The sequence below is a fragment of the Floricoccus penangensis genome (assembly GCF_001832885.1).
Lineage (GTDB): Bacteria > Bacillota > Bacilli > Lactobacillales > Streptococcaceae > Floricoccus > Floricoccus penangensis.
In genome coordinates, this window is record NZ_MKIQ01000031.1 from 1 (window position 1) to 164,177 (window position 164,177).

162 protein-coding genes and 13 tRNA genes are annotated in these 164,177 nt (G+C 32.5%); 25 read left to right on the top strand and 150 right to left on the bottom strand.

The features are described 5' to 3' along the window. A partial coding sequence (locus BG262_RS09470) for an LPXTG cell wall anchor domain-containing protein (RefSeq protein ID WP_143602683.1) occupies window positions 1-181 on the top strand: 181 nt, incomplete at its 5' end. A gap of 190 nt (window positions 182-371) precedes the next feature. Here the strand turns inward: BG262_RS09470 and pepC are convergent. The 15 genes from pepC to BG262_RS09545 all read right to left on the bottom strand — a co-directional run bounded on the left by pepC (window position 372) and on the right by BG262_RS09545 (window position 15,438). Further along, window positions 372-1,694 (bottom strand): aminopeptidase C, encoded by a 1,323-nt coding sequence (pepC, locus tag BG262_RS09475; RefSeq protein ID WP_070788656.1) that lies wholly within the window; start codon window positions 1,692-1,694, stop codon window positions 372-374. Between the two features lie 307 nt (window positions 1,695-2,001). Next, window positions 2,002-2,580 carry a nicotinate-nucleotide adenylyltransferase gene (locus BG262_RS09480; RefSeq protein WP_233278852.1) on the bottom strand — a complete coding sequence of 193 codons (579 nt, stop codon included), beginning with the start codon at window positions 2,578-2,580 and terminating at the stop codon, window positions 2,002-2,004. 4 nt (window positions 2,581-2,584) lie between these two features. Further along, window positions 2,585-3,409: an NAD(+) synthase gene (nadE, locus tag BG262_RS09485; protein WP_070788658.1), complete on the bottom strand. Its 825-nt coding sequence runs from the start codon at window positions 3,407-3,409 to the stop codon at window positions 2,585-2,587. Window position 3,410: 1 nt separating this feature from the next. Next, window positions 3,411-4,871, bottom strand: coding sequence for a nicotinate phosphoribosyltransferase (locus tag BG262_RS09490; RefSeq protein WP_070788659.1), 1,461 nt, complete (start codon window positions 4,869-4,871; stop codon window positions 3,411-3,413). 127 nt (window positions 4,872-4,998) lie between these two features. Beyond that, window positions 4,999-5,679, bottom strand: a complete 681-nt coding sequence (locus BG262_RS09495; protein ID WP_070788660.1) for a 5'-methylthioadenosine/adenosylhomocysteine nucleosidase — start codon at window positions 5,677-5,679, stop codon at window positions 4,999-5,001. Window positions 5,680-5,690: 11 nt separating this feature from the next. After that, window positions 5,691-5,963, bottom strand: a complete 273-nt coding sequence (gene macP, locus BG262_RS09500; protein WP_070788661.1) for a cell wall synthase accessory phosphoprotein MacP — start codon at window positions 5,961-5,963, stop codon at window positions 5,691-5,693. 26 nt (window positions 5,964-5,989) lie between these two features. Next, window positions 5,990-6,550, bottom strand: a complete 561-nt coding sequence (locus BG262_RS09505; protein ID WP_070788662.1) for an NUDIX domain-containing protein — start codon at window positions 6,548-6,550, stop codon at window positions 5,990-5,992. 17 nt (window positions 6,551-6,567) lie between these two features. Then, on the bottom strand, window positions 6,568-7,947 hold the full coding sequence (gene glmU / locus BG262_RS09510) for a bifunctional UDP-N-acetylglucosamine diphosphorylase/glucosamine-1-phosphate N-acetyltransferase GlmU (RefSeq protein ID WP_070788663.1): 1,380 nt from the start codon (window positions 7,945-7,947) through the stop codon (window positions 6,568-6,570). A gap of 447 nt (window positions 7,948-8,394) precedes the next feature. Beyond that, window positions 8,395-8,667, bottom strand: coding sequence for a hypothetical protein (locus tag BG262_RS09515; RefSeq protein ID WP_070788664.1), 273 nt, complete (start codon window positions 8,665-8,667; stop codon window positions 8,395-8,397). Between the two features lie 21 nt (window positions 8,668-8,688). Next, window positions 8,689-9,291: a hypothetical protein gene (locus tag BG262_RS09520; protein ID WP_070788665.1), complete on the bottom strand. Its 603-nt coding sequence runs from the start codon at window positions 9,289-9,291 to the stop codon at window positions 8,689-8,691. A gap of 118 nt (window positions 9,292-9,409) precedes the next feature. Continuing rightward, window positions 9,410-9,664 carry a hypothetical protein gene (locus BG262_RS09525; RefSeq protein WP_070788666.1) on the bottom strand — a complete coding sequence of 85 codons (255 nt, stop codon included), beginning with the start codon at window positions 9,662-9,664 and terminating at the stop codon, window positions 9,410-9,412. 163 nt (window positions 9,665-9,827) lie between these two features. After that, window positions 9,828-10,658 (bottom strand): DUF2207 domain-containing protein, encoded by an 831-nt coding sequence (locus BG262_RS09530; RefSeq protein WP_070788667.1) that lies wholly within the window; start codon window positions 10,656-10,658, stop codon window positions 9,828-9,830. A gap of 259 nt (window positions 10,659-10,917) precedes the next feature. Next, window positions 10,918-13,041 carry a type I pullulanase gene (gene pulA / locus BG262_RS09535; protein WP_070788668.1) on the bottom strand — a complete coding sequence of 708 codons (2,124 nt, stop codon included), beginning with the start codon at window positions 13,039-13,041 and terminating at the stop codon, window positions 10,918-10,920. 124 nt (window positions 13,042-13,165) lie between these two features. Then, complete coding sequence (locus BG262_RS09540) at window positions 13,166-13,921, bottom strand: DUF4811 domain-containing protein (RefSeq protein WP_070788669.1); 756 nt, start codon at window positions 13,919-13,921, stop codon at window positions 13,166-13,168. Next, complete coding sequence (locus BG262_RS09545; protein WP_070788670.1) at window positions 13,921-15,438, bottom strand: MDR family MFS transporter; 1,518 nt, start codon at window positions 15,436-15,438, stop codon at window positions 13,921-13,923. Before BG262_RS09545 ends, BG262_RS09540 begins: the two co-directional genes overlap by 1 nt. 155 nt (window positions 15,439-15,593) lie before the next feature. Between BG262_RS09545 and BG262_RS09550 the strand changes: the two genes are divergently transcribed. Continuing rightward, window positions 15,594-16,172, top strand: coding sequence for a TetR/AcrR family transcriptional regulator C-terminal domain-containing protein (locus BG262_RS09550; RefSeq protein WP_070788671.1), 579 nt, complete (start codon window positions 15,594-15,596; stop codon window positions 16,170-16,172). A gap of 36 nt (window positions 16,173-16,208) precedes the next feature. On the opposite strand, the gene BG262_RS09555 is transcribed toward BG262_RS09550, so the two are convergent. The 5 genes from BG262_RS09555 to BG262_RS09570 form a co-directional block, all read right to left on the bottom strand. Next, complete coding sequence (locus BG262_RS09555) at window positions 16,209-16,637, bottom strand: GNAT family N-acetyltransferase (protein WP_070788672.1); 429 nt, start codon at window positions 16,635-16,637, stop codon at window positions 16,209-16,211. Beyond that, the gene (locus tag BG262_RS09560; RefSeq protein ID WP_070788673.1) at window positions 16,627-17,124 is read right to left on the bottom strand and encodes a GNAT family N-acetyltransferase; all 498 of its coding nucleotides are present in this window, start codon (window positions 17,122-17,124) and stop codon (window positions 16,627-16,629) included. Before BG262_RS09560 ends, BG262_RS09555 begins: the two co-directional genes overlap by 11 nt. 12 nt (window positions 17,125-17,136) lie before the next feature. Then, window positions 17,137-17,622: a GNAT family N-acetyltransferase gene (locus BG262_RS09565; protein ID WP_070788674.1), complete on the bottom strand. Its 486-nt coding sequence runs from the start codon at window positions 17,620-17,622 to the stop codon at window positions 17,137-17,139. After that, window positions 17,619-17,789: a hypothetical protein gene (locus tag BG262_RS10795; protein ID WP_158006670.1), complete on the bottom strand. Its 171-nt coding sequence runs from the start codon at window positions 17,787-17,789 to the stop codon at window positions 17,619-17,621. Before BG262_RS10795 ends, BG262_RS09565 begins: the two co-directional genes overlap by 4 nt. A gap of 145 nt (window positions 17,790-17,934) precedes the next feature. Next, on the bottom strand, window positions 17,935-18,372 hold the full coding sequence (locus BG262_RS09570) for a GNAT family N-acetyltransferase (protein WP_070788675.1): 438 nt from the start codon (window positions 18,370-18,372) through the stop codon (window positions 17,935-17,937). Window positions 18,373-18,434: 62 nt separating this feature from the next. Here BG262_RS09570 and BG262_RS09575 point away from each other — a divergent pair, with 62 nt between their 5' ends. Together BG262_RS09575 and BG262_RS09580 are read left to right on the top strand one after the other, a co-directional pair. Further along, window positions 18,435-18,839 (top strand): MarR family winged helix-turn-helix transcriptional regulator, encoded by a 405-nt coding sequence (locus BG262_RS09575; protein WP_070788676.1) that lies wholly within the window; start codon window positions 18,435-18,437, stop codon window positions 18,837-18,839. 118 nt (window positions 18,840-18,957) lie between these two features. After that, window positions 18,958-19,401, top strand: a complete 444-nt coding sequence (locus BG262_RS09580; RefSeq protein ID WP_070788677.1) for a GNAT family N-acetyltransferase — start codon at window positions 18,958-18,960, stop codon at window positions 19,399-19,401. Between the two features lie 99 nt (window positions 19,402-19,500). Here BG262_RS09580 and BG262_RS09585 read toward each other — a convergent pair whose 3' ends face one another. After that, window positions 19,501-20,979, bottom strand: a complete 1,479-nt coding sequence (locus BG262_RS09585) for an alpha-amylase (RefSeq protein WP_070788678.1) — start codon at window positions 20,977-20,979, stop codon at window positions 19,501-19,503. A gap of 184 nt (window positions 20,980-21,163) precedes the next feature. On the opposite strand from BG262_RS09585, the gene BG262_RS09590 reads away from it, so the two are divergent. Then, window positions 21,164-21,763 (top strand): histidine phosphatase family protein, encoded by a 600-nt coding sequence (locus BG262_RS09590; protein WP_070788679.1) that lies wholly within the window; start codon window positions 21,164-21,166, stop codon window positions 21,761-21,763. A gap of 43 nt (window positions 21,764-21,806) precedes the next feature. On the opposite strand, the gene BG262_RS09595 is transcribed toward BG262_RS09590, so the two are convergent. Together BG262_RS09595 and BG262_RS09600 are read right to left on the bottom strand one after the other, a co-directional pair. Next, window positions 21,807-23,561 (bottom strand): ABC transporter ATP-binding protein, encoded by a 1,755-nt coding sequence (locus BG262_RS09595; protein ID WP_070788680.1) that lies wholly within the window; start codon window positions 23,559-23,561, stop codon window positions 21,807-21,809. Further along, window positions 23,551-25,269, bottom strand: a complete 1,719-nt coding sequence (locus tag BG262_RS09600; protein WP_070788681.1) for an ABC transporter ATP-binding protein — start codon at window positions 25,267-25,269, stop codon at window positions 23,551-23,553. The genes BG262_RS09595 and BG262_RS09600 overlap by 11 nt, the downstream gene beginning before the upstream one ends. 145 nt (window positions 25,270-25,414) lie before the next feature. On the opposite strand from BG262_RS09600, the gene msrB reads away from it, so the two are divergent. After that, entirely contained in the window at window positions 25,415-25,852 is a 438-nt protein-coding gene (gene msrB / locus BG262_RS09605) for a peptide-methionine (R)-S-oxide reductase MsrB (RefSeq protein WP_070788682.1), read from the top strand. Window positions 25,853-25,857: 5 nt separating this feature from the next. Next, a complete protein-coding gene (locus BG262_RS10465) occupies window positions 25,858-26,190 on the top strand; it encodes a YrdB family protein (RefSeq protein ID WP_083312975.1) in 333 nt (110 codons plus the stop codon). Window positions 26,191-26,343: 153 nt separating this feature from the next. Here the strand turns inward: BG262_RS10465 and BG262_RS09610 are convergent, their stop codons facing one another. From BG262_RS09610 to BG262_RS09640, 7 genes are all read right to left on the bottom strand, one after another. Continuing rightward, window positions 26,344-26,952, bottom strand: coding sequence for a CPBP family intramembrane glutamic endopeptidase (locus BG262_RS09610; protein ID WP_070788683.1), 609 nt, complete (start codon window positions 26,950-26,952; stop codon window positions 26,344-26,346). A gap of 128 nt (window positions 26,953-27,080) precedes the next feature. After that, window positions 27,081-27,992, bottom strand: a complete 912-nt coding sequence (locus BG262_RS09615; RefSeq protein WP_070788684.1) for a hypothetical protein — start codon at window positions 27,990-27,992, stop codon at window positions 27,081-27,083. Between the two features lie 78 nt (window positions 27,993-28,070). Then, window positions 28,071-28,703: a uracil-DNA glycosylase gene (locus BG262_RS09620; protein WP_070788685.1), complete on the bottom strand. Its 633-nt coding sequence runs from the start codon at window positions 28,701-28,703 to the stop codon at window positions 28,071-28,073. A gap of 101 nt (window positions 28,704-28,804) precedes the next feature. Continuing rightward, the gene (ppk1, locus tag BG262_RS09625; protein ID WP_070788686.1) at window positions 28,805-30,964 is read right to left on the bottom strand and encodes a polyphosphate kinase 1; all 2,160 of its coding nucleotides are present in this window, start codon (window positions 30,962-30,964) and stop codon (window positions 28,805-28,807) included. Continuing rightward, on the bottom strand, window positions 30,957-32,327 hold the full coding sequence (locus tag BG262_RS09630) for a DUF2252 domain-containing protein (RefSeq protein ID WP_070788687.1): 1,371 nt from the start codon (window positions 32,325-32,327) through the stop codon (window positions 30,957-30,959). Before BG262_RS09630 ends, ppk1 begins: the two co-directional genes overlap by 8 nt. Window positions 32,328-32,350: 23 nt before the next feature. Beyond that, window positions 32,351-33,706 (bottom strand): glutamate-cysteine ligase family protein, encoded by a 1,356-nt coding sequence (locus tag BG262_RS09635; RefSeq protein ID WP_070788688.1) that lies wholly within the window; start codon window positions 33,704-33,706, stop codon window positions 32,351-32,353. A gap of 141 nt (window positions 33,707-33,847) precedes the next feature. Continuing rightward, entirely contained in the window at window positions 33,848-34,546 is a 699-nt protein-coding gene (locus BG262_RS09640; RefSeq protein WP_070788689.1) for a hypothetical protein, read from the bottom strand. A gap of 805 nt (window positions 34,547-35,351) precedes the next feature. Here BG262_RS09640 and BG262_RS09645 point away from each other — a divergent pair. Next, on the top strand, window positions 35,352-35,978 hold the full coding sequence (locus BG262_RS09645; RefSeq protein WP_070788690.1) for a S24 family peptidase: 627 nt from the start codon (window positions 35,352-35,354) through the stop codon (window positions 35,976-35,978). A 154-nt stretch (window positions 35,979-36,132) separates the two neighbouring features. Here BG262_RS09645 and BG262_RS09650 read toward each other — a convergent pair whose 3' ends face one another. The 6 genes from BG262_RS09650 to BG262_RS09675 all read right to left on the bottom strand — a co-directional run bounded on the left by BG262_RS09650 (window position 36,133) and on the right by BG262_RS09675 (window position 40,548). After that, window positions 36,133-36,798, bottom strand: coding sequence for a hypothetical protein (locus BG262_RS09650; protein WP_070788691.1), 666 nt, complete (start codon window positions 36,796-36,798; stop codon window positions 36,133-36,135). A gap of 124 nt (window positions 36,799-36,922) precedes the next feature. Continuing rightward, window positions 36,923-37,411, bottom strand: a complete 489-nt coding sequence (locus BG262_RS09655; protein WP_070788692.1) for a GNAT family N-acetyltransferase — start codon at window positions 37,409-37,411, stop codon at window positions 36,923-36,925. 2 nt (window positions 37,412-37,413) lie between these two features. Beyond that, window positions 37,414-38,418 (bottom strand): GNAT family N-acetyltransferase, encoded by a 1,005-nt coding sequence (locus tag BG262_RS11010; protein WP_070788693.1) that lies wholly within the window; start codon window positions 38,416-38,418, stop codon window positions 37,414-37,416. 165 nt (window positions 38,419-38,583) lie between these two features. After that, entirely contained in the window at window positions 38,584-39,048 is a 465-nt protein-coding gene (locus tag BG262_RS09665) for an MFS transporter (protein ID WP_070788694.1), read from the bottom strand. Continuing rightward, window positions 39,041-39,787 carry an MFS transporter gene (locus BG262_RS09670; protein ID WP_158006672.1) on the bottom strand — a complete coding sequence of 249 codons (747 nt, stop codon included), beginning with the start codon at window positions 39,785-39,787 and terminating at the stop codon, window positions 39,041-39,043. Before BG262_RS09670 ends, BG262_RS09665 begins: the two co-directional genes overlap by 8 nt. A gap of 140 nt (window positions 39,788-39,927) precedes the next feature. Next, entirely contained in the window at window positions 39,928-40,548 is a 621-nt protein-coding gene (locus BG262_RS09675) for an NAD(P)H-dependent oxidoreductase (protein WP_070788696.1), read from the bottom strand. 147 nt (window positions 40,549-40,695) lie between these two features. Between BG262_RS09675 and BG262_RS09680 the strand changes: the two genes are divergently transcribed. Then, window positions 40,696-41,490, top strand: a complete 795-nt coding sequence (locus BG262_RS09680; protein WP_070788697.1) for an alpha/beta hydrolase — start codon at window positions 40,696-40,698, stop codon at window positions 41,488-41,490. 48 nt (window positions 41,491-41,538) lie between these two features. On the opposite strand, the gene BG262_RS09685 is transcribed toward BG262_RS09680, so the two are convergent. The 6 genes from BG262_RS09685 to BG262_RS09710 form a co-directional block, all read right to left on the bottom strand. Further along, window positions 41,539-42,972: a 6-phospho-beta-glucosidase gene (locus tag BG262_RS09685; protein WP_070788698.1), complete on the bottom strand. Its 1,434-nt coding sequence runs from the start codon at window positions 42,970-42,972 to the stop codon at window positions 41,539-41,541. 138 nt (window positions 42,973-43,110) lie between these two features. Then, the gene (locus tag BG262_RS09690) at window positions 43,111-43,608 is read right to left on the bottom strand and encodes a ComE operon protein 2 (RefSeq protein ID WP_070788699.1); all 498 of its coding nucleotides are present in this window, start codon (window positions 43,606-43,608) and stop codon (window positions 43,111-43,113) included. Between the two features lie 111 nt (window positions 43,609-43,719). After that, window positions 43,720-44,574, bottom strand: coding sequence for an aldo/keto reductase (locus BG262_RS09695; protein ID WP_070788700.1), 855 nt, complete (start codon window positions 44,572-44,574; stop codon window positions 43,720-43,722). An 82-nt stretch (window positions 44,575-44,656) separates the two neighbouring features. Next, window positions 44,657-45,433, bottom strand: a complete 777-nt coding sequence (locus tag BG262_RS09700) for an AAC(3) family N-acetyltransferase (RefSeq protein WP_070788701.1) — start codon at window positions 45,431-45,433, stop codon at window positions 44,657-44,659. A gap of 1 nt (window position 45,434) precedes the next feature. Further along, complete coding sequence (locus tag BG262_RS09705; RefSeq protein WP_070788702.1) at window positions 45,435-45,935, bottom strand: AAA family ATPase; 501 nt, start codon at window positions 45,933-45,935, stop codon at window positions 45,435-45,437. A gap of 306 nt (window positions 45,936-46,241) precedes the next feature. Further along, entirely contained in the window at window positions 46,242-46,682 is a 441-nt protein-coding gene (locus tag BG262_RS09710) for a MarR family winged helix-turn-helix transcriptional regulator (protein ID WP_070788703.1), read from the bottom strand. Between the two features lie 73 nt (window positions 46,683-46,755). Between BG262_RS09710 and BG262_RS09715 the strand changes: the two genes are divergently transcribed. Then, a complete protein-coding gene (locus BG262_RS09715; protein WP_070788704.1) occupies window positions 46,756-47,313 on the top strand; it encodes an NADPH-dependent FMN reductase in 558 nt (185 codons plus the stop codon). 264 nt (window positions 47,314-47,577) lie between these two features. Here the strand turns inward: BG262_RS09715 and BG262_RS09720 are convergent, their stop codons facing one another. From BG262_RS09720 to BG262_RS09785, 15 genes are all read right to left on the bottom strand, one after another. Continuing rightward, window positions 47,578-47,844 carry a YiaA/YiaB family inner membrane protein gene (locus BG262_RS09720; protein WP_070788705.1) on the bottom strand — a complete coding sequence of 89 codons (267 nt, stop codon included), beginning with the start codon at window positions 47,842-47,844 and terminating at the stop codon, window positions 47,578-47,580. Window positions 47,845-48,089: 245 nt separating this feature from the next. Next, complete coding sequence (locus BG262_RS09725; RefSeq protein ID WP_070788706.1) at window positions 48,090-48,449, bottom strand: hypothetical protein; 360 nt, start codon at window positions 48,447-48,449, stop codon at window positions 48,090-48,092. Then, complete coding sequence (locus BG262_RS09730; protein ID WP_070788707.1) at window positions 48,449-49,387, bottom strand: sensor histidine kinase; 939 nt, start codon at window positions 49,385-49,387, stop codon at window positions 48,449-48,451. Before BG262_RS09730 ends, BG262_RS09725 begins: the two co-directional genes overlap by 1 nt. A gap of 21 nt (window positions 49,388-49,408) precedes the next feature. Continuing rightward, entirely contained in the window at window positions 49,409-49,570 is a 162-nt protein-coding gene (locus BG262_RS10470) for a sporulation protein Cse60 (protein WP_075201840.1), read from the bottom strand. 21 nt (window positions 49,571-49,591) lie between these two features. Further along, window positions 49,592-50,332, bottom strand: a complete 741-nt coding sequence (locus BG262_RS09735) for an ABC-2 transporter permease family protein (protein ID WP_070788708.1) — start codon at window positions 50,330-50,332, stop codon at window positions 49,592-49,594. A 1-nt stretch (window position 50,333) separates the two neighbouring features. Next, on the bottom strand, window positions 50,334-51,071 hold the full coding sequence (locus tag BG262_RS09740) for a hypothetical protein (RefSeq protein WP_070788709.1): 738 nt from the start codon (window positions 51,069-51,071) through the stop codon (window positions 50,334-50,336). Window positions 51,072-51,081: 10 nt separating this feature from the next. Then, the gene (locus tag BG262_RS09745; RefSeq protein ID WP_070788710.1) at window positions 51,082-51,987 is read right to left on the bottom strand and encodes an ATP-binding cassette domain-containing protein; all 906 of its coding nucleotides are present in this window, start codon (window positions 51,985-51,987) and stop codon (window positions 51,082-51,084) included. A gap of 89 nt (window positions 51,988-52,076) precedes the next feature. Further along, window positions 52,077-52,760 (bottom strand): response regulator transcription factor, encoded by a 684-nt coding sequence (locus BG262_RS09750; protein ID WP_070788711.1) that lies wholly within the window; start codon window positions 52,758-52,760, stop codon window positions 52,077-52,079. Window positions 52,761-52,917: 157 nt separating this feature from the next. Next, a complete protein-coding gene (locus tag BG262_RS09755; protein WP_070788712.1) occupies window positions 52,918-54,618 on the bottom strand; it encodes a glycoside hydrolase family 13 protein in 1,701 nt (566 codons plus the stop codon). A gap of 287 nt (window positions 54,619-54,905) precedes the next feature. After that, a complete protein-coding gene (locus BG262_RS09760) occupies window positions 54,906-56,249 on the bottom strand; it encodes an MATE family efflux transporter (RefSeq protein WP_070788713.1) in 1,344 nt (447 codons plus the stop codon). A gap of 84 nt (window positions 56,250-56,333) precedes the next feature. Beyond that, complete coding sequence (locus BG262_RS09765) at window positions 56,334-56,726, bottom strand: RrF2 family transcriptional regulator (RefSeq protein ID WP_070788714.1); 393 nt, start codon at window positions 56,724-56,726, stop codon at window positions 56,334-56,336. 86 nt (window positions 56,727-56,812) lie between these two features. Further along, window positions 56,813-57,370 (bottom strand): DUF3278 domain-containing protein, encoded by a 558-nt coding sequence (locus BG262_RS09770; protein WP_070788715.1) that lies wholly within the window; start codon window positions 57,368-57,370, stop codon window positions 56,813-56,815. A gap of 26 nt (window positions 57,371-57,396) precedes the next feature. After that, complete coding sequence (locus BG262_RS09775; protein WP_070788716.1) at window positions 57,397-57,918, bottom strand: DUF3278 domain-containing protein; 522 nt, start codon at window positions 57,916-57,918, stop codon at window positions 57,397-57,399. Window positions 57,919-57,941: 23 nt separating this feature from the next. Continuing rightward, window positions 57,942-58,502, bottom strand: a complete 561-nt coding sequence (locus BG262_RS09780; protein WP_070788717.1) for a DUF3278 domain-containing protein — start codon at window positions 58,500-58,502, stop codon at window positions 57,942-57,944. A gap of 1 nt (window position 58,503) precedes the next feature. Next, the gene (locus BG262_RS09785; protein ID WP_070788718.1) at window positions 58,504-58,707 is read right to left on the bottom strand and encodes a helix-turn-helix transcriptional regulator; all 204 of its coding nucleotides are present in this window, start codon (window positions 58,705-58,707) and stop codon (window positions 58,504-58,506) included. Between the two features lie 165 nt (window positions 58,708-58,872). Here BG262_RS09785 and BG262_RS09790 point away from each other — a divergent pair, with 165 nt between their 5' ends. Continuing rightward, window positions 58,873-59,937, top strand: a complete 1,065-nt coding sequence (locus BG262_RS09790) for an endonuclease/exonuclease/phosphatase family protein (RefSeq protein WP_070788719.1) — start codon at window positions 58,873-58,875, stop codon at window positions 59,935-59,937. Window positions 59,938-59,976: 39 nt separating this feature from the next. On the opposite strand, the gene BG262_RS09795 is transcribed toward BG262_RS09790, so the two are convergent. From BG262_RS09795 to BG262_RS09895, 23 genes are all read right to left on the bottom strand, one after another. Next, the gene (locus BG262_RS09795; RefSeq protein ID WP_083312977.1) at window positions 59,977-60,906 is read right to left on the bottom strand and encodes a DUF4767 domain-containing protein; all 930 of its coding nucleotides are present in this window, start codon (window positions 60,904-60,906) and stop codon (window positions 59,977-59,979) included. A 113-nt stretch (window positions 60,907-61,019) separates the two neighbouring features. After that, window positions 61,020-61,367 carry a 50S ribosomal protein L19 gene (gene rplS, locus BG262_RS09800; protein WP_070788721.1) on the bottom strand — a complete coding sequence of 116 codons (348 nt, stop codon included), beginning with the start codon at window positions 61,365-61,367 and terminating at the stop codon, window positions 61,020-61,022. 148 nt (window positions 61,368-61,515) lie between these two features. Next, window positions 61,516-61,944, bottom strand: coding sequence for an N-acetyltransferase (locus BG262_RS09805; protein ID WP_070788722.1), 429 nt, complete (start codon window positions 61,942-61,944; stop codon window positions 61,516-61,518). A gap of 49 nt (window positions 61,945-61,993) precedes the next feature. Continuing rightward, window positions 61,994-62,758 (bottom strand): tryptophan synthase subunit alpha, encoded by a 765-nt coding sequence (gene trpA, locus BG262_RS09810; RefSeq protein WP_070788723.1) that lies wholly within the window; start codon window positions 62,756-62,758, stop codon window positions 61,994-61,996. A 1-nt stretch (window position 62,759) separates the two neighbouring features. Next, window positions 62,760-63,962 (bottom strand): tryptophan synthase subunit beta, encoded by a 1,203-nt coding sequence (gene trpB, locus BG262_RS09815; protein WP_070788724.1) that lies wholly within the window; start codon window positions 63,960-63,962, stop codon window positions 62,760-62,762. Continuing rightward, a complete protein-coding gene (locus BG262_RS09820) occupies window positions 63,949-64,545 on the bottom strand; it encodes a phosphoribosylanthranilate isomerase (RefSeq protein ID WP_070788725.1) in 597 nt (198 codons plus the stop codon). The genes trpB and BG262_RS09820 overlap by 14 nt, the downstream gene beginning before the upstream one ends. After that, window positions 64,535-65,308, bottom strand: a complete 774-nt coding sequence (gene trpC / locus BG262_RS09825; protein ID WP_070788726.1) for an indole-3-glycerol phosphate synthase TrpC — start codon at window positions 65,306-65,308, stop codon at window positions 64,535-64,537. The genes BG262_RS09820 and trpC overlap by 11 nt, the downstream gene beginning before the upstream one ends. Further along, window positions 65,305-66,309, bottom strand: coding sequence for an anthranilate phosphoribosyltransferase (trpD, locus tag BG262_RS09830; protein ID WP_070788803.1), 1,005 nt, complete (start codon window positions 66,307-66,309; stop codon window positions 65,305-65,307). Before trpD ends, trpC begins: the two co-directional genes overlap by 4 nt. A gap of 1 nt (window position 66,310) precedes the next feature. Next, complete coding sequence (locus BG262_RS09835) at window positions 66,311-66,895, bottom strand: aminodeoxychorismate/anthranilate synthase component II (RefSeq protein WP_070788727.1); 585 nt, start codon at window positions 66,893-66,895, stop codon at window positions 66,311-66,313. A 1-nt stretch (window position 66,896) separates the two neighbouring features. After that, a complete protein-coding gene (gene trpE, locus BG262_RS09840) occupies window positions 66,897-68,270 on the bottom strand; it encodes an anthranilate synthase component I (protein WP_070788728.1) in 1,374 nt (457 codons plus the stop codon). A 618-nt stretch (window positions 68,271-68,888) separates the two neighbouring features. Then, on the bottom strand, window positions 68,889-69,047 hold the full coding sequence (locus BG262_RS10800) for a hypothetical protein (protein WP_158006673.1): 159 nt from the start codon (window positions 69,045-69,047) through the stop codon (window positions 68,889-68,891). Between the two features lie 168 nt (window positions 69,048-69,215). Then, complete coding sequence (locus BG262_RS09845) at window positions 69,216-70,415, bottom strand: ABC transporter permease (protein WP_070788729.1); 1,200 nt, start codon at window positions 70,413-70,415, stop codon at window positions 69,216-69,218. Next, window positions 70,412-71,098: an ABC transporter ATP-binding protein gene (locus BG262_RS09850; RefSeq protein ID WP_070788730.1), complete on the bottom strand. Its 687-nt coding sequence runs from the start codon at window positions 71,096-71,098 to the stop codon at window positions 70,412-70,414. The genes BG262_RS09845 and BG262_RS09850 overlap by 4 nt, the downstream gene beginning before the upstream one ends. Further along, entirely contained in the window at window positions 71,095-72,276 is a 1,182-nt protein-coding gene (locus BG262_RS09855; protein WP_070788731.1) for an efflux RND transporter periplasmic adaptor subunit, read from the bottom strand. The genes BG262_RS09850 and BG262_RS09855 overlap by 4 nt, the downstream gene beginning before the upstream one ends. Before the next feature lie 3 nt (window positions 72,277-72,279). Further along, window positions 72,280-72,747 (bottom strand): hypothetical protein, encoded by a 468-nt coding sequence (locus tag BG262_RS09860; RefSeq protein ID WP_070788732.1) that lies wholly within the window; start codon window positions 72,745-72,747, stop codon window positions 72,280-72,282. 110 nt (window positions 72,748-72,857) lie between these two features. Then, entirely contained in the window at window positions 72,858-73,001 is a 144-nt protein-coding gene (locus BG262_RS10805; protein ID WP_158006674.1) for a hypothetical protein, read from the bottom strand. Between the two features lie 21 nt (window positions 73,002-73,022). Further along, the gene (locus tag BG262_RS09865) at window positions 73,023-73,685 is read right to left on the bottom strand and encodes an ABC-2 transporter permease (protein WP_070788733.1); all 663 of its coding nucleotides are present in this window, start codon (window positions 73,683-73,685) and stop codon (window positions 73,023-73,025) included. Between the two features lie 26 nt (window positions 73,686-73,711). Then, window positions 73,712-74,368 (bottom strand): ABC-2 transporter permease, encoded by a 657-nt coding sequence (locus BG262_RS09870; RefSeq protein WP_070788734.1) that lies wholly within the window; start codon window positions 74,366-74,368, stop codon window positions 73,712-73,714. Beyond that, window positions 74,365-75,228, bottom strand: coding sequence for an ABC transporter ATP-binding protein (locus tag BG262_RS09875; protein WP_070788735.1), 864 nt, complete (start codon window positions 75,226-75,228; stop codon window positions 74,365-74,367). The genes BG262_RS09870 and BG262_RS09875 overlap by 4 nt, the downstream gene beginning before the upstream one ends. After that, the gene (locus BG262_RS09880; RefSeq protein WP_070788736.1) at window positions 75,228-75,605 is read right to left on the bottom strand and encodes a GntR family transcriptional regulator; all 378 of its coding nucleotides are present in this window, start codon (window positions 75,603-75,605) and stop codon (window positions 75,228-75,230) included. Before BG262_RS09880 ends, BG262_RS09875 begins: the two co-directional genes overlap by 1 nt. 181 nt (window positions 75,606-75,786) lie before the next feature. Then, window positions 75,787-76,308, bottom strand: a complete 522-nt coding sequence (locus tag BG262_RS09885) for a cysteine hydrolase family protein (RefSeq protein ID WP_070788737.1) — start codon at window positions 76,306-76,308, stop codon at window positions 75,787-75,789. 2 nt (window positions 76,309-76,310) lie between these two features. Further along, complete coding sequence (locus BG262_RS09890) at window positions 76,311-76,811, bottom strand: GNAT family N-acetyltransferase (protein ID WP_070788738.1); 501 nt, start codon at window positions 76,809-76,811, stop codon at window positions 76,311-76,313. 31 nt (window positions 76,812-76,842) lie between these two features. Next, window positions 76,843-77,316 carry a DUF2798 domain-containing protein gene (locus BG262_RS09895; RefSeq protein WP_070788739.1) on the bottom strand — a complete coding sequence of 158 codons (474 nt, stop codon included), beginning with the start codon at window positions 77,314-77,316 and terminating at the stop codon, window positions 76,843-76,845. A 214-nt stretch (window positions 77,317-77,530) separates the two neighbouring features. Here BG262_RS09895 and BG262_RS09900 point away from each other — a divergent pair, with 214 nt between their 5' ends. After that, window positions 77,531-78,163, top strand: a complete 633-nt coding sequence (locus BG262_RS09900) for an SDR family oxidoreductase (RefSeq protein ID WP_070788740.1) — start codon at window positions 77,531-77,533, stop codon at window positions 78,161-78,163. Window positions 78,164-78,180: 17 nt separating this feature from the next. Here BG262_RS09900 and BG262_RS09905 read toward each other — a convergent pair whose 3' ends face one another. Both BG262_RS09905 and cshA read right to left on the bottom strand, forming a co-directional pair. Continuing rightward, the gene (locus BG262_RS09905) at window positions 78,181-78,783 is read right to left on the bottom strand and encodes an NUDIX hydrolase (RefSeq protein ID WP_070788741.1); all 603 of its coding nucleotides are present in this window, start codon (window positions 78,781-78,783) and stop codon (window positions 78,181-78,183) included. 100 nt (window positions 78,784-78,883) lie between these two features. After that, the gene (gene cshA, locus BG262_RS09910) at window positions 78,884-80,458 is read right to left on the bottom strand and encodes a degradosome RNA helicase CshA (protein WP_070788742.1); all 1,575 of its coding nucleotides are present in this window, start codon (window positions 80,456-80,458) and stop codon (window positions 78,884-78,886) included. 499 nt (window positions 80,459-80,957) lie between these two features. Between cshA and BG262_RS09915 the strand changes: the two genes are divergently transcribed. After that, complete coding sequence (locus BG262_RS09915) at window positions 80,958-81,707, top strand: TraX family protein (RefSeq protein WP_070788743.1); 750 nt, start codon at window positions 80,958-80,960, stop codon at window positions 81,705-81,707. Window positions 81,708-81,836: 129 nt separating this feature from the next. On the opposite strand, the gene BG262_RS10625 is transcribed toward BG262_RS09915, so the two are convergent. The 19 genes from BG262_RS10625 to codY all read right to left on the bottom strand — a co-directional run bounded on the left by BG262_RS10625 (window position 81,837) and on the right by codY (window position 114,700). Next, window positions 81,837-94,967 carry a Cna B-type domain-containing protein gene (locus tag BG262_RS10625; protein WP_070788744.1) on the bottom strand — a complete coding sequence of 4,377 codons (13,131 nt, stop codon included), beginning with the start codon at window positions 94,965-94,967 and terminating at the stop codon, window positions 81,837-81,839. Between the two features lie 500 nt (window positions 94,968-95,467). Then, window positions 95,468-97,036, bottom strand: coding sequence for a peptide chain release factor 3 (locus BG262_RS09925; protein WP_070788745.1), 1,569 nt, complete (start codon window positions 97,034-97,036; stop codon window positions 95,468-95,470). Between the two features lie 77 nt (window positions 97,037-97,113). Next, window positions 97,114-98,472 carry a UDP-N-acetylmuramoyl-tripeptide--D-alanyl-D-alanine ligase gene (locus BG262_RS09930; protein ID WP_070788746.1) on the bottom strand — a complete coding sequence of 453 codons (1,359 nt, stop codon included), beginning with the start codon at window positions 98,470-98,472 and terminating at the stop codon, window positions 97,114-97,116. Further along, complete coding sequence (locus BG262_RS09935) at window positions 98,469-99,512, bottom strand: D-alanine--D-alanine ligase (RefSeq protein ID WP_070788747.1); 1,044 nt, start codon at window positions 99,510-99,512, stop codon at window positions 98,469-98,471. Before BG262_RS09935 ends, BG262_RS09930 begins: the two co-directional genes overlap by 4 nt. A 30-nt stretch (window positions 99,513-99,542) precedes the next feature. Continuing rightward, window positions 99,543-100,139, bottom strand: coding sequence for a recombination mediator RecR (gene recR / locus BG262_RS09940; RefSeq protein ID WP_070788748.1), 597 nt, complete (start codon window positions 100,137-100,139; stop codon window positions 99,543-99,545). 23 nt (window positions 100,140-100,162) lie between these two features. Further along, a complete protein-coding gene (locus BG262_RS09945) occupies window positions 100,163-102,277 on the bottom strand; it encodes a penicillin-binding transpeptidase domain-containing protein (RefSeq protein ID WP_070788749.1) in 2,115 nt (704 codons plus the stop codon). A 102-nt stretch (window positions 102,278-102,379) separates the two neighbouring features. After that, on the bottom strand, window positions 102,380-102,637 hold the full coding sequence (locus BG262_RS09950) for a DUF1450 domain-containing protein (protein ID WP_083312978.1): 258 nt from the start codon (window positions 102,635-102,637) through the stop codon (window positions 102,380-102,382). 112 nt (window positions 102,638-102,749) lie between these two features. After that, window positions 102,750-103,445 carry a phosphoglycerate mutase gene (locus BG262_RS09955; RefSeq protein WP_070788751.1) on the bottom strand — a complete coding sequence of 232 codons (696 nt, stop codon included), beginning with the start codon at window positions 103,443-103,445 and terminating at the stop codon, window positions 102,750-102,752. 75 nt (window positions 103,446-103,520) lie between these two features. Further along, window positions 103,521-104,426, bottom strand: coding sequence for a LysR family transcriptional regulator (locus BG262_RS09960; RefSeq protein ID WP_070788752.1), 906 nt, complete (start codon window positions 104,424-104,426; stop codon window positions 103,521-103,523). A gap of 81 nt (window positions 104,427-104,507) precedes the next feature. Continuing rightward, window positions 104,508-105,458: an ABC transporter substrate-binding protein gene (locus BG262_RS09965; RefSeq protein WP_070788753.1), complete on the bottom strand. Its 951-nt coding sequence runs from the start codon at window positions 105,456-105,458 to the stop codon at window positions 104,508-104,510. Between the two features lie 2 nt (window positions 105,459-105,460). Further along, complete coding sequence (locus tag BG262_RS09970; RefSeq protein WP_070788754.1) at window positions 105,461-106,414, bottom strand: FecCD family ABC transporter permease; 954 nt, start codon at window positions 106,412-106,414, stop codon at window positions 105,461-105,463. Further along, the gene (locus BG262_RS09975; protein WP_070788755.1) at window positions 106,411-107,376 is read right to left on the bottom strand and encodes a FecCD family ABC transporter permease; all 966 of its coding nucleotides are present in this window, start codon (window positions 107,374-107,376) and stop codon (window positions 106,411-106,413) included. The genes BG262_RS09970 and BG262_RS09975 overlap by 4 nt, the downstream gene beginning before the upstream one ends. Continuing rightward, window positions 107,369-108,148 carry an ABC transporter ATP-binding protein gene (locus BG262_RS09980; RefSeq protein WP_070788756.1) on the bottom strand — a complete coding sequence of 260 codons (780 nt, stop codon included), beginning with the start codon at window positions 108,146-108,148 and terminating at the stop codon, window positions 107,369-107,371. The genes BG262_RS09975 and BG262_RS09980 overlap by 8 nt, the downstream gene beginning before the upstream one ends. Then, the gene (locus BG262_RS09985; protein WP_070788757.1) at window positions 108,078-108,356 is read right to left on the bottom strand and encodes a helix-turn-helix transcriptional regulator; all 279 of its coding nucleotides are present in this window, start codon (window positions 108,354-108,356) and stop codon (window positions 108,078-108,080) included. Before BG262_RS09985 ends, BG262_RS09980 begins: the two co-directional genes overlap by 71 nt. A gap of 115 nt (window positions 108,357-108,471) precedes the next feature. After that, complete coding sequence (gene gatB, locus BG262_RS09990; protein WP_070788758.1) at window positions 108,472-109,905, bottom strand: Asp-tRNA(Asn)/Glu-tRNA(Gln) amidotransferase subunit GatB; 1,434 nt, start codon at window positions 109,903-109,905, stop codon at window positions 108,472-108,474. Window positions 109,906-109,919: 14 nt separating this feature from the next. Continuing rightward, window positions 109,920-111,365 carry an Asp-tRNA(Asn)/Glu-tRNA(Gln) amidotransferase subunit GatA gene (gatA, locus tag BG262_RS09995; RefSeq protein ID WP_070788759.1) on the bottom strand — a complete coding sequence of 482 codons (1,446 nt, stop codon included), beginning with the start codon at window positions 111,363-111,365 and terminating at the stop codon, window positions 109,920-109,922. Next, window positions 111,365-111,670 (bottom strand): Asp-tRNA(Asn)/Glu-tRNA(Gln) amidotransferase subunit GatC, encoded by a 306-nt coding sequence (gatC, locus tag BG262_RS10000; RefSeq protein ID WP_070788760.1) that lies wholly within the window; start codon window positions 111,668-111,670, stop codon window positions 111,365-111,367. The genes gatA and gatC overlap by 1 nt, the downstream gene beginning before the upstream one ends. 212 nt (window positions 111,671-111,882) lie before the next feature. After that, the gene (gene aspS / locus BG262_RS10005) at window positions 111,883-113,631 is read right to left on the bottom strand and encodes an aspartate--tRNA ligase (RefSeq protein ID WP_070788761.1); all 1,749 of its coding nucleotides are present in this window, start codon (window positions 113,629-113,631) and stop codon (window positions 111,883-111,885) included. Window positions 113,632-113,896: 265 nt separating this feature from the next. Further along, a complete protein-coding gene (gene codY, locus BG262_RS10010; protein ID WP_070788762.1) occupies window positions 113,897-114,700 on the bottom strand; it encodes a GTP-sensing pleiotropic transcriptional regulator CodY in 804 nt (267 codons plus the stop codon). Window positions 114,701-114,867: 167 nt separating this feature from the next. On the opposite strand from codY, the gene BG262_RS10015 reads away from it, so the two are divergent. Beyond that, on the top strand, window positions 114,868-115,365 hold the full coding sequence (locus tag BG262_RS10015; protein WP_070788763.1) for an NUDIX hydrolase: 498 nt from the start codon (window positions 114,868-114,870) through the stop codon (window positions 115,363-115,365). Between the two features lie 183 nt (window positions 115,366-115,548). Further along, window positions 115,549-116,070 (top strand): NUDIX hydrolase, encoded by a 522-nt coding sequence (locus BG262_RS10020; protein ID WP_070788764.1) that lies wholly within the window; start codon window positions 115,549-115,551, stop codon window positions 116,068-116,070. Between the two features lie 127 nt (window positions 116,071-116,197). Here the strand turns inward: BG262_RS10020 and BG262_RS10025 are convergent, their stop codons facing one another. After that, window positions 116,198-117,415, bottom strand: coding sequence for a pyridoxal phosphate-dependent aminotransferase (locus BG262_RS10025; RefSeq protein WP_070788765.1), 1,218 nt, complete (start codon window positions 117,413-117,415; stop codon window positions 116,198-116,200). A gap of 568 nt (window positions 117,416-117,983) precedes the next feature. Between BG262_RS10025 and BG262_RS10030 the strand changes: the two genes are divergently transcribed. The 3 genes from BG262_RS10030 to BG262_RS10040 are packed head-to-tail and all read left to right on the top strand — an operon-like array spanning window position 117,984 to window position 120,483. Then, the gene (locus tag BG262_RS10030; RefSeq protein WP_070788766.1) at window positions 117,984-118,955 is read left to right on the top strand and encodes a ribose-phosphate diphosphokinase; all 972 of its coding nucleotides are present in this window, start codon (window positions 117,984-117,986) and stop codon (window positions 118,953-118,955) included. 60 nt (window positions 118,956-119,015) lie between these two features. Continuing rightward, entirely contained in the window at window positions 119,016-120,134 is a 1,119-nt protein-coding gene (locus tag BG262_RS10035) for a cysteine desulfurase family protein (RefSeq protein WP_070788767.1), read from the top strand. Window position 120,135: 1 nt separating this feature from the next. Beyond that, a complete protein-coding gene (locus tag BG262_RS10040) occupies window positions 120,136-120,483 on the top strand; it encodes a DUF1831 domain-containing protein (protein ID WP_070788768.1) in 348 nt (115 codons plus the stop codon). Window positions 120,484-120,615: 132 nt separating this feature from the next. On the opposite strand, the gene tuf is transcribed toward BG262_RS10040, so the two are convergent. From tuf to BG262_RS10055, 3 genes are all read right to left on the bottom strand, one after another. After that, the gene (gene tuf, locus BG262_RS10045) at window positions 120,616-121,803 is read right to left on the bottom strand and encodes an elongation factor Tu (protein WP_070788769.1); all 1,188 of its coding nucleotides are present in this window, start codon (window positions 121,801-121,803) and stop codon (window positions 120,616-120,618) included. A gap of 246 nt (window positions 121,804-122,049) precedes the next feature. After that, window positions 122,050-125,565 (bottom strand): YhgE/Pip domain-containing protein, encoded by a 3,516-nt coding sequence (locus BG262_RS10050; protein ID WP_070788770.1) that lies wholly within the window; start codon window positions 125,563-125,565, stop codon window positions 122,050-122,052. Next, a complete protein-coding gene (locus BG262_RS10055; RefSeq protein ID WP_070788771.1) occupies window positions 125,562-126,089 on the bottom strand; it encodes an Rrf2 family transcriptional regulator in 528 nt (175 codons plus the stop codon). The genes BG262_RS10050 and BG262_RS10055 overlap by 4 nt, the downstream gene beginning before the upstream one ends. Before the next feature lie 257 nt (window positions 126,090-126,346). Between BG262_RS10055 and BG262_RS10060 the strand changes: the two genes are divergently transcribed. Then, a complete protein-coding gene (locus BG262_RS10060) occupies window positions 126,347-126,862 on the top strand; it encodes a GNAT family N-acetyltransferase (RefSeq protein WP_070788772.1) in 516 nt (171 codons plus the stop codon). A gap of 38 nt (window positions 126,863-126,900) precedes the next feature. On the opposite strand, the gene BG262_RS10065 is transcribed toward BG262_RS10060, so the two are convergent. Together BG262_RS10065 and proB are read right to left on the bottom strand one after the other, a co-directional pair. After that, on the bottom strand, window positions 126,901-128,154 hold the full coding sequence (locus BG262_RS10065; protein WP_070788773.1) for a glutamate-5-semialdehyde dehydrogenase: 1,254 nt from the start codon (window positions 128,152-128,154) through the stop codon (window positions 126,901-126,903). Further along, complete coding sequence (gene proB / locus BG262_RS10070) at window positions 128,147-128,968, bottom strand: glutamate 5-kinase (RefSeq protein ID WP_070788774.1); 822 nt, start codon at window positions 128,966-128,968, stop codon at window positions 128,147-128,149. Before proB ends, BG262_RS10065 begins: the two co-directional genes overlap by 8 nt. Before the next feature lie 208 nt (window positions 128,969-129,176). On the opposite strand from proB, the gene BG262_RS10845 reads away from it, so the two are divergent. Further along, window positions 129,177-129,338 (top strand): hypothetical protein, encoded by a 162-nt coding sequence (locus BG262_RS10845; protein WP_173861969.1) that lies wholly within the window; start codon window positions 129,177-129,179, stop codon window positions 129,336-129,338. A 228-nt stretch (window positions 129,339-129,566) separates the two neighbouring features. After that, window positions 129,567-129,722: a hypothetical protein gene (locus BG262_RS10850; RefSeq protein ID WP_173861970.1), complete on the top strand. Its 156-nt coding sequence runs from the start codon at window positions 129,567-129,569 to the stop codon at window positions 129,720-129,722. A gap of 81 nt (window positions 129,723-129,803) precedes the next feature. Here BG262_RS10850 and BG262_RS10075 read toward each other — a convergent pair whose 3' ends face one another. The 12 genes from BG262_RS10075 to BG262_RS10125 form a co-directional block, all read right to left on the bottom strand. Then, window positions 129,804-130,421, bottom strand: a complete 618-nt coding sequence (locus BG262_RS10075) for a TIGR01906 family membrane protein (protein ID WP_070788775.1) — start codon at window positions 130,419-130,421, stop codon at window positions 129,804-129,806. After that, window positions 130,411-131,808, bottom strand: a complete 1,398-nt coding sequence (locus BG262_RS10080) for a nicotinate phosphoribosyltransferase (protein ID WP_070788776.1) — start codon at window positions 131,806-131,808, stop codon at window positions 130,411-130,413. Before BG262_RS10080 ends, BG262_RS10075 begins: the two co-directional genes overlap by 11 nt. A 185-nt stretch (window positions 131,809-131,993) precedes the next feature. Then, window positions 131,994-132,758, bottom strand: coding sequence for a TIGR01457 family HAD-type hydrolase (locus tag BG262_RS10085; RefSeq protein ID WP_070788777.1), 765 nt, complete (start codon window positions 132,756-132,758; stop codon window positions 131,994-131,996). Continuing rightward, a complete protein-coding gene (locus tag BG262_RS10090; protein WP_083312979.1) occupies window positions 132,755-133,525 on the bottom strand; it encodes an acyl-[acyl-carrier-protein] thioesterase in 771 nt (256 codons plus the stop codon). Before BG262_RS10090 ends, BG262_RS10085 begins: the two co-directional genes overlap by 4 nt. Before the next feature lie 90 nt (window positions 133,526-133,615). Continuing rightward, entirely contained in the window at window positions 133,616-134,389 is a 774-nt protein-coding gene (locus BG262_RS10095) for a glycoside hydrolase family 25 protein (protein ID WP_233278854.1), read from the bottom strand. A gap of 176 nt (window positions 134,390-134,565) precedes the next feature. Then, window positions 134,566-135,684, bottom strand: coding sequence for a radical SAM family heme chaperone HemW (gene hemW / locus BG262_RS10100; RefSeq protein WP_070788779.1), 1,119 nt, complete (start codon window positions 135,682-135,684; stop codon window positions 134,566-134,568). After that, window positions 135,672-136,616, bottom strand: a complete 945-nt coding sequence (locus BG262_RS10105; RefSeq protein WP_070788780.1) for a bifunctional riboflavin kinase/FAD synthetase — start codon at window positions 136,614-136,616, stop codon at window positions 135,672-135,674. Before BG262_RS10105 ends, hemW begins: the two co-directional genes overlap by 13 nt. Window positions 136,617-136,626: 10 nt before the next feature. After that, a complete protein-coding gene (gene truB, locus BG262_RS10110; protein ID WP_070788781.1) occupies window positions 136,627-137,544 on the bottom strand; it encodes a tRNA pseudouridine(55) synthase TruB in 918 nt (305 codons plus the stop codon). Beyond that, window positions 137,541-137,813 carry a DUF1905 domain-containing protein gene (locus BG262_RS10115; protein ID WP_070788782.1) on the bottom strand — a complete coding sequence of 91 codons (273 nt, stop codon included), beginning with the start codon at window positions 137,811-137,813 and terminating at the stop codon, window positions 137,541-137,543. Before BG262_RS10115 ends, truB begins: the two co-directional genes overlap by 4 nt. Then, entirely contained in the window at window positions 137,806-140,130 is a 2,325-nt protein-coding gene (gene pcrA / locus BG262_RS10120; protein ID WP_070788783.1) for a DNA helicase PcrA, read from the bottom strand. Before pcrA ends, BG262_RS10115 begins: the two co-directional genes overlap by 8 nt. 115 nt (window positions 140,131-140,245) lie before the next feature. Further along, window positions 140,246-140,380: a hypothetical protein gene (locus tag BG262_RS10980; RefSeq protein ID WP_267887010.1), complete on the bottom strand. Its 135-nt coding sequence runs from the start codon at window positions 140,378-140,380 to the stop codon at window positions 140,246-140,248. Between the two features lie 301 nt (window positions 140,381-140,681). Continuing rightward, window positions 140,682-141,131, bottom strand: coding sequence for a hypothetical protein (locus tag BG262_RS10125; protein WP_143602687.1), 450 nt, complete (start codon window positions 141,129-141,131; stop codon window positions 140,682-140,684). Between the two features lie 137 nt (window positions 141,132-141,268). Between BG262_RS10125 and BG262_RS10130 the strand changes: the two genes are divergently transcribed. Both BG262_RS10130 and BG262_RS10135 read left to right on the top strand, forming a co-directional pair. Next, on the top strand, window positions 141,269-141,874 hold the full coding sequence (locus tag BG262_RS10130) for an MARVEL domain-containing protein (RefSeq protein WP_070788785.1): 606 nt from the start codon (window positions 141,269-141,271) through the stop codon (window positions 141,872-141,874). Window positions 141,875-142,096: 222 nt separating this feature from the next. Then, window positions 142,097-142,783, top strand: a complete 687-nt coding sequence (locus BG262_RS10135) for a hypothetical protein (RefSeq protein ID WP_070788786.1) — start codon at window positions 142,097-142,099, stop codon at window positions 142,781-142,783. Window positions 142,784-142,834: 51 nt separating this feature from the next. Here the strand turns inward: BG262_RS10135 and BG262_RS10140 are convergent, their stop codons facing one another. The 16 genes from BG262_RS10140 to BG262_RS10210 all read right to left on the bottom strand — a co-directional run bounded on the left by BG262_RS10140 (window position 142,835) and on the right by BG262_RS10210 (window position 157,711). Beyond that, window positions 142,835-143,533 (bottom strand): carbonic anhydrase family protein, encoded by a 699-nt coding sequence (locus tag BG262_RS10140; RefSeq protein ID WP_070788787.1) that lies wholly within the window; start codon window positions 143,531-143,533, stop codon window positions 142,835-142,837. A 130-nt stretch (window positions 143,534-143,663) separates the two neighbouring features. Then, window positions 143,664-144,236, bottom strand: a complete 573-nt coding sequence (locus BG262_RS10145) for a dTDP-4-dehydrorhamnose 3,5-epimerase family protein (protein WP_070788788.1) — start codon at window positions 144,234-144,236, stop codon at window positions 143,664-143,666. 80 nt (window positions 144,237-144,316) lie between these two features. Beyond that, window positions 144,317-144,688 carry a VOC family protein gene (locus BG262_RS10150; RefSeq protein WP_083312981.1) on the bottom strand — a complete coding sequence of 124 codons (372 nt, stop codon included), beginning with the start codon at window positions 144,686-144,688 and terminating at the stop codon, window positions 144,317-144,319. Continuing rightward, window positions 144,678-147,299 carry an alanine--tRNA ligase gene (gene alaS / locus BG262_RS10155; protein ID WP_070788789.1) on the bottom strand — a complete coding sequence of 874 codons (2,622 nt, stop codon included), beginning with the start codon at window positions 147,297-147,299 and terminating at the stop codon, window positions 144,678-144,680. The genes BG262_RS10150 and alaS overlap by 11 nt, the downstream gene beginning before the upstream one ends. Window positions 147,300-147,334: 35 nt before the next feature. After that, the gene (locus BG262_RS10160) at window positions 147,335-147,847 is read right to left on the bottom strand and encodes an LURP-one-related/scramblase family protein (protein WP_070788790.1); all 513 of its coding nucleotides are present in this window, start codon (window positions 147,845-147,847) and stop codon (window positions 147,335-147,337) included. Between the two features lie 204 nt (window positions 147,848-148,051). After that, window positions 148,052-148,987 (bottom strand): peptidylprolyl isomerase, encoded by a 936-nt coding sequence (locus tag BG262_RS10165; protein WP_070788791.1) that lies wholly within the window; start codon window positions 148,985-148,987, stop codon window positions 148,052-148,054. Between the two features lie 188 nt (window positions 148,988-149,175). Beyond that, a complete protein-coding gene (locus BG262_RS10170) occupies window positions 149,176-149,886 on the bottom strand; it encodes an O-methyltransferase (protein WP_070788792.1) in 711 nt (236 codons plus the stop codon). Next, window positions 149,879-151,687, bottom strand: coding sequence for an oligoendopeptidase F (gene pepF, locus BG262_RS10175; RefSeq protein WP_070788793.1), 1,809 nt, complete (start codon window positions 151,685-151,687; stop codon window positions 149,879-149,881). Before pepF ends, BG262_RS10170 begins: the two co-directional genes overlap by 8 nt. A gap of 38 nt (window positions 151,688-151,725) precedes the next feature. Then, entirely contained in the window at window positions 151,726-152,703 is a 978-nt protein-coding gene (locus BG262_RS10180) for a competence protein CoiA (protein ID WP_070788794.1), read from the bottom strand. A gap of 64 nt (window positions 152,704-152,767) precedes the next feature. Then, the gene (locus tag BG262_RS10185) at window positions 152,768-153,856 is read right to left on the bottom strand and encodes a YdcF family protein (protein WP_158006675.1); all 1,089 of its coding nucleotides are present in this window, start codon (window positions 153,854-153,856) and stop codon (window positions 152,768-152,770) included. Next, window positions 153,840-154,943: a flavodoxin-dependent (E)-4-hydroxy-3-methylbut-2-enyl-diphosphate synthase gene (gene ispG, locus BG262_RS10190; protein WP_070788795.1), complete on the bottom strand. Its 1,104-nt coding sequence runs from the start codon at window positions 154,941-154,943 to the stop codon at window positions 153,840-153,842. The genes BG262_RS10185 and ispG overlap by 17 nt, the downstream gene beginning before the upstream one ends. Window positions 154,944-155,117: 174 nt before the next feature. Continuing rightward, window positions 155,118-155,852 (bottom strand): amino acid ABC transporter ATP-binding protein, encoded by a 735-nt coding sequence (locus BG262_RS10195; RefSeq protein WP_070788796.1) that lies wholly within the window; start codon window positions 155,850-155,852, stop codon window positions 155,118-155,120. Then, a complete protein-coding gene (locus BG262_RS10200) occupies window positions 155,849-156,535 on the bottom strand; it encodes an amino acid ABC transporter permease (RefSeq protein WP_070788797.1) in 687 nt (228 codons plus the stop codon). Before BG262_RS10200 ends, BG262_RS10195 begins: the two co-directional genes overlap by 4 nt. A 102-nt stretch (window positions 156,536-156,637) precedes the next feature. Beyond that, window positions 156,638-156,772: a hypothetical protein gene (locus BG262_RS10985; protein ID WP_267887011.1), complete on the bottom strand. Its 135-nt coding sequence runs from the start codon at window positions 156,770-156,772 to the stop codon at window positions 156,638-156,640. An 88-nt stretch (window positions 156,773-156,860) separates the two neighbouring features. Further along, window positions 156,861-157,241, bottom strand: a complete 381-nt coding sequence (locus BG262_RS10205) for a DUF4430 domain-containing protein (RefSeq protein ID WP_070788798.1) — start codon at window positions 157,239-157,241, stop codon at window positions 156,861-156,863. Then, window positions 157,238-157,711, bottom strand: a complete 474-nt coding sequence (locus tag BG262_RS10210) for a hypothetical protein (protein WP_070788799.1) — start codon at window positions 157,709-157,711, stop codon at window positions 157,238-157,240. The genes BG262_RS10205 and BG262_RS10210 overlap by 4 nt, the downstream gene beginning before the upstream one ends. A gap of 101 nt (window positions 157,712-157,812) precedes the next feature. Between BG262_RS10210 and BG262_RS10215 the strand changes: the two genes are divergently transcribed. Both BG262_RS10215 and BG262_RS11085 read left to right on the top strand, forming a co-directional pair. Further along, window positions 157,813-158,709 (top strand): diacylglycerol/lipid kinase family protein, encoded by an 897-nt coding sequence (locus BG262_RS10215; RefSeq protein ID WP_070788800.1) that lies wholly within the window; start codon window positions 157,813-157,815, stop codon window positions 158,707-158,709. Window positions 158,710-159,547: 838 nt separating this feature from the next. Continuing rightward, the gene (locus BG262_RS11085; RefSeq protein ID WP_478210318.1) at window positions 159,548-159,718 is read left to right on the top strand and encodes a hypothetical protein; all 171 of its coding nucleotides are present in this window, start codon (window positions 159,548-159,550) and stop codon (window positions 159,716-159,718) included. A gap of 130 nt (window positions 159,719-159,848) precedes the next feature. Here BG262_RS11085 and BG262_RS10220 read toward each other — a convergent pair whose 3' ends face one another. From BG262_RS10220 to BG262_RS10290, 15 genes are all read right to left on the bottom strand, one after another. Next, a complete protein-coding gene (locus tag BG262_RS10220) occupies window positions 159,849-160,676 on the bottom strand; it encodes a transporter substrate-binding domain-containing protein (protein ID WP_070788801.1) in 828 nt (275 codons plus the stop codon). Between the two features lie 103 nt (window positions 160,677-160,779). Then, complete coding sequence (uvrB, locus tag BG262_RS10225) at window positions 160,780-162,768, bottom strand: excinuclease ABC subunit UvrB (RefSeq protein ID WP_070788802.1); 1,989 nt, start codon at window positions 162,766-162,768, stop codon at window positions 160,780-160,782. Between the two features lie 112 nt (window positions 162,769-162,880). Next, window positions 162,881-162,968: transfer RNA gene (locus BG262_RS10230), tRNA-Ser, on the bottom strand. A gap of 53 nt (window positions 162,969-163,021) precedes the next feature. Further along, window positions 163,022-163,095, bottom strand: a tRNA-Ile gene (locus BG262_RS10235). Window positions 163,096-163,128: 33 nt separating this feature from the next. Then, window positions 163,129-163,199, bottom strand: a tRNA-Gly gene (locus tag BG262_RS10240). Between the two features lie 9 nt (window positions 163,200-163,208). Further along, window positions 163,209-163,281: transfer RNA gene (locus tag BG262_RS10245), tRNA-Phe, on the bottom strand. An 11-nt stretch (window positions 163,282-163,292) separates the two neighbouring features. Continuing rightward, window positions 163,293-163,366, bottom strand: a tRNA-Ile gene (locus tag BG262_RS10250). 20 nt (window positions 163,367-163,386) lie between these two features. Then, window positions 163,387-163,460, bottom strand: a tRNA-Met gene (locus tag BG262_RS10255). Between the two features lie 17 nt (window positions 163,461-163,477). Further along, window positions 163,478-163,551, bottom strand: a tRNA-Pro gene (locus BG262_RS10260). A 22-nt stretch (window positions 163,552-163,573) separates the two neighbouring features. Further along, a tRNA-Arg gene (locus BG262_RS10265) sits at window positions 163,574-163,647 on the bottom strand. A gap of 14 nt (window positions 163,648-163,661) precedes the next feature. After that, window positions 163,662-163,747, bottom strand: a tRNA-Leu gene (locus BG262_RS10270). A gap of 13 nt (window positions 163,748-163,760) precedes the next feature. Then, a tRNA-Gly gene (locus BG262_RS10275) sits at window positions 163,761-163,832 on the bottom strand. A gap of 6 nt (window positions 163,833-163,838) precedes the next feature. Beyond that, window positions 163,839-163,911, bottom strand: a tRNA-Thr gene (locus tag BG262_RS10280). A 35-nt stretch (window positions 163,912-163,946) separates the two neighbouring features. Beyond that, a tRNA-Leu gene (locus tag BG262_RS10285) sits at window positions 163,947-164,028 on the bottom strand. A gap of 3 nt (window positions 164,029-164,031) precedes the next feature. Then, window positions 164,032-164,104, bottom strand: a tRNA-Lys gene (locus BG262_RS10290). Window positions 164,105-164,177 lie beyond the last annotated feature (73 nt).

Consider the following 164,177-nt stretch of genomic DNA (forward strand, 5'->3'; position numbering starts at 1 on the left):
ATCTACTTCAACATCTGGATCTACTTCAACATCTGGATCTACTACAAATTCTAAACCTAAAAAACAATTGCCAAGTACTGGCGAAGTATCTTCTTTATCTTCTATTTTAATTGGTATTTTCTTAGTATTAGCTGGATTTGTAACTTCAAAATTAAATTTTAAAAACAAAGATGCAGAATAGGTAGATAATAGATGCTAAATAACTAAAATCATATCATCAAAAAATATGATTGATTCGTATCATTCATATTAAAAAAATTATAAAAGAGAACACTGCAAAAGCTGTGTTCTCTTTTAATTTATCTGAAATTACCAACTATAAATTTCACTATATTATCAAAATCTATATAATTGGTTTAATTATTTCTTGATTATGCTAATGCTCCCATTGGATCCCAAGGTGCAAGTACACGTGGTTCTGCTTCATAAGCTTTTAACTCCTGTTCTGTAAGGAATTCTTTTCTTACAACGATTTGGTATGTATATTCACCCATCCAAGCATCGCTTGCTACGAAGTAACCTTTCGCACCAACCTTATCTCCCCATGAATTTTCAACTTTCCATTTTAGAGATTTACCATTTTCATCTAAGTCCACGCCTGTTAATACCATTGCGTGTGTCATCAAAGATTCAGAGTAGTCTAAGCGACTTGCTTTAGTTTGAGTATATTCAAGATCAAGTGCTGTTTTGAAATCATAAACATCAAGTGCCATAATTCCTTCTTTACGATTTGATACTTGACCAACATCACAACCGAACCATACAGTTTCACCTTGTTGCATTTGAGCAATAGCAAGTTCTTTGAATCGATCCATTTCAACATTTAAGTGACGAACATCGCGAGCACCTGCAACATTACCTAGAAACTCAACAGTGTAGCTTTGGTTATAAGGTTTATCTTCTGTAGGTGCATTGATGATACTCACATATTCATTAAGGTCAACACCAACAAATTTATCATAAAATTCTTTAGGAGAAACTCCTTCAACTTTATGGAATTCATTGTCTTTATCACGATATTCAAAATCAAATTTTTGTGGTGGTAAACCAAGATTTGCTGCTAAAAGATTGAATACTTCTTGTAGTAATTCTTCTTTTTTAGCTTGAGTATCCCCACCATCACGCGCTACTTGACGTAAAATTTCAGCATCTTGACGTAATAATTTGTTTAAATATGTATTTAATTCTCCTGAAGCACTTGATGAAACAGACTCAGGGTAAATATCTTTTGGAACTACACCATATTTTTGGAAGATAGCAACGATCATATCCCATTGTCCACCATCTTGTTGAGGTGTATCAAGAAGGAATTTAACCTTACGGTCAGTTAAATCTTCTGCTTCAGTAGCCAAAATATTGTCAAAGAACCAGTTAGATTTTTCATATTTATCCCAGAAGAATGTATATGCTTGAGATAATTCAAAGTTTTCAAGTTTGAATTCAGTCAAGATTTTATGACGGAAAGTGTTCAATGCAGCAAACATCCAACAACGGCCACTTTGTTTTTGGTTAGTAACAGCATCATTAGTTAAATCAATAGAGAATACTGGTTGGTTATTAACCTTTCCAGCGCGTGTTTCTAATGATTTAAGGAAACCATTGCTAGTAATAGCATTTTCAACAGCTTGATACTTCACATTTGAAGAATAGTTGTCATATAATTTTGCAGTAAAATCCTGAGTTAATTCAGTCATTATTATCTCCTTATTATTGTAAAATTAATACTTTCTAAATATTTAGAAAAGTATTCACAAAGAATATTATACTCCTTTCAAAATAAAAAATACAGCTAAACTGTACTTTTTATTCTAATAATCTAAAATTTTATAATCTGTAAGTAGTTATAGAGTTTACTTATATAGTATAGTTGATTAAAATAGAAATACCTTTGTTTTACTACTCTGTCGATTACACTTAAATAAGCAAGCTTATTAGTATAAATCGCAACGATGTATTAATCTATTTTTAAGCGACTATATAAAAGACTTTTTTACCAAAATCTTATTCATCCTTATAAAGATTATTCTCTTTAATATAAGAGATGAGCTTGTCTGATATTATAAAATTAGGAACCAGTCCTTCACTTATTTCTTTCCTAATAAATGTTGATGAGATATCCATGAAAGGTAGATCAACCCATGTAACTGGATATTGTGAGATTAATGTTTCATCTTTACTTCGACGAACTGCTATGAAATCAACCATTTCCATTAGTTCATCAATTTTATACCACTTGGGTAAATACTCTACCATATCCTGGCCAATGATGAAATAATATTTTATCGTTGGATTTTTTTCTTTTAAAAGCTTCATTGTGTCATGTGAGTAAGAAATACCACCACGCTCAATCTCAATCATTTCGATTCCTAGATCAGGATAATCTTCTAAGGCTAATTCAAGCATATCAAGACGATATTTTGCATCAATTGTTTTCTTTTTATCAACATGTGGTGGGTTTGCTTCTGGCATAAGTAAGACTTTATCAAGTTTCAACTTCTGCCTAACCTGGTCAGCAATAAATAGGTGAGCATTATGAACTGGATTAAAATTTCCACCCAAAATTCCGATTCTTTCTACCATATTATTATTTCCAAAAATCATCAAAAACGGTAATAGGCAAGTGACGTTTATGTTGTCCTTTTTTCCACCAATTTTCTATTATTTCTTGTGCTTTAGGACTTACTTTTTTTCCTTCAGTATAATCATCAATTTCTTGATAAGTGACACCTAAAGCAACTTCATCAGCAAGACCAGGTTTACCATCTTCAAGGTCTGCTGTTGGTACTTTTTCATAAAGTGATTTGTCAGCACCTAAATATTCAAGTAACGCTTTTCCCTGTCTCTTATTGAGACGGAAAAGAGGTAAAATATCAGCCCCTCCATCACCAAATTTAGTGAAGAAACCTGTAATATTTTCAGCAGCATGATCTGTACCCACAACTGCGCCAGCCTTTTGACCTGCAATAGCATATTGAGTAATCATTCTTTGGCGAGCCTTGATATTTCCTTTTACAAAGTCTGAAACCTCTACTCCAGCTTGAGCTAATGCTTCAACTTCTCCATCAACGGCTGCCTTAATATTTACAGTATATAGAATGTCTGGCTTAATAAATTCCAATGCTTTTTGAGCATCATCTTCATCAGCTTGAACACCATAAGGCAATCGAATTGCTATAAATTGATAGCTATCATCTCCCGTTTCTTCTCTCATTTCCTCAATCGCCATCTGCGATAAACGACCAGCAAGAGTTGAGTCCTGACCTCCTGAAATCCCTAAAACTAAAGTTTTCAAAAACGAATTTTTCCTCAAATAATCCTTTAAGAAATCAACCGATTTTCTCACTTCTTCTGCAGCATCTATTTGAGCTTTCACACCTAATTCTTTAATAATATCATCTTGTAAAGTCATTTTAGTATTCCTTTCCAACACTTTTTCTCACCTTATCGATGAGTTTCATCTTGTTATCCCAGACCTCTTTTGATAAATCAACTGGGTAATCTTGTGGATTTAATAATCTCTTGTATTCATCCCATAGCTGATCCAGTTCATGAGCGGCATATTCTTTTACTTCTTTGAGACTTGGTATTTTATATACTAATTTACCATTCTCATAAATTGGAATTAATAAAGGAACAGCATCAAAATCCTTAACAACTTTATTAATATATGTATAAGTTGGATGGAGCATATAAATTTCATCAAGAGATTTTACATCTTCATCAAACTCTGTAATGTAGTCCCCTTCTGATTTACCCTTAGCACGGCTTGTAATTCTCCATACTTGTTTTTTACCAGGAGTTGATACTTTTTCTGCATTGTTAGAAAGTTTAATTCTATCAGTCATTTGTCCATTCTCATCTTCAAAAGATACAAGCTTATAGACTGCTCCAAGAGCAGGTTGATCATAGGAAGTTATTAACTTAGTTCCCACTCCCCACACATCAATCTTTGCATGTTGCATCTTAAGATTAAGGATAGTATTTTCATCTAAATCATTTGAAGCATAAATTTTAGCATCAGGAAATCCTGCTTCATCAAGTTGTTCGCGTACTTTTTTTGAAATATAAGCCATATCACCCGAGTCAATACGAACACCTAGGAAATTGATTTTATCACCCATTTCACGCGCTACTTGTATTGCTGCTGGAACTCCAATTTTCAAGGTATCAAAAGTATCAACTAAGAATACACAATCTTTATGAGTTTTTGCATATGCAGTAAAAGCATCATGGTCATTTCCGTAAGCCTGCACAAGTGAATGAGCGTGAGTACCACTGATTGGAATACCAAAAAGTTTACCAGCTCGAACATTACTCGTTGCATCTGCACCACCAATAACTGCTGCGCGTGCTCCCCAAAGAGCCGCATCCATCTCTTGAGCTCGACGAGTACCAAATTCAAGCAATGGATCATCTCCAATTACAGACTTAACTCTTGCTGCTTTTGTAGCAATAAGTGTCTGGAAATTAATAATGTTTAATACGGCAGTCTCAATAAGTTGACATTGGGCAATTGGACCCTCTACTTGAAATATTGGTTCATTTGCAAATACTAAGTCACCTTCACGTGCGCTGTTGACATTACAAGTAAATTCCATATTTTTTAAATAAGTAAGAAAATCTTCAGGATAATCTAAGCTTCTTAAATATTCGATATCACTATCTGTAAATTTAAGATTATTAAGGTAATCAATAACTCTTTCCAAGCCTGCAAAGACAGCATATCCATTATCAAAAGGCATATTTCTGAAATATACTTCAAAAACTGCTTTCTTTTCTGATATTCCCATTTCAAAATATGTTTGCATCATATTAATTTGATATAAATCTGTGTGTAAAGTTAGACTATCATCACGACTAGCTGAATACATATATTTTCTCCTATCCCTCAAAGGGGTACTATAAATTATAAATGTAGAAATTTTCACAATAATATTATACCCTTTTTATATAATTTATTCTATTTTTAGAAATTAAAAAACAAGCCGGAGCCTGTTTCTATTGCATTTTTTTTAAAAGATTAATGATGATTTGTGCAGATTTTTTACCTGCATCAATAATGAATTCATCAAAAGATACATTTGCATTCCCGTCGGCTGTATCGCTTATAGCACGAAGTACAACAAATGGTTTGTTTAAACTGTGAGCTGCTTGAGCAATACTTGCTCCTTCCATCTCTACAGCTAATACATCAGGAAAATGTTCTTTAATCTGAGCAATTCTAGCATCACTAGAAATAAACGAATCACCACTGGTTATTAGTCCTACTTTAGCATCTTCAATTACTTTTTTAAGCTCAGATACAAAGTACTTGCTTGACTCATAATATAATTCTTGTCCAGCCATCTGACCATATTTATAACCAAATGCGGTTACATCGACATCGTTATATGCAAGTCGATTTGCAATAACAAGATCACCTACTGAAAGACCAGCACCAACTCCTCCAGCAGAGCCAGTATTAATAATTGCATCCACATTGAATCTATCAACAAGCATACCAACAGCTAGTGCACTCATTACTTTACCAATTCCTGATTTCACAAGCACAACTTCATGACGTCCAATAATTCCTTCATAATAAACGTTTCCATGTACTAATTCTTTTTTTGTTTCTTCTAAATTTTCAACTAAGAGGCGAAGTTCTTCGTCCATAGCGGCAATAATTCCGATTTTCACGATTTTTTCTCCTATAATTTTAATACAGCAAAGACTAAGGCAATAATTAATAAGACCAGAATAATAATCCATTTATTCATACTCTTATCTCGCTCATCACGCTTTGCGTTTTCAATACGACGACTCTTATTAACCTGATTCTTTTGTAGCTTTTGCTCCAACTTATCATATTTTTTTATAAGTTTTGTGTCGTCCATCATTTCATCTTTTATTCGGCGGTCGAGATATTTCTCATCATCCTTGTATTTCTCCAAGATTTCATCCGTCAAAATTGGTTTAGGCATTTTATTATACCCCTTTACAAACTAATTTATTTTTTATTGTTCAATTCCCAGTATTGAATTGCTATTATTGTTTTTGCATCAGCAATTTCTCCACTTGCAATTAAAGCCTTACATTCATCTAAAGTAAATTGTCCGACTTCCAACACTTCATCATCATCTTGCGGTCTAGGATTTTCGACTTTTACAAGATTATCAATATAGTAAAGGTAAATCTTTTCGTTACAGAATCCCGGTGCAGTATAAAACTCAGATATCAATTCAATGTTTTCAGATGTATATCCTGTTTCTTCTTCAAGCTCACGCAATGCTGCTTCTTTAACATGATCTTTTTCTCCAGCTTCAAGTTTTCCTGCAGGAATTTCATAGATAACTTTTTCCAGAGCTTTACGGAATTGTCTAACAAGAATTATCTTATTATCAGCTGTGATTGGAATCATAGAGACAGCACCTGGATGGAAGATTAATTCTCTTTTAGCTGTCCCAAGTCCTTGAGGCAATTCAACCTCATCAACTTTCACATCAATAATATGACCTTTAAAAATATCTTTACGATTTATTGTTTTTTCTTCAAAATCTTCAAATTTCATCTAACAATCCAATCTATTTAATCATCTAATTTTTTATAATGCGGAAGTTTTTTAGCTCGTCCAATCTTATCAGTCTGGCGAGCACGCCCAATTGCTACTGCATCATCTGGAATATCTGAAGTAATTGTAGAGCCTGCTGCAGTTAGAGCATTCTTACCAATATGAAGAGGCGCTATTAAAGTCGAATTACTTCCCACAAAAGCATGATCTTCAATTTCAGTATGGAATTTATTTTGACCATCATAATTTACTGTTATGGTACCAGCACCAAAGTTCACATCTTCTCCAACAGTAGCGTTTCCAATATAAGTCAGATGACCTGCCTTAGTATTTGCTCCAAGTGTTGAACCTTTAATTTCAACAAAGTTACCTACATGCACATTTTCGTGTAGGATTGTTTGAGGGCGAAGATGTCCGTAAGGTCCAATATTTGATCCCTTCTCCATAATACTTGATTCTACTGTTGAGTTACGAACTTCAACATTTGAATGAAGTGTAGAATCTTCAATACGACTACCGCTTGTGATGACTACTCCACTCTTAATTGTCGTTTTCCCTTTTATTACAACATTTCCTTCAATAAAAGCATCTGGTGCAATTTCAACATCTGCATCTATATAAGTTGTTTCTGGATCAATTAAGGTCACACCATTTACCATATGATTATGGTTGATACGCGCCCTCATTGATTTTTCAGCTTGAGAAAGAGCTACACGGTCATTAACACCTAGACTTTCTTCAAAATCATCAAGTGAATAAGCACATACTTTTTGACCAGCTTTTTTGAAAATCTCAATAACATCAGTAAGATAATATTCACCTTGGTTATTATTGTTATTAATTTTTGTCAAAGCATCAAATAATGCTTTATTATCGAAAACATAAGTACCTGTATTAATTTCAGGGACTGATTTTTCTTCCTCACTAGCATCCTTTTGTTCAACAATCTTAGTAACTTGTCCACCTTCGCGAATGATGCGTCCATATCCTGTTGGATCTGGTGCAATTGCAGTTAAAATGGTTGCCGTTGCTCCTTCTGCTTCATGATAAGCAAAAAGTTTTTCAAGAGTATCTCCCGAGATTAATGGTGTATCTCCTGCAATTACAAGAGTTGTTCCTTCTTCTTTATCTAATAACGGAGCTACAATCTGTACGGCATGTCCTGTTCCTAATTGTTCTTCTTGTTTAACAAACTCAGGTCCATCAGCTAAGCTAGCAAGGACATCATCAGAACGATGACCAACTACAATTACTTCCTTATCAGGATTAAGAGCTAATACTGCCACTCTTACATGGTCTAACATAGTCTTTCCAGTAACCTTGTGTAAAACCTTTGGTAAATCAGATTTCATACGTGTACCCTTACCAGCTGCTAAAATAATTGCATATTTTTTCATTCGATATTCTCCATTACTTTATTATTATTCTGCACCTATTTTACCATAATAGAACCGATTTTTCACATATGTAGTAATGTACCAATGAAACTGTATGTCTATATACATTATACCAATTATTAATGTGATAAAACTTACAGAATTGTAAGAGATCCCCATGCATGAATATATATTTAATTATAAGTAATCTAAAACTGAAATTAGGTAAAAAACTTCGAAACAACTCCACTATTATTCGTAAAATCATTAAAAACTTTACAGAACAGCAATATAATAAAAGTACACGACTAAAAAAGCAGGGAACTTTATCCCCCGCTCTAACCGTTTAAAATTTTACAAAAACAAATGTATATTAAAAGTATCTACTTTTTCTTTTTAGCCATTTTTTTTGGCTTTTCTTTTTCCATATTATTATTGGCTTTAAAAAGGTGAAATATGACATACCTTCTATAATACTTGGAGTAATGAACACCCCCCCGAATCACTCGTGGGATCTTCGGCTATAAGTTCAGGAATACCTATCCCTAATCCATATAGAACTATACTACCAAAAAATGCAAAGAAGATCAGTAATACTCGTTGATACAGTATCATTGTTTCTCCCCATTCAAGTTCATATAAATAAGGTTTATCTGTAAATAAATTGGGTACTATTTGTTCAGACTGTTCAAAACTTGCATTAAATAAATTTTTTCTTGTTTTCATATCAGTATTTTTCACCATATTTCCTAAGTAATGTGCCTACCAGCTTATGTCAATATCTTCATGTAGTGTATCGTAGGGATTATTTTTAAGCTTTAAATTGCTATAATACCAGATATAATATGTATTTTCACCATATTTATAGTCTATTACTTTTTCTACTTTCTGATCATCAATTTTTAAATTTTTGATATCAGGGTCTAATGTGACTCCTGATACTGGATATCTTTTTAATTCTTTATTACGTCCATCCAAACGCACTGCTAGAACTGTTGAAATTTGCATTTCTTCTTTATCTAACTTAAATTCCGACTTATCTGTAATTTTATCTTTGCTAAAAACAACTTTTTCTTCATAAGATTTTTGAATTTTTTTATATAACTTTTTTCCATCAGCATCTGAAACGCTATAACTATGCATCTCTAATACATCATCATTATTGATCAACACATCTATATCATTTCCGTTAGAAAACCTTGCTATAACTCTGTCATCAGATATTGCAGGATCATATAATTTGCTATCTTTTTTATAATCACTGTAATTTCCAGCTATATTAATATATATTGTATAAATAATGTATATTACTGCAATTACCACAAATAAAATAGTTAAAAATTTTTTATTTTTCTTTTTTTCCATTTACTTTCTCCAAATAAAACTAGTACTTCTGATATGTTTAGCCTAAACAATATTCTTTCCTTCATCAAATATTCCCTATAAATTAAATCACCTAGTAGTATGGATTTTAACTTTTGTATCAAAAAGATATTTTAGGCGTACTATTCTTATCGGAAATATCAATATTTTTATAATACCAAATATAAAAATTATTACCTTTAAACTCATAATTAAATATATCTTTAGGTGCTTCATCATCTATTTTTAATTTTTGAATATATGCACTTTGACTACTTCCAATCAAGGCCGTTCTTTTTGATTTATTTTTTAGATAATCAGGTAAATCTTTCACAAAATCATAGATGAATAGCACGTTATCTTCCATCGTTCCCATTTTATCGGTATTTAAGCCGACTTACCAAATAACTCCTGGTTTAAAACATTTTTTCCCTTTCGAGTTAATTTTATTTACTGAGCTAATTTTGATTTTCCCTTCTTCATCATTAATTGATATATAGTCAGTAGAATCTTCGTAGTCATACTTATTAATGATTGTATCAGGTTATATATTTGTTGAAATATTTTTCTCCGTACCATTCAATCTGTGTCTGTCCTTCAAGCTTTCTATATTCTTCTGGGTATTTATTTTTGTAATATCCCATAAGTATGTATGGAAATACTATATGAATTTCATAAATGGCAATCGCAACAATAAATAAAAAAATGGATATTATTAAAAATATGGAAAGTGTTTTGCTATTCATATTCCCTATTAAATCATTTGCTGTATCACTAAATACCAAGGCTATAATAAGAAAGATGACAGAAAAAGTCATAAATTTATCTAAAATTTTTGATATATATGATTCTGAGGAACCGTTTGAATTAATTTTATTGAATAAAGTTAATTTTAGATTTTTTATTTTATTAATTAAAATTATTGTACTTGTCAATGTACCTAATGTAATAGTTATACATACTATATTATTCGAGTTATAGTCTGTTATAACTGAATAAAAAATTATTAAAGCTACTACTATTGTAAAAAATATCATCATACAGAAATTATTAACATTTATTGTAAATCTATAAGGGACTAACGACTTATATTTAATTATTTTTCTATTAATAAAAATCCCTGAAATCCATAAGATAGACCAAATCCAAAATACTATATGAAAAAAATATATCTCATTCGCATAAAATACTATACTGATGAATCCTAATCCTACCCATAATACTAGGGTTAGAATTATCATAGATAATGAAATTCTAAGTGGATTCCCTTTGAGATCTTTTACCATTTTATTTTCTTGTCTAAGTATATCTTTATCTTTTATAAGATTAGTACTTTGATCAAATGTAGCATTTAGTAACTTTATTCCCATTTTTTAATCCCCTTATTTTATATCTATATTATACAAAATAATTCACTATTTATCACAAGATATTCAAAAGGAATCATCTGATTTCAAAATAAAAAAATACAACAACAAGGCTATTGTTGTCGTACTTTCAATAATTATATGAATTATTATTTTTTATTTTTCTTATTCTTTATTTTTTTAATATCTCTAATTATTAAATATACAGCTAATATAAAAATAAAGACATAAAATGATAATTGTCCTAATTTGTAGTAGTCCATTATTTCTCCTTCTTCATGATTGTTACTGATATTGGAGGGAATATCCCTGAGTTATCTTGTTTGCCATGGCTTGATAGAATCATTTGATAGTCTTTAAGCTCTGTATCTTCTAATTTATTTTCTTTTTCTAAGGCATTTAAGACTACAATATAAGATACTTTATCATCTTCAAGTTCATAAGCGATTAATTTCTTTTTAGTTTGAAGGGCATGGATATGCTCGTTTATTTGATCAAAAGTTGTCAGTCTAAATAAGGGCTCTGATTTTCTTAGCTTAATCAACGAACGGAAGAACTCAACATTTTCTGCATATTCATATGGGCGATTCCAATCAAATTCGTTGATAGAATCGGGTGATTTGTAGCTATTTTCAACTCCATCCTTTGTGCGCATGAACTCTTGTCCAGCATGGAAGAAAGGAATACCTTGAGATAAAAGTGGGATACTTGTTCCTAAGAGATGGCGTAATCTACGAGTTTCCGCATCATCATCGGGGTTAGTCAAAAGAAGCTTGTCATATAAAGTATAGTTGTCGTGGGCTTCTAAATATTGCACGACTTGGTCTGGTCCAGAGAAATTATAAGTCTTACTGTCTAAATCTTGTCCACCCATAATATTTTTAAGGAGCAGTTTTTCCTGACGGCTTGCACCATTGATAAATCCAGGGTCGTCATCGAAAAAGACACTACCTTTAGCGGTATCACGGATTGAATCGTTAAAGTGCGCAATCCTAGGCATTTCAACAGCATTCTTTTGAATGGCTTTTTTATCCTCAGAAAGTGCCGTATTTAAGTCCCATCCTTCACCCAAGATGATAATAGATGGATCAATCTCATCAATAGCCGCACGGATTTCATTCATGGTCTCGACATCATGGATACCCATCAGATCAAAGCGAAAGCCATCTAGCTTAAAGTTTTCAGCCCAATATGTCAGACTATCAATCATGTATTTTCGCATCATAGCACGTTCAGATGCGGTGTCATTATCGCAACCTGTTCCGTTTGATAGCTGACCACTTCTTGCATAGCGGAAAAAGTAACCTGGAACTGTCAGGTGAAAGGCGTGTTTCGCAGCATTGAAAACATGATTATAAACGACATCCATAATCACGCGCAATCCCTGTTTATGAAGCCCATCTATCATTTGTTTCATTTCAATAATTCGAGTCTGAGGATTATTCGCATCTGTCGAATATGAGCCTTCAGGTGAATCATAATTTTCAGGGTCATATCCCCAGTTAAATTGTGGAATATCTGGCTTTGATTCATCAACTGATCCATAATCAAACATTGGCAGAATTTGGATATGACTGACTCCAAGACTTTTTATATAATCTAGTCCTGTTGGCTTACCTTTAGAATTTAAAGTTCCTTCTTCAATTAAACCTAAGAATTTTCCTTTATTTTTTATGCCACTGTCTGCCGCAATTGAAAGATCACGAGTATGAAGTTCATAGATTATGGCATCCATAGGATTTGTAAACTTAGGCATACGTTTAAAGTTTTTAAGTTTTACCTCATCCGGATTTAAAACAACACTTCTTTTTCCGTTTACGACAACTGCCTTGGCATAAGGGTCTCCCGTGTAATTGACTGTTCCATCTCTGAAAGTTACACGGTATTGGTAAGAAAGACCGTTTTGATTACCGTTAATAAGACATGAATAGACACCATTTTCTTCCCTATTCATGGTAAATGTACCAAGTTGCGGTGCCTCTTCCTGATTGTTTTTGAAGACAATCAATTCTACCTTGCTAGCTGTTGGAGCCCATAATTTAAAGTTTGTTGCTTGAGGTGAATAAAGGGCACCAAGTTGACCATAGTAGGCAAAAATTGTATCAAATTCATCTGTGCGAACAACAGCTCCAAAATAAACTGGAGTTTCAGTGCCAGCAAAAATTATTTTATAATTTTTTTCTAAATCAAGTCTTGCTGTTACTAAGGTCAAACGTTCTTTATCACGCTTATAAGTTTTTAAGTTTCTAATTTGATAAAAACTTCCTTCTTCATCTGTTAGTTTTATATCCAGATTATCCAGATCCCAATCTTCTATACTTGATTCAAAATGAAGATTTATTTGATTTATCTTATCAATCAGTGCCTTTGTTAATTTATTTGCCATTCCAACTCCTTGCCCAATATTTTATATTCTTATAATATTACAAGTTGTGAAATATCGCAACAAACGGTTGCATTATTTAAATAATATAGAAAAAGACTGATTTTCAATAATCAGTCTTAATATTCTATTCAATCATTTTCTTTATTGCGTTCATTGTCATTTCTCGTGTTTGATCTTCAGTAAATTCTTTAATTTGATTTTGTGTGGCTTTTGGATTTTTCATCATAAATTCCTTAACCTTTTGAGAAATTACTAATTTCATTTGTTCTTGCTGAGCTTGTGCAGCTTTTGGATCAGCTGATTTTTGTTTTTCAGCTAATTTTTTAGATTGATTTGCAGTCATCGGAAGCCAAGTTTTTTGAGGAACTGTGACCAAAGTTTCTTCAGAAATTAATTCATTATCAGTTTCATCATCAACTTCAAATAATTTCTTGAATGTGTCATTTTCCCAAGTCCAAGTCTTTTTAGTAGTCACAATAGTCGGTTCTTTAACATCTGCTACTTTATAAGTTGCAGTCTTTTTGACTGAGTCAACAATATTTTTCTTATCTGGAGCAAAGTGCGCTTCAGGTTTTTCATCAGTTTTTTTATCTCTATAAACTAGAACATAATTATCTGAGTCTGTTCCCACTTCTTGAGTTACTAATATACTTACAGGAGAATCAACTTGAGCCGCCGTATAAATACTATTTGAAGTCTTTGTATCTGTTACTTCCTTCATTCCCCAGTGGCTATTTAAATGTGCTGATAAAGCGAGAGCACTTGATAGTAATAAGAGTGTAGAAAGTGTTCCCAAGGTAATTTTCAATAATTTGTTAGGAATGAGAAACCATGAGAGTACCATTGCTATTGTTAAGCCAATCATTATAGGTATAATCATTATTTAGCACCTCCTGTATTATCTTTTTTAGCTCTAAGGAAGAAGATTGTAATAATCAATCCCACTACTGCAAACCCTAGTCCTACTGCAAATGAAACTCTGAAACCATCCATTGAGGCATCAATTGTTTTACTTGCAAATTCCATTGGATTTGTATCCTTCATAGCTTTGGCTGGACTATTTGTATTGATAATATTTTGAGTTATTGATGTTAATAAGGCCACAACTACAGATGAAGCGAGCTGACGAACTGTGTTGTTAGCTGCTGTACCATGTGTCGTTTCTTCAATTGGCAAAGCATTCATTGCGCTGGTAGTAAGTGGCATCATTGTAAGTGCGATACCTGCCATACGAATAGCGTAAAGTACTGTGATAAAGATTGTTGGTGTTGTGGCAGATAGGAAGACAAAAGGAATTGTTCCTATAGCAAGGATTGTAAGACCAACGAGTGCAAGGTTTCTTACACCCACTTTATTGTATAGAATACCAGCGATTGGTGAAATCAGACCCATCATCAAAGCACCTGCAAGAAGAGTAAGTCCTGAATCAAGTGGAGATAGACCATGCACATTTTGCAAGTATGTTGGAAGCATCATTTCCACTCCGTACATCGCCATAGTTACCAATATGATAATAAGAGCAGTAACTGTGAAATTACGAACCTTGAATACTCTGACGTCTAAGAATGGTTCTTTTAATCTTAATTGTCGAAGGACAAATAAGATGATAAAGATTGTACCAGCAATAATTGGAAGAATTACTGAATTCATTGAACTCCATCCATCCATGGCAACATTTGTGAAGCCCCATAGGAAAAGTCCAAATCCGATACTTGAAAGAACAAGCGAAAGTATATCTAATTTTATTTTCTTATTTGGAATTACATCCTTCATTACAAATGGTGTTAGTAATAAAACTAATGTAATTACAATCATTGGGATGATAAATATTGTTCTCCATGAAGAAACAATATTGATACCAAAGATAACATGGTCCTTATCTAATATCCATCCTGAAAGTGTTGGTCCAATGGCTGGTGCCATACCAACCACTAATCCACCAAGTCCTAGAGCTAAAGCCCTTTTATTTTCTGGGAAGACATTAACAGCAATTACCTGCATTAGGGGCATTGTGATACCTACAGCGATAGCCGCAAGAATACGTCCTCCAAGGAACATAATCCAATAATTACTATCTTCTGGAGTAAGATATGTAATTGTCATCCCTCCGAGAAGCAAGGCATATGCTGTAAACAGGAGCCATTTAGTTGATGTCCTTGTCATTAGATATGCTGACAATGGTACTACTATACCATTAGCAAGTAAAAACCAAGTTGTCGCCTGTTGAGCTGTACTTAGATTTATATCAAATGCCTTCATCAATGTTGGAATAGCTGTTCCCAACGATGTTTGCATAAGCATACCGGCAAATGTTCCAATTAGCAAAAGGATAAACATTAACCAGCGATTATATTTTTTTCCGTGAATATCTAACACTTGATCATTTGAGCTAGGCATATATACCTCCTATATTTAATTTTAAAAAATAACAAAATTTAATATAACACTTCTTGTGATTTCAGAAAAGAACAAAATAAGATACAATGTCTCATAATGGATATTTTTTTAATTTTTTATTATAATTTGTTTGATAATATAAGGGAGTATGAGGAATGAATGTCGATAAATCAACAATGACTAAAAGAAAAATCAAGCATGCCTTACTTGATTGTATGGAAGATAAAAAGTTTGAATTGATAACAGTTAATGATATTGTTACAAAAGCAGATGTAAATCGAAGTACCTTTTATCGCTACTATGATGATAAATACACCTTACTTGATGAGATTGAACTAGCAGTTATTAAACATATTAATCAGTATCGTGATTCAAATGCCATTTATATTGAAGGAAAGGGTTATATAAATAGTCAAAATATCATCTCCATGCTTCGACACCTTAAGAAATTTGATTTTATAATCAATAGACTTTTAAGCTTTAATGGAGATCAACTTTTTGAAATCAGATTGAGAAATCAACTATCACAACAATTCTACAAAAGTATCAAAGTAACAACTTCCAACGAAAAACTGGAATTAATCAAAGATTTTTTGGGACATATTGTAATTGGAACCTTTAGGTACTGGACGTCTCAAGACGAAAATATGAGTGAGGAAGATCTATCACAAGTCATTGAAGATCTCCTAACAAGTGGTTTCATGAAGGCCGTAGAAAACGCCCAAGAAAATTAAAAATCTAGCTCTTGATTTATTCAGAGCTAGATTTTTTTAGATTTCTAATTTAAACCCATAGCTCCCCTTATGAAAACCATAATTTTCATAAAAGTTATGAGCATTTTCTCTATCAGAATTTATTCCAGAATTAAGAGTCATGGCAAAAAGTCCCTCACTTCTTCCCAATTCTTTTATATAATCCAATATTTTCCCCGCAATGCCTTGTTTACGATAATCAGAATCGACAACTAATGCTAAGATTCTAATGTATTCAACACTTTTTTCAAACATATACATTGTACAAATTCCAGCAAACCCAACTACTTTCCCATCAATCTCAGCGACAATCAATTGGTAATTTTGATCGCTAAGAATTTTTTCAAGTCTTTCTTCTAGTTCTGCTTGCTCAACTGGATAGCCAAGTTGACTATATAATGCTGGAAGGTCTTTTAAATCTCTTTCTTGATAATTTCTAATCTTCATATTTTTTACCTAAAATATCCAAGTCACGTTCCACATCATCCATTAATGCCACTTGAGGAAGATGACCCCATTCTTCAAAACCATTTTTCTTGAAGAGATTAAGACTGGCTTTATTGTGACCAAAAATAAATGATAGTAAGGTTGTCACACCTAGTGTTTCAAGATTTGATTCTACAAACTCAATTGCTTTTTGTCCCAAGCCCTGTCCTTGAGCACTATTATCAAGATAAATTGAAACTTCTGCAGTTTTTGAGTAAGCTGGACGTCCATAAAAGTCTGATAAGCTAATCCAACCAAGAACTTTTTCGCCATCCTTGATTAACCAGAGCGGGCGTGTCTCAGGATTATGTGCATTGAACCAGTCAACACGTGATTCAACTGATATTTCTTCCAAGTCTGCTGTCGCAAGTCTACCAGGAATTGACTGATTATAAATATCTACAATTTTTTCTAGATCTTCAATCTTAGCATAAATGTATTCAACCATTTAATTCTCCTCTTATCTTAACTTTTTGGATAAACCGAGTTCAACAGAACTTGTAACAGCACCTTCTTCCGGTGCCTCAATAAATGTAATTTTATCATAACCCACCCCAGTCCAAAATTTAAGACCTTGATAATTTGAACCTGAGACCAACAACTCAGATCTACTAAATCCTCTATTTCTATAGTCTTCATCAAGAAGTTCAATCACTTTTTTAGCAATGCCCTTCTGACGATATTCTAGACCAATATACATATGAAGGATGTAGTAACAATCATCACTTTCATCAAATATCCACATCCAACCTACCAACTTATCTTTGTAGAAAATACTCAGGCTGTGACATTTGTCTTTGGGAATTTCTGGAATAATTTTATTTATATCAATTAGTGGTGGCAGAGGGTCCCTTCCTTCCACTTCATTAAAGTATGGTTTTGCTTCTTCAAATAATACATTTAACTCTAACTTATCTTGTTCATTTGATAATTCATATCTAATCATTTTTCACTCCCATTGATAATTCTAATTAATATTAAAAGAAGGACTGCGACTGCAAAAAAGATTGCCATCCAGTATCTACCAACTGCTGGATTGATGAAACTATATACCATCATTCCAAATGTGAAAATCAATAAAATAAGACCAATAATTGCTACTATTCTTTCCATAATTTCTCCAATGTATTCGATATTTTAATTATACAACATTGAAAAAGAAAATTATTTATTTTTTACCAGAATTCTTAATATTTCCTATGAAGAGACTTATTCCAGATAATATTACTAATAAACCACAAATTATTCCTAGCATAGATTATTCCCCCATATACTTCATCATTATATGTTCTGTTCCTTCAAGGATAAAAATTTCTCCAAAGGTTTGAAATCCATTCTTCTGATAGAACTCTTTAACATACGACTGGGCTTCTATTATAAGTTCCTTATCTGGCCATTTTGATTTATAGACTTCAACCAATTCTTGAGTAAGTTCTTTGCCCAGCCCCAAGCCTCTTGAGGCGCTAGTTATCACGACTCTTCCAAAAGTCACGTGCCCGTCATGTTCAAAGATTCTTGCGTAGGCCAGGACTTCATCTTCTTCATTTTTATAGTAGACATGATAGGCTGATAAATCATTGTCATCAAGGTCATGGAAAATTCTTTTTTGCTCGACAACGAAGGTGTCTATTCTTAATTTTTCTATTTTATAAAAATCTAAACTTGAGATTTCTGTTAATTTTTTACTATGCCACATGTAATTCTCCTTTTTGTGAACTTATGATAAGATAGGGTTAAAACTTAGGAAGGTAAAATCTTATGGATGATATTCAACTTTTTAGAATACTTGGTTCGATTTCTCGCAAGGCTACGACTGAAATGAACGGTTTGGTGCGTGATTTAGGGCTTGATAATAATCTTTTTCTTTATTTGCTAAGGATTGCTGAAAATGAAGGTCTTAATCAGGTTGACCTTTCAAATCTTCTTCAGATTGACAAGACCACTCTAAGCCGTGGACTTAAAAAGCTTGAGGTTCTTGGATATATCGAGAAGAGGACGGATCCTGAAAATAAAAAGTACAAACAACTTTTTACTACTATCAAGGGTAATGAGGCTGCAAAAGTTGTTGCTAATCTTGAAAGTGACTATGTAAACTCTTCTTTGAAAGAGCTTAATCAAGCTGATAAGAATAAGCTTGCTCAAATTTTAAGTAATATATCATAGTTGATTGTTGATATTTTACCACCTTATAGTTGCATATGCAACTATAAAATTAGACGAGTTTATAAATTACTATTTCTTTCTATAGTGATATAATAAGTTTATATTAGGAGGTAATACTATGAAGATTATTGAAATTCAAGATAGAACGCCACACCTTATTCAGGAATTAATCAGGGTATGGGAAAGTTCAGTAAGAGCTACTCATTTATTCTTATCTCAAAGAGAACTTGAGGAAATTAAAGGAAATGTTAGACAATCAATTGTTGAAATTCCATCACTTTTAATTGTCGAAAATGATGATAGACTACTTATTGCCTTTATGGGTCTTGAAAAAGAAAAACTTAAAATGTTATATGTAGCTAATGAAGCTCGAGGAAAAGGTAATGGTCGACTTCTTCTTACTCATGGAATTGATAACTATCAAATTCGCGAGTTGACAGTTAATGAACAAAATCCTTTAGCGCGTGGTTTTTATGAGCACATGGGCTTTAAAGTATATAACCGAAGTGATTTAGATGAACAAGGTTATCCTTATCCAATTCTCTTTATGAGACTTTCATAGTTTATGAAGGTATGTTTTATATATGTTAAAGTGAAATATATCTACATAAAAAATATGACGAATAAATTTCGTCATATTTTTTATTATACTTAATTAAAATTATTTTTGACTATCAAATATTTGTTGAGCTACTGTTTCTTGCACATAGATAGAGACTTGTCCTCCACCCACTGGAAATAATCCTTTACCATTATTATCTAGTACTACTTTTGCATCATTATTTCTTAATACATCGACAAAAGTCTTACCCCTATGAATAGCACTGATTGTCATTTCTTTTTCATTTTCAGGGCCATTTGTCATAATAACTGCGACACCCGAATCTGGTTCGCTCAAATCACCTGTAAGAACCCATGCAATACAGTTGGCATCATCAAAGTAATCAATTTGATTTCCAAAATGGATTTTTTCACGTAATTTCAAAAGATCGATTAAATCTTGTCCAGCAGGATTAATTCCTTGTGAGGGAATTCCGTATAAATCACCCCAAAATACAACTGGAATACCAGATTTTCTAAGTAAAATTAATGAATATGCATGAATTTTGAACCATCCTTCAACCCATGATTCAAGACTTTGTCCTTTTTGGGTATCATGATTATCAACAAAAGTAACTGAATAGTCTTGATGGGTTTCAGTTAAGGTATTTGAAAATATATTTCTCATATCAAATTGACCATCTGATTTTGATGCATTAAAAAGATTATTATGAAGCGGTACATCAAATAGAGAAATCACATTACCTGATGAATTTAAGTAGTTAGTAAGTGCCCTTATATCGTTTGACCAATATTCGCCAACAACAAACATATCAATACCTTTTTCAGTACGACGATTCAAAAGCCAGTCAACAAAAAAATCAAATTGAATATGTTTCAAAGCATCTAAACGGTACCCATCAATATCAGTAAGTTCTAAATGCCATTTTCCCCACCTGTCAAGTTGTTCAATTGTCTCAGGATACTTCATATCTAAATCGCATCCCATCAAATAGTCATAATTACCATTTTCTTTATCTACGTCTTGGTCCCATCCACGATCGGCAAAGTTGAATATATCATGAGATTTTGTACGTTCATCATAGTCAACACCTGAAAAATTCTTCCAAGTCCAAATATAATCATTATATTTACCCTTACGACCTGGGAAAGTAAATTTAGTCCAAGCCTCGATTTCCTCTTGGCCACTAATCTCTTCATTCCTATCAGTTGAGCTATATGCAGTAGCAGAAACCGTTTCGGTCTCGTCAGCACCTAGCATCTGATTAAAAACAATATCAGCATATACTTCTATATCTTTGTCTTTGAACGCTCTAACTGCGGCTAGATATTCATCTTTAGTACCATACTTTGTGGGTACAGTACCTTTCTGGTCAAACTCACCCAAATCATAACGATCATAAGTTCCGTAGCCGACATCATTAATACCTGCCGAAGCCTTATTTGCTGGTGGAAACCAAATTGCAGAAAATCCCAGGTTTTTAATTTCCTCCGCCTTACCTGCTAGTGTTTTCCAGTGACTTCCATCTGCTGGTAGATACCATTCAAACCCTTGTAAAATCATTTTTCTTTCAGCCATTATCATCCTCTTTCGTTCTTAAAATATTAATTTATTAAGTACTTCCATATTACTATTCTATGTTTTTTTGAACTTTCTGACAAATTTTAAGTAGTTTAGCAGTAAATTGTTTGCTTTTTCTTTAATGAAAAAGCACTCCTATTTAGATATAATTATTCTAATAAGAATATGAGGTGCAGAGAATATGAAGCTATACTTTACTAGACATGGTCATACACCATGGAATGAAGAAAAAATAATCCAAGGAAGTAAAGATATTGAACTATCAACTAAGGGAATCAAGCAAGCACATGAACTTGCTGATAGTCTATCCAACGGAGAATTTAATATATCAAGAATATATACAAGCCCTTTAAAACGTGCTGAACTAACTGCTAAAATTTCTGCCATTGAACTAGATATTCCTTTTCATATTATGACTGGACTTGAAGAAATAAATCTAGGTGATTGGGAGGGCAAAACTTGGAAAGATGTTAAAAAAAATTATTCAAAAAAATTTGATACTTGGTTACATAATCGTAGATTAGAAAAAAGTCCTAATGGTGAATCATACCAAGACTTACTAGAAAGAGTACTACCTGCCGTCGAAAATATTATTAAAGATAATAATTTAGAAGAAAATATCCTTGTAGTTACTCACAGTGCAGTAATAATGTGTCTTCAATGCTTGTTAAATCAAGTACCATTTGAAGAGATGGATAAATATAAGCTTGGAAATACTGAGGTAATTAGGCTTAAAACTGAAGATATAGAAAAAGCAGTGAGTTTATTAAATGTTGAATAGATGTAAAACCCCAGAAATCTGTTTTAGATTTCTGGGGTTCTCTTTATGATGCAAACTGTGCTTTATATATATCGTAATAAGCACCTTGTTTTTTCAGTAATTCTTCATGATTTCCAATTTCAACGATTTGTCCTTTGTCCATAACTAAGATTTTATCTGCGTTACGGATTGTTGACAAGCGGTGAGCAATGATGAAACTTGTTTTCCCTTCCATCATTTTTAGGAAAGCATCTTGAATTTTTGATTCTGTCAGACTATCAACTGAACTTGTTGCTTCATCTAATATAAGCATCTTAGGTTTACTCAACATGGTTCTTGCAATAGTTAAAAGTTGGGCTTGACCTTGAGATATTTTCACTCCATGTTCTCCAAGCCTTGTATCAAGTTTCTTAGGTAAACGGTCAACAAACTCGAACATGTAAGATTCTTTCAGAACCTTATAAATTTCCTCGTCAGTTGCATCCGCATTACCATAGGTAAGATTTTCTCTAATAGTCCCATCAAAAAGCCAAGTATCCTGCAATACCATACCAAAGTTTGACCTTAAACTATCACGTGTAACTTGTCTGATATCATGACCATCAACAGATACTTCTCCTGCATCAACATCATAGAAACGCATAAGCAAGTTTACCAGCGTAGATTTACCAGCACCAGTTTTTCCAACAATTGCTATTTTCTCACCAGGCTGTGTCGAAAAATTAAAATCTCTAATCAGTGGTTGACTAGAAACATATGCAAAATCTACATTTTCAAAGGCAACTTTACCAGTTACTTGATTTAGTTGTGGCAAATTATCATCAGGTGTTTCTGGTTTTTGGTCGAGAATTGAAAAGGCTCTGACTATCCCAGCAAGTCCGGTCTGAACTGGTGTGATAATTCCTGAAATCTCAATGAACGGCTTCGTGAATTGTGAAGCATAAATGGTAAAAGAGGAAATCAATCCGACCGTGATATCTGCCTTGGCAACTAAAATTAGATAAGCACCTGTGAAACCAACTGCCACATAAGCTAAGTGGTCAACAAAACGTGACGATGGGTTAGTCAAGGATGAAGAAAATTGAGCTTTTTGTCCTTTATCATAAAGTTGATTATTTAGTTTTTCAAAAATTTCTTGACTATTTTTCTCCTGTTCAAAGGCTACTACTATCTTTTGATTACCAACTCGCTCGCTAATAAATGAAGAAATCTGCCCCACCATCTCTTGTTGTTTAGAGAAGTTTTCTTGTGAAGATTTAGCAACCAACCATGAAACAATAAAAATTATTGGGGTTGAAAGAAGAACGACAGCTGTCAGTATTAAATTAGAACGTAGCATGGTGATTAGAGCGATAATAATTATTGCAAGTCCTGAGAATACTTGATTATAAACTGATGAAACAGCTAGTGAAATATTGTCCATATCATTAGTAAAGCGACTCGTAATATCACCGTGTGGCGTACTATCATAGTAACTAAGTGGTAGGTCATTTAGATGTGAGAATGTATCCTTACGCAAATCACCTACAGAAAGATAGGCAACTCGATTACCTAAAACTTTTATTAGCCACTGTGTGCTAGCAAGTACTACAACCAAAATCAGAAATAGGATGCTTATTTTTGCAAGATTGGAAAAGTTGACCTGACCAACTCCCATCATTTGGTCAATTGCATGCCCTATTTCTTTAGTTATATAAACAGATGAAATCCCTGATACAATTCCAAGAATGATTGCTGAAAAATTTTCCACCTTATATTTAGTCATATATGGGAAGAATCTTTTAAGAGCTGAAGCATTACTGTTTTCTTTATTCTTCATCATCTTCCTCCTCTTGCGATTTTGCAATTTCTTGATATAACTTACAAGTTCTTATTAATTCTTCATGTGTTCCTAATCCTGCCATTCGACCATTATCTAAAACAAGAATTTGGTCTGCATCTTCAATTGATTTTAACCTTTGAGAAATAATAATTAAAGTACTATCAATTCCCTTAAGTGCTGTTCTCAACTGTAAATCCGTTTGGTAGTCAAGAGCCGAAAGAGAGTCATCAAGAATTAAAATGTTAGATTTGGCAATCACCGCACGCGCAATAGCAAGCCTTTGTTTTTGACCTCCAGAGAAGTTTTTACCACCTTCAAAAATTTCAGTATCAAGCTTATTTGGCAATGCTTCAACAAAATCTAAGGCTTGCGCAATTTCAAGGGCTTCAATACATTCTTGGTCACTAGCATCAGCCTTACCCCACTGAAGATTTTCTCTTACAGTTCCAGAAAATAGAACTGCTTTTTGTGGTGCGATTGACGTTTCCTTACGTAAATCATGGAGTTTCCAATCACGAACATCTAAGCCATTAACCTTAACTGAACCATCCGACACATCATAAAAACGTGAAATTAATTGAGTAAGTGTCGTTTTTCCACTTGCAGTTGGGCCAATAATACCCAAAGTTTGACCAGCAGGAAGTTTAATACTTATATCCTCTAAAGCAAGTCCGTAGTCATCAGAGAATCTAAAGTTAACATGATCAAATTCAATATCTCCTTCTCCACTTGCATCCTTAGCATTGCTTGCTTCCTTAACCGAAATATCAGTTGCCAGCACTTCTTCAATACGATTATTTGATGCGTATGCCCTCGTAAAAATTACTACAAGTTCTGAAACAACTATGAGAGCTAGTAGCATCTGATTCATATAATTAACCAAAGCCAATACTTGTCCCTGTTGTAAGTGTCCAATATTTACCTTATAACCACCAATATAAAATACTGCCACTACTCCAATATTCATAATTAAGGTTGTTGCTGGGCTCAAAAGAGCAGAAATATTAGTAACACGTAAATACTCCTTTGATAAATCATCAGTTGCCTCATTAAAATTTTTCTTTTCAGTATCTCTTCTAGCAAAAGCTCTAATTACCCGAACTCCAGATAGATTTTGATTAACTAACTCATTTAATCTATCAAGCTTTGCTTGTACTTTGGCATACAGTGGAATTGATTTTTTAATAATGAAATATAAAAGAACACAGAAAATTGGAAGAAGGGCTAAAAAGATTAGTCCTATCTGGAAGTCAATGTAAAAAGCCATGACGACTGAGCCAACTGATAAAAACGGAGCTCTTATAACAAGACGAATAAACATTGCCATCGCTAATTGCAGTTGATTAATATCATTAGTCATCCTTGTAATCAAGGTATCTGTTCCAAATTCATTAATCTCTTTATAGGACAATTTATTTATCTTTTTCATCAGTTCATTCCTGATTTCTGTCCCAAATCCCTGTGAAGCAATTGAAGCATAGTATTGACAAACAATTGCTGCCACAAGCCCTGCAATAGATAAAATTATCATCCAAAAGGTCATTTGAAGAACCTTTGACCAATCATTTTTTAAAATACCTTCATCAACCATGACTGCCATTAATAGTGGTAAGAAAAGTTCGAATATAGCTTCCAGAAACTTGAAAAAAGGTCCTAGTATTATTTGTTTTTTGTATTTTTTTGCATATCTAATTAGTGAAAACATACATACTTCCTAACTATTGGCACGTGCCAAGACTGTTATTTATATTATAGCATTTTCAAAAAAAGTTTTAAGATGGTTACAATACTAAATAATGGTATTTTTAAACTAATTTGCTATCATAAGATTAATAACAGGAGGTAACGCAATGCAAAATAACAAAGAAGAATTAATCAAACATTTAAGTCCTACAGAATATGCTGTTACTCAAGAAAATGCAACTGAAGCTCCTTTTACTGGTAAATATGATGATTTCTACGAAGAAGGATTGTATGTTGATGTTGTTTCTGGAGAACCACTTTTCACTTCAATGGACAAATTTAATGCTGGATGTGGATGGCCTGCCTTTTCAAAACCAGTAGATAGAAAAGATATTAAGGAAAAACGTGACCAAAGTCATGGAATGGAAAGAATTGAAGTAAGGTCAAAAGAAGCTGATTCTCACTTGGGACATGTATTCAACGATGGACCAAAAGAACTTGGTGGTTTAAGATATTGTATAAATTCAGCTGCACTAAATTTTATCCCAGTAGAAGACCTTGAAAGCCAAGGTTATGGTCAATACTTACCGCTTTTTAATAAGTAAAATGTATGAAATTATTAAATGATGAACTAGCATTTTTATTAGAACTAGATTCTATAATAATTTTATCTTACTGGTGTTTTAACTTGTCTTCAAGTAAATTAATATCAGTAGCTTTAGCAATTGTTATTCCATTGATGTTTATTGTTGTCTGGTGGATTTATTTAGCGCCGAAGTTATCATATCGTCTTGAAGGCATATCATTGATAATTCTCAAGCTGCTCTTATTTTCAATAGTGTCTTATGCACTCATCTCAATAAATAAAACAAGTTGGGCAATTGTCTTTATGATTTTAGTAGTAATTAACTTGGTATTAAGCTATATTTGGAAAACTCTTTGATATATTATAATACTTTAAAAAAAGACCGAATTGGTCTTTTTTCTTAAAATTATTTACTCTTGTAAAAATCATACAAAAACATCAATGCTAATAATATAAATATAATAATCAAGACAAAATTTCTATCTAAAAAGAAATTTATTATAGCAGCAATTAGAAAAATGAAATTAGATTAAGTATCATATGAATCAATATTGGAAAGATAATTTTTCTCGTCTTAATATAAGTTGATCCCAATATGAAACCTACTAATAAAACATTTGTGAAGGAAATTATATTGTATCTTAAATGTAGAATTGCAAAAATTAAACTTGAGGTAAGTAAAATAAAAAACATAGAAGTATATTGACTTTTTCTTTTTAAGAAAAAAGCAAAGAATATACCTCTACAAATTAGCTCCTCAACGACTGGTGCCACAAAAACTGTTATTGCAATCCCTACAAATGTAATCTGGCTTTTGGAATTTGTAGGATCAAACAAGCTACCAAAATGTTGAATCAAAAGAGCGGATATCAAAAACAATATAAACCATTTGATATTATATTTAGTAACCTTCTCTTCCTCAAAATGATAAGGATTATTTTTTCTTAAAAAATATTTGTATATGTAATAGATAACCAAGCAAAATAGAATACATGCAGCAACTATTAAAATATATGTTAATTTACTTTCAGTACTTATATCCTTAATAATAAATTCAAAATAAGAATATAAAGTAATTAATGCAATGTAAATAAATGAATTTCCTATAATTTTTTTCATAATACTTGCTCCTAGATGATTTTATATATGCTCACTAATAGATAATAGAATTTTTTATTGTAAACATTAAGTAGTATATAAAATCAATTTCACAATAAAAATGAATAGCACGATTAATCGTGCTACTTTTATTTTAGACTTTCTTTTACAGAATTAGTCATTTCTTTTAAACCATCCCTGTAATCTTTAAGGAATTTAACTAAATCATTTTTACCAACTAGTTTTTTATTTCCCATACTTGCATATTCTTTCTTTTGTTCCTCATAAGCCGTTTCGTATTGTTTTTTCATATCCTCCATAGAATCTGGACTATAAAGTGCGGTATCTTTAATCGCTTCTTCATAATTAGCTAAATAATCTTGTATTATAGCATAATACATAGCTAGGTAATCATTATAAGTCCTAATAGATTCAATAGTCTTGTTGGATACATCTGTTGGACTAAATACGGGAGCAGTTACAGCAGGAGTATCAACTTTAGATTCTTTTGGTTTCTCATCTTCTTTTTTAGTAGGAGTATCAACTTTAGATTCTTTTGGTTTCTCATCTTCTTTTTTAGCAGAAGATTGTTCTGTCTTTTCTACATCACTACTTCCACCGACTCTTTTAACTTTTAGCCTGACCTCTCCTAAAGAATTAGTTCCATAATTTTTGTCACAAGTAAATTCTGTACCTGCTTTTGGATCCTGACTTTCAATCACATAGTCTTTAGCATTATCCTTTGTTACAGCACTACCATCCTCGGTAACAATCATAAAAAACACTTGTGTCACCTGTGTGGTGATTTCTGAGTCAGAATTTTTATAGTAATTAAAAGCTTTTCCCGAGTTTTCAATATTGATTCCTGAATTTAGCAGATTTAGATTTGTATAATCCTTTAATTTATAGTGACCTTCTTTTTTAGAATCAGAGTCTTTGTTTGATTCTGTACTAACTTTGCCTTCTGAGTTTGACTTGGTACTTACATTTTTTGTACCACACCCTTGTAATAAAAGTATAGCTGTTAAACCTATAGCAAGAGAGACAATTTTCCTTTTCATTATGTTAATACTCCTTATGAATTTTATATAATATATTATAACACGTAAAAACATTATATTATATACAACATAAAGAAATTACAAATTATTCTTCAACTTTTGCCAGTCGTCTTCAATTTCTTTTTTTAGCTTTCCATTATAGAGTATAGCTGCCGGGTGATAGAGTGGGAAAATCTTATATGTTTCCTGTGAGAGTTGATAACCATTCGCCTCATCATTTAAAACTTGTATTTTTGAATCAAATATTTTTCCATGCCAGTCCGATATTTTATACTGATTTCCCAAAAGTCTTTGCAAGGCAGAATTACCCATAGGCGCTAGAATTTTTGGATTAATAGATTCAATCTCAAAATCAATCAAAGGTGCATGGATTAATATTTCCTTTTTTGTCGGAGTTCGATTTGGATGAGAAAAAGCAAATTCACCAGTTTTCTTATTTAACTTTTTTCTAGTGTGAAAGGGTCTAGAACGTACTACACTAGTAATATAGATATCATCACGCTTCAAATTTATGGATTCAAGCCATTCATCTAACCACTTTCCAGCCTGTCCGCTAAATGGAATATGGGTTTCGATTTCTGTTCGTCCTGGTGCTTCTCCAACAAACATGACTTTAGGCTCAATGCTTCCTTGTCCCGATAGGAATCCTTCTAGAGGCATGTCCTTTGTATCCGCTAAAATTTGTTTAACTAATTTTTCAGGATAATCCATTTTAACTTCTCCTAATAATATTATTTGTTCTTATTATAACACTTGAATACTATGTATATTTTCAAAAAAAACGAGGTCAAATTGACCTCGTATAATTTTACTTATAGATGTAACATTTGTAGTAATCGTATACCCAAAATGCTGAGACTTTTTTTCTTTTTCGGTTTAAAATATCTTTCATCATCTTTTTGTTTATTCGATTCTATAGATTTAATAAATTCTTCTTGAGCAGAAGCATGTTCAGCATTAGTTATAGAAGTAACATTATATGCTTTCTTGTATTTACCTGCTTTATCAAGAAAATATGAATTTTTTTGATCATCAGACAATATTTTAATAATATTGGATAATTTTTCTTTAAGCTTTTCATCTTTAATTGGAGTAGCAATATCAATCCTATCAATCAAATTATTAGCAGTTAAGTCTGCAGTTGATATCCAGAAATCTGAGTGCTCTAAATCATCTTCATTATCCGATAGAAAGCCATAAATACCACTATTCTCAAGAAATCGTCCAATAATACTTGAAATAACAATATTTTCTTTTTTACCACACATACCTAGTTTCATACAACATTCACCGCGAATAATCATACGTATTGGTAAGCCAGTTCTACCTGCACTATATAATGAGTCAATTATGCTTTGATCAGTCAGAGCATTTATTTTTAAGAAAATCATTCCCTTTCCTGTTTTAAGGTAATGCATCTTCATTTCATTAATTTTGTCCAATAACATATTTTTCAAAGTATCTGGTGAAGTTGAAATCAATTCAAAGTTTGGTACATTCAATCCATCCACAATATAATTGAAGAAGTTTTCAACATCAGTAACATAAGATTCATCAGAAGTTAAAATTGACAAATCAGATGCTACTTCTGATGAGCTATCACAATAACTTCCAGTGCCAATATGAACATAGGTTCTTAAGCCATCATAGGATTCTTTTTCGATTAGCAATAATTCACTGTGAGTTTTAAGGCAATCCTTATTACAATAGACTGTGCATCCAGATTCACTTAATTGTTTTATTAAATCAATATTATCATCACCATCAGAATCGTGATCAAATTCTACTACCACTGTAACTTTGATTCCTTTTTTAGCTGCAGCCATTAGTTTTTTTACAACTTTTGAGTTTGTAGGAACATCAAATAGAATTTGTTTAATTTCAACCGTCCCTGGCTCTTCAGTTGCTTGATTTAACATCTTAATTATATACTCAAAAGATTCATAAGGGTGTTGTAATAAGATTGTTTCGAAGTCAATATCTCTGAATATATCTTGGTTCTCATTTGGAATATTAGGTTCAAATGATTGATATGCTAATTCTGGAAAAATTTTTGAATACTTATCAATTATCTTAAACAGAAATGTTAAGTCAAGAGGACCATTTATAAGATAACTTGATTGTAAATTGATATCCAACATATCAAGTAATATCTCAATATCTGTAGAATGATAATTTATATCATCACCTGCAAATTCAAGCCTAACGGGTTTAGAATCTGAACCCTCCTTATCCATATTTAACTTTATTCTATTTAAAAGAGCAATACCAATATCATTGTCAATTTCTGTTCCTTTAGTATTTGTTGTACGGAAAACAAATTTTACAATAATTTTATTATTAGGAAGTATTTTAGAGAGATTATTTAAAATTAAATCTTCTAATAGAATGAAATTATTATCGGAAATCGGAATTAATCGATCAACTTTTGAAGAAATCGGAATTATTGTTGTAATTTCCTTATCTTCATTAAATGATCGTACATAAATATTCAAATCACCATCAACATATTTAGGTTTTGTATGATAATGACTAAACTGAGTACAAGTAAGGCAAGGAAAAATATTTTCATTGAAATAATTATCAGCCTTTCCCTTTAAATCAGTTGGTAAGTCAGCAATTTTTTTAATTGAAAAAATTTCATTGTCATCCAGAATATCAATTAATTGTTGGTAATTAATATACTGAATATCAATATTTTTTCTATTTCTCTCACATACACTATCTAAAATATCTTTTTGGAAAAAACCGGTCTTATTATCTCGTGCCTGAGGTACTAAATTTATTATCTCCTGAATCCCAGGAATTCTTACACTATAATACTCATCAAGATTTTTTGATGCAATTGCAAGAAACTTCAATCTTTCTAGCAAGGGTATTGTTGCATCGTATGACTGGCTGATTACTCTTTTATTAAAGAGTAACCAGCTCATGTCCCGATTGTAGTATTTTGAAAATGAAGACCTATCCATTTTTCTTCAACCTTTTCAAGAAGTCTTTATAGTCAGCCTCAACTTGTTTTTTGTATTTTTTAGAATACTTAACAAATTTTTTCTCCATCCAATCATGACTCTCTAAATACCCTATTATCATTGGAAATTTTGGAGACTGAGAATGTGCATGTGCAAGTATAATTATACAAACATCTACATATTCTTTAAACGAATCCCAATCTAGTTTTGTAAGATCAATTGAACCTTTCATGTCCTTAAATTGTCTTACATAGAAACTCTTACCAGCAATATTGAACTTACCTAAGAACGGATCTGATGCAGATTGTAAAATATATTGACTATTTACAATGTTTGTACCGGCATCTTTGCTGTCAGAATATACTGTCTTACCATCAGTAATTGGTAAGGCCTGCTTAACTTGTAGAATAAAGTATGTTCCATCATAGTTTTGTAAAAGCATTAGGTAACATAATGTACCAACACTTCCAACTCCGACACTATGACGAACAATATCAACTACCTTACATTGTTGAAGGAATAATTCAATATTACTTTCACTCTGTTTACAGTAATCTTTATATCCCTTCATGATGTTTGAATAATCAGTTTTAGATATAGCTTTTGTAACTGGAGGATTTCTTACGAATTTACGTTTACCATCTTTTCCAATTTTAGTATGCTTTTTAACTGTATATTCAGAGTTTTTAGTCAATGCAGTTTTAACTGTCTTCTTAAGTAATTTTTTTGTGTGTTTATTTTTAATATTTCCAAATGTATTTACAATATTATCAACTGTATTAGAAAGTAATAATCTGTCAGTTGCAGGTAATGCAGCTAGGTTTTGCAACGCTTTTTTATATGATTTAACAGCATCTTGTAGACATTTTTTTGTATGATCCTTAGGTAGATGCTGTTGTTCAGCTACAAGAAGTGCACTAACTAAGAAACGTTTTAAGTCATATTCCCACATATTTACACGTGATTCATCAAAATCGTTTACATCAAATAATAATTGTCGATCTTTTGATGCATAGAAACCAAAGTTTGCTAAGTGAGCATCCCCACATATAATTGCTTCAATTGTAGATTGATATCCATTCTTCAAGTCATAATCCATAACATCTGCAGTTCCACGGAAGAAGGCAAATGTATCTTTAGACATACGCTTGTATTTAACTGGTAGTAACTCTTTTACAAGCATCTTTTCTCGTACTTTTAAGATGTCAAATACATTTCTTTTCTGTACTTTGTAATCACCTACATCCTTCTTTTTTGTCTTCTTCCCTATCTGTTTACCACCTTTGATTAAATCACTGTGGCTTTCATAATTATTTATTGACTCAAAGTTATACGGATCAAATTTTTTGTTATTTTTTTTCATTTTAATTACCCCCAATTAATTAATTATAAAAATGCAAATTCGTCAGCAATTTCTGTCAGAGTATAACCCCTTTTAAAAAGTTTTACACCATATTCTGCTGGATTTGTTGAAGTGTCAATTCTTCTATATAAAGACTCTAGATATTGTTCTTCTGCGAGTCCTCTAGATTTCAAACCTTCCTGTGCTAAATCAAGTATCATTTTAGAAAAAGCACGTATCTCATTTTTTTCAATCCAAGATAAGTCTAATCTAGAAAACTTTCTTCTTAAAGTAACTATATCTTCACCATAAATTTTGAAGAAAAAATTGTCTTCCAATAAATCTTTAACAGCTTGTAAATTTTCAAATATTCCTAAATGAAAGGCTGTAGGTGCAAATGTATCGGAAATAGGCTGAGTACATACACTTCTAAATTCAACGGTCCCTCTTTTTGTCAAACTTTCGTACTGAAATGTCCTATGTCTCAATATATCTCTATAATCAGGATTTACAATAATTTTATTTCCATCACAATCATAGGCATATACCTCATTTCGTCCAAAATAATCCTCTACAGTTAACGGTTCAATATAATAAATCTTCCCATTTCGTTCAATATTAAAAATCGCCGTATGCATAAAATTATCGATTACATCTTCAATGCATGAAAAATCTTTTTTAAAAAGTCCAACTTGATCTTTAACAAGCTTATGAGTTGAATTTTCCCAAAGAAAATCACGAGCTATACCAGTATTCATATCTTTCTTCCAAAAATATGAATTGGCAAATAACCAAGCTTTTACAACTTCAATTTTATTAAAGACATTCAATACATCAACTAAATTATCTTTGCCTACATCAATCTGAACTTGGTTGCTCTGAACAAATGTAGTCCATCTTTCGTATGGATGCATATGCGGATGGTTTTTGGCCATCTCAATATATTTTTCTAAAACTTTATAATATGGGTCACTAACACATTTCGAGTTGTTAGTATTCCACCATGGATTAATTCCTAGACCCGTTAACATATGATGGAAATCTTTCAAATACGATTGGATTATTTCAAAATATTCTTGAAATCGTTCGTTAACTTCATTAATATTTTTAGCCTTGTCAAAAGCAAATTCAATAATTGTATATCCAACTTCAAATAGTATACGATCATCATATCTATCGGCTATAATTTGAATAGGATTACCTTGCTCATCAACTTTTTCAACAGAGAAATTTTTCTCTGATACAAGCATATCCATTAAAGACAGTACTGTTTCAATATCAATTGCTCCTCCAATCATATTTACAATTGGAAATTCAAGCTCAACACCTACAAATACTTCGGGTTTTTCCTTTAAATTTTTAAAATATCTTTCCTCTATACATTTTCTTGCTTTATTCATTTACTTTCCCCCTTGTATTTGAATTCATAAGAAAATTATTAGTTTTAAAATAATTTATCATTTTTTTCAAAAAGGCATTTAATGATAATTCAATAAATGCCTCTATTTCTGATAATTTTTATTCACAAAATTATACTTATATTAGTTGCTAGTTTCTTTGGTAGTATCTGCAGTATCTTTAGTAGTATTTAGATCAGCTTTGTATTCGTGATCAACATCTTCTTTGTCGTCACCAACTGTCTTACCTTTGAAATCAACATTTATTTCTTTAATTTTTGAAAGATCATCCGAGTCAGATTTATTAAACTTAAATTGAATATATCCCTCTTTTTTTCCTTTTGAGAAAGCACTCGATAATGTATTTCTAAAAGATTCTGCCTTAACTTGAGTACCATCTTCTAATATAACTACTGCACTTTCAGGATGAAGTTTCACTTCACTATCTCCATCATTTTTTAATTCGTAGTGCAGTGATAAAGCTCCAGTATATGTAGTTTCATCATCATTTTCTTGGTATTTTTCAGTATCTACAACTTTTGCTTTATCAATTGAAAATTCTACATTCTTCCATGAATTATCAGTATAGTTCGTGTCAAATGTAAATGTATCTTTGATTTTTGGATTTTTTCCATCTGTTGCTACTTCTTTAAAATCGCCCACGGTTGAAAAGTCAGATTCGACACCTGCCGCTTCATTTCCTGAACTGTCCGATGTTGTAACAACTGTATCGCTCTCCTGAACTAACTGTCCAGTTGTAGTTTCTTTTTTTGAGCATCCAGCTAAGCCAAAAGCTAAAACTGTTACTGCAAAAGTCAAAGTTAAAATCTTTGTATTCTTCATTTTTTTTATTTCCCCCTTCATAAGCACAGGTTAGCAAATAACAAAAAAAAATGCAAAAATAAACTCAGAGAATCTCAAAGAGCTAATTTTTGCAGTAATATTTTGACGATAGTAGATATTGATGATAAAATAAATTTGTGATATTCAAAAACCACACTAAAAGGAGGTGATTTATGAACTGAAATTAAAATCACTACTACTACCTATTTTAATTTTTATTGTCATGAAGTATCCATTTATATTAAACATAAACAAACTTAAAGTAAACATAAACAAATATTTCAATTATAATTATATCGCTTTTGGGGGAAAGAAATATATATATAATCAGAATAAAACAAGGAAAATAATAACTACTCATTTCCAAGTATTATTTAGAATCAAATATTTTTCATATCATGTTATTTTGGGAGAAATAAATATGAAGCATGTTTGATCTTAATAAATTGGTATAACTACTTATTAATCCTACTCAAAATTTATCACTCACACTTAACAAAAATGTATATCATGAACAATTAATATTAAAATTGGAAATAAGTAATTTACAAATTAGATTGTCGGTTTTTAATAAAAACCATTACACAAAGAACTACTATCATTCATTGACTCTAATTTCTTGTAGGGAGAAATTAGGGTCTTTTTGTTGCAATCGACATCTGTATCCATAAACATTATATTACGGTTTTACCGTATTGTCAACTTAGGTGAATAATTTTTGGTGTCTTTGACTTTTTTTTTTCATAATTTTAAGTAATACTTGTATGAACAAGAAGTATATATTCGCCAGAGAAGGAAATTAAAAATGTCTAATGTTAAAAATAAACAAATATTATCAAGAAACTTAAAGAGATATCTTAAAAAAAATAAATTAAATGTCAAACAATTTTCATCGCATATAAATGTTAAATATACGACTGTAGTTGATTGGGTGAACGGTAAAACCTATCCTCGGATGGATAAAATAGATCTGATGGCTGATTTTTTCAATATTCAAAAGTGTAAGCTTATTGAATCACAATTTTCTCTCTATCAAAATAACTATGATACTAATGATAAATTTGATCAAGATATATATATATGTGGATATATCATTTCATCAACTGCTCAAGTATTCCGCAATGTATTCAAAGAAGTCTTCTATGCTGATTTAGAACATTGCAATATGTTAGAAAAATCAGTTGTCCAAGTAATAGGAAATTCTATGTTACCTTATATTAAGCATGGTGATTTACTTTATTTGGACAAAACAAGTAGCATTCATGAAAACGATATTATTCTTTTTTCTATAGAAAATAAGGAATACATATATATAGTTAATGATGATGCCACAATGAACAAAGCTTTAGGAATGGAATATGTTTTTGGGATGAATTTTCAAAATCAAAGCTCTGTGAAATTTATTGGAAAAATTTCAAAGTATGAAATTTAATAACCCAGTATTTAATTTTATAATCTAATTATAAACGATATATTTTCAATAAAAGTGTTATTGCAATTATTCACAAAAATATTATTAAATATAAAAAGGCTTGGTCCCAATTAACCCAGTCCTTCTTATTATTTTATTTTGTTAATTTGATAAACTATTTTTTAGGATCTAAAACTGCATTGAATTCATGTTCTTCTTTCTCGTTATCGTTACCTTCCGCAGTAGCTTTAAACGAAATATTTATTGATTTAATTTTTGCTAGGTCATAAGAGTCAGATTTCTCAAATTTAAAATGAATATATCCTTCTTTATCACCTTTTGAGAAAGCACTTGATAGTGTATTTCTAAATGATGTAGCTTTTATTTCAGTACCGTCTTCAAGAATAATTGTTGCATCTTCTGGATGAAGTTTAACTTTTTTATCTCCATCATTTGTAAATGAATAATGAAGAGCTAATGCACCAGAGTATTCAACCTCATCATCACCTTCTTTGAATTTTTCAGTATCTACAACTTTTGCTCCATCGATACTAAGCACAACATCTTTCCATGATGCATCCTTGTAATCTAAAGCAAATTCATAAGTATCTTTTACTTTAGGATTCTTACTATCAGTTGCTACTTCTTCAAAATCACCAATCTTAGAAAAATCTGATTCAACACCTGCTGCTACATTCCCTGAACTATCTGAAGTTGCTACCACAGTATCGCTTTCTTTTACTAAATCACCACTAGTTTTCTCCTTTTGAGAGCAACCTGCAAGACCAAATGCAAGAAATGTTGCTGCAAGAGTCATTGTTAAAATTTTTGTTTTTTTCATTTTAAAATCTCCCTTCTTAAGGAAAGGATAACAAATAAATAAAATTTATGCAAAAATAAACTTATATTAAAATGTTATTTTTATTAACTAAATAATAATTGTAGAAATGAATTAAATAAAATTTTTATATCTCTAGTTTCATCACATATTCTTCTACTTTTTCATCAGATCTTGTAAAAAACTTACTATTGATAATTTTGAAATTATTTTTTTGATAAAAAGAAACTGTTGGATTTTCAGCTAACACTTCAAGATAAACTTGTTGATATTTTTTACTTTTAGCATAATTTAGCACTTGATCAAGTAGAATTTGTCCAATACCATTTTTATGGTATTTTTCAAGAAGATAGAGTGTTGCTAAATAACTTTTTCCATCACGTATTTCAATTGAAGAAAAACCAATAATATTATCATCCTCATCTACCGCTAAAAATATTGGTATCTCTGAGTATTTAAGATTATTAGTCCACATTTCCTTTCTGTCTTCATACTTAAGATTATTAAGGTATTCTTGATTTACAATCCCTATGTATGCTTCTCTCCAAGCGTCAACATGAACTTTTGAAATTGCATCCTCATCACCAATACAAGCTAATCTATAATCAATCTTCATATTTACTCCCACTCATAAATCATTATAAATTCGTCTTCCTCATCACGCTCGTATGTATTTACGAACCCAAGTGACTCATAGAGACCGATAGCTAGAATATTTTCTTCTTCCACCGTCAAGCACATCTTGTTTGTCAAATTTACAGATAAAACTTTGATATAAGTGATTAGTTCCTGAAGTACTCTTTTACCGTACCCCTTACCTTGAAAATTACTATCTATGAAAAAATGCCATATAGTATACATCATCCGCTCTGCAATATAAGAAATAGAAGCGTATCCAATCAATTCTTTTCCTACATAAATACCATACGCACGCGCCTCTTCTCTATTAGCATATACGTATGCTAGGCTCCTTGGAACATCAGCCACAAAATTTTTCTGCTCTTCTTTAACAGTAAGCTCTAAAATATCATCAATATTGGAGTTATCAACTTCAACAAGCTCAATATCCTTTGAACTATTTAGATAGCCCCATTCACTCCTCAAAATTCCAAATTTAATCGAGTCATAATATTTATTTTGGTAAAATCTAACTTTACGAATCTTGGCTTCTTGTGTCATAGATAATTTTTGCCCCAATCTAATCATACCTTTATTACCTGACCAAGTAGTAAATCCAAGTCTTTCAAGTTCGGGATAGAGGTCAAAAAGATATTCTATCCACAGTGTCAGTGAAGCTCTTCCTATTCCTTTACTCCAATCATCTTGATTATAAATTACAAGACCGAATTCCAACCACTTTCTTAAATTCCCGTCCTCCCAGTATGCTGAAACAGTACCTACTAATTTTTCATCACAATAAATCAAGCCGAAATTATCATCATTAATTCTTTTTCTAGAACCATGCTCAAACTCGTCCCAATTTGAAATTGGGTCATTAAAATAAGGTCCGTTCCACTTCATCCATTCTAAATCAGCTTTTGAACCAAAAGAAATATCATATAGTTCTTTTACTTGTCCTCCAGTTAACCCTTTAATCTCTATTTTCCCATCCTTTAAATACAAATTCTGCCTCTTTCATTTTCAATATATAAGTATATGTCAAGTAATCATTGAGCTAATCATCAAACTTTTCATTTTTATTTCCCTTTTTCACCGTAAATCTTTCTTAATTTACTCAAGTATAAAGCATTAATATTTTATTTACAATAAAAAATAGAGTTGATTATATCAAACTCTGAATTTATTTTTATTTATTATATAACCATACAGTATTATCATAGTTGTAAGAGTAACTACTAAATAAAGTACTAGATTATAGTTATTGAAAATTTTCAATGATAGATTGCAGGCTAGTACTCCTAACATACCACTCACTTGATGCAATAGCATGTTAATTGATAATATTTTTCCGACTCCTGAAATGCTTTCTCCCGTAATTATCGCTGCTGCTTGGGATAGAATACCTGAATAAGTAATTCCAAAAATAAAAATAAACAATGAAAATTTTATTAATGGAGTTATTGGAGTAAGCATTAATATAAATGCAATCGTTCTTAATATGAGTAATATTAAAAGTAAATTTTTTCGGTCTTTAAAAAGTTTATCTGATAATATTCCTATACTTATCCCACCGATTATTACAAATAATCCGAAGGTAGACATTAGTCTTGAAATAATATCTTTATTAAGCAACTCGCTTCTTCATTAAGAGAACTAAATTAGTATCCATGATTCCCATGGACAGACCACATATACTTGACGCAAGTATTGAAAATTTTATTTTTGAAGAAGAAAAAATATTCTTAAATACTAAAATCCATGAATCAGACTTTACTATTTTTCTTGGATCAACTTGCTTGTCTGTTTTGCCCAGCAAGAAGATATTTATGGGAGCAATAATAATGAATGATAAGAGAATAGTTTGGTATCCAAGTTTCCATGAGTTTGTGCTTGCTAGGCTAGTCCATAAGGGAGAGAATAAGGCAAGTCCAAAAGCATTACAATTTGCAAGCATTGAAAGTGCAAATCCTTTTTGTTTAGGATATTTTTTTGAAATATAATACTGTGTAACTACTCCCCAAGAAACACCATAACCAAAGCCACCAAGGAGGCCAAAAGATATATTAAATAAGTGATAATTTTTCGCCAGAAAAGATAGGGCTAACGAGAGGATAATTACAAGATTTCCAAACTGGAGTGTTTTTTTGACTCCAACTTTATCAAGAAGCCAGCCAGCAAATAAGCTTGCTATACCAGATGTCAACATGAGCATCCCGGATGAGAGGGCAATATTTGTGCTTGATGTGTGGAAGTAATCTGCAATAGGACCTAAGAAGAATTGAAAGGAATTTCTTAAAGAATTAATTACAATCCCATAAAGGCAGGTGACTATCAGACAAATAAAAAATCTAAAATCTTTAATTACTTTCAATGTTAACCCCCATATTATCTAGTTATAATAATTATTTTACTCTTGTTTTAGAAGATTATTCATATAGTTTTTTTATGAGGTCATAAATTTATTGAATGCAAAAAAGAACTGAGATTCCCTCAATTCTTTTAAAGTTTATATTAAAATTCTTTTGCAATTGCTACAGCTTTTTCAACTGCACTGTTGATGATTTCTTCAGTACGTGCTGGATCATAATCAGCACCTTCGATGAATACTTGTTGAAGGTCATCAATACCGATGAAGTTAAAAATTGTTTTAACATATTGTGATGCTGGATCTTCTCCACCATATACACCACCATTTGCTTGAATATGAACAACTTTTTTACCATCCGCAAGTCCTACTGGTCCTTCAGCAGTATACTTGAATGTTTTACCTGCAACGTTTATAGTATCAAACCATGCTTTAAGACGAGTTGGAATATTAAGATTCCATAATCCGTTAGCAACGATAACTTTGTCAGCATTTAAAAATTGTTCTGTTGATTCATTGAAACGAGCAATTTTTGCTTGTTGATCTTCAGATAAATCAGTAAAAGCTGCACCAGATTGAAGTGCACCCCAACCAGACATGATATCTAAATCGATTTCAGGGAAATCTTCATTATATAATTCAACTACTGTTATTTCATCATTTGGATTAGTTTCTTCATAAGCTTTTAAAAATTCTTCAAAAACTTTCATTGATTTTGAGTTTTCACCATCTAATGGGTGACCTTTGATAGCAAGAACATTTGCCATGTTAATTCTCCTTAAATATTAAATTAATTTACTTGGTTATTATATTCCTAAAATTTACATATGTAAATTAAAGTGTCTTAAAAGTTTTACATTTGTTTTAAATGGCTAAAGTGATATTATTAAGAAAAAAGAAAAAAGGAGATTGATATGGCACTATTTAAAATCAGTTATTTCTCAAATTCTCTAGCTAAAGAAATGGAAATGGAAGTTATTCTCCCGCAAAAAACAGAAAATACACCAGATTGGTCGCAAGATCTACTTTCAGATTTACCAGTTCTCTATCTTCTTCACGGTATGGGTGGTAACGAAAATAATTGGTTACGTAGAACTCGGTTTGAACGTCTTATAAGAAATACAGCTCTTGCCGTAGTCATTCCAAATGGTGACTTATCCTGGTACAATAATACGACTTACGGGCTTAAATATTTTGATGCCTTAGCAATTGACCTGCCAAAAATCGTTCATGAATTTTTTCCTCAAATATCTCAAAATCCAGATAAAAACTTTATTGCTGGAGCTTCAATGGGTGGGTACGGTGCTTTCAAAACTGCACTAGCAACTAAACAGTTTGGTTATGCTGCCTCACTATCCGGTGCTCTCTTGGGAATTGAAAACAAAGAACTAAGAACATTTAGAGATGCTGAATATTGGCATGGAGTTTTTGGTGATCAGTTTGAAAATCCGAAAAATAATCTACTTGAGCTTGCTCAAAGAAAAATTAAAAACATTGATGAAATTCCTAAACTATTTGCTTGGTGTGGAAAAGAAGATTTCCTTTTTGAAGATAATGAAAACTTAGTTAATGATTTCAAAAACATCGGAATAAATATTGACTACAGAGTCAATGAAGGTACACATGATTGGTACTACTGGGATCAACAAATTGAAACAGTTTTAGAATGGCTTCCAATTGACTATGTTAAAGAAGAAAGATTAAGCTAAATTTATATATCATAAAAGTGCTGGGCTTATACCCAACACTTTTTTCTCTTATAAGTTTTCTCCATTAGATTCAATTACATCTTTATACCAGTAAAATGAATCTTTTTTAGCACGGTCAAGACTTCCTTCACCCTTGTTATCCTTATCAACATAAATGAAGCCATAACGTTTTTCCATTTCTCCAGTTCCAGCAGAAACTAGATCAATACAGCCCCAAGGGGTATATCCCATAAGATCAACACCATCTTCAACAACTGCTAATTTCATCTGTTCAATATGGGCTTTAAGATATTCAATACGATATTCATCATGTATTGAACCGTCTTCTTCTACTTTATCGTATGCTCCGAATCCATTTTCTACGATAAACATTGGTTTATTATACATATCTTGGAACCAGTTTAATGAATAGCGAAGCCCTTCAGGGTCAATTTGCCAACCCCAATCAGAAGCTTGTACATATGGGTTTTTAACTAAATCTTTTGACTCATCATAATCATAGTAAGAATCTGAACCATTATGCTTAATTGCAAATGACATGTAGTAAGAGAATCCAATATAGTCTACAGTACCATCAAGCAAGTCTTTTTTATCTTGCTCAGTAAATTCAACTGATATTCCCTTTCTTTCCCAGTTGTTCAAAATATACTGTGGATAAAATCCATGGACATGAACATCAGTAAAGTAATATCTGAGTTCCATAGCTTTCTGAGCCATTAAGATATCCTTAGGATTACAAGTTGCTGGATAAATTGGGCACATGGCAATCATGCAACCAATCTCAAAATCAGGATTAATTTCCTTAGCTATTTTCACCGCACGAGCGCTAGCCACAAGCTCATTATGCGCTGCTTGATACATTATCTCTTCACGGTTATCACCTTCTTTGTAATAAATTCCTGAGTTAGTAAATGGTGCAAAATCTTCATTATAATTAGCCTGATTATTTATTTCATTGAAGGTCATCCAGTATTTAACTTTGTCTTTGTAGCGTTTGAAACAAACTGTCGCAAAGCGAACGAAGAAATCAATGAGTTTGCGGTTCCTAAATCCACCATATTCAGTTACTAAGTGGTATGGCAACTCGAAATGCGAAAGTGTGACTACTGGCTCGATTCCGTTTTTCAGACATTCATCAAATAAATCATCATAAAATTGAAGTCCTTCTTCATTTGGTTCTGTTTCATCACCATTTGGAAAAATTCTTGTCCAGGCAATTGACGTACGGAAACACTTGAAGCCCATTTCTTTAAATAAAGCAATATCTTCCTTATATTTATGGTAGAAATCAATTGCCTCATGGTTTGGATAGTATTCTCCGTCAACAATTCCTTCAGTGATTGAACGGTAACTAGTAGATGAACCGACTGTCATAACGTCTGCAACACTAAGTCCTTTACTACCTTCTTGCCATCCTCCTTCAAGTTGATGAGCTGCTACTGCTCCGCCCCATAAAAAATCTTTTGGAAATCCTTTTGACATCATTTTCTCCTTTTTCTTTAAAAGTTTTTCATGTGTATATTATAACATGTAAGCCCTATCTTTTGTAAGAGACCTTTCCCGTAATTATCTGGCAATGTAAAAAAGACGAAACTATTAAATGATAGTTTCACCTTATTCTTAATATAAATTCCCAAATGATATATTTTCAAAGTATTTAGGATCAAGTTTTACTTGTTCAACTTCTACACCTACATGATCAATTAGTTCTTTAGCATATTCATTATTTTTATAATCATTTAGATAGTAAATCTTTTTGATTCCAGCTTGTAAAATTGCTTTTGTACAAGGAAGACAAGGAAAATGTGTGACGTAGATTTCTGCACCATCAGTTGAGACACCTAGTTTAGCACATTGCAGAATTGCGTTCATTTCTGCGTGTATGGTGCGGATACAGTGACCGTCCACAACATAACAACCTTCATCAATACAGTGACTATCCCCACTTACTGAACCGTTATATCCACCAGCAAATATTCGTCTATCTTTTACAAGTGTCGCCCCTACCTCAAGACGAGTACATGTGCTACGAAGAGAAAGCAATAAAGCTTGTGCCATAAAATATTGGTTCCATGGTATACGTTTGTCCTTTGTCTGATTTATATTGTTTTCTGCCATTTCATTCTCCCATAAATTTACCTGATTAAAAAAGTTTTAATTAATTTTAACTTTTTTATCATGGTTTGCATAGAAAAAGTTGAAATTCTTATACGAATTTCAACTTTTTAATTATTTTCTACGTTCTTCAATAAATTTAACAAACATTTCTACTGTTTCTGGTGCTTGATGATCAAAGAATAAGCTTGATTCTTGATCAATTTTTTGAATCTCCTTCATATCTTGGTCTGATAACTCAAAATCAAAAATTGAAAAATTTTCTTCCATTCTTACTTTCTTAGTTGATTTGGCAAGTGAAATAATATCTCTTTGAAGTAACCATCTAAGAATTACTTGAGCAGCAGACTTACCATATTTTTTACCAATTGAAGTCAAAATTTCATTATTGAAAATATCATTTCGACCTTCTCCAAATGGAGCCCAGGCTTCCATTTGAATTTCTTCTTTAAGCATATATTCTTGTGCTTTTATTTGTTGGTTGAAAGGATTAACTTCAACTTGATTGATTTGCGGAACTACGCTATTAAAAGCTGCAATATCTGCTAATCTATCAGGAGCAAAATTACTAACACCGATTGCTCTAATTTTGCCTTCTTTATATAATTTTTCAAGTTCATGGTAAGCAGCATAATAATCTGAAAATGGTTGATGTAAAAGAACCAAATCAATGTAGTCAACTTTTAATCTTCTCATTGAATCTAAAATCGACTGTCTTGTTATGCCTTGTCCATAATTGTCAATCCAAACTTTAGTTGTTAGGAAAATTTCTTCCCTTGGAACTTTTGTTTCAGCAAGGGCATACCCAACTTCTTTTTCATTAAAGTATGACTGAGCAGTATCTATTAGTCTATACCCAACTTCTAATGCATCAAGAACTGCTTGTTTACAATCTTCTTTAGGGATTTGATATACACCAAATCCTGCCATTGGCATTTCAATTCCATTGTTTAATTTTGCATATTCCATGTTTCTTCCTCCATTGTCAGTTTACATATCTACACAGTATATAATACTCCCTAACAATATTTGGTCAAATTATTACTACGAATCATTTCCTATTTTCTTCAATCCAACTTACTGCAAAATCTATTAGTTCTCTTTGATTCATACATTTTACAATAGCATTGCCAATTTTTGTTTGATTAACAGAATGTTCTTTTTCAAAAGCATTTCCAATTTGAATAAAGTCATCACCATCTACAAAAAGAGTTTCGTAATCGACCCATTGCCTTTCTCCATTTACATTCATTACGCTACTATTGATTTCGGTTTTCTTACTTGGATAGTTTGCTAGTTCATCAGCCAAATGGATTGAGGTATTTTTATCATAGTCTACCCCAAGCAAAATTATCTTCCCATTTAACTCATATAATTTTCCTAAAGGAGAGGTCTTTCCGAAAATATCACTTAAATCATGATTTTCTATCAAATACTCTGCATTCATACCATTTGCAGAAAAAGAGCGTGCTGGATGATCGCTCCTAAAAGTTCCAGGCCAAGTACGAAACATTTCTGCAACTAGCCCCATTGTGTTTGTTGGAGTTATATACTTATCATAAGCGGGCAAATTTTCTCTTAAAATATCCCAATCAACTCTCTCTACTTCGTAATGAACGCCAGAATTAGGATCAAGATTTTTCCAACTCTGTGTTGGCATTAAGACTGTACCATTACCACCTACAGTTTCAAGCAGAGCCTCTATTACTGTCTGAGCACCACCACAAATATAGCCCATTTTACTCATTGAAGCATGTACGATTACATTATCACCTTTTCTTAATCCTAGTTCTTCAAAATGTTTAAGCAAATCAATCTTGGTTATCATTTTAATCACCTTTTGTATTTCGAATTATTAACTGCAAAACCTCATCCTGACTTTGATTCTCACTTATTATAATTTCTTTAGGAAAATTTAGTCTGTCTTGTTCTAACCACCATGACTTCATTTCTTTCTCACCAAATTCTTTTGCCTTGTCTCGCCCACTATGGCGTTTGAGCGTTTCCTCAAATGAAATATCGAAATAAAAGGATGAAACATTTCCGTTAAATAAATCATATAATTCTTCAAACATCTGTTTATATCTGGCTGTTGAAAATATACCTTCAATAATCACATATTCAAAATTTTTGTTGCCATATTTTGCCATTTCAGATATTAAAGCAAGCGAAGGATTATTTGGTAAATCATCAACTGCTAAGATTTCTCTTCTTACCATATCCTGTGATATTAACATGGCACTTCCTTTTGGTAATGATGATAGTAATTTTTTGGCAGTAGTGGTTTTGCCGCTGCCAGAATTTCCTTTTAAAATTATGAGTTTTGACATTAATTTGCACCTCTCTGAATTTTATAAATATTATGCCACTACGATGTCCATGACATCATCTCGGTAAAACCTCGAATGTCAGTGGCACTGCCGGAATTTCTTTTTTAAATTATGAGTTTTGACATCAATTATTACTTTCTGAAGTTCAAATTTATTCTGTCACTTCGTTGTCCATGAAACTAAAACAAGCAGAGCTTGTAAGTTTCAGTGGCACTGCCGGAATTTCCTTTTAAAATTATGAGTTTTGACATTATTTTACTCCTATCTGAAGTTTGAATTCGTTCTGTCACTTCAAAATCCATGAAACTACTCTTCACTTGCTGTATTTACTGAATCTACAAGTAATTCTAAGGATTGTTTTATTTGCTCAAGTTGATTGTCATCTAAATTTGCGAATGCTTTATTTAGTGCTTTTTCCCTTTCTTCTAATATTTGCTGATAAATTTTTTGCCCAGTTTTAGATAAGCTAATTTCTCTAACTCGCATATCCTCCTGAGATTCTTGGGAAATTAATAATCCTTCGTTCTCAAACTTATCAATCTGTCTACTCACTGAAGAATGGTTTTTCCCCAATTGTCCAGCTAGTTGACCAACAGTGGTTTTACCCATCTTTCCAATCCTCATAATAATTGGCATAAGATTAGGACTTTCTTTAATCTTTAAATTCTTTAATAGTATATTGTCGTTCTTCGGGTCGTTAAAAAAGTTTACTAGTTCAAATAGTAAATTAAATATCTGATCGTTCATACTTGTTATTATACCACTTTAATGATATTATTTAAGTGCAAATTGCACATAAATTGAAAATGGAGATAATAATATGACCAACAAAAAGATCGGAATTATTTTAGGTACTAATAGGCCAAAAAGAATTGGGCTGGATATTGCCAATTGGGTTCAATCAACGATGAAACATGAAAAACTTCAATTAGATATAATTGATTTGGCGAAAGTAAACTTACCTTTTTTAGACGAGCCAGATATTCCTGCCCATGGAAATTATCAAAACCAACATACAAAGGATTGGAGTGAGTTAATCAAATCTTATGATGGTTTTGTACTATTGTTCCCGCAATATAATTGGGGCTACCCAGCTGTATTGAAGAATGCGCTTGATTATTTATATAGTGAATGGGATAAGAAACCTGTTAGCATTATCGTTTATGGTGGTCATGGTGGCTTCCAAGGTTTGATATCTATGAAGTTGGTTACTCAAGGGCTGGGAATGTATAATATGTCAGTTAACCCACCACTGTCAATCTCACAAAAAATGTTTGACGAAGATGGAAAATTTATTGATATTGATAAGTCTTTTGAAATGATAAGACCTCAAGTTGAAATGGTTTCTCAAGAATTTGTAAATCTATTAGAGAGATAAAAAAACAGCAAACGCTGTTTTTTGCGCTTAACTTCTATTTTTTCTCAATCTCTCACAGATAACAGTGCCTACAAACATGGTACGTCTAAAAATCCCATAATATTTGTTGTAGACTAATCTACCCACTTAGTATTTAAATGCTGGTGCGTATTTTTAAAATATTGATTCATAAGAGATTAAAATTACTTACCAACAAAATAATCAGCGACAAAAAATATAAAAATAAAAGGAAGTCTATATTAAAGACTTCCTTTTACTATTTATTTATACATTATTTATATCCGAATCTTTAGTTGATGCTCTGAACATTTCATTGTAACGTTCATCATCTTCTTGATCATCTCTTGTTACTTTTGCAACAGTAAATGAAGTAGATATAAGACCAACCATACCCATTAAATAGTATCCTTTGACCATAAGAGGTTCTCTTAAAGTATAAAGACCTATTAACATAAGAGCTACAAATATACCAAATGAAACCCAAGCTAATATCTTAAATGATGAGGTATTTCTATAAACTTTCTTTTTCATAATTATCCTTCCTTATAAATAATATCTATTCTAGATACTATTTTCTACTAGCTTAAACTTTCTATTTCTTAATATTAAACCTGTTAATAAAAGAATTACTCCTGATGTAAATGTTCTTCTAGAAAAAATATTTTTTCCTATTTAGGAAGATTCTTTTTATATTTTAAACTATTTTTCATCCACATTAAACTTAAATAAGTATATCAATAATACAAATACATGTCAATGTATTTTTATAATTTCATTTATTTATTGTTATCATTCTCAATCCTAATATATGAAAATACTAAAAGTAGAGTCACAAGCAGCCCTCCAATTCTTGACAACCAAATGTTAATTGGCATTTTGGCTAATAAATTATTTCCTACAAATGACCCTATTCCTATAAAAACCAAGATTCCAAAAGTACCTATTCCTACCTTACTCTTTATACTTTCATCATACTTAAAGTATAAAAATGCTACAAAGAGTCCAACAAGTAGTCCTCCAATTCTTGACCACCAAATATTTATTGGCATCTTTTCTAATATATTATCACTTACGTATGACCCTATAAAGACACCAATAATAATTCCAAGAACATGTTTTTCAACTTTCTTATCCATTACCTAGTCTCCTTAATATTCCCTGAAAATAAGGGAAAATCAACTTCAATTTTAAATTCATTTCCAAATAAACTTGCCTTGATTTCACCGTCAGATGACTGTACAAGCTGTTTAGCAATATAAAGTCCTAAACCATTTTGCCCATCAGATCTACTCTTGTCTGCGGTATAAGTCCTATCAAAAATCTGTGAAATATCACCCTCACTAATTTTATCGGTATTGTTAGAAAAAACCACGCGCAGTTTATCTCCCACAACCATCGAACTAATATTCAAATAAGAACTCGCATAACGCAAAGAATTTTGAATGAGATTAAGAATAACCCTCTCAACCGACTTCCTATCTGCCCAAATATCATTTGAAAAATTTTCTTCGTTAACCACATCAACCTTAATATTCTTTTCTTCAAAATCCTGATGAAACATAAAAAGCAGTTCGAAGAATACCATTGAGAAATCTAGTTTTTCTAATTTTATCTGTTCATCTAATGAATCAATTTTTGACATATCGTAAAATAAATTCACAGTTGAAAGTAAATTATCAATTTTCTTTTGAATAATATCCAAATACTCAGCTTTCTTTTCTTCAGACAAATTATTTTCTGCTGAAAGCAGTTCAGAGAACCCTTTTATAGAAGTTAATGGTGTTCTAAAATCGTGTGAAATATTGGTAATTTCCTCTTTTAATTTGAGATTATTACTGCGAGAAATTCTTTGCTCTTCCTTATAAACCTTGATAATTTCATTAATCTGTGAAGCTAAGAGATTCAAATCTTTATCATTAAGACCAACTTTCAGCAAGCTATTTGATTCAAGGTCTTTTTTCATATCATCAAGTTGTTGATTCAAACTAACAACTTCTTTTTTATAGATGAAAAATCTAGCAATAATCACTGCTATTATCAATATTAAAACTATAATTATCGCTAGCTTAATCATCCTCTTCTCCTTCTTTTATAATCACAATTCTTTATAAATAATCATCGCTGAATAACCATAAATATTGGAAGAAAATTTAATATTTATGACCTCAAAATTATTTTCTTCTAAACCACTAATAAATTCATTTATTCTTCTATCTAGCCTTTTTTCACTAAGACCAATAAATGTTTTAACTCTCATTTTAAATCTCCTTATTATATTCTATATATCTTTTTTGTTGAATGACCTCATACCAACTAGGTATGAAACTACTGAAATTATTATGCCAACAATCCATGGCACTATCATCAAATAACTACTTCCATCATAAAACCGAGCAAAATTCTCAGCATACAATGTTGAAGGAAAGTAGCTAAAAATTGATAGATTTATATCTAGTGCGCTAATAAATTTATTAGCTATTTTTATTATTGATGGTAAAAATCCAATTAAAATCAGTGCTAAGGTAGGATTCCCTGCATTAATTAATAAAGCATATCCAAATACCACCATACTAAGAACTAGTGGAACAACATTAATAATAGAAATTAGATAGTTCCTAAATAATGTATCACTTGTTGGTAAGGTAACTTGAGTAAGAGTACTCACACAGAAAATACTTACAAGACAAAGTGCTACAAAGAAAATCAGACCAATCGCTAATTTACCAAAATATATGGAATTTCTCTTTGTTCCAAAAGAGATAGTATTTTTAAGATAATTATTCTTATTCTCGGTCAATAGAGCAACTATCAAGAGTCCAATAAATGATTCTAAATATGGTGAATAGATGATAAAACCATAAATGTGCCTAGCATTACCATATGGAAATCCTTCAACATTCTTAAATTGATTAAGAATCATCAAGTAAAGTAACGGAATCAATATCGTTACCAAGGCGATAATGTAGAAAGAAACTCTTCTTAGCAAAAGAAATTTTTCACTGCGCATATAATTTATCATGTTAAATATCCTTCCTCTCAAAAATCTTCAAGCTCAAAGTCAAAGCGATGACAATTATCAGCACAGACACCCACAAGGCTCCATAGCCGTAGCTTATAGATTTACTTGACTCCATCAAATTCTGGATATTTGAAATTAATATATCTGGGAAAAAGTTAAATATTTTAACATTGAAATCAAATAATGAAGAAAGCTTGATTAATGCCTTTCCAAAGCCCCCATAAAATACTAATACAATTATTAGTGTATAAATTTCATTTACTCCTAAAATATTCATGCAATAGACAATTGTAAGTGCACTAATAAGAAGAGGTAGAATTTCCAGAGCAGCAATAATTTGAAGTTTCAAATCAAAATCCGCAGATGTTGCTACTGAGATGATAATCAAAGTTGTTGATATTAGTATTAATAGATAAATCAAAATAAAAGAGCTTAGGGCGACAATATATTTTGCCCAGAAGATATCTTTACGACTTATCCCATAAGCAACTGAGTTTTTTAATATTTTCAGTTCCTTACCAGTCACTAAACCACTTAGAAGAACTGCAAAAATTATTGCAAGAATTGGAGTAGCAAGAAATGTACCGTAATATTGAAACTGCCTTTGATTTGGGTCTTTAATAATAGAAGCAATGCTTAATAATGCTAGGTTTACTAAGATCCATGCTCCACCAAGAAATATGTAGAAGCTTTTCTTGTGTAAGATATTATAAATCTCACTCTTGAGGTAATTTTTCATTGTAAACTCCTCAACCTTCTACTAATTTTAAGAAATAATCTTCAAGGGAAACATTTTCTACAGCAATTTCCTTAACCTCAACTCCATTTTTCATTAAGAGCTGATTTAAGCTAGCACTTTCTTCCAAGTGATTTTCTACTCGAATCCAATCTCCATCTAAAACTGTAAGAATAATATCTGTAAAACTTTCTTCCAAGCTTTGTAGTGCCTTTGAAGGATTATTAACTTGAATTTTAATCTGTTTACGGCATTTTTCATCAAGCTCTTTTTTAGATATGTCTTCGACAATTTTACCCTTGTTTATGAATATGAAGCGGTTAGAAACCAACTGCAATTCAGACAAAATATGACTAGAAATTAAGATGGTCAATCCTTCTTCCTCGTTTAAACGTAACATTAAACGTCTAATTTCATTAATTCCTTCTGCATCTAAACCATTAGTTGGTTCATCGAGAACTAAGCAGTCTGGACTAGCAAGTAAAGCAAGTGCCAGACCCAAACGTTGTTTCATTCCCATTGAAAACTGTTTGAATTTTTTCTTACCCGTATTCTTTAAGTCAACGATATCTAAGACTTCATCAATTCTCTTTTTTTCAACAACTCCTCTTTGAATACGAAAATATTCAAGATTTTGTTTGGCTGTAAAATTATCAATAAATGCTGGCTCTTCAATCATGAAGCCAATTCTCTGACGACCTTTTGAAAGTTCATTTTTCGAAAAACCAAAAAGTTCAATTTCTCCGTTGGTTGGAAGTACCTGCCCTGAAAGCATCTTAAATAGAGTGGACTTCCCTGCACCATTTTTCCCAATCAAAGCACATATATCACCTGAATTAATATCAAGATTAACCGAGTCAATCGCCTTAACTTCCTTATAAGTTTTGTCTAAATTAACAGTTTTTATAACTTTACTCATCGAAATCTCCTTTTCTTTTCCTTATGAGCTTATTTTATCCAAGAAAATCTTAAATAGCTTTAAACAAAATATAAAGATTTCATAAAGTTTTAGACCATAATAAAACCAACACCCCATACGGTTTTGATGTATTCGTCACTATTTATCTGCCCCAGCTTCTTGCGGAGGTTGGAAACATGGACACTTACAGTATTGTCATCGCCATAATAAGGACCATCCCAAACATTTTCATAGATTTCTTTCTTGCTAAAGGCATGTTCCGGCTGTCTCATAAAGAGGGTCAAAATATCAAATTCAGCATTTGTTAAAGATAAAGTTTTTCCCTGCAAACTCGCTTCTCTTTTTTCTGTATCCATCTGTAAATCTCGCCAGTGGATTAGCTTCTTACCCTTTGGAGAAATGCTTGCTCCGTGCCTTAGTTGTACCTCAACCCGACCTAGTACTTCCTCACTATTGAATGGTTTAGTGATATAATCATCTGCACCAAGGCGTAAAACTTTGACCTTTTCTGCAATATCTTGTTTTGCTGAAATAACCATAACAGGAGTTTGATTTCCATTAGCTCTTATCTTTTCAAGTAATTCCTCACCAGTCATTCCAGGTAGCATTAAGTCAAGCAAAATAAGGTTATAATCACTATTTTCAATTCTCAATATTCCTTCACTACCAGAATATGCTGATGTAACCTGATAATTTTCCTGTTCCAAAATACTCTTTAATAATAAATTTATTTCTTGGTCATCTTCTATTACTAAAATGCTTTTCTTTTCCATTATATATCCCTTTGTTTCATTATTTTAAGTATATTATAGCAAAAGATTAAGCAATTGATTTTATATATTTATTTTTTAATAAGCTAACATTTCAAGTAAAATAAAAGACTATAATTCAAAATATTCATGAATCATAATCTTTTCCTTAAATAGAGTACTAATACTTACTAATTACATATCCTTGAGCTTTTAAAGTATTCTTATCTTTATCAAATTCATTACTACTCAAAATGTTATCTATACTAATTTCCTTAACCTCATCACCATTATTTATCACTAATTCAATTGTATCTTCATTAAATGTTCTCTTTATTAATAGCAAATCTTCATTGTAATCAATGTTTATTTCGCCTTCTTTAATAATTTGGTTTGAGTGGATAGTAATTAATTCTTTTACCTTATTAAAAACTTTATTATTCCATTTTGATTCGTCCCAATCAAATCCTCGTCTTGAATCTGGATCATAGCCACCTTCCATTGCAATTTCAGTACCGTAATAAATACAAGGAATACCAATAAAAGTAAATAATAAAGCTAGGCCAGCTAATAATTTATTTTCTGATTTATCAACCTGAGTATAAAATCTATGGGTATCATGTGAATCTAATAAATTAAGGTTCATCCTATTAACTTGCCAACTATTACGCATTAAGATATTTGATAATCTTTCTGACATTCCTTTTGAATCCAATTCATCAAAAGCAAAGTAATCAAGACAGGCTTTTGTAAATGCATAATTCATAATGCTATCATATTGATCACCCATCAAATAAGGATATGCATCATGCCAATTTTCACCAATTAAAATGGCATCAAACTTTTCATTTTTAACAGCTTCCCTAAACTTTCGCCAAAATACATGTGATACTTCATCAGATACATCCAAGCGCCATCCATCAATGTCAAACTCCCTAATCCAATACTTTCCTATTTCAATTAGATGATTTTGTACATCAGTATTAGATGTATTCCACTTTGGCATGTAATTACAGCCTGCAAACATTTCATAATTATTTAATTCCATTGATGGAGCATCATCATGAGCCATAAACCAATTGAAAAATTTTGATTTACTACCATAGGCTAATACATCTTGAAACTCAACACTACTACTACTTACATGATTAAAGACTGCATCAAGAATAACCCTAATCCCATTTTCATGTGCTTCCCCAATAAATTTTTTCAATTGAAGTTTCTCTCCGAATTGAGGGTCAATAGTATAATAGTCATCTATATCATATTTATGGTTACTTATTGATTGAAAAATTGGAGTTAAGTAGATAACATTGATTCCTAAACCTTTTAAATATGAAATCTTCTTGCGAATTCCTTCTATATCCCCACCAGCAAAGTTTTTGGGTGTAGGTATCTCATTCCAATCCATATCAATATATGAATCGTCTTTCTCCATATCGCCTCGGTTAAACCTATCTACAAATATTTGATAAAATACTGCATCTTTAGTCCAAGGAATTAACGGTAAAATATCAGCATCGTTTATATATGGCATTTGGAAACAATTATAAAAACTATTGTCAAAATTATATGTTGAAGACAGGCCATCTTCACAAAAATAATATATTTGATCATTTTCAGTTATTTGAAAAATATATGCTAATCTAACATCATCTAAAACTAGCTTATGTTCAAAATATGAATAAAGATTATCAGTATATCTTATTTCAATATCAGTATATTCTTGAAACTGTTGAAAACCATATTTAGGTCCATGAACCAGTTTGACTTTTATATCTGAATCTTCTTTTGCAATTCTAAATCTTATTATTAGTTCATTTTTTGATATAGGAAAACAATATCTTGAATCAGGTATGTGTGTCATTGCTGCAATATTCATTTTTTCTCCTTAAATAACTAGTAAAATTTAATAATCTAAAAAATAATAATTTTTCTACGTTGAATACATGTAAATATAAGTTCAAGGTAATATTACCACATCAATTATTTTTGTGCAATCGCTTTCTTAAGTTTTTGTATAATTAATATTTATATTTAATAGTAATATAAAGAACTAAAGATAATATAAAAATTCTCCTTAACATAAATCCATAACAATTTAAACAATCGTTTGCTTAAAATAGAAGTAAAACTGCTTATTCAAAGTACGAATAAACAGTTAAAAAATTATTTAATATTACTTACAAAAAATTTTTTCAATAATATAAAGTTTAGGATGAAAATTAAGCATTCAGATGTAGGTTGGCTAAGCCATAAGCCATTATTCCCTAAAAATAATGGAAGTGACATGATTAGTACTGGATAGATGATCAACTGTCTCAATATATTAGAGGCAGTAGCAAATTTTGCCTTTCCAATCAATGATAAAATCATAGGAACCATTGAATTAAAGGCAACTAAAGGTAAAAGAAGATTGTAAAGTCTTAAACCATTTGCAGATATTGCCCTAAGATTTGCATCAGTTGAAAATATTGATACCATTTGACTTGAGAAAAATTGGATGGCTATCCAAGCAATAACTAAAAATAAGCTCGCAAATTTCAAAGAATTAAAGAAAGTTTTATTAACTCTTTCTGAATTTTTTTGTGCCACATTGTAAGATAAAATTGGCATTATTCCTTGATTAATTCCACTTACAACCATCATTATGAGCATTGTTATAGATGATATTGTTGCCATTGCACCAATATATAATACCCCTCCATAATTTTGAAAGGCAAAATTTGATATAACCTGTGATATAGAAATAGACAGTTGTGTGAACATTGGTACCATTCCAACAGAAAAAATTCCTGAAATAATAATTTTATCTAATCTAAAATCATTTCTTTTAGCTTTTATGATAGATTTTGATCTATTCATATAAATTAAGCTAATAAGCATTACTAGAATTTGCGAAATAATAGTTGCCACTGCAGCTCCTTTTATTCCCCAGCCAAATGAAAACAAGAAAATCCAGTCAAGTACTATATTGAATACTGCACCCGTTAACATGATTAAAGAAGCAATATTAGGACTTCCATCTCCTCTTATTAAGACAGGTAGAGCAAAGCTAAGTATTGAAAATATTGTCCCAAGCATTAAAGTTGAAATAAAGTCGTCTGCATAACCATAAATTTCTGGTCTTATTCCAATTAAATTAAAAATTGCATCTTTAAATAAATAGTAAAAAATTGTAATTAATAATCCAGAAATTACTGAAATAGTAAGGGCATTTCCAACTACTTTTTTTGCTTTGGATTTATCAGCTTGACCTAAAGCCATGGAAATTTGTGCAAGTGAACCAAAGGCTATACAAGCTGCAACTGCCATTACTATGGTTGTTATAGGCATTGTTGCACCAATACCTGAGAGTGCTAGACCTCCTTTATGGTCTGGTAAATTTCCTATAAATGCTCTATCAATCATGACATAAGCAGCATTTATGATAAGTCCTATTATTGCAGGCATTGAGTATTTGAAAATTAATTTATTAACTGGTCCATTTCCCAGTTCTTCTACTTGATTCATTTCATCTCCTTTTATAGATATTATAGAGTTAAATTATCGCTAATTATAAATAATAAAAAGTAAAGATTAATCTCTACCTATTATTTATAAACCTTCTAATTCGGATAGTTTTTGTAATTTAAGATAATCCCACATGGCAATTTCAGCAGCTTCTAAAGTTGTATTTATAGGGCACTTATTCTCCTCATTACCACTTAGGCACTCCTTATTATCAGCTACTCCTTCTGTTGCCTTTATAACGTCAAAAAAAGTAATGTCATTAAAGTTTGCCCCAAGCTTGTAGCCACCTTTTACACCTGATACAGAACGAACTAAATTTTCTTTTGCCAGTAGGGTTAAAATTTTTGATAAATATGATGGTGAAACTTCAAATTTCTCAGCTAATTCATTTATTGTCAGATTAACCTTGTTAGCATTATTTTGCACCATGTAAGTCATGACATGTAAGCCAATATTTGTAGCTTTAGTAAACTTCATATTTTACCTTCTTTCAATTAACGATAAACACAGTCTATAATATCTTTTGAATTAAGTCAAGAAAAAAGATAAGCTATCAACTTATCTTAATCTTCTTCCTCCATGGCAACTGTACGAGCAATGTTTTGTTTGATTAGTTTAATTTTCTTACGACGATCACCAAAATAATATCCAATAGATACTGCTACAGGAGATAGTATATTACTCAAATTAAAGTCAAAAAATGATTTTTTAAAAGTTATGATATTCATAATTCCGACAAGAATAATGAAAAAAATAAAATAATATATAGAAAATTTAAGGGAAGTAAGTTTTGCTTTTTTTTCATACTCCTCAAACTGATTTGGCTCTATAGTAATAAAATTTAATCTCGCTTTTTCAACAGCATGAGATACGTAATATTCTATTCCACCTACATAAATTGTCATGTTTAATAAAATTAGTAATTGAACCAAATTTCCATTAATTCTTGGATAAAAAATCACTAACAATACATTAGATATTACAATGTAAGCACTTGAAAAAATCAAAGTATTATTACCTATTCGATTAATTTCCTTTTCTGTATATTCGTCAATTGGTCCTTCAATCTTATAAAATTTTCTTATTATCTTTAACCATAAGTTATCTTTTACTTCATTCATAACAACATCTCCTTTTGAAAATATAATTAATCAATATTTACTTCCTCAAACGACTTTCTCATAATATTGAGTCTTACAAGATACATGTTTGTTCCAGCTACAAATGACCAAAGTATTGAACCAATGATGTCTTTAGTATTCAGGCTTTTTTCAATAAGAAATGTAAGCATACATAAGAAAATAAATAAAATTATCGCAGCTATGAAACTTTTTTTTACATCTTTTTTTATCATTTTGTTAGATACAATCTGATTAACTCCAGCATTATAAGCCATTAGTTTTGTTATTTGTGTTGATGTATAAATAGCTAATAAAAATATTCCAAAGACTAGCGAAATTAAGGCAATAGATAGAAAAACTTTTCTGTCTAAAAAGAACCAAGCTAATAGTAATATTATAAAATCAATGGCTAAATACGCGGTAGATAATAGAAAGTCAACTTTTCCAATTTGATTTATTTCTTCCACAGTATATTTACTGGTTGGCTCCTTTATTTTATATATTTTTTTAACATTTTTTATCCAAAATGTTTCTTTTTCCTTCCCCATAATACGCTCCCTTTGATATTAAATTAATCTTCTTCCATTAATTCAGTTTCTCTGATTGATTTTTTAACACTGCTTCGTCTAAGTAAATACATTAATATTCCCCAAATAATTCCAAAAAATATTGTAGGAATAATGTTCTTTAAACTAAATACTTTAGACCAACCTCCTTCATCAAATCCAATAGCTGTAAAAAATATATCCGTTAAGAGAAGAAAAGAGGTAAAAACAATTGAGGAAAAGAAAATATTTTTTCTTGAACTCCTCATAACACTTTTATAATCTTTTTCTTGAAAAGCAAAGCCAACTTTATATTTGTTCATCAAGTATGGTATAAAGGTACCAATTATAATTATATAAACAAGAGAATAAATAATTATTGCAACTGGAAAATTTTCATAATCTAGATAATACCAAGCTATTAATAGAAGTGGGACACTTATAAAAATATAAATTTCAGAGATAATGAATCCAAAGTTTCCAATCCTATTTATAGATTTCTCAATATATTCATCTATTGGGCCTTCAATTCCATAAAATTTCCTAACAAGCTTAACCCATAATGTTTCACTATTATCTTTTTTCATCTTAGTCTACCTCATTCCTACTATCCCAAAATAGAGTATTAAGATCCGTTTCAAGAATTTCTGCAATTCTGATACACAAATCTAAAGACGGATTGTATTTGTCATTTTCAATCATATTGATAGTTTGCCTGGCTACTCCAGCTTCCTTGGCCAAAACTTGCTGGGATATTTTCAGGTTTTTTCGATACTCACGCACCTTATTCATTTTTAAACCTCTTTATTATATTTCTGGAAATGTCATATATATATGACTTAATTAAATATTATCATTATTTTATTTTTTGTCAACTATATATGACAAAATTAGAACATTTTTCATTTACTTACTTTTTTCATATCTATGATAAAATATAAAAATAGGAGAACTTAGATGACATTACTTTATACATTACTTGCAATTATTGCTTTTATACTACTTATTTTCATTGTTTACATTGCTTATCTTTTCATTTCATATAAGCGACTTCCAGATAAACAGAATCTCAAAAGCGAGATACGAAACACTACTAAATTAAAAATAGATACAAGCTACCGAGCACTAACCTTCAATATAGGTTACGGTGCATATTCCGCAGATTATAGCTTCTTTATGGAAGGTGGAGAAAGTTCTAGAGCATATAGCCCCGAGGCTGTGAAAGAAAATATAAATGGACAACTGCAAGAAATTGAAAGTGTTAATCCTGATTTAATTTTCTTACAAGAAGTTGACATAAAAGGACATCGTTCAAAAATGGTCAATGAAGTTCAATTTTTCAATGATAATCTACCCGACTATTCAAGCGTTTTTTCACAAAACTATAATTCAGCTTACTTGTTTTACCCATTCACTAAACCAATAGGAAGTGCCAAATCCGGTATCTTAACCCTAGCAAAAGCAAAACTTGAAGACTCTGTTAGATATTCACTGCCTATTGATACTGATTTCAATAAATTAATGGACTTGGATAGATGTTTCTCAGCTTCAAAAATTCCCTTAGAAAATGGGAAATATCTGCAAATTCTCAATACTCATGTATCAGCTTACAGCAAAAACGCAGAAGTAAAAATGGAACAATTTGCAAAGTTATTCAACTTTATTGATAAAAGCTATCAAGATGGTAATTATGTTATTGTAGGTGGAGATTTCAATCATGATATTATTGGAAATAGCCCACAACTATTTAATGGTACAGATAAACGCGAACAATGGGAACAACCATTCCCATTTGAAAATATACCTGAAGGATTTACACTTTTTGTTAATGGACTTGCTGAAGCAATGATTCCCACAGCACGAAGCCTGAATATTCCTTATCAAAAAAGTGAAAGCAAATTAATGATAATAGATGGATTCCTTGTTTCTAATAATATTAAAGTTGGATCAATCCACGCTATGGATTTGGAATTTGCGCATTCTGATCATAATCCTGTATATATGGATTTTAAATTAATATAGACAAAAACGATTCAGTTATTGCAACTGAATCGTTTTATATTAACTATTTAATGCTAAAAATTCATTTATTAAATCTTGATTTTCTGTAAACTTGAAATGAATTCTTCCATCTGGCATTCCTTGATTTTGACCAGTGACTAAGACAACTGGTTGACCATTTTGATAACAAAACAGATATAACCATCCAGAATTTTTTGCTCCACTAATGTATCTATAAGTTGCTACTACAACATAGTCAGCATTGCCAGTACCGTCAGACGAAAATACCATACTCACAGGTTGATCATTAACAGAAAAGCCAACTACTCCAATATCACTTGGTAAAGAAAGACCAAAGAAATTTATATCCTGTCCGACTTTTCCTTGAAGGTATGGTTGTTGATTCATACTTGCACTCCAGTTTTGCATGAAACTTGCTAACTCCGTATCTTTTTGATTGTTCCATAAAGTAGACTTAGGTGTGCTTTCTTTTGATTCTGCTTTTGACTCCTCTGGAGTCTCTTTTTTTGTTTCTGAATTAGTAACTGGTGTTGAAGAAGTTGATGCATCAGCAGTACTTTCTTTACTCTTATCTTTTTCACTACTGTTACTTACTGAAACTTTTTTGACTTTTAACTTCACTTCTTCAGCATAATCAAATTTAGATTCAGATGAAGAAAATTTACTTCCTGGCTCTGGTTGCTGATCGATAACCTTATAATTCTCCATATTCTTTTGGGTTATAGCTGTACCATCTTCATTTTCAATAATAAATTTAACCTTGACTTCTCCTTTTGAGCTTTTATATGTTTCTTCAGCTTCACCACTATCTGAAATAGTTATATAGGAGTTTTTCAAGTTTACTCCTTTATAGTCCTTTAAGGTGTACTCATCACTCTTTGCCTTAGTATCATCCTTTCCCTTACAACCAGTAAATATCATCATGCAAAACAACATTACCAAACTTAAAACAGCTACTTTCCTTTTCATGTATTACTATCCTTTGCCCTTTAATATTCTAAATAAATTATATCATAATTGTTTGTCATTAATAATATACAAAAAAACTCCCTTTCGGGAGTTTCCATCTATCGTAAGATATCTTAACGACGGATTTCTTTAATACGAGCTGCTTTACCTTGTAATGCACGCAAGTAGTAAAGTTTAGCACGACGTACTTTACCGTAACGTACTACTTCAATTTTGTCTACACGTGGAGTGTGTAATGGGAATGTACGTTCCACACCAACACCGTTTGAAATTTTACGAACTGTATAAGTTTCGCTGATTCCAGCACCACGACGTTTAATTACAACACCTTCAAATAACTGAATACGTTCGCGAGTTCCTTCGACAACTTTCGCGTGAACACGTACAGTGTCACCAGGACGGAAAGCAGGGATGTCGCTACGTAATTGACCTTCTGTTAAAGCTTCGATTAATGGATTCATTTTTTCTATTCTCCTTCTCGATAATCTTATAATTCTATTTTTACAGCGGATTACCTGTGATATTTTTATATGTCCATCACATACCTGTCTACTATATCAAAATGATATTTCAATGTCAAGACACTTACAATCATTCCTTCTAATGAATTTACATATCCCAAGACATGGTAAACTCTTTTTCATTATTATCTTCATCAATATTTTCAGACTCTATAACAAAACCTGCCTTTTTATAGAAATCTATCGCTGAAGTATTTTTTTCATAGACACTGAGTTTTAAGCTAGGTTTTATTTCTTTAATATAATCAAGTAATTGACTTCCTATACCTTTAGCTTGATAGTCATTTCTTACAAAGATTCCAGCAATATAGTTATCTGTTAGCCCTACAAAGCCAACTATCACTCCATCAGTTTCTTCTTCAAAAACATAAACCTCTGCCTGCGGTAAAATTTCCTTTACCATTTCAAAATTATTTTTCCAATAATCTTCTGGAATAAAATCATGTGCTGAAATATTTGTATCAAGCCAGAGCTTCATAATATCAGTCAAATCATTTTCTTCAAATTTTCTTATCATAGTCAAACCTCCCATTCAAGAAATAATTATAGCATGATTTTTCTTTCAATTATTTAACATCCACTGCCTTAGAAATAAAGTCAGCTACTTCTTCTGTGTCTCCTTCATAAAGTTTTTCTACTATATAAGAACCCACAATTACACCATCTGATACCTTATCAAAACGTTTTACATCTTCAAGAGTAGAAACACCAAATCCTGTAACTACTGGGATTGGAGAAAGCGCCTTAAGGTCTGCTAAATGCTTATCTAAGCTATCTTCATAAGAGTTTTTGCTTCCGGTAACACCATTTATTGACACTGCATAGATGAAACCTTCAGCATCCTTGACCAACTGTTCCTGACGCGTCTTATCAGTCGATAGAGAGACCAGTCTGACAAAAGCGATATCGGAAGTATCCACGTATTTGCTAACGAAATCCTCATGTTCATAAGGAAGATCTGGAATTATCACTCCCTTAACGGCTGTTCCTTTCAAGGCTTCAAAAAAGTTTTCAATACCGTACTGGTAGATTGGATTGAAGTAAGACATGATAACAAGAGGTGTGTCAGTTTCAATGCTTTTTAACTTATCAATAATCTTGCTTAAGCTTGTGCCATGTGCCAAACTCCTAAGTCCTGCCAACTCAATTACTGGACCGTCTGCGACTGGGTCAGAAAAAGGAACTCCAATCTCAATTGCTGAAACTCCAAGATCCGAGAGAAATTTGACTGTTTCTTCTAATCCATCAAGCCCATTTTGATGGTCCCCAGCCATAATGTAAGGAATGAACACTTTATTTTTTTCAGATAATTTTTTTGTCAAAGTTTTCATATTAATTTTCACCTTTCTCTGCTAGTATCTTACGAACTTGATCAACGTCCTTATCACCACGACCAGATAAGTTAACGATCATAGTAGCATCGGGACCTAATTCTTTTGCTAGTTTGATAGCATACGCCACAGCATGTGAACTTTCAAGTGCTGGAATAATACCTTCTTTTTGACTTAATAAGACAAAGGCTTCCAAGGCTTCTTTATCAGTAGCACTTTCATATTTAGCACGACCAGTTTCATTAAAGTGACAATGTTCAGGTCCTAAACCAGGATAATCAAGACCTGCAGAAATTGAATATGCTTCTATAATTTGTCCATTTTCATCCTGTAAAATATCCATAAGTGTACCGTGAAGAACACCTGGTTTACCTTTAGTGATTGTTGCAGCGTGTTCATTTGTATCAAGCCCAAGACCTGCAGCTTCAACCCCGTAAAATGCAACTTCTTCATCATCTACAAAAGGATAGAATAGACCAATTGCATTACTTCCGCCACCTACACAAGCAACAAGAGCATCTGGTAATTTACCTTCAGCTTCTAAAATTTGTTTTCTTGCTTCACGACCAATAACAGATTGGTAATCACGCACAATTTCAGGATATGGATGTGGTCCAAGAGCACTTCCAATTACATAATGAGTGTCTTCAACCTGAGTAGCCCACGCGCGTAGGGCTGCATTTACCGCGTCTTTTAACACGCTTGATCCATCAGTAACTGATACAACTTTTCCACCAAGAAGCTCAATTCTAAATACATTAAGAGCTTGACGTTTTACATCTTCTGCTCCCATATAAATAGTACATTCCATCCCGAACAAAGCTGCTGCTGTCGCTGTCGCAACTCCGTGTTGCCCAGCTCCCGTTTCAGCAATAATCTTATTTTTACCCATTTTTTTAGCCAGTAAAACTTGACCTAAAGCATTGTTAATCTTATGAGCACCTGTGTGGTTAAGATCTTCACGCTTCAAATAAATCTTAGCACCACCAGCATATTCAGTAAGGTTCTTAGCATAATAAAGAGGATTTTCTCGTCCAACATAGTTTTTCAAAAGATTATCAAATTCCTTTTGAAATTCCGGATCATTCTTGCTTTCTTCATAGGTCTCTTGAAGCTCCTTGACGGCTGCCATCAAAGATTCAGGAATAAATTGTCCCCCAAATTCTCCGTAAAAGCCTTTTGCATCTGGATTAGAATACGTCATAATTTTTTGTCCTTTCTATAAAGGATTTAATCTTAGCTAAATCCTTGACTCCGTCAGTTTCAATACCGCTCGAAACATCAACTCCTAAAATTTTGTCACCAAATAATTCCATCGCCTGCACCACATTCTCTGGATTAAGACCTCCTGCTAAAATAAATTTTGCTTCAATCTGTTCAAGGGGAAGACTGTTCCAATCAAATTTTTGTCCACTTCCACCAACTGAACTATCAAGAAGTATTGTCATATCTTTAAGGTCATAATAATATATTTTCTTATAATCATCAAATGATTTAATAACTGGTTTGATAATTTTTCTTATATAGTCTATATCCTCTTGACCATGAAGTTGAACAATATCTAAATATGTCTCACTTGCAATAGCATTTACAAAATCAATATCTTCATTTACGAACACACCAACTTTTTTTACATTACTTGGAACATCTTTGGTAATTTCAATCAATTGCTTAGGAGTTATTTGTCTTTTTGACTCACTAAGGATAAATCCTAGATGAGTTGCCCCACTAGCAACTGCACAATCAACAGCCTCTTTAGTTCTTAATCCGCAAGTTTTAATAATCATTGCGTTCCACCCTAAGTGATTTGATAGCCTCTTCCACATTAGAAGATCTCATCAATGATTCACCAACAAGAATTCCATTGACATAGGGAGCTACAAATTCAGCATCACCCTCTTCTTTAATTCCTGATTCCGAGATATAAAAGCGATCTTCTTGAAAAATTTTCGAAAGTTTCCGAGTTATATCAAGAGTTACTTCAAATGTTTTGAGGTTGCGATTGTTAATACCTATCAACTTTGCTCCAAGTTTGTGAGCCTGTTCTAACTCTTTTTCATTGTGAGTCTCCACTAAAACTTCAAGACCAAGACCAGTAGCATAATCATACAATTCCTTTAATTTTTCATAATCTAAGGCTGCTACAATCAGTAGAATCACCGTTGCACCGTTATTGACTGCCCTGTTAATCTGCTTCTTGTCAATGATGAAATCTTTGTTGAGAGTTGGGATTTTAACCTTACTTGAAATTTCCCTTAAATACTCAATGTCTCCCTTAAAATATACTTGATCAGTTAGGACTGAAATTGCCATAGCTCCTGAATCTTCATATGATTTAGACTGAGCCACAATATCAACATCAGTATTTATATCTCCCAAAGATGGGCTTGCCTTCTTAACCTCAGCAATAACTTGAAGCTCCTGTGAATTTTTTGACAAATAATCAACAATTTTGTAGGTCTCTCTTAACTTACCAGGCTTTTCATCTGGCATTTCAGCAACTTCTTTCCTTTTTTCCGTCAAAATCTTATCTAAAAAATCCATACTCACCTCTGATATTCCTGTAAAAGTTCAAGTTTTTCAAGTGCTTTCCCCGACTTAATCAAATCACGCGCCATATCACATCCCTCTTCAATTGAGTCCACCTTACCATTTGCATAGAAACCCAATCCTGCATTTAAAACAGTAGTCTCTAGATATGCTGAATCCTCTCCATGCAATACTCCCAAGAGAATTTCTGCATTCTCCTTAGCATCTCCTCCGCGAATATCATCAGGATTTATTTCTTTAAGTCCAATATCACTGGCTGAAAATTCTTTTACCGAAATCCTTCCCTTGTCTAAAAAAGCATATTTATTTACTCCAAATAGACTAGCTTCATCCATACCATTTGCTCCACTTATTACCAAGGCACGTTTACGACCTAACTTATTAAGAACTTGAGCAGTTTGTTCAAGCATCTCTGGTTTACTAGTTCCGAGTAACTGGCTTTCTAAATTAACTGGATTAATTAATGGTCCGATTAAATTCATAATAGTTGGTATACCAAGTTCAAGCCTAGCAGGCATAACTTCCTTCATCTTGGGATGTAGATTCTGAGCAAAGAGAAATACAATCCCTATTTCCTCTAAAACTTGAGCTAATTTTTCAGCAGGAAGTGAGAGATTAATACCTAATTCTTCTAGGACATCAGCCGAGCCAGACTTACTAGAAATACTACGATTACCATGTTTTGCTACATTGATTCCACCAGCTGACAGTACAAAGGCTGTTGTAGTTGAAATATTAAATGATTGACTTCCGTCTCCACCAGTTCCACAATTATCCATTGCATCTGTGACATTTGTTGGAACAAAGACTGTCTTATCAGCCATTGTTTTTGCAAGACCAGTTACCTCATCAACAGTTTCACCTTTCATCTTAAGAGCTGTTAGAAAGGCAATTATCTGTCCTTGGCTATATAGTCCTGAAAAAATATTTTCAGCTACTTCTTCCATTTCCTCAACAGTTAGATTTTCAAATCTTGAAATTTTATCTAAATATACTTTCATATCAGTTACTTGATTCATTTACAACCTCCAAAAAATTATCTATCATTGCTTTTCCATCTGGTGTTCCAATACTTTCAGGATGGAATTGCAGTCCATATATCTTAAGTTTCTCATTTTCAATTGCCATAATTTCATCATCATCAGTAGCAAATCCTGTGATTTCAAAATTATCCAATTTTGACTTTTCATCCATAACGATTGAATGATAACGCATTACTTCAACTTCAGAAGAAAGTCCCTTAAAAATTTTATTGTTTTGGTCTTGCTTCATTTGAGATTTTTTCCCATGCATTACTTGTTTGGCAAGTCTTAACTTTCCTCCAAATACTTCAACTATTGCTTGAAAACCTAAGCAAATTCCAAGGATTGGTTTCTTCCCTGCATAATATTCAATCATCTTTTCCATCTGCCCCGCATCTTTTGGCCATCCTGGACCTGGTGAAAATATTAAGGCATCAGCCTTGTATGCAAGCTCGTAAATTTTTTGATGGTCGTTTCTTAGCACGTGAACCTCATCATGCTTATCCCCGACATACTGGGCTAGATTGTGAGTGAAAGAATCGTAATTATCAATTATTAAAATCATATCAGTCTCCTAGATTCATAAATAAACGGGCTTTGTTAAGGCATTCTTGGTACTCTGATTGTGGGTCGCTATCATATACGATACCAGCTCCCGCTTGAACGTAAGCTTTGGAATTTTTCACTAGCATGGTGCGGATGGTAATTGCAAAATCACAAGTATCATTGTGTGTTATATAGCCAACTGCTCCTCCGTAAAAGCCACGCTTAACTTTTTCAAATTCGTAAATTCTTTGGTAGGCTCTGTGCTTAGGTGCCCCGCATAAAGTTCCGGCCGGCAAGGTAGCCAGCAAAGCATCAACACTGGTTAATCCCTTTCTCAATCTACCTTCAACGATTGAAACAAGGTGCATCACATATCTGTATCTCTCAACCTTCATGAAAAGTGGTACTTCAACGCTTCCATAGTTGGAAATCTTTCCAATATCGTTTCTTCCAAGATCGACAAGCATTTGATGTTCCGATATTTCCTTTGGATCCCTGACAAGACTCTCTGCAAGTTCAATGTCTTCCAACTCGTTTGCCCCTCTTTTCCTTGTACCAGCTATTGGATTTGTTGAAACAATACCATCTCTTACTGCTACCAAGCGTTCAGGTGATGAACCGATAATCTGAAATTCCTCAAAGTCTAAATAATAAAGATAGCTCGATGGGTTTTCAACTCTTAAGCGCCTATAGTAGTCAAAAGGATTTTGTCTTATATCTGCCTCAAAACGTTGACTAAGAACTATCTGAAACATATCTCCCTGCCTGATTAATTCACGAGCTTTAGCAACTGATTCAATAAATTCATCTTTTTCATTCATACTTGAAAAATATAATTTTTCAAGCTTATTGTCTTCAAATTCATTAGATGCAATTTTATTAAGTTGCGCCAAATCTTTTTTGATTTGATTCTCTAAATCTTCCTTACCTCTGCCAGAATATATATTGTCTTCAACAATTGTTACAAGCTCTTCTTTGTGGTCATATATAAAATATGATTCAAATAGCATGAAGTAAAAATCAGGTATATCAATATTGTCACTTAAATCAATTTGTAAGTCCTCGTAGAAACCATACATATCAAAACTCACATATCCAATAGCTCCTGATTGAAAAGGAAAATCTAAGTTTGACTCTTTATCATACTTTGAAGCAGTCACAATATTTTCCAGATATTTGAATGGATCATCTGTTTTGATTTCCTCATCGTCATGATGTAAAATTCCATCTTGAAATTTAATATGACTTACTGGATTAAAAGCAATTATTGAATATCTAGACTGACTACTATCTCTTGGAATACTCTCTAGAATTACCTTATTCTTCCCCATGAGTCTCAGGTAAATACTGATTGGTGTTAGTGAATCTGCTTTGATTACTTTTTTAATTAACATAAGTTCCCCCATATAGTTGTTTGAAATAGAATAATAAGGGAAGATGAGTTGGAATATAATATCGAATAGCTATAAATACAAAAAAGCCCACAGGCAATATACATTACCTGTGGGCGTATTATTAATCATAATTACGCGGTACCACCACATTTAGAATCATTTTATTGATATGTCAAAATAAGCCTAGATTTATACATACTGTCAAAAACCATTTTTTCTCAAGTATACAAAATCAATTAACTCCAATGACTAAATCTTTTAATTTACAATAGGTTCTTGTAAATTACGATTCCATCTCTCATCCTCCAACAAGGACTTGTCAGATATCGGTGACCACCGTGGTTCTCATTGTTTCAAACCAATATATACAATAGCAGATCTAAAATAAAATCCAACTATCAAACAAAGCCCATTCACTTTTTTCCCACCATCGACTCACACTAACCGTCGACTCCCTGAAGATATTCTAAAAGTTACTCTTCTTTGTTTCTTATTGTTGATAATAATATATTATTTTAAATTAAGTGTCAAGTACTTTTTTAAATTTTCTAAATATTATCTATTCATAAATAATTTATTTTATAGCATTTACTTATAATATATAAGCTCATTCATAAATTATTTATGTTCTCTTTCTAATCTTTTCTCTTTTTTCTCTTCTTTTTTATGAGCTACTTTTTCCTCAGCTCTATCGATTTCTTTTTCTTCCTTTTTCTTTTCTCTACTTTTCTCAAATGAATATCTGTTTTCTTTAAGACCGTCTCTCTCTGTAGCCATAATTTATATTCCTTTCTTTATAGTGGAATGATTTATATAAAAGATCCCATATGTTCTAATCCGATTATGAGTACATTGTAGCAAAATAGGTAAATATATAAAAATATTTACCTATATTTTTTTCAATTTTAAATTTCTTTATTGTCTGCAAACTTATATATTAAAAATCTATCTTAATATATCAATTAAGTCTTTCTTAGATGCTTCAGATGCTGGCATCACTGAGAATACTAGACCGATAAAAGTTGAGACTCCGACTGCTATCGAAATAGTAAACAAATCTACAGAAATAGGTATCTTCATTATCTTACCTGCAATTGATGCAATACCAATTCCAATCAAATACCCAATAAAACCTCCTGTTAAAGTTAATATTAAGCCTTCAATTAAAAATTGAAGCATAATTGATTTTCTGGTTGCTCCTAAAGCTCTACGAATACCAATTTCTTTGGTTCTTTCTGAAACAGAGATATACATCATATTCATAACACCAACACCTGCAATTACTAAAGAGATACCTGCAACGGCTGTTATAAACATAGTGATAGTACTAAAGATTTTACTTAATCCTTCTGTTAAAAGCTTAGTATCATATACTTCATACTTCCCTACATCACGCATACTACCTTTTTCTTTTAACTCTTTTACTGCTTCAGTCGTTACAACGTCAGGTTTAGCACCTTCTTTGAGAGTTATTTTTACAGAACTTTTATCTTTATCATTTTCAAAGTATTTGTGATAGGTATTTTTAGGAATAAAGATATTGTCTTTTGCCATGACAAACATACTATCTTTTTGTGTACTTGTAGTAACACCAACTACATTGAATAATTGTCCATCAATTTCAATACCTTGTCCTAGAGCACTCTCCGCATCGCCTGCTAAATCTTCTGCTGCTGTTTTATCAATAACAGCCACCTTATTTTCACTATCATTATCAAATTCAGTCAAGTTACGACCAGCAAATAATTTTTGATCTGTTGATTTAGCAAGAGAAATTGCTTCATTTTTCTTCTCTTTTGGAAAAGAAATTTGCTTGTAGATTGCAGATTCATCTTGCTCTGCATAGTCTGCTTTTTTCACGTCATTAATTCCACTTAGTAGATTAATATCAGAATCCTTGAAAAAATCAACATTAGCTTGGTAAAGATTAGTATCACTTGGAGTAAAATTAATTGTAATTTCTACGTTCTTTGAGTCACTATTAGTTAAATTTTTTATAGTAGCCTTTTCGAAACCACGCCCAATGGCCAGTATTGCAATTACTGCTGCTATACCGATGACAATACCAAACATAGTTAAAAGACTTCTTTTTTTGTTATTTTTGACTGCCTTAAGTGCAGATTGAAAGTTAACATAAATATTCATATGATTATTACCTCTTCATCACTTTCAATGGCACCATCACGAATTTTTATTAACCTATGGCAGTATGGAACAACCTCTGGATCATGAGTTACAACTATCAAAGTTACACCCTCTTCATCATTCAATGATTTGAAAAGTGTCAAAATTTCTTCAGAAGTCCTTGTATCAAGGGCCCCTGTTGGTTCATCTGCAATAATAAATTTGGGTTTCATGATAAGTGACCTAGCAATGGCAACCCTTTGTTGTTGCCCACCTGAAAGTTGTTTAGGATATTTTTCTCCCTTGCCCTCAAGGCCTACTTTCTTCAAAGCTGCTTCAACCAACTCACTTGTTTCAGATCTCTTATAACCACCATACAATAAAGGAAGTTCAACATTTTCATAAACAGTATTATTTTCAATCAAGCTAAAATTTTGAAAGATAAAACCAACTGTTGAATTTCTGATTTTTGAAAGTTTATCATCATCAGAGGTCACGAGTGACTCTCCCTCAAATAAATATTGACCTTCAAATTTTTTATCAATAAAACCTATTAAGTTTATTAAAGTAGATTTACCTGATCCCGAAGGACCCATAATTGCAACCATTTCTCCAGCAGATATATGCAAATTAACATCCTTCAATACATGAAATACTTCATCACCTGTATTGTAATATTTATTTATATCAACTAGATCAATCATTTATTATCCGCCACTTTCACTTCTTTACCATCTTTGATTTCCTTGTCAGGCTTAACTATGATGACATCTTTTGCGTTTAATCCCTTATTTACAACATCTACATTTCCAGCTTCACTAACAGTAACAGCTTGCTTCTTAGCTTTCCCATCTTTATAAAGGAACACATAGTTTCCATCTTCTTCTTTTAAGACAGCACTTTTAGGAATTTCAAGGGTTGTAGATTTAATAGAAATTTGTACATTTGTTCCATACTGCATATTTTCTTCAGGTTGAACAGTGAATGAGTAATTTGAAACAGATGATTTATTTGCATCAGCCCCAGCTTGTCCAGATGTTTCTGGCAATTGGTTAACATTTGTTACTTTACCTTTAATTCTTTTGTCATCACTAATTGACTTAATATCAACTTCCTGATCTTTTTTAACCTTCTTAAAATCATACTCAGAGACTGTCCCATTTACAACAGTTTCAGGACTTACTAATGTTGCATAGGCAACGGTTGGATCAACCTTACCTTTTTCGTTGATGTATACAATCCCATCCGAAGGTGCTGTGACTGTAGTTGTTACTCTCTTCTGTGCACGTTCAATTGATTTACTAGCATTCGATAAATCTAAATTTGCAGAATCAAGAGCCTGTTGTGCTTGATTAACAACATCTTTTTGAGCACTTAAGGCTTGTTTACTTGCTTCTATTGAAGCTTTATCATTATCAATACGTGCATTAGCAAGCTGCGTTTCCAACTCTGTCTGCTTATTCGATGCTACATTTAAATTATCTTGAGCATTTGAAACAGCAAGGTTAAACTTATCTAAAGATTGACTTTGTTCATCTGCTTGATCTTCAGCTGTAGCATTTTGATAAGTAGCAATCACTTCTCCAGTTTTCACATTTTGACCATTTTGGACAGATATATTACTAATTTTTCCTTGACTTTGGTCAAAATTAAAATATTGCGTATCCTTAGGTTGAACAATTCCTTTTAAAATCAAAGGATCTTTTTCTTTGACAGTTAGAGTCTCATAAGAATCTTTTTCATCTTTCTTACTATTATTTGAAGAATTTGCCTTATAAACAATTACACCTATAATCAAAAGAAATGATAAAATACCTGCGATTATACTATAACGAATTTTTTGTTTTTTTGTTAATTTATTTTTCACTCTACTCTTAGACATAAATTAATCCTCTGAATCCAGTTTAAATAAATTTCTCAAAACCATAATAGGTGGTAAGAATGCACAAAAAATTCCTATAATAAGTCCCACAATAGACATTAAACCAAAATCAGAAGTTTGAGCAGTAAATTGACCATAGATTGTACTTATTACAAAAAATCCCATACTTATATAATAAGGAAACTTAGAAACTTCCTCCATATTTTTTAATTTTTTATTTGCAATAATATAGAAGACAATTAATACTATACCTACAATCAGTGATAAAATTGTTGATACTTTACTACTAATACTAGTTAATTGATTATACTGTTCTATACCTTCACTACCAAGTGATTCAAACATTTCTTTCTTCAATGTGAACATAGGTATAAGCACTATTACAGTAGCAATTTCACTCAATATTTTTAATATTAAACACACCATATTCCAAAATTTTGCCTTTTTGAAGTAAATTTCTTTTTCTTGCATAATAATTTCTCCTTTTTATTTTAAAGTAATGGCTAGGCATAACTTTTCTATATTATACATCTTTTTATGTTCTTTCGATTATAAAATTCCTAAACGGTCTTTCAACATTCCTAAACGGTAGTTTTTGTCTGTATAAAAATATTATCCCCAAGTATAATAGGAAGTAAATATAATCCATATGAAGAGAATATGCTTAAAAATCCTTTTTTTATTAAAAAACTTTCATATAAATCTTTCGCAATTACACCTTTCATAAAACTATCTCCTTACTCTTTTTAATTAAATTCTTTTTTGTTATAAAAATGTTTAGTGACTAAATATGAAATCAATAAAGCTACTAGCCCTAATACTAATGAAATAATTAATAATATTTTAATATCCATTGCTGATACATGTTTTACTGATCCTATTATTTTTTCAATTGGAAATATCATCTGTAAAATAACACTAATTATCATAATTATTCCAAGAGGAACCACTCCCCATTTTTGAAAAAACAATAAACTTGGACAACCTATTGATAATGAAAAAATTGAAAGTATCGTTGAAATAGCAACTAGTAACAATATTGCTTTCATACCCCAAATATTCATATTGATTAGAAGCAGCAAAAATAACACTATGCTATTTATAATCACAAAAACCATACTCATTAAATATTTTGCATTAACTATATCTTTTCTATCAACAGGACCAGTAATTTGATACTTTTGATAATCAAATTTTTCATCTAGCTTAGAAGTTAGTTGAACTAATAAATTTGTTAATCCAAATGGAATCAATACTGTTGATCCAAATATCTGGAACACTGGAACCATCATTGAATTAACAAAAAAAGTGGATTCAATCATTATAGATACGTAAATAAGTAGAAAATTAATTAAATTTTTTTTAATTCTAAATATCTCATATAAATCTTTTGCGATTATACCTTTCATAAAAACTTCTCCTTTTTTATTTAAAACTATTCAAAATCTTTTTTATTGTAGAAATATTGAGTTATGAAATAGCCTACAAGAGAAATTATTAATGAAACAATTACAGCAATAAACAAGATTTCTTTAATATTTGAGATTGTAAGTTTCTTAATTATATTTGGATTAAAAAATATAGCACTTAGAATCCAGTTACCGACAATTGTTCCACCAATCAAAATATATGTAATAACTGATTTGGTACCAAATAAAATATACACCGGATAATTTATTCCCATAGATAAGAATGAAAACATTATGATTATAAGTATGAAATAGATAATATATTCTGATTTAACCATTCCAGTAATTCTACTATTCAGTAAAACAGTGGTACTTGAGACGACTATACTAAAAATATAGGATAAAGAACCTAAAAGATATTTTCCATTCACAATATTATTTGTTATAAGTGGCATTGTAATTTGCATCTTAGGAAAACCACTGTTTGTATCACAACTCGATGTGGTGACAAGAATATTCGGAGAGAATATCATTGGTCCATAAAAGAAAATTATCATAGAAAATATAACAATATTATTTACAAAAACTCCTAGTATGATAAAAATAAAATATAATGAAGAAAATATTAAATTTTTCTTATTTCCAAAATACTCATATAAATCCTTTGCTATTACACCTTTCATACTAGCTTCTCACCTTTCACGGCATAAAGCATTAAATCTTCAAGACTTGCGTTTTCAATAACTAAATCCTTAAATACTTTTCGTATTTCATGCTTATTATTTATGAGTACCTTATAAGAATAATCGTCCTTGCGATAAGCCACTACATCTTCTGGCGACAAAGCTTGCAAAGTATTCAAACCACATGTCACTATTCCAAAGTTCTCCTGAATTTCATCATAATCTCTGATAAAGACAAGTTTTCCATGATTGATGAAAGCTACATAGTCCGCAATCTTATCTAAATCACTAGTTATATGACTAGACATAATAACAGTGTGTTCCTCGTCTTCACTATAGTCACGTAAAATATCCAAAATCTCATCTCTAAAAATCGGGTCCAATCCGCTAGTTGCCTCATCAAGAATCAATAACTTAGTATCATGACTCAGAGCAACGGCGAATTCAAACTTCATCTTCATTCCTCGGGAGAATTCCTTAAGTTTTTTATCCTTGGGTAAATTGAAATTCAGTAAATAGTTTTCAAATTTACCATTATCCCAGGTTTTATATACATATTTCATAAAGCCACTTACAAGTTTTGGCGTAAACTCTAAATCAAAGTGAGTTTGGTCGAAGATTACTGCTATTTCTTCTTTAATTTCCTTTTGATTTTGCTCAAAGTCTTTACCGAAATATTGGAGAGTGTCGTAGCTTGAATTAATAATCCCTAAAATAGCGTTGATGAATGTCGATTTCCCTGCTCCATTTTCTCCGACCAGTCCAAAGATACTTCCTTGTGGAATTGATAGGCTGATATCACCTAAGGTGAAATCCTTATATGACTTGCTTAAATTTTTAACAACAACTGCACTTTTCATTAATCTTCCTCCGAGTATAACAATTCCATAGTTTTGAGTAATTCAGCAAGGGAAATTCCATTTTCCTTTGCTAAGACCACTAGGTCCCCCATCATGTCCTCAATCCTTCTGCGATTTTCTTCAGCGATAAAATCCTTGTTACTATTTGATACAAACGTTCCCTTAGCTGGAATTGTTTCAATGAATCCATCAGCAAGCAATACTTCATATGCCTTCTGTGTAGTTATGACACTAACATGAAGGCTTTTTGCGAGTTTTCTCATCGACGGTAGGGCTTCACCAGATTTAAGCTCACCCTTCATTATCAACTCCTTTATTTGGGAAACAATCTGCTCATAGATTGGTTTATCAACTGAACTACTAATAATTATTTCCAAAAGAGTACTCCTTTTTTAACTGTACTTAAGTTACAAGCACAGTATATACAAATAAAATGTACAGGTCAAGTAAAAAATTAACAAAATAAAAAAAGATGTTAATTATACATCTTCTTTCAAATCTATTGTCATAATATAATCATCTATACTTAATAATTTCCATAAATTTCCCAATCTTAAATTATAAAAGTTTTAAAAATCTTCCATTCCATATATCTTCATAGAAATTTATGGTATTTTCTGCTGACATATAATCATTATCGTATGTTGTAGAAAGTCCTTTGACCATTTGTAAATTGTATCCAAGCCCATGAGCAAATTTTATTGTTGAATCAACACAATATTGAGTTTGAGCACCACAGATTTCAAGTGATTTAGCATTTATAGTTTGTAAAATCTCTTGGAGATTTGTCTTATAAAAGGAATTAGCATGTTTCTTTTGAACAAAATAATTTCCCTTTTTACTATTTAACTGGTCAACAATCTTCCAATCAGTTTGATCTTCTACAAGACTTTCATCATTATGTTGGATAAATATAATTGGAAGTCCTTGGCTATAATATAAGTCAAGTCTTTCATTAACCCCATCAATGACCTTATCAAAATTATAAATTTGGTAATCCTTACCATCCCACTCAAAGTCACAAACACCTTTTTGAAGGTCAATAACTAATAATGCGTCAGCTAGATTATTCTTTATCATACCTATATCTCCCTCTTATATCGGAGTGTTTTGGTTGCTTTTGCATCGAGCCAGTTGTCTTGCTCAGCCTGAAAAATAAATCCTCGTGCTTCGTAAAATGGTATTCCTTTTTGATTTTCTTTGACTACTGAAACCCATTGAGTAGTTACACCCCAATCTTTTTGCTGGTCGGTCACAGCCTCAAGTAACAAACTTCCGATTCCTTCATTTCTTCTAGTTGGGTCAAGATAGATAACAAAAAGTTCACCTGTTTCATCCCCCGTCATTCCACCACCTGCAGCTCCAACAACCTGGTCACCATCAAGAGCCACAAAGTAGCCACCCCAATCTTTAGATGAATTCTCAACTTCTTTCAAAACACGCTCGTCATTATAAAAGTCACTAATCACCTTTTCAATATATTCTTGCGTGTGCAGGTCCACATAAGTTGCCCGGTACCCATCACTACAAACGCTCACAATTCCTTCAACATGCTCAGGTCTTGCTCGAACCACTTCAATCATAAAATGCCCCTTTTCTTTTCATTTTACCACATTATTTTATATCTTGAATAGTTCCTACTGGGAAAATACCTCTGAAAATCTTCCTGACTATTGGTCCTGCGATAAAAATTTGCAAGGGAAGTGCCATTACAAAATTTCTAGGAATATTTATCAGCCAAGCTTTAAACAAATTATAATTCAATCCATTGTGCATAATAGCTCCAAATAAAGACATACAAATTACCATTCCGGTGACCATACAAGTTGAAATGATTAATATTTTTAAAATAAGTGGACTATCTTCCTTAATAAATTTAAAGGCAAGTCCTTTAGCATTTGGAGATACTAAATAAACGTCACAAATAAATCCTACAACCAAAGCAAGTGGTAAACTTACCCATGCTCCTATAAATGCTTGACTAGAGAACCCTATCTCTAAAACAATATTATAAACACTCATGATATAAACCATGAAGAAACACATTAAGCTCGTATAAATCAAGCTTTCTTTTTTATTAATCGGCATACAAAACCTCTTTCAATTTTTTTGACATTGATTATCATAGCAAATTAAAAAATTTCTCGTAAGCACTTTTTGTGTCTTTTCTTCTTTCACGAATTGCCTTCAAATAATAGTTACCTACTAATATATAAAAAATATTTCTCCAAGCACCTACAAGTAATCGCTTTCCACTTTCATGTTATAATAGGATAAACAATAAAATATAGGGGGACTTAAAATGAATATTTTAATCGTCGGCGCAAATGGTCAAATTGCAAGGGAAGCAATTGACCTATATCTTGAAAATACTGATTTCAATCTCACTCTTTTCCTTAGAAATTCTAGCAGACTAGCTAGTCTTGAATCAGACCGCGTGAAGGTTGTTGAAGGTGATGTAACTAATCTATCTAACCTTGTTGAAGCAACAAAAGGAATGGATGTGGTCTATCTTAATCTTGCGGGACCTGTTGAAGAAGGTACAAAAAACGCTATCGCAGCCATGAAAGAAAATGGAGTTGATAACGTAATCTTGATTACAACTTTAGGAATTTATGACGAAGTTCCAGGGGAATTTGGAGTTTGGAATAACGCAAATATTGGACCTTATTTTGGACCATATAGAGCAGCTGCCGATGCACTTGAGGCTTCTGGCTTAAGCTATACAGTTCTCCGCCCAGCTTGGCTAACTAACAAAGATGAAATTGACTATGAAACAACTGAGAAAAATGAACCTTTCAAAGGAACTGAAGTTTCAAGAAAAAGTGTTGCTGATTTAGTTGTAAAAGCATCACAAGATAGAGCAAAATACCATAACAAAAATCTTGGTGTTGATAAACCAGGAACAGATGGGCCAAAACCTTCTTGGTACTAAAAAATAAAAGGTAGTCTTTACAGATTACCTTTTTCTTTGTCTAAAATTTCTATGAATTGATTCAAATAACTTGGGGAATGTGGTAAGTAATTCAATTTGTTTAAAAATAAATTCGTGTCATTAAAATTCAAATCATAAATTTTTCCATCACTTGATTGAGAAAAAATATTTTTAAATTCATTAATTTTAACAAGAAAAGCACCTGCTACTTCTTCATCCTGTAAATTAATAGATAATAGAATATCCGAATTAATTTTTCCAATATATGTATGAGCAAATTCCCTATCATTAATATCTTCAGTTAATATATCATCTGGAATAATACCGATTTTTGAAATATTTAAATCTTTTATGTAAAGACCCAGTTCCTCATATACTTCTCTTTGGAAAGCAATCTCGATATCTTCATCATGACCAATATGACCCGCAGCTGATAAATCATAACAAGATGGAAAATTTTTCTTGTGGTCTGCTCTTTTTTGTATCAATAAATATTCTCCATCCACTATCAAATAAAGGTGGACAGTTTCATGCCACAAACCACGCTCATGAACGATATCTCTATCTAACACCTGTAAGAATTTCATATCATTGTCAAAGGACTTAATGTATTCTGGCATCTATTGCTCCCTCTAATTACACTCTCACTTTGTATAAAGTATATCATAAAATATATAAGGAAAGTATAAAAAAATCTCTCAAATGAGAGATTTTAATTTCTTATTTATCACCACGGTTACGCATCACGAAACCAGGTTTCTTTTCTGATGCTTTAGGATGTGATTTTTTCTTGTCGTTTGAGTAGTAGCCTTTTTTCTTATCGTTGTTACGATCGTTACGATCATTTTTACCTTTGTAACCACCGTTACGACGATTTCCACCGTTGCGATTTCCACCATTACGGTTTCCACCACCACGATTATTACGTGAACGGCCATTACCGCCACCTTTTCCACCACCGTTAAATGGAAGTGGTTTTTCAGCTGCGATTTCAACCTTAGGTTGGTTATCTGGATCTTTTACTTTTGCTTGTAAAAGTAAAGCGACAAGCTCTTCTGCTGAATATTTTTCAAGAAGTTTTTGAGCATCTTCATCAAATTTTCCAAGTTTACTTACTAATTTCTCGTCAGCAAGATCACGGTTAATTTCATCGAATGCTACAGATAGACTAGCTTTGTATGCTTCTTCTTTTGTAGGAGGACGCATTCCAGTCATTTCTTTCTTAGTTAGGTTCTCAATAGCTTTAAGGTAACCCATTTCGTTATTTGTAACGAAAGTAATTGATTGACCAGATTTACCTGCACGACCAGTACGACCAATACGGTGAACGTATGATTCTTGGTCTTGAGTAATATCATAGTTATAAACGTGAGTAACACCTGAAATATCAAGTCCACGCGCAGCAACGTCTGTCGCTACTAAAATATCAAGGTTATCATTTTTAAAGTCACGTAAAACACTTAGACGTTTTTGTTGTGCTAAGTCTCCGTGAATACCTTCTGCACGGTATCCTAGAAGCTTAAGTCCACGAGTAAGTTCATCAACACGACGTTTTGTACGTCCGAAGATGATTGCAAGCTCAGGACGTTCAACATCAAGAAGACGAGTAAGAACATCAAATTTTTCAAATTCTTTAGTACGAATGTAAAATTGTTCAATGTTATCTGCTGTCATTTCTTTGGCAGCTACTTTTACATGTTCAGGATTAGTCATGAACTTAACACCGATACGTTTAATAGCATCAGGCATTGTAGCTGAGAAAAGTAAAGTTTGACGTTCATTTGGAACGCTCTTGATGATATCTTCGATATCTTCCAAGAATCCCATGTTAAGCATTTCATCTGCTTCATCAAGAACAAGTACTTTAACTTGGTCAAGTTTAAGAGCACGACGACGGATTAAGTCTAAAAGACGACCTGGAGTACCAACAACAATATGAGTACCAGATTTAAGTCCTTTAATTTGTTTTTCGATGCTTGAACCACCATATACTGAGCGTACTTTAACGCCTTTATCACGTCCAAAACGGAATAATTCTTCTTGCGATTGTACTGCTAATTCACGTGTAGGTGCGATTACTAATGCTTGAATACCACCATTTACGTCAATTTTATCAAGAGTAGGAAGTCCAAAGGCTGCAGTTTTACCAGTACCTGTTTGAGCTTGTCCAATAACGTCGCGTCCTGCGATTGCTAAAGGAATAGTTCCTTCTTGAATAGGTGATGGTGTTTCAAAACCTGCTTTTGTAACTGCTGACAGAATGTCTTCTGACAGTCCTAATTCATTAAAATTCATTTATTCTCCAATTTTCTAAAATATGGAGGATTCGGTTAAAGTTATTCTTTCAAAATATCTATAGATGTTTCAAATAGAAGTCTGATAAGAAAGCAAACTTTCTCATACTGTCGATTATACAAAACTAGTAAACTATAATAATTTCATTGTTTATAAAACTATTACAATAATTTGCTAGTTTTAAATCACAGCTCATTTTTATTAGTCATATGCTAATTCTAAACGCCTATAAATTATGCCCCATTCAATTGATGGGACCCCTGTACCAAACACTCCATTATAAATAAGGTTAGTGCAACTTTCTTAGTTTAACATAAAAATCACCATTTAACAATCTTTATGACTTAAACAAATGAAAATGAAAATCATTTGAAGAAATAATTCTTGCAAATTTTCACAAATCTTACAATTCTGTAAGAAAAAAAGCTAAAATGGTCAGATTAGTCCACAAAAAAATTTGTATAATTAATATATAAATTTTATTTAGAAAGTACTTATTATGTTTAACAGAAATCAATTAAAAATCTTTTTTATGGCCCTAATGACCTTAGATCATATTGACCTCTTTGTCTCTGGTGAAACGGCGACATTCTTTCATGCAATAACCAGACCTGTAGCTGTTTTCTTCGCCTATATGTTGGTGGAAGGTTTTCACTATACTAGAAGCAAAAAAGGGTATCTAACTCGTCTCTACCTATGGGCTGGGATTATGTATCTTGGAAATTTCATCATTAATTTGATTGTGAAGGATCCAATGTATCAGGTTCATAATAATATATTTATGACTCTAGCTGTGGGAGCTACTCTTTTATATATTATAGAAATTATTAAAGCTAAAGCCGATAATACTGCCTTAAGAATTGGCTTGACTATATCTATTATTGTAATAACCTTCCTTGGCTCTTTCCTAACTGAGGGTGGATATGTTGTCCTACCATTCATCTTGGTTACTTACTTTACTTATGGTAAATATAAAGCGCGTGACTTAAGCTACATCGCTCTTTCTGCGGCGATTTTCTTACTATTTGATATGACACCAATACTTGATTCAAATAATGCGCGTGAATTTTGGCTTAACTTTGGCTACAACTCTGACTGGATGTTTGTATTTGTTATTCCTTTTCTTCATCTTTACAATGGGAAAAAGGGAAGTGACAAACCAATATTTAAATATCTCTTCTATATATACTATCCAGCTCACTTGTGGATTATTGCATTACTAGCGAACTATCTACAACTTAAAAAATAATAATTCTGTCTTCTAGTTATTACTAGGAGATTTTGTATATAAAAAACCTCAAGAATTTGAAACTTCTTGAGGTTTTATTTTATTATACTTCGATAAAATCAATTTTTTATTGATTAATGAAGTTAAGTTTTAATCTTCTTTCTTACTTCTGAATTTCACTAAGTAGCCTGCAAGAGCAGTCAGCATAATTCCGATTACAAGTAAGATGATATTTGTATTTTCACCAGTCTTAGGTAAGAATCCTTTTGGTTTCTTAGGTTTGCTTGGTTTATTTGGTTTGTTAGGCGTACCTGGTACATTTGGAGTGTTAGGTGTATAAGTATTTGTTATTACAGAGTGTACTTTACTTTCTTGAGATACTCGACTTGAATATCCTTTAGGTACATTCACTTCTTTAACAGTATACTTAATTTCCTTACCATCCAACTTAAGATCTAAGTCATTCCAATCATAAGTCCAGTTATTATCTGCAGACAATTCAATAGCCTTACCAACTTCTGAATCATTTGCATAAAGTTGAACTTTAATTGATTTAGAACGATGACCTGCTTTATCATTATCATCATTCCAATTCTTAGTTACTTTATAAGTTGTCTTTTCAGGACTATAAGTATTTATAAAGTCAAACTTATCTTGTTTAGAAACATACCCTTCAACTAGATCTTCTGTAAGTGTATAGATAACTTCTTTACCATCTTTAAACTTAGGAAGATTTGTGAAACTATATTTCCATTCATCATTATCAGTTACAGTTTTAGATGTGACTTTCTTACCGTCAGCATATAAGTTAACAGTAATTGATTCAGGACGTTTACCTTCTTTATTATCCTTATCATCCCATGTCTTAGTTCCAGATATTTCTGTTACTGCTGTGACATGTTTATTAGTAATAACAACATTATTTTTACCAAGTTCTTTTTGTTCAGATACATAACCATTAGGTAGATTAACTTCCTTGGCAGTATACTTGATTACCTCACCATTAGCTTTTTCATCAAGATCTTTCCAAGTGTATGTCCAAGAATTTTCTTCATTTAATGTTACTTCATTGAGAACCTTTTTATCATTCGCAAATAATTGAACTTTAATTGATTTAGGACGTAGGTTATCTTGGTTATTATTATCATACCATGCTTTAGAAACTGTGTAGTTTGTTTTGCCTGGTGTGTATGAGTTAGTTAAGTCATGTCCTTTACGAGTAGATGTATAATCTTTTACTGCATCTTCGCTCACTGTATAGACAATTTCATTACCCTTGTTGTATTTAGGTAAATTAGTAAATTCATATTTCCAGTTACTTTGAGAAGTTACTGTCTTAGACGAAACTTCTTTTCCATCTGCTAGAAGATGAACTTTAATTGAATCTGGACGTTTGCCGTCTTGATTATCTTTATCAGACCATGTCTTAGAACCTTTAACATCAGTTAATTCAACATCATGACTATTTGTTATCGTCACTTTATTATCCTTAACAACGAGGTTAGATTCATATCCTTTAGGTACATCTAGTTCTTTGACTTCGTATGAAATCTTTTGTCCATTTGCATTGACTGCTAGATCTGACCAATTATATGACCAATTGTTTGATTCATCAAGAACTACAACTGAACCAGATTTTTTTTCATTTGCATAAAGTTGAACATTAATGCCTGCTGGTCTAATACCATCTTGATTATCTTTATCGTTCCAAACTTTATTAACAGAAATTTTTGTTGTTTTAGGTTTATAAGAATTGATAATGTTTAAGCCATCAATCTTAGATTCATAACCATTTACTTTAACTTCTTCAACAGTATAAGTAATTTTCTTACCTGCTTTATATTCAGCTAAATCAATAAATTCATACTTCCATCCATCACTAGCCTTAACGACCTTAGAATCAACTTTCTTGCCATCTGCAAGAAGATTAACAATTATTGAATTCGGACGAGTATTATCTTGATTATCTCCATCGTCCCAAGTTTTCTTACCGTTTACTTTGATTAATGAAGTTTCATGGGTATTTGTAATATTATTACCATCTATAGTTGGTTCATATCCACTCACCTTGACTTCTTCAATAGTATAAACGATTTCTTTTCCTGACTTAAACTTAGGTAGTTGAGTGAAGTTATATTTCCATCCATCACTTTCCTTAATAACTTTAGAGTCAACTTTTTTACCGTTTGCTAATAAGTTAATAGTAATTGAATCTGGGCGAAGTCCATCTTGATTGTCAGCATCATTCCAAAGCTTAGCACCTGATAATTGAGTAAGCTCAGGAGTATGTGTATTTGTAACATTGAAGCCATCAACCTTAGTTTCATATCCTTCAACCTTATCTTCTTCAACTGTATATCTAATTACCTTACCATCTTTACGTTTAGGAAGATTAGCAAATTCATATTTCCAATCATCTTTTTCAGTAACTTCTTTTGAATCAACCTTAACATTATCAGCTAATAAATTAACAACAATTTTCTCAGGGCGAAGTCCATCTTGATTATCAGAGTCATTCCAAGTTTTAACACCATTTACTTTTGTTACTTCAGTAACGTGTTTATTAGTAATAGTGTAGTTATTATTACCAATTTCCTTGTATTCAACTTCATATCCAGTTGGTACACTTGCTTCTTTGACTGAATATTTAATTTCTTTACCTTGAACCTTAAGATCAAGATCTTTCCAAATATATGTCCAAGCATTATTTGCATTTAATTCAATAGGAGTACCCATCTCTTTGTCATCAGCAAAAAGTTGAACTTTAATTGATACAGGTCTAATTCCATCTTGGTTAATTCCATCATCCCAAAGTTTAGAAACAGTGAAGCTTGTCTTACCTGGTTTGTAAGTATTAGTAAAGTTATATCCATCTTTTTCAGTTGAATATTCCTTAACTGCATCCTCAGTCACTGTATAAACAAGTTCTTTACCTTCTTTATATTTAGGAAGGTTTATAAATTCATATTTCCAGTCATCTTTAGAAGTAACTTCTTTTGAGTCAACTACCTTATCATTAGCTAATAAGTGAATTGTAATTGAATCAGGTCTAATTCCATCTTGATTGTCTTTATCAGACCATGTCTTAGAACCTTTTATTTCTGTAACTTCTGGTTTATGAGTATTTGTAATATTGTTGTTTTTATCAACAGTATAATCATATCCTGTTACCTTATCTTCACTTACTGTCCATTTAATTTCTTTTCCATCTTCAAATTTATCAAGATTTGTAAAGTTATATTTCCAGTCAGTTTTGCTACTAACAGTTTGTGTTGCGTATTTCTTACCATTTTTATTAAGTACAATGGTAATTGAATCAGGTCTTAAACCATCTTGATTATCAGCATCGTTCCATGTCTTTTGACCCTCTAATTCAGTGATTTCAGGTGTGTGTGTATTAATAACTGTTATGTTATTTTGTCCATCATCTGAAATATGTTGAGTATAACCTTTTGGAACATCCACTTCTTTAACAACATACTTGATATCTTTTCCTTGAGCTTTAAGATCAAGTTCACTCCAAGTATATGTCCAAGAATTTTTCTCATTTAACGTTACTTCATCACGAACTTTTTTATCATCTGCGTAAAGTTGAACTTTTATTGATTTAGGTTGCAGACCATCTTGATCATTCTCATCATCCCAAGTCTTATGAACAGTAATGCTTGTTTGACCTGGTGTGTAACTATTTGTAATATTTGGACCATCAATTTTAGCACTATAATCAGTGATATTATTTTCAGCTACAGTATATTTTATTTCTTTTCCATCTTCATATTTAGGAAGATCATTAAACTCATATTTCCAACCATTTTCAGCTGAAGCTTTTTGTGACTTGTCAGTCTTATGACCATTTGCGAATAGGAAAATTTCAATTGAATTTGGTCGTTTGCCATCTTGATTATCTTTATCATTCCATGTCTTCTGACCAACTACTTTTGTTTGTTCAGAATCATGTGTATTTGTAATAAAGTAATGACCACTACCTGTCGTTGAGATTTGAACTTGATATCCTTTTGGAACATCTACTTCTTCCACAACATATTCAATATCTTCACCATTAGCTTTTGCATCTAAACCAGACCATATATGTGACCATGAATTAGCTTTATCTAATTCGATTGCATCACCCTGTTTTTGTCCATTAGCATATAATTGAACTTTTATTGATTTAGGTTGAATTCCGTCTTGATTATTATTATCATTCCAAGCTTTAGAAACCGAAACATTAGTTTTTCCAGGAGTATAAGAATTTGTAATGTTATAACCATTGATTTCAGTCGAATACTCAGCAATATTATCTTCCACTACTGTGTAAGTTATTGCTTCTCCACCCTTGAATTTAGGTAAATTCTTGAAATTGTATTTCCATGATGAATCTTCAGTTGCAGTAGTCTCCGCAACTTTTTCTCCATTAGCTAGTAAATGGATTTTAATTTCTTTTGGACGTTTACCATCTTGGTTATTGGCATCATTCCAAGTCTTAATACCATCAACTTCTGTTAATTCAGTCTTATGAGTATTTGTAATAGTGAATTTACCATCAACTTCTGATACTTTATTTTCATAACCTGATGGAATTCCAATTTCCTTAACATCATATGTAATTTTTTGTCCATTGGCATTCACTGGTAAATTTTTCCATACATATGACCAGCCATTTGATAGACCAAGACTTATGCTTGAACCATACTCTTTTCCATCAGCATACAATTGAACCTGAATAGCTTTAGGACGAAGTCCATCTTGATCATCAGTATCATCCCAAACCTTGTTTGCTGAGATTTCTCTTGTTACTGGTGTATGAGTATTTGTTAAATCAAATTTATCTTGCTTAGTTTCATAATTATCAACCTTCACTTCTTCGATAGTGTAAATTATTTCCTTACCACCATCTTGGAATTTAGGAAGATTATTAAATTCATATTTCCACTCATTGTTCTTATCTGCAGAAACTGTTCTAGAGTCGACAACTTTACCGTCAGCTAACAAGTTAACAGTGATTGAAGAAGGACGAAGTCCATCTTGATTATCAGCATCAACCCAAGTTTTCGTACCACTAATATTTGTAAGTGCAGGATTATGAGTGTTAATTAAATTATTATTTGAATCTGTTGTAAAATCGTATCCATTAATCTTATCTTCAACTACAGTGTATTCAATAAGTTTTCCGTTACGATATTTATCTAGATTCTTGAAGCTGTATTTCCATCCATTTTCAGATGTGACTGTTTGACTAGCAACCTTCACACCATTTTCAAGTAAAACAGCAGTAATTGCTTCTGGACGAAGTCCATCTTGGTTATTGTTATCATTCCAAGATTTTTGTCCTTCTAGCTCAGTAACATCAGGAGTGTGTATATTCTTGATAGTCAAGTTTCCTTTTCCATCGTTAGAGATAGTATTTTCATAACCAGTAGGAGTACCAATCTCTTCTACTGTATATTCAATATCATTCCCCTTAGCCTTCTTATCAAGTTCGCTCCAAGTATATGTCCAATTATTATCTGAATTCAATTCAACAGGAGAACCTTGTTTTTCACCGTCAGCCTTTAATTGAACTTTGATAGATTTTGATTGAAGACCATCTTGATTATTATTGTCGTCCCACACCTTACGAACAGTTGCATTTGTTTTTTCAGGAGTATGACTGTTTGTTAAATTATTACCTTTAATATCTAGACTGTAATCCTTAATATTATCTTCTCCAATAGTATAAAGAATTTCTTCCTTATTGCTATATTTAGGTAAATCAGTAAATTTATATTTCCAGTTAGTTTCTTTAGTGACTATTTGACTATCAATCTTAGTACCGTTTGCATAAAGATTTACAGAGATTGAATCTGGACGACTTCCATCTTGATTATCTTTATCATCCCAAATTTTCTTACCTTCTAATTCAGTAAGTTCTGGTGTATGACTATTAGTGATAGTAAAGTTACCATGACCATCAGTAGTTGTATCTCCAATACTATAGTACTTAGATTTAGATGTTTCTACTACACTATATTCAATTGGTTTTCCTTTAGAATTTTTATCAAGTTCTTCCCAAGTGTAGTTCCAACCATTTTTAGCAGAAAGCTTAACTTCATCTCCAACTTGTTTACCATCAGCAGTTAATCTAACAGTTATCTCTTCAGGTCTTACTCCATCTTGATCATTTGCGTCATTCCAAACTTTGGAGATATGAACACTAGTTTTATCTGGATTGTAGCTATTTGTAATATTATAGCCATCTATCTTAGTAGTATACCCTTCAACACTATTTTCAGTCACTGTGTAAAGAATTTTCTTACCATCTTTGTATACTGGTAGATTTGTGAAGCTGTAATTCCATCTACCTTTTTCATCAGCTTTAAGAATCTTTTCTTGAACTTTATTGCCATCAGCAAGAAGATTTACTGAAATCTCTTCTGGACGAACACCATCTTGATTATCTTTATCATTCCAAGTCTTAGTTCCAGAAATTTCTGTTACTTCTACTTCATGTTTATTAGTAATAATAAAATTATTTGCAGATGACTCTTCAACACTTGATTCAACATAGTTTGGAACATTTCCTACTTCTTTAACAGAATATTTAATGTCACTACCTTGATTTTTAAGAGCAAGTTCATTCCAAGTATATGTCCATTTATTTCCTTCATTTAATTCAATTTGCGGTCCTTCTTTGAATTCACCAGCATATAATTGAACCATAATTGAATCTGGACGTTTACCATCTTGATTATTAGAATCATCCCACTTCTTAGTAACAGTAACACTAGTTTGACCTGGTTTGTATGAATTAATGATTTCACCGTCTTTATATTCAACAGTATAATCTTTAATTACATTGTCATCACTTCCGACTTCATTAAGAGTATAAATTATTTTATCACCTATATTTTTATTCTTAGGTAAGTTTGCAAATTTATATTCCCAATTATTATCTTTATTAACAGTTTGACTTTGAATAACTTGACCATCAGCTAAAAGATCAACTTTGATTGAATCAGGTCTGATTCCATCTTGATTATCTTTATCGTTCCATACTTTTTTACCTGAAATTTCAATTACTTCTGGAGTATAACTGTTAGTTACTTTGAAATTACCGGCTTCATCTTTTTCTACTTTTGAAGTATATTCTTTTGGAATGTCTTCTTCTTCAATAGTATATTCAATTTTCTTTCCGTTATCGTAAACAGGTTGGTTTGTCCAATCATATTTCCAATTGTTTTCTTCATTTAAAACAATTGGTTGACCAATACGTTTACCATCTGCTTTAAGTTGAACTTTAATTGAAGTTGAACGCTTATTATCTTGGTTATCTTTATCATCCCATACTTTTTCTACCTTAATGTCTTTTTCTTCAGGTTTATGAGTATTTGTGATATTGATTGTTCCTTCTTCAACATTTGTTTCATATTCTTTCACTGCTTTTTCTTTTACAGTATATTTGATTTCTTGTCCATCTTTATACTTGCGAAGTCCAGTAAATGAATATTTCCAATTATTATTTGAATCCGCAGTTACTTTTTGTTCTCCAACCTTAGTTTCACCATCATATAATTCTACAATGATTGAATCTGGACGGTAACCATCTTGGTTATCATTGTCATCCCAAGTCTTAGTTCCTGATATTTCAGTCTCTTCATACTTATTAGACATTGTCCCAGCTTCAACTGGTTGAGGAGTAACGTTAGATTTATCTGAAATTACAAACTCGTAAGTTTTATCAGATAATTGGTAGTCTTGAGGTGCTTTTGTTTCCACAAATTTATAAGTACCCGGAGCTAATCCTTCAACACGAACTTTACCATTCACGTCTGATACTAAATCAGTTTTAACATCTTTACCTTTTGAATCAACAACCTTAAATTCTGCACCTTGCAATCCTTTTGAATCTGCACCGGTTTTAATAAGTTCCGCAGAACCTTTGTAGTTGATTAAATCTTTAGCAACAGATTTTGCTGGCTTATCAATTGCATCAAGTGAGATTTCAAAATCTTGTGGGGAATCATTAAGCATGAATCCTTCAGGAGCTTTTGTTTCCACAAAACTATATTTACCAGGTGCAAGACCACTAGCATTAACTTTACCATCTACATCTGTTTTAAGATTCTCTTGGACAGTTAATCCATTTACATCAATTATCTTGAATTCGGCACCTTCAAGTGCTTCTCCATTTGCATCTGTTTTAGTTAATTCTGCACTACCACGATAATTAATAAATTTATCACTTGCTATTTTAACCTCTGGAACTCCATTTGCTTGATCAGCAATTGTAAATGGAATTGTTGTTTTATTGACAATAAATCCATTTGGAGCTTTTGTTTCTTTAAAGAAGTAATCTCCAGGGGCAAGTCCGTCATAATTAATACGACCGTTTTCATCTGTAACAAGGGGCTTATCATTTACTGCTCTCCCAGTAGCAACACTGATAATATCGAATTCAGCATTTTTAAGTGGTTGAGCATCTAAACTATCGTCATATTTAACTAATAATACTGAACCTTTATAGTTAATAAATCCAGTCTCTGGATTTACCTCAACAGTCTGTGGCTCACCAAGTGCTGAATCATTAATTTCAAATTCTACTGGTTGAGTATTGAGTAAATATCCATTAGCTGCTTTTGTTTCAATAAATTTATACTTACCAGGTCCCAATTGATCTACAAATACTTTACCATCTGCATCAGCAACTAATCCTGTTTTAAGTTCTTTATTGTTAGCATCAACAACCTTAAATTCTGCACCAGCTAATGTTTTACCAGATTTATCTCGTTTAACAATTTGAGCTGAACCCTTAAAGTTGATTGCGTGTGCAAAGTTCTTGATAACAGCATGAGCATCTATCGATGATTTATCAATAGTAAATAGATATAATCTATCATTTTTCACATATCCTTCAGGTGCTTTTGTTTCTTGGAATGCATAATCACCTGGAGCTAGATACTGAGCATAGATTTGTCCTTTTTCATTTGTAACTAAACCTGTTTGAACAGCATCACCGATTTTATTACCATCTGCATCAACTTTGAAGATAGAGAATTCAGCATTCTTAAGAGTGTTTCCTTCCACATCTTTTTTCTCAAGTAATGCAGCACCTTGATAGTTATAGTATGACATTGTAATATCAGGTATTTGGTTAGCATCATTCGAGTAAACTGTGAAATATTCAGGAACTAGATTCTTCACATATCCTTCTGGTGCTTCAATCTCAGTTAATCTGTAAAGACCAACTTCTAGACCACGAATATTCAAGTTTCCGTCTGCATCAGTTACTGACGGATCTATATCAACAACTTCCCATGTTGACTGAGATTCATCTTGTTCATTTCTAATATATTTTTCAACTTGGAACTTAGCACCAGGAAGCTTTTTGTATCCTTCTGGGTCACTAGTTTCTCCATATTTTTGAATAGTTACTTTTGTCTTAGTATTTTCTACTTGGACAGTTGCATTCTGTTTAGAAGTAGAAGCATCAATTTTAATCTTACGTCCAGTAACTAAGTCATTAGGTATAACATATCCTTTTGGATGATTGTCCTCAATAAGAGTATATTCACCAAATGGTAGTCCTCCAAATGTCAATGTACCATCTGCACCAACTTCTCCTTGGCGTAATACTTTTGTTCCTTTAGAATTTAAAAGTTTAAAGCTTGCTCCAGTAAGTGTTTTACTAGGATCATCTTTGTCAACTTTTTTAAGAGTGATTTTACCTTTTGTCCCTGATGCTCCACCACCAGAGGATGATACATTTGTAGAAACTTCTTTTGTAATAAGACCTTCAACTTTATCAGTTCCTGTCCCAGATACTGAAATAGAATTAGATGCTTTTGCCTGACCATTATCATCAACAGAAGTTACATAAGAACGATATTGTAATGAATATGCTTGATTGATAGTACCAGGCATTTTAATAGTCATGACCTGTTTACCAGTTGAATTATCGGTAGTTGTTTCTACATTATAGTCTTTGCCTTTTTCAAGTACGATTGATTTATCAGCCTCTAAAACATATGCAAAATTGTTACCTGTAGTTCTCTTATAAACATACTTGGCACCATAAATTACAATTGAATCTTCATCAATAATTTGATTAGGAGATGGTTCATCTTTAATTGTAAAGTCTGTAATAGTAGATTGAGCAGGATTTAGGAATGCATCCCAATATACGTATTGAGAATCATCTGGGTCATTTGGATTTCCTGCTCTACCATTTTTCGCAGCAAAACTTCCACCGTACTGAGGTGTAACGCTTGCCGGAGCATCTTGGTCTTTTTTGGCATTAGCTTCATTATGAATTGTTGCAATATTATCATATTTAGGTTGGACAACTTTATCATCTAAAGAAGTTTGGTATTCAATTACATAAACTTTTGTATCGTCTTCTTTTCCATCCGGAAATTCAACTTTAAATGTATTGTCATTTGAAAATTCTGGCTTAGTTATTCTGACTTGATCATTTATAACTTGGCTGTCTTTTTTACTAACTGCTCCATTAGCGCCAATTTGTCCTTCATAAACTTTTAAACTATCAGTAACATAAGACTGTTTACCTAAAATTTTATCAGATACAAAGGCATTTTTTAATTCACCACGACTTAAATTAGCATTAATAGTCCAAGTAATAAGCTTTGTCTCAGGATTGTAATACCCATATTTACCAATATCTTTTGAGTAATCAGTAAAAGGAATAAATTCAGATGACCCGTCGGACTTTTTAGGTAGTCCATCTTTGGTATCAAACCATGTTCCAGTAGCAGTATTAGTAAATTTACTACCAGCAACCATGTCTTTTGTATCAAAATCAGTTGTATAATCTATTGAGAATCTATGGTCTGTTGTTTCATATTTACCAATAAATTCAACTAAAAAACCAATTTCATTGTTTCCATCTTTTTCAATGGTTAACTTATAATCTTCATTTTCCTTTAATACATAATTATCCACATAGTCAGTAATTTTTAAATTATATTTACCATTAACTATCTGCATACTTAGCCCAGGAACTGGTTTATATCTATCACTAACTTTTAGGTTTTTCATTTCATACCTAGTATTGTTAACAGATATATTCCAAGGAATAGTTTTAGATTTATAATCTGGCGTACCTGTAGCTTTTATAATATTTACTTGTCTACCATAGATTGTTCCGCTATCAGTAGGTCCTGTTGCAGCATCAACTTTATTTTCTGCTTTGATATTTCCTTCAACAGTTCCTTTTGCCTTTGTAGAATATAGCAATTTATAGGCTTGCTTAATATCTTTAGTAAACTGAATAGTAAAGGTATTATTTGCCTTATCTTCTACAATTGTATAATCTGCAGGATTAGAAAGGGTATCACCGAATATTTCCTTACCATTTTTGTCAAAAGTTACTGCCTTAACAACCATTGATGCTGGATCAAAAGTCGTATTGCTACTATATGTATCAACAAGTTTCGCATCAGCACTCTTAATATCTTTTTCACCGTAGTTATAATTAACTACCCAATTAAAAGTTTGAGTGTATGGATCGTAACCTTGTTTACCACCGTCAGTAGTTGTTGATCTTTTCTTCTCAACACGCTTTTTATAATCAGCATTAACTGTTGCTGAAGTTTCAATTGGTCTAGGATTAATTTTATCGGTCAAAGTAGCCTTATTAGTAAAGCTTACTTGTCCACCAGCATCAGGTTTTGATGCATCATTTATCGTAGTCACATACTTAAGAACATATGAATCACGTGTTTGACCGGTTATAGTTACATTACCGTTTGAATCAACTGTATATGCAGAAGTTGGAAGCTCCTCTCCCTCCTCTTTAACTGATCCATCTTTATTCATTATAACCTTATAAGCTTTAACACTTTTATATGTTACACCAGATGGGAAAGTTTCAGTTATCGTAGGATTGTCTTTTAGTTTTTGTGCTTGGTTAAAAGTAACATCCCAATATATTTCTTTCGGGTTATTAATTTGATCTACTAAACCTGACTTAGAAATTTCTTTACTCGTATCAGGTCTTACATAAACATCAAAAGGTTTAAGTTTATCCTCTGCAGGGAATTCAACTTTTATTTCTCCAATTTCTTTAACTTCTGATTTGTTAAATTTAACATCAAAGAAGAAATCACCAGTTATCCCACTTTCATTTTCAACAGGATCTTTAAAAGTAAATCTTACTTTACCGTCAGTTCCCACAGTATAAGTTGCATATACTTCACCTGCTTTATTTTTCAGTTCACCATTCTGAGCAACTCTTGGTTTCAACTGATCCGGAATATGGAAATCAAAGTAGTCACCTGCTTTAATATTTTCTCTAATATCCTCAGGAATTGCCCACGCATACTGCATTCTCATTGTAGTATCAAGTGGCACACCATGAACAGTACCATCACCTAGGTCAACAGGCTCACCTTTTGAGTTAGTATATATAACTTTACCAGTTGTAATGATTGTACCATCACCATTAGGATAATATGATCTTATATCATTCCTAAGAGCAGCAGTTTCTACCGATCTTTTTACAATCTTCTTAGTGTCCTTTGCAGGTTCGCTAGAAGAACTCTCAACTTTACTTTCGCTCGTATTAGCTTGGCTTGATTGTTCAGTTGATTGCGCTGGTTCACTACTTGGTATAGTGCTCGCTACAGTACTGCTGCTGTTTGTTTCTTCACTTGTAGAAGAAATGCTAGCTGAAGTTGATTCACTTGTTGTAGTTGAGCTAGGTTCCTCAACTTTAACTGTTGTATCAATTTCTGGAAGATCAAATTCTTCCTCTACTGTTTGTACAGGAGCTCCAATTTCTGCGGTCGCAGGGTCTGATTCATCAGATGATTCCCCAGTAGCAGACTCTTTAGGTGCCTGTGTCTTTGCTTCACGGAATGTGTAAGAAAGCTTAGTTTTACCTTTTTCACGTGTAACATTTTCTTTAAGTTTGATATTGATTTTTGCTTTGTAGTTCGCATCTGCCTCTACTGGAAGTTTGAAAGTATTCTTTTTCTCATCAAAAGTAATCTCTTTCTTACCCTCTTTATCAGCTTCACTCCAGTTTATCGATTCGACCGGCAAATCTTGAGGATAACTAATATCAATATCCTGTTCTTCTCCAGTTCCCTTGACCTGAACATCCAGTTCAAGAATCGACTTATCTTCTTTGGAAACAGTTAAATTTTTAAGCTTAACTGGAACATTGTCCTCAGAAGATAGACTTTGGGCAACTGCTACAACCGGAGTAAAATAAGGCAGAATAGTTATTATAACCATAAAACCATAGATTATCCGGTTGAACAATTTTTGTTTTTTCGTCATCTTTATCCCTCTCTAAAAGATTTAAATTCAAGTTCAATTGTCAAATGAAAAAAAACGCAGTAAATATTTGACAAATAAGCATAATTTTCCCCTCATTATACTCGAAAATATTATATCACAATTATTCAATGATTTTTCAGAAAAACACAGAAAAACACACCTTTAGATATATATTTCACAAGTTTTCATAGTATTTTCATAAATAAATATTTCACATAATATTTCACCATTCTTATACTGTTGAATAACTATTCCATAAACAAAACAATTAAATTACACTTATGTATATTTCTTATATAGGAAAGTATATATATAGATATTATTCATAGTTAATATATAAGTTTTTGTCAAAATTCTGTTTAATAGTATTTTTGCATATTTAATGTATAAAATATGCATTTTACATAATTATATTTTTATATTTAAAACAGATATTTGATTTTACATAATTTAAAACAATAAAAAAACACCTTGCACATATGCAAAATGTTTTAAATTTTTTATTCTGTTGGTGGTGTTGCACTCAATTCAACATCTGGATATTTATCAGCAAACCATCTTTCAGCAAATTGATTTTCAAATAAGAACAAAGGATTATCAAATCTATCACGCGCCAAAATATTTCTACTTGAACTCATTTTTTCATCAAGTTGTTCTGGCTTAATCCAACGAACAGTTTTATTACCCATAGGTGTCATATTAACTTCAGCATTATATTCGTTAATCATTCTATGTTGGAATACTTCAAACTGAAGATGCCCAACCGCACCTAACATATATTCATTCGTTTGATAGTTTTTATAAAGTTGGATTGCTCCTTCTTGAACAAGTTGCTCAATACCTTTATGGAAACTCTTTTGTTTCATAACATTTTTCGCAGATACACGCATAAATAATTCAGGTGTAAATGTTGGAAGTGGCTCATATTCAAAATTTTGCTTACCAGTTAATAAAGTATCTCCAACTTGATAAGTACCAGTATCATAAACCCCAATAATATCACCAGCTACAGCTGACTCAATATTTTCACGACTCTCTGCCATAAATTGAGTTACATTTGAAAGTTTAACTTTCTTATTAGTACGAGCAAGCTTAACATCCATACCACGTTGAAATTCCCCAGATGAGATACGAACAAAAGCTATTCTATCTCTATGAGCAGGATTCATATTAGCTTGAATTTTAAAAACAAAACCAGAAAAATCAGGTTCATAAGGCGAAATCTCTTCACCCTCAGTTGTTTTATGAGCATGTGGAATTGGAGCGTATTCTAGGAAGGTATCCAAGAAAGTTTGTACCCCAAAATTTGTAAGGGCTGAACCGAAGAATACAGGCGTAAGTTCTCCAGCAAGTACTTCTTCCTCATCAAAAGGATTACCAGCTTCTTGAATCAATTCAATATCATCCAAGGCTTGTTGGTAAAAAGGATTTTGTCTCAAATGACTATCTTCTGGTACTTGACCGTCTTCATAAAGTTCGATAAATCTTTCATCGCCTTTGAACATCTCAATACGATGATTATGCATATCATAAAGACCTTCAAAAGCTTTTCCCATACCAATTGGCCAGTTCATAGGAGTTGATTGAATTCCTAAAGTTTCTTCTAACTCTTCAAGCAAATCAAGTGGCTCACGACCATCACGGTCAAGCTTATTAATAAAGGTAAAGATTGGAATTTCCCTATCTTTTACAACCTTAAATAACTTTTTAGTTTGTGCTTCAATACCCTTTGCAGAGTCAATTACCATGACAGCAGCATCTACCGCCATCAAAGTACGATAAGTATCTTCCGAGAAGTCCTCATGCCCTGGCGTATCAAGGATATTAACCTTTTTACCAGCATAATCAAACTGCATTACTGAACTCGTTACAGAGATTCCACGTTGCTTTTCAATATCCATCCAGTCAGACTTAGCAAAATTCCCAGTCTTCTTCCCCTTAACAGTACCAGCTTCACGAATGGCCCCACCAAACATTAAAAGTTGCTCTGTAATTGTTGTCTTACCAGCATCCGGGTGACTGATGATGGCAAATGTTCGACGCTTGTTTACTTCTTCTTGTAAATTCATTATTAATTCTCTCCGTTGTTATATTAGTTCATTGCAATAACAGCGTACTCTACATGTCTCTTCCTCTTATTTTTTTATTAAAGTAGCTTTTCTACTACCTTATTTAAGTTCATACTATTGCTGCCTTTAAGCAGAATCTGATCATTTGCTTCAAGATCATTAGATACATCATTGATTAACTCATCAATCTCATCAACTTCATCATCTTTCCTATAAAACTTCAAATGGCCTTTAGGAAAAATATCTTTTGCATACTCAACTAAAGCTTCCATTTCCTGACCATATAGATATAACCTATCGATTTTATCAGGATCAATAGCAGTAATCATCTGCTCATGATATTTAGATGAATCTTCACCAAGCTCCTTCATATCAGCAAGAACAACCGCCTTTGCTCCATCAGTATTTTCAGGGATTGCTTGGAATGTTTCAAGTATCAATCTCATGGCAGTAGGATTTGCATTATAAACATCCGATAAGATATCTGCACCATTAGAGGCTACTAACCATTCCGTACGGTTCTTAGTTAATTGAATATTTTCTAAACCAGATCTAATTTCATGCTCCTTAACTCCTAATACCTTACCGACATAAGCTGCAAGCATAGCGTTAGTTGCATTAAATTTCCCTGGTAATGGAACAATAAGTTTAGTATATAAGAAATTAACTTCAAATTCCAAATAATCCTTATGTTCAACTAAATTATCAATATAAATGTCTTCATTAGGACCAAAGCGTACTATCTTTTGATTGTTCGGTAAAAATTTATTAATTATCTTATCAGCCGGTACAACTAAAATTCCCTCATACATCCCGTCAGCAATTTGCATCTTTCCTTGAGCAATCTTTTCACGGCTACCGAAAAATTCGATATGGCTTTCACCAATTAAAGTAATGACCGCAATCTTTGGTTTTGCAATATCACTTAGGAGATGAATGTCTCCCATATGGTCCTGTCCCATTTCAAGAACAAGTTTTTCAGTGCCATCTGGCATATGCAAAATAGTATAAGGCAAACCAATTTCATTATTGTAATTACCTTGAGTTTTATATGTCTTATATGTTGTAGATAAAACAGAGTCAATCATATCTTTGGTAGTAGTCTTACCATTTGATCCCGTCACTGCGACTACTTCAACTTGTGTTTTTTCAACATAATAAGCTGCAAGTTTTTGGAAGGCTGCAAGGCAATCTTCTACCAAGATATAAGGATGATTTTCAACCCCAACTTCTGCTAGTGTTACTGCTGCACCATTCTCAAAAGCCTTATCGATGTAATCATGGCCATCGCGCTCTCCTTTTAAAGGCAGGAAGATATTTCCTGCCTCTATTTTTCTACTATCAAACTCAATACCGGTAAGTTCAATATTAGGAAATTGTTCAAAATTATTTTGTGCGTCTACTGCTTCAGCAAGTTCATAAAATTTTAATTTCATTTTAGATGTCCTTCACGTACTTCAAACGCTTCCTTACCTAGATTAATTAATTCTTCAATTAAATCAGCATATGGGAGTCCCATATTTTCCCATAAAAGGGGATACATTGAAAATTGAGTAAATCCTGGAATTGCATTAATTTCATTTAAGTAAAAATCACCTTCTTTAGTAACAAAGAAGTCACAACGACTTAAACCACTGCCGTTAACTGTGCGATAAGCAAGCTTAGCATAATGACGAAGGTTTTTCATAACTTTTTCATCAACATGAGCTGGAATATCCATAGTAATTTTATTATCAATATATTTTGAATTGTAGTCATAAAATGCTACATCTTTAACAACTTCACCAGCAAGTGTTGCTTTAACATCTAAATTACCAAGAACTGCAACTTCAATCTCTCTTGCATCAACACCTTGTTCAACTAGAACACGATTATCATACTTGAACGCTTCCCTAAGTCCATCTTCAAGTTGATCTACTGAATCAATTTTAGAAATTCCAACACTTGATCCCATATTTGCTGGTTTAACAAAGACAGGAAAAACTAAATTGTCTTCAACTTCTTGAATTTTTTCAGCTATTGATTCTTGACCAATTACTGCAACATAAGGAACTTGTGGAACTCCAACTGTATCCAGAACATGTTTGGTCATAATCTTATCCATAGTTACACTAGCTGCAGTAATATTTGGTCCAATATAAGGCATTTTCAATATTTCTAAAAAGCCTTGAATTGATCCATCTTCACCCATTGGCCCATGAAGTACAGGAAATACCACAGCGCCTTCTTCATAGATGTCGCTTGGTTTAATTTTAGCTGATAGTTCAACAGTTGAGTTAGTCATTAATTTTTCATCTTCATCAGGCTTTTCATCAAATTCTTGTGTTTTAATAAAGTCGCCTTGATGACTAATAAAAAATGTTTTTACCGTGTGTTTTGAATAATCAACTGCACGCATCACACTTTCAGCTGATAGAACTGAAACTTCACGCTCTGCACTTCGTCCACCATATAATAAAATTAGAACTTCTTTCATAACATTACCTCCAATTTACAAATAGTAAATCTAGATTTCCTTTCTATTTTCAACAGCTTTCAATAAGGTTACTTCGTCTGCATACTCGATATCGCTTCCTACTGCTAACCCTCTGGCTAAACGAGTAACTTTTATGCCTGATGGCTTTATTAAACGTGATAGGTAGATGGCTGTGGCTTCACCTTCACTTGTTGCGTTAGTAGCTATTATAACTTCTTCTACCTGACTATCCATAAGACGAGTTATTAGACTTTTAACATTGATATCATCAGGTGATACTCCATTCATTGGAGAAATTGTACCTTGTAGTACATGATATAAACCATTGTACTCTCTTATTTTCTCAATCGCTAAGACATCTTTACTATCTTCAACAACGAAAATTGTACTTCTATCTCGACTTTCATCTGTACAAATATTGCAAGGATCTTCGTCTGTCAAATTCCCACAAATACTACAAAACTTTAAATCGCGTTTTGCTGATAAGAGGTTCTTTGCAAATAAATTTACATCCTCATCTTCCATACCAATAGTATAAAAGGCTAAACGAGTTGCTGTCTTTTGTCCAATCCCTGGGAGCTTACTATAAGACTCAATTAGTTTAGCTATTGGTTCTGGATAATACATAATATCCTTCACTCCCTTTCTGTTTATTTAAAACCATACATACTGTTATAAAGATTTACAATATCTTTTCCAATTTCTTGATTTATATGCGAATTAGTACTTGCAATATTTGGAATCATAACACCAAGAGCAATCTGTGGGTTATTACTTGGAGCATAAGCCACAATATTATTAGATGTTGTTGATACAGAGTTTCCATTTGCATCAGTTGCAAATGTTTCAGCTGTACCAGTCTTGGCACTTATCGGAACACTTTCACCAGCTGAGATATCTTTTGCGGTTGCCATAGAATCACCATGAACAACTTGGTAAAATCCTTCCTTAATGATATCCATATCATCTTTTGAAATATCAACTTTATTTACTTCTTTTGTATCTATTGATTTAACTTCTTTACCTAATGCGTTGCCATCAGAACCTTCATAAATACCTGAAACAATATGAGGGGCATAACGAGTTCCTCCATTTGCAACAGTTGCAGCATATTGTGCTAATTGAAGCGTTGTATAGTTATCATACTGACCAAAACTTAGATCAAGAAGTGATCCAATGCTTGATTTATCGGCAGGTGGAACAAGCCCTTCAGACTCACCTGGAATATCAAACCCAGTAGACACACCCATACCGTATTGACCATAGGTCTTTCTCAGTTCTTCAAATACCTTATCTTTGTTAGTTAGGTCGAGACCCATATTACTATAGTATGGTTGCCCCAACATCTTCAGTGTAATTTGAAGCATATAAGTATTTGATGAATATTCTAATGCTTGAACTGCATTTATAGGAAGACTACCGCCATTTGTAAACCATGATTGTTTAACAGGACTTCCTGCAATTTGTATTGGTTGATCAATTAAGGTTTCATTACCATTTATTACACCATATTGCCAACCAGCAGTAATAGTTGCCCCTTTTACTACAGATCCAGGTACAAATGATCCAGTAAATGATTGAAGTGCATCTTTTGTTATTTCTCCAGTTTCTTTATTTTGTGTAAGTCCTGCCATTGCAAGAACTGAGCCATCATCTGGATTTAAAACAACAGCATAAGCACCTTCAGATACATTTGCAATACCTTGATTTTTAGCTTCTTGATAGTGTTTTTGAAGTATATCCTCAACTCCTTCTTGGAATTTAAGGTCAATTGTTAATTTAACATTTTTTCCAGGTTTTCCATCTGATAATACTTTGGTATCACTAATATTACCATTCTTATCTAAGTATACTTCACTAATTTTTCTTGTTCCTTGTAAATACTCTTCATATCCTTTTTCAACATAACTTGTACCAACACGATCATTCCTTGAATACCCTTTGCTCAGATATTCATCAAGGTCTTCCGCAGGAATCCCTGCTCGTTCCGAAGAAATAGTTCCAAGTAATGGACGTAATGCTGTTTTACCATAGTCACGATCCCAATCATTACCAATACTTATACCTGATAATTTACTTTCATTTTCAGCAATTGTCGCTACCTGAACATCACTTAAATCACCTGAAATTACAATCGTTGTATTAAAATTCGAAGTAGCATTCATTCGTTTGAAAATCTTTGCTGCTTCTTCTTGTTCAGGAGAATATTGAATTTGTCCATCAGTGACTTTTGAGATATATAGCGCATAGAGACTTCCTTCAGACAGTTTATCACCTGTCTTCTTATCATACTTTTCATCCGTAGTAGTCGCTTCTTGTACTTTTCTTAGGTTATCAGCGTCTGCTAGATAAAAATCTTTTTTATCTCTTTCTGTTAATGGTTCATTTTCGAGTGCACCAGGAACAATCGTTACCAATTTTTCAGCAACTTTTCTCATCTGATCCGCACTAATCTTATTTGATCTTGTAAATTTGACAGCTGTCTTTGCCTTATTACTCACAAGCACAGTTCCTTTTGCATCATATATTTGACCACGGGGTGTAGATTCAACAACTTTAGTTACTGATCCAGCCTCCTCTAATTTTTTCAAATAAAAGTCATGATGAACAATTTGCATATTGTAAAGCCTTGCTATTAGTATAATAAACAAAGTGAAAATGAGGAAAAATAGCAAATTTATCCTCATAGGAATTGCTTTTATCGAATTACCAACTGACTTCTTTTCTTTTTTATTTTTATTTTTATTTTTTTCATTTTTAGACATATATACCCACCTTAAATACTTATTCAAGTTTACACTATTTTTAAAAAATATTAAAGTTTTAAATGGGGTCTAAATGTAAGTAAGTGTATAGTATAGATTAGTTTATAAATCCTTGTACCACTCAATAATTTCATCATTAATTAAAAGTTCAAGACCTACTGCATCATCGCTTGAAATGATTTTTCCTTCAAAAGAACAATAAAGGCTTTTAGCACATAAACTACATTGACTTAAACAATCACTAACCAAAATGTCAATATCACTTCTTTCCTCTAAATGTTCTAAAACTATCTGACTTCCTTTGAGTAAATTAAATTGACAGAACTCCACTAGTGGTAACATCACATATTTCCTTTGCATTCTTAATATACCTATCTTACTTTATAACTTAATCTTTGACAATGGACGCGACTTATTTAACAAAAAAAATCATAAGACAAAGGTCCTATGATTTAATTTAAATAATTAAGTATTATTTAGCTTCCAAATAGTATTCATCAACGATATTTAAGTTTTCGTCTAATTCAAATACTAGCGGTGGGAAGTTTGGAATTTCAACATCCATGATTTCATCATCAGAAAGATGTTTGATATGTTTAACAAGAGCACGGATTGAGTTACCATGAGCTCCAACTAAAACATTTTTACCGTCTTTAAGAGCAGGTGCAATTTCGTCTTCCCAGAATGGAAGAGCACGTTCAAGAGTAACTTTTAAGTTTTCAGCATCAGGTACAACTGAGTCATCAAGTTTAGCATAGCGACGATCAGAATGTGCAGAGTATTCGCTATCACGAGGCATATCTGGTGGTAGTGTATCATATGAACGACGCCAGATGTGTACTTGTTCGTCACCATACTCAGCAGCAGCGTCAGCTTTGTTAAGACCAGTAAGCCCACCATAGTGACGTTCGTTTAGGCGCCAAGATTTAAGAGTCGGTACCCAAAGTTGATCTGAATATTCAAGAATATAGTTTGTAGTCTTGATAGCGCGTTTAAGAACTGAAGTGAATGCAACATCGAACTCGATTCCTGCTTCCTTAACAAGTTTACCAGCAGCGATTGCTTCTTGAGTTCCTTGTTCAGCTAGATCTACATCTGCCCAACCAGTGAAAAGATTCTTTTCATTCCACTCAGACAAACCATGACGTGCAAAAACTAATTTTACCATTTGTTAGTGTCTCCTTTTAGTGATTTATTTGACAAGTCCATTTTACAGTATTTTTCAGAAAAAATCTAGAAACTCTTAAAATTTATTCTTTTCAAAATAGTCTTCTAAACTTGCTCTATATGACTGAGCAAATTTACTCAAATCATGACTTTTTTTCTTAAACAGAATCAAGGCATTTTCATTCCCATCTTCAATAGATAAAACAGCAATGTTATGAACGCTTTTACCATCGATAAATCCACTACCCGTTGCATAGCTATCAGTACGCTCCAATATACCGTTCAAGGTGGCACGATCGGTTACATTATAGATTAGAGTATCCTCAAAAGTCTCAACAAGGTCTTCTGAGTAATACAAATATTGATCACTTTCTTGTGTAAAACGTGCACGACTTAGGCTTTTTAAATCTTCAGTATAAATCTTATCCTTTTTTGTAAGTGGATGATCATTTCTCACATAAATATGTGTTTTAAAGTTCATTAACTCGATTTCTTCAAGTTCTAACTTATCAAGCATTCTCATAATACCTGCTCGATTATATTTATTTAGATAGGCTATTCCAACTTCACTATGTCCATCAGCCACTTCTTGTAAAATGTTAAACGTTGTACTCTCAAAGACACGGAAATTCTTCACTTCAGGATTTTTATTGGTGAAATCAACTCCCACAGGGGCAAGAAAATCATAATGCTGGCTTGCAACTGAAAATGTTTTTGCTACCTCATCGTTTTTTGTATATCGTGATTCAAAAGATTCAAAATTTCTTAAAATTGTTTGAGCTTGTTCATAGAAGCGCTCCCCTTGAGGTGTTAGTACTGCTCCACTATTTGTACGTTCAAAAACTAAAAATCCAAGTTCTTGTTCTAAGTCTTTAATTGAAATTGATAGATTTGGCTGGCTTACAAATAATTGCTCGCTAGCTTCCCTAAATGTTCCTGTATTGGCTATTGCAACCACATATCTAAGATGTTTTATATCCATTTTATTCCTACATTTCCATATTTTGCCACAAAAAAATGACGTATCACTTATAGTATACATCATTATTTTTATTTTTCTAGATTATTTCTTTGTTTGGTCTAAAATAGCATCAACATAAACTGGTAGTAATTTTTCAGTAGCGATTGGTCCACCAAAATAATAAACTTGGTTGTAATCAATTTGAACTACTTTCTTATCTTGAACTGCTTTAATTTTTTGCCATACTGGATTTTTTGTTAAGGCTTCATATTGAGCTTTATCTGTCTCTGGATAATCAATAAAGATGTAGTCTGCACTTAAATTCGCAAGGCTCTCTACATTAACTTCCTTCCATCCATCTCCATCAGTGATTTCTTTCATTTCTTTTGATTGCTCAAAACCAAGTCCACGTATTAATGTTTGTCCACCACGCGCGAAGTTATCACCATAGCTGTAAATTTTATTAGCATTAAGTTCAATAATTGCTACTGTCGATTTTGAAGGATCTATCCCTTTATCAGTAAGACGTGCAGTCTCTTTTTTTGCTGTAGCATCGAAAGCTTTAAGAAATTCTTTTTTCTTATCTTCAGCTTGAAACATTTTAGCAAAGTACTCTAGACGACTGTCCATATCTTTCAAAGCTTTATCATTATAGTCAACTAAAACAGTCTTTGCTATTTTTTCGTAATTAGCTACTTGATCTTTATCCATAGTAACAATTAAATCAGGTTTCTCTTCTGCAATCTTTTCAGCATTCATAGGAGCACCCATGTCTTTAATCTTATCTTTTGCTTCCTTAGGAAGATGTGGATTTGCAAAACTCCAAGAGTCAGTTCCGACGACATTTTGACCTAAAGCAACTGCTTCATCTGAGTAATTTTGGATTACAATTTTATCCAGTTTATTTGGGATGTCAATTGTTCCATTTTTTGCTTCAAATTTATGAGTCCCAGTATCTTTCTTTTCATCCTTAGACGATGAAGAATTATTTGAACATGCTGCTAAACCAAGGATAGCAACTCCTGCTAATAATAAGCTAGTAAATTTTTTCAAGATTAAACCTTTCTGTTTATGAGGAACACAAAGTACGGAGCTCCTATTAGAGCTACAACAAATCCTAAAGGAAGCGTACTCGGTGATATGATATTTTTCGCAATAATGTCAGCAAGTAGCATAATAATTACGCCAACAAGCCCCGTGTAAAACAAACGATTTCTTGCTTTAAAGCTAGTTAAGCTTCTAGCAATGTGTGGTGATATTAATCCAACAAAAGATACTGCCCCAACTGCTGCTACACCGATTGATGTAAAAACGAGCGTTAAGAAAAATAGCTGTTTGATGGTTTTTTCAACATCAATTCCTAAAGATGTTGCAAGCTCCTGGCCTAGAGCAAGACCATCAAGTCGATTAAAGAAAAACGGAAGAGCTAAAAGTCCAAAAACTAAGCAGGTTGTCAAAAAGATAATGTATTTATAATCAGTCAACCATACATCACCAGTTAACCAGATTGCTAACTTTTGAAAATCAAATGAATTTAAAGTTAATTGTAAAATTGTGATTAGTGATTGGAAGATAGCTGTAATTGCTAAACCACTTAATATTAATCTTAATTGAGAAAAATTCTTTCCCATTGCTAGTCCACTTAATAAAAAATAAGCAAGACATGCACCAATTACGGCACAAGCTGGATAAAGATATGTAGTCCAAGAAGGCATTGTAAATTTCTCTGATATAAAAATCAGAAGAACGATAGCAAAACTTGCTCCACTAGTAAAACCTAGCATTCCACTATCAGCAAGTGGATTTAATGATATGTTCTGAACTAGAGCACCACTAATTGAAATAGCAACTCCTGCAATCAAAACTATCAATAATCTTGGTAATCTAAAATTGAGAATTATAAAACTCAAACCTGACAAGTCACCACTTAGTATTTTATCCCCGAAAAGATCTAAAACAATTAAGATGATTATTGTAAAAATTAGCAAAAGAGTTCGTGATTTTTTCATATCCTCAACCTCCCTGCTCTATTTACTAGATATAAGAAGAAAGGTGCCCCAAGGAGCATAAGTATACTTCCGACTGGAAACTCATATGGCTTAAAGAGATTTCTCGCTAAGAAATCTGCAACTGTGACAAGTACCATGCTTATAAGTGTTGAGAGGACAAAGGTTCTTCTAAAAGATGAATTACCAATCAAAGATCTAGCAATATGTGGGCCAATAAGTCCAACAAAACTAATGACTCCTACTGTCGAGACCGTAGCTGCACTTGCTAATACTACTAAGAACATAATTAAGAATCTAACAAAAGTTATATTAACACCTAAACTTGTTGCAAGTTCAGAGCCAAAACCAATTAACTTGATTTGATTTGAAAAAAGTAAAATTAAGATAATAAAGACAACTGATACAAACAATAATTCGTACATTTTAATTTTGTTAATTCCAGAGAACGAACCAACAATCCACATAAAATACTGTTGTGAATTCTTTTTATAGTAACTAATGGCAGATGCCAAGCTTGTACAAAAAAGTCCAATTGACGTTCCAACAAGTACCACCCGTAAAGGATCAAAACTATTTTTAGCTGTTAAGAAAAATAAGAGTCCAAAAGCAATTGTTGCTCCAACAATACCAACAATAATTAAATGAATTGGATCATTTGGAATACTTAATGCAAGTGCAATGGCAATAGCAAGACTTGATCCACTAGAGATACCTAATGTTGACATCTCAGCAATCGGATTCTGTGTTAGATTTTGCATTAAAAGCCCACTACCCGAAAGTAGAATAGCAACACAATATGCTGCTATTAACCTTGGCATACGGATTTCCATTACAATTTCGTTAGACAAGATTCCCTTTAACGGATAATTTTCAATTCCCTTGGTCAAAGTAAGTAAGCTGATGATAAGTAAGCTAATTAGTAAAAGAAAAATATAACTTAAGAATTTTTTTCTTTTATCCATTTGATACGCCCCAAATCATTGGTGTTTCAGCATATGAATCCGCACCAATATGAACACGAATATCATACGTATCTTTTATCACAGTCTCATTAAATACGTCTTTAACTGGGCCCTGTGCTACTATTTTCCCATCTCTCATAGCAATAATCTCATCAGCAAATCTAGCTACCATATTTAAGTCATGCAAGACATAAACAACTGTTTTATTGAGTTTTTTTGCAAACATTCTAAGCAAGCTTAAAACTTCAAGCTGATGAACAATATCAAGATAAGTTGTTGGCTCATCAAGTAAAATTATTTCACTATCCTGAGCAAGAACCATTGAAATCCAAACTCTTTGCCTTTGACCACCACTTAAATCCTCAATCTTTTTTGATCTAAGATCCCAAACATTAGTTTCCATCATAACTCGACGAACCATATCATAGTCTTCCTTTGATAGATTCGTAGCAAGCATGGATTGATGAGCAAATCGTCCTAAGCTAACCAAATCAAGAACGGTGATATTTTCGGGTGCAACTGGACTTTGTGGAAGAATCGCCATTACTTTTGCAATATCAATATTTGACATCTTAAGTAAGTCCTCATCCTTGAAAGTTACTTGACCATCATATTTTATTAGACGTCCAAGAGCTTTTAATAATGTAGATTTCCCACATCCATTTTTACCAATGATTGCTGTAGTTAAGCCCTCTTTAATCTCAAACGAGAGATTCTGTATTACTTTGTTGTTCCCATAACTCACAGTGATATTTTGAGCACCAAAGTACATCGTCTTCCTTCTTTCTATTTTGGTAGTCAAAAAGTTCATCGACTGTTACATCAAGGAAACGTGCTAGTTTGAAAGCCAAAGCAAGCTCTGGATCATACTTGTCATTTTCAATGGCATTAATAGTTTGACGACTTACGTGAGTAAGACGTGCTAAATCTTCTTGTGAAAATTTCATTCTCTTACGATAATCTTTTATCCTATTTTTCATTTTACACCTCCGATTTCATTTGTTTTACCACATAATAAGTAAAACACTTTTTACATTTTTAGTCAATATTATCAGAAAATAAAAACAGAACTAGTCTGCTTTTATCTTTATTATATTATAATTTAGCCAATTCTTCTTGCAATAAGCTTTGAAGAACTTGTGGATTTGCTTGTCCTTTAGTTGCTTTCATAAGTTGTCCAATAAAGGCTTTGGCAGCGTTTGAATTACCGCCTTTATAGTCATTAACAATCTTTTCATTGTTAGCAAATACTTCTTGAATAATAGGAACAAGAACGGCTGGATCTGAAATTTGAATAAGTCCTGCAGATTTGACATATTCTTCAGCGCTACCACCTTCTTTAGCTAGGTGTACAAATACTTTTTTAGCCATCTTGCTTGAGATAGTTCCATCAGCAATCAACTTCAACATTTCTACTAAGTTTTCAGGAGTAAGTTCAATCTCAGCTAATTCTTTTGATTCAGAGTTTAAATACTGAGCAACTTCACCTTGCAACCAGTTAGAAATTAATTTTGCATCTCCACCTAACTCAACTGATTTTTCAAAGAAATCAGATACTTCTTTGTTAGCTGTAATTTGAGTTGCATCATAATCAGATAAACCAAGTTCTGATGTATATTTAGCACGACGTTCTTTCGGGAATGATGGAAGAGATTTACGAACATCTTCAATCCATTCATCTTCAATTTCAAAACGTGGTAGATCAGGTTCTGGGAAGTACCGGTAATCACTTGATCCTTCTTTAACACGCATCAATAATGTTTCACCCGTTGATTCATCGTAACGACGTGTTTCTTGTTGGATAAGTCCACCTGAACGAAGAACTTTAGCTTGTCTATCAACCTCATAAGCAAGACCTTTACGAACAAAGTTAAATGAATTCAAGTTTTTAAGTTCAGTTTTTGTACCAAATTCTTCTTGTCCATATGGGCGAAGGGAAATATTGGCATCAACACGCATTGAACCTTCTTCCATCTTAACATCAGAAATTCCAGTATATTGGATAATTTCTTTAAGAGCTGTTAAGTAAGCATATGCTTCTTCTGGGCTTCTCATATCAGCTTCAGATACAATCTCAATAAGTGGAGTTCCTTGGCGGTTTAAATCAACATAAGAATATCCATCAGTTCCGTGAGTATTCTTACCTGCATCTTCTTCTAAGTGAGCACGTTCAATACGAATATTTTTCTTTGTACCGTCTTCTAATTCAATTTCAATTGATCCATTATATCCAATTGGCTCATCAAATTGAGAAATTTGGTATGCTTTGGGATTATCAGGATAGAAATAGTTTTTACGGTCAAAATGCATTGATTGGTGAATGTCCATGTTAAGAGCAAGAGCAGCTTTTATACCATAATCAATAACTCCACGGTTCATAACTGGAAGCATTCCAGGATATCCCCAGTCAACGATGTTAGTGTTTGTATTTGGATCAGCACCAAAGTGAGCAGGTGCTGTTGAAAATATTTTAGAATTTGTTTTTAATTCGACATGGACCTCAAGTCCAATGACTGTTTCAAAGTTCATTTAAGAAGTCCTTTCTATTCAAAAATTACTGGTTTATTTTTATGGAAGTCAGTTGTTGCTTCAAATGCCGCTGCAACTTGATAAATTGTTTCTTCATCAAATGCTTTACCAATCAATTGCATACCAACTGGTAATCCGTCTACACTACCTGCAGGAATACTAATTCCTGGAAGTCCAGCCAAATTAACTGGAATAGTAAGAAGGTCAGCTAAATACATTGCAACTGGGTCATGAGATTGAGTTCCAAGGTCATAAGCAACACTTGGTGCAGTTGGTCCAAGGATTAAATCATAATCTTCAAAAACTTTAGCAAAATCATTCATGATTAATGTACGAACTTGCCCTGCTTTTTTAAAGTATGCATCATAATATCCAGATGAAAGGCTAAATGTACCAAGCATGATACGACGTTTAACTTCTTCACCAAAACCTTGGCTACGTGATTTAACATATACATCTTCAAGATTTTCAATATCTTCAGCACGGTATCCATAGCGGATTCCATCAAATCTTTGTAAGTTTGATGATGCTTCACTTGAAGCAATGATATAGTAAACAGCAACACCGTATTTTGAATGAGGAAGACTTACTTCATCAATAATTGCTCCTAGGCTTTCAAGATGTTTAGCAGCAGCTTGAATTTGTTCTTTTACCTTTTCATCAATACCAGGTCCAAAATATTCTTTTGGTAAGGCAATCTTAAGTCCTTTTATATCTTTACCAATTTTACTTGTAAAGTCAGGTACCTCAACTTTTGATGAAGTTGAATCTTTTGCATCATATCCTGAGATTGCTCCAAGTAAATGTGCGTTATCTTCAACATTTTGAGAAAATGGTCCAATTTGGTCCAACGAAGAACCAAAAGCAATAAGACCAAAACGTGAAATACGTCCATAAGTTGGTTTCATACCTACAACTCCATTAAATGAAGCTGGTTGTCTGATTGAACCACCTGTGTCAGAACCTAGTGATAGTAACACTTGGTTAGATGCTACCGCAGTAGCTGAACCACCTGATGAACCACCAGGAACTTTAGTCTCATCCCAAGCATTTTTTGTAGTTTTAAATGCTGAATTTTCAGTAGAACCACCCATAGCAAATTCATCCATATTAGTCTTACCAACGATAATCATATCGCTTGCATGCAATTTATCTACAGAAGATGCATTGTAAATTGGGTTAAAGTTATAAAGCATTTTGCTTGCCGCAGTTGTGATAATATCTTTCGTTACAATATTATCCTTAACCGCAATTGGAATACCTGCTAATAGATTGCTAGCGTCAATACCCTTTTCATCGATTGCTTTGGCAGCCGCAAGAGCTTCATCTTCAGTAACTAACAGGAATGAATCAACCTTGTCTTCACGACTTTTAATCCCAGCAAGTGTTTCTTGAGTAAGTTCTAATGCTGAAATTTCTTTATTTACTAATTTATCATGTAATTCTTTAATAGTTGCCATTATGCATCACCTCCACCATCAAGAATTGCAGGAACTTTAATAAATCCATCTTCACTTTCAGGCACATTTCTCATAAGTTCATCACGATTCCAACCTGGAGTCGAAACATCTTCTCTCATAAAGTTAGTATTATTTGCTACATTTGATGTAAATTCAACACCTTCAGTGTCCACCTCATTAAGCAGATCAATCATTTCAATAATTTTACCAAGTTGCTCTGCATATGCCGTAACTTCTTGATCATTAAATTCTAATTTCGAAAGATTCGCAACATGGCGAACTTCTTCTTCAGTAATTTTACTCATTACTTCTCCTATTTCTATTTAATATTCATTATTAGAGTAAGCCTTCTCTTGAAAAAAGTATTTCACTTACTTGATACAAATGATATCTTCATTAAGATACCTACATAAGCATATTAACTATATAAGTAACTTCAATGCTTATATTCTACCAAAATTTTCCCTTCATATATAGAACTATTGTTCAATTTATATATATTAAAAGCAGAAATTATTTATTTAAGGGTAATATTAAGATCATTCAATTGATGTTCATCTACTGAACTTGGAGATTCCAACATCAAATCTCGACCAACTCCATTTTTTGGAAATGCCATTACTTCACGAATATTTTCTTCGCCAGCCAAAAGCATTACTAATCTATCCAAACCTAATGCAAGTCCACCATGTGGAGGGAAGCCATATTCTAATGCTTCTAAGAAGAAACCAAAATCACGTTCATAGTCTGAAGCGTCCATTCCTAACAATTGGAACATTGCTTCCTGCATGTCTCTTTCATGAATTCTAAGACTTCCACCACCAATTTCATAACCATTTAAAACAATATCATAAGCATATGACTTAACTGTTTCAGGGCTTGCCTTTAGCTCATCAGCACTAACTACAGTTGCTTGAGTAAAGGGATGATGCATTGCTTGGTAACGTCCTTCTTCTTCATTGTATTCAAGAAGTGGCCAATCAGTTACCCAAAGGAAATTAAGTTTAGTTGGATCGATTAAATCTAATTTTTTGGCCAAACGAAGTCTTAAAGCACCGAGAGCTTGTTGAACTTTCTCCTTTCTCCCAGTGACGAAAAAGATTAAGTCTCCATCTTTAGCATCTAATGCTTGAAGAACTTGGGCATTTGATTCCTTAAATGTTGATTTCATACCACCTGAAATTATGTCATCTTCAACAGGTGCAGTGGCAAATGATGTAATCCCAAATTCCATCATTGCTTGCTTAATATTTCCAAGCTCTTTATTAGAAAACTTTCCTGATCCTTCGGGTAGATTTATTGCTTGAATACTACCATTTTTTTCTTTTAAAGCTTTGGTAATAAAAAGAATTTTACTATCTTTTTCAATTTCAGTTAAATCAACTAATTCTAATCCAAATCTTGTATCAGGTTTATCCGATCCAAACCTCGTCATTGCTTCATCATATGAAATTTCAGGAAATTTATCCTCAATTTCAATACCTTTAGATTTTTTCACAACTTCCTTAAGCATTGATTCAACAAGATTTTGGATGTCCTCTTGTTTTACAAAGCTCATTTCAAGGTCGACTTGCGTAAATTCAGGCTGTCTATCACCACGTAAATCTTCATCACGGAAGCATCTTACAATTTGATAATATCTATCGAAACCAGCACCCATCAAAAGTTGTTTCAACATTTGAGGACTTTGAGGTAGTGCATAAAATTGATTCTTCTGTAATCTACTTGGAACAAGAAAGTCACGCGCTCCTTCAGGAGTTGACTTAGTTAGATATGGAGTTTCAATATCAACAAATGATTCCGAATTTAGATATTCTCTAATAGCAGTCGTAACCTTATGTCTTAACATGATATTAGATGTCATTTTTTCACGACGGAGGTCAAGGTAACGATATTTTTGTCTTATTTCGTCACCAGTATGTGAGTATGCATCAAGCTCAAAAGGTAAGTCTTTACTTTGAGAAATAAGTTTTATCTTTTCAGCTTTTAACTCTACTTGTCCTGATTTCAAATGATGGTTAACAAATTTAGCATCTCTTTCCACCAATAAACCAGTAACTTCAATAATACTTTCTCTTTTTAATTCATGAACCATATCAAAATCAGCTGATGATTCATCAACAAAGACTTGTAAAATCCCAGCACGGTCACGTAATTCGATAAATGCTAACTTACCATGATCGCGTATATTAGCAACCCACCCCTGAACTGTTACTATTTTTCCAACTTGCTCTAAACTATAATCACCTACAAAAATCTTACTCATATTGTCCTCCTTCGTTAATTTTTTATAAAAAAAGACCACGTCTTCATCCTACTCATAGGACGAAATTCGTGGTACCACCTAAATTTAAGACTATCATTTCATTTAATGAAGCGATAAATCTTATCTCTTATCTTAACGCGATTAACGTCCATGTTTTTAGCATGAATCTAAAGTGTGTTTTTCAATAAATTTAAATATGTACTTTCCAGCAACTGTACACTCTCTAAAATTTTCATTTATTTACTCTTACTTATTATTGATTTTTTTAAAAATTACGTTCTTTCAATTTATCATAAATTCCATCATTTACGACTTTAAGATAAGTACCCTTCATACCAAGCGAACGGCTTTCGATAATCCCAGCACTTTCTAGCTTGCGTAGAGCATTTACAATAACTGAGCGAGTAATCCCAATCTTATCGGCAACTACACTTGCAGTTAATCGTCCTTCAGTTCCACCAAGTTCCTCTAAGATTGCATTTACTGCTTTAATCTCAGAATATGATAATGTATTAACAGCCATAGCTACTGCAGTTTGTTTACGGATATCATCTTCCATATTATCCATTTTAATATATGAAAGTTGAACACCGATTACTGTAGTTGCAAGTTCAATAAGAACTAAATCGTCTTCGTTAAATTCGCTATCATTTTTCCAGATAATAAACGTTCCCAAACGTTCACCACCACCATAAATAGGGGCAATAGTTGTTAATCCATTAGGAAACTCATCTTTAGCTTCATCAGGGAATATAGATAATTTAGCATTTATGTCTAAATTCGCTTCCACATCATAAACTCGAGTTGTTTGAACAACATAGTCTTTAGGGAATTTACGTGTATCAAAGAATTCTTCAACACGATCATTATTTGTTTTGTACGGCATTGCGTAACCCAATAGGTTACCATCGGTATCTATAACACAAGCATTACAGTCAATAACCTCAGCGATACGGGCTGTCATTTCCTTATAAGGTAAAATGTCATTTTCATTAGCATTCAACCCTGTAATATCCCCATCTTGCAGGATTGCAGTAATTTTTCTTGTTTTTTCTAGTAAAGAAACCATAATTTCTCCTTAGCATTTAATTTCGTTTAATTATAACAACAATTGATTACAAATGCAAGTAATTTTCTGAATATTATCTATTAAACAACAGAAGTAATATTTTTAATCTTAAGAAGTATTTGTTTTGTTTTTATGATATTATTAAATTAACAATACAGGAGGTTTGCATGTTAAATAATTTTCACGATGCTTTTGGCGTTTATGGAATAATTTACCAAAACGGTCAAATATTAGTAATCAAAAAAAATGCTGGACCTTATATCAACAGATATGACCTGCCAGGTGGTAGTCAAGAATCTGGTGAAAGTTTAGCTGATACCTTAATTAGAGAAATCGAAGAAGAAACAGCAGTTATTGCAGAAAAATTTCAACAAGTAGGAATAACAAATTTTATTTTTCCATGGGACTACGAAGATAAAAATATGAACAATCATTTAGCTGTGTTCTATAATGTAAATCAATTTAGTGGTAGGCCAAGAATGAATGCAATAAATTTCAATGGCCAAGATTCATTAGGTGCATTGTGGCTTCCACTCTCTTCTATTGATTCTAATAATGCCTCATTACCTCTTCTAAAAGCGAAAGATTTTCTTGAAAATAATAAATTTAATAGTAAATCTTGGCGCCTAAAACATTGGGAAGTATTAGAATATCCACAATTCTAATTATTATATTAAAGAAAGTAAATTAGAACAATATATCTATTTTACTTTTTTCATTGATTTTTTTATTGATATTGATATTAAAATTATTGAATTTTCATATAATCTTTATCTTTAAATGAGTTCATTTAAGTAATTGTTTTCCTTTTATGATATTATCAATTTAAAATATGAAGGGGGAAAATAATGTTAGATAAGTTTAATGATACTATTGGGATATATGGGGTCGTCCACAGTGATGATGGAATTCTTGTTATTAAAAAGAATGCCGGTCCATATATTAACAGATTTGATTTACCAGGTGGCTGCCAACAATCGGGGGAAAGTATGGCAGATACTCTTATTAGAAAAGTTGAAGATGAAACTTCAATTATTGCATTAGAATTTGAACAAATTGGAGCAACAAATTTCATATTTCCATGGGATTACAAAGATACTAATATGAATAACCATCTTGCGATTTTTTACAATGTAAATGAATTCAAAGGTGAAGCACAACCATTCATAATATCCTTTGATGGACAAGACTCTTCTGGAGCCTTATGGTTACCATTAGAATTTATAAATCCAGATAATGCATCTTTGCCTTTGCTAAAAGCTAAGGATTTTATCGAAAATGGAAAATTTAATAGCAAATCATGGCGACTCAAACAATGGGATATACCTGAGAGTCCTGTATATAAGATTTTAGAGACTCATGCAATATAAAAAAAATAATCCACAAATATTATCCAATTAAAAACTCTCTTTATTCCACCATTTATAGCGGTAAGTAAAGAGAGTTTTTTATATATTTATTATCATTATAAGACTAAATAAATACCTTATCTTGTATTTATGATTGTTTATAGTGAGATAAAAAGTCAGTCATTTTTTCTTGTATTTTAGATAGTTCATCTACTCTTGGTAAATATACAATTCTAAAGTGATCTGGTTCATTCCAGTTAAAGCCTCGACCATGAACAAGAAGAATTTTCTTTTCCTTTAGAAAATCTAAAGCAAACTGTTCATCATCTTTAATATTATACATTTGAGTATCTATTTTAGGAAAGATATAGAATGCAGCCTTAGGTTTCACAGCAGATATTCCTGGTATGTCATTCATTGCTTTATATATAAATTCTCGTTGCTCATATACCCTACCACCAGGTAAGAGAAGTTTATCAACAGATTGCGTGCCACCAAGAGATGTTTGAACGATTTGTTGCGCTAATACATTTGAACATAAACGCATACTTGCTAGCATATTCAAACCTTCAATGTAACCTTTAACTTTTGATTTATTTCCTGATAAAACCATCCAACCAACACGGAACCCAGCAACACGATGAGATTTTGATAGACCATTTAAGGTAACTACAAATAAATCGGGAGCCAATGTTGCAATTGGAATATGCTGTAATCCATCCATAACTAAGCGATCATAAATTTCATCTGAAAAGATGATTAGATTGTTTTGGCGCGCAATTTCAACTATTTCCTCTAGTATTTCCTTTGGATAAAGTGCTCCAGTTGGATTATTTGGATTTATTAAAACAATCGCCTTAGTATTTGATGTAATTTTTGATTTAATATCTGCAATATCAGGATTCCACTCAGCTTGCTCATCACAAATATAATGAACAGCGTTACCACCAGCTAGCGATACTGCGGCAGTCCATAGCGGGTAGTCAGGCATTGGGACGAGAACTTCATCTCCATTATTCAATAATCCTTGCATACACATCACTATTAATTCACTAACACCGTTACCAGTATATATGTCATCAACATCAACATTTGGAAAACCTTTTAGCTGGCAATATTGCATAATTGCTTTGCGTGCAGAAAAAAGGCCTTTTGAATTACTGTAGCCTTCAGAATCCCTAGCATGCATTATTAAATCTCTTATTACTTCATCTGGTGCCGTAAAACCAAATTCGGCTGGATTCCCAGTATTTAATCGTAGGATCTTTTCCCCATTAGCTATCATACGATCTGCTTCATCTAAAACAGGCCCTCTAATATCATAACTTACATGTTCTAGCTTGTCAGATTTTTCAAAGTATTTCATAGTCCACCTCTTTATTCTTTATCCTATTTTAAACTGAAAGGTATCTTTTTTCAAATAAATTTCTATGATAAAAAAATATTATGACACAAAACAATAAAATTAGCCCTTCCATTTCCTGCAATATAGACCTCATGGTAACAAATGGTTTATTCATTTCATAGTTCAACAAACATATCCACTGAATAAGCTCCGAGAATAATATCAATTTTCATTTCTCTACTATCACTAACCTTGCTCATTGATCCTATATTTACAAAGCCAACTTCTAAAAATAGGGATAATAATATTACTTATTATATCTAGTACCAATATGCACTTGAAAATAATTTTTTGATTAAAACTAGTTAGCGTAAAAAACTTAAATTATACGAAAATAAAGACCAATACTAAAAGTTTTTAAGAATAAAATATTAAGGTAAATAAAAACATACTTTTTTTTACCTTAATAAATTTAAAGTGTGTTTTTATAGTGACCTAGGCCAAATATTTTTTTCAATTTACTGGGAATAAATATCATTTTTTGATAGAATGATATATATATATATTGCTTTCTAGAAGGAGAATAACATTGACAGACAAGTACAAAGACTCCCATCTTAAACTTTTCAGCCTAAACTCAAACGAAGAACTTGCTAACAAAATTAGCGAACATGCCGGTGTTCCTCTTGGGGACCTATTTTCAAGACAATTTTCAGATGGAGAAATTCAAATCCATATTGAAGAAAGTGTCCGTGGATTTGATATCTATATCATTCAATCAACAAGTTACCCAGTAAATGATCATCTATTAGAGTTACTAATTATGATTGATGCTTGTAAACGAGCAAGCGCTAACTCTATAACGGTTGTAATGCCTTACTTTGGATACGCACGTCAAGACCGTACAGCAGCTCCTCATGAGCCAATCACAGCAAAACTTGTTGCAAATATGTTAGTGAAAGCTGGAGTTGACCGCGTTGTTACTTTAGATCTTCATGCAGTTCAAGTTCAAGGATTCTTTGACATCCCTGTTGATAATTTATTCACTACACCATTATTCGCTGAGTATTATAGCGAAAAAGGTATTTTAGGTGATAATGTTGTCGTTGTTGCTCCTAAAAATAGTGGTGTTAAACGTGCTAGAAGCTTAGCTGAGTACTTAGAATCACCACTAGCTATCGTCGACTACGAAGACGATGATAAGCATCGCGAAAATGGTTATGTAATTGGTGATGTTGCTGGAAAAGATGTTATTTTAATTGATGATATCTTAACAACAGGTAAAACATTTGCTAGTGCTTCTGCAATCGTTAAAGATGCCGGTGCAAAAGATGTTTATGTTGTAGCAAGCCACGGATTATTTACGCCAGGTTCAAGTGACCTATTAAATAATACTGAAATCAAAGAAATTTTAGTTACTGACTCAGTAAAGACAAATACAATCAAGCCTGACAAGGTCAAATATCTTACAGCATCAGAACTTATTGCTGATGCAATTATCCGTATTCATGAAAATAAACCAGTAAGTCCACTGTTTGAATTCGATAAAAATCATCATTAAGATTTACTTAGGCTTAAGAGACTATTGTTTCTTAAGCCTTTATTTTACAAAAGGAGAATCATGGTATATTTAGATAACGCCGCCACTACTCCAATGTCGCCAAGTGTCATTGACGCTATGCTTGAAGTAATGACCAATCATTACGGTAATCCCTCAAGTATCCACAATTATGGACGTGATGCATCAAAAATCATTCGTCAATCACGCCAAACAATTGCTGATATACTGGAAGTTTCCGCTCATGATATAATTTTCACATCGGGTGGAACCGAAGCCAACAATACTGCCCTTATCGGGTATGCACTCGCAAATCAAGATAAAGGCCGCCACATAATAACAACATCAATTGAACATCACTCAGTTTTACATGCTACTGAATATTTAAAAAACCGTTTTGATTTTGAAATAACCTACATAAATCCTGATGAAAATGGAATAATTACAACAAATACTATTAAAAATGCATTGAGAGATGACACAATAATTGTAAGTACAATGTTTGCCAATAATGAAACTGGGAGCCTCTTACCGATAAAAGAAATTGGTGAAGCCCTTAAAGATCATCAAGCAGTATATCATGTAGATGCAGTTCAAGTAACTGGTAAAATTCCTGTTCATCCAAAAGAATTAGGCATCGATTTCCTTTCAGCTTCAGCTCATAAATTTCATGGGCCAAAAGGTATTGGGTTCTTATATTCAGATTCAAATAAATTTGATAACCTTCTTCATGGTGGTGAACAAGAAGATGGACATCGCCCAAGTACTGAAAATATAGCTGGAATAGTTGGGATGTCTCAAGCTTTGAAGGAAAGCTCAAAAGAATATGACAAAAACTTTTCATATATAGAAAATCTTAAAGAAGATTTTTTAAAAACAATCTCAAATTTAAATTTTTATAGAAATGAATTTGGTCCAACTATGCCTCACGTATTAAATCTCGGATTTCCTAACCAGAATCAGGATATGTTACTGATGAAACTTGACCTTGCAGGAATTGCTATTTCTACAGGAAGTGCTTGTACCGCTGGTGCTATTGAACCCAGCCACGTACTAAGTGCAATATATGGCGAAAATAGCCCTAAACTTAAAGAGAATGTTCGAATTAGTTTTTCAGAATATAATACAAAAGATGATGTTAATAAGCTTGCAAATAAATTAATAGAAATTTTAGGAGAATAAAATGGCTTTTGAAAAAGAAATCCACTTAGAAGATAGTAAATATAAATACACTTTATCGCCTGGTATCAAAAAATATACTTTAAAAGACACAACTTTTAAAGAAACGAAAACAGGAAACTATGAATTAACACGTAATCTTGAATTCATTCCAAATTCAAATGATGGTTTCCTTTTAAAAATAACTGTAAATAAAACATTAGACGGCTTTAAGATGATTGTCACTGATAAATCAGGTCTTAGAAGAGTTAACATTTTCGATTCAGAGGAAAATACACCTCTTGCAGAAAAATTTTATTTCCAACTTGATTCATTAATCGATAGAAATGTATTTACTAAAGAAGAAATATAGTAATAAAGCACTTCAGATAAATCTGAGTGCTTTTTTTGCAACACAAAAAGGCTCGAATTAACGAGCCTTTTTTCAGAAGGTATACATCTGTTGTCCGACCAACAGATACTATATCTTATTCAAAACTTAAAATTAAGCTTCGATTTCTGAAACGATACCAGAACCAACAGTACGTCCACCTTCACGGATAGAGAATGTAGTTCCTTGTTCGATAGCGATTGGGTGGATAAGTTCAACTTCGATAGTTACGTTATCCCCTGGCATTACCATTTCAGTTCCTTCAGGAAGTTTGATGCTACCAGTTACGTCAGTTGTACGGAAGTAGAACTGTGGACGGTAGTTATCGAAGAATGGAGTATGACGTCCACCTTCTTCTTTAGAAAGAACGTAGATTTCACCTTTAAACTTAGTATGAGGAGTGATTGAACCTGGTTTAGCAATAACTTGACCACGTTCGATATCGTCACGTTGTACACCACGTAGAAGTACACCAACGTTATCTCCAGCAAGACCTTCGTCAAGTTGTTTACGGAACATTTCAACACCAGTTACAACAGCTTTAGTGCTTTCTGGTTTAAGTCCGATGATTTCGATTTCATCATTAACACGGATAGTACCACGTTCGATACGTCCTGATGCTACAGTACCACGTCCAGTGATAGAGAATACATCTTCGACTGGTAATAGTAAAGGTTTGTCAGTATCACGTTCTGGAGTTGGGATATATTCGTCAACGATGTCCATAAGTTCTGAAACTTTTTCAACCCATTTGTCTTCGCCGTTAAGTGCTCCAAGAGCAGATCCAGCTACGATTGGAGTATCATCTCCTGGGAAATCGTATTCAGATAATAGATCACGAACTTCCATTTCAACCAATTCTAGTAATTCTTCATCGTCAACTAAGTCAACTTTGTTAAGGAATACTACTAGGTATTTAACACCTACTTGGCGTGAAAGAAGGATATGTTCACGAGTTTGTGGCATAGGTCCATCAGTTGCAGCTACTACAAGAATAGCTCCGTCCATTTGGGCAGCCCCAGTGATCATGTTTTTAACGTAGTCCGCGTGTCCTGGTGCGTCGATATGCGCATAGTGACGTTTATCAGTTTCATACTCGATGTGAGCAGTGTTGATAGTAATTCCGCGTTCGCGTTCTTCTGGTGCAGCATCGATTGAAGCAAAGTCAGTTGCTTCGATACCTTGTTTGTCAGCTAATACTTTAGAGATTGCCGCAGAAAGAGTAGTTTTACCGTGGTCAACGTGTCCGATTGTACCAATGTTAACGTGCGGTTTGCTGCGGTCATATTTTTCTTTTGCCATTTTTAAAAAAAGCCTCCTATGGTTTTTATAAAATATAATCAGATAGTTTGGGCATAACAACCTATCATTACTATACTATTATACTTAATTTTCGTGAGATTGCAAGCGTTTTGTAAGGGATTGTCTGCGTTTGCTTTTCTTTTACAAAAGGTTTTTATTTTCTAACTATTCAGTCTTTTTATGTAGTAAAACTTGATTGTAGTATAGAAAAAGTTAATCAGTTTTTACTGATTAACTTCTCTGTTTTTACCATAATGTATAGCTGCTTTGGTTACCATAGTTTTCATCCATCAACTTTTGATTATTATTAAGTTGCGAATATCCTGCCATACCTTTTTTGAACAAATGTTTCATTGACAAGTATAATAAACCAATTAATACTACTGCTGTTGCAAGTAATATAAAGAATGAACTTACAAACATGTGATTACCTAAACCACCTGAAATTGCTTGACGCAAACCATAGATTGAATATGTCATCGGTACGTACGGATGGATGACATTATAGAATTTACTAATGATTTCCATTGGGAATACACCACCGGCTGAGCCTAGTTGAAGAACTAGAAGAATCATAGCTATGAAACGTCCTGGGTTATCAAGAGTCATTGCTAGGAACATTACTAAGAACATGTAAGCCCATGACGTGATAAGTAACATTGCAAAGTATTCAAATTGGTTATCAACTTCAAGACCAATCATCTGCATTACGATACCAATGATTAATGCCATAGCTGTTGCAACCATACCACCTACTGCCACCTTACTTGAAAACCAGTTTGCAGCTGTCGCTTTCTTACGATTAGCAACCTTACGAATTGGATATGCAAAGTTAAATACTAGAGCACCCACGTAAAGTGAAACACTCATGAAGTATGGTGCCAAAGCATGTCCATAGTTTGGAACCTCACTGTATTTACTTTGAGTTGTTTTATCTGGTGAAGCAATCATATTTGCATTCTTGTCTGTAAGATTTACTTTTTTGATTGCTTGAGAACCAGTTTGAAGTTTACTTGATAATTGACCAGTTCCAGTTACTAGCTGACTAGTTCCACCAAGTAATTGGCTTACACCATTTGTCAATGCTGGAACATTTCCATTAAGTTCAGTAAGCCCATTTGCAAGTTTACTTGAACCGCTATTTAGATCTCCTGATTTGCTTTCAAGAGTTGAAGTACCATTAACAAGTTTATTACTTCCATCAACTAATTGTTGTGCTCCATTGGTAAGAGCAGGAATATTTCCACTTAATTGATTTAAGCCGCTTGATAATTTGTTTGAACCATCATTTAAATCTGAGGATTTTTCGTTTAGTTCACTTGTACCTTTAACTAGCTTATTACTGCCATCAACTAATTTTTGTGCTCCGTTTGTAAGAGAAGGAATATTTCCATTTAATTGATTTAAACCATTTGATAATTTATTTGAACCATCACTCAATTCTGAGGATTTTTTGTTTAATTGTTGCGTACCTGCTTGAAGTTGATTTACAGCTGATACAACTTGTTCTGAACCATTATTTAAATCTGAGGATTTTTCATTCACTTTATTTGCACCTGCTTGAAGTTGATTTACAGCTGATGAAACTTGTTCTGAACCATTATTTAAATCTGAGGATTTTTCATTTACTTTATTTGCGCCTGTTTGAAGTTCGTTTATAGCTGACACAACTTGTTTTGATCCATCATTTAATTCTGAGGATTTTTGCACTAGCTTATCAGCCCCCGCTCCTAGCTTTTCAATACCTTCTGCCATTTGAGAAAAATTATCATTTAATTTGCTCATTCCATCTGACAGTTGAACAGCACCAGGTGCTGCTTGAGTTTTAACTTTTACTAGTCCATCAACGGCACTTGTTAAAGCTGGTGTTGCAGTCTTAGATGCAATTGCTAATGCATTAGTTTTTTCTTTAAGTTCTGGGAGGGAAGATATTACATTTTTCATCCCTGAAAGGTCAATATTACTTATTGAAGAAATTTCACTCATTTTAGAAGCAATATTTCCAAGACTAGATTTTGCTTGATTTAATTCTGAATTTATTAAAGAATTAACTTGACTATTTGATGCATTGCTTGCTAATGCATTCCCAACTTGGGAAGTTTGTTCTGGTGTAAGTTCAATCCCGCTATTTTTCAATGCGTTAATAACTGCTGAAGTATTTGACTGAACATCTGATTCATTAGCCTTTGAAATACCATTTTGAATATTTTGAAGACTAGAACCAACCGTTTGTAGTTCTGATGCAACTGATTCTAAGCTTGACTTAAGATTTGCTATATTATCTAATGCTGAAGTATCAGTTCCTTCAAAAGATGACAATATCGAATTTACAGTGTCCAAATATGTATCAACATTCTGTAAATACGAATCTAATTGGCTTTGATTATCAACAACACTCTGCGGGATATCATTTAAGCTTTCTGCAAGTTTTTTTGAACCATCTTTAAGAGAAGATATACCTTTTTCAAATTCTGGTAATTTAGTATTTAATTGATTTAGACCAGTTGAAACTTGATCTACTCCTGCTGTGTATTGATTAAGTCCAGTGTATAAACTTGATACACCAGGACTTAATTGATTTAAACCAGTTGAAATTTGACCTACTCCTGCTGTGTATTGACTAAGTCCAGTATGTAAAATTGATATACCAGGACTTAATTGATTTAAACCATTTGAAACTTGACCGACTCCTCCAGTATATTGGTTAATTCCAGTATATAAACTTAATACACCAGGGCTTAATTGACTTAGACCTCCACTCACTTGACCAACACCTGCTGTATATTGTTCAACACCTGCATTTAATCTTGTAGCACCCGAATTTAAATCATTTACACCTGATGCCAAAGCTGGAACTTTACCACTTAATTGATTAATACCGTCATTAAGCTGATTTTGACCAGTCGCAACTTGTCCTACTCCTGCTGTATATTGTTGAATGCCTGAGTTTAGTTGACCTGCACCTGAGTCCAATTGACTTACACCTGATGCTAAAGCTGGAACTTTACCACTTAATTGATTAATTCCTTCATTAAGTTGATTTTGACCACTTGCTACTTGACTAACTCCTGCTGTATATTGTTGAATACCTGAGTTTAGTTGACCTGCACCTGAATCTAATTGATTAACACCTGATGCGAGTGTTGGTACTTTTTCATTTAATTGATTAACTCCATCGTTTACCTTATTTGTACCATCGTTAATCTTTTTAGCACCATCTGCTGCTTGACTCATACCATTTCCAACACCTTTAAGTGTTGAGAAAATTGCTTTGACATATGAATCACTGACACTTTCACCAACCTGCGCCTTCAATTGTGTCATTGCAGTATCACTTACTACTTCACCAAGGAAGTTAACCCCTGGGTTTGTTTCATATTTTAAATCTAGTTTTTGTGGATCTGGATCTAATACTGTTGCTGCATTCTCAGAAAAATTTTCTGGAATTGTAACTATCATGTAGTATTTACGATCTTTTAATCCATCTTTTGCATCTTTTGCTGAAACGAAATTCCAGTCAAGAGATTTATTACTCTTAAGGTTATTTACAACCTGATCACCCACATCAAGTTTCTTTCCTTGGAAATCAACTGATTTATCCTCATTCACTACCGCAACTGGTAGATTATCCATGTGACCGTATGGATCCCATATAGATTTCAGGAATACACCTGCGTACATGATTGGTAAGAGTGATATAACCACAACTGTTGCAAGAAGCAATTTGTTGGAGCGAATTTTCTTAAATTCTTCTTTAATCACGACTTATCTCCTCCTTTTAATAATCTTTTTACTAACAATTCATTTTTCGGAGCATATTCGTTCCAGTTAGTAGTTTTAAATGTTTGTCCGTCTAAAGATTCATTCACTAAATCTTGGATGGTTACGCCCGCAAGACTTGCACGCCACTTTTCATCTGCTTCTTTAAAAGCACGATGTAGTCCAACTTCTGCCTTGCTAATCTTGTCATCATCCGTTACATTTCCCAAAACTTTACCTATAAGACTGGTATTTGGAAAAGTATCAACTGGACCTTCAATCGCTTCGACAACATCAAGATATGAAATTTCTTCAGCTGGTCTAGCCAACATAAATCCACCTCTTTGCCCAGAAACAGAAAGAACAAGATTTGATACAACAAGCTTCCTTACAATTTTTTGAATGTAAGTTGCTGAAGCACCCAAATGCTTATGAATACTATATGAACCTAATGGTATATCTTTTGTTTGTGTCGTAAGCATCGCCATTACACATACACTTTGTTCAAAAGCCTTCGTTAATTGCATACGCACCTCCTTCTTTAGTAGATAATCTTTATCTGTTACGGATTTTAAATATCTATTATAGACATTTTTTATCCACGAAAATTATTATATATCTTAATAAATTTTTTATCAAGAGAAAAAGCTTAATATTTTTTCAGAAAATCACAGGAAAAACACTTTGATATTTTCACCAGATGATATGATCCATTTTATTAATTTTTCCTTATGTGGTATGATATAAGCAACAATTGACATGATTAGAAAGGAACAATATAAATATGAAAATAAGAGCACTCGAAAGGACTGACTTACCTAATATCCACAAAATTAATAATCATAGAGCTACGATGGCCTACTGGTTTGAGGAACCCTATGAATCACTAGATGAGTTGACAATACTCTACGATAAACATATTAGAGATTCGCATGAACGCCGTTTTGTCATTGAGTTAAATGACGAGTTTGTTGGTATTGTTGAATTGATGGATATTGACTATATTCACCGTAACTGTGAAATTCAGATTGTAATCATCACTAAATTCCGTGGTCAAGGTCTTGCGACTGAAGCCTTGAGAAAGGGAATTGAGTATGCTTTTCTAATGCTAAACATGCATAAAGTATACTTATATGTTGACGTTGATAATCTTCCCGCTGTACATATCTACAAAAAATGTGGCTTTATTATAGAAGGAACTATGAGAGATCAATTCTTTAGTAATGGTGAATATCATGATTCTTACTTCATGGGACTACTAAAGAATGAGTATGAAAAAATTGAAGAAAAACATGAATAACATTTAAAAAGGACTGGCTTAAACCAATCCTTTTTTTATTATTCTCTAATTTGACCTTCACCATAAATAATATATTTTGTGGAAGTTAATTCTTCAAGTCCCATTGGACCACGCGCATGTAACTTTTGAGTAGATATACCAATTTCGGCACCAAAACCAAAAACAAATCCATCAGTAAAGCGAGTAGAAGCATTTACATATACTGCAGCAGCATCCACTTCAGCTAAGAATTTTTGAGAAGCAAAATAATTATCTGTAACTATAGCTTCTGAATGCTTGGTATTGTATTTATTAATATGGTCAATTGCTTCTTCAATTGAAGATACAACCTTGACAGCTAATATATAGTCAAGATATTCAGTTGACCAATCATCTTCTTCTGCAGGAATTGCTGATTTTAAATACTTTATAGCTTGCTCATCTGCTCTTAATTGAACGTTTTTCTGGAGTAATAGTTCTTCTAATTGAGGTAAGAATTTTTCAGCGATGTCTGAGTGGACAAGAACTGTTTCTGCAGCATTGCATACCGAAGGACGTTGCGTTTTAGCATTATTTACGATATTCAAAGCCATATCAATTTGTGCATCTTTATCAACATAAACATGATTATTACCAGTACCAGTTTCAATAACAGGAACAGTTGCAGTTTCTTTAACACGTCTAATAAGACCTGCTCCTCCTCGAGGTATCAAAACATCCAAATAATCTGTTGCCTTCATCATTTGATTTGCAACTTCATGACTTGTATCATCGACAAACTGAATAGCATCTGGTGAATAACCTTCAACAACAAGGGTAGCACGTAAGACCTCAGTAAGGATCTTATTAGAATTGTAAGCATCTTTTCCGCCTCGAAGAATAACAGCATTCCCAGTTTTAAAACATAACGCCGCTGCATCAGTTGTTACATTAGGACGTGATTCATAGATAATTCCTATTACTCCTAGAGGAACACGTTGCTTTCCGATTAATAGGTTATCCTCATTACGCCACATCTTATCAACTTGACCAATTGGATCTAAAAGTCCCACAACCTGACGAATACCATCTGCCATAGCAGTAATACGTTCTTCAGTAAGTCTAAGTCTATCCCGCATAGTCTCACTAATACAATTAGACTCTGCTTGAGCCAAGTCTTTAGCATTTTCTACTAAAATTTCTTCAGAAACGACCTCAAGTGCTTCAGCCATTTTACCAAGTAAAAAATCTTTCGTCTTAGAATCAATTAAAGCAAGGTCGCGGGAAGCCTTTTTAGCCTTTGATCCTAAAATATCTATATAATTTTCAGTCATTGTCTATTCCTTCATTCACTTTTGAAAACAAAGTTCCTATTTCTTCACCAGCCACAATATCCAGAATTATTCTTGGATCACTTCCGTTAGCTAAAATCATTGATTGATTATTTTCTAAAATGAGCTTTGCAGCCTTTAATTTACTAGCCATACCACCCGTACCAAATCTAGAACCAGCAGCTCCTGCTCTTTCCATCAAGTCATCGTTAATTTCTTGAACCTGACGATAGAGTTTGGCATCTGGATTCTCAAGTGGATTTGCTGAATAAAAACCATCAATATCTGAAAGCATTATTAATAAATCAGCATCAGCAAGTCCTGCAACAATCGCAGATAGCTTATCATTATCACCAAATTTTGTCTGATGATCCATCTCTTCAACTGATACAGTATCATTTTCGTTTATAATTGGAATAATATCCATTTTTATAAGCTGTTCAATAGTATTAGTTACATTTTCACGGCTAACCGGATAGTCTATTATATCTCGAGTTAAAAGAACTTGCGCAGTCTCTTGATTGTAAGATGAAAATCTTTGAGAATAAATATTCATCAAGGTTGCTTGTCCAAGTGCAGCTATTGCCTGTTGCTCAGGAATTGAAGTTGGTCGTTTTTTTAGATTCAATTTATCAAGCCCAACTCCAATTGCCCCAGAAGTTACCAAAATTACTTCCTTACCTTCCTTTTGTAAGGCAGAAAGAGAAAATGCAAGTTGATCAATACTTGCCAAGTTCACACTTCCATTAGCATAAATTAAGGAGCTAGTTCCTATTTTAACTACAATTCTTTGAGATTTTTTTATTGATTGATTCATTAATATTTCTTCCTAAATGTATAATATATTTATTGTACCAAATTAATAGCTTTAAATAAATTCATACAAAAAAGAGTTGCTTTTTAAATGCATTTATTTCAAGATCAAGTTATTATTTGCCAGAAAATAGATTGAATGATATACTCGTGTTCATAGAGTCCTATGGACTATATATTTTAAAATCATATATTAAGAAAGGAGATTGTAAATGGCATTTTATGTAAATAATAATGAATTGAAATATCGAGTGACTCTTGATACTGATTTAAATATTTTCGTTGTCTTTGATAAAAATGATTCAAATAAGGTAGCAACTGGTACTACAATTGAGCAAGCTGTAGCTAAACTTAACAAAACTACACAATTATAGAAAGTGAGGCTACAATAATGACCGACTGTGATTCCAAGTAAGAAAGCATTTACCTAAGAAAATGGTAGATGCTTTTATTATTGTATTTTTAGCCTTTCCTGAAAATTTTCTGATATTATTCCTAATTATTTGCTAAAAAATCAATTGAGTGATATACTAAAGGGTGGAATTTCGTTATATTAATTGATGCCTTTCAAAGAAATATTATAAAGAAAGGAGAATGCAAATATGACATTCTATAAAAATAATAATGAGTTAGACTATCGTGTAATGCTCAATACTGACTTGAACCTTTTCATCGTTTTTGATAAAAATGATTCAAATCACGTAGCAACTGGTACTACTATTGAACAAGCCGTAGCTGAACTCAACAAAACTGCATAATTAGAAAGTGAGAACCCAATCATGGTCGATTGTGATTCGCAGTAAAAAAGCATTTACCCTAGAACAAGGTAGATGCTTTTATTATTGTCTTTTTTTGCTTTTTCTAAATCCTGATCTATAAACTAAATAGAAGAAAAGGAAATATAAAATAGCGAATATTATGAAACAATGCATAAAATATTCTTCTGGTAATACATTAATTATTGGATCCGTATTGGGATCAAACATCCAAGAATCATCTGAGAAAAATATTTTATGGAAATTTATAAAAATCATATCAAAACTTGTAAAGAAACCTACAAGAGCAATCATTATTGGTAAAGCTAAGAAAAAACGTAAAACGTTTCTATACATTAATGCTAAATTACGACGCATAAAGCTAATAAAAAACGGGAATCCAATTAGAGTTGTTCCAAAAGCAATTTGAAAAAGTCGTTTTACGTCAGCAAAATGTTTTGCACCAGGTTTTGATGTAGGAAAATCTGGCATATTCAACACTTTATCAAACGGATAGATTAAATAATGCATAAGTATGTTGAAATTATCTACAATCGTTTCTTTAGTTTGATTTGCATATTCAGGAATCTTCAAATAATCAATATCAAAATGAAATAGTGGAACAGAAAGTAAGACAGTCAAGCTTACAGCACTTCCTATAATAAATAAAATAGTAAAAATTAATGTAATCCTATTCTTCATCAAAACAAGCAGCCTCTGCTCTTCTAATTATGTTTTCAAAATCATCAGGATAATAACTACCATCTTCATAGATAGTACGTAAGATATTTTCCCCTTCATCATCAATACTAACAGTTTTTAAACTACCTTCTTCAAGAATAACTTTGAATTTACCTGCTTTTGAGGTTTTACTTGCATCAGTCTTTGGTTTCTTTTGGATATTAAAACCAGTCCCATCTTCTCTTTCACCATAAGATGCTTTCAGAGCAAAACGTTCTGTATCACGAGTAAATCCTTCTTGGAGAAGACCCCCACCTGAACCAACTACTATATTATCAGCTGACCACCCGAGGTCTGTTAACTTCTGATAAAGCTCTTTGATGCTTTCTCGCTTCATGCCATCACCCTGAATTACACCGACATTACTGTTTAGAACCTTATAGCCTTTTTCGTTTTCTTTATAACCAAATATCTTTCCTAATTCTTCTATAACTTGAAGTGGTGTATCAATAGGATTTCCAGAATCAGGGCGAAAAACGACACGACCAGGGCGAGCGATAATTTTGCTCTTTATTTCGTCAGATCCCACTACATCTTTAATAAAGGCAAATGTGTCATAAGAATCAATAACGATTGAAATTGCAGTATTTTCATCAGAACGATCTAACTGGGCGTTTAGATATTCAAACTCTCCTTGTTCAGGTCCATAAGATGTGGCTACTGAATGTTCTGTTGCCCAAACACTTTGTCCACGACCACTATAATCATATATGCGCTCAATAGCAAGATCTGCAGCCATATTATCTGTCCCTTGGAAGTTGACTAGATGAGCAGCACCACCACGTTCTCCTGCTTGTAAACTTGTTACACCACGTAATCCAAAATCATTAACTGCCCAAGGAAGATTTGTAATATTCCCAGTATTTTTAAAGAACGGTACTAAATCTTTTTTTATGAAAAAATCATTTGTTGCAATGGTCGTTGGATACCATACATGCATCAGCATTGTCTCCAAAGCGTTTAATGTAGTAGCAAACCATGGCTCAGTGGATTCCAATGTAAATAATACAGTTCCAGTTGGAACTAATGTTCCTTCAGGAATCGTCGTAATCTTTACAGGCCAATAACCTAAATCACGGACTTTTTCCCACACTGGACGGTTGAAGTATTCTTTTGTCCCAAAAGTCAACTCAGCTATTTTTTCAGCTTCATCAATCATCTCATCAGTTATTGGTTCTAGAAAATGATCGTGGATTACCATTTGTAAACCAAAGAAAATTGTTTGGTCGAAAACTCCACCCTTTCGAGCTTCACCGTATGAATAAAGCTTAGTTAAGCCTTCAGGATACTCTTTCCAATGAGTAAGTTTGTATGCATCAGTATTTAAAATTGGATTTTGATAAGTCATAGTGCCAACTTTCTATTTTCTATTATCTATTTTTTGATACACCCATTTTATCATATGTTATAAAACTTACAAAATATAGACTACAAAAAGGAAATCATATGATCTCCTTTTTAAGTATACTATTATCGAAAATACTATGGAATAGATAGATGAGCTAGTCATAATATGTTGATGAGCTCTTTTTACTAGAATTTCCAATCATCCAAAGAATCAATTACATATGTCGGTGCAACTGGTAGGTTAGGTACATCTTCTTTTTGTGTAAATCCAGTCAAAACAAGCAGACTATCTATCCCGTTTTCAATTCCAGCATTAATATCAGTTAAGTAGTTATCCCCAACCATTATTAGATCTTTCTTGTCAAAGCCAAGTTTATCCACTGCCTTGTCCATAATTACAGCTTCTGGTTTACCAATTATTACTGGTTCAACCCTTGTTGCTACTTCAATAAGTTTAATTATTGAACCAGCTCCAGGTAGTAGCCCACGCTCAGTTGGAATGTTCAAGTCGGGATTTGTTCCAATAAAAGTTGCACCAGATTGAACCGCAAGAGTTGCAACCGTCAATTTATCATAAGTTAAATCATTATCAAGGCCCACAACTACATATGATGGATTTTCTTCTGTTTCAATATATCCTGCACCATAAACTGCATCTTTAAGACCCTGCTCACCAATAACATATGCTGATTTTTCACGTCCTAATTCATTCATATAGTCGACAGTAGCAAGGCTTGCAGTATAGATAGTTTCAACCGGAGTATCAATATCAAACATTGAAGTTAATCTATGTTGAACATGCTCAGGTGTCTTAGTAGTATTATTTGTAACAAATAAATATGGAATATTATTTTCTTGCAGGCGTTTAACAAAACGAGTACCTGCTTCTATTTTATTTTCTCCTAGATAGATAGTACCATCTAAATCTAGTAAGTAACCTTTATATTTCATTTATTTCTCTTCCTCCAAATAATTTCAGCTTGTGCATTTTTCTCACTACCTGTATAAATTTCGTGATAAGTAGTTAAATTCTCTACTAAAACTTTACTTTCAACCTGACTACCATAATGAATTTCTTTTATATATTTAAAGTACATTGTCGTTGGTTCATAATCTGTTAAAAATTGATCATCAAGTACATCAACTAGCCAATCAAAATACTTTGTATTATTTACATGACCATTGATGTCTAAATCATAGAATCTTACAGAATATTGATGTTCTATTGTATAGTCTTCAAGTCTTTTATATTTATTTCCACGGACAAGTTTATTTAATTTTTCTGAATGATAAGGAGCGACAATTTCATCAGTAATATTTTCGATTTTTCTCTCTTGTAAATTCATAAGTGACCAAGTTGAAGATATTTTAACTAATTCTTGTCCATCCTGATCATAATAAACAAAATCACGATAGGTAAAAAATTTATTATAAGATGTAGCTTCAGTAACAATTTTTAGTTTTTCTTCATAAACAGGTAAGCGAGTAATTTCGAATTTATATTCAAGTACCACCCATGCACATCCATAAGTATCAATTAAATATTTATCACTTCTACCAACTACACTACTTTGTTCACCAGAAACTTCCAATGCAACACTCATCAAATTTGGTAACTTCATATTACTGTTAACATCTGCGTCAAAATAGCTAACAGTATAATCTTTTGAATATTTTAATCCCATAGTCATCTCTCTTTCTTGTGTTAATTTTATCATAAAAAATTAAAGACTTCCTCTATCAATTATCATTGAATTTTTTCAAATAAAATTTTAGTTAACAAAAAAAGAGCCTAAGCTCTTGGAATTCTATTTATAAGTAAATATCTTTTCATAGTCTTCTCTACTAGTCGCAATATTAAAATCCAATTGGTTAGGATAACCATTAAGTTTACCTTGCGAAGTATATTGATGCAGTTCATAATGTTTATCCGTTTCTGGCCTAGAGTCAAGAAATCCTGTATCTCCACCATAATGTGCAAACCATATTGCATTAAATTTATCAACATTTATTTGAAAAGCTGATAAAAACCAATCTTGAGTATAAATACCAATATTTTCTACTCCTAGACTTTCAAGCTCATCTCTAAATGCCTCAACCCCTGCATTCATATCGTTCATAGTCTCTTCTTCAACATCAACCCACCAATAAGTTGGAGTATAATCTTTTGCTCTATCATAAAAGTCGCGAGCTTCCTTACGCATCTCTTTTTCGCTTCGACCATTTGCATAAGCATACACTGCAACAGGGACATTCCTACTTTGAAATTCTTCAATATGTTTCTTGTAAGATTTATCTTCACCTGACGAAGTTGAAGCAGCATTATTTTTAACAGATCCACCACCATGTTGAACCCTTATTATAGCTCCAACAATTTGATTACTTATCTGATCATAGTCCATTTCTTGAGGAAGTTGCCAGCCAGATATATCTATTATCGGAGCCTGGATATTTACCTCTTTAAAATTTACATTATTAAGTTGTCTATTCTGTATGTTTTGGTTAATCGAATCATTAGCAGAACCTTCAAAAATACTTGTGAAACCAGTTTTTTCATACAAACTAGACAAAAAAACTAACACAATAACTCCAAAAGACATCATGAAAATAGTTTTTAGTTTTAGTTTATTTCTCATATAATTTATATTTTTTTCTTTTCAAAAATTTCAATTCTATCTATACAATTTAATATATAAAAGAAAGATATTTAATTCTATCATAAATAAGTTAGTGTGTCATCATCATCTAGATGCACATACTAATCAAGTAGAAAACTTTCAAACACTTCATTTCCCAAAAGAAAACCTTTTTTAGTCATATTAATGACTCCATTTTGAATTTCAATAAGTTCTTGGGAGATTAATTTTTTCACTTCTTTTCCAAAAAGTTTTTCAAAATCTTCTTCAAATTTTGCTTCGAAATCAGAAATATTTACTCCTGATTTTTTTCGCAAGCCAAGAAACATTTCTTCTTCCATATGAGCTTTCTTGTCTAAAACTTCTTCTGAAACTACCTTATTTTGATGGGCTAAGTAATGATGGACTGGGCCAAAATTTTTATAACGTGTACTATCAATAAATCCACTTGCACCAGCCCCAATACCATAATATTCTTCGTTGTTCCAGTAAACTAAATTATGTTTACTTTCAAAACCAGGCCTTGAAAAATTAGATACTTCGTAGTGTTCATAGCCTTCGAGTTCTAAATTATCAATTATATATTGATACATTTCAGCATCAGTATCTTCATTTGGTAAATTAAGTTTCCCACGTCTCATACGATTCATAAAAATTGTATGATTTTCTAAAATTAAACTATAGAGTGCTACATGTGGAAGATCCAAAGAAAGAACCTTTCTTAAATCCTCTTTAACTTGATCAAAGGTTTGACCAGGTAAAGCATAGATTAAATCAATAGAAATATTTTCAAAACCATGATTTTTTAAAAGCTCAATATTATGATAAACATCTTCACTAGTATGGCTACGACCAATCTTCTTCAAAAGCTTGTCATCAAAAGTTTGGACACCCAGAGAAACTCTATTTACAGGACTATTTTCAAGGACTGAGATTTTTTCCTCATCCAAGTCACCAGGATTTGCTTCAATAGTAAATTCTTCTAACTTCGATAAATCTAAATTTCTTGTAAGTCCTGCAAGTAATTTTTCAAGCTGCTGACTATTTAAGGCAGTTGGAGTTCCACCACCAATATATAAAGTACGTAATTCTCCAATGTTGTAAGAATCAAACTCAGTTATTAAAGAGTCAATATACTCGTCAACTGGCTGATTTTTTATGAATACTTTTGAAAAGTCACAATAATAGCAAATTTGAGTACAAAAAGGAATATGAACATAGGCGCTTTTTACTTGACCCATGTTCTTGCCTTTTCTTCATCATCTTTTAATTGATCAACTAACATTTCAATGCTATCAAATTTAACCATATCTCTTATTCGATCAAGCCAGATAAGTTCTAATTTTTCACCATATATGTCGCCTGAAAAATCTAAAATATTAACTTCTAAACGTAATTCTGTGCCGTCAAAAGTTACATTTTTACCAACACTTGCCATTCCACGATATGTTTTTTCGTCATAGTTTACATCAACTACGTAGACACCGTCATCTGGTAAATGAACATTATCGGTTAAGACAAGATTAGCAGTTGGAAATCCTAATGTCCTACCACGCGCATCTCCGTGAACTACAATTCCTTCAATCATAAAATTATAGCCTAATAATTTATTGGCCAATTTTATATTTCCCTTATCAATAGCATCACGAATTCTTGAAGAAGAAATTTTATCAGTTAATTCTTCATTTTCCCCATCTTCTAAAGGTTCTCTAACTGCTGGCACTGTTACCACTTTTCCAGAGAAATTTTTTCTTAAATACTCTGCTCCCATACGTTCATTACCAAATGTATAGTCAAACCCTGTAACTACAACCTTTGCTCCAAGATCTTCAATGTAATTACGAATAAAATCATCAGCTTTAGTATGAGCAAATTTTGAAGTAAAGTCTGTTAAATATAAACAATCAACACCATACTCTTCAAATTTCTTTAATCTATCCTCAGTTGTTGATAAATGTTTTAATAAATCAGGCTTAAATTTAGTGAATGCTAATTTAGGACTTTCTGGAAATGTAAGAACTGAAATCTTCAAATTTAATATTTGAGATAATTTTTTTGCCTCATCAAAAAGAGCCTTATGCCCTCTATGAAGACCATCAAAATATCCCAAAACTAAAATTGTATCTTCTGTTTTTTTTACATCATATATTGTATCTATTTTTATAACTTCCACTATATTGCTCCTAATTTTCTATAAGTACTTTTTTAGGCTTATAGGATTCTTTTTTTGTTGGATGTGGCATATAAATTGCCACTAATTTGTCTTGATAAAATGTTGCTAAAAGCTCTTGTGTTTCCAAAGCCTGACTTGGAATTTCTGACACTTCTAAAAACTTCCCTACTTTTACTCGTTCAAATTGTTCATCACTTAAATCAAGTCGAACCATATCTGCTACACCATATTCCATCGGCATGAGGATTTCATCAATTCTTCCCTCGTCCTTAAAATTGGCTACTTCAGATAATTTATGTGCTTGCTCAATTTGCAGTCCGGCACTGGCTGATCTTTTTAAGCTAGACATGTGTCCGGCATAAGATAATTTGGCAGCGAGGTCAACAGCTAAAGTACGAACATATGTACCCTTGCTACAAGCAACACGGAAGTCAAATCTAGCAAGGTTATCTTCATAGGTAATCGGACTTGTTCTTTCAAAGTCATAGATTGTAACTTCTCTTTGAGGTCTTTCGACTTCTTGCCCAGCTCTAGCATACTCATAAAGCTTTCGCCCGTTAACCTTAACTGCTGAGTACATAGGAGGAATCTGAATTATTGGACCCACAAACTCTTGCATGGTAGCATCAACAAGCTTTTCGTCAAGTTTTTTAGTTACTGGAGTTTTCTCAACGATTTCACCAGAAGCATCCTCAGTTTCAGTCGTGAATCCAAGAGTAACCTGGCCTTCATAAACCTTACCAGCCTCTGTCATAAATTCAAGAACTTTGGTAGCTTTTCCAACTGCGATAGGCAAAACACCCTCTACATCTGGATCAAGCGTCCCACCATGTCCGATTTTTTTCGTACCAAGAATTCGTCTTAGCTTAAAAACACAATCGTGCGAAGTCATCCCAGCTTCCTTATAAAGATTTATGATTCCATTCATTTGATTCTTTCCTTTAATTCAATATTCACTGTATCACCATAGATCTTATTAATAGACTTTCTGATTTCCTTTCGAACACCTAAGATGTGGCATTCTGTTTTCATTCTTACTAACTGACCATGATAGCTAAAACCATTAATTAATACATCTACTAATACTCTTTTCTTACCAAAAAGAGCCTCAACATCAAAAGGAATTTCAATATAAGCAGCATCCATATCTGGATTCTTTAGAAGTTTTGCCTGAAATTTTATCTTCTGACTAGTCATCCGTTTTCTTCTCAATTGGTGCCATCTGTGCTAAAAGTCGTTTCATACCAACTTCTGGGAAAGATATTTTAAGCTCCATTGCCCTTCCTTCACCTTTAACGTCAAGGACTGTACCTACACCCCATTTTTTATGAACTGCTTTATCACCAATATCCCATGAAGTTCCACTAGATTGGTTGCTATTATCTTGCTTAAGCGGTCTGGTTCTAGCACTTGCAGATGCGCCCCTTCTTGCTTGATTTTGAGCATTACGTGAATTACCATTATTCATCATTTGTGATAATGACATTCCTTGACCACTTCCAAATTTATTAGAAAGTGATGACGAATCTCTATAAGTAGCATTAAATGCAGTTCCGCTACCAGCAGGTCTTGCTTGTCCAGTATAAGTTAATAAATCTGAACTTATTTCATTCAAGAAACGACTAGGACGATTATAGCTTGATTTACCATACATAGTACGACTTGATGCATTAGTCAGATATAAGACTTCCTCTGCACGAGTAATTCCAACATAGGCAAGACGACGTTCCTCTTCAAGTTCATCTGGCTCCTCAGTTGCTCGGTTAAGTGGGAAAATCCCTTCTTCAAGACCAATTACAAAGACAACTGGAAATTCCAAACCTTTTGCAGCATGAAGGGTCATCAGAGTAACCTGTGACTGCTCTTCCTCATAATCGTCTGTGTCAGCAATCAATGAAAGATCATTTAAGAAACGGCTTAAGCGTTCAAGTCCAGTTTCACCCTCAATCTTGTCTGCTTTCTCATCAAAATTTTGCGTAACAGTATAAAATTCTTCAATATTCTCAATACGCGCCTGACTCTCGAGGTTATTTTGCATAACAAGAGCATCCATGTAACCCGTCTTTTTCAAAACTTCCTTAGTTAAGTCCGTAATTGTGTAGTTATCCATATTGTCAGCCAAGTTAGACAAGAGCATGCTTAGGTCAAAAATAGCTTGCGCTGCCTTCCCTTTAATTCCACTCAAAGTGACTTCACGTCCTGCTTCTAAAAGTGAGTAGTCATAAGCTAATGCAAAATCTCTTAGTTTTTCAACAGTTCCTGGACCAACTCCACGTTTTGGTTCATTGACTATTCTTTCAAAACTCATATTATCACGCTCATTAGCAATTACATTTAGATATGAAATTACATCACGAATTTCTTTACGACTGTAGAATTTTGTTCCACCAACCATAGTGTAAGGAATATTTGATTTGAGGAATGCTTCCTCAATATTACGGCTTTGAGCATTTGTACGATATAAAACTGCAAAATCACTATAAGTCCTATTATTTTGGCTAATCTCAGAATTTATCATTCCAGCAACAAAAAGAGCTTCATCTCTTTCATCATTTGCACGATTATAAATAATCTTTTCACCTTCATCGCGACTTGTCCAAAGTTTTTTATCACGACGATTTATATTGTTTTTAATTACATCATTAGCTGCAGCTAAAATATTTTTAGAAGAACGATAATTTTCTTCTAGTAGAACTACCTTAGCATCAGGATAATCATCTTCAAAATCTAAAATGTTCTGCATATCAGCACCACGCCAACCATAAATTGATTGGTCAGCATCCCCAACAACACAGATATTTCTAAAACGAGCAGCTAAGGTCTTAACTAACTGATACTGCGCGTGGTTTGTATCTTGATACTCATCCACGTGAATGTACTGGTAACGACTTTGATAATATGTAAGTACCTCTTGATTATCAAATAATCTTAAAGTGTTCATAATCAAATCATCAAAGTCCATTGATTCACTTCTTTTTAACTCTTTATCATACTCAAGATAGCACTTAGCAACTACCTCTTGGTACATATTTCCTGCTTTATTTGCGTATGCTTCTGCAGTTAGTAAATCATTTTTAGCATTTGAAATTGTTGAAAGAATAGCTTTAGCATCCCATTTTTTAGGATCTAAATTCATTGCTTTCAAAATTCTTTTCATTAGTGTTCTTTGTTCACCAGGATCTACAATTGTAAAATTACGATTATAACCGATTTGGTCAGCATCACGACGTAATATTCTCACACACATACTGTGAAATGTTGCAATTAAAGAATCTTGAGCTCTTGGGGTTAGCGCAACTGCACGTTCCCTCATTTCTCTTGCTGCTTTATTGGTAAACGTTATGGCCAATATATTCCATGGATTAACCATCTTCTCTTCTATCAAGTAGGCAATACGGTGAGTCAAGACGCGTGTCTTCCCCGAACCTGCTCCTGCCATTATTAAAAGCGGACCTTCAGTCGTTACAACTGCCTCAGCCTGCTTGTCATTCATCTTATCTAGTAAAGGATTCATTCTTATCTCCTCGTAAAAAAATCTTCCTCCATTATACCAAAAAAACACTTGATTTTCTCATCAAGCGTTTCTCTTCTTTTAAAGTAATTTCCTCATTACAACAAATAACAACATCTTATTTTTTCTTAAATGCTAAATAAAGAATTATCAAGAGTAAAATAAATCCCATTGCCAAAACAATCGGCATATTATTTCTAACAAATATCGCTGTATCGGTATCAGTTCTCCCTACAATACTCCTTGAATTCATAAGATCCCCCAATCAGATTTCTAAATTCTTCCCATATATACAATATCATATTTAAAAGTAAAATTTTACTGATTATCACAAAAGGTAAAAAAATATCATGAAAGGCTTAGCTTAATAAATAACTGTTGTAGCTAAACAATACTAGTTAATATTATTTTATAAATTAGAAGATATACAAATGCTAACTTCTGATTTATATTAAAGAATATCTATTAATGTTTAATAGCCATTATCTATCTTTGAATCTCATGTTATTTAACTCTTGATTGTATTTTCCTTTATTCATAATTTAATATACTTTCTAAAGTATCTGCTCAGATTTACAGTATTGACATTTAGTATATTGCCCACGTATACCAGAAATTTGTGCTCCACAGCTTACACATTTTGTTACAACTTTATTATCGTTTTTTGATTTAATAAAGTTAGTAATCTCCTCAATCCATTTTTTTCGGTGGTATCCACTGTCAAAACTAAACATTAAATTTCTATTTTTAAAATCAATTTCTAAGTATTTAAGATTATATTTTTCAACTTCAAAAATTTGAACATTTCCATCAATTATTTTTATATCATCGAGTAAAAAATAATCAACTTTTTTGGTGTCTCCCAAAAAGCCTTTGCTGATATAAATTATATTTTTATTAGTAAAAATCACTTCATCAGTTGCAAGTGCCATCGGTAAAGCCGGAGTAATATTACTCTCTTTTAAAATAATATATTCATCGTCCTGTAAATTTACTTTTGCCATGTCCATACCAATCCATTCTATAATTCATTACTTATAATTATATATTATTTACTTTAGTATTTATATAAAAATTATTTATTGAACAATTATACACTACACTATATAATATTATAAGAAAAAGAAAATTAGGAGAATTCATGGAAAAGCCACTACCAAAAATAATTATTGCAGCATTGATTGTAATTTTTATTGCTAACTATTCAGATACACTTACTGTTATAATATTTCTAATTTCGGTATTGTTATTTATATATGGATTAGTGATGTTATTCATTTATCTTTATCAAAAAAGACAAAATGTTAGATTACCTTCTATAATTTTGATTATTTCTTTTGCATTATTTGTAGTAAGTTTATCTTCTGGAGTAATTCATTCATCTGAAGATTCACCTTATATTCAACAAATAATTAAAGGTAAGAATAAAAAAACTGAAGAAGAAAATAAAACTTACAAATCTGATGGTTATGAGAAAGTCCCTAATACATTTCTAATGAAAAAAGAGGATGTTGAAAAAGAGCTAACCGACCTTGGACTTAAAGTTCGATTCTTTGATGCTAACTTGCAAAATGAAGCTGACAAAAAACGAATATTAATTCCTGAAGATACATGTAACAAAGCAGAAACAGATAATACAAGATATTTCTCGGAGAAAGATACTCCGGATGGTGAATCTGGTTACTATGCAAAAAAAGGCGCAACAATTATCATTGGCTACGCTACTAAAGATTACGATGGTAGATAGAATAAGGAATAAGGAAAAAGCAATGCAATTAACTAATCCTAACTCTATTCTTTAAAATAAATATCTCTTCCGATGATAAATCAAGAGTAATATTGTCTTTTTTCAAAATAACATACTCACAAAATAACATACTCATAAGTACATATTATATAAAAATTATATATTGAACTATTATATACTACAATATATAATGTAATAAGAAGAATAAAAATAGGAGAAGTTATGGAAAAACCTTTACTAAAAATAAGTTTAGCTCTATTAGTTGTAATTTTTATCGCTAATTACTCAGAGTTTTTTAATGATTCAATTAAATTAATATCCTACTTTGTATTCGCAACTGCAATAATTTTATTTATTCTTAACTATTTTACGTTGAGTGAGAATTTTAGGCTACCTATGATGGTACTAATTTCATCATTTGCACTATTTATAATAAGTACATCAACAGAACGATTTCATAAATCCGATAATTCTCTATACATTGAACAAAAAATTAAAGGTGAGAAACCGCAGGATAGTAAGCAAGACAATAAGCCGGAAATTAAGCAAGACAATCAAAAGAAGAAGAAAATATTTAAAAAAAAATATAAATCAGATGATTACGTAAAGCTTCCTGATACCTCTTTATTGCCAAAAGAGGAGGTAGAAAAAAAACTGACTGATCTTGGATTTAAAGTTCAATTTTTTGATGCTAATTTACAATACGAGGCAACGCGTAGAGGAATGCTAATACCTAAAGGAACATGTAAGGAAATAACATATGGATATGCTTCTGATGGTTCTGCAGTAATTAAACTGTACTCTAGTGATAATGAGTGTAGAGATGGTAGGACGGGTTTATATGCTGAAGAAGGGGCAACAATTACTGTTGGGTATGCAACTAGAGATTACGATGGTAGATATAAATAGGAAAAAGCATTGGGATTAACTAATCCTAATGCTTTTTCTTTCAAATGAATCTCATTTATAATAAATATCTCTATTTTTTCTATCTTGAAGAGGACGATTATTATTGGGTAATATTTCTTCTGAAAACTGATTTATAAATTTTCTAGACATCTTACCAATTTTATCAAATACAAACCAATTTATCGGACCAGATGTTGGTGGTGTTGTAAGTGACCCAAGATAATGGAAGAAGCTACTATCAGTTGGTAAAAACATACTTGGATTAAAAAATTCTTCATGATTTTCAAAATCCCATATATTTTCTGGATTATTTTCATCAATCCAATTCAATTCATCACTTACATTATATAATGCACCAAGAACTAAATTTTCTTGGTGATTATCTGTATGCACTAAATGAACTTCCAAATCATATGTATCACCGTTTATTTCATGCTCACAAGGTAGATGAAAATGGATATCAGTTAAATAATATTTTTCTCCTTTGAAAACAACATAGCTTTCAGTATTATAAGGAACAAAATGAATTGTATTTTTAAACTCTTTCTCAGTAAATCTCTCTCTCAAATGATGGATTGATAACTCTTCCTCTATCGGAAGGCTATCACAGTCCTTTACATTTAGAGAAATTGGAGACTGATATGGATACTTCGCACCTTCTGAATACCATTCGCATAGGTTATGCCAATTCTCAGGACCCAGATCACCTGTGTAGTTCCACTCTACATCCATATTTCTTTTTATAGTCATAATAATGCTCCTATTCTATACTTTTAGATAGTATAGCAAAAACTTTAATTTTCAATCAGTCTAACGCTTAAATATAGTGTTTATACAAATATATCTGTATCAAAAAAAGTAGGAAAGTCCTACTTTTTTATCATTGTTTTAGAAAGTCTTCAAATGTTGGGGCTGACATATCTTTTTCAGAAATCTGTTCAAGATCTTTAATATCAATATCAATTGGCCACTTAATTCCTAATTTAGGATCTAGCGGTGTCAGAGCCACTCCTGACATTCCTGGAGCCCATTCATTATCAAAGAAATAAAGATATTCAGTATCATCAGTCAGCGCCTGGAACCCATTACATACTCCTTGTGGTACAAACACTTGCACTCCTGGCATAAGTTCAACAGTGACCACATTCCCAAAAGTACTGCTATCTCTTCTTGTGTCAACATAAACACCAAAAGCTGCACCATATGCTACAGTAACAAGTTTTGACATGGCTTCTCCATGGAGACCACGAACAGCTCCACGTTTTGTACGTGTCAAATTAATTTGCTTCCATGAACAACTTGATTCCAAATTAATTGAAGAATAGGCACTTTCCCTATATAACTCACGTACAGTTCCTCTATTGTCTGTTACTCTTTTTGTATTAATTATTTTCAAGTCTTTAATCTTTGATTCTGATGCCTTAAAAGGTTCTATATGTAACCCTGCTTTCATGATAACCCCCTAAATTTGTATTTGTGTTATTAAAATTCACTAATGTTATTTTGCAAGCCTTAATAACTATCTACTTCTTATTAATCTTCGATTACAGCAAAATATGTTCCTTCAATATCTGCAAAATTTGTAACTCTTACACCGTTATCAAATGTCATAATATCACTTGTTTGACCACCAGCTGCTTCAATTTTTAAATTAAGAGCTTCTAAATCAGATGAATGGAAAAGTACTGAAGGTTTATTGTCAGCAACTTCTGGCGACATCATTCTTACTTGCTCTATATCATATAAATTAAAGATAGTATTACTGTCCAATGTTGGTTTAATAGTAACCAGTTTAGCTCCTGAAAAATCTTCAGTCTCCGTTACGATAAATCCAATAGCATTCCAGAATGCTGCACTAGCTGCAACATTCTCCACATAAAGCATTACTTCCGTATTATTGTTCAATTGTTTGTCCTACTTTTTCTAGCAGTTCTGAAATACCAGCTGCATTTGTTCCACCTGCCATAGCCATATCAGGTTTTCCACCTCCACGGCCATCAATAAATGGTGCTAGAGCTTTAACCAAGTCACCAGCTTTAATGTCTTTATCTTTGCTTGATACTAGTAAGTTTACCTTGTCTCCAATAGCTGCCACTAAAACTAAAACTTGACTTGCATCTTTTTGTTTCCATACATCAGCAAGATTTCTAAGAGCTCCTGCATCCTTAACTGATACTTGCTCAGCAATATATGACACGCCATTTGCTTCTTTAACATTTTTGAAGATTTCTTCTGATTGGCTTGTTGCAAGTTTAGCAGAAAGACTTTCATTTTCTTTTTGCGCTTGTTTAAGTTCTGATTGTAGATTTGTTACTTTATCAACTAGCACTGAAAGTTGAGGAGCCTTAACCTGACTAGAAATTTCATTAAGAATTTTTTCTTGATCCTTAAATGTTTCATATGCTTTTTGACCAGTTACAGCTAGGATACGACGAGTTCCTGAACCAATTCCCTCTTCCTTAACTATTTTGAAAAGTCCAATTTCACTTGTATTACCAACATGAGTACCACCACAAAGTTCAACTGAGAAGTCACCAATGGTTACAACACGTACTTCTTTACCATATTTTTCACCAAATAGTGCCATAGCACCCATACCTTTTGCAGTCTCAACATCTGTTTCAATTGTATTGACATCAATTGCATTCCAAATCTCTTTGTTAACAAGTGTTTCAATTCTTTCAAGTTCTTCTGGAGTTACTGCAGAAAAATGAGTAAAGTCAAAACGTAAGAATTCTACTTCATTTAATGAACCAGCTTGAACTGCGTGATTTCCAAGTACTTCATGAAGTGCAGCATGTAGAATATGAGTTGCAGTATGGTTTTTAGTAACGCTATTACGACGCTTTGTATCAATTTCAAGTGTATATTTTTGACCTTCAACTAGTTCACTAGCTAATTCAAGTGTATGAAGATGTTGTCCATTTGGAGCACGTTGAACATCAACTACATTAGCTACAACTTGCCCTTCACCATCTTTAATCACACCATAATCGGCTACTTGTCCACCCATTTCAGCATAGAAAGGTGTTTCAGCAAAGATTACTTGTCCATAGTCGTTAGTAGATTTAACACGTTCATCATCACGTATAATTGCAATTACTTCAGACTCCAAAGTTGATTTATCATAGTTGAATACAGAAGTATCTATAAGACTAGATAAAACTTCACTTTGTGCACCCATACTACCACCTTTAACAGCACTAGCACGCGCACGCTCTTGTTGTTCCTTCATAGCGGCTTTAAATCCTTCATGGTCTATTTGAAAACCTTGGTCCTCAGCAAGCTCTTCAGTTAATTCAACAGGGAAGCCGTATGTATCATAAAGTTTGAAAATATCTTCTCCAGATAGAGTATCTTTTCCATCAGCCTTAAGTTTTTCAAGCAAATCTTCAAGTAAACTTGAACCTGCATCAATTGTACGTGCAAAAGTTTCCTCTTCACGTTTAACAATTTTTTCAATAAAATCTTTTTTCTCAGAAACTTCTGGATAATAAGATTCCATGATTCGACCAACAGTTGGAACTAATTTATAAAGAAAGGCATCGTTAATTCCAAGTTTACGACCATGCATTACAGCGCGACGAAGTAGGCGACGAAGAACGTATCCACGGCCTTCATTTCCTGGTAAAGCACCGTCACCAATTGCGAATGCAAGGGAGCGAATATGGTCAGCAATAACTTTAAAGCTCATATTATCCCCATAAGGATCATATTCTTTACCTGATAATGCTTCTGCTTCACGAATAATAGGCATAAACAAGTCTGTTTCAAAATTTGTTGGAGTTTCTTGTACAATAGAAACCATTCTTTCAAGTCCCATACCCGTATCAATGTTTTTATGAGGAAGTTCTTTATATTCACTACGAGGAATAGATGGATCAGCATTAAATTGGCTAAGAACAATATTCCAGATTTCGATATATCGATCATTTTCAATATCTTCTGCTAGTAATTTCACACCAACGTTTTCAGGATCATATTTAGTTCCACGGTCAAAGAATATTTCTGTATCAGGTCCACTTGGTCCTGCACCAATCTCCCAGAAGTTATCCTCAATTGGAACAAGATGACTAGGATCAACGCCTAATTCAATCCAACGATTGTAAGAATCAGTATCGTCAGGATAATATGTCATATAAAGTTTGTCTTTTGGAAAATCAAACCATTCTGGGCTTGTTAATAACTCATATCCCCATTCAATCGCTTCATCACGGAAATAATCTCCGATTGAAAAGTTTCCAAGCATTTCAAACATGGTATGGTGACGAGCTGTCTTACCAACGTTTTCAATATCATTTGTACGGATTGCTTTTTGAGCATTTGTAATACGTGGATTTTCTGGGATTACAGAACCATCAAAATATTTTTTTAACGTTGCTACACCAGAATTAATCCATAGTAAGGTTGGATCATTTACTGGAACAAGTGAAACTGAGGGTTCAACCGTATGTCCTTTACTCTTAAAGAAGTCCAAAAACATTTGACGAACTTCTGCTGATGACATTTTTTTCATTATTTATATCTCCTATATGTTTATTATTAATTTTTTTAATTTCCTGAATTCGAAGAGCTTGATGCACTTCTACTTGACGCTTCTTGTTCTTTCACATAATCTATTGCAATGACAAGTGAAATTACTACATCTGAGTATTTTTCATCATATACCTGTATATCATATGTTGAAGTGAGCTTAAACCATTTTTGACTAATACTAGCTACTTTTTTATTTCCTTCGAGAAGAGAGAAATTCATATTCCACCAGTCTCCTTTGACAGAAAGACCTAAACCATCAATTTGATAACTTGATTTGAAGAAAGTAAAATCTTTTTTTATTCTAAAATTTTGTCCATTAGCCAGAGATACATCGAATTTTGGTAAAAATTGAAATATTACCTTTGTAATTGTTGATACTCTATTTCCAAAGGAATCAGTAATTATAAATTGTTTGGGTATCTTCATAAATGAACCATTAACATAATAATTAACGGCTCCATATTGATCAGTAATTTCAAATTTCCCACCGATCGACCAGAATCTTTGCTTAATTCTATACTCTTTCATGTGAATTTTCTCCCAATCTAAAAAGAAAAAACTCCACTGTAATGAGGGGCGAAAACCGCGGTACCACCCTCTTTTTACAATGAAGTTTCATTATCTCGTATTGTTTGATAAAAGTGTTTTCTCACCTTATAGCTTTTTTAAGCCGCACAAGTTAATTGTCTATTTTCACCATCTAAGACTCTCTGTATAATCAACTTTTTTTAATTATTTTTCACTAGTATCAGTAGCATCAGTAGTATATTGTGATAATGCATTACTGAAAGCTTTTTCTTTAATTGTAACATTGTACTCTTTTAGAAGATTACCGATTACTCCTGTTGTAAACTTAGAATCAGATTCTTTTTCATTCTTAATTGCTTTTTCAAGATCACCTTTGTACTTGTTCATATCGTTACCTTTTTTGCTATTTTTTTCCATTTTAACAATATAGTAACTTGAAGCACCCGTTTGATTTGAAACAGTAATAATATCGCTTACTTTTCCATCTTCAAGTTTAAAGGCAGCATCCTTAACTTCTGTTGGAAGTTCATTTGAATTTGAATCAAATTTAATTTCCCCACCTTTGTCTTTATCAGGACCTACTGATTTTTCTTTTGCAATATCTCCAAATTTAGAGTCATCTTTCTTAACTTCGTCTAGAACTTCTTTTGCAGTTTTTTCGTCTGAAACTTGAATTACTCTGGCAGTAACTTCAGGATGGAATTTATCCCAAGCAGCTTTCATATTTGCATCAGTATATTCTTTTTTAACTGCTTGATCAACAGCATACTTAACTAAAAGGTTAGTCTTAATTGATGATTTATATGATTCCTCAGTCAAACCTGCTTGAGCTAAAGCAGCTGAAAATTGATCACCATATTGCTTTTTAGTTTTGTCATATTCGGCATTGACTTCTTTATCGCTTACTTTACCCTTATATTTATCTTCCAAAACATCATCTAAAACTAATTGTTGAACAATCTGAGTACCATTTGCAGAAGTATTATTTTTTGCTGCATTGTAGAAATCAGTAACTCGAATAGTGTTACCTTTCATAGTAACGATGTCAGTATTAGTTGATGAATCTTTTTGACCACATGCTGCAAGACTTACCATTGCAAGTGCAGTTGCTGCAGTTAAAGTAATTTTTTTAAAGTTCACAGTAATTCTCCTTTTTCTCTATAACGAGTTTATTATATCACAAAATCTTAAATACTTCTTAAAATGATAAATATAAAATTTCAAAATAATTTTTTAAAATAGAATATATAAATTCAAAAAATTAACATTTCAATATAAGACCTGGATTCTAATTATAGACATTCTAATTCAAATAGCTTATAGAAAACTTAATCAAGACCTAAGTCAACATTTTCCTCATTTTTACGAATCATTAATATTCCATCACTCATTGGAATTAAACTTGCTGTCAGTTTTTCATTATTAAGTACAGCATCGAATAATCTATTTAATCCTCTATGAATTGTCCTTTGCCCTCTTCTAATATCTTCAATGGGACGAACTACATCACCACCCTGAAATACATCATCAATGATAATCACGCCACCTACATCAAGCTTTTCCAAGATGTAAGGTAAAAATACTATGTATTTTGACTTCGCTGAATCCATAAATACAAAGTCAAATTTATCATTAATCCTAGGTAGAACCTCTTGTGCTTCACCTTCTAAAAGAGTAATCTGACTATCTTTATCAAATTTTGAAAAATTTTCTTTAGCAAAAGCTATCATTTCAGGGTTTCGATCTATTGTTGTAATCTGAACTCCAGGGACAGATTCTTTCATCAAAAGTGCTGAAAAACCAATTGCAGTTCCAATCTCCAAAATCTTCTTAGGCTGGATAGCTTGTAAAAGAAATTGAAAGTAAACAACTGTTTCATGTGGAATAACGGGAATATTCTCACGTTGAGCAAAATCTGCCAAGTCAGCTAGATAACCATCTAGCTGCTTTTGATTTGTTCGTAAAAAATCTACTATTTCTTCTTTAACAACAGGGCGACGCATGTTGCGATTGCTTCGTTCCCCGTATGACTTAACCATTTAGATGTGCTCCTTTAGCAACCAACTCTTCTAGCTCAGTTAAACGAGTTTCAAAAACCTTAAAAGCTTCATCAAGATAGACTGAATTAGTCATATCCACACCTGCTCGAGCAATTACATCAAGTGGATAATCACTATTTCCAGCTTTTAGATAATTTAAATAGTTTTCTTTGTCTTGTTCAGTTCCATGAACAATTTTTTCAGCTAAGTAACTTGCAGCTGCAAATCCAGTTGAATATTGGAAAACATAATAATTATAATAGAAATGAGGAATGCGTGCCCATTCATATTGAATTTCTGGATTTTCTTCTTTTGAAATACCGTAATACTTCTCATTTAAATTAGCATATAAATTATTCAAGAATTCACTTGTTAAAACAGTCCCCGCAGCATCTGCTTCATGGATATCATGTTCAAACTCAGCAAATTGAGTTTGACGGAATACTGTACCACGGAAACCGTCAAGATAATGGTTAAGAATAGCAAAACGAGTTTTATCATCTTTAATTTCTTCAAGTAAAGTTTCAGTTAATATATTTTCATTAGTTGTTGATGCAATCTCCGCTAGGAAAATTGAATAATCACCATACACATATGGTTGATTTTCCCTAGTAAAGGTTGAGTGCATACTATGACCCATTTCATGAACTAAAGTAAATAAGTTATCTAATGTATCGTGCCAGTTTAAAAGCATGAAGGCATTAGTATCGTAAGAACCACCTGAATAAGCACCACTACGTTTCCCTTTATTTTCCTCAACATCAATCCATCTCTCATCAAATGAACGTTTAACACGCTCTAAATAATCTGGACCAAAAATTTTAAGTGTATCGATTGTTTTATCAACTGCTTGATCATAAGTAAATTTATAATCAAGATCAGAGAGAGGAGCATACATATCATACATTTTAAGATCATCGATTCCTAAAATTTCCTTACGTAAATTAACATAACGATGTAAAAGAGGTAAATGTTTATTAACACTTTCAACTAATGTATCAAAAACACTTTCAGGAATATGATTTTCAGCAAGTGCCGCAGCTCTAGCTGAATTATATTTACGAGTTTTTGCTTGGAAGTTATGCACTTTAACATTAGAACCTAGAGTCTTAGCATACGTATTTTGGAATTGATTATAAATACTGTAAAGAGCTTGGTAAGCATTTTTTCTAATTTCACGGTCCTTATTTTCCATAAATGAAATATAATTACCATGTGTTAATTGAACAGCATTTCCTTCTGAATCTTTGATAGTTGGGAAAATAATATCTGCATTATCAAGAATTTCAAAAGTCTCAGCAGATGCTCCAAAAATTTCTCCGGCACCAGCTAATAATGCTTCCTCAGCAGATGAAAGAACATGAGCTTTTTTACTTAATAATTTTTCAAAGAAATGTTTAAAATCGTTAAGTTCAGGTACTTTAACTTTAAATTCAGCTAATTCATCCTCAGTAAGAGTCATAAATTCTGGCTCATAGAAGGCAAAAGTTTCACCATATTTAGCATATAAAGCTGTTGCTTTTGCTTGTAATTCTTGGTACTTCGCTACTGTAGTATCTTGATCGTTCTTCATAGAAGCATAGACATAAAGTCTCTCAACACGTTGAGCGATAGCTAGTTCAATCTTTGTAGTAGCAAGTAAAGATGAAGCTGAGTCTGTTAGATGTCCAGCTAATTTCCTAGCTTCATCAAGTTCTTTAGAAACCGCCTCGTACTCAGCATCCCAAGCTTGATCAGTATCAAAAACACTAGTTAGATCCCATTTTCTATCTTCAGCAATTTCATTTCTATTTTTTGCCATAATAATCCTCTATCTTAATATTTTAAAATTTTGTCATTTTACATTTTACCATAAAAAGCAGGTGGGTACATCAATTGTCGACCACTTTTATCTCTTAATTTATAATATTTTATAAAATTCTCATAATAATGGGATAAATCCCTATTTATCTGTAAAAAACTGCTATGGTCACTTTCATTAATTAGCCACCTGTAGTAATTAAAACCAAGAGGAAAATATTGCACAGGATAATTTTTAATATCTCTTAAACTTAACCCTTTTTGGTAATAGAGTCCAGCAATTTCCATCCACTTGCCATTTTTTCGACGTAAATTCTGGCTTATATATAACTCCATGTCAGAAATTTTCTTTCCTTCAATTACTTCAGATTTTTGTTTCCTATATGGGAAACGCAATATATCTAATAGATTTCCTTTAAAAAAAGGGAATATTTTTTCTTTATAAATCAAGTTTCCTTTTAAATCCTCATGAATTAAATATTTTAGGACTAGACATTTTTGTTTATTACATAGTTCCCAGTAGTAGAAACCACAATTCATCGAAAAATATAAAAAATTCATATTCAATTTATTAACTTTTTTATCCAAGTGTAATTTCTTTCCCAAAAGCCATAAAACAGAACATCCAATTTTCTTATATGATAAGGTTCTTTCACTTAAACGTTTAAGTGAAAGAGAGCTACACTGTACTTCTAATGCAATATTTAATTCCACCATGATATCAGCTATTTGCATAATTTCTGGCAGATAATATTCAACTTGCGCATAAGTATCATAGTTAAGCCACTTGTATAAATCCATTTTCAGTTGCAAATGCTCCTGACTCTCATTTTCTGAATAAAACTCGCAATTTTTTAATGATTTATGAGCAAAGTGCCTTGCTCTAATATTTCCATTTTTTAGGACAACTTCTCCTTTACAACCTGGACAGAAAAGTTTCCTCTCCTTAATAGATTCAATGTTATCATCTTCTAATAAATTTATTATTTTCCCCGATAAATATTCAGCTGTTAACATGATAATCTCCTTTATTATTTATACGTTTTTATAAAAGAAAAATACCATCCTATGGATGGTAATGTTATGCTGCATTTCTTGTAATATAGTTTGTAAATAGAACAAGTAATATATTCAATATTAAAATAAAAATAAGAAACTTAAGATGTTTTTTCTTATTACTGTTTAAAACGGCAATAAATTCACGAATAAATGCGGGAATTCTATAATACATTGCTGTCTTACTTCCAATACCCTGAGCATTTAAGCCTAATTCTCTGGCAAATAATGCCGCCCTAAAAACATGATACTCACTTGAGAAGAAAAGAAATTTTTCCCCAATCACTTGAGACTTCTGTTCAATAATTCTTGAAGAGAAAACTAAATTCTCATAAGTAGTTTTACTTTTATCTTCCAAAATAGTATAGTCTTCTGGATAACCCATATTTTGAACTGCATAATTTCTCATAGCAACTGCTTCAGGAACAAGTTCATCTGGTCCTTGACCACCAGAAAAGATAATTTGAGCTTTTTCTTGTTGTTTATTTGAATGATTTACAGCAACTTCAATTCTTGATCCTAAGAGCTTACCTATTTGATCACCATTAATTAATCCAGCTCCTAAAACGACAAAGTAGTTAGATTTAGCACGTTTCATGAGCCATCCATAAATTACACTTGAGGCAAAGAAGACGATAAACTGCCAACCAATGTACATAATTAAAATAGGATATACATAAGTTATAATTTTCAAATAGTCATATTTTGGAGGTAAATTGCTTATTTTGCTAATAATTTTACCCATCAACCAAAAGGCCAGAAAACTTAAGGGAAGTAAGAGATTTGCTATACTATGGCTTTCTCTGCGCCAAACTTTAATACTTTCAACAATAATACCGATAAAAATAACAACCGAAAATATTAAAAACCCCATAACAAGAGTGATTGCTTCAATAATAAGCACACCTTCTGGTATGACACCTTGACCATTCAAATATAAAAGCAAGAGGTTGATACTAACAAAGATGAAGAAGGCCGAAAAGATTCCCCATCGACCTAGCTTCAAAGTGCGTGGATCAGTTCTAATCAAATTGATAAAAACCGTTAGGCACACAATCATTGGAACGACTGAAAATAAAATTATATAAAAATATGGATCACTCAGCATCTTCATGTAACTTACCCGTCTCCTGATAAAGTTTATACATGGCATCTATCTCTTTTTTGAATTCTTCAAGCATGACTTCTTCAGGTACAGTCTTAATAATTTTTCCTTTTTTGAAAAGCATACCTTTTCCGTCTCCACCTGCTAAACCAATATCTGCTTCACGCGCTTCCCCTGGACCATTTACACCACATCCAAGAATAGCAACAGTTATTGGTGCTTTGATATTAGCAATATATTTTTCAAGTTCTGCAGCAATTGGAATTAAATCAATTTCAATACGCCCACAAGTTGGACAAGAAACAAGAGTTGCTGCATTGTCAATCAAATTAAATGATTTTAAGACCTCACGTGCAACTTTTATCTCCTCCACAGGATCTGCAGAAAGTGAAATCCTCATTGTGTCGCCAATTCCAAGTGAAAGCAATGCTCCCATTCCAGCTGCAGATTTGATTGAACCAGAAAATAATGGACCTGATTCAGTAATTCCCAAATGAAGTGGGTAGTCAAATTCTTCAGCTGCAAGTTGATAGGCTGCAAGTGCAAGTTCAACATTTGAAGCTTTCATTGAAATTATTATATCGTGAAAGTCTAAATCTTCAAGAATTTTTACATGTTCACGCGCACTTTCAAGCATTCCCATTGCAGTTGGATATCCATACTTTTTAAGGAATTTTTTTTCAAGCGAACCGGCATTAACCCCGATACGAATAGGAATATTTTTTGCTTTACATGCCTCTACGACTTTTTGTACACGATCTGCACGTCCAATGTTTCCCGGATTGATTCGAATTTTATCAACACCTGATTCAATTGCTTGTAAGGCTAAACGATAGTCAAAATGGATATCAGCCACTAGAGGAATCGAGATTTGTGCTTTAATATCCTTAAGGGCAAGAGCTGCTTCCATATCAGGAACCGCAACGCGTACTATCTGACAACCAGCTTCTTCAAGTTCATGTATTTGGGCTACAGTAGCCTCCACATCCTGAGTTTTAGTAGTACACATTGATTGGATGATAACTTTATTACGACCACCAACCACAACATCACCAACCAATACAGGTCGGGTATTTCTTCTATGAGTTAAAGACATATAGTCACTTCTTTCTTTTTTAAATCAGAGTTCATTTTATCATACTTTTTAAAAAAAGATATTAAAATCACTCTATTCAATTTTAACTGATATTCATGTTCTTTTCAATCTATCCAAAAAAAAGACCGATACAATCCATATAAACAGATTCCTGTATAAGTCTTTAACTATAAATTATAGAACTTTAGATAAGAAATCTTTTGTTCTTTCTTCTTTTGGATTTCCAAATATTTCCTCTGGACTAGCTTCCTCAATAATATGTCCTTGATCCATAAAAAGAACTCGGTCAGCTACTTCTTTAGCAAATCCCATTTCATGAGTCACTATAACCATGGTCATTCCCTCTTTAGCTAATTTTTTAATTACAGCTAATACTTCTCCAACCATTTCTGGGTCCAAGGCACTTGTTGGTTCATCAAAGAGCATCACATCTGGACCCATAGCCAATGCGCGTGCTATAGCAACACGTTGTTGCTGTCCACCTGATAAACTCTGAGGATACGCATCAGCTTTATCAGCTAATCCTACACTTTCAAGTAATTTTAAAGCAATATTCTCTGCTTCAGTTTTTAGCATATTTTTATTTTTTATAGGAGCTAAAGTCAAATTATCTAAAACATTCATATTTGAAAATAGGTTGAATGATTGAAAAACCATACCCATTTTTTCACGGTACTTAAATATATCAACCCCTTTACCAGCTAGGTCTACACCCTCAAAAATAACCTGACCCTCAGTTGGGACTTCCAGCATATTCATAGTACGTAAGAATGTTGATTTTCCACTACCAGAAGGACCAATCATGACAATCACTTCACCTTCAGAGATTTCAAGATTCAATCCTTTAAGAATTTCATTTTTTCCAAATGACTTATGAAGATTTTTTATTTCAATTATTTTCCTACTCATTTAACATACCCCTTTGACATTCTCTTCTCTACAAGATTTAAAAGCTGACTCGTAACAAAAGTAATCACTAGATAGAAGGAACCGGCAAATAGTAGTGGCTCAAGTACAATGTATGTTGTACTTGCAGTTGTTAATCCACCATTATAAAGCTCCATAACACCTATTGTTGACAAAAGAGAACTATCTTTGATAATTGTCACAAATTCATTGCCAAGAGATGGAAGACTTGTTCTAATTGCTTGTGGTAAGATAACACTCTTCATAGCCTGATTAGGACGAATTCCTAATGAATATGCAGCCTCTACTTGACCCTTTGGTACTGATAAAATCCCACCACGAATTATTTCTGCTACATACGCCCCACTGTTCATACTAAGAATAATAATTCCAGGTACCAGACGCGAAAGATCAACATCTAGTATTCCAAATGTAAAAGTTGGAAGAAAGTTCATTTTAACACTTACAAAGAAAACCATAATTTGAAGAATCATTGGTGTTCCACGAAAAAGTTCAATATAAATATTTGCTAACCATCTCAATGGTTTAATCTTTGATAATTTAGCTAGTGCAAGTAAAATCCCAAATATCGTCCCTAAAAAAACTACTATTACAGAAATCCCAATTGTGATAACTGTTCCATCAGTAAAGTAAGGTAGGAATTTTGGAAGAAATGAAAAGTTCATGTATCTACCCCTTAATATTAATTAATTTTTATTTATTATAACATATTTTATGTATATTTATACAACGTTTTGCATTTTTTTCATAAAATAAAAAGAAATTATTCATTTCTTCATATCATTATCAATTTCATTTTCATCTATTTGATCGAAAATAAATTTCCCTGCTGCAATTGTTGCTACGGTTAGGACTGTTGAAAGGACTAATGACTTAGTTGCTTCTTTAATTATTCTATTCATGTTTAAATCCTCCTATTTAACATAAATATACTTTTAAATCTTATAAAATGCAATTTTTTAGTTTAAAAAAAATCCTTACGGACTTTTTTTACATACTACCAAGTTCAAAGTATATCTTATCACCATCTTTTAACTCTTGCTCACCAGCTCCCTTATTAGCCATCTCACCGTTTAACTTATATAACCAGAACTTATTAGCTGACTCATCTTGCTTTACTCCATCAATCGCCGTGATGAATCCTTTACTCTCCTCCACTTGAACCTTTTCTCTTAAAACAGTAATTACTGTTGAATCAGCATTGATAGGAATATCTTTAAATTCTTTTGTATTTTTCTCATCAAATTTAACAGTCAGACTTACTTTACCAGTCTCTTCTTTATGTTTATCTGATTCAGATTTCTTATTAGAACAAGCTACTAAACTGATAACAAGAAAAAGTGGCAAAATTAAAGCAATTATTTTTTTCATATTTTAAACCTTTCAAATATATTATAAATTAATGGATAAAAAATCACAGTACTTACTGCATGCATCATATCAAATCCAAGTCCTGCCATATAGAACGGCCAGAAGCTAGCACTAAAAATGTATGTAGAAAACAATGATATTATCAAACCATAAAGCATCGTCACTATCCCTGCAAGAATCATTTGATAGACTATTTTTGTCATATATTTATAAGTAAGATTCCAAATAATCATTATTACTGCGAAAGAAATGATTTGAAATAGAACCATAATACTCATTCCCATATATATTCCAGTTATAATCATAGTAAGAATCATGACTATAATAGAGTCATATATTCCCCAAAAGACGATTGTGACCAAAAATAATGCTGTTATTGGTTTTATGTTAGGAAATTGTGCAAATGCAAATCTCGATACTACTGCTATTGCTACCAGTATCGAAATGCGAGAAATTTTTTTCACGTCCATTTAATAATTATACACAAAATAATATATTAATTGCAAGAAAAATTATAATATCATGAAAAAAATTAACAAAATTATTTACTTTGTGTGATATAATTTTGAATATGAAGTATTACTTATTAATAAACCCCACATCAGGTGGGAACAAAGGACATAAAGTTGAAAAAACTTTATGTGATTTTCTAGATAAAAATAGAATTGAATATGTTAAGTATATTAGTCAAAGACCAAAACAAGAAAAAGAACTCGCGAGAGAAATTTCTAAAGTTATAAATAAAGAAGATACATTAATAATTATTGGAGGAGATGGAACTTTATCAAATGCTGTAAATCAATTGCCAGTTGATTTACCTTTCGCGTACATACCAGCTGGTAGTGGTAATGATTTTGCAAGCAGCTTGAATATCTCAAAAAATCCAATTGAAAGTTTCAAACAGATACAAAAAAAACATATGGAAGATTTTTATATTATTAAATATGATAGCCAAAGTCTTTCAGGATATGCAATAAATAATATCGGGATTGGACTTGATGCTGCGATAGTTCATTCTACAAACTCCAGTAGTTTAAAAAGTATATTTGCCAAATTAAATCTGGGAGGTTTAGCTTATCTTTCTAATGCTATAAAAGTGCTTTTTAGAAAGAAACCATTTGATGTTAAAATTAATAATAATGAATTTAAAAACGCATTTTTATTAACAGTAACAACTCACCCATACTTTGGAGGAGGCTTTAAAATTGCACCAAATGAATCTTCTTTACAGAATAGTTTAACCCTAGTAGAGTTGCCACGAATAAGTTTGGTTAAAATATCTAAAATCATTCCCCAATTATTAAAAGGAAAGCACTTGGATAATAAAAATGTTTACCATACAACGAATAGATCTTTTCAAATAGAAACTTCTTCACCACAACCAATTCAAATTGATGGCGAAATGTTTCTTGCAACACCAAATGAAACAATCAAGATGGAGACTCAAAAAAGAGTCATAATTAAGTAAATAAAAAAGTTGACTCAGGGAACGAGAACTAACCTAGTAAATTGAGACTCAATAAAAGAGTACCTTGTATGAAATTCATGTAAAAATGAAAATCATACAAGGTGCTTTTACTATGAAAAGAATTATGCACAGCTATGATACGAAATTACGAACTATAGAAATGAAATAAGAAAGTTATACTACTAGGGAAATTAAAAACAAGACTCAAATTGAAACTTGGTACCGATGGTTTCGAAAAAAAGGATTATATCTCCTAAAACTCAAATTATCTAGATGGCAGATAGAACTTCTAAAAAAGTACAAAGTTTTGGAAGAAAATTGGTTCCAGAACAAATTATACAAATAATTGATGAATACAGAGAAGTTATATAAGGGAAAGACATATTATCTTTATTTGATATACCTAAATCTACTTGCTACAAATGGAAAAAGACTAAACAGGCTAAGAAACCAAATATATATAATTTAGAAATAGAGATTATTGAGTTAATTAAAAAAAATAAATATACTTATGGTTATTGTAAAATCACTAGTCAAATTAATAAAACTAAAAAAATATGCAAAACTTTAACCTACAATGTCGAGTTAAAGTTAAAAATCAAAGAACTGCGTATCTCAACAAATTGTGGTTAATAATATAATTTGGAGAAATTAGTTACAGATAAGTACTGCATACCTTTCAAAAATGGTATGCAGTACTCATCATCAATTAAAGACTTGTATAATGTGAAGATCATAGCTTATAAGGAAAATCTACCTTTGTGTCCAACACTCTGACCAGTATTCTTTGTATACATCTAAGTATTACCAAAAATTGGATAAAAAGAAAAACATTACCATGAGCATATCTAAGAAAGGCACACCCACTAATAATGCTCCAATAGAGTCATTTCACTTCTCACTAAAGTCTGAAACATTCTATCTAAACTCAGAACTAAGTAATTCTAATTCCGTTGTATCACAAACTATGATAAACTATATTAAATTTTACAATGAAGAAAGAACATAAGAAAAGTTAGGATACTTATCTCCGATTGAGTATCGAAAAATAAATATACCTAACTAATGTTCTTTTTTTAAAGTCCAACTATGCTGGCTCAATCCTTATTATTCAGAGTTTTTTTATTTAAAATAATATTTTATTCAACTTGCTTAGCTTCTTTTGCTAAATCATAGTTATCTTTAACACTCTTATTAATTGAGTCATCTTTTTTAAGATCAGCAATTATTTTATTTACTTCTTCTTGAAGGGTCTTACTACCTTTTTCCATCGCAATTGCGTTACTTTCCTCATCATCTGATTTGAATGTAATATCTTTTACAATCTCTAAGTCACTATTGGCATCTACGTAACTTTCTGCGACCATATTATCTAAAACAACCGCATCCACAGTACCATTTTTAAGTTCATTAATCATCGCACCTGACTTTGGAAGTGAGACTAGACTCGCATCTTTAATCTCATTCTTCACTAAATCTTCTTGAATACTTCCTTTTTGTGCTGAAACTTTAGCCCCTTTGAAATCAGCAATTGATTTATATTTGTCTGAATTTGACTTTTTAATTACAATTACATTCTTAGTCTTATAATATTCATCAGAAAAATCAAATGCTTTTCTTCTCTCAGCAGTCGCAGTTAAACCGGAGATTGCCAGATCAGCTTTCCCGCTTGAAACACTTGCAAGAACATTACTAAAATCCATAGTATCAATCTTAACTTTAACACCAATTTTTTCACCAATTTTATTCGCTAAATCAATATCACTACCTACAACAACATTTTTTCCATCTTTAATCATTTGAAACTCAAATGGAGCATAATCAGGACTTAGTGCTACTATAAGCTCTCCTTTATCTTTTATCTTTTGTAATGACTTATCATTATCACCAGAGCTACCTTTGCTTCCGCAACCTACCAAAGACACAAGTGCTAGTGAAGTAATTATTGCTGTAAATATTTTTTTCATAATTTCTCTCTTTTCTGTATATTATTCTTTTTATATTTATAATTATACATGTAAAAAGAATAATTGTCAATAAAAAAGTGAATAAATATTCACTTTTTTTGATTTAATCCATCGCCTTTATTTCCATAATTGTATCTCTAATTTGTGCCGCAAGCTCGAAATCAAGGATTCCCGCAGCTTCATTCATTTGTTTTTCAAGTTCTTTTACAGCATCTTTACGTTCTTTTTTATTCATTTCTGAGTAATCAATAACTTCTTCTTCACCATCCTCAGTTTTACGTGTGATTACAATGTTATCTCTAATTTCTTTGATAATTGTCTGAGGTGTAATACCGTGCTCCTCATTGTACTCCATTTGAATTTTTCTTCTTCGAGCAGTTTCACTGATTGCTATTTCCATACTATTAGTCATTTTATCTGCATACATAATAACTTTACCTTCAGAGTTTCGTGCAGCACGTCCAATTGTCTGTATCAAACTTCTTTCACCACGAAGAAAACCTTCTTTATCAGCATCTAAAATAGCAACTAACGATACCTCAGGCACATCAATACCTTCACGGAGTAGATTTATTCCAACTAATACATCGAATACACCCAAACGCAAATCTCTAATTATTTCAGTACGCTCGAGTGTCTTAATATCACTGTGAAGATATTTAACTTTTATACCCATTTCTTTAAAGTAATCTGTTAAGTCTTCTGCCATTTTTTTCGTTAAGGTAGTAACAAAAACACGTTCATTTTTATCAACACGTTCATTTATTTCTCCAAGTAAATCATCTATTTGACCCATTATTGGTCTTACTTCAACAATTGGATCTAATAAACCTGTAGGTCTAATAATTTGTTGAACAATGGTATCTGTCTGTTCAGCTTCATAAGGTCCAGGTGTTGCAGATACATATACTACTTGATGAACATGCTCCTCAAACTCCTCCAGTCTCAATGGACGGTTATCTAGAGCAGAAGGTAGTCGAAATCCATAGTCAACTAGCATTTGTTTACGTGATCTATCTCCGTTATACATCCCTCTAACCTGTGGCATTGTAACATGTGACTCATCAACCATTATCAAAAAATCATCAGGGAAAAAATCTAAAAGAGTGTACGGCGGTTCTCCTTCTGCACGTCCTTCCATATGACGTGAATAATTTTCCACCCCATTTGTATATCCCATTTCTCTTAACATTTCAATGTCGTAGTTAGTTCTCTGCTCTAGACGTTGAGCCTCTAAAAGTTTTCCTTCTTCATTAAAATGTTTAAGTTGTACTTCAAGCTCATTTTGTATACGAGAAATCGCTTCTTCCATATGATCATCGTTGGTAACGAAGTGAGTAGCAGGGAAAATAGCTAGGTGGTCAACTTCACCTAAAACATGTCCTGTTAATGCATCTATTTCTCTTATTCTATCAATCTCATCACCAAAAAATTCTACTCTAAACGCATGTTGATCACGACTCGCCGGAAATACTTCAACAACATCACCTCGTACTCTAAATCTACCACGTTGGAAATCAATATCATTTCGTTCAAATTGGATATCGACTAAACTATTTAACAATTTATCACGAGAAATTTCTTGACCAGGTCTTAACGAAACAACACTGTCTTGGTATTCATTTGGATTTCCTAAACCATAAATGCAAGATACTGAGGCTACCACAATAACATCATTTCGTTCAAGTAGTGAAGAAGTAGCACTATGACGAAGCTTATCAATCTCATCATTAACTGAACTATCTTTTTCAATATATGTATCACTTGATGGTACATATGCTTCTGGTTGATAGTAATCATAGTATGAAACGAAATATTCCACAGCATTATTAGGGAAAAATTCTTTAAATTCACCATATAATTGTCCCGCTAAAGTTTTATTATGCGCAATGACAAGAGTTGGTTTATTAACTTTTTGTATAACTTGGCTCATAGTATAGGTCTTACCAGTACCAGTGGCACCTAGTAAAATCTGAGCCTTCTCACCATTTTCAATCCCTTCTACTAATTCTTCTATTGCTTGAGGCTGATCACCAGCAGGTTCATATTTTGAATGTAATTCAAATTTATTATTTTCTATTCTATCTATCATAGTTCCTCATTATTTATCATAATTATATCTATTAACTAAAGTTGCAATCCTTATTATATTCTACCTTTTTAAAACAAAAAAAGCTATTGGATTAACTATCCAATAGCAGATACGGAGAAGAAGGGATTCGAACCCCCGCACCGGTTTCCCGGTCTAACGATTTAGCAAACCGTCCTCTTCAGCCTCTTGAGTACTTCCCCATGAGAATATTATAACAAATATCTCTTTTCACTTCAATAAAAATTGAAGCTAGTGGGCACAAGTGGACTCGAACCACCGACCTCACGCTTATCAGGCGTGCGCTCTAACCAGCTGAGCTATGCGCCCTATATAAATATTGTATGAACTAAAATAGTTCAAAGCGGGTGACGAGAATCGAACTCGCGACAACAGCTTGGAAGGCTGTAGTTTTACCACTAAACTACACCCGCTTATTAAAATGGCGCGAGACGGAATCGAACCGCCGACACATGGAGCTTCAATCCATTGCTCTACCAACTGAGCTACCGAGCCAACAAAAATAATGGACCTTGCAGGACTCGAACCTGCGACCACTCGGTTATGAGCCGAGAGCTCTAACCAGCTGAGCTAAAGGTCCTACAAAGTAAAACTAAAATATAGCGGCAGAGGGGATCGAACCCCCGACCTCCCGGGTATGAACCGGACGCTCTAGCCAGCTGAGCTACGCCGCCATTTGATAAAATATCAATCGGGAAGACAGGATTCGAACCTGCGACACCTTGGTCCCAAACCAAGTACTCTACCAAGCTGAGCTACTTCCCGTGTTATTAATATATTGTACCAATGCACCCTAGAGGATTCGAACCTCTAACCGCCTGATTCGTAGTCAGGTACTCTATCCAGTTGAGCCAAGGGTGCTATTATTTAATTAATGCCGAGGACCGGAATCGAACCGGTACGGTGATCACTCACCGCAGGATTTTAAGTCCTGTGCGTCTGCCAGTTCCGCCACCCCGGCTAAGGTGTTTTAAAGCGAACGACGAGGTTCGAACTCGCGACCCCCACCTTGGCAAGGTGATGTTCTACCACTGAACTACGTTCGCAATTGATGCCGGCTACATGACTTGAACACGCGACCCTCTGATTACAAATCAGATGCTCTACCAACTGAGCTAAGCCGGCTACCTATCAGGTTTAAATTGGCTAAAACCTAATCATGCGGATGAAGGGACTTGAACCCCCACGCCGTAAAGCGCTAGATCCTAAATCTAGTGCGTCTGCCAATTCCGCCACATCCGCGTATGACCCGTGCTGGGCTCGAACCAGCGACCCATTGATTAAAAGTCAATTGCTCTACCAACTGAGCTAACGAGTCGTCATACTATTTTTTTTGAACTTATATTCGTTCAAACGGTCCCGACGGGAATCGAACCCGCGATCTTCGCCGT

Excerpts from the sequence above, each read along its gene's own strand:
- BG262_RS10215 (WP_070788800.1), top strand. The coding sequence starts at position 157,813 with ATGAAGTATTACTTATTAATAAACCCCACATCAGGTGGGAACAAAGGA.
- BG262_RS10200 (WP_070788797.1), bottom strand. The coding sequence starts at position 156,535 with ATGAACTTTTCATTTCTTCCAAAATTCCTACCTTACTTTACTGATGGA.
- BG262_RS09870 (WP_070788734.1), bottom strand. The coding sequence starts at position 74,368 with ATGAAAGGTGTAATAGCAAAGGATTTATATGAGTATTTTGGAAATAAG.
- BG262_RS09820 (WP_070788725.1), bottom strand. The coding sequence starts at position 64,545 with ATGATTATTAAAACTTGCGGATTAAGAACTAAAGAGGCTGTTGATTGT.
- BG262_RS10090 (WP_083312979.1), bottom strand. The coding sequence starts at position 133,525 with ATGATAAAATTAACACAAGAAAGAGAGATGACTATGGGATTAAAATAT.
- BG262_RS09980 (WP_070788756.1), bottom strand. The coding sequence starts at position 108,148 with ATGTACTTTGGTGCTCAAAATATCACTGTGAGTTATGGGAACAACAAA.
- BG262_RS09775 (WP_070788716.1), bottom strand. The coding sequence starts at position 57,918 with ATGGGGAAGGAAAAAGAAACATTTTGGATAAAAAATGTTAAAAAAATA.
- BG262_RS09615 (WP_070788684.1), bottom strand. The coding sequence starts at position 27,992 with ATGAAAAGGAAAATTGTCTCTCTTGCTATAGGTTTAACAGCTATACTT.
- macP (WP_070788661.1), bottom strand. The coding sequence starts at position 5,963 with ATGCCTAAACCAATTTTGACGGATGAAATCTTGGAGAAATACAAGGAT.
- BG262_RS10470 (WP_075201840.1), bottom strand. The coding sequence starts at position 49,570 with ATGAGAGTTAAAACATTTATTGGTCTTAGTGAAAAAAGGCTAGATAGA.
- BG262_RS09935 (WP_070788747.1), bottom strand. The coding sequence starts at position 99,512 with ATGAAAGAAGTTCTAATTTTATTATATGGTGGACGAAGTGCAGAGCGT.
- BG262_RS09525 (WP_070788666.1), bottom strand. The coding sequence starts at position 9,664 with ATGGGAACGATGGAAGATAACGTGCTATTCATCTATGATTTTGTGAAA.
- BG262_RS10075 (WP_070788775.1), bottom strand. The coding sequence starts at position 130,421 with ATGAAGAATAGGATTACATTAATTTTTACTATTTTATTTATTATAGGA.
- BG262_RS09945 (WP_070788749.1), bottom strand. The coding sequence starts at position 102,277 with ATGTCTAAAAATGAAAAAAATAAAAATAAAAATAAAAAAGAAAAGAAG.
- ppk1 (WP_070788686.1), bottom strand. The coding sequence starts at position 30,964 with ATGGATAGGTCTTCATTTTCAAAATACTACAATCGGGACATGAGCTGG.
- BG262_RS09805 (WP_070788722.1), bottom strand. The coding sequence starts at position 61,944 with ATGATAAGAAAATTTGAAGAAAATGATTTGACTGATATTATGAAGCTC.
- BG262_RS09490 (WP_070788659.1), bottom strand. The coding sequence starts at position 4,871 with ATGTATTCAGCTAGTCGTGATGATAGTCTAACTTTACACACAGATTTA.
- BG262_RS09765 (WP_070788714.1), bottom strand. The coding sequence starts at position 56,726 with ATGAAGTTTACTAAAGCTACAAATATTGGCTTACATGTCATGACTTAC.
- BG262_RS09790 (WP_070788719.1), top strand. The coding sequence starts at position 58,873 with ATGACATTACTTTATACATTACTTGCAATTATTGCTTTTATACTACTT.
- gatA (WP_070788759.1), bottom strand. The coding sequence starts at position 111,365 with ATGGCAACTATTAAAGAATTACATGATAAATTAGTAAATAAAGAAATT.
- BG262_RS10130 (WP_070788785.1), top strand. The coding sequence starts at position 141,269 with ATGGAAAAGCCACTACCAAAAATAATTATTGCAGCATTGATTGTAATT.
- BG262_RS09620 (WP_070788685.1), bottom strand. The coding sequence starts at position 28,703 with ATGGATTATCCTGAAAAATTAGTTAAACAAATTTTAGCGGATACAAAG.
- BG262_RS10170 (WP_070788792.1), bottom strand. The coding sequence starts at position 149,886 with ATGGTTAAGTCATACGGGGAACGAAGCAATCGCAACATGCGTCGCCCT.
- BG262_RS10115 (WP_070788782.1), bottom strand. The coding sequence starts at position 137,813 with ATGACTAGTCAGAAGATAAAATTTCAGGCAAAACTTCTAAAGAATCCA.
- gatC (WP_070788760.1), bottom strand. The coding sequence starts at position 111,670 with ATGAGTAAAATTACTGAAGAAGAAGTTCGCCATGTTGCGAATCTTTCG.
- BG262_RS10800 (WP_158006673.1), bottom strand. The coding sequence starts at position 69,047 with ATGGCTACAGAGAGAGACGGTCTTAAAGAAAACAGATATTCATTTGAG.
- alaS (WP_070788789.1), bottom strand. The coding sequence starts at position 147,299 with ATGAAAAAAATGTCATCAGCAGAAGTTCGTCAAATGTTTTTGGACTTC.
- glmU (WP_070788663.1), bottom strand. The coding sequence starts at position 7,947 with ATGAAAAAATATGCAATTATTTTAGCAGCTGGTAAGGGTACACGTATG.
- BG262_RS09845 (WP_070788729.1), bottom strand. The coding sequence starts at position 70,415 with ATGAATATTTATGTTAACTTTCAATCTGCACTTAAGGCAGTCAAAAAT.
- BG262_RS10195 (WP_070788796.1), bottom strand. The coding sequence starts at position 155,852 with ATGAGTAGGAAAATAATTGAAATAAAAAATCTTCATAAGTCATTTGGA.
- BG262_RS10185 (WP_158006675.1), bottom strand. The coding sequence starts at position 153,856 with ATGAAGATGCTGAGTGATCCATATTTTTATATAATTTTATTTTCAGTC.
- BG262_RS09715 (WP_070788704.1), top strand. The coding sequence starts at position 46,756 with ATGACCAACAAAAAGATCGGAATTATTTTAGGTACTAATAGGCCAAAA.
- BG262_RS10140 (WP_070788787.1), bottom strand. The coding sequence starts at position 143,533 with ATGACTATAAAAAGAAATATGGATGTAGAGTGGAACTACACAGGTGAT.
- BG262_RS09675 (WP_070788696.1), bottom strand. The coding sequence starts at position 40,548 with ATGGCAAATGTTCTTGCTATCAAAGGTCACCCATTAGATGGTGAAAAC.
- BG262_RS09780 (WP_070788717.1), bottom strand. The coding sequence starts at position 58,502 with ATGAAAAAAGATAATAGTGAAACATTATGGGTTAAGCTTGTTAGGAAA.
- BG262_RS09690 (WP_070788699.1), bottom strand. The coding sequence starts at position 43,608 with ATGGCAGAAAACAATATAAATCAGACAAAGGACAAACGTATACCATGG.
- nadE (WP_070788658.1), bottom strand. The coding sequence starts at position 3,409 with ATGACTTTACAAGATGATATTATTAAAGAATTAGGTGTGAAAGCTCAA.
- BG262_RS09600 (WP_070788681.1), bottom strand. The coding sequence starts at position 25,269 with ATGTTTTCACTAATTAGATATGCAAAAAAATACAAAAAACAAATAATA.
- BG262_RS09930 (WP_070788746.1), bottom strand. The coding sequence starts at position 98,472 with ATGAAATTAAAATTTTATGAACTTGCTGAAGCAGTAGACGCACAAAAT.
- BG262_RS09505 (WP_070788662.1), bottom strand. The coding sequence starts at position 6,550 with ATGAAATTTGAAGATTTTGAAGAAAAAACAATAAATCGTAAAGATATT.
- BG262_RS10145 (WP_070788788.1), bottom strand. The coding sequence starts at position 144,236 with ATGAAAGCAGGGTTACATATAGAACCTTTTAAGGCATCAGAATCAAAG.
- BG262_RS09570 (WP_070788675.1), bottom strand. The coding sequence starts at position 18,372 with ATGTGGCATAGTAAAAAATTAACAGAAATCTCAAGTTTAGATTTTTAT.
- BG262_RS09680 (WP_070788697.1), top strand. The coding sequence starts at position 40,696 with ATGGCACTATTTAAAATCAGTTATTTCTCAAATTCTCTAGCTAAAGAA.
- BG262_RS09565 (WP_070788674.1), bottom strand. The coding sequence starts at position 17,622 with ATGATTAGATATGAATTATCAAATGAACAAGATAAGTTAGAGTTAAAT.
- BG262_RS09955 (WP_070788751.1), bottom strand. The coding sequence starts at position 103,445 with ATGGTAAAATTAGTTTTTGCACGTCATGGTTTGTCTGAGTGGAATGAA.
- BG262_RS09700 (WP_070788701.1), bottom strand. The coding sequence starts at position 45,433 with ATGATAACCAAGATTGATTTGCTTAAACATTTTGAAGAACTAGGATTA.
- BG262_RS10845 (WP_173861969.1), top strand. The coding sequence starts at position 129,177 with ATGGCATTTTATGTAAATAATAATGAATTGAAATATCGAGTGACTCTT.
- BG262_RS09560 (WP_070788673.1), bottom strand. The coding sequence starts at position 17,124 with ATGGTTGAATACATTTATGCTAAGATTGAAGATCTAGAAAAAATTGTA.
- BG262_RS09925 (WP_070788745.1), bottom strand. The coding sequence starts at position 97,036 with ATGAATTTACAAGAAGAAGTAAACAAGCGTCGAACATTTGCCATCATC.
- aspS (WP_070788761.1), bottom strand. The coding sequence starts at position 113,631 with ATGAGTAAGATTTTTGTAGGTGATTATAGTTTAGAGCAAGTTGGAAAA.
- recR (WP_070788748.1), bottom strand. The coding sequence starts at position 100,139 with ATGTATTATCCAGAACCAATAGCTAAACTAATTGAGTCTTATAGTAAG.
- BG262_RS09915 (WP_070788743.1), top strand. The coding sequence starts at position 80,958 with ATGTTTAACAGAAATCAATTAAAAATCTTTTTTATGGCCCTAATGACC.
- BG262_RS10210 (WP_070788799.1), bottom strand. The coding sequence starts at position 157,711 with ATGGACGTGAAAAAAATTTCTCGCATTTCGATACTGGTAGCAATAGCA.
- gatB (WP_070788758.1), bottom strand. The coding sequence starts at position 109,905 with ATGAACTTTGAAACAGTCATTGGACTTGAGGTCCATGTCGAATTAAAA.
- BG262_RS09735 (WP_070788708.1), bottom strand. The coding sequence starts at position 50,332 with ATGATAAATTATATGCGCAGTGAAAAATTTCTTTTGCTAAGAAGAGTT.
- BG262_RS09860 (WP_070788732.1), bottom strand. The coding sequence starts at position 72,747 with ATGCAAGAAAAAGAAATTTACTTCAAAAAGGCAAAATTTTGGAATATG.
- BG262_RS10985 (WP_267887011.1), bottom strand. The coding sequence starts at position 156,772 with ATGAATAGAATAATTAAAGAAGCAACTAAGTCATTAGTCCTTTCAACA.
- BG262_RS09635 (WP_070788688.1), bottom strand. The coding sequence starts at position 33,706 with ATGAATAAAGCAAGAAAATGTATAGAGGAAAGATATTTTAAAAATTTA.
- BG262_RS09970 (WP_070788754.1), bottom strand. The coding sequence starts at position 106,414 with ATGAAAAAATCACGAACTCTTTTGCTAATTTTTACAATAATCATCTTA.
- BG262_RS10625 (WP_070788744.1), bottom strand. The coding sequence starts at position 94,967 with ATGACGAAAAAACAAAAATTGTTCAACCGGATAATCTATGGTTTTATG.
- BG262_RS10035 (WP_070788767.1), top strand. The coding sequence starts at position 119,016 with ATGGTATATTTAGATAACGCCGCCACTACTCCAATGTCGCCAAGTGTC.
- ispG (WP_070788795.1), bottom strand. The coding sequence starts at position 154,943 with ATGTCTTTAACTCATAGAAGAAATACCCGACCTGTATTGGTTGGTGAT.
- BG262_RS09575 (WP_070788676.1), top strand. The coding sequence starts at position 18,435 with ATGGATGATATTCAACTTTTTAGAATACTTGGTTCGATTTCTCGCAAG.
- BG262_RS09875 (WP_070788735.1), bottom strand. The coding sequence starts at position 75,228 with ATGAAAAGTGCAGTTGTTGTTAAAAATTTAAGCAAGTCATATAAGGAT.
- BG262_RS09530 (WP_070788667.1), bottom strand. The coding sequence starts at position 10,658 with ATGGGAATAAAGTTACTAAATGCTACATTTGATCAAAGTACTAATCTT.
- pcrA (WP_070788783.1), bottom strand. The coding sequence starts at position 140,130 with ATGAATCCTTTACTAGATAAGATGAATGACAAGCAGGCTGAGGCAGTT.
- msrB (WP_070788682.1), top strand. The coding sequence starts at position 25,415 with ATGCAAAATAACAAAGAAGAATTAATCAAACATTTAAGTCCTACAGAA.
- BG262_RS09905 (WP_070788741.1), bottom strand. The coding sequence starts at position 78,783 with ATGCCAGAATACATTAAGTCCTTTGACAATGATATGAAATTCTTACAG.
- BG262_RS09895 (WP_070788739.1), bottom strand. The coding sequence starts at position 77,316 with ATGCCGATTAATAAAAAAGAAAGCTTGATTTATACGAGCTTAATGTGT.
- pepC (WP_070788656.1), bottom strand. The coding sequence starts at position 1,694 with ATGACTGAATTAACTCAGGATTTTACTGCAAAATTATATGACAACTAT.
- BG262_RS09850 (WP_070788730.1), bottom strand. The coding sequence starts at position 71,098 with ATGATTGATCTAGTTGATATAAATAAATATTACAATACAGGTGATGAA.
- BG262_RS10015 (WP_070788763.1), top strand. The coding sequence starts at position 114,868 with ATGTTAAATAATTTTCACGATGCTTTTGGCGTTTATGGAATAATTTAC.
- BG262_RS09750 (WP_070788711.1), bottom strand. The coding sequence starts at position 52,760 with ATGGAAAAGAAAAGCATTTTAGTAATAGAAGATGACCAAGAAATAAAT.
- BG262_RS09900 (WP_070788740.1), top strand. The coding sequence starts at position 77,531 with ATGAATATTTTAATCGTCGGCGCAAATGGTCAAATTGCAAGGGAAGCA.
- BG262_RS09950 (WP_083312978.1), bottom strand. The coding sequence starts at position 102,637 with ATGCAAAGGAAATATGTGATGTTACCACTAGTGGAGTTCTGTCAATTT.
- truB (WP_070788781.1), bottom strand. The coding sequence starts at position 137,544 with ATGAATGGAATCATAAATCTTTATAAGGAAGCTGGGATGACTTCGCAC.
- BG262_RS09960 (WP_070788752.1), bottom strand. The coding sequence starts at position 104,426 with ATGGATATAAAACATCTTAGATATGTGGTTGCAATAGCCAATACAGGA.
- uvrB (WP_070788802.1), bottom strand. The coding sequence starts at position 162,768 with ATGATAGATAGAATAGAAAATAATAAATTTGAATTACATTCAAAATAT.
- BG262_RS11085 (WP_478210318.1), top strand. The coding sequence starts at position 159,548 with ATGAGCATATCTAAGAAAGGCACACCCACTAATAATGCTCCAATAGAG.
- BG262_RS09520 (WP_070788665.1), bottom strand. The coding sequence starts at position 9,291 with ATGGAAAAAAAGAAAAATAAAAAATTTTTAACTATTTTATTTGTGGTA.
- BG262_RS10060 (WP_070788772.1), top strand. The coding sequence starts at position 126,347 with ATGAAAATAAGAGCACTCGAAAGGACTGACTTACCTAATATCCACAAA.
- BG262_RS10125 (WP_143602687.1), bottom strand. The coding sequence starts at position 141,131 with ATGGCAAAAGTAAATTTACAGGACGATGAATATATTATTTTAAAAGAG.
- BG262_RS09585 (WP_070788678.1), bottom strand. The coding sequence starts at position 20,979 with ATGGCTGAAAGAAAAATGATTTTACAAGGGTTTGAATGGTATCTACCA.
- BG262_RS09610 (WP_070788683.1), bottom strand. The coding sequence starts at position 26,952 with ATGAAAAAAATTATAGGAAATTCATTTATTTACATTGCATTAATTACT.
- BG262_RS09760 (WP_070788713.1), bottom strand. The coding sequence starts at position 56,249 with ATGAATCAAGTAGAAGAACTGGGAAATGGACCAGTTAATAAATTAATT.
- BG262_RS10055 (WP_070788771.1), bottom strand. The coding sequence starts at position 126,089 with ATGCAATTAACGAAGGCTTTTGAACAAAGTGTATGTGTAATGGCGATG.
- BG262_RS09545 (WP_070788670.1), bottom strand. The coding sequence starts at position 15,438 with ATGCCTAGCTCAAATGATCAAGTGTTAGATATTCACGGAAAAAAATAT.
- BG262_RS10040 (WP_070788768.1), top strand. The coding sequence starts at position 120,136 with ATGGCTTTTGAAAAAGAAATCCACTTAGAAGATAGTAAATATAAATAC.
- BG262_RS09480 (WP_233278852.1), bottom strand. The coding sequence starts at position 2,580 with ATGGTAGAAAGAATCGGAATTTTGGGTGGAAATTTTAATCCAGTTCAT.
- trpE (WP_070788728.1), bottom strand. The coding sequence starts at position 68,270 with ATGTTAATTAAAAAAGTAATCAAAGCAGATTCACTAACACCAATCAGT.
- BG262_RS09645 (WP_070788690.1), top strand. The coding sequence starts at position 35,352 with ATGTCTAATGTTAAAAATAAACAAATATTATCAAGAAACTTAAAGAGA.
- BG262_RS10020 (WP_070788764.1), top strand. The coding sequence starts at position 115,549 with ATGTTAGATAAGTTTAATGATACTATTGGGATATATGGGGTCGTCCAC.
- tuf (WP_070788769.1), bottom strand. The coding sequence starts at position 121,803 with ATGGCAAAAGAAAAATATGACCGCAGCAAACCGCACGTTAACATTGGT.
- BG262_RS09705 (WP_070788702.1), bottom strand. The coding sequence starts at position 45,935 with ATGTCAAAACTCATAATTTTAAAAGGAAATTCTGGCAGCGGCAAAACC.
- BG262_RS09740 (WP_070788709.1), bottom strand. The coding sequence starts at position 51,071 with ATGAAAAATTACCTCAAGAGTGAGATTTATAATATCTTACACAAGAAA.
- BG262_RS09855 (WP_070788731.1), bottom strand. The coding sequence starts at position 72,276 with ATGTCTAAGAGTAGAGTGAAAAATAAATTAACAAAAAAACAAAAAATT.
- BG262_RS09725 (WP_070788706.1), bottom strand. The coding sequence starts at position 48,449 with ATGGATAAGAAAGTTGAAAAACATGTTCTTGGAATTATTATTGGTGTC.
- BG262_RS09755 (WP_070788712.1), bottom strand. The coding sequence starts at position 54,618 with ATGAATATTGCAGCAATGACACACATACCTGATTCAAGATATTGTTTT.
- BG262_RS09985 (WP_070788757.1), bottom strand. The coding sequence starts at position 108,356 with ATGAAAAATAGGATAAAAGATTATCGTAAGAGAATGAAATTTTCACAA.
- BG262_RS10850 (WP_173861970.1), top strand. The coding sequence starts at position 129,567 with ATGACATTCTATAAAAATAATAATGAGTTAGACTATCGTGTAATGCTC.
- BG262_RS09890 (WP_070788738.1), bottom strand. The coding sequence starts at position 76,811 with ATGATTGAAGTGGTTCGAGCAAGACCTGAGCATGTTGAAGGAATTGTG.
- hemW (WP_070788779.1), bottom strand. The coding sequence starts at position 135,684 with ATGGGTCAAGTAAAAAGCGCCTATGTTCATATTCCTTTTTGTACTCAA.
- BG262_RS09720 (WP_070788705.1), bottom strand. The coding sequence starts at position 47,844 with ATGAAAAAGAAAGTTTATAGAAATACCTCATCATTTAAGATATTAGCT.
- trpB (WP_070788724.1), bottom strand. The coding sequence starts at position 63,962 with ATGACGTATTCTAATCCAGATGCAAAAGGCTTTTACGGAGAATTTGGG.
- codY (WP_070788762.1), bottom strand. The coding sequence starts at position 114,700 with ATGGTTTCTTTACTAGAAAAAACAAGAAAAATTACTGCAATCCTGCAA.
- trpA (WP_070788723.1), bottom strand. The coding sequence starts at position 62,758 with ATGAAAACTTTGACAAAAAAATTATCTGAAAAAAATAAAGTGTTCATT.
- BG262_RS09555 (WP_070788672.1), bottom strand. The coding sequence starts at position 16,637 with ATGAAGATTAGAAATTATCAAGAAAGAGATTTAAAAGACCTTCCAGCA.
- BG262_RS09595 (WP_070788680.1), bottom strand. The coding sequence starts at position 23,561 with ATGAAGAATAAAGAAAACAGTAATGCTTCAGCTCTTAAAAGATTCTTC.
- BG262_RS09640 (WP_070788689.1), bottom strand. The coding sequence starts at position 34,546 with ATGAAGAATACAAAGATTTTAACTTTGACTTTTGCAGTAACAGTTTTA.
- BG262_RS10465 (WP_083312975.1), top strand. The coding sequence starts at position 25,858 with ATGAAATTATTAAATGATGAACTAGCATTTTTATTAGAACTAGATTCT.
- pepF (WP_070788793.1), bottom strand. The coding sequence starts at position 151,687 with ATGGCAAAAAATAGAAATGAAATTGCTGAAGATAGAAAATGGGATCTA.
- BG262_RS09785 (WP_070788718.1), bottom strand. The coding sequence starts at position 58,707 with ATGAATAAGGTGCGTGAGTATCGAAAAAACCTGAAAATATCCCAGCAA.
- rplS (WP_070788721.1), bottom strand. The coding sequence starts at position 61,367 with ATGAATCCATTAATCGAAGCTTTAACAGAAGGTCAATTACGTAGCGAC.
- BG262_RS10160 (WP_070788790.1), bottom strand. The coding sequence starts at position 147,847 with ATGAAAGAGTATAGAATTAAGCAAAGATTCTGGTCGATCGGTGGGAAA.
- BG262_RS09655 (WP_070788692.1), bottom strand. The coding sequence starts at position 37,411 with ATGAAGATTGATTATAGATTAGCTTGTATTGGTGATGAGGATGCAATT.
- BG262_RS09770 (WP_070788715.1), bottom strand. The coding sequence starts at position 57,370 with ATGAATGAAGTAAAAGATAACTTATGGTTAAAGATAATAAGAAAATTT.
- BG262_RS09730 (WP_070788707.1), bottom strand. The coding sequence starts at position 49,387 with ATGATTAAGCTAGCGATAATTATAGTTTTAATATTGATAATAGCAGTG.
- BG262_RS09975 (WP_070788755.1), bottom strand. The coding sequence starts at position 107,376 with ATGGATAAAAGAAAAAAATTCTTAAGTTATATTTTTCTTTTACTAATT.
- BG262_RS10080 (WP_070788776.1), bottom strand. The coding sequence starts at position 131,808 with ATGACTTATCAAAATCCAATTTTAAATACTGATGCATACAAACTTACT.
- trpD (WP_070788803.1), bottom strand. The coding sequence starts at position 66,309 with ATGAAAGTATATTTAGATAAAATTTCAAGATTTGAAAATCTAACTGTT.
- BG262_RS10135 (WP_070788786.1), top strand. The coding sequence starts at position 142,097 with ATGGAAAAACCTTTACTAAAAATAAGTTTAGCTCTATTAGTTGTAATT.
- BG262_RS10220 (WP_070788801.1), bottom strand. The coding sequence starts at position 160,676 with ATGAAAAAAATATTTACAGCAATAATTACTTCACTAGCACTTGTGTCT.
- BG262_RS09630 (WP_070788687.1), bottom strand. The coding sequence starts at position 32,327 with ATGAAAAAAAATAACAAAAAATTTGATCCGTATAACTTTGAGTCAATA.
- BG262_RS09795 (WP_083312977.1), bottom strand. The coding sequence starts at position 60,906 with ATGAAAAGGAAAGTAGCTGTTTTAAGTTTGGTAATGTTGTTTTGCATG.
- BG262_RS10980 (WP_267887010.1), bottom strand. The coding sequence starts at position 140,380 with ATGAATTCAAGGAGTATTGTAGGGAGAACTGATACCGATACAGCGATA.
- BG262_RS09710 (WP_070788703.1), bottom strand. The coding sequence starts at position 46,682 with ATGAACGATCAGATATTTAATTTACTATTTGAACTAGTAAACTTTTTT.
- BG262_RS09685 (WP_070788698.1), bottom strand. The coding sequence starts at position 42,972 with ATGTCAAAAGGATTTCCAAAAGATTTTTTATGGGGCGGAGCAGTAGCA.
- BG262_RS10180 (WP_070788794.1), bottom strand. The coding sequence starts at position 152,703 with ATGTTAACAGCTGAATATTTATCGGGGAAAATAATAAATTTATTAGAA.
- BG262_RS09540 (WP_070788669.1), bottom strand. The coding sequence starts at position 13,921 with ATGATTATACCTATAATGATTGGCTTAACAATAGCAATGGTACTCTCA.
- BG262_RS09650 (WP_070788691.1), bottom strand. The coding sequence starts at position 36,798 with ATGAAAAAAACAAAAATTTTAACAATGACTCTTGCAGCAACATTTCTT.
- BG262_RS10025 (WP_070788765.1), bottom strand. The coding sequence starts at position 117,415 with ATGAAATACTTTGAAAAATCTGACAAGCTAGAACATGTAAGTTATGAT.
- BG262_RS09590 (WP_070788679.1), top strand. The coding sequence starts at position 21,164 with ATGAAGCTATACTTTACTAGACATGGTCATACACCATGGAATGAAGAA.
- pulA (WP_070788668.1), bottom strand. The coding sequence starts at position 13,041 with ATGGCAAATAAATTAACAAAGGCACTGATTGATAAGATAAATCAAATA.
- BG262_RS09550 (WP_070788671.1), top strand. The coding sequence starts at position 15,594 with ATGAATGTCGATAAATCAACAATGACTAAAAGAAAAATCAAGCATGCC.
- BG262_RS10805 (WP_158006674.1), bottom strand. The coding sequence starts at position 73,001 with ATGAAAGGTGTAATTGCGAAAGATTTATATGAAAGTTTTTTAATAAAA.
- BG262_RS09745 (WP_070788710.1), bottom strand. The coding sequence starts at position 51,987 with ATGAGTAAAGTTATAAAAACTGTTAATTTAGACAAAACTTATAAGGAA.
- proB (WP_070788774.1), bottom strand. The coding sequence starts at position 128,968 with ATGAATCAATCAATAAAAAAATCTCAAAGAATTGTAGTTAAAATAGGA.
- BG262_RS09835 (WP_070788727.1), bottom strand. The coding sequence starts at position 66,895 with ATGATTTTAATAATTGATAATTACGATTCTTTCACTCACAATCTAGCC.
- BG262_RS10065 (WP_070788773.1), bottom strand. The coding sequence starts at position 128,154 with ATGACTGAAAATTATATAGATATTTTAGGATCAAAGGCTAAAAAGGCT.
- BG262_RS09580 (WP_070788677.1), top strand. The coding sequence starts at position 18,958 with ATGAAGATTATTGAAATTCAAGATAGAACGCCACACCTTATTCAGGAA.
- BG262_RS09865 (WP_070788733.1), bottom strand. The coding sequence starts at position 73,685 with ATGAAAGGTATAATCGCAAAAGATTTATATGAGATATTTAGAATTAAA.
- BG262_RS10205 (WP_070788798.1), bottom strand. The coding sequence starts at position 157,241 with ATGAAAAAAATAATTGCTTTAATTTTGCCACTTTTTCTTGTTATCAGT.
- BG262_RS09885 (WP_070788737.1), bottom strand. The coding sequence starts at position 76,308 with ATGATAAAGAATAATCTAGCTGACGCATTATTAGTTATTGACCTTCAA.
- BG262_RS09695 (WP_070788700.1), bottom strand. The coding sequence starts at position 44,574 with ATGGAATATGCAAAATTAAACAATGGAATTGAAATGCCAATGGCAGGA.
- BG262_RS10085 (WP_070788777.1), bottom strand. The coding sequence starts at position 132,758 with ATGAAATATAAAGGTTACTTACTAGATTTAGATGGTACTATCTATCTA.
- BG262_RS10795 (WP_158006670.1), bottom strand. The coding sequence starts at position 17,789 with ATGGAAAGAATAGTAGCAATTATTGGTCTTATTTTATTGATTTTCACA.
- cshA (WP_070788742.1), bottom strand. The coding sequence starts at position 80,458 with ATGAATTTTAATGAATTAGGACTGTCAGAAGACATTCTGTCAGCAGTT.